The sequence below is a fragment of the Magnetospirillum gryphiswaldense MSR-1 v2 genome, assembly GCF_000513295.1.
Taxonomy (GTDB): domain Bacteria; phylum Pseudomonadota; class Alphaproteobacteria; order Rhodospirillales; family Magnetospirillaceae; genus Magnetospirillum; species Magnetospirillum gryphiswaldense.
The window spans coordinates 2,817,651-3,040,414 of sequence record NC_023065.1 but is presented as its reverse complement, the minus strand read 5'-3'; the positions used below and the strand labels follow the sequence as shown (position 1 = coordinate 3,040,414).

Genomic DNA, 222,764 nt, shown 5'->3' with positions numbered 1-222,764 from the left:
CCGGGCCCCGAACATTGTTTCGGTCTGCCCAAGACGCCCAAAGCATAGAGGTCTGCCATGTCCGAGAGCCTGGACATCGTCCGTACCAAAGCCGATTTGCGGGCCCGGGTGCGCTATTGGCGCGATCAGGGGCTGAACGTCGCCTTCGTTCCCACCATGGGGGCCTTGCATGAAGGCCATCTGACACTGGTCCGTGCCGGGCTGGAGATGGCCGACCGGGTGGTGGCCTCGGTGTTCGTCAACCCGACCCAGTTCGGCCCGAACGAGGATTTCAGCCGCTATCCGCGCCAGGAAGAGCTGGATGCCGCCCTGCTGGCCGGGGCTGGCTGTCATCTGCTGTACGCCCCGAGCGTCGAGGAAATGTATCCGCCCGGCTTCGCCACCACGATCAGCGTCGGCGGCGTGTCGGAAGGCCTGTGCGGCGATGTGCGGCCCGGCCATTTCGATGGCGTCGCCACCGTGGTGACCAAGCTGTTGTTGCAGGCGCAGCCGCATGTGGCCCTGTTCGGCGAAAAGGACTGGCAGCAATTGGCGGTGATCCGCCGGCTGGTGCGTGATCTGGATGTGCCGGTGGACGTGGCCGGCGTCCCCACCGTGCGCGAGGCCGACGGTCTGGCCAAGTCGTCGCGCAACGCCTATCTGTCGGCGTCGGAACGGGCCATCGCCCCGGTGCTCTATCAGGTACTCAACCATATCGCCGAAGGTCTGCGCCAGGGCGGGGTGGCCGCGGATTTGTGCGCCCAAGGCCGGGCCCGCATCCTGGAGGCCGGTTTCATTTCGGTGGATTACCTGGAAGCGCGCGGCGCCGATGGGCTGGAACCGCTGGAGCGGCTGGACCGTCCGGCCCGCATCCTGGTGGCGGCCCGCCTGGCCGGGGCGCGGTTGATCGACAATCTGGCGGTGGAGCCCGGCCATGCTTGAACGCCTGTTCAAGCTGCGCGCCCACAATACCGATGTGGGCACCGAGGTGCTGGCCGGGGCCACCACCTTCTTGACCATGGCCTATATCATCTTCGTCAATCCGGCCATGCTGGCCGATGCCGGCATGGACAAAGGCGCGGTGTTCGCCGCCACCTGCATCGCCGCCGCCATCGGCTCGGCGGTGATGGGGCTTTACGCCAATTATCCCATCGCCCTGGCTCCGGGCATGGGGCTCAACGCCTATTTCACCTATGGCGTGGTGCTGGGCATGGGCCATTCCTGGCAAGTGGCCCTGGGCGCGGTGTTCGTGTCGGGCTGCCTCTTCCTGATTCTGGCTTTGACCAAAGTGCGCGAAGCCATCATCAACGCCATCCCGCATTCGCTCAAGCTGGCCATATCGGCTGGCATCGGCCTGTTCTTGGGCATCATCGCCATGAAGAACGCCGGCATCATCACTGGCCATCAGGCGACCTTGGTCACCTTGGGCAACGTTGCCCAGCCCCAGGCCATCCTGGCGGTGGCGGGCTTCATGGTCATGGTGGCGCTGGATGCCCGCAAGGTGCCGGGCGCCATCATGATCGCCATCCTGGGGACCACCGCCACGGGCATGGCCCTGGGGGTGACGCCGTTTGGCGGCATCATGTCCATGCCGCCGTCGCTGGCCCCGACCTTCTTGCAGATGGATGTGGCCGCCGCCCTCAATCTGGGGCTGATCGCCATCGTCTTCGCCTTCTTGTTCGTCGACCTGTTCGACAATGCAGGCACCTTGATCGGTCTGGCCCATCGCGCCGGCATGCTGGATGAAAAGGGTCGGCTGCCGCGCATCGGTCGGGCGCTGATCGCCGATTCCACCGCCGCCATGGCCTCGGGTGTGCTGGGCACCTCGACCACCACCAGCTATATCGAAAGCGCCGCCGGCATCAAGGCCGGTGGTCGCACCGGACTGACCGCCGTGGTGGTGGCGTGCTGCTTCCTGCTGGCTCTGTTCCTGGCGCCGCTGGCGTCGTCGATTCCGGCCTATGCCACCGCCCCGGCGCTTTTGTTCGTCGCCTGCCTGATGGCGCGCGGTCTGGCCGACATCGCCTGGGATGACCTGACCGAGGCGGTGCCGGCGGTGGTCACCGCCCTGGCCATGCCGCTGACTTTTTCCATCGCTCACGGTATTTCGTTCGGCTTCATCGCCTTCGTCGGCATCAAGGTGCTGGCCGGGCGCTGGCGTGACGTCAGCCCCACCGCGGCCCTGCTGGCGGTGGCTTTCGTGCTGAAATATGCGTTGTTGGGTTAAATCCCAATTGACCGGGGCGTTGGGATCGCTATTATCGCGGTCCCAATCCACGGTGCCCTAGTGGCGGAATTGGTAGACGCAGTCGACTCAAAATCGACCGCCGAAAGGCTTGCTGGTTCGAGTCCGGCCTGGGGCACCAATTTCCTTTAGCACACCCATGGTAACCCCATGATTTCCAACGGTTTCGTCAAGATTCCGTCTGGAGGGGTAGACCATGCGGGTGACCAAAGCGGCACCATTTATCTTCAGCAAGCGCGGCATCTTCTATTTCACGCGGCGCATCCCGAGTGATCTGTCGGGCCACTATCGTTGCTCCCGAATCACCCTTTCCCTTCGCACCCGGTCCATAAGAGCCGCCCAAGCCCGAGCTGCGGCACTGGCTGGCAAGCTCGACCAAGATTGGTTGTCGCTCCGCTGGCAGAGCAAGGACGACCAGTTCTCTCGGTTCCTGTCTGACCGAGTGGTCGCAGCCCGGCTGATCTCCAATGCCCCCACCTTGTCGGAAGCTGCCAAGATTTATGTCGAAGCCAAGCAAGCTGGTCGCCCCCAGACTTTCCATCAGGCTGTTGATCGTATCGTGTCCCGGATGGTCGCAGTGGCGGGTGACAAGCCCATCGACACCTTCACCCGAGAGGAAGCCAACGCCCTGCGCAATGCCTTTCGGGCCAAGGGCCTGACCACAGCGTCCATCAAGCGAGCCTTCAACGTCATCAGGGCCATGGTCAACTTCGTGGCGAGGGAACTCGGTCTGGACGAGATACGAACATTCTCATCCATCTACTTCGGTGAGAGTGATGGGGAGACCAAGACGAAGCGTTCGCCCTTTGGGGATGCTGAACTCAAGACCATCCAGGCTAGAGCGGTTTCACGCCGAGCGGAATCGGTAGAGGATTCCCCCTGAGGTCATTTTGTGATTCAACATCTTCGGTAACAACGCTCCCGAGGATGATGCGATGACGTGGCGCTCAGGGCAGTCCTATTCTCAGGACTTGCGCGATAGAGTTTTGGCGGCTGTGGACAGCGGCATGAGCGCCTACGAGGTGGCGCCGCTGTTCCGGGTGAGCGTTTCGTACATCTACAAGGCCCAAGGCCGCCGCCGGGCCACCGGCGAGACGACGGTGAAGCCACGGCCTGGGCGGCCAGGACAGAAGCTGGCGGCTCACCTTGAGGCGTTGCAGGCGCAGATCAAGGTCGAGCCCGATGCCACGCTGGCTGAGTTGCGCGCCTGGGTTCTGGCCGAATTGGGCGTGTCGATCAGCGTCGGCGGCCTGTGGAACACGCTTGAGCGGCTCGACCTCAGTCTGAAAAAAAGAGTGCGCATGCTGCCGAGCAGGAACGTCCCGACGTAGCCGAAGGACGCATCGCCTGGCGAGCCGAGCAGCCGGCGCTGGACCCAACCCGCTTGGTCTTCCTTGATGAAACCGGGGCATCGACCAACATGACCCGGCGCTACGGACGGGCGCCGCGCGGTCAGCGGCTGCTGGCTGCGGTGCCGCACGGTCATTGGAAAATGACCACCTTCGTCGGGGCGCTCCGGCATGACGGAATCTCCGCCCCCTTCGTCATCGACAAGGCGATGAATGGCGCGATCTTCCTGGCCTATGTCGAGCAGGTCCTGGCTCCGACCTTGCGGCCCGGCGACATCGTCGTAATGGACAATCTGCCCGCCCACAAGGTGGCAGGGGTCAAGCAACTCATCGAAGCCCGAGGGGCCACCCTGCGGTATCTGCCGCCCTACTCCCCAGACCTCAATCCCATCGAGCTCGCCTTCGCCAAGCTCAAGAGCCTGCTGCGAAAGGCGCAAGCTCGCACCATCAACACCTTATGGGACGTGATCGGAAAACTCATCGACCTGTTTCCGCCCGAGGAATGCGCCAATTTCTTCGCCCACGACGGATATGGACGCTCGATGTGAAAATGCTCTATGTGTCAGGACCTCGATGATGAGCCAAGGTGGCTGATCGGTTTGATCAGCGACAGTGGGATGCGTTTGGCTGAAGCCGCTGGCTTGACCAAGGATGATGTGGTCCTTAATGACAAGTTCCCACACATCAATCTTCGCCCTCACCCTTGGCGTCAGCTCAAGACCCAGAGTAGCGCCAGGATCGTGCCTTTGGTCGGGGTGTCGTTGTGGGCGGCGCAAAGAGCTGTCGCTGTCTCGACCAACGCATTCCTCTTCCCGAAGTACTGCGACGAGCAGGAATGCAAAGCCAACTCCGCCAGCGCGGCTCTGAATAAGTGGATGTCACCCAGGGTGCCCAAGGGGTGCGTGGTCCATTCGTTTCGGCACAGCCTGCGAGACCGACTGCGAGCCATCGAGTGCCCGAGGGACATCGTTGACCGGCTTGGCGGCTGGACCGTGGATGGGATTGGTGAGGCCTACGGCAATGGCTACCCGATCCATGTCCTGCACAAATGGATGGAGGCGATTGCCTGAGCCAGGAGGTCTACCCCTCCAGACGGAATCTTGACGAAACCGTTGGAAATCATGGGGTTACCATGGGTGTGCTAAAGGAAATTGGTGCCCCAGGCCTTCTCGGCTTTGGGTTCCTTTCCCACCACAGGCACCCTCTAGGCCCCTGATTCCAACGATTTCAAGAGTCTAGGTGTCTCCAGGTTCGATGTCCAGAGGCACCTTTGGTCTACCGTTTGGTCTACCGCTGACCGGCCCATGGCGGTGGCCCCAAAGCCACCCTGGGGCATTCCATGGGGACACCGGCAGCAGTCCCATAGGAGAAACTGCCGGTCATCTGTGGGGCCTGGTCGAGATGGTCGAAGGTCTGGAGGCCCCGCTATGGGGGACACTGCCAGACACCCCCAGGTGCGATATGGGGCTGAGATTTTGTCGTCGGAATATTCAGGGGGCCTGGCTGACCCTGGAGGTCACCGAGGGGCTCCCCATCGCTTCCTTTTCGGTCTCCCTGTCCACTTCCGTCCTGGGTGACGGGGTGCTGATCTTGTGGGAGGATTAATAGGGGGATGGACTTCTCATTCTCTCCTATAGAGCCTTCACCCCCCTATTTAATCCGAGAGGAAACCCATGGCTGCCCCAGAGTCAGCTTCAGCGTCAGTGCCAGGATCAGTACTAGTACCAGTACCACCAGTGTCATCTATCGCATTCGTGGAGAGGATGGAGAAGCACTGGGTGGAGACCCTGGGGAACGCTTCGAGTGACAAGCTCAGGGCCATCTGGGGGCAACTGGCGGAGGCGTTTGGTCAGGCCATCGGTGCCCATGGCACTGACGATGAGAGGACCTGGAGAGTCCTTCAGCCGCCTACGGGGACTGGGAAGACCCAAGGGTTGTGTGTCTATGCCGCCATGCTGGACCCTGGCGAATGAACGGGATGTGCCAGTTCCGGCCAGCTAAGAATGTACATCGCGAAACTAAACCACCAACGAAAGACCGAGCCGAGTGCCGACTTCCGCCAAAAGGCTCACGAGGTCACTGTCCATAAGGTCCTTGGCCAGCGCCATACCGATGCAAAGGCGCAGAATATCGTCCGTCGAAGCTGTCACGCTGATGTTGGCAACAACCTGAGTTGCTAGCCGCTTAATCTCTACCTGCGTCACGAAGCCTGTTTCCCAGGTCATTTCGTTACCTCCCGATTGCGGAGGTGAATAACGGATGAAATGGGCGAATTCAAGTTACATTGCGTAGAGGAAACCCTCAGCGAAACCATATTCATATTTCCAGGGCGTGACCGGATGAATAATCACCACCAATCCAACCCCAGTTAGCCGAACATCGCGTCGATGTCGTTCTGACTAATTCCGATGCCATCGAGTTGTGGGCCATTAAGAAGCCGGGCGTCACCTTCACGAAGGTCTTCCTTTGGCGAAGAGATGTCATTAGCGGCGGCCTCTTCACCCCAGATGGCGATCATAGCGTTAACGCGCTGCTCGACATATTTGAGGGTATTGACCACCTTGGTGATTCTCTGGCCGGTAATGTCTTGGAAATTGCAGGCTTCCAATATCGCCGTCATTTTTTCCGAAATGTCGTTGAGGATACCGCCTGCATAGGCGTTGGATACGTGGGAACGTAGTTCCTGCGCCATGGTATCCACGGCCTCGACCGAATCGAGAATGGACTGGGTGGCGTCCTCGGTCGCGGCAACCACTGCATCCAATTCGTTGGCTACGATGGTTATGTGATCATCGCTGCCCGCAGGCCCCGAAGGCCGGATGGCGGCAATCTCTAACTTGGTTTCTGCAATGCATTTCGCGAGGCCGTGTAATTCTGCCTTGAGAAGAACCACCGCCGCATCGTCACCGCTATCAGTGACAGGCTCCCCGACGAGGGGATTGGCCGCCACGCTAGGTTGCTTGAGAGCCGCGACTTCGCTGCGAAGCGATGAAATTTCACCCCGCATGTCGGTGATCATTGCAACCAAGGTATCTAGCGTTGCCTCAGGCTTCGCCTTTGCTCTCCGCTCGTGCATTTGGCGCTCAGCCGAATACATGGGCCGGGAAGTGGCTGGCAGATGAGGAGGAACCATCTGAGACCCTCTTAAAATCTATCGAATCTACCCGGAGGTCAGCTTCAGAACCTTCCTGTGACCCCACTGCTTATCTGGGCAGGTTCGTTGATCAAGCGGTCGAGACACGCAATCACGCGTTCAGAAGCGCCCCCAACTTCGCCTATGAGACGGATGGCTTCTTCTTCATTTCCGCCATTGAATGCCTTTACCACGGACATGCCGGTCTGATGAACATCCCGGTGACAGCCTTCCAACTCAATGAAGGCGGGGTGTTGCCGGAACGGCATCGAACCTGGGCCGAAATACCATTTCCCAAGCCGACAGGTCTGTTCACTGGAAAGCTCTTCCGCCTTCAGCGTGATCTTACCGATGACCATATCGACAAGACGTTTTTTCCAGATAACATGATCAGCCTTGGCGATTGTGACGATCTTGTTGGGAATCTCTTGATCATTAAGCAGGGTCAACAGCGAGCCGATCTCGGCCTCAACGCCTGAAAGAGCGTTCGTGCTTCTTTCGATGGCTTGAGCGTTCTGTTCCCCCAGATGGGCTACCTTCTGGATGCCGCTAGATATTTCATTCGCCGCAGCGGCTTGCTGAGACAGGATATGAGATACCTCGGCCATACGCTCGGTCGTGTTGCTGACGAGTTCGCTAATCTCGCCCATACGGCGATCCATGGTCTCCATCGAATGGCGACCTGTGGCAATTGCTTCCGTGCCTTGGCCCATCGTGGTGACGATCCCTGCCATTTCCTGGCGAAGGGTGTTGATGCGCTCCCCAATGTCGAGAGTAGCCCGTGCCGTCTGATTGGCGAGGTTCTTGACCTCATTCGCTACGACAGCAAACCCCTTTCCAGCTTCACCAGCTCTGGCCGCCTCAATGGTCGCGTTCAAGGCGAGAAGGTTGGTCTGGGCCGCAATATCCTCAATGGAAGACAGGATGTCCCCAATGGCTTCTGACGCCTTAGCCAAATCGGCAACCTTCTGGGCGGCTTCGCGAACAACGGCTTCAATTGTGGAAAATTCTAGCATGGCTTCCGAAACGACTTGCCGCCCAGCCTCGGTAACCGAGTGGGCTTCCATGGACAGCCCTGCAACACCTTCACTTTGGTGGCTGATCTCCTGGATGCTGGACACCAATTCCTCAGTTGCCGCAGCCATGCCCTGCGCCTCATCACGGGCGCTGTGAATGCCGGTGATGATACTGGCGTTGGCAATGGCACCTTCGTTGATGGTCATCGAGATTGACACTGCGTCTTTGAGCATGCGGCTGGTGAACATTCCCAGCTTAGCATTGCTTTCGCCCATGACACCCAGGGTCTTGTTCACGTCATGGGAGTAGCGAATGAACTCCCCTCGCAGCCCCTTACCGACGATATTGCGGTAAAAGCGGCCTTCGGCGGCGGCGTACATTGCCGCATCCGCCTCTTTCGCGAATGCCTCGGTCTGATCCAACACGCGATTTATATTTCGAAGCAGCTCGCCGATAGTGCCATGGCCACGGATGCCTAACACCCGAACCCTGAGACGACCTTCAGCGGCTTGGCTCAGAACCGCAACACCTTTGCCCAGGCTGGCATTGGTCCGTCGTAGCCACATCACCGCCAGCACCAACATCACGGATGCCGCCAGCACCAAGGCAGTAAGGCCGGAGGCTCCTCTTGCCATGTCCCAAGCCATCACGATCACCATCAGCACCAATGCGATGACGACTGCTGCCAGCGCCTTAGAGGCTGAAGACAAACTGCTCATAGCTCACTCCCTTCTCAGCGAGAATGGACAGCAGCAGATTGGTCGCCGCATCAATCCCAGCCTTTCGGTCGGTATGCCGCCCTTCTTCTTCCAGAAGGCGGGCATACAACGGCTCAATGACGTTGATGGCTTTGCGATCTGGAGATCGACGATTGGAGTGGTAGCCCACCATGTCGCCATTGTCGTCAAGATCGACCGTCACATGAGCATAGACCCAGTAATAGTCGCCGTTTTTGCAGCGATTGACCACGTAGGCGAACAGTTCCCTGCCCTGGGAAATGGTGTCCCAAAGAAGCTTGAACACGCATCGGGGCATAGCCGGATGCCGGATCATGTTATGTGGTTTTCCGATCAACTCGGCTTCCGCGTATCCTGAGATGCGAATAAAAACGTCGTTGCAATAGGTCATTCTCCCCTGAAGGTCCGTCTTGCTGACGATGATCTCATTATCGCGGAAGCTGCGCTCACTTCCGCTAATGCCGCTGGCCATGCAGTTAGCCTTCCTTGACAAACCCATTCTAAGGGCATTTGTTGCTTTCTTGTTACATTGGTCATATCACGGACGGATGGTTAGCCACAACCTGACGGCTCGGCAGGAATGACCCGTGTCAAAAATCCATGTTAGGGGTGGGCCTATGGGTGCCGAGACCGTTCAAAGCGCGACTCCTGATTGGACCCCTGAAATGTCCGTGGGCAATGACACGCTGGACTCCGACCACAAGGCATTTTTTGACATTGCTCGGCTGCTTTACGATTCGCTTTCAGCGAAGCAGGACCAGGGAATGATCATCACCAGCACTCTCATGATCCTAGAAGAGTATGTAGATGGGCATTTCCTTCGCGAGGAAAAGGCGCTGAAGGCGGTCGGCTATACGCAGCTCGCGGAACATCACCATAAACACCGCAAGTTTCAAGCCAGGGTGAGGGCGATTTCCGAAACCTATCAAAGTGGCACCAAGTCAGCGGCGGACGACCTTCCCAACCTCGTCATCCAATGGCTCACTCACCACATTCTCAATGAGGACATGCAGTACAAACGGTGGATCAGAGATTCCGCCGTTGATCCTCGCCCCCTCGCTTTTCTGGCTGTGGAAGCCGCAGGATAATGTCTTCGCTCCGGGATGAGACGCAGCAACTATCAGAAGCCTGATGACGGGGTTGGGCCATCTGCTGCCATTCGGCTTGTCAAGTCACCCGGCTGCCGCCTTCTCCATCAGCAAGCCAATCTCCATGGCCGCTGCAATCACAGCGTCACCCATCGGGCCCCGAATTTCGTCAGGCAATGTGACAGCGGTTCGCCATGATCCATCTGGCGCTCGGTAGTTCGGCAGGGTGATTTCGGTCTTGGAAGCGTCAGCGCGAACCTGAACGCCGTGGATGACGATGGACACGCCATCGAGGATCAATTCTACATCGGCCAGTGCCAGTACGCGGCCAGCATGGATGGCCGTTACCTGAAGGACGCTGATGGTGGCCATGCTGGTTACGTCCAGTCCACCTCCACTCTCTTGCGCAGATGATTCTGTCATGACCCACCATTGCGCCGTCTCAAGGTGAACTCCCTCACCTCCAGTTGATGATCGACCAGCAACTCTACGGCCTCCTCCATGGCCACCCCAATATGCCTCAAGACCCTCCCACGGCTCGCTGGGTACACATGCAGTTCCTCCACGACCATGCTCGGCGGTTGTCCTGATCCAGGCCGGGAAGGCAGCTCGCGCTCCCATCGCTTATGGGTCCCTGAGGCCATCCTATGGATGATCTTGGCGGCTTGGACCTTCTTGAACTCGGCCGTGGAGATAGCCTCAGGGTCCTCTCGGAGCGCCATCTCGACCGCCAACCATGCGGCGATCACTAGCAGCGGATCAACATCACGCTTCCTTAGCCGTGCCCAAGCTGCCCTGGCGCGTTCCTCCGGTGACATCCCGCGCAGCCTGAAGGCCTCCACATGAGGCCCTGCGCTCTGGTAGAGGCCGCGAACACGGTGGATGGCGTCCTTCACCCAGAAATCCTCAAGATTGGCGTTGAGCCACGCCAAGGCTGCCCGGCGGTATGGGTTGATCTGCTTGGCCGTATAACTGCCCCTGTAGGCAGTGCCGTGACGCTGATGGTGATCTGCATGAGATCGGCAGAACCGCATGTCTAAGCCGCCAGAGGTTCCCGCTCTGGTGGGGTTGCGACAGCCGATGACCCGACAGCGACCGAAGAATGGGTTCGGCTCTTCGGCCCGGCCCTTCACGTCCTCCTTGCGCTTACGGCGGCGATCCGGGGTCATTGCTTCACCAGTTTGGAGCCACCTCGGCCTCGCCCAGGGAGATATGAAACCTGAAGATCGACCAAGCCTTTGGCTAGGGGATGCTCCGGATTACGAAGGCAAGGAGCTACGTTTTCTCGCCACTTCTCGTAGCTGATCTCCAATTCATTCCTGATGTCTGTAACAGGGTACTCCCCACGTTCTTTGCTTTCCATATGAGCCAGAATGGCTTCATGGGATGAGCCACGGCGCACCGTCGGTTCTCTTGAGCATTCCTGATCTAACTCAAAATCCCATGCGGCGACCTTGATCGCTGGCATGTCAGCTTGGATCGAATCCAGAATGCTGTCACCGGCTGCTCCTCGGGGAAGAAGGATAAATGCATCGGTAGGAGCGCAGTTGCCAACCTCGTCGATCACCTTCCGGCATTGGACCCGATTTAAAGCTTGGATAACCGAAACAGCGATCTGCCTCCGCTGCATCTCGATGCGGACATCGTCGTATTGTTTGAACACGGGATTCTGGATCCAGTCATCTTCCTGGCGACCTTGAAATGCCATGAAGGCGTTGTTGGCCCAGGTCAATTGATCACGATAGGAAAGGCCAAAGAGAACGACTACATCACAGTCCTTCCAATCGTTCCGACCGTCGATGGCTCCCCAATGCCCTACGCTGTACTTGGCAAACTCGGGCTCAAATGTTTTGGCGTAAGGTGCAACTTTTTTATGGCAGCATAGGAAGACGCGGCGGCCTTGACCGAGCCGAGCCGCTAAATCGGCCAGCAGCCTTTGCAATCTTTTCTGGTGAAGCTGTTCCATCTTGGTTTTGCCAATGCCATCACATCGGGCGACATGAAGAGTGACGTTGCCGTAAGCCCTGGCATCGGCGGGAACGGCATAGACCCTGGCTTTGTGGCTGAACAGTTCCCAGAGGAAATTCTGGGTAGCCGTCGCATCCAGAACTGCTGGTCCTGGTAAAGAATCAGGGATCGCGAGCCTTGCGCAGTTTAGAGTGTGGCGGTCACCCTTGCTGGCGTAATACGCCCAGTTAGCCATGACCCCTTCAAGGCCCTGAAGCGTTTCGTCGACCCTGTCGCGGAAGCGATGCCGGGTCGCCAAAGAGTTCTCTTGCAGAACTGTCTGGTCATAGGGATGGTTCCACAGAGCAGCCCTCAGACCGTCCATTGAGGACTCCGGTGGCATCGCCATGGTGCCTTTCCAGACCATCCTCGTCATGGTCATGGCATATTCTGGTTTCGCTGCAACCATCTCAGACATCTTTTGGAAGATCTCATCGGCCTCCCTAAGACACAGGATTGGGTCAGGGAACCTCATTCTGATTTCCTCAGGGATATGCCCCAGGGCCTGCGAAATGGCCGACGATGTGATCTGGTACTCTTCGACCATATTGGCCAAAGCCTCATCGATGACGGTCAGCTTCCTCCGTCCATGGTTCCATTCTACCAGTACTGACCACTTATCTGCCCTATCCCCAGCAAGCCCGATAGCGGCGTTGACGTAAGCCTGATGGGTCACCACCAGGATGTCTGAGCCAGCCACCTCATCTGCCGACACCATCGCTTCTGAATGTTTGGCGATGGCCACCTTGGCACCGGCATGGTGATTGATGCTCTCGACCACCTCGTTGCACTGATCAATCAGCCGGGTGACCACCAGCATCCCCACCTTGTTCCCATCGGCCACCCTAAGATTCCCCTCAGCCAGCATGGCGGCATAGACACACAACCCTTGGGTCTTCCCAGTCCCCGTAGGCGGCTGAAGGACTCTCCAGGTCCTCTCATCGTCAGTGCCATGGGCACCGATGGCCTGACCAAACGCCTCCGCCAGTTGCCCCCAGATGGCCCTGAGCTTGTCACTCGAAGCGTTCCCCAGGGTCTCCACCCAGTGCTTCTCCATCCTCTCCACGAATGCGATAGATGACACTGGTGGTACTGGTACTAGTACTGATCCTGGCACTGACGCTGAAGCTGACTCTGGGGCAGCCATGGGTTTCCTCTCGGATTAAATAGGGGGGTGAAGGCTCTATAGGAGAGAATGAGAAGTCCATCCCCCTATTAATCCTCCCACAAGATCAGCACCCCGTCACCCAGGACGGAAGTGGACAGGGAGACCGAAAAGGAAGCGATGGGGAGCCCCTCGGTGACCTCCAGGGTCAGCCAGGCCCCCTGAATATTCCGACGACAAAATCTCAGCCCCATATCGCACCTGGGGGTGTCTGGCAGTGTCCCCCATAGCGGGGCCTCCAGACCTTCGACCATCTCGACCAGGCCCCACAGATGACCGGCAGTTTCTCCTATGGGACTGCTGCCGGTGTCCCCATGGAATGCCCCAGGGTGGCTTTGGGGCCACCGCCATGGGCCGGTCAGCGGTAGACCAAACGGTAGACCAAAGGTGCCTCTGGACATCGAACCTGGAGACACCTAGACTCTTGAAATCGTTGGAATCAGGGGCCTAGAGGGTGCCTGTGGTGGGAAAGGAACCCAAAGCCGAGAAGGCCTGGGGCACCACTCTCTTCCCATTCGATGTCTTAAGCAATCGAGCGGGCGCTTACGCAGCGCCCGACCCGTTTCTATTCCCAGTCGGCCAAGCCATAGCCGGCCAGGATGGCGGCCAGACGGCCATTGCGCCGCAAGGCGATGATGCCGTTATCCAGGGCATCGGCCAGGGAATTGCCGCGATGGCGGGCCAGTGAGAACGAAATGTGTAGGCTGCCGCCGGCCAACCGCCCGGCGGTGCGCACCTTGCCGGTGCGACCGGTACGGATGATGGTGTCGCGCAGCACCGCCTCGTCGTCCAAGACCAGGTCCACCTGCCGGTCCAGCAACCGCCCCAGATTGGTTTCGGCGGCGCGGTTGCCGGCCTGGGCCAAGACCTGCTGGGGGTGTTGCGCCAGCCAGGCGTCGATGTCGGTGGAATAGCTGTAATCCTTCACCGTGCCGATGCGCCGCCCGGCCAGGGAGGTCATGTCGATGAAGTTGAACGGATCATCGGCACGGACGGCGAAGGCATTGGATTGCCGCCCCAGGGGGAGCCGGTTGCGCGGCAGATCGGGGGCTTCGCCCGGCAAGGTGCCGACGATGCCGTCGGCCAAGCCGGCGCGAATTTCATTCAATCCGGTGGCCCAGGGTCGTATCTGGTACTGGGTCTTCAGCCCGGCCAGGGCAAAGGCTTCGCGCGCGATGTCGATCATATAGCCCGATCGACCGCTGCTTGGGTCGCAGGTATGCGGGCACCAATGGTCGGCGGTCAGAATAACCGTGTCCGCCGCATTCACCCCAGTGGGAGCGAGCAGGGACAGCCACAGGATCACCACCCATGGCCATGGGGTCTTTTCGCGCATGGGCAAATCCTAAAGACCGGATGTCACCGGGAAAACCGGCGCCATCCGAATCTCGCCCGCCCGTGGTGCCGCGTCAAGTCCGCTTCAGCGAGGACCGCAGCGGTTGTGACGGCGGTTTTCCGCTTCGATATCGGCGGCGCATTCCTTGCAGTGGCGGGCATGCGGGGTCGCCCGCAGCCGCTCGGGTTCGATGTCGCAGCCGCAAGCCCGGCAAATACCGGAGGACGGCGCCCCCGATGTGCGCGCCAGCACCGCCTGCAGGGCGACGGCATTGAAGGCGTCAATCCGTTCGGCGGCGCAATCGATATCGTCCATGAAACTTCCCCTCGTCCCACTAGATATAGAGGACAGAATTATCCATCACGCCCCCGCCCGGGCAAAATGAAAAGTTGGTTATGTCTTTGCTCACAAGACGGTCAGCATTGACGCGACCAGAGGGTGGCGGACAATGTCGGATTCGGCCAAATCCACCACCGCCACGTCGGGCAGGCTGCGCAACCGGTTGGCGATATCGGCCAAGCCGGACAGGCCGGGCAGCAGATCGGTTTGGTCGGGGTCACCGGTCAGCACCATAGTCGAGTGCCAGCCCAGCCGGGTCAGCAACATTTTGATCTGGCCATAGGTGCAGTTCTGCGCCTCGTCGATGACGATGAAGGCGTTGTTGAGGGTACGACCGCGCATATAGGCGATGGGCGCTACTTCGATGGTGCCGTCGGCGATGCAGGCGCGCAGGCGTTTGCCGCCCAGGCGATCGGACAGGGCGTCGTAAAGCGGGCGCAGATAGGGGGCCAGCTTGTCTTGTAGGTCGCCGGGCAGGAAGCCTAAGGATTCGCCGGCCTCCACCGCCGGGCGCGACAGGATGATGCGCGACACCTTGCCTTCGTCGAAGGCCTCGACCGCCGCCGAAATGGCCAGGAAGGTCTTGCCTGTCCCCGCCGGCCCCAGGGCAACACTCAGGTTATGGGTGCGGATGGCCTCCATCAGCTGCTTCTGGCCTTCGCTTTGCGGGCGCACCTTACGCATATAGGATTTGTCGCGCCCGGCCTCCCCATCCTCGTCCTCGCCAAGGGGGTGCCAGGAATTGTCGGTCGGATACAGGGCAATGACGGAATTGGATTTGGATTGCGGGTGATGACGCGCCGGACGTTTGGCCATACCGTTTACCCCCAAGGATGTTGGAAACAGGGCACATAACAAAAAAGCCTTCCACAACGGGAAGGCTTGGCATGATCGGCGGGTGAGGGACGCAAACCCCGCACCAAAACGGCGGGTGCGTCTGCGTCAAGGGAGTGCGGTGCTTGGTTGAGGCACAAAGCGACATGTTCCGTCAAAGCCACCAATCAATCATGACGCTAACAGAAGCGGATTCCCGCTGTCATCAATAAAAATCACCTGATCTAGTGTGTCATCAAACAACAATACATAGGTTTTGATTAAATTGTTTGCACGTGCCAGCGCAAGGGGCGGCTTTGGCGGCGTTCCATGCGTGGGCGGACCTGTCCGTCGGCCATATTGACATAGCAATAAAGGCGTTGGGCGCTGGGCAGGTCCAGCAGTTTCAGCCAGACAACACCATCGACGTTCAGGGCATCGCCGGGCTCCACATCGGGGCTGTCTTGTGGGGTGAAGCTCAGGTGATAGCCATCGGTGGGGCTCAGAGGGGAGTCGGGGTCCAGGTAATGCAGCCGCAAGTGCCGACGGTCGCCCAGCGGGTCCAACGGCACCAGGAAGTGGTTGACGTGATCCTTGCCCACGCGTTCCGCTTTCAGGCACAAGGTGCGGATGCCGTTCACCTCGGCAACCACCCATTGGCCGGCATTGATTTCATAGGCAGGGCGACTTTCCATCACTTCACCTTGACGTCCAGCATTTCCAGGTTCTTGCGCGCCAAATCGGCGGCATCGGATTCGGGGGCCAGTTCCATGGTCCGCAGCCAGGTGGCGCGGGCCGATTTGTCGTCGCCCTGCAACCGGGCCAGGATGCCACGTTCCAGCAGGGCATCGGGATAGTCGGGATCAAGCTTCAGCGCCTGGTGGATGTCGTCGGTGGCGCCGGGGATGTTGTCGACGAAGCGAAAGGCGGTGCCGCGCAGGGTCAAGGCCTCGACCCGGTTGGGTTGGGTGCGCAGGACTTTCGACAGCACGTCGATAGCTTCGGCATAATGGTGGACCTGGGCCAGCAACACGGCGTGGTCCAACAGGATGTCGGGGTTGCCCGGCGACAGCAGCAAGGCACCGCGCTGGGCCGAATCGGCGCGCGGAATGTTGCCTTCCAAGATCCACGACTGAGCCGCCTGGGCCAGCATTTCCGCCCGCACGCTGTCTTCGCGCACGCTTTCATTGGCCAGGGTTTCCAGGCGGGTGGCGGCCTCGCCATACTTGCCCAAACCGATCAGAGCCACTGCGGCACAATGGCGGGCGGCCTCGCCGCCGCCCAGGGATTGCCAGGCTAAGGCTTCTTCCCAACCGGCCTCGGGGTTCTTCTTGGCCAGGGTCAGGCAGGCCTGATACTCCTTCGGACCGTCGATGATTTCGGCGGCGGCGGTGAAAGGCAGTATGAGGACAGCGACGAACAGGATGGGGCGCAGCATGGAAACCCGTGTGTTATGGTGAGTGGCCCCCAGTGTGGCGCTGTTGACGGCCTTTGCAAGAGGACATGTATGAACCGGCACCTGTTCATCTTCGGTTTGGGCTTTTCCGCCCGCGTCATCGCCCGCGCTGCCCAGGATCGCGGCTGGCGGGTCAGCGGCACCACCCGTTCGGGCCAGGGCGACGGACTGGACGGTATCACCATTCATGCCTTCGACCGCGATCATCCGCTGCCGGCCCAGGCCTTGGACGGGGTCACCCATGTGCTGTCGTCGGTGCCGCCCGATCATGACGGCGATCCGGTGCTGGACATGGCCGGGGTGGCGCTACGCCAGTTGGCGCCCGCTTGGGTCGGCTATCTGTCGACCACCGGGGTTTATGGCGATTGCCAGGGCGATTGGGTGGATGAGGATGCACCGCTGCGTCCCGATCTCGACCGCTCGCGCCGGCGGGTCTTGGCGGAGCAGGCGTGGCAGGGCAGTGGTTTGCCGGTACAGGTGTTTCGTCTGGCCGGCATCTATGGACCGGGGCGATCGGCCATCGACACGGTGCGCCAGGGACGGGCGCGGCGCATCATCAAGCCCGATCAGGTGTTCAGCCGTATCCATGTGGACGACATCGCCCAGGTGGTGCTGGCCTCGATCGAACGGCCCCATCCCGGACGTGTCTATAATCTTTGCGATGATGATTGTGCGCCGCCGCAGGACGTCATCACCCATGCCTGCGCCTTGCTGGGAGTGGAGCCACCGCCGGAAGTGGAATGGGAACAGGCCCAGGCGAGTTTGTCGCCCATGGCCCTGTCGTTTTACGCCGATAACAAACGGGTCAGGAACGACCGCATCAAGCAGGAGCTGGGGGTGCGCCTACGCTATCCCAGCTATCGCCAGGGGCTGGCGGCGATCCTCAGCGCTTGAGGCCGAAGCTGCTGGCGGCGCTGGGGGCGGCGGTCGATGCCATGGCCGGTGCGGCGGCGCCCGCCCGGGTTACCGAATAGATGCCGCGCTGCTCGGGCACCGGCTTGAACTTGTCGGAAATCCCCAGCACGGTCTCGGCGCCACCCAGATAGAGCAGGCCGTCGTCGGGCATGATCTTGGCGACGTTTTCCAGCACCCGGCTTTTGGTCGGCTGATCGAAATAGATCAAGACGTTGCGACAGAAGACGACGTCGAACTGGCCCAGCGTCTTCAGATCGTGCAAAAGATTGTATTCACGGAACTGCACCATGGCCCGGATCGACGAATCGATCTGCCACATCTCGTTGGTCTTCTTGAAGTACTTGACCAGATACTGGATCGGCAGGCCGCGCTGCACCTCGAATTGCGAGTAAAGACCGGCTTTGGCCTTTTCCAGCATCTCGGTGGAAATGTCGGTGCCGACGATTTCGATCTTCCAGCCGGCCAGCTTGGCGCCTTCTTCCTTCAGGATCATGGCCAGGGAATAGGCTTCCTGACCCGAGGACGACGCCGCCGACCAGATGCGGAACGACTTCTTCTGCGCCCGGTTGGCCAGCAATTGCGGCAGCACCATGGCTTTGAACTGGTCGAACGGTTTGATGTCGCGGAAGAAGAATGACTCGTTGGTGGTCATCGCTTCGGTGACTTCGCGCAGCAATTCCTCGCCGGCGGTGCGCAACGATGCCACCAGATCGTCCAGCCCCTTCAGGCCGCGCTTGCGCGCCACCGGGGTCAGGCGGGATTCCAGCAGATAGGCCTTGTCGCGGCTGATCACCAGACCGGACCGATCCTTCAGCATCTTGGCGATGAAATCGAAATCTTCGGGACGCATGGTCTTAGCGCCTTGTCGCCAGTTTGATCATCCACGGGGCGATGTCGCCCAGTGGCATGACCGCAGAACAGATACCCGCTTGTGCGGCGGCCCCAGGCATACCCCACACCACCGAAGTGGCCTCGTCTTGTGCGATCACCGTACCCCCAGCCTGAACCACCACCGCGCCCCCCTTGGCTCCGTCCGAGCCCATTCCGGTCAGGATCGCCACCAACACCCGCTTGCCGTAGGCGGCGGAAATGCTGCGCAGCATGGGATCGACGGAGGGCCGGCAGAAATTTTCCGGAGCATCCTTGGTCAGCCGCAAAATCTTGTCGGCGCCCTTGGTTTCCACCAGCATGTGAAAATCACCGGGCGCCACATAGACGCGACCGGGTTTGATGACTTCGCCGTCCTGGCCTTCCTTGGCATCCCAACCCGAGACCCGGCTGATATGCTCGGCCAGGATGGTGGTGAAGGTTGCCGGCATGTGCTGGGTGATCAGGATCGGCTGCTTGACCGTGCCGGCGCGCATGGTGCCCAGCAGGTTGAACAAGGCCTGCGGACCGCCGGTGGAGGAGCCGATGGCGATGACGTCCGGCGGCTCCGGCGTATGGGTGCGCAACTTGATGGGGGCGGTGGGGCTTAGTGCCGATGGGCGCGGCGCTGACGGAGCCAGGGTCGGGCGGGTCGTGCTGGTGGTGCCAGGCCGCGCCTTGCGATTAGGGTCACGGCGACGGGCTTGCCCCAAGGCCTTGACCTTGCCCAGCAACTCGGCCTTGAAATCCATGCCGCCGGCCAGATCGCGGGTGGCGGTGGGTTTGGGGATATAATCGGCGGCGCCCATGTTGAGTGCGCGCATGGACACGTCGGCACCCTTCAGGGTCAGGGTCGATTGCATGATGATGCGCACACCCGGGTCCACCTGCAACAGCTTGGGCAAGGCGGTCATGCCATCCATCACCGGCATTTCGATGTCGAGCAGGATGACGTCGACTTCCTGGCGTTCCAGGGCCGAGACGGCCATCTGGCCGTTGCCGACCGAGGCGATGACGGCGATACCGGGGTCTTCTTCCAAGATACGGGTGACCAATCCGCGCACCACGGCCGAATCATCGACAAGCATCACCCGCACCTTGTCGGAGGCGGGGGAATTGGCGGCAGTGGCGGCATCAATGGTCATTCGACCTTAAATCCTTTCGTGGCCGGACCCAGGCTTACAGCAGACCGACCTGCGAGAACTTCGCCTGAAGAATCTCGCTATCGAAAGGCTTCATGATGTACTCGTTGGCGCCAGCGGTGATGGCTTCCTGGATGTGCTCGATGTCGTTTTCGGTGGTGCAGAAAACCACCACCGGATGATCGCCGCCGGGCAGTTTGCGCAACTCGCGCAGGAAGTCGATGCCGTTCATCACCGGCATGTTCCAGTCCAGCAGCACCGCGTCGGGCATCTGCACCTTGCAGTAATCCAAGGCCTGCTGGCCGTCCTCGGCTTCGGCGGTGCTAAAGGTCAGCTCATGCAGGATCTTCTTGGCCACCATGCGAATGACCTTGGAATCATCGACGATCAGACAGGACTTCATGCCCCAAATGCCTCCGTATGGTGACGCCAGGAACCCCGATGTCCCTGACGCTTGCCCCAGCTATACTATTCGCTTTTGTTGAAATCCAGAAGCTTGGCAACGTCCAGAACAACCAACAATTTATCATCAAGCCGATAAATACCGGCCGAGAACTCGCGCCACATGGGGTCCAGGGTCGGCGGGTTGCGTTCGAATTTGGCCACCGGCAGGCTTAACACTTCGCCCACCTGATCGACCATCAGCGAATAAAGCTCGCCGCCTTGTTCGACCACCACGCTCATGCCCTTGTTGTCTTCGTCGGCGCGCTTCAGGCCCAGACGCAGACGGACGTCGATGGCGGTGACGATGCGACCACGCAGGTTGAGGGAGCCTGCCACTTCACGCGGGGCCAGCGGGATGCGGGTGATCTTCTGCGGCCCCAGCACATCCTGGACGGTGAGAACGGCGATGCCGAACATCTGCCCGTCGATGAACATGGTGACGTAATCCTGGGTCTCCGGCGCGGCCAACTCGGTGCTGGGGCGCTTGGAGGCGGGGACGATCTGATTCATGCAGCACCTTTAAGGGTGGCGAGGGTCGAGGCGATGGTTTGCAACAGCGAGTCGCGGTCGAACTTGGCCACGTAATCATTGAAGCCGACCTGACGACCACGCTCGAAATCCTTTTCGGTGGCGTGCGACGACAGGGCGATCATCGGGGTGTTGTACCAGCGGCCATCCGAGCGCACGGCGGCGGCGAACTCGAAGCCGCTCATGCCGGGCATTTCGATGTCGCTGATGATCATGTCGAACTCATAGCCCTGCTCGCGCATGGTGAGCGCACGGTCCGCCCCTTCGACGGCGGTGACTTCGTAACCGGCCACCGACAACAGCGGCACCAGCAGATTACGGAAGAACGGGCTGTCGTCGACCAGCAGGATACGCGGGCTGGAATGCTCGTCCTCGCCGTATTCCTTGTCGTTGCGGCCGAACCAGTCGCCGAAGGCCTGCGGCAGGTAATAACCGGCGTCGATGATGGTGGTGGCCTTGCCGGCGATGACGGCGGTACCGATGACGCCGGGATTGTCGGCGGTCAGTTCCACCTTCAGGCGATCCTCGACGATGTCGACGATTTCGTCCACGGCCAGACCCATGGTGTGGTCGCGGTCCGAGAACACCAGCACCGGCTGGCGGCCTTCCTGGCGGAATTGGGTGGTGCCGTCGATGGACACCAGCGGCATCAGATGGCCGCGATACTGGACCATGGGCTTGCCGTGGCTGTATTCGACGTCCTTGATGTCGATCTCTTCCAGACGCGCCACCAGGGCCAGCGGCACCGCCTTGAGATCGTCGCCGCAGGCGCGGAACACCAAGAGGCTGGTCTTGGAATCGTTGCCCTTGTCGCGGGTGACCGTCTGTTCGGTGGTCTGGCCGCCGCCGAGGACGCCGGATTCGCCGGTGGCGCCGGCGATGCCGTTGGGGTCGAGGATCATGATGACCGAGCCGTCGCCCAGGATGGTGTTGCCCGAGAACATGGAGATGTGACGCAGGATCGGCGCCACCGGCTTGACCACGATTTCTTCGGTGTCGAACACGCGGTCGACGATGATGCCGAAGGTGTAGGTGCCGACTTGGGTGACGACGATGAAGGTTTCCTGGTCTTCGCCGTTGGACAGGCGCAACAGCTTCTTCAACGATACCAGCGGCAGCAGGCGGTCACGCAGACGCAGGACGGGCGCGTTGTTGATTAACTCGATGCCGTGTTCGGAATTGTTGGTGACACGCACCAGTTCCAGCACGCTGATCTGCGGGATGGCGAAGCGTTCGGCGGCGCATTCCACGATCAGGGCCGAGACGATGGCCAGGGTCAGCGGAATCTTGATGATGAAGGACGAGCCCTTGCCGGGCTGGCTCTTCAACTCGACGGTGCCGCCGATCTTCTCGATGTTGGTGCGCACCACGTCCATGCCGACGCCGCGACCGGAAACGCTGGTCACCTTTTCGGCGGTGGAGAAACCGGCCTTGAAGATGAACTGGTAAATCTGTTGCGGCGCCATGCCGTCAAGCTCGGATTCGCTGGCCAAGCCGTTGGCGATGGCCTTTTGCTTGATGCGGTCCAGGTTGAGGCCGCGACCGTCATCGGAAATCTCGATGATGATGTGGCCGCCTTCGTGGAAGGCGTTCAGTACCACCTTGCCCACTTCCGGCTTGCCGGCGGCCTTGCGCTCTTCCGGGCCTTCCAGACCGTGATCGGCGGAATTGCGGACCATGTGGGTCAGCGGATCCTTGATCAGCTCGAGAACCTGGCGGTCCAGCTCGGTCTCGGCGCCGAGCATCTGCAGATCGATCTTCTTGTTCATTTCGACCGAGAGGTCGCGGACGATACGCGGCAGCTTGGCCCAGGCATTGCCGATGGGCTGCATGCGGGTCTTCATCACCCCTTCCTGCAGGTCGGTGGTGATGTGGCTCAAGCGCTGCAACGGCGCGGTGAACTCGCTGTCGTCGCGGCCACGCACCATCTGCAACAGCTGGTTACGGGTCAGCACCAGCTCGGAAACCAGGGTCATCAGGTTTTCGAGGAGCTCGACGTTGACGCGAATGGTCTGAGCGGCGACGGCGGATTCAGCGGCGGGGGCGGTGCCGGCGGGCACCACTTCCTTGGTCTGGGCCGGCGGGCTGGCGGGGGCAGCCGGAACCGAAGGCGCCGGCGCCGGCGGCGCGGCGGCAGGTTCGGCGGCAGCGGCGGGCGGCGGCGGGGCTGCCGCGGCGGCGGCGGCTTCCTTGGCCCGTTCCTTGGCCATTTCGGCAAAAAGATCGGTGTCGCTGGCGGCACGCTTGCCGGCGGCATAGGCGGCTTCCACCTCGGCCAGCAGGTCGGCGGCGACCGGGAAGGACGGCGCCTCGGCGGCGGCGGTCGGGGCGGCATAGCGCCCCTCGGCCATGGCGTTCAACGAGGCGATCAGGTCCTCGTCGCTGCCTTCGGGCTCGCATTCATTCTGTTCCAGATGGCCCAGGATCAGCTTGATGCGATCGATGGCCTGCAGGATCAGGGTGACGGCGGCGGGGGTAACCTCGAGCTCGCCATCGCGGAACTTGCCCAGCACGTTCTCGCCGGCATGGGCCACGTGTTCCAGCCGGGGCAGTCCCAGGAAGCCGCAGGTGCCCTTGATGGTATGCACCAGGCGGAAGATGTTTTGCAGGATCGCCGGTTCGGGGTTTTGTTCGAGCTTCACCAGCTCGACGTCGAGCACGGAAAGACTCTCCGAGGTTTCCGTCAGAAATTCGCTAAGGAGATCATCCATGGCCGACTCCAAAACTCCACGCCATCACTGCATTTGCCCGTAGCAGGGACCTTCTCGGGTCCACTTATCGCAGGCACGTCAATCGACTAATACCACGGTCCAGGGGGCATTAGAAGAACCCATAAGGCGGAAGGGACAACTTCTCTAAATCATCCCTAAGGCGCACGCTTCCGCCGCCAAGCGCAAGCCCCGCGCGGTGACGGAAACGCTGATCCGTCCGCCCATTTCGGCGGCCAGCATGCGGGTCAGGGTCGCCTGCGCCGTTTTTGGGCCGGTGGGGGCGGTATCGGTCAGCAGGGCGGCCCTGACGTCGTCGGTCAGGGCTGCGGGTTCGCCATGGGCGATCACCGTCGGCCAGCCGTCGGTCAGGGCGAAATCCAGGGCGCCGCCGCGCGGCAGGGCGTCGCGGCCCAACAGCATCAGGTTGAGCAAAAGGCGGGCGCGGGGGCCGTCGATCTGGTCGGGACAATCGGTCCAGCGGCAGGCAATGGTCGGGGCGGCGGTGGAGGCCAGGCTGTTGAGGTGGGCCTCGGTCATCGTCCGCAATGCCGACAAGCCCTGCGGCATCGACGCGGCGGGGCCCAAGGCCGCGCGCAACAGGCGCAGGCGGGCCGCGGCGCCGGCGGCGCTGGTGGAAACCATGGCCAGGGTCTCGGGATCACCGCCGCCCAAATCCTGGAACAGCTCGGCCCCGGCGGCGGTGGCGCCCACCGGACCGGCCAGATCGTGACAGACGCGGGCGCACAGCAGCTCGGCCAGCATCAAGGTGTCGGTATTGTTTTGATGATCGCTCCCCATAATCCGAAGGTAACAGTCCTCCGGCCCGTGGCGAAGCGAAAATCAGAGCCCCTTGGATGCCAGCCAGGCCTGGGCCATCAGCGCATGCCACAATTCGGTCTGCCAGTTCTTGCGGCCCGAGCGATGGTCGCTCCAGCAGCGTGACAGCCGGCGGGCGTCGAACAGGCCCTGGCGGCGCAGCCGATCTTCCGACAACAGGTCGTCGGCCCAATCGCGCAGGCGTCCGCCGAGCCAGCGGCCCACCGGCACCTCGAACCCCATCTTGGGGCGATCGACCAAGGGGCGCGGCACATAGCGGTACAAGACGTCGCGCAGCACGGTCTTGCCGTGATCGGCGTTGAGTTTGAGCCCGGTGGGCAGGCTCCAGGCGAATTCGGCAATGGCGTGGTCGAGGAAGGGCAGGCGTGCTTCCAGCGACGCGGCCATGGTGGCGCGGTCGGTTTTCACGCACAGATCGTCGGGCAGATAGCCCAGCACATCCAGCACCATCACCGTCAGCGCCGGATCGCTCAGGCTGGGGTGGCGGCCAGGATCGGTATAGAGATCCGGTCGGGTCGGTGCCCCCAGCACCATCTCGCCCATGCCGCGCCAACGGCTGTAATGGCGACCCAGCATGTGCGGGATATCGCTGGTTTGCAGGTTTTCCACCGCCTTGCGCAGACGATAGCCGGGATAGGACCGGCGCTTGCGCCCGACCAGGGCCGACAGGCCGGCGGCACTGTTCAGCAGGCCGGGCGGCACCGCCTGACCGGCGCGGGCCAGGGTGCGCAGCCAAGCCGGCATCGCCCGCAGCCGGGCCCAGTCGCGCGGGATCGAGCGATAGATGCCGTACCCGCCGAACAATTCGTCGGCGCCGTCGCCGGACAGCGCCACGGTGACGTCCTGGCGGGTCAGCCGCGCCAACAGCACGGTGGGCAATTGCGCTGGGTCGGCGAAAGGCTCGTCCCAGATGGCTGGAAGATCGGGGACCAGGGCCAGGGCGTCGTCGTCGGTGATGCGCAGTTCGGTGTGTCGGGTGCCCAGATGGTCGGCGACGGCACGGGCATAGGGGCTTTCATCATAGCCTTCCGCGTCGAAGCCGATGGTGAAGCTATGCACGGGGGCCGGCGACAATTCCTGCATGATGGCGGCGGTCAGCGACGAATCAATGCCGCCGGACAGAAACACCCCCACCGGTACGTCGGCCTGCATCCTGAGCGCGATGGACGAGCGCAGCAACTGGTTCAACCGTTCCGCCGCCGCTGCCGGCCCGCCGGTGAAGCTGCCGGCCACCGCCTGGGCCCGTTCGGTCGCCGACCAATAGGGGCGGATCAGGCGGTGGTCGCCCTTGATCGTCATCACCGTACCCGGTGGCAGCTTGTGGGCCTTGGCATAGATGCTGTGGGGCGCGCCGATCCAGCCCAGCCGCATGTATTCGGCCAAGGCGGCGCGGTCGAGGGTGGTGTCGAAACCGGGATGGGCGGCCAAGGCCTTCAGCTCCGAACCAAAGGTCAGGGTGCCGTTCGCCTCGCTCCAGTACAGCGGCTTTTCGCCGATGCGGTCGCGGGCCAGATACAAGGTGTGTTCCAACCGGTCCCACAGGGCGATGGCGAACATGCCGTCGAACTGGGAAAGCGCGCGCTCGACGCCTAAGCGGGCCACGCTTTCCAGCAGCACCTCGGTGTCGGAATGGCCGCGCCACTCCATCGGTTCCAGGCGTCCGCGCAACTGCCCGTGATTGTAGATTTCGCCGTTGAACACCACCACCCAACGGCCATCGCGCGACGCCATCGGCTGATGGCCGGACGGCGTCAGGTCCAAGATGGCGAGGCGGCGGAAACCCAAGGCGATGCCGGCGCCATCGTCGCACCACACGCCGCTATCGTCGGGGCCGCGATGGACCAAGGTGGCGGCCATGGCCTCGACCACGCGGGCGCGGTCCGAGGTGGTGGCGGAAATATCGAGAAAGCCGGCGAAGCCGCACATGGGGATCAGGATTCCAATTTGGCGCGGGCAGACCTTAGCCCGCGGGGCCCCGCCCTGGCAACAGGGCTCGGTTCCCGCCCCGCCCCGAACGCCGCCGAAGAGGGTTGGGGCGGGATTTCGGCGAAATTGGGACGGGGCAGGAACCGATGGGGATGTCAGTGGGCGTCGGCGTTTCCGCTCGACGGATGCCTGACCTTGTGCACCAGGGGCATCAGCACCAGCCCGACCAGGAAGACGACGGACATGGACAGCAAGATGTCGCCGAAAGCCATGGTCGAAGCCTGCTGGCGGGTCAGGTTGTAAAGCACCTTCAAGGCCGCCTGATCGGGATCACCGGGCAACAGGCCGGCCATGCGGGCGGAAATTTCCGACAGCCGCGTCACCGCCATCAGATTGTCGGGGCTCAGGCTTTCCGACAGGCGCAGCATGTGCAGGTCGGTGCGTTCGCGCAAAAAGGTGGTGATGGCGGCCAGCCCGATGGCCCCGCCCAGATTGCGCATCAGATTGTAAAGCCCCGAGGCGTTTTGCACTTCCGCCGGGGCCAGATGGCCCAGGGCGACGGCGTTGATGGGGACGAAGCAGAACATCAGCGCCAAGCCGCGCACCGCCTGCGGCAGGAACATCTCCCAATAGCCCCATTGGCTGGTCAGATAGTGGTTCAGCCACAATCCGGTGCCGAACAGGCTCAGGCCCAGGCCCAGCATGACGCGCAGATCCAACTTTTTCGCCAAGGCGCCGGCCAGGGGCGCCGACAGAAACTGGAACATGCCGGTGACCATCATGGTGAGGCCGATTTCCCGCGACGAATAGCCGCGGATGCGCCCCAGATAGAGCGGGATGACATAGACCGAGCCGTAAAGGCCGATGCCGATGATGAAGCTGTATAGGCAGCCGACGGCGAAGTTGCGGTCGTGGAAGGCCTTGATGTCGACCACCGGATGGGGCGTGGTCAGCTCGCGCCACAAAAAGGCCATGCCGGCGATGGTGCATAAAAAGGTCATGGCGACGATCTTGGGCTCGTCGAACCAGTCGTCGCCGGGGCCTTCCTCGAGGATGTATTGCAAGCTGCCCAAAAAGGCCGCCACCAGGACGATGCCGGCCAGATCGAAGCCTTTCAGCATGTCGAGGCGCGGGCGGTCCACATGCACGAACAAAAACACCAGGGCCGCGACGATCAGGCCGGGGACGACGTTGATCAGGAACAGCCAGTGCCAGGAAAACGCCTCGGTCAGCCAGCCGCCCAAGGTCGGCCCCAGGGTCGGGGCCATGGTCGCCACCAGCCCGATCAGCACCGAGATGCCGGCGCTCATCCTGGGTGGGAACAAAAGGAACGAGGTGGCGAAGACGGTGGGGATCATGGCGCCGCCCAAAAAGCCCTGGATGGCGCGGAATACGATCATGGATTCGATGTTCCAGGCGAAGGCGCAGGCGACCGAGGCGATGGTGAAGGTCAGGCACGAGGCCATGAACAGCCAACGGGTGGAAAACACCCGGGCCATCCATCCCGACAGCGGGATCATCACCACCTCGGCGATCAGATACGAGGTCTGGACCCAGGAAATCTCGTCGGCGGACGCCGACAGCCCGGCCTGGATCTGGGCAATGGAGCTGGCGACGATCTGGATGTCCAGGATGGCCATGAACATGCCCACCACCATGGCGAAGAAACCGATCCAGTCGCGTGTGTGCACCACCCGGTCCTCGGGCCGGATGCTCAGGCGCGGATCGGCCGGACTCACTTGCCGGCTCCGCTGCGGGTGTCGACGCTGACCACCACCGACAGGCCGGGGGCCAGTCGTCCGGCCAGCGGATTGTCGGCGGGCACGTGGATGCGCACCGGCAGGCGCTGGACGATCTTGGTGAAATTGCCGGTGGCGTTTTCCGGCGGCAACAGGCTGAACTTGGCCCCCGTGGCCGGCGAGAAGCTGTCCACCGTGCCGGTCAGCACGTGTTCGGGAAAGGCGTCGATCTTGATGGAAACGCTTTGGCCGGGCTTCAGGCGGGCCAATTGGGTTTCCTTGAAATTGGCGTCGATCCACACGCTGTCCAGCGGCACCACCGACAAAAGGTGCTGGCCGGGCCGGACATAGGCGCCGGTCCGGGCGACGCGGTTGCCGATGACGCCATCGACGGGCGCGCGGATGATGGTGGCATCAAGATCGGCCAGGGCTTGATTGACTTGGGCTTGCGCCTGGTTGACCTGGGCTTGGGCGACGTCGCGATCCGCTTCCAGCACCGCCATCTGCCGTTTGGCGGCGGTGGCCTGGGCACTGCTGCCCTGCAGGCTGGCGGCGGCCTTGGCCGCCTCGGCGGTCTGGGTGTCGAAGCGCTGGCGGCTGACGAAGTCGTCCTTGACCAGCCGGCTGGTGCGGTCCAGATCCTGGCGCGACAGGGTCAGGTCGGCCTTGGCCGCCGAAATGCCGGCGCCGGCCTGCTGCATCACCGCCTGTTGCACCAATACCTTGTCGTCCAATTGGGCCAAGGTGGCGCGCCGTGCCGCCAGCACCGCCTCGGCCTCGGCCAGTTTGCTGCGGTAATCGGTGTCGTCGATGCGGATCAACAGATCGCCGGCCTTGACCCGCTGGTTGTCGGTCACCGCCACCTCGACGATGTGACCGGCCAGCTTGGGCGTCATGGTGGTGATGTCGCCATCCACATAGGCGTCGTCGGTGGTTTCGAGGAAACGACCATCGGCATACCAGCGCCAGCCGTACAATGCGGCGACGCACAGCAGGGCAAGGGCGAAGAGGCGAAGGATGGTCTTTTTCATGGCGAAAACCTGAACTGAACGGTTCAGTTTTATATGCGCCGCCATATGTGGCGGTCAAGAGGTGTGTGCGGGTGATTGTGCGGCGAAGGTGGGCGGGTTAGGCTTTGGCCGATTTCATCGGGGGAAACCATGCGCCCACTCGTCCTTGCTGTTGCCGCTTTGCTGCTGCCCCTGTCGGCCCTGGCGTCGGAACGGTTGCAGGTGCCGCAACTGAGCGATTGGAAGGTGATGTCGTCGGTGACCGACAAGACCGGGCAGTCGACGGAATTGATCCCGGTGCAGGAAGGGGCCGAGACCTGGACCCGGCGCATCACCGTGCAGGCGTTTCGCGGCGTGCCGTTGACGGTGTCGGAATTTCTGGAACAGGCGGTGGCCAAGACCGCACCGGTATGCGAAGCCGCTGCCGCCGGCCCGGCCAGCATCGGCAGCATCGGCGGGCGCGAGGCGGGGTCGCGCACCATCGCCTGCGGCAAGTACAAGGGCGACGGACGCGGCACCTATGTGCTGCATTTCGCCATCCGTGGCCGCGATGCCTTTTATGTGGTCAGCCGCATGTGGCGCGGCGCCCCCTTCGCCCTGGGTCAGGTGCCGGTGCCGGAAAGCGAGCTGGTCCAGTGGCGCGCCTATGCCGATGCCATCGATCTGTGCGACACCACCGATGCCCGCCGGCCCTGCCGGGATTAGTTGGGCACGCCCCCCAGCAAGGACCGCAACAGCGGAACCAACTCGCGCAGATTGGCCCGCATCTGCTGCCAAGCCACCCGTCGGCCCAACCGGCGCGAGGCATGGGCGACGGCATCGGCCTTGATTCCTGATCGGGTCAGCAGCGGCAGGGCGTGGTCGAAATAGCCCAGGGCCATGGCGATCAGCCCGGCGGCCAGGGTTTGCCGGTCGGCGGCCAGGGTGTCGGCGCGGCGGAAATACAAAAGGTCGCATTGGCCGATCTGGCCGCGCGAATAGCCGGGTTGGCCGCGCCAGGAATAGGGGTGCGGCGCCACCGGCTGCGCCCGCCAGCGCATGGGGCGGATGATGTCCATCAGCTCGAAGCCCTGGCCGCGCAGGAACACATCCATGTCGGCCACCAGCGGCTGGTTCTTGCGGGCGGCGACGAACGACGCCTCGGCCTTGATCGCCACTGTCGCCGCCAGCGTTTGCGGGGCGGCTTGCAGGATGGACAGTTCCGCCCCCTCCACATCCAGCTTCAGGTAATCGGGCAAGGCCAGCCCGGCCAGGGCGTGGTCCAGGGTGACGGTGTCCACCGTCAGCGGGCGGCAGTTGCTGGTCAGGTGCGACAGGCCGAAGCGTTCGCCCACCGCCGGATCGTGCTCCAGCAATGACGCTCCCACCGGGTCGGGCGGTATCCATAACGTCGCCGGGCCGTTGGCAGCGCCGATGGCGAAGGGCAGCCAACGGACCGAGCGCCACGGCGCCGGGTCGGTGGCCTGTAATTGGGCAAAGGCCTGGGGTTCCGGTTCAAAGCCGATGCCGTCCACCGCCCAGGCGATGGGCAGCAGATCGGGGTCGAAGCCCCCGCGTGAGCCGATATCCACCGCCCGCAATCCGGCAGCGGCGATGGTTGGGGCCAAATCGCCGTGGCGGAAGAAGTCGGTGTTCATTCCAGCCCATCCACCAGGCGGGCGACGATGGCGGTCATGCGCGCCAGATCCTGGTCGCGGCTGAGCCGGTGGTCGCCATCCTTGATCAAGGTGATCTCGACGTCGTCGGAGGCCAGGCAATCGGCGATCTTCAGTGCCGTTTTCCAAGGCACGTCGGCATCTTTTTGTCCCTGGATCAGGCGGACCGGGCACGCAAGGTTGATGCAATCACCCAGCAGCAGGTTGTTGCGGCCATCCTCGATCAGCAGGCGCGGCACCGTCCACGGATTATCCGGCTCATAGCAATTGGGCAGCACCACTTCACCTTTTTCCAGCAGGTCGCGGCGCTGTTCAGCGGTGAATTCAGCCCACATCAGATCCTCGGTGAAATCGGGGGCGGCGGCGATGCCGGCCAGCCCGACCACCCGGTCGCGGCGGCGCAAGGCGGCCAGCAGCGCCACCCAGCCGCCCAGGGACGACCCCACCAGAACCTGCGGCCCCTGGGTCAGTTCATCAAGCACGGCGACGGCGTCGTCGGCCCAGCGGCTGACACACCCGTCCTCGACCCGCCCACTGCTTTTGCCGTGGCCGAACAGGTCGAAGCGGACGAAGGCGCGGCCTTGGTTTTTGCACAGATTTTCCAGGGCCAGGGCCTTGCCGCCCTCCATGTCGGAATGAAAGCCATGCAGGAAGATGATTCCAGGGCCCTTGCCTTCCAGGCGATGGTATGCCATGGACGCCCCGTCAGCGCGTGTTAATATCCCGCCGCCTTCAACCATGGTCATGACCTTGCCCCAATCCATGTCGGAAACTGAAAATCCCCCCATCGATGCCGCCGAAAGCGGCGTCCGTCAACCGGTCGTTCTGCAAGTGCTGCCGGCGCTGGTCACCGGCGGGGTCGAACGCGGCACCGTCGAGGTGGCCCAAGCCCTGGGCGAAGCCGGCTGGAAAGCGGTGGTCGCCTCCAGCGGCGGCCCCATGGTGCGGGAACTGATCCGCGCCGGCGCTGTCCACGTGGAGATGCCGCTGGCTTCCAAGAACCCGCTGGTCATGCGCGCCAACGTCAAGCGCCTGGAAAAGGTGATCCGCGAGCACGGCGTCGACATCGTCCACGCCCGCTCGCGCGCCCCGGCCTGGAGCGCGCATGCCGCCGCCAACCGCACCGGCGCCCATTTCATCACCACCTTCCATGGTACCTACAACCTGGGCGGTTTCGGCTTCAAGCACTGGTACAATTCGGTGATGGTCAAGGGCGAGCGGGTCATCGCCATTTCCGAATTCATCGCCGAACATGCAAGGCGCATCTATGGCCTGGCGGCGGAACGCATCCGCGTCATCCATCGCGGTGTTGACCTGACCAAGTTCGATCCCAACCGGGTCAGCCAGGAACGCATCATCCAACTGGCCAACCGCTGGCGGCTGCCCGACGGCTATCCGGTGATCATGTTGCCCGGGCGGTTGACCCGCTGGAAGGGGCAAAGAGTGCTGATCGAGGCCTTGGCCCTGCTGGGTCGCCACGATGTGCGCTGTCTGCTGGTGGGCTCGGATCAGGGCCGTAGCGGCTATCGCCAGGAACTGGTCGATCTGATCAAGCGCCGCGACCTCACCCATGTGGTTCATATCGTCGACGAATGCAACGACATGCCCGCCGCCTATATGCTGACCGATGTGGTGGTGTCGGCTTCAACCGACCCCGAGGCCTTCGGCCGGGTGGTGGTCGAGGCCCAGGCCATGGGCCGTCCGGTCATCGCCACCGATCATGGCGGCCCGCGTGAAAGCATTCTGGCCGGGCGTACCGGCTGGCTGGCCAATCCCGACGACCCCCGCTCGTTGGCCGATGCCATTGCCCGTTTTCTTGATCTGTCGGCGGAGGAGCGTCAGCGCGTCGCCGATCTGGGCCAAGCTTTCGTCCGCGCCAATTTCACCAAGGAAGCCATGTGCGCCAAGACCTTGGCGGTGTATCGGGAGATTCTTTCCGGTGCGCCGGTGGTGGCGCAGCAAGATTGGCTGATCGACCCGGAGCAGGCGTGACCAGCCCCCGCATCCTGGTCATCAAATTGGGCGCCCTGGGCGATTTCGTCCAGGCTTTCTCCCCTTTCGCCGCCATTCGCGCCCACCATCCGGGGGCCGAGATCACGCTTTTGACCACCCGGCCCTTTGCCGAGATGGCGGTGGCCAGCCCCTATTTCGACCATGTGTGGATCGATGAAAAGCCGCGTCTGTGGCAAGTGGCCAAGCTGGTGCGGTTGCGGGAGCGGCTGCGCGGCGGGCGGTTCACCCGTGTCTACGATTTGCAGACCTCGGACCGCTCAGGCTGGTATTTCCGTCTGATCGGAGCGGGGGTGGAATGGTCGGGCATCGCCAAGGGCTGCTCGCACCCCCATGCCAATGCACAGCGCGACTTCCTGCACACAATAGAGCGTCAGGCCGAGCAATTGGCCATGGCCGGCATCGCCGAATATCCGCCCGCCGACCTGTCCTGGGCCGAGGCCGATCTGTCGCGCTTTGGCTTGCCCCACCCCTTCGCCCTGCTGTGTCCGGGCGGTGCCCCCCACCGCCCGGCCAAGCGGTGGTCAGCCGAGCATTTTGGCGAAATCGCCCAGTGGCTGACCCAGCGCGGCATCACCCCGGTGCTGGTGGGCACCCATAAGGAAAAGGCGGAAATCGACGCCATCACCGCCGCTTGTCCGCAAGCGGTGGCGCTGACCGGGCGGACCGGGTTCCTGGATATTCTGGGATTGGGCCGTCAGGCCATGCTGGCCTTGGGCAACGACACCGGCCCCATGCATCTGATCGCCGCCGCCGGCGCGCCATCCTTGGTGCTGTTCGGCGCCGACAGCAATCCCGATCTGTGCGCACCGCGCGGCCAGGTCAGCCTGTTGCGGCAAGATGATCTGGCCGATCTTGATCCCGAGCGGGTCAAGGCGGCCTTGGCCGCTTTGGTGGCGGACTGACGCGAATCAAGCCCGCAGCAATGCCCCGGTCAGGGAATTCAGCACCAATAGGCCGGCTTCGGTGGCGGCGATGCCGTGGGCTGTGCGCCTCAACAGACCGTCTTGTTCAAGATGGGCATGGGCCTGGACGTCGATGACCTGCCACAGATCCAAGCCGCACTGGTCGCGGAAATGATCGGCGTGGATGCCTTCGTTCAGCCGCAACCCCATCATCACCAACTCTTCCGCTCGGGTGCGGGCGTCCAGGGCTTCCTCGCCCTGGCAGGCATGGCCGTGGGTTTCGACCCGGCGCAGCCATACATCGGGGGCGCGGTGCTGACGGGTGGCCCTGTGGTTCAAGCGGCCATGGGCGCCTGGGCCGATGCCGACATAATCGCCGCCGCGCCAATAGGTCAAATTATGGCGGCTTTCCTGGCCGGGACGGGCGTGGTTGGAAATCTCGTAGGCGGGCAAGCCGGCTTCGGCGGCCATGCACCGGGTCAGCGCGAACAAATCGGCGGCCAGATCTTCGTCGGGTAGCTGGAACTCGCCGCGCGCATGGATGGGGTAAAAGGCGGTGCCTTCCTCGATGGTCAACTGATAGGCCGACAGATGACCGCCGGTCAGGGCCAGGGCTTGGGTCAATTCGGCCCGCCACGCTGCCATGGTCTGGCCGGGACGGGCATAGATGAGGTCGAAGCTGAAGCGGTCGAAGGTCTTGGCCGCTACGTCCAACGCCGCCAGGGCTTCGCCGGCATCGTGACGGCGCCCGAGGAATCGCAGATCGGCATCGTTCAGCGCCTGCACCCCCAAGGACAGGCGGTTGATGCCGGCGGCGCGAAAATCCCGGAAACGCTGGGCCTCGACCGTCGAGGGATTGGCTTCCAGGGTGATTTCGATCAGGGGATCACAATGCCAAAGCTGATGGATACGGTCGATCAGGGCGGCAATGGTGGCGGGCGCCATCAGGCTGGGGGTGCCGCCGCCGAAAAAGATCGAGGTGACCTCTGCCTCGGGCTTGCGGGCGGCGAAATGCTCAAGCTCGGCCAGCAGGGCGCGGCGCCAGCGATCCTGGTCGATGGTGTCGGCAGCATGGCTGTTGAAATCGCAATAGGGGCACTTGGACAGGCAGAACGGCCAGTGCACATAAACCCCGAACCCGGGCGAGGGGGTTACTGGAAGCACGCCGCCACCAGCTTGGCGAAAGCATCGGCCCGGTGGCTGATGGCGTGCTTGGCCGCTGCCTCCATTTCGCCGAAAGTCAGGCTGCCGCCCGTGGGCAGGAAGAACGGATCATAGCCGAAACCGTTGGCTCCGCGCGGCGGCCAGACGATGTCGCCCTCGACCACGCCTTCAAAGGTTTCCACATGGCCGTCGGGCCAGGCCAGGGCCAGGGCGCAGACGAAGCGGGCGCCGTGGTCCGGGGTGTCGCCCATCTTGTCGTGCACCAGTTTCATGGCGGCGGCGAAATCCTTGGTCGGACCGGCCCAGCGGGCGGAATAGATGCCGGGGTCGCCGCCCAGGGCGTTCACCGCCAGACCGGAATCGTCGGCCAAGGCCGGCAGATTGGCGGCCTTGGCCGCCGCCAGCGCTTTCAGTTCGGCATTGGCGGCGAAGGTGGCGCCGGTTTCCTCGGGCTCGTCCAGGCCCAAGGTGCCGGCGGACACCACCTGGGCGTCGAAACGCCCAAGCAGTTCGCCGATCTCGCGGACCTTGCCGGCATTGTGGCTGGCGATGACCAGCGGGCCTGCGGTGAATTTGCGGCTCATGCCAGCCCCACCGCCTTCTTCTGCAACAGCGCCAACTCGGTCACGCCCTTTTCCGCCAGTTCCAGCAATTGGGTGAACTGGTCGCGGCTGAACGGGCGTTCCTCGGCGGTGCCCTGCACCTCGACGATGCCGCCGGTGCCGGTCAAGACGAAATTGGCATCGGCCTGGGCCGACGAATCCTCGGGATAATCCAGGTCCAGGACCGCTTGGCCTTCATAGATGCCGCAGGAAATGGCGGCGACCTGATCGATCAGCGGCACCGCCGACAGCTTGCCGGCCTCGACCAGCTTCTGGAAAGCCAGATGCAGGGCCACCCAGGCGCCGGTGATCGAGGCGGTACGGGTGCCGCCATCGGCCTGCAACACGTCGCAATCGAGCTTGATCTGCATTTCGCCCATGGCGGTCAGATCGGTGACGGCACGCAAAGACCGCCCGATCAGGCGCTGGATTTCATGGGTGCGGCCCGATTGCTTGCCCTTGGCCGCTTCACGGTCGGTGCGGGTGTGGGTGGAGCGGGGCAGCATGCCGTATTCGGCGGTGACCCAGCCCTTGCCGGTATTGCGCAGGAACGGCGGCACCCGTTCTTCTACCGAGGCGGTGCACAAGACGTGGGTATCGCCGAACTTGGCCAAGCACGACCCTTCGGCGTGGCGGGAAAAGCCGGTTTCCAGACGGATGACGCGCAATTGGTCGAAAGCGCGGCCAGACGGGCGATGGGACATGGGGGTTCCTTGATGATCATGGGCGGAATTTGCCCGAACCCTAACGATTCATCGCCCGCTGTGGAACCCCTCACGTTGACGGGATGCATATCCCTCACTAGATTCCGGGCTCAAGCAAAGGATCATGGCCAGCATGCGCGGCAAAAGCCCTGTCATAACCGAGCTCAATACCCGCTCGCGCGAGATATTCCGCCAGATCGTCGAGGCCTATGTGCACACCGGCGAGCCCATCGGCTCGCGTACGCTGTCGCGGCGGTTGGGGGTGTCGCTGTCGCCGGCGACCATCCGCAACGTCATGGCCGATCTGGAAGACGCCGGCCTGCTTTATGCCCGCCATACTTCGGCCGGGCGGTTGCCGACCCAGGCCGGCATGCGCTTGTTCGTCAACGGCCTGCTGGAAGTGGGCGGCCTGCCCGAGGACGAGCGCTCGGCCATCGACACCCGCTGTCAGGCCATGGGCAAAAGCATGGAACAGGTGCTGGCCGAGGCCATCGGCGCCCTGTCCGGCCTGTCGCGCTGCGCCGGCATGGTGGTGGCGCCCAAGATCCAGCGGGCGTTGAAGCAGATCGATTTCGTCTGGCTGGGCCAGGGCCGTGCCCTGGTGGTGTTGGTGACGCAAGACGGCATGGTGGAAAACCGCCTGCTCGACCTGCCGCCCGAGGTGCAGCCCAGCGCCCTGGTGGAAGCGGCCAATTTCTTGAATGATCGTCTGGTTGGCCGCACCTTGGACGATGTGCGCGAGCAGGTGCAAACCGAACTGGACCTCCAGCGCCATCAGCTGGACGAACTGACCACCCGGGTGGTGGAAGCCGGTCTGGCCACGTGGTCGGGTGACGGCGCCAAATCGTCGCTGATCGTGCGCGGTCAGTCGCATTTGCTTGACGACGTCACCGCCGTCGAGGATCTGGAAAGCATCCGCGGGTTGTTCGAGGCGCTGGAAACCTCGGAACAATTCCTGCGCTTGCTGGATCTGGCCAACATGGCCGAGGGTGTGCAGATTTTCATCGGCTCGGAAAACGAGCTGTTCGGCGTCACCGGCTGTTCCATGATCGTCGCGCCCTATCGTGACGCGCGGGAACAGATCGTCGGCGCCATCGGCGTCATCGGCCCGCAGCGGCTGAATTTCGCCCGTATCATCCCCATGGTCGATTACACCGCCAAGGTGGTCGGCCGCTTGATCGGTTAACTTTGAACGGAAGAACAGGCATGAGCGAGGAACAGACCACCGAACAAAGCGCGGAAGCGCCCGCCCCGGAAACCCCGGCCCCGGCCGAGGTCGTCGCCCCCGAGGCCCGCATCGCCGAGCTGGAAGCGGAAGTGGCCAAGCTGAAAAGCGAGGTTCTTTATGCCCGCGCCGACACCGAGAACGTCCGCCGCCGCCTGGAACAGCAGGCCGAGGATCGCGGCAAGTTCGCGGTGTCCAATTTCGCCAAGGACGTGCTGTCGGTGGCCGATAATCTGCGCCGCGCCCTTGATGCGGTGCCGCCGACCGCGCGGGAAGGCAACGATATCGCCAATACCCTGACGGTGGGGGTGGAACTGACCGAACGCGAGATGCTGGCGGCGCTGGAACGCTACGGCATCCGCCAGATCCAGGCCCTGGGCCAGCGCTTCGACCCCAATCTGCATCAGGCGATGATGGAGATGGAAGATGCCAGCCAGCCGGAAGGCACGGTGGTGATGGTCATGCAGCAGGGCTATCAACTGCATGAACGTCTGTTGCGCCCGGCCCTGGTCGCCGTCGCCAAGGGCGGCCCCAAGACGCCGCCGGGCGAACAGGTCGATACCAGCGCGTAAGGATGAAAGGCCCGCCGGAAACAGCGGGCCTTTTTCATGGGAGGCCCGCATGATGAAGCGCTTCATTCCGCTGATACTGATCGTGGCCATGCCGGCTCTGGCCGCCGATCCGGCGCCGGGAACCCGTTTTCGCGTCGATGTTTCCGATCTGCCGGCCCCCTTCGCCACCCCGTCGGTGGCCAATCCCGCCGATGTGGTGGCACGACCGCCGGGGGCGGGGCTGAAGCTGCCGCCGGGCTGGCGGGCGACACTGTTCGCGACTGGATTGGATCATCCGCGCAATCTGCTGGTGCTGTCCGACAACTCGGTGCTGGTGGCCGAGCAGCGTTTCGACAGACTGACCCGGCTGGTGGATGGCGACGGCGACGGAATCGCCGATAGCCGCACCACCTTGGCCGCCGGTTTCGACGAACCCTTCGGTCTGGCCGAGCGGGACGGTGAAATCTGGGTGGCCGATACCAAGGCGGTGTGGGCCTTGCCGTGGCGGGCCGGTGAGGACAAGGCGGGGCGCCGCCGACAAGTGACCACCGACGGCGCCCTGGGCGACGATCGCGGCCATTCCACCCGTTCGCTGGTCCTTCATCCCGATGGAAGCCGCTTTTACGTGGGCATCGGCTCGCGCGGGAACGTGGCGGAAGAGGCTGAGCCGCGCGCCACCGTGCGCGTGTTCGCCATGGACGGATCGGGCGGGCGCAGTTTCGCCAGCGGTTTGCGCAACCCGGTGGGCATGGCCTTTCGCCCCGGCAGCACTGAATTATGGGCGGTGGTCAACGAACGCGACGGGCTGGGCGACGAATTGGTGCCCGATTACCTGACCTGGGTGGTGGAGAGCGGCTTTTACGGCTGGCCTTATGCCTATCTGGGGCCCCATCCGCAACCCGGTCTGGGGCCTAAGGCTGCCGACAAGGTGGCGGCGGCGCGTGTGCCCGACATCCTGTTCCGCGCCCATTCGGCCCCGCTGGGACTGGCCTTCGCCCATGGTGACGCCTTTGTCGGCCTGCACGGATCGTGGAACCGCTCGGAACCCATCGGCTACATGGTCGCCCGGGTGCCGTTCAAGGATGGCAAGCCGGTCGGCCATTACGAGGCCTTCGCCAGCGGCTTCATGGCCGGCCCCCACGCGGTGTGGGGGCGGCCGGTGGGAGTGGCCGCCGGCGCGGATGGCGCGCTTTACGTCGCCGACGATGCCGGACGCACGGTGTGGAAACTGATTTACAGCCCCAAAACGTCGCGCATGGAATAAAGTCCCGGCCCCTGGTCCTTGGCCCACAGGGCCGCGCGCACCGCACCCTTGGCGAAGACGGCGCGGCTTGACGCCTTGTGGCTCAGTTCCATCCGCTCGCCCTCGGCGGCGAACATCACCGTGTGGTCGCCGACCACGTCGCCACCGCGGAGGGTGGCGAAGCCGATCTCGCCCTTGGGACGGGCACCGGGATGGCCGTCGCGCGATTTGCACCACACGCTGTCCAGCGCCACGGCGCGGCCCTTGGCGGCGGCGCGGCCCAGGCCCAAGGCGGTGCCGCTGGGGGCGTCGACCTTGTGGCGGTGGTGCATCTCGACGATTTCGATATCGTAATCATCCCCCAGGATGGCGGCGGCACGCTCGGTCAGGGCCATCAGTAGATTGACGCCGACGCTGAAATTGGGGGCATAGACGATAGTGGTCTTCTTGGCTGCTTCGGCCAGCTTGGCCTCGTCATCCTTGGACAGTCCGGTGGTGCCGACGATTAATATCGTGCCCATCTCGGCGGCCAGGACCGCATGCGCCACGGTGGCCGCCGGCGCGGTGAAGTCGATGACGGCGTCCGAGGCCGCGAACAGGGCCGACGGGTTTTCACCGATGAAGGCACCCAGGGCGTCGCGGCCCAGCACCTCGCCCACATCCTTGCCGATCAGGGCCGAGCCGGGGCGTTCGGTGCCGCCGGAAAGCTGGCAGCCGGTGGTGTCGGCCACCGCGTTCATCAACATCCGTCCCATGCGGCCGGCACAGCCGACGATACCGATCTTCATGTGTGTTGCTCCGTAAGTCAGATGCCGGTGAACAGGAAATCCAGGGCGGCGAGGATAAGGGCGCGCTGGTCGGCCAGACTGCCCACCGGGGTGCCCAGCACCTGACGGGGGACGGCTGCCATGAATTGGGTCATCAAGGCAAAGCGTTCGTCACCTACCTCCATCGGCGGGTTAAGGTGACGAAGGGGCTGGCAATCATCGAGGGCGGCCAAGGGCATGATCATGCGTGTGGGCAAGCCGGCCAGATGGTCGGATTGCACATCGACGACAAAAGGGGCGCCACCTTCCATCCCTGCGACCGGATTGGCATAAACGTCGAACTGAGCCATCAGAAGAACCGGAAATGATCAGAAAACAAACCGTGTTTCTCGATCCAGCGGTTCTGGCTTTCGATGGCGTCGCGGTTTTCCTCGGCCCAGGCCTTGGCGCGGGCCTCGCGCACCAGCTTTTCCAACTGCACTTCCAGGGTCTGGGACAGATTGATGCCCAAGCCCTTGGCCTCGCGCAGTAGCTCGGCATTGATGCTGAGATTGCAGGACTTTTTCGGCACTGCGTTCATGACATTGCTCCACGCCTGATGCGCAGATGATATGCGCATCAGGCGTGGGGGTTCAATCCTCTATTCGGTCAGGTCTTTCCACAATTCCTTGACCTTGGCGAAAAAGCCTTCGGATTCAGGATTGTGTTTGGTGTCCTTGTCGCCGGCGGTCTCGAATTCCTTCAACAATTCCTTCTGCCGGTCGGTCAGGTTGACCGGGGTCTCGACCATGGCCTGGATGAACATGTCGCCGCGGGCCGGGCTGCGCAGCACGCTCATGCCCTTGGATTTCAGCCGGAACTGGTTGCCCGACTGGGTGCCGGGGGGAATGGTGACCTTGGTCATGGCTCCCTCGATGGTGGGCACGTCGATGGCACCCCCCAAGGCAGCGGTGGTCATGGGGATGGGCACCCGGCAATAGATGTTGGCGCCGTCACGCTGGAACAGGCGGTGCGGCTTGATCGACAGGAAGATGTACAGATCACCCGCAGGGGCGCCGCGCGTTCCCGCCTCGCCCTCGCCGGCCAGACGGATGCGGGTGCCTTCCTCGACGCCGGCGGGGATGGTGACCTGCAGCGTCTTGTCCTTGCGCACCTTGCCCTGACCGCCGCACACCCGGCAGGGATCCTTGATCACCTTGCCCATGCCCTGGCAGGTGGGGCAGGTGCGTTCGATGGTGAAGAAGCCCTGCTGGGCCCGGACCTTGCCGTGACCGTGACAGGTGCCGCAGGTGGTCGGCTGGGCGCCATCCTTGGCTCCGGTTCCCTTGCACGGTTCACAGGGCGCCGACGACGGCACGGTGATGGTGGTGCTTTTGCCGGCGAAAGCGTCTTCCAGGCTGATATCCATGTTGAAGCGCAAATCGCTGCCACGCCCGGTGGCCTGGCCACGGCGCCCGCCGCCCATGAAATCGCCGAACATTTCCTCGAACAGGTCCGAGAAACCGCCGCCGCCGCCGAAATCGGAGAAACCGCCGCCCGGCCCGCGTCCGCCGCCCATGCCGTTCTCGAAGGCGGCATGACCGAAGCGGTCATAGGCGGCCCGCTTCTGCTCGTCCTTGAGGACGTCGTAGGCCTCGTTCAGTTCCTTGAACTTGTCCGCCGCGTCCGGATTGTCAGGGTTGCGGTCGGGGTGGTACTGCATGGCCAGCTTGCGATAGGCCTTTTTCAGCTCGTCGGCCGAGGCCCCGCGTTCCGCGCCCAGGACTTCGTAATAGTCGCGCTTGCTCATACCAATACCGTCTGTCTAGAGCCTGCCCGCGCGAAGCGGGGCAGGCGATAAGCCCGAGTGGCACCTGAACGGCCCGGCACGGGCCACCACAAGACTAAGGGGCAAAACGCCCGCCCCCAAGGGCCATAAGACCAGGGGCGGGCGGCTTGGCTGTCAGGCTTACTTGCCCTTCTTGTCGCCGTCGACTTCCTCGAAGTCGGCGTCGACCACCTTGTCGTCGCCGCCGGCCTGCGGGGCGCTGTCGTCGGCACCGCCACCGGCTTCCTGCGCCTTGTACATGGCTTCGCCCAGCTTCATGGACGCCTGCATCAGGGCTTCGGTCTTGGCCTTGATGACTTCGGCATCGTCGCCGTCCATGACAGCGCGCAACGCGGTGATGGCGCCTTCAATTTCCGCCTTCAATGACGCATCGGCCTTGTCGCCGAATTCCTTCAGCGACTTTTCGGTGGAATGAACCAAGCCGTCGGCATGGTTGCGGGCTTCCACCGTTTCCTTGCGCTTCTTGTCCTCGGCGGCATGGGCTTCGGCTTCGCGCACCATGCGTTCGATGTCGGCATCGGCCAGACCGCCCGAGGCCTGGATGCGGATCTGCTGTTCCTTGTTGGTGGCCTTGTCCTTGGCCGACACGTTGACGATGCCGTTGGCGTCGATGTCGAAGGTCACTTCCACCTGGGGCACGCCGCGCGGCGCCGGCGGAATACCCATCAGGTCGAACTGGCCCAGGATCTTGTTGTCGGCGGCCATTTCGCGCTCGCCCTGGAACACGCGGATGGTCACCGCGGTCTGGTTGTCCTCGGCGGTGGAGAACACCTGGCTCTTGCGGGTGGGGATGGTGGTGTTGCGGTCGATCAGACGGGTGAAGACGCCGCCCAGGGTCTCGATGCCCAAGGACAGCGGGGTGACGTCGAGCAGCAGAACGTCCTTGACCTCGCCCTTCAACACGCCGCCCTGGATGGCGGCGCCGATGGCCACCACTTCGTCCGGGTTGACGCCCTTGTGCGGCTCGCGGCCAAAGAATTCCTTCACCACTTCCTGGATCTTGGGCATGCGGGTCATGCCGCCGACCAGGATCACTTCGTCGATTTCGCTGGCCTTCAGGCCGGCGTCACGGAGCGCCGCCTTGCAGGGCTCGACGGTGCGGGCGACCAGATCTTCCACCAGGGCTTCCAGCTTCGAGCGGGTCAGCTTGATGTTGAGGTGCTTGGGGCCGGACGCGTCGGCGGTGATGAACGGCAGGTTCACTTCCGTCTGCATGGACGAGGACAGCTCGCACTTGGCCTTTTCGGCGGCTTCCTTCAGGCGTTGCAGGGCCAGACGGTCGGCGCGCAGGTCGATGCCCTGCTCCTTTTTGAACTCGTCGGCCAGATAATCCATGATGCGGGCGTCGAAATCTTCACCGCCCAGGAAGGTGTCGCCGTTGGTGGACTTGACTTCGAACACGCCGTCGCCGATTTCCAGCACCGACACGTCGAAGGTACCACCGCCCAGATCATAGACGGCGACGATGCCCGAACCCTTCTTCTCCATGCCGTAAGCCAAGGCGGCGGCGGTGGGTTCGTTGATGATGCGCAGCACTTCCAGGCCGGCGATACGACCGGCATCCTTGGTCGCCTGACGCTGGGCGTCATTGAAATAGGCCGGCACGGTGATGACCGCCTGGGTGACCTTTTCGCCCAGGTACGATTCGGCGGTTTCCTTCATCTTCATCAGGATGTAGGCGGACACTTGGCTGGGGCTGTGCTTCTTGTCGCCGGACTCGACCCAGGCGTCGCCATTCTCGCCGTTGACGATGTGATACGGCACCAAGTTCATGTCCTTCTTGGTGATCGGATCGTCAAAGCGGCGCCCGATCAGGCGCTTGATGGCGAACAGGGTGTTGGTCGGGTTGGTCACCGCCTGACGCTTGGCCGGCTGACCGACCAGACGTTCGCCGGAATCGGTGAAGGCGACCATGGAGGGGGTGGTGCGCACGCCCTCGGCGTTTTCGATGACGCGGGCGGTTTTGCCGTCCATCACCGCGACGCAGGAATTGGTGGTGCCCAGATCGATACCGATGACTTTGCTCATGTCGTCCTCATTCAATTTGGCCGGTGGCGGCGATCCCTGTGACAGGGCGGCGATCGCCGGAACCCCCTTGGATAATCCGGATGGCGCGCATACGCCTTCTGCCGGGTTATATAGGGTGGAGTTGGCAGGCTGCAACACGACAATCATGATCATCTCGGCGAGTTACCGTACCGATATTCCCGCTTTTTATGCGCCCTGGTTCGAAAACCGCTTCAAGGCCGGTTTCGCCAAGGTGGAAAATCCCTATGGCGGGCCCCCTTCCACCGTAAAGTTGCGGGCCGGAATCGACGGTTTCGTCTTTTGGACCCGGAATGCCGGGCCGTTTTTGTCAGCGCTGCGGCTGGTGCGCGGGGCGTCTATTCCCTTCGTCGTCAGCCAGACGGTGACCGGTTATGGCCGCGCCTTGGAAATCTCGGTCATCGATCCAGCCCGGGCCATCGCCCACATGCGCGCATTGGCGGCGGAGTTCGGGCCGCGTGCCATCGTCTGGCGCTATGACCCCATCGTTTTTTCCAGTCTGACCCCAGCGGAATTCCATCTGGATAATTTTTCCGCCTTGGCTGCTGCCCTGGCCGGGGCGGTGGATGAATGCGTCATTTCCTTCGCCACCCTTTACAAGAAGACCGCGCGCAACCTGGATGCGGCGGCGCGGGCCGAGGGCTTCACCTGGGACGATCCCGACTGGCCGGAAAAGCGGGCGTTGGCCGCCCGCTTGGCGCAGGTGGCGGCGGCGCACGGCATGCGGCTGACGGCGTGTTCCCAGGAGGTGGGCCAGCCCCTGGCCGCCTGTATCGATGCTCGCCGGCTGGAGGACGTGGCCGCCGGCTGGGGGCTGGCGCGGGCGATCAAGGCCAAGGTCAAGGGCAACCGCCCGCACTGCCAATGCCATGAAAGCCGCGATATCGGCGCCTATGACACCTGCCCGCACGGCTGCGCCTATTGTTATGCGGTGGGCTCGCGCACATTGGCCAAGCGCCGGTTCGGCCAGCACGATCCGGCGGGTGAATATCTGTTCCCGCCCATCCTCCGCGACGAGACTGAAAGTCTGCTGGTATAAGCAGGGCAAGACGAAGACGAAGGTGACGCCATGATGACCCCCGCCCAGGCCGATGAATTCTATGCCCGGCTGGCCGCCGATCGCCCCAATCCCAAAAGCGATCTGGAATATGTGAACCCCTATACCCTTTTGGTGGCGGTGGTGCTGTCGGCCCAAGCCACCGATATCGGCGTCAACAAGGCCACCCGTCCGTTATTCGCGGAAGTACGCGACCCGGCTTCCATGGTCGCCTTGGGGGTGGAAAAGCTGGAACAGGCCATCCGCACCATCGGCCTTTACAAGACCAAGGCCAGGAACGTCATCGCCCTGTCGCACATCCTGCTGGCCCAGCATGCGGGTCAGGTGCCGGAAGACCGGGCGGCGCTGGAGGCTTTGCCCGGCGTCGGTCGCAAGACCGCCAACGTGGTGCTGAACGTGGCGTTCGGCCATCCCACCATCGCCGTCGATACCCATTGCTTCCGCGTCGGCAACCGCACCGGTCTGGCGCCGGGTAAAAATGTACAGGCGGTGGAAGAGGGCCTGTTGAAGATCACTCCAGCCCGCTGGGGCCGCGACGCCCATCATTACCTGATTCTGCACGGACGCTATGTGTGCAAGGCGCGCAAACCCGATTGCACCGTGTGCTGCGTCAACGATCTGTGCCAGTTTCAGGGCAAGAGCATCTGAAATCGCTATTTTATCTTTTCGTCCCCGCGCCGGCGCGGGGACGAAAAGTGTGTCCTTCAGCCTGAGCCGAATAACCTTCAGCGGTTCTTGAACACCGGGCTGCGCTTTTCGGCGAAAGCGGCCATGCCTTCCTTCTGGTCTTCGCAGGCGAAGGTGGAATGGAACAGACGGCGCTCGAACTTGATGCCCTGGGTCAGGGTGGTCTCGAAGGCGGCGTTGACCGATTCCTTGGCCAGCATGACCACCGGACGGGACATCGACGCGATGCGGTCGGCCACCTTCAAAGCTTCGTCAAGCAGGTCGGCGGCGGGAATGACGCGGCTGACCAGACCGGCGCGCTCGGCCTCGGCGGCGTCCATCATGCGCCCGGTCAGGCACATTTCCATGGCCTTGGCCTTGCCGACGGCGCGGGTCAGGCGCTGGGTGCCGCCAGCGCCGGGAATGGTGCCGATGGTGATTTCCGGCTGGCCGAACTTGGCATTGTCGGCGGCCAGGATGAAGTCGCACATCATCGACACTTCACAGCCGCCGCCCAGGGCATAGCCGGCGACGGCGGCGATGATCGGCTTGCGGCAGGTGGTGATGCGTTCCCAGCCATTGGTGATGAAATCGGCCAGATAGGCGTCCATATAGGTCTTGGACTGCATTTCCTTGATGTCGGCGCCGGCGGCGAAGGCCTTTTCCGAGCCGGTCAGCACCACGGCGCCGATTTCGCCATCGGCCTCGAAGGCATCGAGGGCCTGACCCAATTCCTTGATCAGCGCGGCGCACAAGGCGTTCAACGCCTTGGGGCGGTTCAAGGTGATCAGGCCGACCTGGCCGCGGGTTTCGACGATAATGTTTTCGTAGGGCATGGTTGCCTCTCTCGCAGGGGAATGGATTATTCCGGGGCAATGGTGAAATGGACCACCACGTTGCGCCCTTCGGTCTGGGTTTCCAGGGTCAGCACTTCCGCTTCGCGCCGGTATTGACGGTCGGAATCCCGGGTCCAGCCAAGCTGGGGCAAGGTGGCGGCGTAAAAGGCGATGATGTCGGTGGCCCGCAGCGGGCCACGGGCGAAAGCCTCGACGATGCGACCGTTCGGCATGTCGAAGGACAGGCCGGATTCAGCCACCTCGGTCATGCCCGGCGGCAGCGGCAGGTCTTCATAGGCGGACAGAAATCCTTGCGCCCGCGCGGTCCCGAGAGACAGCGCCAGGATCAGGGCGAGGGCGCCCAGAAGGGGGGTGAAAATCCGCATGGTGACCAAGGGCTATACCATCAACGCTGTTTTTTCGCACAGTAGAAAGTGGATCGCCCCGACTGGACGATCCGTTGAATGCCGCCGGTGCGGGCGATATCGCAATCGCAGCCGGGACACGCTTCCCCCGCCCGGTCGTAGACGGTGAAGGAATGCTGGAAATAGCCCAATTCGCCATTGGGCTGCACATGATCTTTCAAAGACGAGCCGCCGGCGGCGATGGCGCGTTCGAGTACGGCGCGGATGGCCGGCACCAGCTTGTTGATTTCACGCGGTTTCAGCGATCCGGCGGCGCGGGTGGGATCGATGCCCGACAGGAACAGGCTTTCCGACACATAGATGTTGCCCAGGCCGGCGACCACGTTCTGGTCCAACAGCGCCGCCTTGATCGAGGCGCCCTTGCCATCCAGTGCCGCCGCCAAGGCTTTTTCATGGAAATCCGGCCCCAGCGGCTCCGGCCCCAGATGGGCCAGCAGCGGATGCGATGTCGGGTCAAGGGTCAGGTCCATCAGGCCGAAGCGGCGCGGGTCGCGATAGGTGACCATGGTGCCGTCTTCGCTTAGGAATTCCACATGGTCGTGCGGCCCCGGCGGCTCGTTGCGGCCTTTGCTGATGACCATGGCCCCCGACATGCCCAGATGGCCCAACAGCGTCAGGCCGTCGTCGAGGTGGACCAGCAGATACTTGGCGCGGCGTCCGACGCTTTCGACGCGGCGCCCGGTCAGACGGGCGGCGAAATCGGCGGGCAGGGGCTTGCGCAGATCGGGGCGGCGGGCCTCGACGCGGATGAATCGGTGTCCGGGCCACACAGCGGCCAGTCCACGGGCGACGGTTTCGACTTCGGGCAGTTCAGGCATGGGCCGATGCTGCCTGAAGCCTTGGACCGAGTCAAAAACTCCGGGCTCGCCTCTCCCCCGCGCATGCGATAATCTGCCCCGATCATGACCAATGAAGATTTGGGCCAAGGCCCCGCAACCACCCATTTCGGCTTCAAGACCGTGCGCGAAGAGGAAAAGGTCTCGCTGGTGCGCGGCGTTTTCGATTCGGTGGCCGGCAAGTACGACCTGATGAACGACCTGATGAGCGCGGGCGTCCATCGATTGTGGAAAGCCAATTTCCTCGACTGGCTGCGGCCCCAGGCCAACCAGACCTTGCTGGATGTGGGCGGCGGTACCGGCGACATCGCTTTCGGCTGGAAGAAGCGCGGCGGCGGTCCGGCCATCGTTTGCGACATCAACAAGGAAATGCTGTCGGTGGGCCGCGACCGCGCGGTGGACCGCAATGTAGTCAGCCAGATCAACTGGGTGTGCGGCAATGCCGAGACCCTGCCCATCCCCGACGGCTCGGTCGATCGCTATACCATCGCCTTTTGCCTGCGCAACGTCACCCATTGGGACCGCGCCATCGCTGAGGCCTACCGGGTGCTGAAGCCGGGCGGGCGGTTCATGTGCCTGGAATTTTCCAAGGTGGTGGTGCCGGGCCTGCGCGAATTCTATGACCTGTATTCGTTCAAGGTACTGCCCAAGGTGGGCGGTATGGTCACCGGCAATGCCGAGGCCTATCAATATCTGGTGGAAAGCATCCGCAAGTTTCCGGCCCAGGACGACATGGCGCAGATGGTCCGTGATGCCGGCTTCTCCCGCGTCGAGGTCCGCAACCTGTCGGGCGGCATCGCCGCCATTCATTCCGGCTGGCGCATCTGATGCTGCGCGCCGCCCGCAACCTGCACCGTCTGCTGACCATCGCCCGCGTCCTTGCCCGCCATGACGCGCTGGAGGTGGTCGACCTGCCCATCGCCGCCCTGGCGTCGAAGATGCTGCGTCTGGGGCGGGCGCCCAGCCACGAGGGCCGGCCCGGCCAGCGTCTGGCTGCTGCCCTGACCGAATTGGGGCCGACCTTCATCAAGCTGGGCCAGGCTTTATCCACCCGCGCCGACCTGCTGGGCGACGAGATGACCGCCGACCTGTCGGAATTGCAGGACCGGCTGGCGCCGTTTCCCGCCTCTCTGGCCCGCGCCATCATCGAGGAAGACCTGGATCAGCCGCTGTCCCAGGCCTATGCCAGCTTTGACGACGTGCCCGTCGCCGCCGCCTCCATCGCCCAGGTGCATTTCGCCGTCACCAGCGAAGGCCGTGAAGTGGCGGTCAAGGTGCTGCGGCCCGGCGTCGATGCGGCATTCAAGAAGGACATCGACCTGCTGCGCTGGCTGGCCGAATGGGTGGAACTGACCCAGCCCAGCCTGCGCCGTCTGCGCATGGTGGAAAGCGTCGATACCTTCGCCGATTCGGTGCAGTTGGAAATGGATTTGCGCTTCGAGGCGGCGGCGGCGGCGGAACTGGCCGAGAATTTCGCCGGCGACGAATCCTTCCGCGTGCCCGAGGTGGATTGGCAGCGCACCGCCAAGCGGGTGATGACGCTGGAACGGGTCAGCGGCATCCCGGTGGATGAGGTCGACGCCATCAAGGCCGCCGGCATCGAGCCGGACGAGGTGTTGAAGAAGGCCGCCGAATCGTTCTTCAACATGGTGTTCCGCGACGGCTTCTTTCATGCCGACATGCATCCGGGCAATCTGTTCGTCGATCTTGACGGCAATCTGGTCGCCGTCGATTTCGGCATCATGGGTCGCGTCGATCTCAAGACCCGGCGTTTCCTCGGTGAGATGCTGGTGGGCTTTTTGAACGGCAATTACCGCCGGGTGGCGGAAGTGCATTTCGAGGCCGGTTTCGTGCCCGCCGACAAGAGCGTCGACAATTTCACCCAGGCCTGCCGTTCCATTGCCGAGCCGATCATGGGCAAGCCCATGCACGAAATTTCCATCGCCCGGCTATTGGGCCAGTTATTCCAGATCACCGAGCAGTTTTCCATGCAGACCCAGCCGCAATTGCTGATGCTGCAAAAGAGCATGCTGGTGGCCGAAGGCGTTGGCCGCACCCTGGATTCCGGCGTCAATATGTGGGAACTGGCCCGCCCGCTGATCGAAAGCTGGATGATGCAGCATCTGGGGCCGCAGGCGCGGATCAAGGACACCGTCATCGGTGCCGTGCACAGCCTGGAACGGTTGCCGCGCATGCTGGCCGAGACGGAAAAGGCCTATTCCACCCTGATGAATGGCGGCCTGAAACTGCATCCCGACACCGTCAAGGCCATGCGCGGCGAAAGCGGCGGCAAGCGGGCCTTCGGCTGGCTGCCGTGGATTCTGGCGGCGATCCTGGGTGTCTTGCTGGTGCTCAAGTAAACTTGCGCGATTTCCTGTGAAGCGTTAGGTTAACCACACTTGCCTTTGGGTAAAATGTGTGGGGTATCCCGGTGCTTGACGGTCGACGCATCCTGTTGGTCATTTCCGGCGGCATCGCCGCGTACAAATCGCTGGAATTGATCCGGCGGCTGAAGGATCGTGGCGCCGATGTGCGCTGTATCCTGACCGGCAATGCCAGCCATTTCGTCACGCCCTTGTCGGTGCAGACGCTGTCGGGCAACAAGGTGTTCGACAACACCTTTTCCCTGACCGATGAACACGAGATTGGCCACATCACCTTGGCCCGCGATTGCGATCTGGTGGTGGTGGCCCCGGCCACCGCCAATCTTCTGGCCAAGATGGCCCATGGCCTGGCCGACGATCTGGCCTCGACCGCGCTTTTGGTCACCGACAAGCCCATCTTGGTGGCCCCGGCCATGAATTTCCGCATGTGGGGACACCCGGCGACAGCCGCCAACATGGCGACCCTGAAGGGGCGCGGTGTCCACAGCGTCGGCCCCAATGCCGGCATGCTGGCGGAAGGCGAAAGCGGCCTGGGGCGCATGGCCGAACCGGCGGAGATTCTGGCGGCGGTGGAAAGCCTTCTGGCCGCCGGACCGCTGAAGGGGATCAAGGCGCTGGTCACCAGCGGCCCGACCTATGAACCCATCGACCCGGTGCGCTTCATCGGCAACCGTTCGTCCGGCAAACAGGGTCATGCCATCGCCGCCGCCCTGGCCCGGCTGGGCGCCGACGTCACCTTGATCACCGGCCCGGTCAAGCTGCCCGATCCGGCCAACATGCGGGTCATCCACGTGGAAACCGCGCGCGAGATGCTGGGGACGGCCTTGGGCTGTCTGCCGGTGGATGTGGCGGTGTGCGCCGCCGCCGTCGCCGATTGGACGGTGTCCAACGCGTCCAAGGAAAAGCGCAAGAAGGATGCCAGCGGCCAGCCGCCGCCCATCGAATTGGCCGCCAACCCGGACATTCTGGCGACGCTGTCGGAAAAGGGCTCGGCCCGTCCGCGTCTGGTGGTGGGCTTCGCCGCCGAGACGGAAAAGCTGCTGGAGCACGCGCGGGCCAAGTTCGTGCGCAAGGGGTGCGACTGGATCGTCGCCAACGACGTGTCGCCGCACTCGGGCACCTTCGGCGGCGATTTCAATACCGTGCATCTGCTGACCCAAGGCGGGGCCGAGGAATGGCCGCGCATCAGCAAGACCGACGTGGCCGAACGGCTGGCCTGGAAAATAGCCGACACTTTAAAAGGACATCCATGACCGCGACCGTGACCATCCAGGTGCAGCGCCTGCCCCATGCCGAGGATCTGCCGCTGCCGCGCTATGAAACCGATAACGCTGCCGGCATGGATCTGATGGCCTGTATCCCCGCCGATGTGGTGCTGGGACCGGGCAAGCGCATGCGCGTGCCCGCCGGCTTCGCCATCGCTATCCCCGAAGGCTACGAGGCCCAGGTGCGCCCGCGTTCCGGTCTGGCGGTCATGCACGGCATCACCGTTTTGAACGCGCCGGGGACCATCGACGCCGATTATCGCGGCGAGTTGGGGGTGTTGCTGATCAATCACGGCGACAATGCCTATACCATCACGCGGGGCATGCGCATCGCCCAACTGGTCATCGCCCCGGTGGTGCGCGCCCACTTGGCCGAAGTGGCCGAATTGTCCCAGACCGCCCGCGGTGCCGGCGGCTTCGGTTCCACCGGGTCTTAAGGAAAGCGATCATGCTGCGTCCGTCGAAGAAGATGCTGTTCGCCATCGAGGCGGTTCTGGACATCGCCTACCATGCCGGTGGTGAACCGGTGCAAAGCCGCGAGATCACCCGCCGTCAGGGTATTCCGCGCCGCTACCTGGAGCAGACCCTGCAACAATTGGTGCGCTCGGGCCTGCTGGTCGGCGTGCGCGGCCCCAAGGGCGGCTATCGGCTGGCGCGCGAACGCCGCCGTATCTCGGTGGGCGAGGTGGTGCGCGTGGTCCGCGCCCTGGAAACGGCGGAAGACCCGTTCCAGGACGTGCCCGCCTCCGATCTGGGCGCCAAGGTCATCCGCCCCATGTGGGGCGACCTGACCGAGGAAATCATGGACCGCCTGGACGCCATCACCTTCGACGATCTGTGCATGCGGTCCTATAAGACCGGCATTCCGTCGGAAGCGCATTCCAAGCTGGACTTCATAATCTAAGCTTGTCAAACTGTACTTATGTAATAAACTACACTCAGGACAGGGAAAATACCATGGGCGAGTTCCGCGGCCGCATCTACGATTCCATCGTCGACACCATCGGCGCCACCCCGTTGGTGCGCATGGACAAGTTGGCCGCCGAGGTCGGGGCCAAGGCCAGCATCGTCGGCAAGTGCGAGTTCTTCAATCCGCTGGCCAGCGTCAAGGACCGCATCGGTCTGGCCATGATCGAAGCCGCCGAGCGTGAAGGCCGGCTGAAGCCGGGCGCCACCCTGATCGAGCCGACCTCGGGCAATACCGGTATCGCCCTGGCCTTCGTCTGCGCCGCCAAGGGGTATCGCCTGATCCTGACCATGCCGGAAAGCATGAGCCTGGAGCGGCGCAAGATGCTGGCCCATCTGGGGGCGGAAATCGTGCTGACCCCGGCGGCCAAGGGCATGACCGGCGCCGTCAAGGAAGCCGAGCGGCTGGTGGCGGAAACCCCCGGCGCCGTCATGTGCCAGCAATTTGAGAACCCGGCCAACCCGGCCATCCACGAATCGACCACCGCCATCGAGATTTGGAACGACACCGACGGCAAGGTCGATGCGGTCATCGCCGGTGTCGGTACCGGCGGCACCATTTCCGGTATCGGTCGGGTGCTGAAGGCCAAGAACCCCAACATCAAGATCATCGCCGTCGAGCCCGAGGACAGCCCGGTGCTGTCCGGTGGCGCGCCGGGGCCGCACAAGATCCAGGGTATCGGCGCCGGCTTCGTGCCCGGCAACCTGGACCGTTCGGTGGTCGACGAGATCTTGCAGATCAGCAACGAAACCGCCTTCGCCAATGCCCGCAAGGCGGCCAAGGTGGAAGGCCTGCCGGTGGGCATCTCGTCGGGCGCGGCCATCGCCGCCGCTTTGGAAGTGGGGGCGCGCCCCGACATGGCGGGCAAGTTGATCGTCGTCATTCTGCCCAGCTTCGCCGAACGCTATCTGTCCACCGCATTGTTCGAGTAAGCGCGCCGCTCGTCTGTCCGTCACCCCTGGGCTTGACCCGGGGGGCCAGTTCCAGGCGGCGATCATGGATTGCCGGGTCAAGCCCGGCAATGACGAGGAGGTGGGTGATGGATTTCCGCGAAGACCAGATCCAGCGTTATGCCCGCCACATCATCTTGCCGGAAGTGGGCGGAGTGGGCCAAGCCAAGCTGCTGAACTCCCGCGTGCTGGTCATCGGTGCCGGCGGTTTGGGCTCGCCGGTGATCCAGTATCTGGCGGCGGCGGGGGTGGGGACCATCGGCGTGGTCGACGACGACGTGGTCGATCTGTCCAACCTGCAACGGCAAATCCTGCACACCACCGCCAGCGTCGGACGGGCAAAGGTGGACAGCGCTGTTGACGCGGTGGCCGCGCTTAACCCGGATGTGAAAATCATCCCGATCCGCGCCCGTCTGGATAAGGATAACGCTGCCGCCATCATCGCCGATTATCCGGTGGTGGCCGATGGCTCCGACAATTTCGCCACCCGTTTCCTGGTCAACGATGCCTGTCGTTTCGCCGGCGCCACCTTGGTGTCGGCGGCCATCCTGCGCTTTGACGGCCAGCTTTCCACCTTCCGCCCCGACGGCCCCTGTTATCGCTGCATCTATGCCGAGGAGCCGCCGGAAGGCGCCATCCCCAGTTGTTCGTCGGCGGGCGTGCTGGGGGCTATGGCCGGTACCCTGGGGGCCATGCAGGCGACCGAGGTGTTGAAGGAAATCTTGGGCATCGGCGACAGCATGGCCGGGCGGCTGCTGATCTATGACGCGCTGTCGGTGGCCTTTCGCACCGTGCGGGTCAAGCGCGACCCCGGCTGTCCGCTATGCGGCGACCATCCGATCATCACCGATCTGTCCGGGCATGGGAGCACGGCCCATGCCTGCGGCTGACAAGACCGCGCCCGACAAATTGTCCATCGTCGTCTTTTCCGGCGATTTCGACAAAATCCATTACGCCTTGGTGATGGCGGCGGCGGCGGTGGCCTCGAACACGCCGGTCACCTTGTTTTTCACCATGTGGGCGGGCCGCGCCCTGGAGCGCGATCAGGCGTGGCGGCGGCTGAAATGTTCCGACGGATCGGGCGCCGCCGATTTGGATGCCCAGTTCCAGTCCCGGAACGTCGCCGATTTCGAGACCCTGCTGGAGGCCTGCGTCGCCTTGGGCGTCACCTTCATGGTCTGTGAAATGGGGCTGAAGGCTTTGGGCATGGACCCCGATGATCTGCGCCCCGACGTGCCGGTGGCCAAGGGGGGTGTCGTCACCTTTCTGGCCGATGCCAGCAAGGACGGCGCCATGGTTTTCGTCTGACCGTCCCCACCAATGACGGTTGTTTTTCGCGATTCATGCTAATGTGCAGTCGTTTCGGATCGTGCTGGCAATTGACCCAGGGGGGAGAATGGCGCTGACCATCAAAAGTCGTTTGGCGTTGCTGTGGGCCTTGGCCGTTGCCGGTCTGGCGATCATGGGACTGATCGTCCTCAATACGCATGATTCCATGGAAAGCTCATCGCGTGAGACTCATAACCGGATCGAGGATCTGGGGGTGTTGTCCATGCTCAACGACGACCTGATCCGCCTGACCCTGGCGGCCATGGATTCCATCATCGACCGCGAGCAAGGCAGTATCGCCCCCGATCGTCTGGTTTTGATCGAACAATTGTCGGCCAATCTGAAGGCCAATGGTCGCAAGGCGGCGGCCGTCGCCGACACGCCCGCGGAAAAAGCCGCCCTCGTCGGATTGGAACAAAATCTCGATCACCTGCTGCGTCTGATCGGCACCGATCTGCGCCGGGCCATCGAGAGCAAGGCGGACAAGAGCGAATTCGACCGCCTGGATGACGAAATCGATCAGGCCAGCGGCAAGGTGGAAGAGCCTTTGGCCTTCGTCAACGAATCCCTGGGTAAGGAATTGGATGGCGCCATCCGCGAGCAGGAGGAAACCGCCGCCAAGGCGTTGCGCAACGGTATCGTGATTTTCTGCATCAGCTTGGCGGTGTTGTCGCTGCTGTCGTTGTGGCTGGTCCGCAGCATCATTGGCCCGCTGGGCCGATTGACCTCCACCATGGATGTTCTGGCCGACGGCAAAAGGGATGTCCAAATTCCCGGTGTCGAGGCCCAGGACGAGGTCGGCGCCATGGCCCGTTCGGTCGAGGTGTTCCGCCAGGGATTGCTGCAGGCCGATTCGTTGCAGGCCGAGCAGGAAAAAAGCAAGGAACAGGCGGAAGCTCAGCGCCGTCAGGGGCTGTTGCATCTGGCTGAAAGTTTCGAGCGCGATGTCAGCGGTGTCGCCGGTACGGTGGTGCAATCGGCCGAGCAGATGAAAACCACCGCCGAGACCCTGGCCGACAGTTCCGATGAATCGGGGCGGACGGTCACCGCCCTGGCCAGTGCCGCCCAGCAGACCGCCGGCAATGTGGAAACGGTGGCCGCCGCCTCGGAAGAGCTGGCCGCCTCCATCGCCGAGATTTCACGGCAATTGGCGGCATCCTCGGTCGAGGCGGCCAATGCCGCCCGCGACGCCCAGCACGTCAACCAATTGGCCGGCTCTCTGGCCGAGGTGGCGCAGCGCATCGGTAACGTGGTCGGCCTGATCACCGAAATCGCCAGCCAAACCAATCTGTTGGCGCTCAACGCCACCATCGAGGCGGCGCGTGCCGGCGAGGCCGGCAAGGGCTTCGCCGTGGTCGCCAACGAAGTGAAGTCCCTGGCCAACCAGACATCGAAAGCCACCACCGAGATCAGCGCCCAGGTCAGTCAGGTGCAATCGGCTTCGTCCCAGGTGGTGGCCGGCATCGCCGGAATCAGCAACACCATCGACCAGATCAGCGGTATCGCCGCCGGGGTGGCCGGGGCGGTGGAGGAGCAAGGCGCCGCCACCGCCGAAATCGCCCGCTCGATCCAGCAGGCCGCCGCCGGCACCGCCGAGGTGACCCGCAATGTCGAGCGCATGACCCAGGTGGTGGAACAGGTCAGCATCGGTGCGTCGCAGGTCTTGGATGCCGCCCATACCCTGATCGGCAATTCCGCCACCTTGTCGTCACAGGTGGACAATTTCCTGACCGAGGTCCGTGGCTCATGACGGCGGTGGTAATCCATTAAACTTGACGGCAACGGGGGCGACACCCTATCTGAAGGTCAGAATTTGACACCAAGGTGACCGTTTCCATGGCCGTTCTGTCCATTTTGACCGCTCCCGATCCGCGCCTGAAGCAAAAGGCGGCGGTGGTCGCTGATGTTGACGCGTCCATCCGCACGCTGATGGATGACATGCTGGAGACCATGTATGCCGCTCCCGGCATCGGTCTGGCGGCGCCGCAGGTGGCGGTGGGCAAGCGGGTCATCGTCGCCGATATCGGCCGGTCCGAGGACGATCGCCAGCCGGTGCGCATGGTTAACCCGGAAATCGTCTGGGTTTCCGACGACGATAACACCTATGAAGAGGGCTGCCTGTCGGTGCCCGAACATTACGCCGCCGTGGTGCGCCCACGCGCCATCCGCGTCCGCTATAGGGATGAAACCGGCACGCACCAGGAAATCGACGCCGACGGCCTGCTGGCCACGGTGTTGCAGCACGAGATGGATCACCTGGACGGCATCTTGTTCATCGATCATCTGTCGTCGCTCAAGCGCAACATGATCCTGCGCAAGCTGCTGAAGGCCAAGAAGGACGCGGGCTGATCATGCGTCTGGCCTTCATGGGGACACCGGATTTCTCGGTCGCCATCCTGTCGGCGCTGCTGGATGCCGGCCATGACGTGGTCTGCGTCTATGCGCAGCCGCCGCGTCCCGCCGGGCGCGGCCATAAGGAGCAATTGACTCCGGTCCATGCCTTCGCCGCCCAGCATGGTATCGAGGTGCGGATTCCGAAATCGCTGAAATCCGAGGCCGAGCAACAGGCTTTCCGCGCCCTTGACCTGGACGCGGCGGTGGTTGCCGCCTATGGCTTGATCCTGCCGCAAGCCATCCTCGACGCCCCGCGCCGGGGCTGCCTCAACGTACATGCCTCGCTCCTGCCGCGCTGGCGCGGCGCGGCGCCGATCCAGCGCGCCATCCTGGCCGGCGATGCCGAGACCGGGGTGACCATCATGCAGATGGATGCCGGCCTGGATACCGGCGCCATGCTGCTGGTGGAAAGCCTGCCGATCACCGCCGACACCAACGCCGCCTCCTTGCACGATGCCCTGGCAGTGCTGGGCGCGCGGCTGATCGTCGATGCCTTGGCCCGCTATGACGACCTGCCTCAGGTGAAACAACCGGAAGAGGGTGTCACCTATGCCCATAAGCTGGCCAAGGATGAGGGCCGGCTGGACTGGAACCGTCCGGCGGTGGAGTTGGAACGTCAGGTGCGTGGCCTGACCCCGTGGCCGGGCGTGTGGTGTCAGGTGGGCGAGGAACGCTTGAAGGTTCTCGCCGCCGGTCTGGCCGAAGGGTCGGGGGCACCGGGGACGGTGCTGGACGATTCCCTGTTGGTGGCTTGCGGCAGCGGCGCCTTGCGGCTGCTGCGGGTGCAGCGGGCCGGCAAGGGGCCGATGGAGGCGGCGGACCTGCTGCGCGGTTTCGCCATCCCCCGGGGCAGCATTCTGGCCTGACCGCTTGACCGTCATCACGGTGCCGTCATTGTAATTGCGCCATCACTGGGGGCATGCAATGGATGGAATCCCTGGCGGTGGGCGATCCGCTGATCGACGCCCAGCACCGCGCTTTCTTCGATGAAGTGGGCGCGGTGGTGCTGGCCTTGGCCGACGGAGCCTCGCGCGCGGTGGTCCAGCGCTTTCACCGCGACTTCATCATCAGTCTGGCCCGGCACTTCCGCGACGAGGAATTGCTGCTGAGCCGCATCCATTATCCTGACCTCGATCACCATCAGGCCGAACACCGGGCGCTGATGGCCTCGGTGACGGCTTTGGCGGAAATTTTGGCGTCCGCCGATTCCCTGGCCGAGATGATGGTGGTGGTGCGCAACACCATAACCACCTTGATCGAACACATGGCACTTGAGGATATGCGCTATCGCCGCTATGTCAGTCAGCCACAGGCAGAACGCTGGTGAGGCAGAGATGGCAAAGTTCTATGACAGCATCAACGACGAGCAGCGGGCATTCATCGCCGCCCAACCGCTGTTCTTCGTCGCCACCGCCCCGGATGAGGGCCGCATCAACATTAGCCCCAAGGGTCTGGACGGCAGTTTCGTCGTGCTGGGACCGAACCGGGTGGCCTTCCTCAACCTGACCGGCAGCGGCAACGAAACCGCCGCCCATCTGCTGCGCGACGATCGCATCACCCTCATGTTCTGCGCCTTCACCGGCAATCCGAAGATTTTGCGTCTGTATGGCCGGGGCCGCGCCGTGCATCAGCGTGACGGCGAATGGGCCGACCTGATCGGGTTGTTCTCCGCTTATCCGGCGGCGCGTCAGATCATGGTTGTCGATGTGGACAGCGTCAATTCATCCTGCGGCTTCGGCGTGCCGTTGATGGATTTGCAAGGCCAGCGCGCCATGTTGCCCGAATGGGCCGAGCGCAAGGGCGATGACGGTATCTTGAAATACCAGCGCGAAAAGAACGCCAACAGCTTCGACGGCTATCCCACCGGATTGTTCGAGGACGACGAGGAGGGCTGAAGCGCTCTATTTGCCCAATACCACCTTGATGCCGTCGCGGGCCAGTTGGTCGGCGCGTTCGTTCTCCGGGTGGCCGGCATGGCCCTTGACCCATTGCCAAGTGATCTGATGCCGCGCACAGGCGGCGTCCAGGCGCTGCCACAGGTCGTCGTTCTTGACCGGTTTCTTGTCGGCGGTTTTCCAGCCGCGCGCCTTCCAGCCCTTCAGCCATTCGGTCATGCCTTTCATGACGTATTGGCTGTCGGTGTAAAGAGTGACCGGGCAGGAGCGGCTCAGGGTTTCCAGCGCCATGATCGCCGCCATCATTTCCATGCGGTTGTTGGTGGTCGGGTTCTCGCCGCCGCACAATTCCTTTTCCACGCCCTTATAGCGCAAAATGGCGCCCCAACCACCGGGACCGGGATTGCCCGAGCAGGCCCCGTCGGTGAAGATTTCGACGCACTCACTCATGCGATGCCATAGGCGCCGGGGCCGGTCAGTCCCTGGTGGAAGCGCAGCTTGCGGTAATATTCCAGCGGGTCCTTGCGTTTGACCAGGGCGCCTTCCGGGGTGTTCAGCCAGTCGTACAGCCGGGTCAGCAAAAAGCGCATGGCCGCGCCCTGGGCCAGCAGCGGCAGGGTATCCAACTCGTCCGCCGACAGCGGGCGGACCTTGCCGTAGCCGTTGAGCAAGGCGCGAGCCTTGGTGGCGTTGAACGACGAATCGGGCTCGAAGCACCAGGCGTTCAGGCAGATGGCCACGTCGTAGGCGAGGAAATCGGTGCAGGCGAAGTAAAAGTCGATCAGCCCCGACACCCGGTCCTCGCGGGTTTCCTTGTCGGCCATGAAGAATACGTTGTCGGGGAACAGATCGGCGTGGATCAGGCCCGAGGGCAAGGTCTTGGGCCAGCTTTTTTCCAACTCGTCCAGGCGCTCGGCGATGAAGGCTTGCAGCCCGGGCTTGACCTGATCGGCGCCGTCGCGGCATTGCTCGAACAACGGGCGCCAACCGGACACCGACAGGTTGTTGGCGCGGGTGCCGGCGAAATCGGCGCCCTTCAGATGCATCTGCGCCATGGCTTCGCCCAGGGCGGCACAATGACCGGCGCTCAGGCGTTTGGCCGACATGCCGCGCAGGAAGGTGACCATGGCCGCCGGGCGCCCGCACAATTGCCGCAGCACCACGCCGTCACGGCCATGCAAGGGCGTGGGGCAGGCGAGGCCGCGCGCCGCCAGATGCTCCATCAACTGGACGAAGAACGGTAACTCAGCCGGGTTCACCCGCTTTTCGTAGATGGTCAGGATATAGGGACCGGTTTCGGTCTGGACCAGGAAGTTGGAATTCTCCACCCCCTCGGCGATGCCGGTATAGGAGACCACGTCGCCGATATCGTATCCGGCGATGAAGGCCCGCATCTCGTCGTCGGAAACCTCGGTATAGACCGCCATGCCCCTGTCCTTAAACCATGTCCGGGGGCAAACTACTGCACCTCATAGGGCTTTTCCAGTGCCTCGCCCTCGATACGCCAGATTTGCCAGCCCGTGGCCGGAACAAGACCCAATTGCGCGTAGAACTGCTGGGCTGTCTGGTTCCAGTCCAGTACATTGACATCGACGCGGCCCCAGCCGCGTTCAGGCGCCAGGGCCAGAAGGGTGTGCACCAGCTTGCGCCCCAGGCCCAGGCCACGGGCGGCGGGGCGCACATAAAGGTCGTGGATGATGGCGCCAGCCTGACCGCGCCAGGACGAATAACTGGGCAGTACTGTCAGCAGGCCGACGCTCTCCCCCGCCTGTTCGGCCAATAGTGCCTCCATCCGTCGGCTTTCCAAGGCGGCGCGCAAATCGTGGGCGCCAGCGGTGACGGTCCCGCCCTCGAACGCCGCCAGCTCGTGCAGCAGCGCCAGGATGTGGGGGGCGTCGTCGGGATTGGCGGTGCGGATGGTCACAGCAATTGCGGCGGCAGTTTGAAGGCCACGGTCTCGTCGGTGACCTTCACCTCCTCGATGATGACGGTGAAGTGCTGGCGGGCGGCGCTGATCACCTCCTCCACCAACACTTCCGGGGCCGAGGCGCCGGCGGTGATGCCCAGGCGGGCGATGCGGCCCAGATCGTCCCAGACGATGTCGTCCGCGCGCTGCACCAGGATGGAATGGGCGCAGCCCGACCGTGCCGCCACTTCGACCAATCGCTTGGAATTGGATGAATTGGGGGCGCCGATCACCATCACCGCGTCGCAATGGGGGGCGATGGTCTTGACCGCGATCTGGCGGTTGGTGGTGGCATAGCAGATATCGTCCTTGCGCGGGCCGACGATGTCGGGAAAGCGCCGCCGCAGGGCTTCGACGATGGCGGTGGTGTCGTCCACCGACAACGTGGTCTGGGTGATATAGGCCAGCTTGGCCGGATCGGCGGGATTGACCGCCTCGGCGTCGGCGACGCTTTCCACCAACAGCACGGCGCCGTCGGGCACCTGGCCCATGGTGCCGATCACTTCCGGGTGGCCCTTGTGGCCGATCATGACGATCTGGCGGCCCATGTCGTGGTGCAGTTCAGCCTCGCGGTGGACCTTGGTCACCAGCGGGCAGGTGGCGTCCAGGTAATCGAGACCGCGCGCATCCGCCGCCGCCGGTACCGATTTGGGCACGCCATGGGCGGAAAACACCACCGGCACGCCATCGGGGACTTCGGCCAGTTCGTCGACGAAGATGGCGCCCTTGGCCTTGAGCGAATCGACGACAAAGCGGTTGTGGACGATTTCGTGGCGCACATAGACCGGGGCACCGTATTTGGCGATGGCCGCCTCGACGATCAGGATGGCGCGGTCGACGCCGGCGCAAAAACCGCGCGGGGACGCCAGGACGATGGTGAGCGGGGGCAGGGGCATCTTACGCTTTCCGTTGGTACGGGCCCAAGCCGGCTTGTGCCGCCGGCCCGGCTTCTTTAAAGTCGGGCCGACTATATATGGCCCAACGGCAATCCCGAAAGACCAACATGATCCGTCGCCTCGCGCTCCCCGTCGCCGCCTTGCTGGCTTTGCCCGTGCTCGCCTCGTGCTCTGTACTGGAAAAGAAAGAGCCGCCGCCGTGCCCGCCCATCTACCTGCTGGGCGACACCGCCAGCTTGACCAAGTACAAGCCGGGCAAGGGCCGCGACCTGACCGACATCGAGTTCACCGCTGAAATCCAGGGCTATACCGGCGATTGCAGTTATGACGAAAAGGGCGCCATCGTCGAGATGCAGGTCAGCTTCAACCTGACCCGTGGTCCCGCCGACGACGACCGCAAGGCCAATTTCGAGTATTTCCTGGCGGTGCCGCTTTATTATCCGTCGCCTGCCGCCAAGGCGGTGTTCCCGCTGGAAGTCACCTTCGCCGAGGGCAGCAATTATGCCCGCCACACCGATGAATCGGTGGTCATGCGCATCCCGGTCAAGGACAAGGACATCATCCAGAAATACGAAGTGTATCTGGGCTTCCAGACCAGCCCGGACGAGTTGGACGCCAATCGCAAGGCCCGCAAGTAAACTGTTTGTTAATCATTGACTCGAAAGGGGGGCCGCGACATGCTGCCCTCACAGATGATCCCCGCTGGGAGAGAGCGGGCCGGATACCGGTCCGCCGCCGAAGGAGCAACCGCCCCTGGAAACTCTCAGGCCAAAGGACCAGCGGGGGGATGAAGCTCTGGAAAGCGGGCCGGGAAAACCGGCTCCACCGACGATGTAAGCCCAGGCTCCTGGGTGAATCTTTCAGGTTCCAAGACAGAGGGGGGCACCGGGCTGACGCCCTTGGTGCGACCTTTTTGTTGAAGGAACCTGTTGCATGTCGGACGATTCCGCGCTGCTGACCACCCCGCTCGATGCCTTGCACCGTGAATTGGGCGCCAAGATGGTGCCGTTCGCCGGCTATGCCATGCCGGTGCAATACCCCCTGGGGGTGCTGGGCGAGCATTTGCACACCCGCGCCGGTGCCGGCCTGTTCGATGTCTCGCATATGGGCCAGATCACCATCGAGGGCGACGGCGTCGCCCTGTTGCTGGAGAGTCTGGTCCCCGGCGATATCCAGGGATTGGGCCTGGGCCGCACCCGCTATTCGGTGTTCACCAATGACCAGGGCGGCATCCTCGACGATCTGATGATCTCGAAACTGGCCGACGACAAGCTGTTCCTGGTGGTCAACGCCGCCTGCAAGGATGCTGATTTCGCCCATCTGTCCCAGGCGCTTTCCGGCAAGGCCAAGCTGTCGCGGCTGGACGATCGGGCGCTGTTGGCCCTGCAAGGGCCGCAGGCGGCGACAGTGATGGCGCGGCTGGCGCCCGGGGCCGAGGCTCAGGGCTTCATGTCCATCCGTGAATACCCCATTGCCGACATCCCCTGTCTGGTCACCCGCTCGGGCTATACCGGCGAGGACGGCTATGAAATCTCCGTCGCCAATGCCGACGCGGAAAAACTGGCCCGCACCTTGCTGGCTCAACCCGAGGTCAAGCCCATCGGACTGGGGGCGCGCGACAGCTTGCGCCTCGAAGCGGGCTTATGCCTGTACGGGTCGGATATCGACACCACCACCTCCCCGGTGGAAGGCCGCATCGCCTGGATCATCGGCAAGCGTCGGCGCGAGCAGGGCGGCTTTCCCGGTGCGGCCATCATCCAAAAACAATTGACCGAGGGCGCGTCCCGCCTGCGCGTCGGCATCAAGCCGGTGGGTCGTGCCCCCGCCCGCGCCCATACCGAAATCACCGACGTGGACGGCACGCCCTTGGGCGAGATCACCTCGGGCGGTTTCGGCCCCTCGGCCGATGGTCCGGTGGCCATGGGCTATGTGCCCGCCGGCTTTGCCGTGCCCGGCATGCCGGTCAAGCTGATCGTGCGCGGCAAGGCCCTGGAGGCCCATGTGGCCCTGCTGCCGTTCGTTCCCCATTCCTACTACAAGGGTTGATGGTCATGAGCATTTACTTCACCAAGGATCATGAGTGGATCAAGGTCGTGGGCGATACCGGCACCGTCGGCATCACCGAATACGCCCAGCACGCTTTGGGCGACATCGTCTATGTGGAAGTGCCGGAAAAGGGGCGTGAGGTGAAGCAAGGCGGCGACGCCGCGGTGGTCGAATCGGTCAAGGCGGCGTCGGAAGTCTATTCCCCCGTCTCCGGCACGGTGATCGCCGGCAACGACGTGTTGGCCGGCCAGCCCGCCTTGGTCAACGAAAGCCCCGAGGATCAGGCCTGGTTCTTCACCCTGACGCTGGCCAACCCGGCGGAATTGGAAACCCTGATGGACCGCGCCGCTTACGACGAATACGTCGCCGGTCTGGAATAAGGGAAGTCCAACCATGCGTTATCTGCCCCATACCGAGGCCGACCGCCGCGCCATGCTGGCCACGATCGGCGCCAAGGACGTGGACTCCCTGTTCAAGGACGTCCCCGCCGCCGCCCGTCTCGACCGGCCCATCGACCTGCCGGCGGGGCAAAGCGAAATGGCGGTGGAACGCATGTTCACCCGCATGGCCGGCAAGAATCTGTCCGCCGGCTGTGCGCCCTTTTTCATCGGTGCCGGGCTTTACCGCCACCATGTGCCGGCCAGCATCGACCAGTTGCTGACCCGGGGCGAGTTCCTGACCAGCTACACCCCCTATCAGCCGGAAGTGTCGCAAGGCACGCTGCAATATCTGTTCGAGTTCCAGACCCAGGTCTGCATGATCACCGGCATGGAGGTGGCCAACGCCTCCATGTATGACGGCGCCACGGCGTGTGCCGAGGCGGCGGTCATGGCCGCCCGCGTCACCCGCAAGAAAAACATCATCCTGTCGGGCTCGCTGCATCCCCATTACGCCGAAACCACCCGGACGGTGGTCAAGCATCTCGGCCTTGAGGTCGAGGAACTGGCCCCCGATCCCTTCGGCCTGGAAGATTTGATGGGCCGGGTCGATTCGCGCACCGCCTGCCTGATCGTGCAAAATCCCGGTTTCTTCGGCGGTATCCGCGACCTGACCCAACTGGCCGATGCCTGCCATGAAGTGGGCGCGCTTCTGGTGGTGGCGGTGGCCGAGCCGGTGTCCCTGGGCCTGATCACCCCGCCGGGCGCCATGGGCGCCGACATCGTGGTGGCCGAGGGGCAATCCTTGGGCATGGGCCTGCAATTCGGCGGTCCCGGTCTGGGCCTGTTCGCCACCCGGGAAAAGTATGTCCGCCAGATGCCCGGTCGGCTGTGCGGCCAGACGGTGGATCAGGACGGCAAGCGCGGCTTCGTCCTGACGCTGTCGACGCGCGAGCAGCATATCCGGCGCGAGAAGGCCACCTCCAACATCTGCACCAATTCTGGCCTGTGCGCCCTGGCCTTCACCATGCATCTGACCATGCTGGGCGAAACCGGCCTGACCCGGCTGGCCAAGCTCAACCATGCCCAGGCCCTGCGGCTGGAGCAGGCGCTTCGCCGGGTCACCGGCGCCAAGGTGCTGAACCAGACCTATTTCAACGAATTCGCCCTCTATCTGGGCGATGACGTGGATGCCACCCAAGTGGTGGAAAAGCTGGCGGCCAAAGGCATTCTGGGCGGTGTTCCCGCTGCCCGTTTCTATCCCCATTGGCCGGAACTGCGCCCCGTCCTGCTGCTGGCGGCGACCGAGACCAATACCCAAGACGACATGGATGCCCTGGTGTCCGCCCTGAACGAGGTGCTGTGAGATGGCCGAGATCACCACGTTTTCCGGTAATCGGGGCTTGCAGTTGGAAGAGCCCCTGATCTTCGAACAGGGCTGCCCCGGTCGCATCGGTGTCGACATCGCCGAGCCCGGCCCCATCGACGAAGACCGCCTGGGCGGGTTGACGCGCAAAGGCCCCATCGGCCTGCCCGATCTGTCCGAGCCCCAGGTGGTGCGCCATTACACCCGCCTGAGCCAAAAGAATTACGGTATCGATTCCGGCTTCTACCCGCTGGGCTCGTGCACCATGAAGCACAATCCGCGCCTGTCGGAAAAGATGGCCCGCCTGCCCGGTCTGGTCGACCTGCACCCGTTCCAGCCGCTTTCCACCGTGCAAGGGGCGCTGGAAGTCATCGACGTGCTGGCCCATTGGCTGAAAGGCCTGACCGGCATGCCGGCGGTGGCCATGAGCCCGGCGGCCGGTGCCCATGGCGAATGGTGCGGCCTGATGGCCATCCGCGCCTATCACGACGATCACGGCGAAAGCCATCGCACCCGTGTCCTGGTGCCGGAATCGGCCCACGGCACCAATCCGGCGACCGCCGCCATGTGCGGCTATACCGTCGACCCGGTGCCGGCGACCGAGCGCGGTCGTGTCGACGTGGCGGCGTTGAAGGCCAAGCTGGGGCCGGACGTGGCCTGCATCATGGTCACCAATCCCAATACCTGCGGCCTGTTCGAGAACGAGATCCTCGACATCGCCCGGGCGACGCACGAGGCCGGCGCCTTCTTCTATTGCGACGGCGCCAATTACAACGCCATCGTCGGGCGGGTGAAGATCGCCGATTTGGGCGTCGACGCCATGCACATCAACCTGCACAAGACCTTCTCCACCCCCCATGGCGGCGGCGGTCCCGGTGCCGGCCCCACCGTGTTGTCGGCCAAGCTGGCGCCTTACGCCCCGCTTCCCTTCGTCGTCCACGGCGCGGGCGGCTTGGACCTGGTGGAACACGCCGAGCAAGCCCCTGACGCCAAGCCGTTCGGACGGGTCAAGGGCTATCACGGTCAGTTCGGCGTCTTCATCCGTGCCCTGGCCTATATCCTGTCCATGGGCGCCGATGGTCTGCGCCAGACCTCGGGCGATGCCGTGCTCAACGCCAATTACCTGTTGGCATCGCTGAAGGACGTGTTGAGCGCGTCCTTCGACGGACCGTGCATGCATGAATGCCTGTTCGACGACCGTTTCCTGAAGGATAGCGGTGTCACCACCTTGGACTTCGCCAAGATGCTGATCGACGAAGGCTTCCACCCCATGACCATGTACTTCCCGCTGGTGGTGCACGGCGCCCTGCTGATGGAGCCGACCGAGACCGAAGCCAAGGAAACCCTGGATGGCTTCATTGCGGTGGTCCGCGCCCTGGCCGCCAAGGCCAAGGCCGGCGAGGCCGACGACTTCAAGGCGGCGCCGCGTCTGACCCCGCGCCGCCGCCTGGATGAAACCCAGGCGGCGCGCGTGCCGGTGCTGCGTTGGAAGCATGGAGTGAACGCCGAGGGGTGAGGGATAAAGCAAAGCGAAGGGGCTCGCCCCTTCGCGCATCCCTTGCTTCAGCCGAACTCGAACGACGTCACCCCGAAGATGCCGTCCAGCGGCAAGGCTGGCGCCGGGCCGTGATACATCCGCGCGCAGCCGAAGGATTCCCGCAGGCCGAATTTCGCCGCCAGTTCTAGCCCCGCCCCATTGGGTTCGGGCACGTCCAGGGCGACGTTTTCGCCGGGGATGGCGGCCAGCAGGCTGCCGATCAGGCGTTCGGCCACGTCGGGATTGTCGGCGAAGACCGGCCCCAGTTTGAAGCCGCTGCGGCAGGGCCGGGCGACGCCATAACCGCTCAGGCCGTGCTCACCGCGCAGGCCCAGCACCTAGACGCCGGGTTGTTCCAGCCAGCGCAGCAGGAAGGCCGGGCGCGGGGCGGGGAAGAACCGGCGGTCGAAGGCGGCGATTTCGCCGAAGCTGATCTCGGGGTAAGGCCGGGCCTGCGGATCAGCCACCCCGTGGGCGATGCCCTCGAAGCGCAGATCGCGGTGGGCCAGGGTGAAGCCACCCTTCTCATAAAACGGCACCATGGCGAAGACGCCGTCCATGCCGATACTCGCGCCGGGGGCAAGGCGGCGGCGCAGCAGGGTCAGGCGCTGATGCCACAATTCTGTCCCCAGGCCCTGGCCGCGCAGATCGGCGCGGATGATGAACAGGCCCATGAAGCCGAATTGGCTGGAATGGGAAAAGATGGTGCCGCCGCCGATCAGTTCGTCGCCGCGCCTGAGCGCGATGAAAGCCGCCGGATCAACGGCATAGGCAATGGCCAGATCGGCGAGGCCGGGATTCCAACCCTCTTGCGCCGCCCATTCCTCCAACACCGGCACCTCGTCGGCGCGCATGGGGGTGATGGAAGGGGCAATCATGGCCATGGTCCTCAGCCCTGTTTCAGCTTTGCCGCCAGCGGGGCGAATTCAGCCGCCACCTGTTCATAGAGCGGGCGCTTGAAGGCGACGATCAGGGTCGCTACCTCGGCCAGATCCATCCACCGCCACTGGGAAAATTCCGGGTGTTCGGTGTCGATGTTGATGTCGCTGTCCTGGCCCAGGAACTGATAGGCGAACCATTTCTGCTTCTGTCCGCGAAACCGGCCCTTCCACACCCTGTCGGCCAGATCGTCTGGCAGGTCATAGGAAATCCAGCCGCTGCTTTCGCCGATCAGCTCGGCCTTGTCGGTGCCGATTTCCTCCAGCATTTCGCGTTTGGCGGCACTGGCCGGGTCTTCGCCGTCGTCGATGCCGCCTTGCGGGAATTGCCAAGCCACATCCTTGGTGTCGATGCGTCGGGCCGTGAATACCTGGCCGTGGGCGTTGAACAGCACGATGCCCACACCGGGACGATAGGGACGCTGCGACAGCGGCAGGGGCTTGCTCACGACTTTCCTCCGGGTTGGGCGGGCAGGGCCGAGACCGGGGCCAGGGTGACCCCCTCGGCGGTCAACGAGCCCAGCCAGGGCAGCATGCTTTCCAGTGTGGCCGGGCGGGCGCTGGCCAGCACGGCGCGGCTGCCCTTCTCGCGCACCAGTCCGGCCATGGATTTTTGCCGGCTTTCCACCGCGTCGCGGAAAACCTCGCCGTCCAGCCAGCCGCCCAGCACCGCCACCGGCGGCTTGGGCTCGGCCTCGGCGCCGTTGCCGACGTAAAGCAGGCCGCGTTCCTTCAACATGGCCAGGATGGGGGCAAGCTGACGCGATTTGGTGAAGGGGCCGTCATTGGCCAGAACCCCCACATAACCCGATGTCCGCGCCAGCACCTTTTGCAGGCGCTCGGCATTGTCCTCGGGCCGGGCCGAGGTCAGCAGGCCCCAGGGGCCGGGATCGCGGGCGGGAAAGCCCGATTCCTCCACCGGCAGGGTCAGCAGCACCTCGTGACCGGCATCGCGGGCCTTCTTCACCCAATTGTCCAGACCGCCGGCATAGGGGGAAAAGGCCAGGGTGACCTCGGGCGGCAGGCGGTCGATGGCCATGTCGGTGGCCTCGCGGTCCAGGCCCAGGCCGGTGACGATGACGGCCATGCGCGGATGGTTGTCCTTGGCCTCGAACGGACGGGCATAGACCTGCCACGATTGCCGCCCGTCGGCGGCGATCACCGGCAGCGGGCCGAAGCTGGAATGCCGGGTCATGCCTTCCGCCGGCACTGCCCCCAACGGCTTGGGTTTGGCGGTGGGGGCCGGCAAGTTGGCATAGGCCGGCGGCTTGTCGATGGGGCGCGGCAGCGGTTGCTGCGGTCCGGTGGGGCTTTCCTGGCGGACGATGATCGGCGGTGGGGCGGCAGGGGTGGCGGGCAGAACCGGCGGGATGACGGGCGGCACCACCGGCGGCACCATGCTTTGGCTGGGTGCCTCGTGCGCCGGCGGCACGGTCGGGCTGGCCGGGGGCGGCGCTTCCGCCGCCGGCGGCAGCACCGGCGGGGCGGTCAAGTCCACCGCCGCGCTGCCCGGTGGGCGCAGCATGGCGGGGGCGTCCGGTTTGGCGTCGGTCTTGCGATCCGGCATTTCAATGGCCAGACGCGGCGGCTGGTCGGCGACGTCGAGCAGGCCGATCAGGTCGCGGGTGTCGAGGTTGGAGGCGAAATAGGCCCCGGTACCCAGGGCGCCGCCAAGAACGGCGACGCCCAGGACGACCAGGAACGGACGAAGCCGCATCCGCCGTTTGGGCGGCGGCTCATCGACGCCGATGGGGCGCGACAGGAACAGGTCGGCTTCGTCCAGCGAGTCCATGTCTGGCTTAGTTGGCCGGGGGGCGATACAGGGACAGGCCGCGGATCAGATCCAGCGCCCGGGCCAATTGGTAATCCTGGGCCGGGTCGCCCAGCTTGATCACCGGCGGCGCGGCGGCGTCGGTCTTGTCGTCGCCCTTGTGCTCGTCCGCAGGCGCGGCGGCGGGGCTGGCGGGTTGCTTGGCCGAACCGTCGGGATTGGTGAGAGCGTTGCGCAAAGATGCTTCCGACCGGCGTTCCCGTTCGGGGACGTTGATGGGCTCGACCTTGGATTGCAGCACCTTGATGTCGGGCTCGATGCCCACCGCCTGGATGGAGCGGCCCGACGGCGTGTAATAGCGCGCGGTGGTCAGGCGCATGGAACCGTACTGGCCCAAGGGCATCAGCGTCTGCACCGAGCCCTTGCCGAACGAGCGGGTGCCCAGCACCAGGGCACGGCGGTGGTCTTGCAGGGCGCCGGCGACGATTTCCGAGGCCGAGGCCGAACCGTCATTGACCAGCACCACCAGCGGCAGGCCGCCGGTGATGTCGCCGGGCCGGGCGTTGTAACGCTGGGTGTCCTCGCTCTTGCGCGAGCGGGTCGAGACCACCTCGCCCTTTTCCAGGAAATCGTCGGACACGGCGATGGCCTGATCCAACAGGCCGCCGGGATTGTTGCGCAGGTCGATGACGAAGCCGCCCAGTTCCTTGCCGATATCCTTCTTCAACTGATCCACGTGCTTGCGCAGATCGGTGTCGGTGGTGGCGGAGAACTGGGTGATGCGGACATAGCCGATCTTGCCTTCGGCGTGCGAGCGCACGGTCTGAATCTTGATGACGGCGCGGGTCAGCTTGACGTCGAAGGGCGCGGTGCCATTGCGGCGAATGGTCAGCTTGATGTCGGTGTTGACCATGCCACGCATGCGGTCCACCGCTTCCGACAGGGTCAGGCCCTGGACCGGCTCGCCGTCGAGATGGGTGATGAAGTCGCCCGGCTGCAGGCCGGCGCGGAAGGCCGGGGTGTCGTCGATGGGCGACACTACCTTGACCCAGCCGTTTTCCATGGTCACTTCGATACCCAGGCCGCCGAACTCGCCCTTGGTGTTGACTTCCATGTCCTTGGCGCTTTTGGCGTTCAGGTAGCTGGAATGGGGGTCGAGCGAGGTCAGCATGCCGTTGAGCGCCGCCTCGATCAGTTCGTCGTCCTTGACCGGCTCGACATATTCGGCCCGAACTTTCTCGAAGACCGTGGCGAACAATTCCATCAGGCGATAGGTTTCCTTGGATTCCGCGGCCATTGCGGGCGTCAGGAACGTGGACGCCAGCAACAAGGTGGTGCTGCCGGCGGCAATCATGGTCTTGCGAATCATCCGTGACCCTTACTTTTCTGTGCGGTAAGCCAAGGCAAAGGATTAACAGGCTGCCCCTGGCGGCGCAGCTCGATATACAACGCGGGTTTGGCCTCGTCCTCGCCCATGATACCCACGGGTTCGCCCGCCGTCAGCTTTTGCCCGACATTGGCGTCGATGCGGGCCATTCCCGCAAGCAGCGTATGATAGCCTTCGCCGTGATCGATGATCAAGAGCAGGCCATAGCCACGGAACGGTCCGGCGAAAGCCACCTGGCCGTCATAGGTGGCGATGATCTGGGCGCCCTTGCGGGTGGCGATGCTGATGCCCTTGTTGATGACACCGACCTCGTTGGGTTGGCCGAAGCGTTCGACCACGCTGCCCTTGGCCGGAAACACCATCTTGCCCTGGACGCTGGCGATGGGTTTCTCGCTGACCATGGGCTTGGCCTCGGCGGCCTCGCGGGTGGCGTTTTCCAGGACGCGGGCGGCTTTTTGCGCGGCGATTTCCGCCTCACGCGCTTGCGCCTGGGCCCGCAATTCCGCTTCGCGCGCGGCACGGGCCTCGGCCATTTCCCGTTCCTTGCGTTCCTTGTCCGCCTTCTTGGCGGCGATTTCGGCGTCGCGGGCGGCTTTCTGCGCGGCGATTTCCGCCTCGCGCGCGGCCTTGCGGGCGGCCAGATCGGCATCGCGGGCGGCTTTTTCGGCGGCGGCTTTTTCGGCGGCTTCCAGGATACGGCGCTGGCGTTCCTCTTCCAGCCGCTGCATCAGTTCGCGCAGATCCTGGGCCTCGCCCGCCAATTGCCGGACGCGCTGTTCCGACGCCTCGGTCTCGGCGATGGCGGCATATTGCAAGGTGGACTTGCGGTCCCACAATTCCTTCAGCCGCTTATGTTCGCCGTCCAGGCGCAGGGCGGTGTTGCCGATGCGTTGGCGCTGGTTGGTGATGTCGGCGCGCAGCCGGCTCATGACGTCGATTTCGTCCTTCAGATCGTGCACCGAGCGTTCGATCTGCGGCACCGCCGCACGCAGCAAAATGGCCGAACGCACGGTCTCGGCCGGGGTCTGCGGCTGGGCCATCAAGGCCTCGGTCGGACGCCAGGCCAGACGCTCCAAGGCGGTCAGCACCCCGGTCATCTGTGACGAACGGCGTTGCAATGCGGCGGCGCGGTCGCCTTCCAGCGCCTTTAAATCTTCCAACTGGTGTTCCAGCTCCGACAGCAATTCCTCGCTGTCCTGGGCGGCGCGGGCGGCGGCGACCATGTCGGCGCGGATATGGCCCAATTCGTCGGAAATGGCCCGCGCCTTGCGTTTGATTTCGGCGTGTTCGGCCTGGCTGCGCTTGATCTGGTCCTCAAGCTCGCGCAGGCGGCGGTCGGCGGCGGCGGCATCGGGCTGGTCCTGCGACCAAGCCGGCGCCGCCGTCAGCCAGACGGCCAGGGCAAGCAGGGGAAGTCTAGCCCGCCGCACGAGTTTCTGACGCGCTACCGCCCACCAGCGAGCGCCCGGTCATCTCGGGCGGCTGCTTCAGCCCCAGCAGAGCCAGCAAGGTGGGGGCGACATCGGCCAGCCGACCGTTGTCGATGACGGTCATCCCGGCGGGCGGGTTGACCAGCACCACGTCCACCGGCCCGGTGGTATGGGCGGTATGTGGCTGGTGGGTGTCGGGATCGCGCATCAACTCGGCATTGCCGTGGTCGGCGGTCACCAGCATGATGCCGCCGGCCTTGGCCACCGCTCGTTCCAGCTTCTCCAGGCAACCATCGATGGCGACCGCCGCCTTGATGGCGGCCTCCAGGATGCCGGTATGGCCAACCATGTCGCCATTGGCGAAATTGGCGACGATCAGGTCGTATTTGCCCGAATCGATGGCCGCCGCCATCTTGTCGGCCACTTCCGCCGCGCTCATCTCCGGCTGCAAATCATAGGTGGCGACCTTGGGGCTGGGCACCAGGATGCGGTCCTCGCCGGGATAGACCTGCTCGCGTCCGCCGTTGAAGAAGAAGGTGACGTGGGCGTATTTCTCGGTTTCGGCGATGCGCAACTGGGTCAGGCCGGCATTGGACGCCACCTCGCCCAGGATATTGGACAGGGATTCGGCCGGGAAAAGCGTGCCGAGCAGTTTGCTCAGATCCTTGGAATATTCGGTCAGGCCCAGCTGTGCCGCCATGCCCACGGTGCGGGCGCGGGCAAAGCCGTCGAAGGCCGGGTCGATCAGTGCATGCAGGATTTCGCGCGCCCGGTCGGCACGGAAATTACCCATCAGTAGCCCGTCGCCGTCCTTCATGCCGCCATAGCCGGCCAGGGCCACCGGCAGCATGAATTCGTCGGTCTTGCCGGCATCGTACGAGGCCTGGATGGCGGCCAGTGGGTCGAGGGCGAGCGCCGGTCTGCCCAGCATCATGGCGTCGAAGGCCAATTGCACGCGGTCCCAGCGTTTGTCGCGGTCCATGGCGTAATAACGACCGGAAATGGTGGCGATGGTGATGTCGAACTCAGCGATATCGGCGAGGAAGCGGGCCATGAAGTCCTTGGCCGAGCTGGGCGGGGTGTCGCGGCCATCAAGAAAGGCGTGGACCTTCACCGGCACACCGGCTTGGGCGGCGCTGCGGGCCAGGGCGGCGAGATGATCCTGGTGCGAATGAACGCCGCCGGGGCTGAGCAATCCCAGCAGATGCAGGGCGCCGCCGGCAGCCTTGACCTTGGCGATGGCATCGACCAACCCAGGGTTGGCGGCCAACGAGCCATCGGCGACGGCACTGTCGATACGCGGTAATTCCTGCATGACCACTCGACCGGCGCCAAGATTCATGTGGCCCACTTCCGAATTGCCCATCTGTCCGTCGGGCAGCCCCACCGACAGGCCCGAGGTGGCCAGCAGCGCATGCGGATATTGGGTCAGGAAGCGGTCCCAGGTCGGGGTATGGGCCTGGGCGATGGCGTTGTCTTCGCGTTCGTCGCGATGCCCCCAGCCGTCCAGGATGCACAGGACGACGGGGCGGGGGGTGCGGGGCGTGGTCATGCCGGAAAGAGTTCCTGAAAATGCGGAAACAGCGGTGACGTCTATATAAGACGGAGCCGCGATTTTACACCCTTTCCGCCCAGGGGGCCACGGATAAGCCGGCACCGACGGTGCTGCGTAGACCTGAAAGCTAACCCACCAGCTTGGCGAAGTTGCGCACGTTGTTGATGAGGATGCCGATCAGGCGGCTGACGAAGGGATCGACACCGACCAGCTTGCTTTCAAACACCGCGCGCGGCAGCAAGATGACGGTAACATCGGTCTGCGCCCGCGCGGTGGCCATGCGCGGGGCGCCATCGATCAGGGCCATCTCGCCGAAAATGGCGTTGTCCTGCAATTCAGCGATCATCAGCCGACCACAGCTCAGCTCGACGGTGCCGGTCTGGATGATATAGGCGACCGAACCGGTATCACCTTCGCGGAAAATGGTTTCGCCGGCGGGGAAAAACCGGCGTTCCAGAACATTGTTGATGGCCATCGGGGGGGGGGGCTCCGGCTGCTGGTTCGTCCATCATAGGGCAGCTATTGGTGGCGGCAACCGTGCATACGGTTATCCGGCTCAACCGGGGAAGAGGGTCTGATAACGGTCGGGCTTGAAGCCGATTTCCACGATGTCGCTCTTTTCCAGCACCGGGCGCTTGATCATGGATGGCTGGGCCAGCATCAGGGCGATGGCCTTGTCCCGGTCCAGGTCCGCCCGCGCCTCGTCGGGCAGCTTGCGAAAGGTGGTGCCGGCGCGGTTGATGACCTTTTCCCAGCCGGCGGCGTCGCACCAGCGTTCCAGCATGGCGCGGGTCACCCCCACTTTCTTGAAGTCGTGGAAGTCATGGGCGATGCCATGACCGTCCAGCCAGACGAAGGCCTTCTTCATGGTGTCGCAGGCCTTGATGCCGTGGATGGTGACCATCTCAGCCGCCATGGACGATCTTGATCTTGGCGGCGGCGGCGCGGGCGGCGGCGCGGGCATCGTCGGCGGTGCCGTCCTTGGCCAGGGCCAGGGCCACGCCCATACGGCGATAGGGCCGGGTGGTCGGTTTGTTGAAGATGCGGATATCCACGTCGATGCCGGAAGCCGGCGGCACCAGGGCTTCGGCCATGCCGGTGATGGTGAAGTCGCTGGACTCGCGATCGGCCAGAATGACGGCGCTGGCGCTGGGGCCGTGCTGGGTGATGGCCGGGATCGGCAGGCCCAGGATGGCACGGGCATGCAGATCGAACTCGGTCAGGTTCTGCGAGATCAAGGTCACCATGCCGGTGTCGTGCGGGCGCGGCGACAGTTCCGAGAAGATGACCCGGTCGCCCTTGACGAAGAATTCGACGCCGAACAGGCCATAGCCGCCCAGATTATCGACCACCGCCTTGGCCATGTCCTGGGCGGCGGCGACGGCTTGCGGCGTCATCGGCGTCGGCTGCCAGCTTTCCTGATAATCGCCGCGTTCCTGCCGGTGGCCGATGGGGTCGCAGAACAGCACGCCATCGCGGGTGCGGATGGTCAAAAGGGTGATTTCGTAGTCGAAATCGATGAAGGCCTCGACGATGACGCGGCTGCGGTCGCCGCGCATACCGGCCACCGCATAATCCCAGGCGGCATCCACCGCATCGGCGCTGCGCACCGTGCTTTGGCCCTTGCCCGACGACGACATCACCGGCTTGATCACGCAGGGCAGGCCGACCTTGGCCACCGCTTCGCGCATCTCGTCCAGGGTCTCGGCGTAAAGATAGGTCGAGGTCGGCAGGTTCAGTTCCGTTGCCGCCACTTCGCGGATGCGGTCGCGGTTCATGGTCATGATGGTGGCGCGTGCCGACGGCACCACGTTGAAGCCAGCATCCTCGTATTGCTTCAGCACCTCGGTGCGGATGGCCTCGACCTCGGGGACGATGTAATCGGGCTGGTGCTTGTCGATGGCCGCGCCCAGGGCAGTGCCGTCGAGCATGGAAAACACCTCGGCCTCGTCCGCCACCTGCATGGCCGGGGCGCCGGCATAGGCATCGCAGGCGATGACATGGGCGCCCAGCCGCTTGGCCGAAATGACGAATTCGCGGCCCAATTCACCCGAGCCCAGCAACAGGATTTTGGCGGTGGCGGTCATCAGCCTCACTCCCACTCGATGGTGCCCGGCGGCTTGCTGGTGACGTCGTAGGTCACCCGGTTGATGCCCTTGCATTCATTGATGATGCGATTGACGACGCGGCCGAGGAAGGCCATGTCGAAGGGGTAGAAATCGGCGGTCATGCCGTCGGTGGAGGTCACCGCCCGCAAAGCGCAGGCATAATCGTACGAGCGCGAATCGCCCATGACGCCGACGGTGCGCACCGGCAGCAGCACGGTGAAGGCCTGCCAGATGGCGTCATAAAGACCGGCGTTGCGGATTTCCTCCAGATAGATGGCATCGGCCTTCTTCAGGATTTCCAGCTTATCGCGGGTGATTTCCTGGCCGGGAATGCGAATGGCCAGGCCGGGGCCGGGGAAGGGGTGGCGCCCGACCATTTCATCGGGAAGACCCAATTCGCGTCCCAATTCGCGGACCTCGTCCTTGAACAATTCGCGCAAGGGCTCGACCAGCTTCATGTTCATGCGTTCGGGCAGGCCGCCCACATTGTGGTGGCTCTTGATGGTGACGCTGGGGCCGCCGATGAACGACACGCTTTCGATGACGTCGGGGTACAGCGTGCCCTGGGCCAGGAAATCGGCGCCGCCGATCCGCTTGGCCTCTTCCTCGAACACGTCGATGAACAAGCCGCCGATGGTCTTGCGCTTTTGTTCCGGGTCGGTCATGCCGGCCAGACGGCCCAGGAACAGGTCGGAGGCGTCCTTGTGCACCAGATTGATGTTGAAGCGGTCACGGAAGACGCTGACCACCTGCTCGCTTTCACCCAGGCGCATCAGACCGTGATCGACGTAGACGCAGGTCAACTGGTCGCCGATGGCTTCATGGATCAGGGCGGCGACCACCGAGGAATCGACGCCGCCGGACAGGCCGCAGATCACCTTGCCCTTGCCCACCTGCTGGCGGATCTTGGCAATGGCCTGATCCTTGAAGGCGGCCATGGTCCAGTCGCCGGTGCAGCCGGCGACGTTGTGGGTGAAATTCTTCAGCAATTGGGCGCCATGCGGGGTGTGCACCACCTCGGGGTGGAACTGCACGGCGTAGAAACGGCGCTGGTCATTGGCGATGGCGGCGAACGGTGCCCCTTCCGAGGTGCCGACGACGCGGAAGCCGTCGGGCAGAGCAGTGACGCGGTCGCCGTGGCTCATCCACACCTGTTCCTTGCCGCCCTTGGCCCACACGCCGGTGAAAAGCGCGCAATCGTCGATGATGTCCACATAGGCGCGACCGAATTCGCGGTGGTCGCCCGGTTCGACCTTGCCGCCCAATTGTTCGCACATGGTCTGCTGGCCATAGCAGATGCCCAGGACCGGCACGCCTAAGGTGAACACCGCCTCGGGCGCACGCGGGCTGCTGGCTTCGGCCACCGAGCTGGGGCCGCCCGACAGGATGATGGCCTTGGGCGCGAACTGGGCCAGGGATTCGGCATTCACCCGATTGAAGGGGTGGATTTCGCAATAGACGCCGCTTTCGCGCACCCGGCGCGCGATCAGCTGGGTCACCTGGCTGCCGAAATCAAGGATCAGGACGCGGTCGGACATGACGGGCCTCGGAAAAGCGGGGATGGTTGGGCGCGCACTCTAGCCCCAAGCCTGGGGCGGGGGCAAGAAACAAGGCCCGCGCCTTGAGGCGCGGGCCTTGTCGAAGGGGGAGAAGCCGGCCCCGTTGAATGTGGGGGGGGGACAGGGCCGGTTCCCAAAGCGTCAGCCGCGGGTGCGGATGATCGCCTTTTCCATCCAGGTGGCCAGCAGGCCGAAAGCCGCCAACATGCACAGGCCCAGCGGCACCAACACCCAAAGATCGGCGGGGCTGAAGCTGGTGGCTTGCCCCTTGATCAGCAGCGCATTGATCATCACCCAGGCCAAAATGGGGGCGGCCATGGCCAAAACCAGTAGATAGGGCAGAATGCGCAAAATCGTCTCCGGCAAAATCTATAAACAATCTAAGATTAATTCGCGTTTCTTAGCTGAGCCTTGCGCACAAGTCAAGTGCCGGATAAATAACGACAATAACTTTATGGTTTTAACTGCCGGTTGAGATATGTGGCGCACACCACGCGCAACAACGAGGCGAAATTGCCGATCTCGCCACGTCGTTCGATCACTTCGTCGTGCAATTGGGTCAGGAACTGCGGCAGGCTCAGTCCTCCCTCGGCGGCGATGTCCTCGAGAATCTGCCAAAAGTGCCGCTCGACCTTGATGCTGGTGACGACGCCGCCGATGCGCACCGACCGCGCCACGCTTTGATAGAGCGACGGGTCGGTGCTGGCGTAGATGTCGCACATGACGGCCTCCGGCGGCAAAAAGCGGGTGGTCGTCAGCATACCTCAGCCATGGCTGATTTTGGTCCCCAAAACCGCCAGGAACTGGGCCATCCAGGCCGGATGAGCGGGCCAGGCCGGGGCGGTGACCAGATGGCCGTCGGTGACGGCGCCGTCGATAGCGATGTCGGCGTAGAGGCCGCCGGCCAGGGTGACTTCGGGGGCGCAGGCCGGATAGGCGGATACCCGCTTGCCCTTCAGGATGCCGGCGGCGGCCAGCAATTGGGCGCCGTGACAGATGGCGGCGATGGGCTTGGCCGCGCTATCGAAGGCGCGGACCAGATCCAGTACCGCCGCATCCAGGCGCAGATATTCCGGCGCCCGACCGCCGGGGATGACCAGGGCGTCATAATCGACGACGCGGGCGGCGGCGAAATCGGCGTTCAGGGTGAAATTGTGACCGCGCTTTTCGCTGTAGGTCTGGTCGCCCTCGAAATCGTGGATGGCGGTGCGGACCTGCTGGCCCGTGGTTTTGCCCGGACAGACGGCATCGACGGCATGGCCGACGGCAAGCAGGATTTGAAACGGCACCATGGTTTCATAATCCTCGGCATAATCGCCGACGATCATCAGAACTTTCTTGGCGGCCATGTTGCGGCCCTCCCTGTGATTATGGTTGTGGGCGGCATTATGGTATTACCAGCGGCGCAACGGGTAACACCCCGCTACTACGCTTGCCCGTTGTCAAGGTCGGACGCGGGGATGGCGCCTAGTTTGGTCCTGCTTTCGCTTTGATCCGGGGAATGAACATGCCGCGTGCGTCTTGGGTTTTGGTGCTGGTCGGCCTGTTCTTATCGGCCTGTTATCAGGTGTCGCCGCCGGTGGTCGAGAATGGAAGCGCGCTGCCCGGCTGGCGTGATGGTGTTTATGGCCGCGACGACGGCACCCAGGTGGATATCCGCTGGGATGGCGATCAGAGCGGCTTCGTCATCGGCGCCGGCGGCGTGGCGCGGCTGGAGCCTTTGGCCAACGGGCTTTATCTGGTCGATTATCAGGCGGAGCGTCGCATCACCTTGCTGGCCCGCCGGGCCGACAACGGCGACGTCATTTTCGTCCAACCCGAGGCCGAGGCGGAACGGCGCTGGCTGAGCAGCCATCAATTAAGCCTCCGCCCGGGGCCGATTCCGCGATTGGAAGGCGGCGCGGCGGCGATCCGCCAGTATTTCACCGATCTCGCCCGCCATGTCCCGGCCACCGAACTGCACGAGGCGGCACGGCTGCGCTGGCTGCATTCGTAACTTGATTGCCGGGGCCGGCTGACCCATACAGGGGGCGCACCGCCCCCAACCCGGAGCCCGCAATCTTGGCCGTCGCCAATCCCCCCGTTGCATCCTCGCTGGGCGAGGCCGGCATGGTCTATGCCTTCGCCGTCAAGGACGGCAAGGCGCAGCCGTTCCGCCCGCTGACCGATGCGGCGGCGGTGGCTGATTTCGTCTGGATCCACGTCAATTTCGCCACCGAGCCGGGGCGGCAATGGCTGTTGCGGCAATCGGGCCTGCCGCCGCAACTGGCCTCGATGATGCTGGACCGCAACGAGGAGCCGGGCGCCCAAGTGTTCGGCAATGGCTGCCTGATCGTGCTGGAGGACCGCCAGCGCGATTTCGACGCCGATGGCGGCGAGTTGGCGGAAGTCCATGTGTGGCTGGAAGCCAACCGGTTGGTCACCGGACGCTGGCGCCCTTTGGCCGCCACCGACCGCCTGCGCTTTCGTCTGCAGGTGGGCGAGGCGCCCCCCACCGCGCCGGCGCTGTTCTTTCATCTGCTGGAAGAAATCATCACCGATCTGGAGGCCTTTGGCCGCAAGGTGCGTCGCCGCTTCGACGCCTTGGAAGACATGGTGCTGGACGATGCCGTCGACGGCGTCGCCGGCGAACTGGGCGCCATCCGCCGCGAGGCCATCAAACTGCGCCGCCGCGCCATGCCGTTGCGGCAATTGTTCGCCCGCCTGCAAAACACCCTGCCGGCCTGGGTCAAGGACGAAGAGGGCGAGCGCTTCGAGCCTTTGTTGGCCCGGATCGAGCGGGCCATGGGCGATTTGCAGGATTGCGTCGAGCAATCGCGCCTGTTGCACGACGAATTCGCCGCCCGCTCGGCCGAACGCTCGGGCCGCAATCTTTACATTCTGTCGGTGCTGTCGGCGGTGATGCTGCCGCTCAATCTGGTCACCGGCCTGTTCGGCATGAATGTGGCCGGCCTGCCCGGTCTGGACGACGGCAAGGCCTTCTGGTGGATATTGCTGGGCATGGTCGGCTTTACCGCCGCGGTGATGATCTGGTTCAAGCGCAAACGCTGGTTCTGAATCTGGTGCTCTGCGCGAAGCGCAGCCCGTGGACCCGTCTTATTCCGGCACGATCAGTTGCACGGTTTCGCGGGCGATGCTGATTTCGGCGGGCAGGCGGGCGACGATGTCACCGTCGCCTTGCAATGGCGCCCCGCGCGGCCCCTGGATGATCATGGACTCGGCCGAGATCACCATCACTTCCGGCAGATCGGACAGCCGGTTCATGGGCAGGGCCAAGCCATAGCGCATCACCCCGGCGACGCCGGTCTTGGGCAGGATGCACACTTCCAGCTTGGGGCTTTCCAGGCTGGCGCCAGGGGCGGCGATGAACGGGCCGCCGTAATAGCGGCCCTTGCAGGCCACCGCCATGCGGCCTTCATAGATTTCGCCATTGGCGCGCACGGTGATTTCGGGGAAATCGTAGCCGAAGGCCTGCTTGGCGCTTTCCACCACATAGGCCAATTTGCCGGTGGCCCGTTTGAGCGCGATGTTGACGCCCTCGACCACATGGGCATCCAGGCCGGCCCCAGCCATCAGGACGAAATGGCGACCATTGGCCACCCCCAGATGAATGGTCCGTGCCGGGCCATGGGCGATGGCGCGGGCGATCCGTTCCTCGTCCTTGGGGTCCAGGCCGATTTCCAGGGCCAGGACGTTGGCGGTGCCCAGCGGGATCACCGCCAGGGCGACGCCGCCGGTCCCGGCAACCATGCCGTTGACCACCTCGTTGACAGTGCCATCGCCACCGGCGGCGACGATGACGTCGTAATCGTCGGCACTGGCGGCGCGGGCGAAGGCCTCGGCGTCGCCGCGCTGGGTGGTTTGCATGGCGGTCACCGTGCAGCCCAATTCCCGCAGCCGCTCGACCACGGCCAGCATGCGCTTTTTACGGCGCCGTCCGGCGGTAGGATTGTGGATAACGAGGCAACGGCGCGCTTGCGCGGTGGCCAAAGTGTGATTGTCCGTCTGGATCATGGTCTGCGCCAACATGAGCCTTTGTATAACCTGCGCCATCGCCCGGCAGCGGTGAATTAATTGTTACACAAAGCCTTCAGTTCCATGAATTATATTTGGAGAGATACAATATATGTGTACTTGTCTGTCGAGTGGATACTAAAAAGCGCCCAAGTTAGCAGCGGGTGCAAGCCCATGACCCAGGATTCCATCCCCGACCGTCAATACCGCAGCATCTGGATATCGGACGTCCATTTGGGCACGCGGGGATGCAAAGCTGAATTCCTGCTGGATTTTCTCAAGCATACCGAATCCGAGCACCTGTATCTGGTCGGCGACATCGTCGACGGCTGGCGGTTGCGTCGCTCGTGGTATTGGCCCCAGGCCCACAACGACGTGGTGCAGAAAATTCTGCGCAAGGCGCGCAAGGGCACCGACGTGGTGTTCGTGCCCGGCAATCACGACGAATTCGCCCGTGGCTACACCGAGCACAATTTCGGCGACATCAAGGTGGTCGCCCAGGCCATCCACACCACCGCCGACGGCAAGCGGCTGTTGGTGTTGCACGGCGATGCCTTCGACGGCGTGGTCAAATACGCCAAGTGGCTGGCCCATTTGGGCGACTGGGCCTATACGCTGGCGCTGTCGGCCAACCACTGGTTCAACCTGATCCGCCGCCGCCTGGGCTATTCCTATTGGTCGTTGTCGGCCTATCTGAAACACAAGGTCAAGAACGCCGTCCAGTTCATCGACGATTACGAACAGACCATCGTCGAGGAGGCCCGCCGCCAAGGCGTCGACGGCGTCGTCTGCGGCCATATCCACCACGCCGAATTGCGCCTTGTGGACGGCATCCTTTACGCCAATGACGGCGATTGGGTGGAAAGCTGCACCGCCTTGGTCGAGCACATGGATGGGCGCCTGGAAATCGTCCACTGGCTGGAACAGGGGCCGTTGGCCCTGCCCGTCACCGCCCCTCTGCCCCTTCAGGCCAAGGAGAAGGAATGCGCATACTCGTGGTCTCGGATGCCTGGTTTCCTCAGGTCAATGGCGTCGTCCGCACGCTTGATACCTTAAAAACCGAATTGCAGGCCGCCGGCCATGACGTGGTCATGGTCACCCCCGACCGTTTCCGGTCGCTGCCCTGCCCCAGCTATCCCGAAATCCGACTGGCGGTGAAGCCCGGCGCCAAGCTCAGGCGGATGATCGAACAGGCCCAGCCCTGCGCCATCCACATCGCCACCGAGGGGCCGCTGGGTTGGGCGGCCAGACGCTATTGCCTGCGCCGGGCCATTCCCTTCACCACCGCCTATCACACCAAGTTCCCCGAATACGTCCAGGCCCGCTGGCGGGTGCCGCTGGCTTTGTCCTATGCGGTGATGCGCCGCTTTCACGGTGCGTCGTCGCGCATCATGGTGGCGACCCAGGGCATCGAGGACGAGCTGACCCAGCGCGGTTTCGCCAATATCGGGCGCTGGTCGCGGGGGGTGGATACCCAATTGTTCCGCCCGCGCCCCGAATGCCGACAGGCGGACGGGCCATGGGGCGACCTGCCGCGCCCGATCTTCCTGTATGTGGGTCGGGTGGCGGTGGAAAAGAACATTCAGGCCTTTCTCGACCTCGATCTGCCAGGATCCAAGGTGGTGGTCGGCGACGGCCCGCAACTGGAGGATTTGCGTCGGAAGCACCCCGAGGTGCGCTTCGTCGGCGCCCGTCACGGCGAGGATCTGGCCTGTCATTATGCCGGGGCGGACGTTTTCGTCTTCCCCTCGCGGACCGACACGTTCGGTCTGGTGCTGCTGGAGGCCCTGGCCTCAGGCCTGCCGGTGGCGGCCTATGCGGTGCCCGGACCGCTGGACGTGATCGGCGATTCCCCCGCCGGGGTACTGGCCGACGATCTGCGACAGGCGGCATTGCGGGCGGTGACCATCGACCCAGAGCTCTGCCGCGACCATGCGCTGAGCTTCAGTTGGGCCGCCAGCACCAATCAATTCCTGGATAATCTGCGCCCGTTCGAGCCGCTGGTGTGGTCGGCTTAATGCTGATGGTCGTGATCGGGGAGTTCATCCGCCGCGTGCTGGTGGTCGTGCGGCTTCCAGGCATGCTTGGCATCGTCGTGACCATGGGCATGGGCTTCATCGCCCTCATGCGCATGGGGGTGGCTGTGCTGGTGCAGATGCTCGTGGCTGTGGGCATGGGCGTGCGGATGAGTGTGGCTGACCTCGCCATGGGTGTGTTCATGCGCATGCACGTGGCTGTGCTCATGACCATGGGCGTGTTTGTGGCCATGGCTGTGCGGGCCGTGATGGGAATCGTGCATGGTAACCTCCGGGCGGTACGGTTTCGCCAAGTTTAGCCCAACAGGCGCCCGGCTTCCAGAACCACCCGGCGGCGGGTCAGTACCGCCAGGGCATCGTCGTCATGAGCGATGATCACCATGGCTTGCGGTAGCCCGGCCAACACGGCGAGCAGACGGGCGCGGGAATCGCGGTCCAGACCGTTGGTGGGTTCGTCCAGCAGCAGCACCTGTGGTCGCATGGCCAGCACCGAGGCCAAGGCCACCAGCCGCTTCTGTCCGCCCGACAATTTGTGGGTGACCCGATGGCCGAACCCATCCAATCCCACTTGGGCCAGGGCGTCTTCCGCCGCTTGCCGCGCCTCGGCCCGGCTTTGGCCCAGGTTCAGCGGGCCGAAGGCGACATCCTCGGCCACGGTGGGACAAAAAAGCTGGTCGTCGGAATCCTGGAACAACAAGCCGGCCTGGGCGCGGACCTCGTGGAAATCGCTTTCGCGGCGGCGCTCGCGGCCAAAGGCGGTGACGCTTCCCGATGACGGGGTCAGCAGGCCGACCATGACATGCAGCAGCGTGGTCTTGCCCGAACCATTGGCGCCGCACAGGGCCACCCGCTCCGCCGCCGCCAGGGTGAAATCGACCCCAGCCAGCACCGGATGATCCGGGTCATAGCCGAAGCGAATATCCTGAAGCTGAAACAAGGGTGGGGTCACCAGACATCCAATACGGCCAGAAGCAGCAAGGACGCGGTCTGCACCGCGCCGAAGCCCCAATCCAGCCTGCCCGGACGATGTTCGTCAAGCAAATGAAAGCGCCCGTCGAAACCACGGCAGCGCATGGCGGCATGAATGCGTTCCGACCGTTCCAGGCTGCCCACCAGCAGCATGCCGAACAGATGGCCGAGCGAGCGCCAGCAATGCAGCGACGCGTGTGGGCGGAAGCCGCGCGCCCGCATGGCCAGACGCAGGCGGGCATATTCGCGGTACAGCACGTCGATATAGCGCACGGTGAACAAAAACAGGGCGACGAAGCGCAGCGGCAGCCCCAGCCGGGCCAGGGCATGGCCCAGGGCCGGCATGTCCAAGGTGCCAAGCAGGGCCAGGGTGGCCAACAACACGGCGCTGGATTTCAGCATGATGATGCCGGCGCGGTGGAAGCCGTCCCAACCGGCGGTGAAGCCCAACAGGGTCAAGGCCGGCTCGCCGCCCATGGTGAAAGGCAAACTGGCCAGGGTCAGCAGCATGAAGCCTTCCACCGCCAGCACCCGGCGCAGGGTGGTGGCGGGCGCCAGTCGGGCGAGGATGGCCAATCCCACCGCCAGGGCGCCGGCGAACAGCAAGGCGGGGACCGACTGGCAGCACACCACGCCGACGGCGAAGGCCAGGGCCGCCAGCACCCGGCTGCGCGGATCAAGCCGGGCCAGCAGCGGGCGGGCCTGGGCCGGCGGGTCCAGGGGCGAGCCGGCAGCGGTCAGGGCGATGCTGCTCATGTCCGTTCCTTTCGCCGCGCCGCGATCCAGGCATAACAGCCGAACAGCCCGAAAATGATGCCGATGCCGCCGATGATGTCGGATAAGCGGGTACGGTTTTCCAGGGCATCGATCTGTTCGCGCAAGGGCCGCAACTGGCTGGCCAGGGCCGCGTCGAGATCGGGGGCCGTACTGGTGATGGTAGGGGGAATCACGGTTGGAGCGGCGCCGATGCCGGCTTCGGCCATGTGGCCGTCGGCGCTTTCGAAGCGGATGCGATAGGCGGCCCCGTCGGGCGGGGTGAAACTGAACGAGCCGTCATCGCCGGTGCGTAGCTGCGCCACCACCTGTCCGGCGGCGTCCAACACGTGGCCGTCCAGTTGGCCAGCCTTGCCGCCGCCGGCGAAATACAGGCTGCCGCTCACCTGTCCGCCCTCGCTGGTGACGAACAGTTTGAGCTTATGGGCCAGGGCCGGGCCGGTGCAGGCCAGCAGCAGGCACAGGGCGCATAGGATATGTCTCATCGCAATGCCTCGGGCTTGACCTTGACCAACAAACCCAAAAGAGCGGCGGTGAACACCGCCTCGACCGCCAGCAGCGGCACATAGGTGACGGCCAGCGCCTGAGCACCGACCTGGAATTCGCGTCCCGACATGGCCAGGGACAGGGCCACCATCAGGGCGGTGCCGGCCACCGCGCCACCGCCGGCCACCAGACCGGCCAAAGCCGGGCGCGCCAGCATGGTGCGTCCGGCTAGGCCCAGCACCACGGCGGGCAGGGCGATATTGGCGATATTGACCCCGAGCACCAGCAAGCCGCCGAAACCGAACAGCACGGCTTGCAAAATCAGGCCGACGGCGATGGCGGGAAAGGCGGCGAGGCCCAACAGCACTCCGGCCAGTCCGCCCAGCATCAGATGCACGCTGGTCAGGCCGACGGGGAAATGCACCAGTGAGGCGACGAAGAATAAGGCCGACAGTACCGCCACCTTGGGCAGCCGCTCCGGGGTCAGCCGGCGCAGGCCCAGTCCGATGCCGGCGGCGGCGATGACGGCGCCTGCCAGCAACACAGGGGTGGAAACGATGCCATCGGGGATATGAGCCATTACTTCATGTCCACCGCTTTGACCCACATCAGCCCACCCAATTCGGTGGGAGCCGACTTGCCGTCGGGGCCCTTCATCGGCTTGCCGTCGATCAGGGCGGCGAAGCCCCACCAGCCGGCGCGCGGCACGGCATAGGCGAAGGCGCCTTGGCTGTCAGCCTTGATCACCTGGGTGATGAAGGGGTCGGACGGCGCCTTGACGCTGCCGTCATTCTTCCATTCCACCTCGATCTCGGCGAAGGGCACCGGTTTGCCGTTGTGACGGACGATGCCGCGGAACAGATTGCCGGTCCACAGGCCATAGGGGCGGACCAGGGGCTCGATCTCCACCGGCAGGCCGACCAGACTATCCCAGCCCTCGCCCGAGCCGAGATCGACGACCACTTTGGTGTAGTGGATGATCTGCTTGCCTTCCGCCGGTTCCCAATAGGGGGCGGGTTCGATGAAATAGACGTAATCGCCCGGCGCCTTCAGCTTATGCGACAGGGTATAGGCGGTCTTGCCCGCCCCCTTCGTCACCGGCACCAGGGCCTTTTTCAGATCCTCCTTGCCGGCGGGCGATACCACGCCCATGCGCACCGGCGCCCCCATCTCCATCACCGGGCCGCCTTCCATGGGGTGGGTGAAGGTGATGTCCAGGCTGACGCTGCGATCACCACTCTCGGCGACGATGTCGGCGTTGGGGATCAACTCCTGAAAATGCGCCTGGGCCGAATACGGCAGCAGACAGAAAACGGCCAAGGCGGCGTGTAAGCGAAGCATCGGTCAGCCCCAAAATATTATGCGACTTTGTGTTGCCGATCAGCATAGACCGCCCGCGCCATGCTGCCAACGCAAAAACGCAGGGGCAGGGGGGGATGGTCCGGGTGGGGCGGCTCTGCTACCATTGGACCAATAACAATGGGTGGGAAGGGGTCCAACATGGCGCATCCGATCGACCTGCCGGCATGGCGGGACTTGAGCGTGCATGCCGGAGAGATGGCGGCAAGCCACATGCGGACATTGTTCGCTGACGATCCTGGCCGTTTCGACCGCTTTTCCCTTCGCCTGGGCGACGTGCTCTTGGATTATTCCAAGAACCGCATCACGGGCCACACCATGGACTTGCTGATCCGCCTGGCCGAGCAGGCTGGGTTGGAAACCGCCCGCGATGCCATGTTCAGCGGCGCCAAGATCAACACCACCGAGGGTCGCGCTGTCCTGCACACCGCCTTGCGTGGCGGTGGTCGCCCGGAGGTGGCCGCCGTCTTGGACAAGATGGGCCATTTCGCCCAGGCGGTGCGCAACGGCGACTGGCGCGGCGCCACCGGTAAGGTCATCACCGACGTGGTCAATATCGGCATCGGCGGCTCCGATTTGGGGCCGGTGATGGTGTCGGAAGCGTTGCGGCCCTATCACAAGGACGGATTGCGGGTGCGCTTCGTCTCCAACGTCGACGGTACCCACATGGCCGAGACGCTGAAGCTGTGCGACCCGGAAAGCACCTTGTTCATCGTCGCCTCCAAGACCTTCACCACCCAGGAAACCATGGCCAACGCCCATACCGCCAAGGGCTGGTTGGTGGACAGATTGGGGCCGGGCGCGGTGGCCAGCCATTTCGTCGCCCTGTCCACCAATGCCCCGGCGGTGGCCGCGTTCGGCATCGATACCGATCATATGTTCGAGTTCTGGGATTGGGTGGGCGGACGCTATTCGCTGTGGTCGGCCATCGGCCTGTCCATCGCGGTCGCCATCGGTTTTAACGATTTCCGCCGCCTGCTCGACGGCGCCGCCGCCATGGACGAGCATTTCCGCAGCGCACCGCTTGCCGCCAACATGCCGGTGGTCATGGGGCTTTTGGGGGTTTGGTACAACAATTTCATGGACGCCCACGCTCATGCGGTGCTGCCCTATGACCAGTACCTGCACCGGCTGCCCGCCTATTTGCAGCAATTGGACATGGAATCAAACGGCAAAAGCGTGGCCCGCGACGGCAGCACGGTCAGCTGGCAAACCGGCACGATCATCTTCGGCGAACCGGGCACCAACGGCCAACACGCCTTCTACCAGCTGATCCACCAGGGCACCAAGCTGATCCCCTGCGACTTCCTGGCCGCCGCCAACACCCACAATCCGGTGGGTGAGCATCACACCTTGCTGCTGTCCAACTTCCTGGCCCAGCCCGAGGCGCTGATGCGCGGCAAGACCCTGGACGAGGTCAAGGCGGAAAACCCCGATCTCGCCGACGCTCAGGCGGCGCACCGGGTGTTTGCCGGCAACCACCCGACCAACACCCTGCTCTACAAGCTGTTGGACCCCTATACCCTGGGCATGCTGATCGCTCTTTATGAACACAAGGTGTTCGTCCAGGGCATTCTCTGGGACATCAATTCCTTCGACCAATGGGGGGTTGAACTGGGCAAGCAATTGGCCAAGAAAATCCTGCCGCAACTGACCGGTGCCGATCAGCCGGGGGCCCATGATTGTTCCACCGCGGGCCTGATCAACGCCGTCAAGGCGTTTCAGGCCTGACGAATACTTCGTCCCAGGCGCCGATCAGGGCGGAATCCACGTCCTCCAGGGTCGGTGTCAGGCCCAGATCCCACAGCGAGGTGACGCCGTACTGACTGATGCCGCAGGGCACGATGCCGGAAAAGTGCGACAGGTCGGGCTCGACGTTGATGGCGATGCCGTGAAAAGTCACCCAGTGGCGGACCCGTACGCCGATGGCGGCGACCTTGTCTTCGCGCCCCATGCCGCGATTGACCCAGATGCCGACGCGGCCATCGCGGCGCTCGCCCTTGACCAGAAAACGATCCAGCGCCCGGATCACCCATTCCTCCAGATCGTGCACATAGCCGCGCACGTCGCCACCCCGGGCCTTCAGGTCCAGCATGACATAAGCCACCCGCTGGCCGGGGCCGTGATAGGTGTATTGGCCGCCGCGCCCGGTCTGGTAGACGGGGAAACGGTCGGGCGCCAGCAAGTCCTTGGGATCGGCGCTGGTGCCGGCGGTATAAAGCGGCGGATGTTCCAGCAGCCACACGCATTCGGGCGCGGTGCCGGCCCGGATGGCGGCCACCCGCTCCTCCATGAAGGCCAGGGCTTCCGGGTAGGGCACCAATTGCTCGCTGATCCGCCATTCCATTGCTTTGTCGCCTTTGGGAAAGTCCACTTGATTAACCAGGGGCGATTTGGTATTCCCCTGTCTCCCCATTAGCAAGGTCTTTTGGGGTTCTACCAGCGTGCGACCATGGCGGAACTGGTAGACGCGCACGCTTGAGGTGCGTGTGACGTAAGTCGTGGGAGTTCGAGTCTCCCTGGTCGCACCAACAAAAACCCGTTGCCTTTGGGCAACGGGTTTTTTGTTTGAGGCTTTGGTTCAGGTTTTTTCGCTGCCGCCAGCCGCACGGGGCCGTTCACGGACAGCTACCTCCAGCCGACCTCGTGCGCGAAAGCCGCCATGGCGTGCTGACGGTGCAGCCATTCCGCCGGTGGGTGTTGGCCCTGTTGGCGAGCCTGAGCTTCACTTTCCGCCACCGTCTGCGACAAGGGCGGCAGGCCGACCTTGGCCCGGCGGCTATCGACGTCGCCTTCGTTTTCGATGGGCAGCGGCATCAGATGGCCGTCATCATCCCAGTCCAGTTGGGTGCCGTAAAGCTGGGGACGACCCTCGAAAGCGCGGATGCGGTCTTCCAACATGGCCGGGTGACGGGCGGGAATATCGCCGCGATTGGCCGCCGATTTCATCAAGGTCAGGCAGCGGCGCTGAAAGGCCGGGCGCGAGATGGCGTGGAGTGCGATCAGGAAAGCCGCCTCGACACCATCTTCGCCGGTCTCGTGGATATTGGGCCAGCCCTCGTCATCGACGGCCAGTTCCAGCTCACGCGCGTTGGCTTCGTGCAAGGTGCGCATGTCCGGGTGATAGCCGGCAAACAATTCCCCCGACAGAGCCAGTTGCTGGCGCAGCCGGCGGTCCGCCTCGGCCATATGCAGCAAATGATCGCGCAACGCTGAAGAACCTCCCCCAGATGGTGGCTTGGCCCCCGCCCGAATGGGCGGTGAATCGGTATGTTTATGCCAATTAAACCGTTTTGCCGCCGCCGTCCACCCCATTGACGAGGGGTAATACCAAAGCAACGGGCCGCCCAGCCAAAGCCGGGCGGCCCGTTCAGAGGTGTTCCGGAAAATGTCTAAACTTCGCGGATGCCGGTCAGGAAGCTGTCTACCTCGTGCCGCAGAGTCTTGGCCTGGACCTGCAGGTCTTCCACCGCCGCCAGCACTTCCTTGGCCGCTTCGTCGGTTTCGTGGATGGTACGGCTGACTTCGTTGATGTTCTCGTAGACCTGATTGGTGCCGCTGGCGGCATGGTCGATGTTGCGGGCGATTTCCTGGGTGGCGGCGCCCTGTTCCTCGATGGCGGCGGCGATGGCGGTGGTGATGCCATCCATGGAGGAAATGGTGGTGCCGATACCCTGGATGGCGCCCACCGTCTGGTGGGTTTCGCGCTGGATGGTGGAGACCTGGGTCGAGATGTCCTCGGTGGCCCGCACGGTCTGGCGCGCCAGGTTCTTGACTTCCGAGGCGACCACGGCAAAGCCTTTGCCGGCGTCACCGGCACGCGCCGCCTCGACGGTGGCGTTAAGGGCCAAAAGGTTGGTCTGTTCGGCGATGCCGGTGATCATCTCGATGATCTCGCCGATCTTGTCGGCGGCCCCGGCCAGACCGGTGACACGGGCATTGACGCCCTGAGCCTCGGTGGTGGCGTTGGCGGCGACGTCGTTGGACATGGCCACCTGCTGGGCGATTTCGGTGATCGAGTTGGACAGCTCCTCGGCCGCCTCGGCCACCATGCGCACGTTCTGATTGGCTTCGTTGGCGTGCTGGGCCACCGATTTGGCCCGCTCGGCGGCGGTGTCGGCGGACGACACCATGCGCCGTGCCGTCTGCGCCATCATGTCCGAGGACTGTGCCACGGTTTCCAGCACGGTGGCGACAGTGGCTTCAAAGCCGCGGATCAGTTCTTCCAACCGGCGCATGCGGGCTTCGCGGGCGGCGGCGGCCTGACGGGCTTCCTGTTCCATGGCCTGTTTGGCGATGGTGTTGTCCTTGAACACCTGGACGGCGCGGGCGATGTCGCCCACCTCGTCGCCGCGATCCAGGGCCGGCACGTCGATGCTGATGTCGCCCTTGGACAGCGCCCCCATGCGTTCGGTCATGTCGTGGATGGGGGTGGTGATGATGCGGGCCAAGCCCCAGCGAATGCCCATGACCGCCAAGATGGTGGCGAGAACGCCGCCGACCACCAGGAAGGTGAGGATGCGCTGCATCTTGGCCTCGGCCTCGGCGGTGGACAGCGACGACGACAGCACGGCGATGACGTCGCCCTTTTCCATGCCCATGCCGCCGTGACAGGCGTAACAGACTTCCTGGTCGGCGCCGTCGGTGACGCCAAGGACGATGGGATAGGCGTAGCGATAGGCGCCATCGATGAAACGGCCCACCGGCTGTTTGGTGGCGAAGGCCTCGCGGTCGATGTCGTCCACCGGCAGTTTGGGCTTGTGGTCGGGTGCGGTGTCGGCCATGTGGGCGACGACCTTGTCGCCCCAGGCGCTCCACACCTTGCCGGGATAGTGGATGTTGCGGCTGTCGAACCAGCTGTTGAAGACCTGGATGCCGATATTGTCGCCGTCCTCGGGCCGTTTGGCCATGACGTTGAGGATCAGGGCATGCAGCGAGGTCATTTCATTGGCGGACAGGCGCTGTAACTGGCGCTCCATCTCGGCCCGCTCGAACCGACCAATGACCACGACAACGCTTAGGATAAGGGCGATCACGCCGACGCCGACGATGATCATGAAACGGCTGGACAGCCGCAGGTTCTGCCAGGCTTTCACGCAATATCACCTGTTCAGGCGCAACCGGTGCAAAACCCCGTACCGGTAGGCGCGGATGACGAATCCCCTGACTGATAGTATTATGAAAGGCCGGCGTTGCAAACACCGGCCTTTCGCAAAACTGATAATTTTCTCTGATGCTTTGGGATAATTAAGAACGCACTAAAGCATCGTAATCACTAATGAGCGTCTTGCTGATTTCCCCTGGCGTGAATGTGTAGGGTCCAATTTCGCGCACAGGCGTGACTTCGGCGGCGGTGCCGGTCAGGAAGCATTCCGTCGCCTTGCTCATGTCCTCGGGCATGATGGCCCGTTCGATCACCTTCAGACCGCGCTTTTTGGCGATGTCGATGACCGTACGCCGGGTGATGCCGTCCAGGAAGCAATCGGGGGTGGGGGTGTGCAACTCGCCATCGAAGACGAAGAAAACGTTGGCGCCGGTGGCTTCGGCCACCTGACCGCGATAATCCAGCATCAGCGAGTCCTCATAGCCGTCGGCCTCGGCCTTGTGCTTGCTCATGGTGCAGATCATGTAAAGGCCGGCAGCCTTCGATGCGGTCGGCGCGGTCTGGGGATGCGGGCGACGCCATTCACTGATGTTGAGGCGGATGCCGCGCATGCGGGCCTCGGGCGACCAATAGCTGGGCCACACCCAGCAGGCGATGGCCAGATGGATCTTGTTGGCCTGGGCGGCGACACCCATCATTTCCGAGCCGCGCCAGGCGATGGGGCGGACATAGCCGTCGACGATATTGTTGGCCTTGACCGTCTCATTGGTGGCGGCGTCGATTTCGGCGGCGCTGAAGGGAACCTTCATGCCCAGGATTTCGCCCGACTTGACCAGTCGCTCCGAGTGCTCGGTCAGCTTGAACACCTTGCCGCCGTAAACCCGCTCGCCCTCGAATACCGCCGAGCCGTAATGCAGGCCGTGGGTGAGAACATGCACCTTGGCGTCGCGCCAGGGGGTCAGTTTGCCGTCGAACCAGATGAAGCCGTCGCGATCGTGGAAGGGGACTAGGTCAGCCATGATATTCCGTCCGATAGGAGTGAAACGTCAGAAAATTACCCTTTGCTCTTGCCACGCGTAACATTTTGAGAGATATATGTCAACATGACTGACGTAAAGACGCCCATCAATCCGTTGTTCCTGCGCGAAGAAGAATTGCGCCAGGGCATCGAATTGCTGTTTTTCGCCTATCGCGACTTCACCGCCGAGCCCGACGCCATCCTGGCCGAATACGGCTTCGGGCGGGCGCACCACCGCGTCATCTATTTCGTCGGGCGCAATCCGGGCATGACGGTGTCGGATTTGCTGGCCATTTTACGCATCACCAAGCAATCCCTGTCCCGCGTTTTGGGGCAATTGGTGGACGAGGGCTTCATCACCCAGCGTCCCGGCGTGCACGACCGCCGCCAACGTCTGCTGGAATTGACGGAAAAAGGCACCGAGCTTGAACGGCAATTGACCGAACGCCAGCGCGCCCGCTTCGCCCGCGCCTACCGCGAGGCCGGGGCCGAGGCGGTGGAGGGGTTCCGCAAGGTCATGCTGGGGCTGATCGATGAGGCCGACCGCCCCCGCTTTCCGTCGCGCGGTCCCGGCTGGCGCTAACAGGGGGCGATCATGGACGACAAGCCGCATATCCTGGTGGTCGACGACGATGACCGGCTGCGGCAATTGCTGCGCAAATACCTGTCCGATAACGGTTATCTGGTGACCACCGCCGCCTCCGCCGCCGAGGCCAGGGCCAAGCTGGCGGTGGTCGAAGCCGATCTGATGGTGTTGGACGTGATGATGCCGGGCGAGGACGGCCTGAGCCTGACCCGCGATTTGCGCGGCCAAAGCGCCCTTCCCATTCTGCTGCTGACCGCCATGGGCGAGTCCGAGGACCGCATCTCGGGGCTGGAATCGGGGGCCGACGATTATCTGACCAAACCGTTCGAGCCCAGGGAGTTGCTGCTGCGCATCGCCTCGATCCTGCGCCGCACTCCCAAGGTCGAGGGGATTGCGGTCAAGCTCTTGGGTTTGGGCGCTTTCGTCTGGGATCCGGTGCGGGCCGAACTGCGCCAAGGCGACGAGGTGGTGCATCTGACCACCGGCGAGCGGGAATTGCTGGGTATCCTGGCCGAGGCCGCCGGTCAGGCGGTCAGCCGCGACGATTTGGCCAACCGCACCGGCAACGATGCCAATCCCCGCGCCGTTGACGTCCAGGTCACCCGCCTGCGCAAAAAACTGGAAGACGATCCCCGTCTGCCGCGCTATCTGCAAACCGTGCGCGGCCAAGGCTATATGTTGAGGCCCGACTAGGATGGCGCAGCCCGAACGCTGGTTCAAACGCATCCTGCCGCAAGGTCTGCTGGGGCGCTCGCTGCTGATCATCGTCACCCCGCTGATCGTGGTGCAGTTGGTGTCCACCTACATCTTCTATGCCAGCCACTGGGACACGGTGGCGCGGCGGTTGTCGGCTGGGCTGGCCGGCGATATTGGCGCGGTGATTGAAAGCGTGCGGGCTTTCCCCGCACCGGAAGACCGCTTGCGGGTGTTCGGCATCGCCGCCAACAAGATGGATCTGGACATGCGTTTCCAGACCGGCGGCATCCTGCCCAACACGCCGCCGGAACCGCCGCGCGGTTTGATGGAACAGGCCCTGCACGACGCGCTGAACGATCGGGTGCAGCGCCCCTTCATGGTCGACGCCCGCTCGTTCGAGCGCGAGGTGGCGGTGCGGGTGCAATTGTCCGATGGATTGTTGGAAGTCTTCGTGCCGCGCAAGCGCCTGTTCAGTTCCACCACCTATATTTTTGTGCTGTGGATGGTCGGCACCTCCATGCTGTTGTTGGGCATCGCCACGGTGTTCATGCGCAATCAGGTGCGCTCGGTGCGCAAGCTGGCGGTGGCCGCCGACGCCTTCGGCAAGGGCCGCGATATCCCCCATTTCAAGCCCGAGGGCGCCACCGAGGTGCGCCAAGCGGCCCAGGCCTTCAACCTGATGCAGGATCGCATCAAGCGGCAGATGCAGCAGCGCACCGAAATGCTGGCCGGGGTGTCGCACGATTTGCGGACGCCGCTCACCCGGATGAAGCTGCAATTGGCCATGCTGGGCGAGGTGGACGGTCGGGCCGAGTTGGAAGAAGACGTGGCGGAAATGGAACAGATGGTCGAGGGCTATCTGGCCTTTGTCCGCGGCGAAGGCGGCGAGGCGACCACTCCCACCGATCTGGCCGCCCTGGTCGACGAGGTGGTGTCGCGCTATCGCCGTGAGGGGCGTGAGCTGGATTTGCATGTCGAGGACAGTCTGGTCATGCCGCTGAAGCCGCAAGCCATGGCCCGGGTGATTTCCAACCTGATCGGCAACGCCCATCGCTATGGTGGTCATGTCTGGGTACGGGTGGGCAAGCGGGCCGAGGCGGCTGAAATCATCGTCGACGACGATGGACCCGGCATCCCGGTGGAAAGCCGGGAACAGGTGTTCAAACCATTTTTCCGGCTGGAACGGTCGCGCAATCTGGCCACCGGCGGAGTCGGCCTGGGTCTGACCATCGCCCGCGATATTGTTCGCGGCCATGGCGGCGACGTGCTGCTGGAAGACAGTCCCCTGGGCGGATTGCGGGCGCGGGTCAGGCTGCCGTTATAGGGGCTTGCGCGTTGGCGCCATAGGATTTGAATTTTTCCAGCACCACCGCCATCTCTGCCGCCGGCAGCACCGGCGGTTCGCCCAGGGGCAGCAGACGCAGATAGAGATCGGCCAGGAACTCCACTTCCACCGCGATGTCCACCGCCTGGGCCAAATCCTTGCCGATACTGATCATGCCATGATGGCCCAGCAGGCAGGCGCGGCGATCGGTCAAGGCGGCGAGCGCCGCATCCGACAATTCCTGGGTGCCGAAGGTGGCGTAAGGGGCGCAGCGCACGTCGACGCCGCCGGCGATGGCCACCATGTAATGGAAGGCAGGCAAGGTCTTGCCCAAGACCGCCAGGGCGGTGGCGGCGGGGGAATGGCAATGGACCACGGCATGGGCATCGGCGCGGGCGGCATAGATGTCGCGGTGGAACCGCCATTCGCTCGACGGCTTCCACGCCCCCGACCAAGCGCCATCCATATCCATGCTGACCAGTTGGTCGGGGCGCAGCACATCCGCCGAAACCCCGGACGGGGTGATGGTGAAGCAGCCCTCGCCGCGCAGCGAAACATTGCCCGAGGCGCCCTGGTTCAGACCGCGCTCGGCCAGCAGACGGACGGCATCGACGATGCTTTGCATGTCAGCCGTTCCGTTCCGGGAACAGGCCGCGCAGGCCTTCGGGGCTGGCGGCGCAAATTCCGCGTTCGGTGATCAGGCCGCTGACCAGTCGGGCCGGAGTGACGTCGAAACCCCAATTGCCCGCCGGGCTGCCGTCGGGAGTGACCTGGACGCTGACGATGCTGCCGTCGGCGGCCTTGCCGGTCATGTGGGTTTGCTCGGCGGCATCGCGTTCCTCGATGGGGATTTCCTTGATGCCGTCGGCGACACTCCAGTCGATGGTCGGGCTGGGCAGGGCGACATAGAACGGTACGGCATTATCCTTGGCCGCCAGCGCCTTCAGATAGGTACCGATCTTGTTGCAGACGTCGCCGTTGCTGGTGACCCGGTCGGTGCCGACGATGCACAGATCGACCATGCCATGCTGCATCAGATGGCCGCCGGTATTGTCGGCGATCACCGTATGCGGCACGCCGTGCCAGTTCAGTTCGCGCGCGGTCAGGGATGCGCCCTGGTTGCGCGGGCGGGTTTCATCCACCCACACATGCACCGGGATGCCGGCATCGTGAGCCTTGTAGATAGGGGCGATGGCGGTGCCCCAATCCACCGTGGCCAGCCAGCCGGCATTGCAATGGGTCAGCACGTTGACACGGTCGGCGCCGCGGGCGCGGCGGGCGCTTTCCCAGGCGGCCTGGATCAGGGTGGCGCCATTATCGCCGATGGCGGAATTGATGGCGACATCCTCGTCGCAGATTTCGGCGGCCCGTGCATAGGCGGCGGCCATGCGTTGATCTTCCGGCACCTTGCCCAGGGCGGTGATCATTTGATCCAGCGCCCATTTCAGATTGATGGCGGTGGGGCGGGTGGCATGCAGGATGTTGTAGGCCACCGTCAACGCCAGATCAGAGCTGTTGGCCCGCGCGGCCAAAGCCATGCCATAGGCGGCGGTGGCGCCGATCAGGGGGGCGCCGCGCACCAGCATGGCCTTGATGGCATGGGCGGCATCAGCCAGACTTTCCAGCCGCACATTCACCAATTCATGCGGCAGGCGGGTCTGGTCGATGATTTCCACCGCCCAGCCATCTTTTGCCGGCCAGATGGTGCGGGTGGGGGTGCCGTTGATCTTCATGCTGCGTCATCCTGGGGGAAAGTCTGAGCGACCTTACGAAAACCTCGACGTGGGCGCAATGGGGCGCCAGGGCCGGACCATCCTAAAGGTCATGGCGTGGTTCGGATGGTGCATATCCCTTTGCCACCATACCAACAAATAAAATCCGGGTATAAAGTTAGTATTACAGGACGCGCCCCAACGGGGTTGGCGTCCTTTTTTGTCTGGGGGGCGGAATAATGAATACGCAACGCCCGCATTGCGGTTGGGTCTTGGGACGAGGGCAGGCCAACGATTTGGATGGTCTGCATGATATATTGCTGTGCGCCACCCGGCGTGGTTGCGATGGTAGCGTGGAATGCAGCGAACGGGCCCTGGAGCTGGTGCTCAGTGCTACGCGCGCGCAAATCCGCCATGAATGTGGCGACGAGGATGTTTCCTGATTAACGCTTCAACAGACGACCGGCGACGGCGTCGAGCTTGCTGACCACGTTAGGATCACGCTTGTCGCCATGGGTGATGATGGCGTGTTCCAGCGCGGTATGGCAGCCCTTGGCGCAATTGCCCGACCGTCCGCCCACCTGGGGGACGATGGCCTTGACCAGGGCGCGGGCACGGTCGGCATTTTCCAGCAACACCTTGACCACCTGTTCCACCGTCACGGCGTCGTGATCGGGGTGCCAGCAATCATAATCGGTGACCATGGCGACGGTGGCGTAGCACATCTCGGCTTCGCGCGCCAACTTGGCCTCGGGCATGTTGGTCATGCCGATGACGTCGCAGCCCCATTGGCGGTACAGGTTGCTTTCCGCCTGCGTCGAGAATTGCGGTCCCTCCATCACCAGATAGGTGCCGCCGCGCACGGCGACGATGCCGGCATCCTTGGCCGCCTGCTCGATGATGTCGCCCAGGCGTCCGCACACCGGATGGGCCATGGACACATGGGCGACCAAGCCGGTTTCAAAGAATGATTTGGTGCGGGCGAAGGTGCGGTCGATGAACTGGTCGACGATGACGAAGGTGCCGGGCGGCAATTCCTCCTTCAGCGAGCCCACCGCCGAGACCGAGACGATCTCGGTGACGCCGGCCCGCTTCAGGGCGTCGATATTGGCGCGATAATTAAGCTCTGACGGCGGGATACGGTGGCCGCGACCGTGACGGGGCAGGAAGACCAATTGTTGGCCGTTCAATTCGCCGAACAGCAAGTCGTCGGACGGTTGGCCGAAGGGGCTGTCGACGCGGCGCCATTGGGTGTTGGTCAGGCCGTCGATGTCGTAGACGCCGGAACCGCCGATGATGCCGAGAACGGGTTTGCTCATGTCTTCGCCCCTTGCAAGTGGTGCCCATGCCATAAAACAAAAAGCCCGCCATCGCAAGGATGGCGGGTGGCGGCGGCTTGCTTATTCGTCGTCGCGGGGGGGCAGGGGAAATTTGTGGGCGATGCCCTTGTGGCACTCGACGCAGGCCATGTTCTTGGGGGCGGCCTCCAACTGCATCTTCTGCTGCGATTCGGTGCGTTGCTTGTGGAATGCCATCGCCTGGTATTCGTGGCAATTGCGACATTCGCGCGAGTTGTTGGCTTTCATCGTCGCCCAGACGCGCTCGGCCAGTTGGCGGCGCTTGGCCTCGAATTTCTCGGGGGTGTCGACGGTGCCGGCCAGCTTGTGGAAGATTTCGCTGCTGGCTTGGATCTTGCGCAGCACTTTGGCTCCCCAATCCTTGGGCACATGGCAGTCGGCACAAACGGCGCGCACGCCAGAGGCATTCTCGTAATGCGGCGACTTTTTGTATTCCTGGTACACGGTGGTCTCCATCTCGTGACACGAGACGCAGAATTCCAAGGTGTTGGTGTATTCCATGAAGGTGTTGAAGCCCCCCCACAGCAAAACACCACCGATACCGCCGGCAATCAGGATGGCGCCAAAGGACCAGCGGGCCGAAGGCGACGTAAAAGCGCGCCACAAACCGGCAAGCCAGTGCTTGCCGTCGGAACGATGTCTTGTCATGGCAGGGTCTCGTGCACGGAATAAAAGTAGGAAGACCCGACCGCTCCGATGGGGCGGTCGGGCATGGTTTCCTATTGCTGCGGCAGCGTCATCATATGGCTGACCAGATCGACGGCGATCTGCGGATCAAGCAGACGCAGCGACGGCATCGGCTGATTGGGCTGGCCATTCAAGACCTTATGCAGCATTTCCTGCGGGTTTTGCAGCGATCCCAGCGGCGGCGCGTTGGTGATCTTCTTACCGTCGGTGCCATGGCAGCCGGCGCACAGGGTGTTGAAATAGCCCTCGCCCTTGGCGGCGTCGCCCTTGGCCTTCTTGGCCGCGTAGTCGATATACTGGCTCATGTCGATCTGTCCCTTGGACACGAACAGGGCCAGATCCTGGGCATCCTTGGCCGACAGTTTCTGCTCGTCGTAGCCGTGGGCCGGGTTGCGCAGAATGGCGACGATGGCCGCCGGATCCTTGCCGGCGGCGCCGGTGATGCCGATGATGCCGGTGGCATGGCCACCCTTGGCATAGGCGCCGTCCTTGCCCTTGTAATCCCAGCCGTGACATTCCTTGCAACGCCAGGACGAATCCTGCGCGTATTTTCCGGCCTTGTCCGGATAGGCCGCGTGCGGGGTCTTGGGGGCGTCGGCCTTGGTTTCGACCCAGAACTTGTCGTAAAGGCGTCCGCCGCGCGAGATGGAAGAGGCTTCCTCCGCCGCCTGCGCCACCGTTGTCACCGCCGCCGTGGTCAAGGCCAGAGCCAGCGTTGCGTTGCGGATGAGGTTGAGAATGCGCATGTCCATTTCCCCCTATATTGTTCTTAGGGAAATATGCGCCTCCAACCTTACCTCAACCTGACGGCGTCGGCGCCGCCGACAGGTCGACGACGAAATCGGCCCCACCGCCGGGGCGGTCATGGACGGACAATGTGCCGCCATGCAGGGCGATGGCCTCGGCGGCGATGCCCAGACCCAGGCCGGCGCCGCGATGGTTGCTGTTGTTCAGGCGGCGGAAGGGATGAAAGATTTCCGTCTTCAGCCCGTCGGCGACACCGGGGCCGCGATCCAGCACATGGATGATGCCGCTGTCGTCCAAAACCACCTCGACGCTGGTTCCTGGCGGTGCCACGTGTACGGCGTTGTCGACGATGTTGCGCAAGGCGTCTTCCAGCAGCACTTCGTTGCCGCGAGCCAGTACCGTCGTCGTACCGGCGCTGTAGCCAAGATCGCAGCCGGCGGCCAGGGCCAGCGGGAACAGATCGGCCACCACCCGGCGACAGATAATGTCCAGGTCAACGCGGGCATCAAGCGGCACTTGGCCCATCTCCAGTCTGGCGATACCCAGTAATTGATCGACGATTTTGGTCATGCGACCGATGTCGGACAGCAGCGCCCGCGCCTGCGGTCCGGTCTCACGCGAACAGCGGGCTTTCAGCACCGCCAGCGGCGTGCGCAGTTCGTGGGCGGCGTTGGCGGTAAAGCGTTTTTGACTTTCAAAGCCGCGCTCCAACCGGTCCAATCCAGCATTGATGGCGTCGACCAGCGGATGCAATTCCTTGGGGGTTGCCGTGCTGGGCAGACGGACGCCCAGATGTGACGGGTCGAAGGCGGCGGCTTTGCGGGTGGCGGCGTCGATCTGGGCCAGGCTGCGGCGGACGGTCAGCTTGGTGATCAACGTGGTGGCGATAAACAGCGGGACAACCAGGGGAAGGACGTCGGTGACCAGTTCATGCAGCAGCCACGCCCCCATTGTTCCCAAATTGCCCTCGGCATCGTGTTTGACGTAGCCGCGCCACAGGAAATAGGGAATGTTGGCGGCGAGAACGACGGCGTGGGCGGCAATCAGACGCGACACCAGCCGCGACCTCAGGGAATAAGGGGCAATTGCGCTCATGACTTGTCCCCTTCGGCCAGCATATAGCCGACACCGCGGATGGTGTGGATGGTGACCGACGAGCCCTTGTCGGCCAAAATCCGGCGCAGGCGCGAGATGCTGGCTTCGAGCGCGTTGGAATCGATCTGGTCATCGATGCTGTAAAGACGGGTCTCGATGGCCGGACGCGACACCACCCGGCCCGCCGATCGCATCAGCACATCCAGCAAGGTGATCAGCCGCCGCGCCAGCAGCAGCGGCTCGCCGGCGATGGTGGCCGTGCCCTGAAAAGCGTCAAGGACGATGTCGCCGATGACCTGCTCGTTTTTCAGCGTCTTGCCCGGACGGCGCAGCAAGGCGCGCAGGCGGGCGGCCAGTTCCAGCAGGCTGTAGGGTTTGATCAGGTAATCGTCAACGCCGGAATCCAGGCCGCGCACCCGGTCGCACACTTGATCGCGGGCGGTGGCCGCCAGGACCGGAATGTCCATACCGCGGGCGCGCAGACGCGGGATCAACTCCAGGCCATCACCATCGGGCAGGCTACGGTCCAGGATGATGGCGTCATACACCACCGTTTCCAGCAACGATCGGGCATCTTCCAGCGTGGCGGTGTGATCGACGACGAACAGAAGTTGCTGCAAGTAGGTGCGGACCAACTCGGCCAACTCGGCTTCGTCTTCGATCAAAAGAATGCGCATGTGGATTCCGGGCGAGGGGCGATACCAAGGTCAGGGTGTCATGTTTGGCCAAGGGCTGTCCATCGCCCGAGGCAACAAAAAGGCCGCCATCCCAGGGATGGCGGCCAATCTGTCAATAGCCTGCCGGAGCGGGCCGGTCCGGCATGAGCCGGATCAGTGCAGGTTCTTCCAGATCTGACGCTTGAGCGCGTACAGCAAGGCGGTGAACACCGCCAGGAAGATCATGACCTTCAGGCCCATGGACTTACGCTCGTTCAACTCGGGCTCGGCGGCCCAGTTGAGGAAGGCGGTGACGTCGCGGGCCAGCTGTTCCGGCGACGCCTTGGTGCCGTCGGAATAGGTGATCAGGTCTTCCATCAGCTGCGGCGGCATGCCGATGGCATTACCGGGGAAGTACGTGTTGTAGTACTTGCCCTCGGGGATGACCACGCCATGCGGCGCTTCTTCCTTGAAGCCCAGCATCAGGCTGTAGATGTAGTTCGGACCGCCAACGCGGGCCTTGGCCATCAACGACAGGTCGGGCGGCAGCGCCCCACCATTGGCGGCAGCCGCCGCCTTGTCGTTGGGGAAGGGGTTGATGTACTTGTCCGAAGCCCGACCGGCGCGCATGGACACGATGCCTTCGTCGTTGGGGGCATCGGCCACTTCGCGGGCGGCGGCCACGTCCTTGATCTGATCGGCGGTCAGGCCGACGGCGGACAGGTTGCGATAGGCAACCAGACGCAGACCATGGCAGTTCGAGCAGACCTGATTGAAGACCTCGAAGCCGCGCTTCAGTTCGGCCTGGTCGTAACGACCGAAAAAGCCGTCCCAGGAAAAACCGGGCTTCATCAGGGGCTCGCCACCACCGGCCGCCAGGGCGGCGCCGGAGGAAGCGAACAGGCCGGCGGCCGTCAGGGCGGAAAGGATGAGCTTACGCATTATGCCTTCTCCTTCAGCACGGCGGCCGAGATGCTGGCCGGCAGAGCCTTGGGCTTCTCGACCTTGCCCAACAAGGGCAGCAGGATCAGGAAGTGGGCGAAGTAGTAGACGGTGGCGATCTGGCTGGCCGGAACGTACCATCCTTCCGCCGGCTTGCCGCCCAGGTAACCCAGGAAGATGCAATTGGCGAAGAACAGCCAGAAGAACTGGCGGTAGATCGGACGGAACTTGGCCGAACGGACCTTGGAGCTGTCCAGCCAGGGCAGGAAGAACAGCACGATGATGGCCGCGAACATGGCCAGCACGCCCAAAAGCTTGTCGGGGACGGCGCGCAAGATGGCGTAGAACGGCAGGAAGTACCATTCGGGCACGATATGCGGCGGGGTCACCATCGGGTTGGCCGGAATGTAGTTGTCCGGTTCGCCGAAGAAGTTGGGAGCCCAGAAGACGAAGCCCAGGAAGAACATCAGGAACAGGCCGATGCCGAACAGGTCCTTGATGGTGTAATAGGGGTGGAAGGGGATGGAATCCGCTTCGCCCTTCATTTCCACGCCCAACGGGTTGTTGGACTTCACCGTGTGCAGCGCCCACACGTGCACCACCACCAGGCCGACGATGACGAACGGCAGCAGATAGTGCAGCGAGAAGAAGCGGTTCAGCGTCGGATTGTCGACGGCGAAACCACCCCACAGCAGGGTGACGATGTGCTCGCCCACCACCGGGAAGGCCGAGAACAGGTTGGTGATGACGGTGGCGCCCCAGAAGGACATCTGGCCCCAGGGCAGCACATAGCCCATGAAGGCGGTGGCCATCATCGCCAGGAAGATCAGGATACCGACCCACCACAGCACTTCACGCGGGGCCTTGTACGACCCGTAGTACATGTTGCGGAAGATGTGGACGTACACCAGGATGAAGAACATCGAGGCGCCGTTCATGTGCAGATACCGGATCAGCCATCCGTAATTCACGTCACGCATGATGCGTTCGACCGAGTCAAACGCCAGCGAGGTGTGCGACGAATAGTTCATGACCAGGAAAATGCCGGTCAGCAACATGATCACCAGCACGAACGCGGCGAGCGAGCCGAAGTTCCACCAGTAGTTCAGGTTGCGCGGGGTGGGGTAATCGATGGCAGAGTGCTGCATCATCGAGAAGATGGGCAGCCGCTCGTCCAGCCAGCTGATCACCTTGTTATTGGTCTGAAAACCGCTCATGGCCGATCCTTACCCGATGCGGATGGTGGTGTCGGAAGTAAAGGCATACTTCGGCACCGGAAGGTTCAACGGCGCCGGACCCTTGCGGATGCGTCCCGACGTATCGTAATGCGACCCGTGGCAGGGACAGAACCAGCCGCCGAAATCACCCTTGGGGTCGGCAGCCTTCTGACCCAGCGGCACGCAACCCAAATGGGTGCAAACGCCGATGACGATCAGCCATTCCGGCTTCTGCACGCGGGTGCCGTCGGCAGCCTTGTCGCGCAGATCGGCGGTATCGTCCTTGGCGGCGGCAGCGATGTCTTCAGCCGTGCGGTGACGCACGAAGACCGGCTTGCCCTGCCAAACGACGGTGATCGCCTGTCCAGGTTGGATGGCGGCAAGATCCACGTCGGTGGTGGACAATGCCAAAGTATCGGCGGCCGGGTTCATGCTGTGCACGAACGGCCACAGGGCGGCGGCGGTCCCGGCCGCGCCGACGGCGATGGTAGTATACAGCAGGAAATCCCGCCGAGACTGCCCATCCGTCGACGAGGGCTGGGCATGCGTAGCCGAATCAGCCATGACTAAACCTCTTGTTGGCCCGCGGAAGCGGCCCTATTAACCACATTGCCCCTTGTCTTTCAACAGGGGAGTCAAACGAACATAAGTATTTACTAATTAAGGTGGCCCCAGGTTGCTGGGCCGAACCCTACCTGTTCGGGTGGAGCATTGAGGATTCGCTATGGATTTGTTGCGCTTAGCCCTGTTTCAGCCCGATATTCCGCAAAATGCCGGGGCCTTGCTGCGGCTGTCCGCCTGCCTTGGAATTCCTTTGGAAATTATCGAGCCGTGCGGATTTTTGTGGGACGAAAAACGCATGCGTCGGGCCGGCATGGATTATGTCGATCACGCCCGCGTCACCCGTCACGCATCGTGGAATGCATTCCGGCAAAAACCGGGGGGACGGCTGGTGTTGCTGACCACCGCCGGCGGGACGCGTTTGGACCGCTTTTCCTTCCTGCCCGGTGATGTCATCATGATGGGGCGCGAAAGCGCCGGTGTTCCGCCCGAGGTGGCGGCGGATGCCGATGTCACCGTGCGTATTCCCATGGCGCCGGGTCTGCGTTCCCTGAACGTGGCCTTGGCGGCCACCTTGGCGGTGGGCGAGGGGTTGCGCCAGTTGAATGCCTATCCGCCGGAGGATTTGTCATGAGCGCCGATGCCAAGACCATGTTCGATGCCGAACGGGCCCAGGCTTACGACCGCCGGGTACGGGAAGCCATTCCCGGCTATGAAGCGCTGCATCAATTATCCTGCATGGTGCTGGCGGAAGTGACCGGCGGCCACGGCCGGGCATTGGTGGCCGGCGCCGGCACCGGCGGCGAATGCATCGCCCTGGCCCAGGCCTGCCCCGGACTGCAAGTGGTCGGTGTCGACCCGGCGGCCGACATGCTGGCCCATGCCGAACGCAAGGTGGCCGAGCACGGGTTGAACGCCCGCGTGCGGCTGTATCCGTCCAAGGTGTCGGACCTGCCGAAATTCGAACCCTTCGACGCTGCCACGCTGTTGCTGGTGTTGCACTTCCTGCCCGATGATGGGGCCAAGCTGGCCCTGCTGACCGATATCGCCCAGCACCTGAAGCCTGGCGCCCCCCTGGTCCAAGCCGATCTGTTCGGCCCGTCCTGGGACGAGCCGTGGCAATCGGAACTGCGGACTTTCTGGGGCCATTTGCAGAAATCGGCGGGTATCGGCGAAGACGATATCGCCCGCGGCTTCCGTCACGTGGACCGTGACATCCATCCGGTGACCGAGGAACGGTTGGCTGAATTGCTGGACCAAGCCGGCTTTGGACCGCCCAAGCCCTATTTCCGTGCGCTCTGCTTCGGCGGTTGGGTGTCGCGGCGGAAAGGTTAAGGGCGCAGATAGGTGCTGCGCACCACCCCTTGCGCCATGGTTTCACTGTCGGCCAGTCGCAACGACGTTCGTCGCCGTGACGGCAGGAAGCGAGGAATACCCTGGCCCAGCAGGATGGGGATGGTGAACAGATCGAGGTGGTCGATCAGGTCGGCGTCGAGGAAGGCGCGGACCGTCTGGGCGCCGCCATCGATGAAGATGTCGGCGCTGCATTGGCGCCTCAGGCGCTCGGTCAGCGCGGCAACATCGCCGGCGTGGCATTCCACCCCGGCGGGCGGAGACAACAGCGGGCGATGGGTCAGCACCACCACCCGTTTGCCTGGATAGGGCCAAGCCGGAAATCCGGCGATCAGGTCGAAGGTGGTGCGGCCAACCACCACGACCTCGACTTCGGCCATCAACCGGTCATAGCCGAAATCAGAGCCGTCATAGGGTTCCAGCCAGTCGAGGCAGCCATCGGCGGTGGCGATGTAGCCATCGACGCTGGCGGCCATGAACAGACGAACCCGAGACATGGTTCAGTCGAACAGACTGGAGACCGAGCGTTCTTCCGAGATGCGTTGGATGGATTCGGCCATCAGCGGCGCGATTGTGCTCTGGCGGATGTTGTGGGCTAGCTTCATCGCCTCGGTCGCCGGGATCGAATCGGTGATCACCAGTTCTTCCAGCGGGCTCGAGGTGACGCGGGCGACCGCGCCGCCCGACAGCACGCCGTGGGTGACGTAGGCGGAAACCGACACTGCGCCCGACTTCATCAAGGCTTCGGCGGCGTTGCACAGAGTGCCGGCGGAATCGACGATGTCGTCGACCAGGATGCAGCGGCGGCCCTTGACGTCGCCGATGATGTTCATCACCTCGGACACGCCGGCGCGTTCGCGCCGCTTGTCGATGATGGCCAGATCGGCGTCGATGCGGCTGGCGATGGCGCGGGCCCGGACCACGCCGCCCACGTCGGGCGACACGATCATGACGTTGTCATAGCGGGCGCGGATGTCGTTGACGAACACCGGGGCGGCATAAAGATTGTCGAGCGGGATGTCGAAGAAGCCCTGGATCTGGCCCGAATGCAGGTCCAGCGTGACCACGCGGTCGGCCCCGGCGGTGGTGATCAGATTGGCCACCAGCTTGGCCGAAATGGGCGTGCGCGGGCCGGACTTGCGGTCCTGGCGGGCATAGCCGAAATAGGGGATGACGGCGGTGATGCGCCGGGCCGAGCCGCGCTTCAACGCGTCCAGGGTGATCAGCAATTCCATCAAGTTATCGTTGGTCGGATAACAGGTGGACTGGATGACGAAAACATCCTCGCCGCGCACGTTCTCGTGCACTTCGACGAACACTTCCATGTCCGAGAACCGGCGCACGCTGGCCTTGGTGATGGACATGGTCATGTATTCGGCGATCGCTTCCGCGAGCGGGCGATTGCTGTTGCAGGCGAGGATTTTCATGGCTGGGTTACCTGTCGGGCTTGGTCCGGGGAGCCGCCTTGACCGTCTTGGTCGGGGCCGGCTTAACTTTTTTGCTGGCGCTGGACTTGGCCGGTTTCGTCGCCTTCGCCGGCTTCGGCTTGACCGGCTTGGCCTTGATGGGCTTGGCCGGCATCGCCTGGGGCGGTGCCTGGGGGGACGCGACCGCCGCGGGCGGGGCCGGTTCCACAGGCGGCGGCGGGCTGGTCCGCGCCGGATCGGTCTGGTCGCTTGATTCGGGCTTTCCTATATCAGCCGGTCTTGGTTCTGTAAACTGCCTTGACCCGGCTTGGGCCTCTTGCTCCTTGCGGTTGCGCTCGGCGGCGCGCAGCACTTCGGCCACGCCCGAGGCGCCGCCTTCGGCGATGTCGCGGGCCATGCTGCCCCAGGTCAGGTTCAACCGTCCACGCGGCACGGCACCGCTTTGGTCGATGCGGGCCAATTGGGTGCCGCCGGCATCGCCCTGTTTGATCAGCCAGGAAATGGTGACGTTGTCGTCGGTGGTGTTGACCTGAGCGACAGTGACCACGCCGACCACGGTAAAGGCCGCGTCGGCGGCGATTTCGACCCCTTCGCGCGCCAAGGCCTTGGCCAAGGCCTGCGGCAGGGCGGTGTCGCCGTCGCCGGGCAGGCCTTTCATCGGTTCGACGCGGATTTTCGGCATTTGCGGCAAGACGCGACCGGGGGCCAGTTGTGGTTTGGCGTCGGGGTCTTCCAGAAACGGGTGGAACTGCGCGGCCACCTGGGCGGCGGCCAGCTTGCCGGACATGGTGGGCGACGTGCTCAGGCGGGACATCTCGGCACCATCGGCGGCCAGCAGCCGCCACAGCACGGTGTTGCCCTCGGGTGCCACCTCGATCACCCGACCGAAGCCGGGGCCGCGCCGTAAGGTGACCGGGATTTCGCGGTCCTCGAAGGCCTTGATCACCGCCTCGGAAAGCGCCTCGCCCGCAGCGATTTCGCCGGCGCTATGCAAGGCGATGCCGCGTCCCAGCTTGGGCCGGGCCAGGGCGTTGACCGCCCCGTCCTCGTGCTTGAACGGGCGGGGAACGGTTTCGCAGGCTGCCACGGCCAACAGCAGGGCCAGGGCGGTGATGATCCGCATCAGCCGGCGACCATGGCGACGCAGGTGACCAGGGTGCCCAGCAGCAGGAAGGCGCCGAACATCATGAGATGGGGCATGGCCTAACGCTCCCGCACGATCACCGACACTTGCCGCCCGTAATCGGGCTCGTTGTTCAAGGTGGCGCGGCGGTAGCTGAAGAAGCGGGCGCCGTCACGGCAGGTGTCGGCGGGAACGCGGGTGACGTCGATCAGACCCAGCCGGGCCAACTTGCGCGACACATAGCCGGGCAGGTCAAACAGGAAATGGCCATCGCGGCGGCTGGGCGCGAAGAAATCGGCGTTGTCGGCGTTTTCGGCCAGGAAGGCGGCGGGGAAATCGGGGCCGACCTCGTAGGAACGCTGGCCGATGCACGGGCCGATGGCGCCGACGATGTTCTTGGGCTTGGCCCCCAATTCGACCATGCGGGCGATGGTGTTTTCCAAGACGCCGCCGATGGCGCCCTTCCAGCCGGCATGAGCGGCGGCGACGATGCCGTTCTTGCGGTCGGCCAGCAAAACCGGGGCACAATCGGCGGTCAGGATGCCTAGGGCCAGGCCGGGCACGGTGGTGACCATGGCATCGGCGGTGGGGCGGCTGCCCTCGGCCCACGGGCCGGTGACGGTGACCACGTCGGCTGTATGGGCCTGATGCACGGTGACCAGGGCGGTTTCCGGCAGGTCCATCATGGCCATGGCGCGGCCACGGTTTTCCGCCACCGCAGCCGGTTGGTCGGCCGATCCCGGCCCGCAATTCAGCGACGTGTAAAGCCCCGTCGACACCCCGCCTTCACGGGTGAAGAAACCGTGACGGATATGGATGATTTCATTGAGCGCGGACAGGGTGATCATGGACAAACCTTCAACTGACGAAGCCGGGCGGCGCCGGGAAGTGGGGCGAAGCCAAGGCCAAGGCTTTGAACAGGGTGCCCATTTCCCCCGGATCGATCAAGCGCCGCAACTGTCCCATGATGTCGGCGGCCACTTTATCGCCCCCGGCCTGGGCCAGAAGATGAGCGCGGGTTTCGATGCCGAGCGCGCGCAGGAAGCCGCCCTGATCCACCGGCCCCCAGGCTCGCGCCGGAACGGCCGCCCCGGCGAGGGCCTGAAAATCCACATGGGCGGTGATGTCGGCCAAGCCGGGTTGGTCGAGCACCGGATGAAAGCGGTGATGGCGCACCGCCTGAAGCGTGTCGCCGGTGCCGCTGCGGCCATGGCCGTAATCGATGATCAGGGCGAAGCCGGGTTGACGGTTCAGCCGCTTGCCCAAGCTGGCGGCTAAAGCGCGCCCGCCATCGCAGGTCTCGACGATGGCGCCGTCGGGAGTTGCCAGCACCTCCGCAGGCAGGTCAGGGTCCGCCGCCGGTCCGGCGACGAAGCAAAAGCCGTCGCCGTCCAGCCCGACCATGCGTTCGCACCATTGGCCGTCATGCTTGACGAACTGGCGGATGGGCAGGGCGTCGAACAATTCGTTGGCGATGACGATCAGCGGTCCGTCGGGTAGTTGATCGACATTTTCGCACCACTGCACGTCACGCCCGCTCAGGGTCTGGCGTTGCAGCGCGGTCAGGCGCGGGCTGGTTTCCACCAGCCGGATGTCGGCGGCCTTGAGGAAGGCCGGTACCACGCCGGCGGCCCGCAGCAGGTCGTTCATCAAGGTGCCGCGCCCCGGCCCCAATTCGGCCAGCACCACCTTGTCGGGCGCCCCCATCATCTGCCAGACCATGACGCACCACAGCCCGATCAACTCGCCGAACATCTGGCTGACCTCGGGGGCGGTGGTGAAATCGCCCTGACGGCCGAAGGGATCGCGGGTGGCGTAATACTGCCCCACCGCCTCGTGCATGAAATCGGCGACGGTGATCGGTCCGCCCTGGGCGATGCGCGCCGCCAGCTTTTCCGCCAGCGACCGCATCAGGGCCGATGTCCGCGCTTGAACGCCCAGGCGATCACTCCGGCCCCGGCCAGGATCAGCGGGATGGACAGCAACTGCCCCATGGTGGCGCCGCCGATCAAAAAGCCCAGATGGGCGTCGGGCTGGCGGAAGAACTCGCCGATGATGCGGGCAACGCCATAGCCCATCAGGAAGGTGCCGGCCAGGGCGCCGCGCTTTTCGCGGAACGGCCTGATCCGCCACAGCACCGCCAACAGCAGGAACAGCGCCAGACCTTCCAACCCGGCCTGATAAAGCTGGCTGGGGTGGCGCGGTTCCGGCCCGCCGCCGGGGAAGACCATGGCGAACAGGGCGTCGGGGGCGACGCGGCCATAAAGCTCGCCGTTGATGAAATTGGCGATGCGGCCGAAGAACAGGCCGATGGGCACGGCGCAACAGACCACGTCGCCGATGGCGAACAGGTTGAGGCCGCGGCGCCGCGCGAACAGGATGATGGCGAGGATAACGCCCAAGGCGCCGCCGTGGAAGGCCATGCCGCCCTGCCACAACTGAAAGATTTCCAGCGGATGGCTCAGGTAATAGCCCGGCTTGTAGAACAGCACGTAACCCAGCCGCCCGCCGAACACCACGCCCAAGGTGGCCCAGACCAGGAAATCGTCCACGTCCGCTTCACGCATGGCGTGGGGCGGAAAGCGCACCAGCCGTTTGATGTACAGCCAGCCCAGGGTCAGACCGGTGATATAGGCCAAGGCGTACCAGCGGATGGCGATCGGCCCCAACTGGATGGCGATGGGATCGATATGCGGATAGGTCAGCATGTCTTGCCTTACTTGTAGCGGTCGGGACGGTCCAGGAAGTGCTGCACGTATTTGGTGACGCCTTCTTCCAGGCTGGTGAAGGCGCGGGTATAGCCCGCCGCCCGCAGGTTCTTTTCACTGGCCTGGGTGAAGTACTGGTACTTGTCGCGGATGGCGACCGGGGTGTCTTGGAACTTGATCTTGGGTTCCTTGCCCAGCGCCTTGTACACCTGCGACGCCAGATCGATGAACGAGCGGGCCTTGCCGGTGCCGACATTGAAGATGCCGTTGACCTGGGGGTTGTCCAGCAGCCACATCATCACGTCGACGCAATCTTCGACCCAGATGAAGTCGCGCATCTGCCCGCCATCCTTGTATTGCGGATTGTGCGAGCGGAACAGCTGATAGGCGGCATCCTGCTTGGCGTGCGGATAAATCTGCGACACCACGCTTTGCTGCCCGCCCTTGTGGTATTCGTTGGGGCCGTAGACGTTGAAGAACTTGAGGCCGGCGAATTGCGGCGGCTTCCTCGACCCTTGCTGGATCTTGCGGGCGACGCGGCGGTCGAACAGGTGCTTGGACCAGCCATAGGCGTTCAAGGGTTGCAGCTTGGCCAGATGGTCGATGGACCAATCGTCGTCGAAGCCGAACGAGCCGTCGCCATAGGTGGCCGCGCTCGACGCATAGATGAAGCGTACGTTGGACAGGGCGCACCATTTCCACAAAGCCAGCGACAGCGAGAAATTGTTGGCGGCGATCTTGTCGCCGTCGGTCTCGGTGGTGGCGGAAATCGCCCCCATGTGGAAGATGACCTGGACGTGCTTGCGGTTGGCCTCGAGGAAGTCGAACAATTGCTCGGGGTGGACGATGTCGGCCAGCTCGCGTTTGGCGACGTTCTTCCATTTGTCGTTGGAGCGCAGGCGGTCGCACACCACCAGCTTGCCGGCATCACGCGCTTCCAGCGCGGCCAGGATGTTGGAACCGATAAAGCCGGCGCCTCCGGTGACGACGATCATGGCCACATGCTCCCATAAATTTAGCGTCTTGGTTATAGGACGGGGCGGGCGCCATTGCAATTCGCCGTCCACCGCCCATAATGAAGGGAGACTTCCAAAACGCGAGTATGACCCATGCAGACCCAGAACCCCTTCTTCGACGATCTCGCCCGCATGGCCGGCGGTGCGCTGGGGGCGTTGTCGGGCCTGCGGGCGGAAATCGAGGGGCTGATCCGTCAGCAGATGGAACGCTTCATGGCCGGTGTCGACATGGTCCCGCGCGAGGAGTTCGAGGTGGTGCGCGACATGGCCATCAAGGCGCGCGAGGAAAACGACGCCCTGGCCAAGCGGCTGGCCGATCTGGAAGCCAAATTGGCCGACAAGTCCTCGTAACAACACCGTCACTATAAACGGCTTATCCACAAGAATTGATGCGCTGCCGCATGCTTTATCTTGCATCGCGGCGACGCCTGTGCCTAGCCTAGCCCTAGTGGCTGGCAGCACGTTCCATACTATTTTTGGATTGGCGCCCCGGCCTGTCGCGACGCCAATCCCCGGAGGACGAGAGTATGTCCATGGCCCTCGCGCACGAGGAAGACTTCGTCATCAATCCCTTGGACTTGATCGAGCAATTCGTTACCGCCAACGACTGGGCCTTTGACCGCCGTTCCGATGACGAACTGGCCGTCGAGATGCCGGGCAAGTGGTGCAATTACTCGCTTTATTTCGCCTGGCGCGAGGATATGGGCGCCATGCATTTTACCTGCGCCTTCGACATGAAGGTGCCATCGGGCAAGCACCCGGTCATCTGCGAGCTTTTGGCCGCCATCAATGAAAAGCTGTGGCTGGGTCATTTCGGCCTGTGGGACGACGAGGGCGTGCCCATGTTCCGCCATACCTCCTTGGTGCGCGGCACCGAGGGATTGTCGCCGGAACAGGTGGAAGACCTGATGGATATCGCGCTGACCGAGTGCGAGCGCTTCTATCCGGCCTTCCAGTTTGTCATCTGGGGCGGCAAGTCGGCCAAGGATGCGGTGGCCTGTTCGCTGCTGGATACTGTCGGCGAGGCTTGATCGTTCCGGCTTGCCTGTGGTCATCTGTTGCCCTTGATATCTGGATGGGGTGATGATCGTGACCAAGATTTTGCTGGTGGGTTGCGGCAAGATGGGGTCGGCCATGCTGGCCGGCTGGCTGGAGCGCGGCATCCGCGCCGCCGACGTGGTGGTGATCGATCCCCATGCCCAGGGACTGCCCGACGGCGTCACCGTACTGGGCGATGTCGATCTGCTCTCCAAGACCTTTATCCCCGACATCACCATCCTGGCGGTCAAGCCGCAGGTGATGGCCGAGGTGCTGCCGGCCTATGCCCGGCTGGCCGGCCAGACGGTTTTCCTGTCCATCGCCGCCGGCAAGCCGGTCGAATTTTTCCGCCGCCATCTGGGCGAGGCGGCGGCGGTGATCCGCGCCATGCCCAATACTCCGGCGGCGGTGCAGCGCGGTATCACCGTCTGCTTCGCCGGCCCCGGCGTGGCGCAAGAGCCGCGCGCCCTGGCGCAATCGCTGCTGGAAGCGGTGGGCGAGGTGGCCTGGATCGACGATGAAAGCCAGATGGATGCGGTCACCGCTGTTTCCGGCTCCGGCCCCGCTTATGTGTTCCTGCTGGCCGAGGTGATGGCGGCGGCGGGTGTGGCGGCTGGATTGCCGGCTGATCTGGCCGACCGCCTGGCCCGGGCCACGGTGTCGGGTGGCGGCGAGTTGCTGCGGCAATCCTTGGACAGTTCGGCCCAGTTGCGCATCAATGTCACCAGCCCCGGCGGTACCACCGCCGCCGCCCTGGCGGTGCTGATGGACGAGGCCAAGGGCATGGCGCCGTTGATGACCGATGCGGTGGCGGCGGCGACCAAACGCGGCAAGGAACTGGCCGGTTGAGCACCGCGCCCCTGTCCCTCCCCTTCGTCGATCGCCCCGATCTGCCCACCGGGCCGGCGGATTTCAAGCTGGTGTCCGATTATCAGCCCGCCGGCGACCAGCCCACCGCCATCGCCACCCTGGTGGCCGGGCTGGAGAGCAAGGAACGTGATCAGGTGCTGTTGGGGGTGACCGGGTCGGGCAAGACCTTCACCATGGCCCATGTCATCGCCACCACCAAGCGTCCGGCCCTGGTGCTGGCCCACAACAAGACGCTGGCGGCGCAGCTTTACGCGGAAATGAAAAGCTTTTTCCCCGACAACGCGGTGGAGTACTTCGTTTCCTATTACGATTATTACCAGCCCGAAGCCTATATCCCGCGCACCGACACCTATATCGAGAAGGATTCCCAGATCAACGAGCAGATCGACCGCATGCGCCATGCGGCGACGCGGGCGTTACTGGAGCGGCGCGACGTCATCATCGTCGCCTCGGTGTCGTGCATCTATGGTATCGGCTCGGTGGAATCCTATGCCCGTATGACGCTGAAGCTGGTGGTGGGCGAAAGCATCGACCGCACCGAGCTGCTGAAGCGGCTGGTGGAGTTGCAATACACCCGCAACGACGCGGCGTTCGAGCGCGGCACCTTCCGCGTGCGCGGCGATTCGGTGGAAATCTTCCCGGTCCACTACGAGGATCGCGCCTGGCAGGTGTCGTTGTGGGGCGACGAGATCGAAGGCATCGCCGAGTTCGACCCGCTGACGGGGGAAAAGACCGTGCGGCTGTCGGAAGTGGTGGTTTATCCGTCTAGCCACTACGTGACGCCGCGCCCGACCATCACCGCCGCGCTGGCCGGCATCAAGGCGGAACTGAAGGCGACCGTCGCCCATTTCGAGGCGGAAGGCAAGCTGCTGGAAGCCCAGCGCATCCGCGAGCGCACCACCTTCGACATCGAGATGCTGGAAACCACCGGGCATTGTAAGAGCATCGAGAATTATTCCCGTTACCTCACCGGTCGCAAACCGGGTGAGCCGCCGCCGACCCTGTTCGAGTACCTGCCGCCCGACGCGCTGTTGATCGTCGATGAATCCCACGTCACCGTGCCGCAGATCGGCGGCATGTACCGGGGCGATTATGCCCGCAAAAGCACGCTGTCCGAGTTCGGCTTTCGCCTGCCGTCATGCATCGACAACCGGCCTTTGAAATTCGAGGAATGGGACATCATGCGCCCGTCCTCTTTGTTCGTTTCCGCCACGCCGGGGCCGTGGGAGATGGACCGTACCGGCGGCGTCTTCGCCGAGCAGGTCATCCGCCCCACCGGGCTGATCGACCCCATCTGCATCATCCGTCCGGTCGAGCATCAGGTGGATGATCTGCTGGCCGAGGTGCGGCAGATGGCCGCCCAGGGCCATCGCACCCTGGTCACCGTGCTGACCAAGCGCATGGCCGAGGATCTGACCGAGTATCTGCACGACCACGGCATCCGCGTACGCTACCTGCATTCCGACATCGACACGCTGGAGCGGATCGAGATCATCCGCGATCTGCGCCTGGGCGCCTTCGACGTGCTGATCGGCATCAATCTGCTGCGCGAGGGCTTGGATATCCCCGAATGCGCGCTGGTGGCCATCTTGGACGCCGACAAGGAAGGCTTCCTCAGGTCCAAGACCTCGCTGATCCAGACCATCGGCCGGGCGGCGCGCAATATCGACGGCCGTGTCATCCTTTATGCCGACAAGATGACCGATTCCTTGAAATACGCCATCGATGAGACCAACCGCCGCCGCGAAAAGCAGCAGGCCTACAATGTCGCCCACGGCATCACCCCGGAAGGCATCAAGAAGGCGGTGGGCGATGTGTTGGAAAGCGTCTATGAAAAGGATTACCTGACCGTCGATACCGGCGATTCCGGCCTGGCCCATGGTGTCGGCCACAATCTGGCGGCGGTCAAGGCCGACATCGAAAAGCGCATGAAGGCCGCCGCCGCCGATCTGGAATTCGAGGAGGCCGCCCGCCTGCGCGACGAATTGCGCCGGTTGGAGGCGCAGGAACTGGGGGTTCCCGCTGCTCCGGGGCCGCGTGGCGCCGCCCCTAAACCTCAGCCGAAAGGACGGGGACGGCGGCGATAGAATCCACTGGATTCCGCATAAAATTTAATCCAATATGATAGGTGAATGATCCCGGAGCGCATTGCGCCCGGGATTTTTTTTGCCCAGGAGCATGACATGGCTGACGAAAACCTGAACGACGCCCCGGAAGAGAATGCGAATACCAACGCCGCTCCGTCCGAGAATGCGCAGCAGGCACTGGACGATCTGACGGTCCTGTCCGACGTCGGCAATCAAAGCCTGGGCGAATCCCGGCTTAATCTGGTGCGCAACGTCGATGTCAGCGATGCCGCCATGGGGGGCTTGGCCACCATTCACCAGGGCTCTGGTTCGGGCAACCAGGTGCAGGAAGGCCTGCAGGTTCAGGCCGGCCTGATCCAGACCGAGGAAATCGTCGTCGAGCAGGCGCCGCCCGCTCCGGTGGAAACCCCTGAGGTGGCGCCCATGGCTGCCGAAGGAACCGCCCCGGCGGGCGAGATCATCGACACCTCCGTCAATATGGACATTCAAGAAGATCTGTCCGCGCAGAACATCATCTTTGGCGAGGGGGTCGCGGCGATCACGGACTCTGAGGCCGCGGTGGTCGCCGATGAAGGCGCCCCCGAACTCGTCACCGAAGAAATCATCGAGGTCGTGCCCGAGGCAGTGCTGGACGAGACCTTTGTCGACAGCCAGCCGACGATTGGCGGTATCCGCATCGACATCCCCGGCGACAACGATCCCTCGCTGGTGCCGGTTCCCACCCCCATTGATTGGACGGAAGATCAGAACCTGACCTTCGGCGTCGATGCCAGCGATCCCGATGGCGGCGCCGTGGTGATCAATTTCAGCGAGCCCGCCAACGGCGTCATCATCGTCAACGGCGACGGCACCTACGAATATCGCCCGGATGCCGATTATTTCGGCACCGACAGCTTCACCGTCTTCGTCACCGACGACGAGGGCAATACGGTCAGCCAAGTGGTCGAACTGAACATCGCCAACGTCGACGACGCGGCGGTGGTCAGCGTCACCGGCGGTGTCGGTGATGAAAGCACCACTGGTGCCGCGACCACGGTGACCGGTTCCATCTCGGCCACCGACGTGGACGGCGCCATCATCGGCTACGAAGTGGTGGCCGGCGATCATCCCGGCAGCTTGACCGTCAATGCCGACGGCACCTTCACCTTCGTTGCCGATAATCCCAACTGGAACGGCAGCGAAACCTTCACCGTCAAGGTCTATGACGATCAGGGCGGCGCCACCGAAGTGCCGGTGACCATCACCGTCAACGCCACCGACGATGCCGTCGTCGACAATGGCATCCTGATCGACCTGCCCGGCGACAACGACCCCACCTTGGTGGCGGTCCCCAATCCGGTGGAAATGCAGGAAGACAGCAGCCTGCGCTTCGCCATCGACGCCACCGATCCCGACGGCAGCCCGGTCACCATCAGCTTCGAGCAGCCGGCCCATGGTTCGGTCATCGACAATGGCGACGGCACCTTCACCTATCAGCCGAGTGACAACTATTTCGGCAGCGATACCGTCACCTACACGGTGACCAGCGCCGATGGGTCCACCCTCACCAACACCATGAATCTGAATGTCGCCAATGTGGATGACGCCCCGCAAGTCACCCTTGCCGGCGGTTCGGGCGACGAAGATACGGTGATCACCGGCTCCATCGGTGTGGACGATGTGGACAATCAGGGCGCCGCTTCGACCCTTGAACTGGTCGGCGATGCCCAGCACGGCACGGTGACGTTGAACAGCAACGGCACCTATAGCTTTGTCGCCTCCGATGCCAATTGGAACGGCACCGACACCTTTACCGTGCGTATCACCGATGCCCAGGGCGCCGTCACCGAACAGGTGGTCGAGGTCAATGTGGGCGCCGTTGACGACGCCACGATGGTCAGTGCTCCGGTCGATCTGGGCGACGTGACCGAGGATTCGGGCGTCATCACCATTGCCGCCAGCGACTTGCTGGCCAATGCGTCGGACGTGGACAACGCGCTTTCGGTGGACAACGTCAAGATCAACGGCGTCGAGCTGGTTGATAACGGCGACGGCACCTACAGCTACACCCCGCCGGCTGATTTCAACGGTACCATCGACGTCACCTACGACGTGGTCACCGACACCGGCATCGCCACCCCGGCGACCGCCAGCATCGATGTCACCGCCGTGGATGACGCCACGATGGTCAGTGCTCCGGTCGATCTGGGCGCCGTGACCGAGGATTCGGGCGTCATCACCATTGCCGCCAGCGACTTGCTGGCCAATGCGTCGGATGTGGACAACGCGCTTTCGGTGGACAACGTCAAGATCAACGGCGTCGAGCTGGTTGACAATGGCGATGGCACCTACAGCTACACCCCGCCGGCCAATTTCAACGGTCAGATCGACGTCACCTACGACGTGGTCACCGATACCGGCATCGCCACCCCGGCGACCGCCAGCATCGATGTCACCGCCGTGGATGACGCCACGATGGTCAGCGCTCCGGTCGATCTGGGCGCCGTGGACGAGGATTCGGGCGTCATCACCATTGCCGCCAGCGACTTGCTGGCCAATGCGTCGGACGTGGACAACGCGCTTTCGGTGGATAACGTCAAGATCAACGGCGTCGAGCTGGTTGATAATGGCGACGGCACCTACAGCTACACCCCGCCGGCCAATTTCAACGGTCAGATCGACGTCACCTACGACGTGGTCACCGACGCCGGCATCGCCACCCCGGCGACCGCCAGCATCGATGTGAATGCGGTCGAAGATGCCGCCCAACTGGACAGCCCGAGCGAAGTCGACCTGACCGTCGGCCAGGATGGCATCGGCACCGGCGACCTGGATGCCAGCGACGCCGATGGCGACACCCTGACCTATGGTATCGTCGACCCGGCCACCGGCGAGTTGGTCGGCCAGTTGGAAACCGATTACGGCACCGTGGTGGTCGATCCGGCCACTGGCGAATACACCTTCACCCCCAACGACAACGCGGCGACGCTGGACGACAATCAAAGCGCCAGCGATGCGTTCCAGGTGGCGGCCAGCGACGGCACGTCCATCAGCGAGCCGCAGAATGTGTCGGTGACCATCACCGGCAGCAATGACGGCCCGGTGGTTGAAACCGCCACCAGCAGCCTGACCATGAGCGAGGACGGCAGTGCCGAGGGCGCCATCGCCGGCTCGGACGTGGATGCCGGCGATACGGTCAGCTATTATCTGGTGGACGAGAACGGCGACCGCGTCACCACCTTGGCGACCGAGAACGGCTCGGTGACCATCGACAGCGAAACCGGCCAGTACACCTTCACCGCCGCCGATGGCCTCAACAGCCTCAATGACGGCGACAGCGTCACCGACAGCTTCCAGGTGGTCGCCTGGGATGGTACTGCCGCCAGCGCGCCGCAGGATGTCAGCGTCACCATCAACGGCAGCGATGACGCCACCGTGGTGACCGGTTCGGTCGATCTGGGCGACGTGACCGAGGATACGGGCGTCATCACCATCAGCGCCGACGACTTGCTGGCCAAGGCGTCCGACGTGGACAACGCGCTTTCGGTGGACAACGTCAAGATCAACGGTGTCGAGCTGGTTGATAACGGCGACGGCACCTACAGCTACACCCCGCCGGCCAATTTCAACGGTACCATCGACGTCACCTACGACGTGGTCACCGATGACGGCATCGCCACCCCGGCGACCGCCAGCATCGATGTCACCGCCGTGGATGACGCCACAATGGTCAGCGCTCCGGTCGATCTGGGCGCCGTGGACGAGGGTTCGGGCGTTATCACCATCAGCGCCGAAGACTTGTTGGCCAATGCGTCCGACGTGGACAACGCGCTTTCGGTGGACAACGTCAAGATCAACGGCGTCGAGCTGGTTGACAATGGCGACGGCACCTACAGCTACACCCCGCCGGCTGATTTCAACGGTACCATCGACGTCACCTACGACGTGGTCACCGACACCGGCATCGCCACCCCGGCGACCGCCAGCATCGACGTCACCGCCGTGGATGACGCCACAGTTGTCAGTGGCCCGGTGGATCTGGGCGACGTGACCGAGGATTCGGGCGTCATCACCATTGCCGCCAGCGACTTGCTGGCCAATGCGTCGGATGTGGACAACGCGCTTTCGGTGGACAACGTCAAGATCAACGGCGTCGAGCTGGTTGACAATGGCGACGGCACCTACAGCTACACCCCGCCGGCCAATTTCAACGGTCAGATCGACGTCACCTACGACGTGGTCACCGATGACGGCATCGCCACCCCGGCGACCGCCAGCATCGATGTCACCGCCGTGGATGACGCCACGATGGTCAGCGCTCCGGTCGATCTGGGCGCCGTGGACGAGGATTCGGGCGTCATCACCATCAGCGCCAGTGACTTGCTGGCCAATGCGTCCGACGTGGATAACGCGCTTTCGGTGGACAACGTCAAGATCAACGGCGTCGAGCTGGTTGATAACGGCGACGGCACCTACAGCTACACCCCGCCGGCTGATTTCAACGGTCAGATCGACGTCACCTACGACGTGGTCACCGATACTGGCATCGCCACCCCGGCGACCGCCAGCATCGATGTCACCGCCGTGGATGACGCCACAGTTGTCAGCGGCCCGGTGGATCTGGGCGACGTGACCGAGGATTCGGGCGTCATCACCATTGCCGCCAGCGACTTGCTGGCCAATGCGTCGGATGTGGACAACGCGCTTTCGGTGGACAACGTCAAGATCAACGGCGTCGAGCTGGTTGATAACGGCGACGGCACCTACAGCTACACCCCGCCGGCTGATTTCAACGGTACCATCGACGTCACCTACGACGTGGTCACCGACACTGGCATCGCCACCCCGGCGACCGCCAGCATCGATGTCACCGCCGTGGAAGACGAAGCGGTGATCACCGCCAGCGGCGGCAGCGGCTTGGAAAGCACTTCCGACGCGGCCAGCGTGGTGACCGGTACCATCACCGCCACCGATGTGGATGGCGCGGTCAGCATGGAAGTGGTCGGTCAGGGCGAGCATGGCGCGGTCGTGCTCAACGCTGATGGCACCTACACCTTTACCGCTGCCGACAACGATTGGAGCGGTACCGATACCTTCACCGTGCGCACCACCGACGCCAATGGCGGCGTGACCGAACAGCAGGTGACGGTGAATGTGGCGGCTCAGGCCGATGGCGCCGCCATCGACACCCAGGATGCCAGCATCAATCTGGGCGATGGCAGCAACGACACCATCACCGGCACCAGCGGTGCCGACAGCCTGATCGGCGGCTCCGGTAACGACGTGGTCAATGGCGGTGCCGGCAACGACACCATCTATGGTGACAGCGTCGGCGCCAGTGCCGGCAGCTACACCACCGACCTTAATATCGACATCAGCACCCTGGATTCCTCGGAATCCCTGTCGTCGGTCACCATCTCGGGCGTGCCCGAGGGGGCCAGCCTGTCGGCGGGCACCGATAATGGCGACGGCACCTGGACCTTGTCGGTGGAAGACCTGGACGGCCTGCAACTGACCGTGACTCAGGTGGATGCCGACGGCTTCGACCTGGGCGTGTCGGTGAGCACCACCGACGGCACCGATGTGGAACTGTCCAGCGACAGCCTGCATGTGTCCTTCACCGGCAGCGCAGCCGACGGCAATGACGTGCTGTCCGGCGGCACCGGCGACGACACCGTCTTCGGCGGTGGCGGCAACGACACCATCAGCGGCGGTGCGGGCACCGACGTTCTGAATGGCGGCGCCGGCAACGATGTCTTCACCATGGCGGCTGGCGAGGACGGCACCTGGGGCGGCGGAACCGGGGCCAAGGATGTGGGCGACAAATCCACCAGCGGCACCCAGGATGTGGTCAGCGTTGGCGGCATGAACCAGCTGGATGACACCGTCATCGGCGGCGAGGGTGTCGACACCCTGGTGGCTTCGTCCGGTAACGACGCCATCTTCCTGGACGCGGCCAGCGGCGGCGCCCGCCTGGACGGTATCGAAGTGATCGATGCCGGGGCCGGCAATGACGTGGTCGATCTGACCAGTGATCGCTTCGATTACGGCAACGTCACCATCGATGGCGGTTCCGGCAACGACGTGCTGTGGTCGTCGGCGGGGGATGACACCCTGATCGGCGGCACTGGCAACGACACCCTGAACGCGGGCGCCGGCGACGACGTGCTGCTGGGTGGCGACGGCAACGACACCATCATCGTTGACAAGGACGAATCGGCGGGCGACGTGGTCGACGGCGGTTCGGGCACCGATACCCTGCGGGTGGAACTGACTGCCGGTCAGTACACCGAAGCGGTGCGCGACGAATTGCTGGAATTCAACGCTTTCGCTTCGGACCCGGCCAATGCCGGTCAAAGCTTCACCTTCGACAGCCTGGGCGGCCTGCAGGTCACCAATATGGAAGGCCTGTCGGTCGAGGTGAACGGGACCCCCATCAACCTCAACAGCCCGCCCGACGTGGTGGAAGCGGCGGTGGTCGACCAGGCCGCCACCGAGGATCAGGCCTTTGCCCTGGACGTGTCGGACTTCTTTACCGACGCCGACATCGCCTTGGGCGACAGCCTGACCTATGGCCTGACCTTCCTGGATGCCGACGGCAATGTCATTCCCACCCCCGATTGGGTGGAGTTCGACGCCGCCACCGGTCAATTGTCCGGTACCCCGGATAATTCCGACGTGGGCGCCTTCCAGATCCAGGTGACCGCCACCGACGAAAGCGGCGCCACCGCCACCACCGAGCCGTTCACCGTCTCGGTCGCCGATGTGGACAACGCCGCCGAAATCAGCGTCACCGGCGGCGAGGGCGACGAAAGCACCACCAATGCGGCCACCGTGGTCACCGGTCAGATCGAGGCCAGCGACGCCGATGGCGGCATCGTCTCGTTCGCGGTGGTTGCCGGCGGCGATCATCATGGCAGCCTGACCGTCAATGCCGACGGCAGCTTCAGCTTCACCGCCGACAATGCCAACTGGAACGGCACCGACAGCTTCCAGGTGCAGCTGACCGACGGCGAAGGCAACGTCTATACCCAAAGCCTGACCATCACCGTCGATCCCACCAACGATGCCCCGGTGGTCACCATGGGTGTCGATCTGGGCACCGGCACCGAGGATCAGCGGATCATCATCAGCAAGTCCGATCTGGTGGAAAACGCCTCGGATGTGGACGGTGATGCCCTGGCGGCGGCCAATATCAGCGCCGATCACGGCACCATCATCGACAATGGCAACGGCACCATCACCTTTGTCCCCGATGCCAATTACAACGGTGACGTGACCTTCAGCTACACGGTCAGCGATGGCCAGGGCGGCACCGCCTCGGGCACCGCTACCTTGGACGTGACCGCTGTCAATGACGGCCCGGTGGTGTCCGGCACCGTCGATCTGGGCGACAGCCTGGAAGACCAAGCGGTGATCATCAGCAAGGAAGACCTGCTGGGCAATGCTACCGACGTGGATGGCGACACCTTGTCGGCGGCCAATATCAGCGCCGATCACGGCACCATCGTCGATAACGGCGACGGCACCATCACCTTCACCCCGGCGGCGGATTATCATGGTGACGTGACCTTCACCTACACGGTCAGCGACGGTCAGGGCGGTACCACCTCCGGCACCGCCACATTGGATCTGGCCGATGTGTCCGACAACCAAGGCCCGGTCGCGGGCGACGACGGCGACAACATCGATATGTCGGCCCAGGGCCCGGCCCTGAGGTTGAACATCGGTGACGCCACGGTGATCGAGGGCGAAAACCCCATGGCCGGTCTTGCCGACATGGAAGATCCGACCTCGCGGGCCACCACCACCAATTACGGCAGTGACCTGAATTCGTCGCTGACCAACAACGGCAATGTGGACGATCTGGTCAGCGTCGGTCGCGACGTCAACGCCAGCATCAATATCGGCAACGGCGACGATCAACTGAGCGTCGGTCGCGACGTCAATGCCAATGTCGATCTGGGCAATGGCACCAACGCCCTGGACGTGGGCGGCGATGTTAACGCCTCGGTCACCACCGGCTCCGGCAACGATACCGTGCGCATCGGCGACGAGTTGAACGGTAGGATCGATCTGGGCAACGGCGACAACCGTCTGGAAATCGGCGGTGCGGCCAATGCTTCCATCACCACCGGTTCGGGTGCGGATGAGGTCAAGGTCGGTGGCAACCTGAACAGCCAGGCCACTTTGGGCAGCGGCGACGACACCTTGGATATCGACGGCAGCGCCTATGCCACCATCGATGCCGGCAGTGGCAACGACATCGTCACCATCGGTAACGATGTCAGCTCCAACATCACCTTGGGGGCCGGTGACGACATCTTGCAGGTGACCGACGACGTTTGGGCAACCATCGACGCCGGCAGCGGCGACGATACCGTATCCCTCGGCGGCGATATCTCGGGCAAGGTCGACATGGGGGCGGGCAACGACCATCTGACCATCACCGGCCAGAATCTGTGGTCGACGGTGACCGGCGGCTCGGGCACCGATTCCATCGAACTGACCGGTGTGACCAAGGCGCAGTGGGATGCCAACACCAATAACATCCAGGGTTACGTCAAGGACTTCGAGAACATCAAGTTCTCGGACGGTCGGGTCATCGGTGACGCCTCGGCCTTTGAAGGCAATGGCGGCGGCGAAAGCGACACCTACGAATATCCCATCGAGGTGACCGCCACCCTGACCGATACCGATGGCAGCGAAAGCCTGTCGGCGGTGACTTTGACCAATATCCCTGCGGGCGCCACCGTCATGCTGGGCGATCAGGTGCTGACGGCGGGCAATGACGGCAGCTACAGCGTCAACGTCACTTCGGGCAGCACCGTTACTCTGACCGTGGTCAGCGACGGCCCGCTGGACCTGTCGGGCGTCACCGCTTCGGTGACTTCGACCGAGGCCAATGGCGGCGACACCGCCACCACCACCTTGGTGGGCGAGGGCAGCAATGCCGGTGAAGCGGCACAGGAAGGCATCCATGTGGCCGAGGACGGCTCCATCGTCATCAACGGCAGCAACCTGCTGGCCAATGACAGTGATGCCGATGGCGATACCCTGACCATCGTCAGCGTCGGCGACGCCGAGCATGGCTCGGTGACGCTGAACCCCGACGGCACCATCAGCTTTGTCCCCGACGCCAATTATCAGGGCGAAACCAGCTTCACCTACACGGTCAGCGACGGTCAGGGCGGCACCTCCACCGCCACCGTCAACCTGACGGTGGACAGTGACGGCATCAACGAAAACGTCTCCTACACCATTGATGCCGATATCGGCGACGTCACCGGTGCGGCCAATACCAGCACCGATTACGACGGCAGCGGCTCGGCTTCCAGCAGCACGGTGACCGGCACCTCGGGTAATGACAGCAAGTATGGCGGGGCCGGTAACGACACCGTCGACGGCGGGGCCGGTAACGACAAGCTGTATGGCGGCTCGGGCAACGACTCGGTGATCGGCGGCAGCGGTACCGATACCCTGTATGGCGGTTCCGGCAACGACCATCTGAGCGACGGCACCGAAGCGGTGGCCGGCGGTTCGTCGGGCGGTTCCGGCGGCGGTCATGGTTCGCATGGCGGTTCCGGCGGCGGTCATGGTCACGGCCATGGCTCCAGCGGCGGCTCGTCGGGTGGGTCCAGCGCCAATACCGGCAGCAACGACACCATGTTCGGCGGTTCCGGCAACGACGTCATCTCGGGTGGCGGCGGCAATGACAAGCTGTACGGCGACGGCGCGACCGAAGGTTCGGGCGGCTATCTCTACGCCGATCTGGATATCTCGGGCGGGGCTTCCGACGGCTCGTCGGTCACCTACACCATCGCCGGTCTGGAAGCCGGGGTGCAACTGGTTCAGGACGGCGTGGTTCTGAGCGCCGACGCCAACGGCGTCTATACGCTCGACGACGTCGCCGGTCTGGAACTGAAGATCCCCGATAACGGTTCGTTGACCGATATCGACTTCACCGTCGGCCTGTTGGACGCCAACGGCCAGCAGGTGGCCAGCGACACCGTCACCATGGATGTCAGCGACTTCGCCGGTCTGGGCAGCGGTGACGGCAACGACACCCTGTCGGGTGGTTCGGGCACCGACACCTTGTTCGGCGGTGGCGGCGACGACGTCTTGGTCTACAGCGCCGATCAGGTCAGCGATCGCAACGATGCCGATTATCAGGATCAGGGTGGCGCCGCCCGCGACGGCACCGATCATACGGTTGACTCCAACGGTCTCAACGACACGCTGGACACCTATATCGGTGGTTCGGGTCACGATACCCTGACCATGAGCGACGGCAACGACGCCATCTGGATCGGCAATGTCCAGGGCGTGGAGGTCATCCAGGCCGGGGCCGGCAACGACGTGGTCGACATGAACTACTCGGACGGTACCAGCTATGGCGACCTTACCGTCGACGGCGGTTCGGGCAACGACGCCATCTTCACCAATGACGGCGACGATGTGCTGATCGGTGGCTCGGGCACCAACTACCTGTCGGGCAATGCCGGCAACGATACCTTCATCGGCGGTTCGGGCAGCGATGCCATGCACGGCGGTGCGGGCACCGATACGGTGGATTATTCCGACAGCGCCACCGGCGTGAACGTCTATCTGGGCGCCGGCGACGGCAACGGCTACAGCGGTTCCGGCGGTGTCGGCAACAGCGGCGATGCCCAGGGCGACACCTATTCCGGCATCGAAAACGTGGTCGGCTCGGCCCATAACGATTACGTCTATGGCTCGGCCAGTGGCAGCGTCGCCGATCTGGGCGCCGGCAACGACACCTTCGACAACACCGAAGTGTCGTCGGTGGTCAAGTCCGACACGGTCGACGGCGGTGCCGGCAACGATACCATCTGGACCGGCAATGGCGACGACACCCTGATCGGTGGCGCCGGCGACGACCAGTTGTATGGTGAAGCCGGTAGCGACACCTTCCTGTTCGATTTCGGCTCTGGCCACGACACCGTCAATGGCGGCGGCGGCAGCTGGACCGATACCCTGGACTTCTCGGATGCGGTGGGCCAGACCTTCGTCATCACCACGGATAGCGGCGAAAGCTGGACCATCCAGGTGGACGGCGAAAACCACGGCACCTTGGATATCGGCGACAATGCCAGCGGCGAAGTCCACCTCAACACCGCCAATGGCGAGACGGTGGTCGATTTCGACAATATCGAACAGATCAAGTGGTAACTGACAAAGCGGGCGCCTTGCCCACGGATACGGGCCTGCCTTGGTTTACCAAGGCAGGCCCGGTTTTGACCGCTCCGGCCCGGCTGGGCATTTATGAAATCCGCGAGCTGGTGGTCACCAGCTCGTTTTCCCACCTGTATCGGGCCCATGATCCGTTGTTGGATCGGTGGGTCGCCATCAAGGTGTTCGACCTTAGCCCGGAAAAAGAAGCCAGCCTGCCCTATGAACGGCAAGAATGGCAGCGGCGCTTCGTCGCCGAGGCCCGTATCCTGGCGGCCATGGATCATCCGCATGTGGTCCGGGTCGATGCCATGGGGCATCTGCCCGACGGCGCGCCTTATATGGTCATGCCCTGGCACGTGGCCAATCTGCGGCGAGAGATCGGTCGTGACGTTTTTGATCCGGAGCGGCAAAAGACCGTTCCGGTCGAGCAAAGGCCGCGAGCGGTAGCACCGGAACGGGCGATCGAGATTCTACGGCAGACCTGCTTGGGGCTGGCGGCGCTGCACCGCCGTGGTATCGTCCACCGTGACGTGAAGCCCAGCAATCTGCTGCTGACCGAACGTCATGACGGCATGATCAGGCTGTGCGATCTGGGTATGGCCAAGCAGGGTGCCGATATGAGCCGGTCGCGGGCTGGGGTGTGGATCGGCACCTTAGATTATCTGGCGCCGGAGCAGCGCGAGAATGCCGCCGCCGCCACCGACCGCGCCGACGTCTACGCGGTCGGCGTGTTGGCATATCGGCTGTTAACCGGCAAGCTGCCGGTCGGGGCATTCGCTCCGGTCTCCACCTTGGTCGAGGGGGTGGGGACCGAGTTGGATCACTGGGTGGGGGATGCCTTGGCCCCCGATCCGGTATTGCGTCCACCGGCCATCCGGATGGCAGCCAGACTGGCGCAGGGTGTATTGAAGGCTTAGAATCAAGGTGCCGTTCATCATGCGGCGGCACAGGGGAAGCGGGGGAATATGGAACGCATCGGCAAATACGTCGTTCACAAAAGCGTGCAGACGACCGGCTATGCCAGGATCGTCTTTTGTCACGATCCGGATTTGCAAATTCCGGTGGCTTTGAAAGTTTTCGCGGCCAAAGCCAGTGACAGCGATCCGCTCAGCGTTCCGCAATGGCTGACCCGTTTCCAGGCCGAGGCCCGCGCCCTGGCCACTTTCGATCATCCCCACATCATTGCCGTCAAGTCCATGGAAACCGGGACCAGTGGCCGCCCGTTCTTCGTCATGCCCTATATGGCCGCCAATCTGCGTTTCGAGATCGGCAAGGACAATGTGACCGAAGGCGAGGAAAAGTCGCGCCGGTTGCCCCTGGCCCGGGCGCTGTCGTTGTTGAAGCAGACCTCGTCCGGACTGATGAGCCTGCATCGGCGCGGCATGGTCCATCGGGCGGTCAAACCGGGGAACCTTTTGTTGACCGCGCGTGAGAACGGCCAGATCAAGCTGGCCGATTTCAGCATGGTCAAACTGCCGGAGCGTAATCCGCCGCTGCCCGACCACTGGATGGGCGATACCGATTATTGCGCCCCCGAACAACGTGAAAGCGCCACCACCGTCGATGCGCGCGCCGATGTCTATTCGCTGGGGGTGTTGGCCTGTCGGCTGTTGACCGGAACGTTGCCGGATTTGTCGGCTGGGGCGGTGGAACTGCCGGGCAAGTTCTCCGAGCTTCTGGTCAAGCTGGTGCGCGATGCCACCGACCCTGATCCGGCCAAGCGTCCGGCCCATGCCGGGGCGTTCCTACAGGGGCTGGGGCAGGTTCCGGTCGAGGCGGCGGCCAAGCCCAAGGTGCATGTGGTTCCCATGCGCAGGGTACCCGCAGCGACCAAGGCGGCGCTCCCGATCGCGGGAGAGTAATAACATTTGCGCCCTCGGCGGGCCTTCGCCATGCTGGGGCCATGACCGACATCTCTTCCCTGATTCCCCGCACCGCCCTGGTTACCGGCGCCGCCCGACGTTTGGGCCGGGCCATGGCGCTTGAACTGGCCCAAGCTGGTTTCGCCGTTGCCATCCATTATTCCCGGTCGCGCGACGAGGCGGCAAGCCTGGCCGCCGAGATCGTTGGCCATGGTGGACGGGCCGCCCTGGTGGCCGGCGATCTGGCGGTCGAGGCCGACATGCAGGCGCTGATGCCGCAGGCGGTGGCGGCGTTGGGCCCCATCGGCGTGCTGGTCAACAACGCTTCGACCTTCGAGCGCGATGAGGTGGACAGCGCCAGTCGGGCCAGTTGGGACTTTCATATGGAAGTCAATCTGCGCGCCCCCTTTGTCCTGTCCCAGGCCATGGCCGCGGCGCTGCCCGACGATGCCCATGGGGTGATCGTCAATCTGATCGATCAGCGGGTGTGGAACCTGACGCCCCATTTCACCACCTACACCCTGTCCAAGGCGGGCTTATGGACCCTGACCCAGACCCTGGCCCTGGCCCTGGCACCGCGCATCCGCGTCGCTGGGATCGGGCCGGGACCGGCTCTGCCCTCGGTGCGACAGACGCAAGCGCAATTCGATGCCCAATGCGCGGGCACGCCGCTGGCGGTGGGCACGTCGCCGGACGAAGTGGCGGCGGCGCTGCGCTTTATTTTATCCAGCCGCTCGTACACCGGTCAGATGGTGGCCTTGGATGGCGGGCAGCATCTGCAATGGGCGCCGGCTGCCGCCGGTTTTGCCGGTATCGAGTGACGTGGGCTTTAGGATGGTGCGGCGCACCTACAATCTAAAGGCTGGGGGCTAGGGGCTTGTGGCGGCTGACGAAACCCATTTTGGGTGTCAAGTTTTGCACAGGTGCCGGGGGACGGGGTGTTTGCCCGATCCGGGCGACAGAGTCCAGAGGAAAAGCTTATTTTTTACATATCGTTTACCCTTGACATACAATAAGTGTTTGATTTTATTGTATTTCACATTTCTGCATAGAAAATGGGCAATGCCGAGGACTCCTAGGAGTCCCAAGGGGCGGACGCTGCCTCCCACAATTTGCCAACAGACTTATCCACAGGAATCGTGGATATCCCGCTAGAAGCCCGGATTCCCTGGGTTTCTTCCGTTGTTCATAAAATGCTGATCGCCGGATCATGACAACCGATAATGCGCACAGGGCTGAATCCGACCTTTCCGACCGCCCGCTGGCGGTGGGGGTGACGGTGATCGAACGCTTTCTCGCCACCTTGCCGGCGACGCCCGGCGTGTATCGCATGCTCAACCAGCGTGGCGATGTGCTTTATGTGGGCAAGGCCAAAAGCCTGAAGAAGCGGGTGGTGGCCTATACCAAGCCCGAGCGCCAGACCTTGCGCATCCAGCGCATGATCGCCGAAACCGCGTTCATGGAAGTGATCACCACCCATACCGAGGTGGAAGCCTTGTTGCTGGAAAGCAACCTGATCAAGACCTTGGGGCCGCGCTATAACATTCTGCTCAAGGACGACAAGACCTTTCCCCATATCCTGCTGACCGGCGATCATGACTGGCCGCAGGTGGTCAAGCACCGGGGCGCCCGCTCGCGGCGGGGGGAATATTTCGGCCCGTTTGCTTCCGCCGGGGCGGTCAACCAGACGCTGTCGGCCTTGCAGCGGGCGTTTTTGCTGCGTTCATGCACCGATTCGGTGTTTTCCAGCCGCACGCGCCCGTGTCTTTTGTTCCAGATCAAGCGTTGTTCGGCGCCGTGCGTCGACCGCATCGACCATGCCGAATACATGGATCTGGTGGCCCAGGCCCGCGCTTTTCTGTCCGGCCAGTCCCAGGTCATCCAGCGCGATCTGGCCAAGCGCATGGAAGCCAGTGCCGAAGCCATGGAATACGAACAGGCGGCGGTCTACCGCGACCGTATCCGGGCGTTGTCGCGCATTCAGGCGCACCAGGATATCAACCCCGCCGACGTGGCCGAGGCCGATGTGGTAGCGCTGCACCAGGCCGGCGGTCAAACCTGTGTGCAGGTGTTCTTCTTCCGCTCGGGCTGCAATTACGGCAACCGCGCCTATTTTCCCCAGCACGCCGCCGAGGCCGAGGCGTCCGAGGTGATGGCGGCATTCCTGGGCCAGTTCTACGCCGACAAACAGCCCCCGCGGGAAATCCTGCTGAGCCAGGAGCCGGCCGAGGCGGAGATCGTCGCCGCCGCCTTGTCGGCCAAGGCCGGGCGCAAGGTGATTGTAAGCGTGCCCAAGCGCGGTGACCGCAAGCGCCTGATCGAGCATGCCTATGACAATGCGCGCGAGGCCTTGGGCCGGCGCATGGCCGAAAGCTCGGCCCAGGGTACATTGCTGGACGGGGTGGCGGAACTGTTCGGCCTCGATGCCCGCCCCACGCGCATCGAGGTCTACGACAACAGCCATATCCAGGGCACCAACGCCGTGGGCGGCATGATCGTCGCCGGCCCCGACGGGTTGATGAAGGCGGCCTATCGCAAGTTCAACATCCGCTCGACCGAGCTGACCCCCGGCGACGATTTCGCCATGATGCGCGAGGTGCTGACCCGGCGCTTCCAGCGGGCGCAAAAGGAAGACCCCGACCGCGATCGCGGCCAATGGCCTGATCTGGTGCTGATCGACGGCGGTCTGGGCCAACTGAATGCCACGGTGGAAGTGCTGGCCGATCTGGGTATCGAGGACGTCGCCTTGGTCTCCATCGCCAAGGGGCCGGACCGCAATGCCGGGCGCGAACGCTTTTTCATGCCCGGCAAGGAGCCGTTCTCGCTGCCGATGAAAGACCCGGTGCTGTATTTCCTGCAACGGCTGCGCGACGAGGCCCATCGCTTCGCCATCGGCGCTCACCGCACGCGCCGGGCCGGCGACATGGTGCGCTCGCCGCTCGATGAAATCGACGGCATCGGCGCCGCCCGCAAGAAGGCGCTGCTGCATCATTTCGGCTCGGCCCGCGAGGCGGCGGCGGCAGGGCTGGCCGATCTGGAGGCGGTGCCCGGAATCTCGAAATCCATGGCCAAAAAAATCTATGACCATTTCCATCCGCAGGGCTAATATCCCGCCCATGCTGACCAGTCTGCCCAACCTCTTGACCTTGTCGCGGATCGTGGTGATCCCCCTGGTCATCCTGACCTTCTACATCGAAGGCGCCTGGACCCATTGGGCCGCCTGCGCCCTGTTCGTCGCCGCCGCCATCACCGATTGGTTCGACGGCTGGTTGGCGCGGTCGTGGAATCAGGTGTCGGCCTTCGGCCGCTTCCTCGACCCCATCGCCGACAAGCTGCTGGTCGCCGCCGTTTTGTTCATGCTGGTGGCCTTCGACCGGGTCAGCCAGTGGAGCGAACTGCCGGCCCTGGTCATCTTGTTGCGCGAGATATTGGTGTCGGGCCTGCGTGAGTTTCTGGCGGAAATCCGTGTCGGCATGCCGGTGACCCGGCTGGCCAAGTGGAAGACCGGCTTCCAGATGGTGGCGCTGCCGGTGCTGCTGGTGGGCCAAGCCGGTCCGGCCATGATCCCGGTGCAGGCAATCGGCGAGGGCTTTTTGTGGGTGGCCGCCGCCCTGACCATGATCACCGGCTGGGATTATCTGCGCTCCGGTCTCAAACACCTGACCGGGCCGACGAAATGAAGATTTTCGGCCTTTCGGGCCATTCGGGCAGCGGCAAGACCACGCTGATGGTCAAGCTGGTGCCGCTGTTGACGGCCAAGGGCCTGACGGTGTCGACCATCAAGCAGGCCAATGCCGGTTTCGACGCCGATAAGCCGGGCAAGGATTCGTACCTGCACCGCGAGGCCGGGGCCAAGGAAGTGCTGGTGGCCTCGGCCAAGCGCTGGGCCTTGATGCACGAATACCGCGACGAGCCGGAATTCACCATGGACCAGCTGTTGGCGCGCATGAGCGCGGTCGATCTGGTGCTGGTCGAAGGCTTCCGCCAATGGCCACATCCGCGCATCGAAGTGTGGCGGCAGGCCGTCGGCAAGCCGCCGTTCTTCCCCGATGACCCGCAGGTGGTGGCGGTGGCCTCCCCCGACCAGCCCGACGGCCTGGACCGGCCTTTGCTGGATCTGGACGATGCCGGGGCGATTACCCGTTTCATCCTGAAAAACCTAGGATTCTAGCCATGGCCTATGATGCCGGCGACACGATGATTTCGGTCGAACAGGCCCTTGCCTTGTTGGAAAGCCGGGTCCAGCCCCTGGGCCTGACCGAGGTGGTGGCTTTGCCCGATGCCCTGGGCCGGGTGCTGGCCGAGGATGTGGTGTCGCCGCTGGATGTGCCGGCCTTCGCCAATTCGGCCATGGACGGTTATGCCTTCGCCCTGGCGGGGCTGCCCGCCGATGGGCGCCTGCGCCGGGTCGGGCGCTCCGCCGCCGGCCATCCCTTCGACGGCGTGGTGGGCGCGGGGGAGTGCATCCGTATCCTCACCGGGGCGATGATGCCCCAGGGCGCCGATTGCGTCGCCATGCAGGAGGATTGCAGTGTCGACGGCGATGTGGTGACCGTGCCGACCAGCCTGAAGCCGGGCGCTAATTGGCGCCATGCCGGCGAGGACGTGGCTCATGGCGCCACCGTGCTCTACACCGGCAGCCGTCTGCGCCCGCAAGAGATCGGTCTGGCGGCGGCGGTGGGTCGCACCGCCCTTCGTGTCTATCGCCCGCTGCGCGCCGCCGTGTTTTCCACCGGTGACGAGATCAATCCGCCGGGCAGCCCATTGCCGCCGGGCGGCATCTATGATTCCAACCGCTTCACCGCCGGCGCCTTGCTGCGTGCGCTGGGCATCGAGGTCACCGATCTGGGCATCCTGGCCGACGACCGCGCGGCGATCATCGCCGCCCTGGACAAGGCGGCACTGGACCATGACGTCATCCTGACCTCGGGCGGGGTGTCGGTGGGCGACGAAGACCACGTCAAGGCGGCGGTAGAAACTCTGGGGGCCTTGCATTTCTGGCGTCTGGCCATCAAGCCGGGCAAGCCGGTGGCTTTGGGCGAGATCAAGGGCCGCACCTTCATCGGCCTGCCCGGCAATCCGGTGGCGGTGATGGTCTGTTTCATGCTGTTGGCTCGGCCCCTGCTGCTGCGGCTGATGGGCTTGCGCCAGTGCGCCCCGCTGATGGTGCCGGTGCGCGCCGATTTCAGTTTCCGCCGCAAGCCGGGGCGGCGCGAATGGCTGCGTGCCCGCGTGGTCAACCGCGACGGTCAGTTGTGGGCCGAGAAATTCCCGGTGGAAAGTTCGGGCGTGTTGTCGTCCATGGTCTGGGCCGAAGGTCTGGTGGCGGTGCCGGAAGATATGGGCGACGTCGCCCCCGGTGCCCTTTTGGATTTCGTTTCCTTCGCCGAGGTGCTGCGATGAACGTGCTGTATTTCGCCTGGCTGCGGGCCAAGGTCGGTGTGGGTGAGGAAATTCTGGTGGTGCCGGAAAACGTCACCACCACCGGCGCCCTGGTGGAATGGCTGAAGACCCGTTCGGACGGCCATGCCCAGGCCTTCGCCGACCTGAAGCTGGTGCGCGTCGCCGTCAACCAGGATTATGTCGGTTGGGATCATCCGATCAAACCCGCCGACGAGGTGGCTTTCTTCCCGCCCGTGACCGGAGGCTGAGGTCATGATCCGGGTCCAGGCCGAGGATTTCGACCCCGGCGCCGAACTGGCCGCCTTTAGTGCCGGTAACGGCAAGGTCGGCGGCATCTGCATGTTCCTCGGGCTGGTGCGCGATTATCTCGGCGACCATCCGGGCCAGGGGGCGGGGGTCAGCGCCATGACCCTGGAACATTATCCCGGCATGACCGAACGTCAATTGGCGGCCATCGAGGCCGAGGCTCGCGACCGCTGGCCGCTGCACGAGGTGCTGATCATCCATCGCCATGGCCGGTTGGAACCGGGCGAGCGCATCGTCCTGGTCGCCACCGCCTCGTCCCACCGCGAGGCGGCGTTCCAGTCCTGCCACTTCCTGATGGACTGGCTGAAGACCAAGGCGCCGTTCTGGAAGATCGAGCACACCGACCAGGGCGACCAATGGGTGGCGGCCAAGGATGAGGACGACGACGCGGCCCGGCGCTGGACTCGCTGATCAGCCGCCGGACAGCTTGTCCGGGTCCAGGCGGATGTCGCGACGAACCTGACCGGCGGCGCCCAGGGCCGGGGCCTTCCTGCCGTCCACCGCCACGTCCAGGGCACCGGCATTGCCAACCATCAGGGTTAGCCCGGGGCGATTGGGGACGGCATAGGCGTCGCCCTTGCGCAAAAGTCGGCTCATCAGCAATTGGCCGTCCATCTCGCGCACCTGAATCCAGCAATCGTCGCCGGCAGCGGTCAGGACCACGCGGGAATCGCCATGATCGACCGACGGCTTGGTGGCTTCGGCCTTGGGCGGCTCGGCCTTAGGCGGTTCGACCTTGGCCGGTTCCACTTTGGTCGGTTCGACCGGCTTGGGTGTTTCGACCTTCACGGGTTCCGCCTTCACGGGTTCCGGCTTAGGGGGTTCCGGTTTGGCGGGTTCCGCTTTCACGGGTTCCGCCTTCACGGGCTCGACCTTCGCGGGGGCCGGGGGGGTGACCGGGGGCGGACTTGGTTCGACAGGCTTGGGCTTGGCCTCTTCCTCCTCAGCCGGCGGCACCACTTCGGTTTCCTTGGCCGGGGTCAGGTTTGCCGGTTCGTTCAGTTTGACCGGCTCAGGCGCCTTTTTCGCCGGTTGCGGCTCGGCGGTGACATTGGCCGGGCGGTTCAGCACCGAGGTCAGGCGATCGGGCAGGGCCGGGACCATTTCGGCCACCGAGGTGTCGCGCGACGACAGCAGGTACCAGCCGCCATAGGCGATTCCGGCCAGCAGCAGGCCGACGAACAGCACGGCACCGCCGGGGATGCGGCCCTCGGAGACCGGCGACGGGAACACCAGTTCCGAGCGCGGGTGCAAATCGCCCGAGGCCTCGGCCCGGAACCGGCGCAGCATTTCCTCGCCGTCCAGGTCGAGGAATTCGGAATAGGTGCGCAAGAAGCCGATGGCATAGGCGCCGCCGGGCAGATCCTTGTGCCGTCCCTCTTCCAGGGCCAACAGATAAGGCTGGCGGATACGCAGCATGGAGGCGACCTCGGCCAAGCTCTTGCCGGTCTGGCTGCGGGCATGACGCAAGGTGGCGCCGACGCTTTGCGGCAAGGGCGCAGGCGTTTCCGAAGTCTCGTCTGGCGTGGTCGTGGACACGATGGATCGTTCCTGTTGCCGTGGGGCGACACTCACCCCGGTTGCCGCCCCCCATGGACGCACTGCCCCCGTCTTGGCGGGGATGGGAACCGTTTTACAAAGACTGGCGCCCTCAGGCAACCATCACGGTATCAGCAGCCCTGCCAGACCGGATGACGCTTGCCGAGAAAGGCGTCGATCCCTTCGGCGGCGTCACGGGCCAGCATGTTCTCGGTCATCACCTGGGCGGCATAGTCATAGGCATCGTCCAGGCCCATTTCAACCTGGGCATAGAAGGCCTCTTTGCCGACCTTCAAGGTGTGCGGTGATTTCGACGCGATCAGGCGGGCGAAGCCATCCACCGTCTCGTCCAGCTTCTCAGCCGGCACGGCACGGTTGATCAGCCCCCAGGCGGCGGCGGTGGCCGCATTCACCGCATGGCCGGTCAGCAGCATTTCCATGGCCTGCTTGCGCCCCACATTGCGCGACAGCGCCACCATGGGGGTCGAGCAGAACAGGCCTATATTGACGCCGGGCGTGGCGAATTGGGCATTGTCGGCAGCCACTGCCAGATCGCACGAGGCGACGATCTGGCAGCCGGCGGCGGTGGCCATGGCGTGGACGCGGGCGATCACCGGGCGGGGAAAACGCACGATCGCCTTCATCATGCGCGAGCATTGGGCGAACACCGCCGCCACCGGCTCACGCCCTTGCAGCGAGCGCATTTCCTTGAGGTCGTGGCCGGCGCAAAAGGCCGGGCCGTTGGCGGCCAGCACCACCACCTTGACCGAGGCATCGCCGGCCAGCCGGTCCAGGGCGGCCTCGATCTCGGTCATCATCGCCACCGACAAGGCGTTGCGGGCCTGCGGACGGTTCAGGGTCAGGGTGGCGATACCGTCTTCGGTGGACAGCAGGACCATGGCTTCGCTGGCGGTGGACATCGGGGCTCCCTTGTTTTCGTCACTCATTCGGGGGCACAGTGTGACCCGGAAACGATCAGTCGTTCAATAAGCAAGAGGGTTTCATGACCGCCATCAGCGTCGAGGAATTCAACCAGGACTTCATCATCAAGGTACCCATGGCCGCCAATATCGGCATTCATGCCACCATGCTGTCCAAGGGCGAGGCGCGGCTGTTGATGCCGTTTTCCGCGGCTTTGGCCCGTCCGGTGGACACGGTCAGCGGCCCGGCGCTGATGACCTTGGCCGACGTCGCCGCCTGGGCGGTGGTGCTGACGGTGATCGGGCGCCAGGAAATGGCGGTGACCACCAGCCTCAACATGAATTTTTTGCGCATGCCGGGATCATCGGCGATCCTCGCCGAGGCCAAAATCCTGAAGATGGGGCGACGGCTGGCGGTGTCGGCCATCGAACTGATTGCCGCCGACAGCGACGAGATGGTGGCGCATGCCACCGCCACCTACGCCATTCCGGGGTGATGGCGGTGGTACGATGAGCGATATCGAAGACGGCAAAAACCTGCGATCCGGCTGGACCACCGGCGCCTGCGCCACCGCTGCCGCCAAAGCCGCGTGCCTGGCCCTGTTCGGCGAGGCGTTCCCGCAACAGGTGACCATTACCTTGCCGCGCGGCGAAACGCCCAGCTTCGCCCTGGCCTTGGCGGAACAAGGCGATGGCTGGGCGCGGGCGGGGGTGATCAAGGATGCCGGCGACGATCCCGACGTCACCCACGGCGCCACCATCATCGCCACCTTGCGGCGGGGAGAACCGGGCAGCGGCATCGTCTTCCGCGCCGGGTTCGGAATCGGCACCGTCACCAAGCCGGGGCTGCCGCTGTCGCCGGGCGAACCGGCCATCAACCCGGTGCCGCGCCGCTTGATGAGCGCCGAAGTGGTGGCGATCGCCAAAAACCTGGGTCAGTCCGCCGATATCGAGATCGAGATTTCCGTGCCGGGTGGCGACAAGCTGGCCCTGGCCACCTGGAACCCGCGCCTGGGCATCCTGGGCGGTATTTCCATATTGGGGACCACCGGGGTGGTGGTGCCGTATTCCTGCTCGGCCTGGATTCACTCCATCCAGCGTGGCATCGACGTGGCGCGGGCCACCGGGGTGACCCATGTGGTGGCCAGCGTCGGCAACACCTCGGAAAAGGCGGCCCTGGCATTGACCGGCCTGTCCCCGGAAGCGGTGATCGACATGGGCGATTTTGTCGGCGGCATGCTGAAATACCTGCGGCGCCACCCCGTCGCCCGCGTTACCGTCGCCGGCGGTTTCGCCAAGGTGTCCAAGCTGGCGGCGGGGGCCATGGACTTGCATTCCAAGCGGTCTCAGGTGGATTTGCCCTGGTTGTCCGGTCACCTGCGCGTCCTGGGCGCGGCCGAGGATATCGTTGGCCGTGCCGAGATGGCCAACACCGCCTTGGAGGTGCTGGAACTGGCGCAAGCGGTCGGGCTGCCGCTGGGCGACGCCATCGCTGCCGAAGCTGTCCGAGTGGCCCAAGGCGTTCTGGATGGCGCTCCGGTCCAGGTGGACGTGCTGGTGTTCGACCGTAAAGGGAGGCTGGCGGGCAGCAGTCACACGACGCCGATTTGATTGCCGCCATCCCCGTTCAAGCGCAGATCGGGGTTAGCCAGCAAAGAGCCTCGGCGACGTCGGCGGCCTTGGGTGTGTCTGGGCGGCACGGGCGGGTTTTGATGACGACCCGTATGCCTAACGCGCGGGCGGCGGCCAGTTTGGCGTCGGTGGGGCCGCCGCTGTTCTTGCAGACGATGGTGTCGATGCCTCGCGTGATCAGCAGCTCACGCTCTTCCTCATAGGCGAACGGTCCCCGCGCCAACAGGATTTCGGCTTGAGTGAAGGGGGGCATGGGATCGGGCATCTCGACCGAGCGGATCAGAAACCACACATGATCCAGACCGGCGAACGGCTCCAATTCCTGCCGGCCCACCGTCATCAGAACCCGTTTCGAGCGTGTTCCGACCAGGGGTGCGGCCTCGGTCCAGTCCGCCACCTCGTCCCATAAATCGCCGCGCTGACGCACCCAGGCCGGGCGTTCCAGCCGCAGCAGCGGCACATCCATTGTCGCACAGCCTTGGGCCGCATTCCATCCCATGCGGGCGGCGAAGGGATGGGTGCAATCCACGACCGCGTCGATGTGGTTGTCGCGGAGGTAGGCCGCCAGCCCATCTGCCCCACCGAAGCCGCCGATGCGGACGTCACCCGCCGGCAGGCGGGGAGTGCCGGTACGTCCGGCCAGCGATGAGATGACCCGTATGTCGGGCCGATCAGCCAGTTCACGGGCCAGGGCATAGGCTTCGGTGCTGCCGCCGAGGATGAGGATATTACGGGCCATCGTGTCTTTCCATGACGGCGCTGTGGCGCCAGCCGAGAACGCGATGATAGCGCGTGGCGATGGCCCTCGACCAGGGCAGGGTGGAAGGGTGCCGTCGGTGGTCCGTCGCTCCAGACCATCAGCACATAAAACCACTCGCTCTGTATACTATTGACAACGCAAACACGCAGTGTCAGTGTGAATTCAGAGAAATTAACCATTAATATATGTTATATAGGAGAGCCCGATGGCCCTGACTTCCTTCCTGCGCCGTGCCGGTACCGCCGCCGCCATCTTGTTGGGCTTGTCGGCCCAGGCCCATGCCGCCGACAAGATCGACGAGTTGAAGATCGATTTCGCCTATTACAACCCGGTCAGCCTGGTGCTGAAGGAAAAGGGCTGGCTGGAAGAAGAGTTGAAGAAGGACGGCATCAAGGTCCGCTGGGTGCAGTCGCTGGGCTCCAATAAGGCGTTGGAATTCTTGAATGCCAAGGGCTTGGATTTCGGTTCGTCCGCCGGTGCCGCCGCCTTGCTGGCCCGCATCAACGGCAACCCGGTGAAGTCGGTCTATGTCTATTCCAAGCCGGAATGGACGGCGCTGGTGACCCAGGGCTCGTCCGCCATCAGCAAGGTCGCCGACCTCAAGGGCAAGCGCATCGCCGCCACCCGTGGCACCGACCCGCACATCTTCCTGATCCGCACCCTGGCGGAAAACGGCCTGACCGAAAAGGACGTCAAGGTGGTGCTGTTGCAGCATCAGGACGGTCGTCTGGCCCTGTCCAAGGGTGACGTCGATGCCTGGGCCGGTCTGGATCCGCTGATGGCGCAAGCCGAGTTGGATGACGGCGCCAAGCTGTTCTACCGCAATGCCGACATCAACACCTGGGGTGTGCTCAATACCCGCGAGGATTTCGCCGCCGATCATCCGGAACTGGTGTCCAAGGTGTTGCAGGTGTATGAGAAGGCCCGCGCCTTCGCCATCAACAATCCGGGCGAGTTGAAGCAGATCATCGCCACCCAGGCCAAGCTGACCGACGCCGTTGCCGCCCGCCAGTTGGAGCGGACCGACCTGTCCACCGCCGCCATCGGCGACACGCAGAAGAAGACCATCGAGGGCGCCGGTATCGCCTTGCAGCAGGCTGGGGTGATCGCCGCCGATGTCAACGTCGCCGCCGTCGCCGCTGGTCTGGTGGATTCTTCTTTCGTCACCAAGTTGGGGATCAAGTGAGCACAGAGCAAACCGTCGAAAACGCCGCCCGAACCTCCACCGGTTCGGGCGGCAAGTGGCTGATCGGCTTCATCCTGCCGCTGACCCTGGCTTTGGCCTGGGAAGTGGCGGTGGCGCTGAAGTGGTCGGACGGTCGGCTGCTGCCGACGCCGTCCAGGATTTTCCTGACCCTGGCCGATCTGGCCAAATCGGGCGAATTGACCGGCCACATCCTCGCCACCTTGCAACGGGTCGGCCTGGGCTTTGTCTTCGGCGTTGCCGCCGGCACCTTGTTGGGCGCGGTCAGCGGTTATTGGACCAGCGTCCGCCGGCTGATCGACCCGTCGTTGCAGGCGTTGCGCAACATTCCGTCCATCGCCTGGGTGCCCATGTTCATCCTGTGGTTCGGCATCTTCGAGACTTCCAAAGTGATCCTGATCGCGGTGGGGGTGTTCTTTCCCATTTATCTGGCGCTGTCCGGGGCCATCCTGGGGGTCGATCGCAAGCTGGTCGAGGTCGGGCGCATCTTCCGTTTCAGCCACCAAGAGATGATCACCCGCATCCTGCTGCCGGCCACTCTGCCCACCTATGTCATCGCCCTGCGCTCGGGCCTTGGTCTGGGCTGGATGTTCGTGGTCGCCGCCGAGTTCATGGGGGCCGAGCAGGGCTTGGGCTTCTTGCTGGTCGATGGTCAACAGACCGGTCGCCCGGCCACCATCTTGGCCTCCATCACCGCCTTCGCCATCCTGGGCAAGCTGACCGACTGGCTGCTGGCTTCGGTGTCGGCGCGTTTCCTGACCTGGCAAGACGGCTTCAAGCCGGCGGAGTAGCCCCCTATGCTCGATATTTCCGGCGCCTCCAAGCGCTATCCCAACGGCCTGCTGGCCCTGGCCGGCCTGGATCTGCACGTGGCCCAGGGCGAGATCCTGGCCATCGTCGGCGGTTCGGGCTGTGGCAAAAGCACGGCCTTGCGGCTGATCTCGGGCCTGGACAGTCCCAGTTCGGGCACGATCTCTTTGGACGGCACCGCCATCGCCGCGCCGCGGGAAGAAATCGGCATGGTGTTCCAGGAACCCAGGCTGATGCCGTGGCTGTCCATCGATGACAACGTTTCCTTCGGCATCCGCCATCTGCCCGTCGCCGAACGCAAGGTTCGGGTGTCCGAGGCTTTGGCCCGGGTCGGTCTGGCCTCCCATGCCGGGCATTGGCCGCGCGAGTTGTCGGGCGGCCAAGCCCAGCGCGTCGCCCTGGCCCGCGCCTTGGTCGGTCGGCCCAAGGTGCTGCTGCTGGATGAGCCGTTCTCGGCCCTGGACGCCCTGACTCGCGGCGATTTGCAGGAACACCTGCTGGATTTGTGGGCCTATGACCGCCCGACCATGATCCTGGTGACCCACGACATCGAGGAAGCGCTGTTCCTGGCCGACCGCATCGTCGTCATGCAACCTAATCCGGGACGTATCCGGGCCGAGGTGACGCCGCCCCTGGCCCGCCCGCGCGACCGCCTGGACCCCGAGTTCCTGGCGTGGAAATACAAGCTGTTGGCCGAACTGGACCATGCCAGCCGTAAGCCCACCGGCGACGAGACCTTCCCCGCCGCTGCCATATAGAACACATATTGTGCGTGAATAAGCGCCTGCATTCAGCGCATGTCTGCTGCTGTTGTGTTAAATTGGCGGCGGGATACACTTGTTGGACCGTACATTTTCACCCGAGTTCCCCATGTCCCAGGTCTTTCCCGTTCCCGCCGGTTTTGCCGAACACGCCCATGTGGACGCCGACACCTATGCCCGCGTCTACGCCCGCTCCATCGAGAATCCTGACGAATTCTGGCGTGATCAGGCCGGCTTCCTCGATTGGATGCGTCCGTTCAGCCAAGTCAGCGACACCAAGTTCGACCCTGACGACCTGCGCATCCGCTGGTTCGCCGACGGCAGCTTGAACGCCTCGGTCAACGCCCTGGATCGCCATCTGCCGGCCAAGGCCGACCAGCCGGCTCTCTTGTGGGAAGGCGACGGCGTCGAAGAAAGCCGGGTAGTGACCTGGGGCGAGTTGTCCGACCGCGTCAACCGGTTGGCCAACGTGCTGAAGGGGCTGGGGGTGGCCAAGGGCGACGTGGTTACCATCTATCTGCCGGTGATCCCCGAGGCCTTCGTCGCCATGCTGGCCTGCGTGCGTCTGGGGGCGGTGCATTCGGTGGTGTTCAGCGGCTTTTCCGCCGAGGCTCTGGCCGATCGCATCCATGATGCCGGGGCCAAGGTGCTGATCACCGCCGACGAGGGCAAGCGCGGCGGGCGCGCCGTGCCGTTGAAGGTCAATGCCGATCGGGCCTTGAACAGTCAGAAACAGGTGCATTCGGTGGTGGTGGTGCGGCGCAGCGGCGCCGATGTTCCCTTCACCCCCGGTCGCGACCATTGGTACGACGCGGTGCTGGACGCCGCCGCCCCCTGGTGCGAGCCGGTGGAGGTGGGGGCCGAAGACCCGCTGTTCATCCTTTACACCTCGGGCTCCACCGGCAAGCCCAAGGGTTTGGTGCACACCACCGGCGGCTATCTGGTCCATGCCGGCACGTCGTGGCGGACGATCTTCGACTGGCACGAAAACGATGTCTTCTGGTGCACCGCCGATGTGGGTTGGGTCACCGCCCACACCTACAAGGTCTATGGTCCGCTGCTCAACGGCGCCACCAGCGTGCTGTTCGAGGGGGTGCCCACCTGGCCCGACGTGTCGCGCTGGTGGTCGATCATCGCCAAGCATAAGGTCAACATCTTCTATACCGCCCCCACCGCCATCCGCTCGCTGATGCGCGAGGGCGAGGCCCCGGTTTCCCGCCATGATCTGTCGTCCCTGCGGGTGCTGGGCTCGGTGGGCGAACCCATCAACCCGGAAGCCTGGCTGTGGTTCCACCGGGTCATCGGCGGCGGACGCTGCCCCATCGTCGATACCTATTGGCAGACCGAGACCGGGGCCGTGCTGCTGGTGCCCATCCCCGGCGCCACACCCAACAAACCCGGCCATGCCGCCAAGCCCTATTTCGGCATTCGGCCCGAGTTGGTCGATGCCCACGGCAACACGCTGGATGGGCCGGGCCAAGGCAATATGTGCTTCGCCGGGTCGTGGCCGGGGCAGGCGCGCACCATCTTGCATGATCACGACCGCTTCGTGCGGACCTATTTCGCCCCCTATCCCGGTCGCTATTTTACCGGCGACGGCGGCAGTCGCGACGAGGACGGCTATTACCGCATCATGGGCCGCGTCGACGACGTCATCAACGTCTCGGGCCATCGCCTGGGCACGGTGGAACTGGAAAGCGCCATCTCGTCCCATCCGGCGGTGGCCGAATCGGCGGTGGTCGGCTATCCGCACGACATCAAGGGCCAGGGCGTGTTCGCCTATGTCACCTTGAAGGAAGGTTTCGCCGAAAGCGACGCACTGCGCCGGGAAATCATCGAAGCGGTGCGCACCCGCATCGGTCCCATCGCCACCCCGGACGCCATTCAATGGGCGCCGGCCCTGCCCAAGAACCGGGCCGGCAAAATCCTGCGCCGTATCCTGACCAAGGTGGCGGCGGGGGATTATGATAATTTCGGTGACACATCCACCCTGGCCGATCCACAAGTGGTGGACGACATCGTCCAACGTCGCCGCGACAACAGCTGAACCCAACTGGAGGTCCTAATCCATGAACGCCGACGAATTGCGCGCCCTGCAAACCCCCATCAAGGACCGCTACAAGGTCGATCCGGAAACCGCGGTGATCACCTTGAAGGCCAAGGGCGAACTGGACGGCGAAGGTATCGCCTGCAAGGTCGACACCGGTCGCGCCCTGGTCGAGGCCGGTCTGCACCCGGCCACCGGCGGCAACGGCATGCAGGCCTGTTCCGGCGACATGCTGCTGGAAGCCCTGGTGGCCTGTGCCGGCGTCACCTTGAAGGCGGTGGCCACCGCCATCGGTTTCGAGCTCAAGGGCGGCACCGTCTCGGCCGAGGGCGATCTGGATTTCCGCGGCACCTTGGGGGTGGCCAAGGACGCCCCCGTCGGCTTTCGCGATATCCGCCTGACCTTCGCCCTGGAAACCAGCGAGCCGCAGGACCGCATCGACAGCCTGACCAAGCTGACCGAACGCTATTGCGTGGTGTTCCAGACCCTGGCCAAACCGCCCAAGCTGGAGCTGACGGTCAAGACCAATGGCTGAGGTCAAACACGGGCGGCCGGAAACCCTGGCCGCCCAAGCCTTGGGCGTGGTGGATGCGGCGACGGGGGCGTTGATCCCGCCGCTCCATCCCTCCACCACCTATGAACGCGAGGCCGACGGCGGCTATCCCCGTGGCCGCGTCTATGCCCGCGCCGACAACCCCACCTACGACAGCGCCGCCCACACCCTGAACGCGCTGGAAGGCGGCGCCGCCACCTTGCTGTTCGCCTCCGGCATGGCCGCCGCCACCGCTGCTTTCCTGGCCTTGCAGCCTGGTGATCACGTGCTGGCGCCCAAGGTGATGTACTGGGCGCTGCGGTCGTGGTTGTTGGGCTTCGCCAGCGATTGGGGGCTGGTGGTGGAACTGGTCGACACCACCGATCTGGGGGCCGTCGCCACCGCCCTGCGCCCCGGCAAGACCAAATTGGTGTGGGTGGAAAGTCCGGCCAACCCGCTGTGGTCGGTGACCGACATCGCCGCCATGGCCGAACTGGCCCATGCCGCCGGCGCCCGGCTGGCGGTGGATTCCACCATCGCCACCCCGGTGCTGACCCGTCCGCTGGAATTGGGGGCCGATCTGGTCATGCATTCGGCGACCAAATACCTGAACGGCCATTCCGACGTGGTCGCCGGAACCCTGACCACGGCCCAGGTCGATGAATACTGGACCCGCGTCAAGACGGTGCTGGGGCAGAATGGCGGCATCCTTGGCACCTTCGAGGCGTGGTTGCTGCAACGCGGCCTGCGCACCTTGTTCCCCCGTGTCCGCTGGCAATGCGCCAGCGCCCAAAGTCTGGCCGAGCGGCTGCAAGCCTTGCCCCAAATCACCGATGTGCTGTATCCCGGCCTGCCCACTTTCCCCGGCCACGATCTGGCGCGGCGGCAGATGCGCGGCGGCTTCGGCGGTATGCTGTCGATCCGCATCGCTGGTGGTCGCGATGCCGCCCTGGCCGTGACTGGGCGGCTGAAGGTGTGGAAGCGGGCCACGTCGCTGGGCGGGGTGGAAAGCTTGGTCGAGCACCGCGCCAGCATCGAAGGCCCATCCTCGCCGGTTCCCGACGACCTGCTGCGGTTGTCGGTGGGGGTCGAGGCGGTCGACGACCTGTTCGACGATCTCACGCAGGCCGTTGATGGTGAGTAGTTTCCGATGCTGTCTCGGCACCGGTGAAAGCTTTTATCCTTCAAGCATTAGTCGTCTCCCCGGTCACCCGTACGCACGCGATCAAGACCGGAGACTGAAGACTAAGACGTCGACCGTGAACTGAAGTCCCGCCCTACCTCTGTTTACGGCTTCGTCGGTTCGGCGGCCATGGCACTCCCCCCAAGCTGGTGCCACGGCCGCCGAACGCCATACCGGTCGCCGGATGATCCGCCATGAAAACACTATCGCTTGTGGTCGCTACGCTGTTGGCGCTGCCTTGCCTGAGCCATGTGGGCCGGGCCGGAATGACGACAACAACCCAGTTGGAAATCAGTCATCTGCTTGACCGGATCGCCCAATCCTCATGCGAGTTCAACAGCGATGGCACATGGTACAGCTCGGGCATGGCGCATTTCCATTTGAGCGACAAGTACCAGCAGATGCAGGCGGAAGTCCTGATCAGCAGCGCCGAGGACTTCATCCGCACTGTCGCCAGCGAAAGCGCCGATAGCGGCCAACCATACCAAGTGCGCTGTACCGATGCTCCGCTGGTCACCAGCAGCCAATGGCTGAGGGCTGAACTGGCACGCTTCCGCGTCCGTTAGCCGTTCCGGCGGCACTGTCGGAAAATTTGACAGCCTCATGGATGCGCCTCGGGTAAATCAATTACTTTCAAGTGGTTATGAGTTCGGCGCGCTCTGTGCATAAGGAGCTGTATCCGTGCCCTGGTCGCGGATCGGGTGAACTTTCCGGAAAGCAGCGCACCATGCACAAATCGATTTCGTCCGCCCCCAGCTCCCGTCCGAAATCATCCGCAACCGGTGGCCCAATGCCGAGGCTGAGGGCCGAGGCGGAAACGGCGTTGGCCCGGGCATCGGCCAAGCCCCCCGCCTTGTCGCCCGAGCAGTTGCTGCATGAACTCCAGGTGCATCAGGTCGAACTGGAAATGCAGAACGACGCCCTGCGGCAGACCCAGGCCGCCTTGGTGCAGTCCCGCGACCGTTATCTGGACCTTTACGATTTCGCTCCGGTCGGCTACGTCACCTTGGCCAAGTCAGGGGTGATCGAAGAACTGAGCCTGACCACCGCCACCTTGCTGAAGACCGAGCGCCGGGATTTGCTGTTGGCGCAATTCGCCCGCTTCGTCGCGCCCAAGGACCAGGTCAGGTGGCAGATGCAGCTTCATCACGCCTTCAAGCATGGCGGCAAGCACAGTTGCGAACTGACGCTGATTCTTGACGATGGCACCACCTTCGATGCCGGTCTCGACTATCTGCGCACCGGCTCCCAGGCCGAGCGCGTCAGCCGCGCCGACATGATGGCGCGCGGCAAGACCATGAACGTGGTGGAAAACCTGAAGTTCATGCAATGCATGGTCGACCAGCATTCCAGCGGCTTGAAGCAACTGATCCCGCAGGTCGAGGCGCTTTACGCCGTCCTCACCCCCGAGCAGAAAAAGCAGGCCGATCAATTGCTGACCAAGCACCAGGACGGCGAATATCGCGGTCGTTACGACCGCAAATGAACCGGTAATACCAAGTCCCGATGAGCTCGACTCATCGGGACTTGGTTAGGCGCAAAGCGCCGCGCGGCTTATGCCGCGTGAGGCAAGCATCCCGGAGGGATGCGCCCGCCGCATGAGGGCGTCGGTGATCGGTTCCGATCACCGGAATATGGTATACAGGCGCACGGGGCGCGGTATGCTCCGTGCGCCCTTTTTCAGGGGTGGCGATGAAGATCAGTCCCAAGGACTTTCGCGTGGCCGGCGGCACCCGTGTCGACCTGAACCAATGGCCGACCCGTATCGACCCGGTCTGCGGTTCCACCGACGATTACCAGGCCCGCCTGGAAAAGCACGTGACGCATCTAAGCGCGTTGCAGCAGCTTCTGTTCGCCGCCAATCAGCATGCCCTGCTGGTGATCTTCCAGGCCATGGATGCAGCGGGCAAGGACGGCGCCATCAAGCATGTGATGTCCGGCGTCAATCCGCAGGGCTGCCAAGTGTTCAGCTTCAAGCATCCCAGTCCGGCCGAATTACAGCACGACTTTTTGTGGCGGACTACGCGCGACCTGCCGGAACGGGGCCGGATCGGCATATTCAACCGCTCCTATTACGAGGAAGTCCTGATTGCCCGGGTTCACCCGGAAATCCTGCACGGCGAAGGCACACCCCGTCGAAAACAGGACGAGGCGGCGGTCTGGCGGGACCGTTACCATTCGATCGTGAACCTGGAAAAGCATCTGGGCCTGAACCGGACCAAGATCATCAAGATATTCCTGCATCTTTCTCAGGACGAACAACGCAAGCGCTTTCTCGAGCGCATTGATGATCCGCGCAAGCATTGGAAATTCAATGTCGCCGATATCGAGGAACGCAAGTTCTGGCCCGCCTATATGAACGCTTACGAGGCCTGCCTGGAGGCGACCAGCACGCGTGAGGCGCCGTGGTACGTGGTCCCCGCCGACGACAAGCAGACCAGTCGGCTGATCGTGTCGAAGATCATCGTCGAGACCCTGAAGGGGCTGAAGATGAGCTACCCGCAATCCGATGCCGAACGCCGGCGGCAATTACAGGGCATCCGGGCGCGGCTGCTCCAGTAACGGAGTGGCCGAGACAGGTAGTTTCCGATGCTGCCGCCGCACCGGGCGGGGGCGGTACTGTTGCCCGACATGGAAGGCGCGAGGGGGGGCTATGAGTCAGATCAGAGCGAGCGCCGCCCGCCTGCGAGAGCGGGCCGAGAAATGCCGCCAATTCGCCCGCGAGTCGGCCTCCCACGGGATCGCCACCGAACTGGAGCGGCTCGCCGTCGATTATGACCAGGACGCTGCCCGTCTGGCGGCAGTCGATCGGGATGGAACCCAGCCAGCCACATCTTGAAAAACCCCACCCGATCCGTCGGCGGGGGAGGGAGACTCCGATGATGAACAAGCTGTCGCTTTTCGGGCTGTTTCTGGCGGTACTCGGCGCAATTTTCCTGGTGATTCCCAGGTTTTCCACCCAGCAGACCCACGACGTCGCCCAGATCGGCGGCTTAACGGTCCAGGCCCAGGAAAGCACGTCTTACACCATCCCGACCATGGTCAGCGGGGTGGCTCTTGTTCTCGGGCTGGGCCTGTTCGGTGTGGGATTGTATCGCCGACGGTAGAGGGGGGCCGGCTGTCCGATCCTTCACAGGTATTGATAAAAATAAATTATCAATACGATCATATTGATCCGTCTTTTCCTGGTCGGTTTCCGCCCCATTTCCTGCTCAGCGGCCATTGTGGCCAGGCAACAGGAGTGGACCATGAACTGCATTGGCAAGATCAGTGAAGACAGGATCGCTTTTGACCACGAACGCGCCTTCAAGATCCGCACCAAGGGCGTCAAGCTGCTGGGCCTGTGGGCCGCGACCAAGCTGGGGCTTGAAGCCGAGGCCGCCGACACCTATGCCCGCGCCCTGGTCACCATCGATTTCGAGGAAGCGGGCGACGAGGATATCCTGCGCAAGCTGCTGGCGGACTTGGAGCCGCTGGGGATCGGCCGGGCCGAACTGGTCGACCGTCTGATCGCCTGCGTCGAGCAGGCCTCGGTCCAGTAAGCGGAGGCCAAGCCCATGGACGCTCTGCTGTTCACCCCGTTGCTGGGCGTTGATGCCTGGCTGTGGCTTTTGTTTCTTGGCATCGTCGTGGTGTTGCTGGCCTTGGACCTGGGGGTGTTGCACCGCAAGGAACGCGAGATCGGCATCGCCGAAAGCCTGGCCCTGTCCGCCGGCTATATCGCCGTCGCCTTGGCTTTCGGCACCTGGATATGGCAGTCCCAGGGGCGTGAGTCCGGCCTGGCCTGGATGACCGGGTACATGGTGGAAAAGACCTTGTCGCTGGACAACGTCTTCGTCATTTCCCTGATCTTCGCCAGTCTGGCCATTCCGCGCGCCTATCAGCACCGCGTGCTGTTCTGGGGTATCTTGGGCGTCATCGTGCTGCGCGGCATCATGATCGGCTTCGGCACCGCCTTGGTGTCCAATTTCGCCTGGGTTTTGTACCTGTTCGGCGCGTTCCTGGTGTTCACCGGCCTCAAGATGCTGGTGGTCAAGAGCGACGGCCACGCCGACCCCACCCACGGCCCGGTGATGGGCTGGCTGCGTCGCCGCCTGAATGTCAGCCCCGCCTTGGCCGGCAACCGCTTTTTTACCCGCGACCAGGACGAATGGCGGGCGACGCCCTTGTTTCTGGCCCTGGTTCTGGTGGAAATGGCCGATCTGGTGTTCGCCGTCGATAGCGTGCCGGCCATCTTCGCCATCACCACCGATCCCTATCTGGTTTACACCTCGAACATCTTCGCCGTTCTCGGTCTGCGGGCGCTTTACTTCGCCTTGGCCGCCATGGTGCATCGCTTCGCCTATCTGAAGCTGGCCCTGTCGCTGATCCTGGTGTTCATCGGCGGCAAGATTTTCTGGACCCAGTTGGTGGGCAAGCCCGACCCGGCCATCACCTTGGGCGTCACCTTCAGCCTGATCGCCACCGGCATCGCCTTGTCCTTGTGGAAGACGCGGGCCAAGGCGGGGGCATGATTTCGTCCCGGCCCGCCTCTTTGGCTTTGGCTCTGGCCGCCCTGCGCCGCATGGGCGGCCAGGACGGCCCCACCATCGCCGAAGCCGCCGCCCGCCTGCACCACACCGGCAGGCTGGCGGTGTTTCCGTTGCTGGCGGTGCTGGGCATGGCACCGTCGCCCGGCCTACCCCTGGGTGCGGTGTGTGGCGGACTGATCGTCTGGCTGGCCGTGGATTGCGTGTTCGATCGCCCGTTGCGCCCGTTGCCCAAAGGGTTGGCGCACCGTCGCATTCCGCCGAAAGTGTTGCGGGTCGGCCTGCGTCTGGTTCTGCCCCTCTTGCGCAAGCTTGAAAAGCTGGCGCGGCCCCGTCTGGCGGTGCTGACCGTCCCCCTGGCCGCCTGGTTGACCATCATCGTCCAGGGCGTGATCATGGCCTTGCCCATCCCCTTCGGCAACGTGTTGCCGGGCGTGGCGGTGATCGTCTTGTCGGTGGCCCTGATCCGCCACGACGGTGTTGGCGCGGCCCTGGGTCACGCCCTGGCCCTGGTGTCCGTGGCGGTCCTGGCGGGGCTGGGTTGGGGGCTGGGGGTGTCTTTTTTTTAAAATCTGCTTTTGTGGTGATCCAAGGCGGGGATGGACGCGTATTGCATTCAGATACTCGTGCAATGGAGACATTTTATGGCTACCGCGACCCATTCGTTCTCGGATTCTCCCCGCCAACTCAGTGAATTGTCGGCCATCCTGCGGGCCATTGCCCACGATCGCAAAGGGGCGGCCTCGGCGCTTCGCCGCATGGCCGAAGATTATGAAATCGCCGCCACCGGCAGCGTGCTGGCCGATCGCTGGCATCGAGACGCCCGAGGGTAATCGGCGCTGGATTTCCGGCCCCATCCCGCTGATGATTGGCCCACTGCTTGGGATCGGGCGGGCATTGCGGGGAAGTGGGCAGGAGGAATGGTGCAGGACGAAGCGATAACGCCCGAAAACCACGTCCTGTCCCATTGGCTGCTCTGCGTCGGGCGTGACCGCGACCGTCAGGCCTTCGCCAAACTGTTCCAGTATTACGCCCCCAGGCTGAAGACCTATATGCGCAAGCTGGGCAGCGACGGTGCCGTGGCTGACGATCTGGTGCAGGAAGCCATGCTGACGGTGTGGCGCAAGGCCGAGGTTTTCGATCCGGCCAAGGCGTCGGCGGGAACATGGATTTTCACCATCGCCCGCAACCTGCGCATCGACCGCTTTCGGCGCGAGGGGCGGCCTGAAGTCGATCCCGCCGACCCGCTTTTGGTGGTGGATGATCGCGCCGGCGCCGATGACGCTTTGGCGACCCGCCAATCGGGGGAGCGACTGCGCCAGGCCTTGCATACCCTGCCGGGGGATCAGGCAAAGGTGGTGGAATTGTCTTTTTATGAAGAATGCCCCCATGTCGAGATCGCCGACCGGCTGGGCATTCCGCTTGGGACCGTGAAGTCGCGTCTGCGTTTGGCCATGAGCCGCCTGCGCGCGGCATTGGGAGACGATGTCAGATGAGTGCCAGTTTCCACCCCATCGACGACGTGTTGCTGGCTTATGCCGCGGGCTCGCTGGATCAGGCCATGGCATTGCTGGTGGCCAGCCATCTGACCCTGTGCCCCCGCTGCCGCGACGAGGTGGCGCGGGCCGAGGCGGTGGGCGGCGTCTTGCTCGACGACTTGCCGCCCACGGACACTGCCCTCGGCCTGCTTGACGCGGTGCTGGCCCGGCTTGACGAGCCCGCACCCGCCGTTCCGGTCAGCCTGCCGCCGCCCGCGCCGGGGTCGATCCTGCCGCAGCCCTTGCGCCAAAGCCTGGGTGGCGACCTGGACCGGGTCCGGTGGAAGCGGCTGGGCCAGGGGCTGGAACAGGCGCTGGTGTTGCAAAGCGGGCGATCGCGGGCGCGGCTGTACCGCATCGCCCCCGGTTTGCGCATACCCGAACACGGCCACGACGGCACCGAACTGACCTTGGTGCTGCAAGGGGGGTTCAGCGACCTTAACGGTCACTATCTGGCCGGCGACATCGCCTGTGCCGACGATGGCGTGGTGCATCGCCCCACCGCCGACCGGGACGGATATTGCCTCTGCCTGGCGGTCACCGACGCGCCGTTGCGGCTGACCGGGTTGGTGGGGCGGCTGGTCTCACCATTCTTGAACCTTTAGGTGATCCAAAGCGGGGCGTGCCACGTAAACAGGGGGTGTAACGGCGAAGGAACCCCCCATGCCCAGATTGGCGATGTCTGTCCTGTTTCTGATCCTGGCGCTGACCCCACCCGCGTGGGCGAGCCAGGACGTGTCTTTCACCGTGTTGCGGGACGGCACGCCCATTGGTCATCATCGCGTCCAGGTGCAGCGCCAGGGCGAGGACACCACGGTGACCGTATCCATTGCCCTGGATGTCTCGTTCGGTTTCGTCCCGCTTTATTCCTATCGCCATCATGCCAACGAGGTTTGGCGCGGCGACCGGCTGATCGCGCTCGACAGTCGCACCGATGACGACGGTGAGGCCATGGCGGTGACCGTCCGTGCCACCGCCGACGGGCTGATGGTGGACGGCCCCGATGGCCGCCACCTGCTGCCGCCGGACACGGTGCCCACCAGCTATTGGAACCCCGCCCTGGTCGCCGACCGGCCGCTCTTGGATAGCCAGTACGGCCGTCTGCTCGACATCGACCGCCAGAAGCTGGCCCTTGGTCGGTGGCGACTGGCCGGGGAACTGAATTTGGACATCGACTATGATGCCGGCGGTCGCTGGTCGGGTCTTTGGTTCCGCCACAAGGGATCGAATTTCGCCTACCAACCCAGTCCCGTCATCGGGGGCAAGCCATGACCGCGCGTGTATGGATCACCGGCGCCGGATCAGGCATCGGCGCTGCCCTGGCGCAGCGGCTTGCCGCCACGGGCAATGACGTGGTGGCCAGCGGGCGCCGCCCGCAACCCTTGGCTGCTTTGGCGGCGTCGTATCCGGGGCGCATCCGCCCCATGCCGGTGGACGTGACCGATCGCGACGCGGTGGCCAGGACGGTAAAGGCCATGGGGGCGGTGGACATGGCGGTGTTGTGCGCCGGCGATCACCGCCCGACACCGGCCCAGGCCTTCGACGCAGAAACCGTCCGCCACTTGCTGGAGGTGAACCTGATGGGAACGGTGCATTGCCTCGAGGCCTTGCTGCCAGCCATGCTGGAGCGCCGGCGCGGGCATCTGGTCCTGGTCGCCTCGGTCGCCGGATATCGCGGCCTGCCCACCGCCGCCGGCTATTCGGCAAGCAAGGCAGCGGTCATCGCCCTGGCCGAATCGCTGCGATTGGACCTCGCCGGCAGCGGTGTGCGGGTCACTCTGGTCAATCCCGGCTTCGTCGACACGCCGCTGACACGGCGCAACAGCTTCGCCATGCCCGACATCATCTCGCCCGCTACCGCCGCCGATCACGTCTTGCGGGGCTTGGACGGCAACGGCTTCGAGATCGCCTTTCCCCGCCGCTTCGCCTTGGCCATGAAGCTGTTAAGGATTCTGCCCGATCGGGTGTATTTTCCCTTGATGCGCAAGGTGACCGGATGCTGAACGCCTGGGCCGATTTCTGGCAGGAACTGACCCCCGACGGTATCAACCGGGTGCGGGATTTGTGCGTTCCCACCATCCGCTTCGTCGACCCCTTCAATGACTTGATCGGGGTGGAGGCGTTGGAGCGGTTGTTGGCCCATATGTTCGCCACCACCGGCAATCCTCGCTTCATCGTCACCGACCGCGCCCTGGGCCGCCATGCCGGCTATTTGCGCTGGGATTTCAGCGCCCTGATCCGAGGCCGCGCCGTCCACCTGACCGGGATGAGCGAGGTGGCTTTCGCCGCCGATGGCCGCGTTGCCCTGCATCGCGACCATTGGGATGCCGGCGCCCAGGTCTATGGTCAGGTGCCGGTTCTGGGTGCGGCGCTGCGGCTGGTCAAGGCACGCCTGGCGTTACCCCCGGTTTGACGAAGAACAGCGTCACCTGCCCCAGTTCCACCCCCCATTTGTTGACGCGGGCACGGTTGATCATCACCCCGTCGCCTTGCAGGAACATCCAATCGTCGAACGCCACCCGCCAGGTGCCGTCGCCCACCTTCAGATCCATGACATAGCGCCAATTCAGGGCATTGCCGGCGGCTTGACCGTCGGCGGTGCCGACCACGTCCCCGGCCCGTCCGGCATAGGTTCCGTCGGCCCGCTTGTCGATGGTCCAGATCCGGCGGTCGGTTTCGCCGTCGTCGTAGCGGAAGAACTCGTCCAGAACCAGCGTCTGCCCGTTCCATTCGCCGGTGATATCGACGCTGAACTGGCGGCGGACGGTGCCGAAGCGATCCTCGAACAGGCCCCATGCCTTGGTGGTGCCGGCGAAATACTGTTCCAGCACCAAAGGCGGCTGTCGTTGCGCGAAGTCGGCTGGTTTCATGGTCGAGCATCCGGTCAGGAACAACAGGGCGGACAAGGTGACGGCGAAAAATCTGGTCATGGCGCGGCCTCCGGCAGCAGGGTGATTCGCCGGCGCAACTCGATCTGGCGGGCTCGATCGAGGGGAAAGCGATGGATCATGGCGGCGGCGGCCAGCTTCAAGGCGACCGGCACACCGGCGTAAAGCAGGGCCAGGGCAAAGGGGGCCTGTCCCGATCCGGGGACGAAAGCGGACAATTGCAGCAGCGGAAAGGCCAGGCCCACGGCGACGGCCAGGGCCAGTTTGGCGGCCAGACTCCACAGCGCCACGTAAAGGCCGGCATGGCCTTGGCCGCTGACCGCCGCGTGTTCGTCGATGACGTCGGCCAGCATGGACGCCGGCAGGGCTAGATCCGCCCCCAGGCCGAAACCGGTCAACAGGCAGATCACGGCAAATACCATCCAGTCCCCCGAACCCAGCGCCAGGGCGGGCAGGAAGGCCAGGGCGGTCAAGGCCAGGGACGCGGCCCAGGCCCGGTGTTTTCCCCAGCGCCGCGCCGCCGCCAGCCACGGCGCCACCGAGATGATCGCCGCCAGCAGATAGCCCATCAACAGTCCTCCGGCCAAGTCGGCGCGGCCCAGGCGGTCGCCGACAAAAAGCAGGAACAAGGTGGCCGGCAGGGCGTTGGCCAAGGCGTTGATGGTCTGTGCCGCGATCAGTCGGCGGAACGGACGGTTGGCCAGCAGCGGCACCAGGGCGCCGAACCCGATACCGGGACGCGGCGGCTGTTCCGGCAGCCACAGCGCGGCGGCGGCCACCGCCAGCACCAACACGATCATGGCGGGCGGGAACAGCTTGGCCAGAATGTCGGCGTTGCTCCACGCCAGCAAGGCCGGCAAGGCGATGGCGGTCACCACCCCGATCAGGGCGAAGGCCTCGCGCCAGCCGGCGACCACGCTGCGCTGATGATAATCGTCCGACAATTCGGTGCCCCAAGCCTGATAGGCGACCAGGGCCATGGTCAGGCCCAGGTGGAACAGGCCCGACCACAGGGCCAGATAGCCGAAGCCGACGCCCTCGTCGGGCCGGAACAGATGCCAGCCGGCCACCGCCAGCAAGGGCAGGCTGGCGGCCAGCCACAGCTTGCGGCGGTGGCGTCCGTGGTCGCTGAGCAACCCGACCAGCGGATCGGCGACGGCGTCGAACAACCGGGCCGCCAGCAACGCCAAGCCGGTGGCCGCCAGTCCCAGCCCCACCTGTTCGGCATAAAAGGTCGGCAGATGCACGTGTACCGGAATGCCCAGCGCCGCCAGCGGCAGCGCCGGCAGGCCATAGATGAGCAGGTGGCGCCGGGCTGGGCTCATGGCCGGTCCAGCACCAGATGGCGCACATCGATGGCGTCGGTGCGAAAGCCGGCCCGGCAATAGGCCATGTAGAATTCCCACAGACGCTTGAAGCGGGTGTCGAAGCCCAAGGGCTGCAAGCCGGGCCAGGCCTCCTGGAACGCCTGGTGCCACAGTGCCAGGGTGCGGTCGTAATCGGCGCCGAAGCAGCGTGTGGTGGTCAGGCCCAGTCCGGCCATCTCGGCCTGGCGTCGCAGCGCCGCCGGGCTGGGCAACATGCCGCCGGGGAAGACGTGGCGCTGGATAAAGTCGCAGCCAGCGCGATAATCGTCGAAGCGGTCGTCGGCGATGGTGATGGCCTGCAAGCCGGCCTTACCGCCGCTTTTCAGTCGTTCGCGCAGGGTCGAGAAGTAGGTGGGCCACCAGCGTTCCCCCACCGCCTCGATCATCTCGATGGAGACGATGCGGTCGAATTGCCCCTGGACGTCGCGGTAATCCTGTAGGCGGATGTCCACCGTCTCGGCCAGCCCGGCCTGCTTCAGGCGGCGATTGGCCCAGTCGTGCTGTTCGCGCGACAAGGTCAGTCCGACCACCCGGGCCCCATAGTCACGGGCGGCGATCTCGGCGAAACCGCCCCAGCCGCAGCCGATCTCCAGCACGCTCATGCCCGGCCTTAAGCCGATGTCGTCGGCCAGGGCCCGGTATTTCCGGGTCTGGGCCGCTTCCAGACTGTCATCCGGGGTGGCGAACAAGGCGGCCGAATAGGTCATGCCGGCATCCAGCCAGGGGGCGTAAAAGGCGTTGCCCAGGTCGTAATGGGCGGCGATGTTGCGGCGGCTGCCGCGCCGGCTGTTGTCGCGGCGGTGATGCCACAGTCGCAGCAGCAGGCGGGCCAGCGGGTGACCGTCCAGCGTCTGGCCGTGGGCGCGGTCGTTGAGGTCGGCCAATTCCAGCAAGGCGGTCAGGTCGGGGCTGTCCCAATCGCCATCCATGTAGGATTCCCCCAGCCCGACCGCCCCACCGGTCAGCAGCCGGCGCACCATGCGCGGGCGGCGGACGTGCATGGCGGCCTGCGGACCGGCGGCAGGGCCTTCAAGCACATGCGTCCGCCCCGAGGGCAGGGTCAGGGTCAGCCGCCCCTGGCGCAGGCGTTGCCGAAGCAGGCCGAGAATCACCGATTCGGAAAGGTGGGCAGAGCCGGCCAGCACCGGCAAGAGCAAGGTTTGAGCACTCATCACGCATCCCCTTGTTGGCAGATGGACACCGAGGCCACGGGCGGGGCCGGCTTGCGGAAGAACGGCACCCCTTTCAGCCACAGCCGCAGCGCCTCGAAATGGATGCCGCCGACGATTTTCACCGGCAGCAATGGATACGCCAGAGCGGCGCGGAACAGGGCGGAATCGGTCAATTCCTGCCGCCGCCCCATATGGCTCGCCACCATGATGGTGTGGTCATCGCCGGCGGCGGTTTCGCGGATGGTCTGGGCATAGGTGTCGCCCGGCGGCTTCAGGGCGAAGCGATAGGTTCCGCCCAGGTCCATGAACGGCGAGACATGAAAGCACTTCTCGGCCCGGTGGGTCAGGGTGCGCCCGCTATCGCTCGGCTGAACCGGCACCAGATAGGCGTGACGCTCGCCGAAGGTGTTGTGAACCTCGTAAACCACCGCCGCCAAGGCGCCGTCGGAATGGTGGCAGAACCATGTGGTCAGTGGGGTGAAGCCCATGCCCAGCACCCGCGGGAACAGGTGAACCCGGATAGGTCCGTCGGCTTTCAGCCCGTGGGCGGCCAATTGGCGGGCAATCCAGGCCTTGGGATCGCCGCCGTCGCCCAGATCGCGATCATGGAGCGAAAACAGATTGGCCCGGTTGTGCGACAGCAGGCGCAGACCCAGATGCGGCAATTCGTCCAGGTCCACCAGCAGCGATACCACGCTGTAGGCGAAGCGGTGGCCGACCGGATCAAGCCGATGGTGCATGACCTGACCGCGATAGAGGCATGAGACGCCCATGGCCGTCACGCCGCCGCGACGGGATTGGGGCAGCCCAAGGCAGTGGCCACCGCCAGACCCGAACTGAAGGCGTCCTCGTGGAAGCCGTAACCGAAATAGGATCCGCAATACCAGGTGTGGTTGCTGCCTTGCAGCGACGGCAGCTGCTTTTGCGCCGTCATGGCGGCGGTGTCGAAGACCGGATGGTGGTAGCTGATGCTGCGATGAACCAGATCGGGATTGGCGGCGACGACGGGATTCAAGGTGACGAACAACGGCAGATCGTCGGGCAAATCCTGAAGCCGGTTCATCCAGTAGGTGACGCACAGATGACGGGCGCCTTCGGTGCTGGTCCGGGCCAGATAATTCCAGGCGGCCCAGACACGCTTGCGGGTCGGCATCAGCAGAGGGTCGGAATGCAGCACCGCCAGATTTTCCTGGTAGGCGAAAGCCCCGAGCACCGTGCGCTCGTCGGGCGATGGGTCGCTCAGCAAGGCCAGGGCCTCGTCGGCATGGGCGCCGATGACCACGTCGTCGAAGGTCTCGGACCCCTCGGCGGTGGTGACGACCACGCCATCGGTCAGGCGGGTGATGGCGAGTACGGGCCGGTTCAGGCGGATGCGGTCGAGCAAATCAGCGGTGATGCGCCGCACATATTGCCGACTGCCGCCGGTCACCGTCCGCCAGCGCGGTCGGTCGGTCAGCTGCAGCAGGCCGTGATTGGCGCAAAAGCGCACGAAGCTTGAGGCGGGAAAGCGCAGCATGGTGACGCTGGGGGCCGACCAGATGGCCGCCGCCATGGGCAGCAGGTGGTCGTCGATGAAGGCTTGGCCATAGGCGCCACGGTGCAAATACTCGCCCAGGCTCAGCCCCGGATCGGGGTCTGTCAGCAGCTCCGGCGCTTCGCGGTAAAAGCGCAGGATGTCGGCGACCATACCCCAAAAACGCGGGCTGACCAGATTTCTCCATTGCCCGAACAGGCCGGTCAGGCTGCCGCCGGAATATTCCAGGCCACCGCCATCCAGCGATACCGCGAAGGACATGTCGGTGGCCTGGGTCGGCACCTGCAATTGATCGAACATGCTGATCAGGTTGGGATAATTGCGTTCATTGTAGACGATGAACCCGGTATCCACCGCGACCGCACCACCATCTTGCCTGATCACCTCGACGGTGTTGGCATGTCCACCCACATGGGCGTTCTTCTCGAAAATCGTCACGTCGTGGTGACGGTTCAGCATCCAGGCCGCACCCAGGGCCGCGGCGCCGCTGCCGATCACGGCGATGCGACGACGGATGGGCGGCATGGGGGTCATGTGGGTCATGGGTTTTTCCTGGTATAAGAGAGGGGAGCGGAAGAGCCGGGAATGGCGTGGGTCAGCGGATCAGCGACATGAATTCCTTGCGGGTGGCGGCGTTCTCGCGGAACACGCCGAGCATGCGACTGGTGACCATGGTCACACCCGGCTTGTGGACGCCCCGTGTGGTCATGCATTGGTGCGCCGCCTCGATGATCACCGCAACGCCTTTTGGTTGCAACACATCGTTGATGGTGTTGGCGATCTGGGCGGTCAGCTTTTCCTGGATTTGCAGACGCTTGGAAAACACCTCGACGACGCGGGCCAGCTTGCTGATGCCCACCACCCGGCGGTCGGGCAGATAGGCCACATGGGCCTTGCCGACGATTGGCACCATGTGGTGCTCGCAATGGCTTTCCAAGGTGATGTCGCGCAGGATCACCATCTCGTCGTAGCCGTCGGTTTCCTCGAAGGTCCGCTGCAACATTTCCACCGGGTCTTGGTCGTAGCCGGCGAAGAACTCCTCGTAAGAGCGCACCACCCGGTCGGGGGTGGCGACCAGACCTTCGCGGTCCGGGTCGTCGCCGGCCCATTGGATCAGGGTACGGACAGCGGATTCAGCTTCGGCGCGGCTGGGGCGGCCGGAAATCTGGCAAGGGGCGGGCACGATAAGGCCGGGGGTAGCGTTCATGGGCGTTCTCCGAAGGGATTGTTCAAAAGACAAGGGGGAGGCTGGCGGTCAGCGTCGTACAGACCACCACGGTCAGGCGGTCGCGCATATGGCCGTACCAGAGGGGCAGCAATCCGGCTTGGACGGCACGGCGGTCGCCGAACCAGGCCAGGACGAAGCCGATGATCAGCACCGGCATGGTCCCGGTCGATGGCAGCAAGGTGGCGAACCAGCCCAGCAGCGACGGCGCGACCGCCCAGATCAGCCACAGGCTGCCCAGCGGGTCTTCGGCGGGGGCGGTGATGACCCGCCCCCAATGCACCGCGCCGATGAAGGACAGGATCACCGCGCCATAGATGGCGACGGCGGTCAATGCCTGCGCCCGCAATTCGGGGAACGGGGCCCAGGCCACCAGGATACCGGCGATGAAGGGGATCAGGCCCAGATAGGACAAGGCGCGGGCGGTGCCGTCGCCATGGCGCAAGGATAAGACGTGCATGGTTTATTTCTCCGCCAGGGCGCTGTCGATGGCGTGGCGTAGCCGCTCGGAATCGGGGGCCGTCGTGCTGGCGAACCAATCCACCAGCCGGCCATCGCGGCCGATCAGCAGCTTATGGAAGTTCCATCGCGGCACACCGAGCGGACCGGTCTGGGCGGCGGCCCAGCGATACAGCGGGTGGGCCGCATTGCCGACCACCGTCTGCTTTTCCAGCAGCGGGAAGTCGACGCCGTAATTGATTTGGCAGAATTCCTGGACCTGGGCGCTGTTGCCCGGTTCCTGGGCGCCGAAATCGTTGGACGGTATCCCCAGGACGACCAGGCCGCGATCGCGGTTTTCCCGCCACAAGGTTTGCAAGCCTTGATACTGTCCGGTGAAGCCGCAGCGCGACGCTGTGTTGACCACCAGCACCACATGGCCAAGAAACTGTTGGGCGGCATGGCTGCCGCCGTCGATGGCGGGAAGCGGCACGCCCCGCCAGTCCAAGACAGCACCACTGGCCTTGGCCGGGGCCGTCGCCGCCAGACAGGTGGCCAAAGCGCCGGCAACAATCTTGATGATCCGAGGCATCGCGTTTCTCCTTATGACCCTTCTACGGTGTCACGGGAGAAACGGATCACTGGGCGGCGTTGATTTTTGCCGCCGCCGTCTTTTCGGGTTAGGGCGTGCCGTTGACCCCTTCCGGCTTGCCGACCACCACGATCAGCAGATTATCGGGATCAAGCAGGCGCTTGGCCACCGCCTTGACCTGATCCATGCCCACCGCCTCGATCAGGGCGTTGCGGCGGTCCAGGTAGTCGATGCCCAGTTTGTCGGCTTGCATGGCCACCAGCAGGCCGGCGATGGCGGCGGTGGAATCCAAGGACAGCGGGAACGAGCCGGTCAAATAGGTCTTGGCATCGGCCAGTTCGCTTTCATCCGGCCCGTGCTCGGCCATGCGCGCCAGTTCCTGGCGGATGATGTCCAGCGATTGCTTGACCCGGGCGTTCTGGGTGGCGACGCCGCCCATGAGGATGCCGGCATGATCCATGGGCAGCAGGTAGGAGTAGACGGAATAGGCGAGGCCGCGTTTTTCCCGCACCTCCTCGGTCAGGCGCGAGGAAAAGCCGCCGCCGCCCAGGATATAGTTCATCACGTAAGCGGCGAACCAGTCGGGATCGTTGCGCTTGATGCCGGGCGCGCCGAATACGGCGACGCTTTGCGGGATGTCGCGCGGCTCGACGATGATGCGCCCGGTGGCGATGGTGGTTTCCGCCACGGTGATGGCGGGGTGACTGGCCGGCAGGGCGCCGAAGGTACGATCCAGCAGCGGCGCCAATTGTTCCGGGGTGATGTCGCCGACGACGCCGACGATCAGGCCCTGGCGCGACAGCCAGGTTTTGGCATGCGCCTTCAACTCGGTACTCTTGATCGCCTTGATGCTGTCGGGGGTGCCGTTACCGGGACGGGCATAGGCGTGGTCGCCGAAGGCCGCCTTGTACCAGGCGCGGCTGGCCACGGCGTTGGGATTCTGCAATTCCCGCGTCAGACCGGCGATGATCTGGCTGCGGATGCGTTCCACCGGCTCCTTGTCGAAACGCGGCTGGGTCAGGGCGAGGCGGAACATATCGAAGGCGGCGTCGCGGTTTTCCGTCAACGTCTTCAGCGAGCCGGCCAGTTCGTCCTTGCCGGCCTTGAACGACAGGCCGATGGACAGGTCTTCCAGCCGGCCCTGGAAGGCCTGGGAATCGTAAGGGCCGGCGCCTTCGTCCAGCAGGCCGGCCATCATATGGGCCAGACCGGGTTTGACCTCCACCGACGAGCCGCCGGCGAAGGTCGCTTCCAAGGCGATGATCGGGTTGGCGTGGTCCTGCACCAGCCACGCCTCGATGCCGCTGGGGCTGGTGACTTTTTCCACGGTGACGGCCAGGGCCGGAACCGGCAGGACCAGCATGAGGGCGAACAGGATAGGACGGATCATCGGCGGGCTTCCTGGTTGACGGCGGGCAGCAACAGGCCGGTGGCCGAGGCGTTGTCCACCAGCACGGCGCGGGCGGCGGCATTGACCTGGGCGGCGGTGACTTGGGCGATGCGGTTGGGCCAGTCTTCCACGTCGGCGACGGTTTGGCCGGTGGTCAGCGCCTCGCCCAGTACGCGGGCGGCGGTGTGCAGGGAATCGCGGGCATAGACCACTTCCGCCTTCAGCCGGGTCTTGGCCCGGCGCACCTCATCCTCCGTCACCCCGTCCTTGAGCAGGCGGGCGATTTCCGCCTTAAGGGCAGTGTCCAGCGTGTCCATGGCCACGCCCGGTCGGGGCGAGGCGTGGAAGCCGAAGGTGGAATGATCCAGCGCCCCGGCATCGTACCAGGCCTGGGCCGAGGCGGCGATGCCCTGATCGACCACCAGGGCCTTGTAAAGCCGGCTGGTGGCACCGCCGGACAGAATCTCGCCCAGCACTTCCAAGGCCTGGATCTGGGTCTTGTCGGTGGCGGAATGCTGGCTGGGGGCCAGGTAAAGCCGGGTCCATGACGGCTGTTTGACGCGGGCATCGGTCAAGGTGATCTGGCGCGCCCCCACCGGCGGCGGCTCGGCGGCGCGCAGGCGCGGCGGCAGTTTCTCCGGTTTCAGCGGCCCATAATGGGTTTCGGCCATGGCGATGACCTTGGCCGGGTCGACGTCGCCGGCGACGATCAGGATGGCGTTGTTGGGGGCGTACCAGCGCTGGTAATAGTCGAGCGCATCGGTGCGGGTCAGCCCGGCCAATTCGTCCGGCCAGCCGATGATCGGACGGCGATAGGGGTGGTTGACGAACAGCAGGGCCTCGAGCCGTTCCTGCATCAGCGCGGCGGGGTCGTTGTCGGTGCGCGAGCGGCGTTCTTCCTTGACCACCTCAAGCTCGGAGACGACATCCGCCTCGGCCAGGGTCAGGTTGCGCATGCGGTCGGCTTCCATCTTCATCACCATGTCCAGCCGGTCGGTGGCGATGTTCTGGAAATAGGCGGTGTAATCGGATGAGGTGAAGGCGTTGTCGCGCCCGCCATTCCGGGCGACGATCTTGGAAAACTCGCCGGGCGGCACGCTGGGGGTGCCCTTGAACATCAGGTGTTCAAGAAAATGGGCGATGCCCGACTTGCCGGCACTCTCGTCGGCGGCCCCGACCCGGTACCAGACCATGTGGCTGACGATGGGGGCGCGATGGTTTTCCACCACCACCACCTGCAGGCCGTTGTCCAAGGTTTTGGTCACCGGGTTGAACACCTGGGCCTGGGCCGGCAAACTCACCGTGATCGCCACGGTGGCCATGGCCGCCCAATCGCGCCACATCCGCATCGTCAATCCGCCTGTCGTGGTTATGGTCCACCGGATATAGGCCCATGCCCCATGACCGGCAAGGCCACGATCAATCCGTGAGCGATTTGTAATGCCCCGGCTCGTCGCTGTCGAAACTCAGCAGCACGGCGCCGGTGGTGCCGTCGATGCACTGAAAGGCGGTGCGCTGGCGGTCGGACGTGGGTTGCCACAGGGCGTTGACCATGCCGGCGCGGCTGAGGCCGGCGATCATCGGCGCCGCTCTTTCGCATTGGGCCAGGGTGTCGAAGGAGGTCGCGGGGGCGCTATAGGCGCACATGGGGCCAACGCAGGCGATGACCAGGGCGGTGATGGGCATGGCGGATTCTCCTTCGGGGCAATGGGCTATGGGAAACCTCGTCGAATGTCGGCTTTTCTACAGATGGGCATGGGCCGCACTGTCACCAAGATGTAATGCCATATCCCGGTGATCGGAACCGATCACCGACGCCCTCATGCGGCGGGCGCATCCCTCCGGGATGCTTGCCTCACGCGGCATGAGCCGCGCGGCGCTTTGCGCCTAGAGCGGTTTCACGCCGAGCGGAATCGGTAGAGGATTCCCCCTGAGGTCATTTTGTGATTCAACATCTTCGGTAACAACGCTCCCGAGGATGATGCGATGACGTGGCGCTCAGGGCAGTCCTATTCTCAGGACTTGCGCGATAGAGTTTTGGCGGCTGTGGACAGCGGCATGAGCGCCTACGAGGTGGCGCCGCTGTTCCGGGTGAGCGTTTCGTACATCTACAAGGCCCAAGGCCGCCGCCGGGCCACCGGCGAGACGACGGTGAAGCCACGGCCTGGGCGGCCAGGACAGAAGCTGGCGGCTCACCTTGAGGCGTTGCAGGCGCAGATCAAGGTCGAGCCCGATGCCACGCTGGCTGAGTTGCGCGCCTGGGTTCTGGCCGAATTGGGCGTGTCGATCAGCGTCGGCGGCCTGTGGAACACGCTTGAGCGGCTCGACCTCAGTCTGAAAAAAAGAGTGCGCATGCTGCCGAGCAGGAACGTCCCGACGTAGCCGAAGGACGCATCGCCTGGCGAGCCGAGCAGCCGGCGCTGGACCCAACCCGCTTGGTCTTCCTTGATGAAACCGGGGCATCGACCAACATGACCCGGCGCTACGGACGGGCGCCGCGCGGTCAGCGGCTGCTGGCTGCGGTGCCGCACGGTCATTGGAAAATGACCACCTTCGTCGGGGCGCTCCGGCATGACGGAATCTCCGCCCCCTTCGTCATCGACAAGGCGATGAATGGCGCGATCTTCCTGGCCTATGTCGAGCAGGTCCTGGCTCCGACCTTGCGGCCCGGCGACATCGTCGTAATGGACAATCTGCCCGCCCACAAGGTGGCAGGGGTCAAGCAACTCATCGAAGCCCGAGGGGCCACCCTGCGGTATCTGCCGCCCTACTCCCCAGACCTCAATCCCATCGAGCTCGCCTTCGCCAAGCTCAAGAGCCTGCTGCGAAAGGCGCAAGCCCGCACCATCAACACCTTATGGGACGTGATCGGAAAACTCATCGACCTGTTTCCGCCCGAGGAATGCGCCAATTTCTTCGCCCACGACGGATATGGACGCTCGATGTGAAAATGCTCTAACCAAGTCCCGATGAGTCGAGCTCATCGGGACTTGGTATAATGGGGGAAGCGGGCAAAGAAAAACCCCCAGGGGTGACCCGGGGGTGCAAACAGGACCGGAAGCTGTTGGTTTGGTTACCAGATACCTTCCAGCATGCCCTTGCGGCGGCGTTCGATGCGCGGGGTGTCGCCGGTGGACAACGCATTGCCCAATGCCTGATTTTCACGCAGGCGCTGGGCTTCCTGGCCGGCATTCAACTGCTCGCCGGCGCCGACACCCTCGGGCTTGCGCCAGAATACCAGCTTGTCGGTGAACGACTTGTCGGCATCGGCCAGCGACTGGGTTTCCTTGTTCACCAGCAGGCGGATCTCCGGGTTGATCTGCTCGGCCCCGGCCTTTTTCAGCAAGGCAACGTCGCCCTGGGTGCGACCCTGGGTAGCGATGGGGGTATTGGCGCGGGGATTGCCGGTCAAGGCCCGCCGCGCCTGATCGCGCACATTGCCTTCCTGCGGGCGTTCCATGCCTGGGGTCGGCGGCCGCAAGGTGAAATCGGGCGGCATGGTCAAGGGGGCGCGTGACACCACCTGGAATTCATCCGGCGGCGCCTTGTCGTAGCCCATGGCGCGCTTGGTTTCGGCGCAGCCGGACAAGGCGAGCGCGGCCACGGCCATCAAGGCGGCGGCACGCAACGAAGACTTTTGGGTGGTGATCATGCGCTTCATGGCCCTAATTCTTATCCGAGTTCCGCCGTGTAAACAAGGAATCCAACACCAACAAGATAGCGCCGATGGTAATGGCCGAATCCGCCAGATTAAAGGCGGGCCAGTGCCAGCCGAAGGCATGGACGTCAAGAAAGTCGGCCACCGCCCCCCAGCGGGCCCGATCGATGACATTGCCCAGCGCACCGCCGATGATGGAGCCCAGGGCCAAGGCCATCAAGCCGTTATCGGCACGCTTCAGCCACACCAACAAGCCGGCGACGATGACGATGGACAGCACCGACAGGGCGACGGCATTCCACGGCCCGCCATTGTTGAAGATACCAAAGGAAACACCGCGATTCCAGGTCATCACCAGATTGAAGAACGGCGTCACCTCGATGAAGACGGGGGAAAAGAACGGGGTGTCGGTGACGCCGTCGGGGCGCATGACCTTTTCCACCACCCACCATTTGCTGATCTGGTCGGCGATGATCAGAATGACGGCCAGGATCAGGCCATAAAGCCGCATATTCTTCATCACAGCTTGGCCACCGCATCCGAGCACCGGCCACAGACGCCGTCGTGGGCGTGGTGGCCCACTTCCGGCAGCACCTTCCAGCAGCGTTGGCACTTGTCGCCCTCGGCCCCGCGCGGCACCACGCCGATGCCGGGCACGTCGGCCAGGGTGAAGGCGCTGTCGGGGGCGGGGCCTTCCACCACCAACAGGCCCGAGGTGATGCAGATTTCCGCCATGTCCAGATCGGCGATGGCGGCCATGGCTTCACCGCTGACGTAAAGCGCCGGATTGGCCTGCAGGCTGGAGCCGATGCGCTTGGCCACCCGCTCGCCTTCCAAGGCGCCGGTGACGACGCGGCGGACGGCGCGCACCTGTTGCCACTTGGCGGCCAGGGCGTCGTCGCGCCACTGGGCGGCAATGTCGGGGAAGGTGTGCAGGTGGACGGAATCATCTGCCGACGGATGGCGGGCCAGCCAGGCTTCTTCCGCCGTGAAGCAGGCGAAGGGCGCCAGCCACTTGCACAGCGCGTCGAGCAGGATGTCCATCACCGTGCGCGCCGCGCGGCGGCGCAGGCTGTCGGGATGGTCGCAGTAAAGCGCGTCCTTCCTGATGTCGAAATAGAACGCCGACAGATCGATGGCGCAGAAATTGTGCAGCTCGTTGAACCAGGAATGGAACTCGAAGCTGTGGCAGGCGCCGCGCAGGCCGGCATCGATCTCGGTCAGGCGGTGCAGCACCCAGCGTTCCAGCTCGGGCATGTCGGCGAATGCCAGCTTTTCGCCGTCGCTGATGCCGTCGACGGCGCCCAGCAGATAGCGCAGCGTGTTGCGCAGGCGGCGATAGACGTCGACCTGGGTTTTCAGGATTTCCGGGCCGATGCGCAGATCGTCGGAATAATCCGAGCCCACCACCCACAAACGCAGAATGTCGGCGCCCTGGGTGCCGACCACTTCTTGCGGCGACACCACGTTGCCCAGCGACTTGGACATCTTACGTCCGTCTTCATCCAGGACGAAGCCGTGGGTCAGCACCGCGTCATAGGGGGCGCGGCCACGGGTGCCGCAGCTTTCCAGCAACGACGAATGGAACCAGCCGCGATGCTGGTCCGATCCTTCCAGATACAAGCTGGCCGGCCACTTGGTGTCGGACCATTCCTCGCCCTCCAGCACGAAGGCGTGGGTGCAGCCCGAATCGAACCAGACGTCGAGCACGTCGAAAATCTGCTCGTAATCCTTGGGGTCGCGGCCCTCGCCCAGGAAGAGTGCCGGGTCGGTGGTGTACCAGGCATCCGAGCCCTGTTCCTTGAAGGCGCTGACGATGCGCTCCATCACCGCCGCATCGCGCAGGGGCTGGCCGGTATGCTTGTCGACGAAAACGGTGATCGGCACGCCCCAGGCGCGCTGGCGCGACAGGCACCAATCGGGCCGGGTCTCGATCATGGCGCCGATGCGGTTCTTGCCCTGGGCGGGGACGAAGCGGGTGTCGTCGATGGCTTTCAGCGCCTTGGCGCGCAAGCCGTTGGTTTCCATGGACACGAACCATTGCGGCGTGGTGCGGAAGATCAACGGCGCCTTCGACCGCCACGAATGCGGGTAGGAATGCTCGATCTTGCCGTTGGCCAGCAGATTGCCGCAGGCCTTCATCGCCTCCATCACCGGCTTGGCGACGGGGCTGTAATACTTGCCGTTCTTGCCCTTTTCCAAGACGCTGAGGCCGGCGAAGAGGGCCACCGACGGATAATAGGTGCCGTCGGGCTGCACGGTGTCGGGCACAGCGATGCCGTTGGCACGACCGAGATGGAAGTCGTCCTCGCCATGACCGGGCGCGATGTGGACAAAGCCGGTGCCGGTATCGGTGGTGACGAAATCACCGGCCAGGGCGGGGACGGCGAAATCATAGCCGCCCTTGGCTTCGGGGTGGTGCTTCAAGGGGTGATGGCAGATGGTGCCAGCCAGTTGCTCGCCTTTCAGGGTCGCCACCACCTTGAAGGTGCACTTAGCATCCTTGGCCACCTGCTCGGCCTGATCCTTGATCAGCACCAGCTTGTCGCCGACGCGGGCCAGCGACCCCTCGGCCACTTCGGTGACCTCCACCACCACGTAGTCGAACTCGGGGCCATAGGCCAGGGCGCGGTTGCCCGGCATGGTCCACGGCGTGGTGGTCCAGATCACCACATTGGCGCCGTCCAGCGCCGGATGGCTGGCGGTGACGACGGGGAACTTGATCCAGATGGTGACGGAGGTGTGGTCGTGATACTCGATCTCGGCCTCGGCCAGGGCGGTCTTTTCCACCACCGACCACATCACCGGCTTGACGCCCTTGTAAAGCGAACCGTCCAGCAGGAACTTGCCCAACTCGGCGGCGATGGTGGCTTCCGCCGCGTTGGTCATGGTGGTGTAGGGGTGATCCCAGTCGCCTTCCACGCCCAGGCGCTTGAACTCGGCCCGCTGGATGTCGATCCATTGGCGGGCGAACTGGCGGCATTCCTCGCGGAACTGCACCACCGGCACTTGGTCCTTGTCCTGGCCGGCTTCGCGGTACTTTTCCTCGATCTTCCATTCGATGGGCAGGCCGTGGCAATCCCAGCCGGGGATGTAATGAACGTCGTGGCCCAGCATGAACTGGGTGCGGTTGATGACGTCCTTGAGAATCTTGTTGAGCGCGTGACCGATATGCAAATGGCCGTTGGCATAGGGCGGGCCGTCATGCAGCATGAACTTTTCCCGGCCCTTGGCCACCGCGCGCATGCGCTGGAACAGGCCGATCTCGGCCCAGCGGGCCAACAGCTTGGGTTCCAGGTCAGGCAGACCGGCCTTCATGGGAAAGTCAGTCTTGGGCAGGAAGACGGTGTTCTTGTAGTCCGCGCTCATGTCGGGTCTCTTCTAAAAATCGGACACGGCCACCATGGGGCCGGGGCTTTGGGGAAAGTGACGGGCGGCCAGGATGGCCCGGGCCTGCTGGGCATCCGCCGCGATCTGGGTTTTCAGCTCGTCCAGGCCAGCGAACTTGCGTTCGGGGCGGATGAAATCGACCAGGGCGACGCGCAGATGGCGGCCATAAAGGTCGATGTTGTGGTCGAGCAGATGCACTTCCAGAATCTGGTCTTGCTTGTCGAAGGTGGGGCGGTTGCCGAAATTGGCGACGCCGTCCAGCCATTGGGTGGCGCCGCCCAGATCGATGCCGGCGCGCACGGCATAGACGCCCGCCGCCGGGTGCTGGTACTCGCCCAGATGGATGTTGGCGGTGGGAAAGCCGATGGTGCGGCCGCGCTGGTCGCCGTGTTCGACCCGGCCCTCGATTTCCCAGTAATGGCCGAGCAGGCGGGCGGCAACACTGGGCTGGCCGGCCACCAGCGCCTCGCGCACCCGGGTCGAGGAATAGGTTTCACCGCCCTTGGCCATTTCCGGCGGCACGGCGGTAAAGCCGAAGGCACCTTCATCGGCGGCCTTCTGCAACAACGCTCCGGTGCCCTTGCGGCCCTTACCGAAGACATAATCATAGCCCACCACCACATGACGGGCGCCCAGGCAGGTGGCCAGCACGCCGCCGACGAATTCCAGCGCCGTCATGTCGGCGAAGGCCTGGTCGAAATGCTGCATGAACAGAAGATCGATGCCGAGCGCCTCGATCAGCCGCGCCTTGACCCGGAACGGAGTCAGGCGGAACGGCGGCTGCGCCGGGTTGAAAAAGGCGCGCGGATGCGGCTCGAAGGTCATCACCCCGCAGGCGACGCCCAAATCCTGGGCGATGCGCTTGGCGGTCAGGATCACCGCCTGATGGCCCTTATGGACGCCGTCGAAATTGCCAAGCGCCACCACGCAGCCTTGAAGGTCGGGTGTCAGTTCGCCGCAATGTCGGACCAGACGCATGGGGGCCAAGGTGGAATTCCTGAAAATACCAAGGACGTAAGGGGTAGTCGAAAGCGCCGGCCAGCGCAACCCCGCTGGATGTTCAGGGCGGGCTGAAGCTGGCCCAGGGAATGCCCGGCACCGCCGCCATCCGCGCCGGTCCCAGATACAGGCTGCCGTCTTGGATGGTGATGGGGGCGGGAATGGCCGGGCGGCCGCGCGGGTCGGGCTTGGCCATCAGCCCCAACAGGGTCTTGGACGTGCGCGCCGTCGCCTGATCCACCAGCCCGGCCTGATGCAGCCGGTCCATCAGTGCGTCGAAGCCGTGGATGCGGGTGGACAAGGCGACCAGCGGCTGGCCGCCGGGGTCAAGGGCGGCGGTGCCGCTGCCTTCCAGCCCCATGGGCGGCCAGTCCAGGGCGACGCGGTCCAGTTCGATGATGCCGCCTTGCTTGCTCCAGCCGGCGATGGCGGCCACCGGGGTGGCGGCGGGGATCGGCCCCATCACCCGACCGGAAATCTCCGCCAGCGCCATCTGGCCGTCGAAGCCGGGCAAGGTGTTGGGCGGCAATCGGATGTCGCGGCCCGACAGGGCGAAGCGCCACGAGGCCGGATGGCCGCTGGGATCGGGACGGGGCGGCAGTGCCGCGAGGCTAAGGCCCAGATCGGCGATGCTGGTTTGCCCGGTTTGCAGGCCATGCAGATGGGCGTCCAAGGTGCCGCTGGCGATGGTTGCCGCCAGCCGCTCCAGGCTGAGCGGCCAGTCGCGCCCGGCCCAGGTGAGGCGATGGTCGCCGGCGGTTTCCACATGGACGGCGCGCGGCCACAGCGGTGCTGTCCACAATTCCAGATACGGCCCGCGCCAGCGCAGACCCGATGGATGGCTCAATTCGGGCGCGGTCAGGGTCAGGCGCAGTCGCCAGGGAAAGCCGCCTGGCGTCTCTTCGGCCCAGGCGACAGTCCAGCCTTCGGCCCGGCGCGCCTCGGCCCAGGCTTCAACATGGTTGCGTGCTTGCCCGGCGGCGTGCATCCAGTACAGGCTATAGGCCAGTAGGACGGCGACAAGGCCGACGACAGCGATCAGGACAAGGCGGCGAGCGGACATGGACTCATCCGGCGAAAGGAAGGCACAAGACAGGTCTAACCCGCCCCCTGTTGCAGTGCAAGGCGATGTATGGGTATTTGCCTATGGCTCATTGATGTGGAACCCCGGTTTTGTGCCCGCTGCCAATGTTGCTGCCCGGTTGCATGGCTGGTGCCGGTCCATGTGCGTGCTGTCCACCATCTATCGCGGCACCGATTCCTGCCCCGGTCTGGTGCTGGGGCTGGATCGCGGCGGCTCGTGCCTGGGCCGGGCCTTGCGGGTGCGGGGCGTCGACTGGGCGGCGATCAAGGCCCGGCTGGACGAGCGGGAATTGCCCACCGGCGTTTATCTGCCGCGCTTCCTGCCGGTGCGGCTGGAGGATGGTCAAATGGTGCCCGCCTATGCCTATGTGGTCGATCGCGACCATTGGCAATATTGGCGCGGCGAGCATGACGACGCCATCCGGCTCTTGCGCCAGGGTCACGGCAGGGGCGGTTCGGCCCGCGATTATCTGGCCAACGCTGTCACCCATCTGACCGAAATGGGCATCCGCCGGTCGTCGCTGCACCGCCTGTTGCGGCAGGTGGACGGCAAGGCTTGACCCGATGACGATGTCGGCGTAACAATACGAGACGTCTCGTCTCGTTATCCGGTGCGCCATGGCCGATCCTTCCCGCCGTTCATCCCGCAAGCACGCCGCCATTGTTGCCGCCGCCGTCAGCTTGGTTGCCACAAACGGCTATCGGGCGGTGACCATCGAGGCGGTGGCCGCCGCCGCCGGGGTGGGCAAGCAGACCATCTATCGCTGGTGGCCGTCCAAACCCGCCTTGTTCATCGACGTCTATGACCAATTGGTGGCGGTGCAGCCCCCCGACCCGGATGTGTCGGCGCCGCGGCAGGTGCGCGCCATCCTGCGTCAGGTCTTCGGCCTTTATGCGACGACGCCGGCGGCGGCCATCCTGGCCGGGTTGATCGCCGATGCCCAACACGACGATGCCGCCCGCCATGCCCTGGTCCATGGCCTGATCGGCGGACGCGGCCCGGTGCTCCTTCAGCCCTTGGCCGCCGCCCGTGACCAGGGGCGGCTGCCGGCGGATTTCGACGTGGACTGGGCGGCGGAAATGGTGGTGGCGCTGATCTGGAAGCGGGTGCTGTCGGGCGGCGTCCTCGACGATGCCTTTGCCGAACGCATCATCGCCAGCGTCTTCGCCAAGGTGGCGCCATGAAACCGCGTTATGAACGCACCTATGTGCCCGGCGCCATGGGGCGGCTGTTGGCCTTGCAGATCGAAACCTATGCCCCCGCCCTGGGCTTTGGCCGCGCCTTCGAGGCCAAGGTGGGCGCCGACATGGCCGAATTTCTGAGCCGCTACGATTCTGTGCGCGATCTGCTGCTGACCGCCCTGGTCGGGGATCGGGTGGCGGGCGGCATCACCCTGGACCGGGGCGAGCACGATCCGGCCCTGGGTCTGGCCCATCTGCGCTGGTTCGTCGTCGATCCGGCCTTGCGTGGTCAGGGGCTCGGTCGGGCTCTGCTGAAACAGGCGGTGGATTTCGCCCGCGCCTGCGGTGATCGGCAAATCTATCTGTGGACGGTGGCGGATTTGCCGGCGGCACGACGGCAATATGACGCTCAGGGCTTTGTCCTGGTCGAGCAGATGCACGCCGCCACCTGGGGTAAGGCGATGACCGAACAGCGTCTGGTGCTGGACCTCACCGCTTGACCGAAGCCAAGGCCGGCTCGGACGCTGACCGTCACCATGGCGGCATGAGCAAGATTCTGATCGCCAGCGGCATCGCCGTCATGACCCTGTCGGGTCTGGCCGCCTTGTCCGCCATCATCGCCGGCACCGCCCAATGGCTGGGGCTGGCGGCATCGTTTTCGCCACTGCTACCGCCGCAAAGCCTGGTGGTCGGCGGCTTGTTCCTGGGCGTGCCGATCATTGCCGTCGGCTGGGCCTTGATCTGGTTCGGCGGTTGGATGCGCAATCACCGTTGAGCGGCGACTTTGCCTTCGGCGCTCCACTCGGTGACCCACAGTGAGGTGGGGGCGTCGTGACCGGTGGGGCGCAATCCCTTCAGCCAGTCCGGGGTGATGAAGCCCGCCGTGGTGAAGAACAGCGGCAAGGCCGGTAAATCCTCGGCATAAAGCGCCTGGAGATCGGCCCATAATTGCTGGCGCTTGGCCGGGTCCAATTCAGCGTCAAGGGCGTCGATCAGCGCATCCATCTTGGGATTGGCGTAGCCGGTGAAGTTCTGGCCCGAGAAATTGTTCTCGGCCTTGGGAATGAAACCGGAATGCAAGGTGCTGCGCGGCACCTGACCGGGGGTGCCGAACCACGAATACAGCACCATGCCGGTGAAGGCGCGCTTGGTCACCTTGTCGGCGAAGAAGGTGCGGGAAATTTCGGTGAACGGGCGAATCTCCACCCCGATCTGACGCAATTGCGCCTGGATCACCTGCTGCACCAATTCGCGCGAGTGGTTGCCGGCGGTGGTCCCCAATTCCAGCACCAGCGGCTGGCCGGCGGCATTACGACGCGGGCCCGGCCCCATCTGTTTCCAGCCGGCCTCGTCCAACAGGGCGGCGGCGCGGCGCGGGTCATAGCCATAACGCTTGGCCGCACCGCTGTAGATGGGTTCCAACGACGAAATGCCGCTGTCGGCCAGGGCCAGCTTGCCGCCGAACATTTCGCGGCTGATGGCGTGGCGGTCGATGCCGTGCAAAAGCGCCCGGCGCACCCTGGGATCGGTCAGGGCCGGATGGGCCGGGTTGACGTCCAGGTGCTCATAGACCAGACCGGGCTTGAACTGGGCCGAGTATCCCGGCGGCAGCCGGTTGGCCAGCGATACCGCCTGATCCAAGGGCAGCCCCATTTCACCGGCGATCATGTGCACCTGTCCGGCCAACAGCGCCGCTTGCAAGGCGCTGGTGTTCTCGATGGTGCGCAGCACGATGCGGGAAAAGGCCGGGGCTTTGCCGGCCCAATGGGGGTTGGGTTCCAGCGTCACATGGCTGCCGGTGACCATTTCGGTCACCCGGTAGGGGCCGTTATAGAGGCCGGGATTGGTGGGCGCGGCCATGTACTGGCTGCGTTTGCGGTATTCCCCCGGTTCGGCGAAGGCGGCCTTTTCCACGTGGGCGGGCAGGACGCGGAAATCGGTCAGCACGTTATAGGTGCCGGTGGCCTTGGCCAGATGCAGGGTGAAGGTCTTTTTGTCGGCGCTGGTGTCGATGGCGGTGATCGACCGGTAGATGCCGGCATTGGCGACGCCGCTTTGCGGATGCTTGCCCACGTTCCAACTGAACAAGACGTCGTCGGTGGTCACCGGCTGGCCGTCGGCCCAGCGGGCGTCGGCGGGCAGGGTGAAGGTGACGGTCATGCCGCCATCGGGCTTGGTCTTGGCCAGACCGTTTTCTACCGTCGGCACGGTGGTGCACATCAGGCAGGCCAGCTTCCAATCGGCATCATAGGCGGTGATCGGTCGGTGGACGAAGCCCAAGGCATAGGCCTTGACGATCATCGATTCGATGCTGGGGTGCAAGATGGTGGGAAATTGCGACAGGCCGATGACCAATTCGGGGCGTGACGGATTGGCCTGGGCGGCCAGGGGGGTCAAAAACGCCAGGGCAACCAATAGGTTGCGAAAATGTGCCCACGGGTGCATCTCAGGTAAAAACCTTATGCCTTGTAAAGGTAAAATAAGGACCGGCTAAATAAATCAGACGTCAGCGATGCGCCGTCAACCACGATACTATGCGCATCCACCCATGTTGAGGTCAATTTTATGATTGTGACAAGTTATCGCGGCTTTGTACTGGCGTAATATGGCGAACGAATTATAGTTCGGCTCTGGGCGCCGGCAGAGCTGGGCGGATGCCTGCGAATCCAGCTTGAAGACGGGCGACCAAAGGTGTAAACAGCCCCCTTCGGCGCGGCACCCCTGGAGGCCGCGCCTTTACGTGTTATTGGAGAATCGATATGACTGAGATCAGCGCCATCGTCGCCGAGCTGCGCGATCGGGCCGGAAAGGGGGCCGCCCGAGCCACTCGCCGTGAAGGTAAGGTTCCGGGTGTGATTTACGGCGGCAAGCAGGACCCCATCTGCATTGCCATCGATCCCCGCGTCATTTGGGCCGAGCTGCACAAGCCGGGCTTCAAGACCCGTCTGTTCGACGTGGATCTGGCTGCCGGCGGCAAGCACCGCTGCCTGTGCCGCGACGTTCAGTTCCATCCGGTCACCGATCAGCCGGTGCACATCGACCTGATGCGCGTGTCCGCCGATGCGGTCGTGCACGTCAAGGTGCCGGTGCATGTGATCAACGCCGACAAGTCCCCGGGCGTCAAGGCCGGCGGCGTTGTCTCGCTGGAACTGCACGAAGTGGAAGTCACCTGCGCCCCCGACCTGATTCCGTCCGAGATCGTCATCGATCTGGCCGGCAAGGACGTCGGTTACTCGGTGCATGTGAACGACCTGGGCCTGCCGGCTGGCGTCACCCCCTATCATGTCGGCGCCAAGGCCGGCGTGTTGACCATCGTCCCGCCGACGGTCAAGGGTGGCGATGCCGAATCGACCGAAGCGTAAAGATCTGGTGGCGGCATGATTCTGGTCGTAGGACTGGGGAATCCCGGTTCCGAATATTCCCAGAACCGCCACAATATCGGCTTCATGGCGGCGGACGAACTCGTCCGCCGCCATTCCTTTGGCCCCTGGCGCGCCAAGTTTCAGGGCATGCTGGCCGAGGGTAATATCGACGGCGTCAAGGTCCTGGCCTTGAAGCCCATGACCTATATGAACCTGTCGGGCCAATCGGTGGCGGCGGCAGCGAGATTTCTGAAAATCCCGGTGGAAGATGTCGTCGTCGTCCATGACGAACTGGATGTCGCCCCCGGTCGGGTCAAGGTCAAGCGCGGCGGTGGTGCCGGCGGCCATAACGGCCTGAAAAGCATCGATGCGCATTTGGGCCAGAATTATCGTCGGGTGCGTCTGGGCATCGGCCACCCCGGTGACAAGGACCGGGTATCGGGCTATGTGCTGGCCGATTTCGCCAAGGCGGAAACCTGGGTGACGCCGCTGATCGACGCGGTGGCCGAGGCCTTGCCCAAATTGCTGGCCGGCGACGAAGCCGGTTTCATGAACAAGGTGGCGGTGCTGACCGCGCCACCCAAGCCGAAAAAGGACAAGCCGGCACCTCAGGCGCCGATTGTGCCTTCGATGATTTCTCCGCCCGCCCCGGTCTCGCCGCAAGGATCCCTTGCCGAGGCGTTGAAGGCGGCACTCGAACGCAAGAAGGATTAGACGTCATGGGTTTCAATTGCGGCATCGTCGGGCTGCCCAACGTGGGCAAGAGCACGCTTTTCAATGCGCTGACCCAGACGGCGGCGGCCCAGGCGGCCAATTATCCGTTCTGCACCATCGAACCCAATGTGGGCCGCGTCGCCGTGCCCGATCCGCGCCTGGACAAGCTGGTGGTCATCGGCAAGAGCCAGAAGGAAATCCCGACCCAGCTTGAATTCGTCGACATCGCCGGTCTGGTGCGCGGCGCTTCCAAGGGTGAGGGGCTGGGTAACCAGTTTTTGGCCAATATCCGCGAGGTCGACGCCATCGTCCACGTGCTGCGCTGCTTCGTCGATGACGACATCAAGCACGTGGAGGATTCGGTCGATCCGGTGCGCGACGCCGACATCATCGAGACCGAGCTGATGCTGGCCGATCTCGACAGCCTGGAACGGCGCATCGTGCCGTTGGAAAAGAAGGCCAAGGGCGGCGACAAGGAAGCCAAGGCCCAGGTCGAGGTGATGCTGCCGCTGCTGGCGGCTTTGCGCGACGGCAAGCCGGCCCGCACCGTCAAATTCGACAGCGAAGACGAAATCCGCATGGCCAAGCAATTGGGCCTGTTGACCATCAAGCCGGTGGTCTATGCCTGCAATGTCGAGGAAGCGTCGGCGGCTTCCGGCAACGCGCTTTCGCAGAAGGTGTTCGAGATGGCCGCCGCCCAGGGCAATTCAGCGGTGGTGATCTCGGCGGCGATCGAGGCGGAAGTGGCGCAATTGGGCAGCGACGAGGAGCGGGCCGAGTTCCTGGAAACCCTGGGCCTGGAAGAAACCGGCCTGGCCCGGGTCATCCGTGCCGGCTATGAATTGCTGCACCTGATCACCTTTTTCACCGTCGGTCCGAAAGAGGCGCGCGCCTGGACCGTGCAAAAGGGCGCCAAGGCGCCGCAGGCCGCCGGTGTCATTCATACGGATTTCGAAAAGGGCTTCATCCGCGCCGAAACCATCGCCTATGACGATTTCATCGCGTTGGGCGGCGAAGGCGGGGCCAAGGAAGCCGGCAAGATGCGGCTGGAAGGCAAGGAATACGTCGTCCAGGACGGCGATATCTTCCACTTCCGCTTCAACGTCTGAGGCGCAGTAAAAAGGCCGGGGAAACCCAGCCTTTTTACGATCCATGCGGACAAAAAGAGAGGCCCCGGTTATGCACCGGGGCCTAAGTCAAACAGGGAGGCTTCACGTCTAGGAGTAATGAAGTCTATGGGGTCACGATGGGTCTGGTCGGGTCTGGCGGTGAATGCGTATGGAGACAACACGTTGTGTTTCAGCCATATTTTGTTATTATGACCCAATCAGACCCTTTCAGGTCCAACCTGACTTGCGGTTATAAAGTGAAGCCCCAATGAAGCCCCAAAGGCGAATGCCGTGACGTCAGACCGCATCGAATTCACCGACCGATACCTAAAGGGCTTGAAGTCCACCGCAACCCGATACAGCAAGACCGACCTCTCTTGCCCCGGCTTGATGATCAGGGTCACGCCCAACGGGGTGAAGTCTTGGTCGATCCAATATCGACCGAAGGGGCAGGCGCAGCGGAAAGCCACTTACGGAACCTATCCCGAGGTGAGCCTCAAGGATGCCAGGGCTCGTGCGAAGGCCTTAACAGCCGCTGCCGCTGTCGGTCGTGACCTCATGGCCGAAGAGGCTGCCGCTGCGGCTGCCGCCATAGCCAAGGCTGCCGAAGACCTAGCACGGTCACGGACGGTGGCCGCGACGGTTGAGGATTACGTGGCCGGTTACTGCCGGCCGAACCAGCGACAATGGAAGCAGACCGAGGCCATGTTGCGAAATCACGTCGTTCCAAAGATCGGCAAGAAGCTGTTGGTCGAGTTGCGGCGTGCCGATGTGGTCGAATTGATGGATGATCTTCAACACAAAAAGGGGCTAACGGATCAGTGCGACCGGGTTCTGACCAGCCTCAAACACCTGTTGAATTGGTCGGTGGAACGCGAATGGATCGAGGTCAATGTCGCCCAGCCCATCAAGAAGCGGTTCAGGTCCGACAGCCGGGACCGGGTGCTGTCTGGCGACGAGTTGAAGGCGATTTGGACGGCTGCCGAAGGACTGACCGACCCCAGCCGATCCCTCATCAAGGTGATGATCTTGACGGGGCAACGCCGTGATGAGGTCCGCGAAATGGAATGGTCCGAAGTTGATCTTGAAAGGGCGGTCTGGACACTTCCAATGCTCCGCAACAAGGGCAAGCGTGAACACGTCGTCCCCCTGGCTCCCGAGGTGAAGGCTATTCTTGAAGAGCTGCCCCGCCTTGGCAATCGGTGGGTGTTCACCGCCAAGGGGACGGTTGCCTACAACGGCATGAAGCGCCTGAAAGAAATTTTGGACCGTGAGGCAAAAGCGGCGGAATGGGAACCGTGGGAGTTCCATGATATTCGCCGCACCGTCGAAACGGGCCTGGCTTCTCTGGGCATCGGTCAGGAACTTCGCGACCGGGTGATGAACCACGCGACATCGGGCGTTGGTGCCAAGCACTACAACAAACACTCCTATTTGGAGGAAAAGAAGGCGGCGCTCCAAACTTGGACCCGATATGTGTTGAAGACGGTCGGCGTTGATCGGGAGCACAATGTGGTGGTGCTTCGAGGTGCTTGACGGCCCATATGGGGTCTGGCAGACTCTTGTGTACGCAATATCCGACGCTGGCCTATGACATGGTGGGCATCGGGTGGACCGGGTGGGAAGCTCGGCACATTGACGTTTAGTTGGTGATCTGGGAGTTCTGGTGCGTCCGACATGTCGGCGTTTCGGTTGAGCCCAGCCAGGAAAGTGGTGCTAAGCGTAGCCACCCTGGTTCCAAATGCTAAGCCCGTGCTGTTCGGGAAGCGTCAGACTGGCAATATCGCCGAACCCGACCCAAGTCCAGCATAGAGGGTCCCTCAGTTTAGGGGACATCTATGTCAGCTGTTACGCTGCTTTCGCTCAAAGGCGCCTGCGTGTGCCTGGGTGTTTCACTCTCCACCGTCAAGCGGATGATCAACCGGGGGGACCTTCGTCCCGTAAAGGTTGGTCGTGGGGTCCGGGTCCGCTCGGACGATATTCGGACGCTGATTGACTCCCTGACGATCAAGGGGGGAGCGCGCCATGTCGCTTGATCGCAACGAACGCGGCCCCGTCGGCGCGACCAACGCCGACGAGGACCAAAACCAAAGCTTTCAGGAATCCCAGGATTTTAGCCAAACTGTCGCACAGGTTCAAGCCGTTGCGGGCATTTTTGGTTCGCTGGCCCAGAAGTATTGGACCGCTGGGGTTCCCGTCATCCCGTTGGTGCCGCGTGAGAAACGGCCCGCCGTGGCGAATTGGTCGCTATTCCGGTCGCGGATGCCGAGGGAAGACGAGCAAAGCACTTGGTTGACCGCCCACAGTAACGGAAACATCGGTTTGCCGTTGGGGGGCGCTTCCGGGGTCGTGGCCTTGGACATCGACACCACCGACGCCGTCGTTATCGCGGCCATTGAAAGCGCAATTCCTGTTCAAAGTCAGTGGAAGCGCGTCGGCAAGAAAGGCTACGTCGCAGTCTTCCGCTTCAGCGGTGAGAAGACCTTCCGAGTGAAGGACAAGGACGGCAAGACCGTCTGCGAACTGCTTTCCGCAGGCACCCAAGTCGTGTTGCCGCCGTCGATCCACCCCGATACCGGCTTGCCTTACACCGCCAATTGCGAATTGCTGGACGTGATTGGGCTGCTGCCCACGCTGCCGATGGACTTCGAAAAGAACCTGCGGGACGCGCTGGAAGCTGCGGGCGTCAAGCTGAACAAGAGCGGCAACAGCGCCCATGTGGACCTTACCGCCGTTGCGGGTTGCGGCGGGCGCGACGATCAAGCCACCAACGTTGCCGGTCATTTCGCCCATGTCGTCAGCGTTGGACAAATGACGCTTGTGGAAGCGCTTCGCGCAGCTTGCGGCTGGGTTCTTCACAACGTCGAACAACGCCCTGGTGACGAGTTCACCGAAGCGGACATGACGGAGAAGGTTCTCCGGTTCGTCAAACAAGACGCGGAACAGCGTGGAGGCCTTCCTCCGGGATGGAACGACGATCTCCCCGAGGAGATCGCCACACAGGTGGTCGAAATCGATACCCGCGAGCGCCCTTTGGTTCAAGTCAGGGGCGGGGAATTGGTTCGCACGGTTGATCTTATCGAAGCCGCATTGATGGAAGGCGACCCTGATCTTTTCCAGCAGAACAACAGGCTGCTTCGGCTGGTGGAGAACGAAGTTCCCGGACGGCATGGCGTTCCCACCAAGGATGCCCAACTTGTCGTCGCAAACGCGGTTCATCTTCGCGAACGGGCGATGCGGGTTGCTGACTTTGAAAAATGGGACAGCCGGAAATCTGGCGGGGGAGGTTTCGTGCCCTGTGACTGCCCTAAAGACGCAGTAGAAATGCTTGTGGCTCGGACTGGCTCTTGGAAATTTCGCCCTATCAGCGGTTTCCTTCAAGCCCCGACGATCCTGGCGGATGGAAGGATCCTGTCCACGCCCGGTTATGACGCAGGCACCGGGTTGTTGTACGCGCCCAATGCCGACTTCACCCCGATCCCGGAGAACCCGACCAAGGAGGAGGCAGAAATAGCATTGGCCCGCCTAGTAGGGCTGATCCAGACTTTTGAACCCGATTTCGTCAGTCCTGTTGATCGGGCGGTGTGGGTCGCGCTGGTTTTGACGGCGCTCATTCGTCCGACGCTGCGGACAGCACCGTTGTTCGGGTTTTCTGCGCCTTGCCCCGGAACAGGAAAAACCTTCCTTGCCGATCTGGCGGCATGGGTTGCTTTTGGCCGTGGGGCTCCGGTCCTTGGTCAAGGTAAGGATGCCGAAGAGCTGGAAAAGCGACTGTCGTCCAGGTTGCTGGCCGGTTCGAGTTTCACGTTGTTCGACAATTGCACGGCCCCCATCGGCGGTGATTTCCTCAACGCGGTCCTGACTGCACAAGAGACCGCCACCAGGGTTTTGGGGAAATCTGAAGCTCCCGAGCGGCCTACGGCCATGACGCTGGTGTTCACGGGCAATAACCTGAAGATCGACGGCGACACCAACCGTAGGGCGATTATTTCCAGGTTGGATCCCCGAACGGAACGCCCGGAAATCCGCCCCTACAATTTCGATCCTTATGAAGAAGTTCAGAAGCATCGTGTCGAGTTCGTCGTTGCCGGCTTGACGATTCTTCGGGCCTTCGCGTTGTCTGGTTGGAGGTCAGCCATTGTTCCGTTGCAGTCCTTCAAAGACTGGTCGGAACGGGTCCGCGACGCGTTGGTGTGGTTGGGCCTGCCCGACGTGGTTACCACCCAGGAAACCAACCGTGCGGAAGACCCGGAAACGCTTGCCGCCACGGCTGTCTTCGAGCAATGGTGGGAGCACTTCGCGGACAACACCGTGGGTGTAGCTGAGGTCATTAAGCGCGCAATCGAACCGCGCCCTGCGGTCAACGGCTACGAGTTTAAAGACCCCGAATTCCGGGAAGCTCTTCTTAACGTAGGCGGCACCTCCGGGGCCGTCAGTTCCGTCAGGTTCGGAAAGTGGTTGAGTTCCCAGAAGGACCGTTATCGTGGTGGGTTTCGCCTCACCCAGGCCAAGGCAGTGGCAGGAAGCGCACGCTGGTGCCTCAATCGCATCTGAAAAGGGGGGGGATGGGGGCTTTAGGGGGGTGTTTAATACCCTAGATCATGGAGTTGTCAGTTAATAATCACTATTAATTGACAGTCTATAGGTTAGCGGCTGAAAATATCTCCAAGAACCCACCATCCCACCACTTAATTCTCGTCGGTAATGATCCGCAATTAGTTTGATCGAGCCACAACGCATTCATTGTGATTGAAATCAATTGATACTACTTGCTGTTTCAATCATGATTTGTGTTGTTTTAGCATATATAGATGGGGTTTACATGGCTCGGCGCACACCTATTCAAGCGCTTCTTACCACTTCAGAGCGCGACATGTTGGAGCTTCGGGCTCGTTCGGAAGGGTTGACGATGTCCGCTATGGTTGCGCGAATGATCCAGCATGACTGGTATCAAGCGCACGGCCATATTGGCCCCGCCGAATACCGCCGCGTGTTGGAGGAAATTGCAGAGCCTGCCCGTCGGCGAGTGAAGTGCAGCAATGGGAAATACAGGCGCATGTTTGCGTGAGGCAGCCAATAGGTATTCAGAAGCGGAACCCACAACGTTCGCGCCCATCTGCGCTGTAGATTGCCAGCAGGGTTTGTACTAGCATTTCGTGAGCTTTTGGAGGCAGATCATGAAACGTCATTGGGTTACCCCATCCCGAACTTACCTTTGTTCCAAGTGATAAGATCGACGATTTCTAGGTCAGTGCCCGCCAGCCAAGGCTGCACCCCTTCACATAAATGAAATTTATCGATCCACAGGAAGAGGTGTCCGCTCGGCCGGAGAACTCTACTAATCTGCTCGATGAAGCGCGAAATTGTATCCACATCCATCTGAGCCAGTGCCGCTCGTCCTTGCTGACGTGCCCCCTCATTGCCGTAGCCGAGCTTGTCCAAGACACCTCTGTATTGCGGATCAAAGAAAGCAGTTGCCACCACTTCGCTCTTCAAAGAAGCGAGCATGTGCAGACCGTTCATGAGATTACGGACATTAGGGAGGGTGGGCCGGATGCTGGTGGGGCAAGCCTCGGCAGCAGCAACATCGTCGATCAGCGCTTGGTGTCGAACTGCAGTGGCGGAAGAGACGACTTCCAGTGTTGCAAGCTGAGTAGTCATCATCCGCCTCCATGCAGTGCCAGTAGAGGGGATTTAGAGAGATAAACCCCACTGCAAAGAAGACTTCGCAACCTTTATGAATTTTTGTCTATGACATGCCTTGTCGCTGAAAGTTCAACCAGAGAAACCCTATTGACAGGCGGCTTCTCAATAAAAAATACCGATGATAACTTGTCTTTGGCCTCCGCTCTGGGGGCTTCATTGTCGGTTAGCGAACGGCTTTGCCGACCAACCACTGCCGATTCTTAGCCGATGCCTTCTGAGACAAGAAAGCGGCATCAAGCACCACTAGAACAGAGCTGTCGTCACGGGTCTTCACATGGATGGCTGCAGCAGACTGTGCGGTGCCGACCAGCACCTCGGCAGGGCCTTCAACCCGGCAGGCTTGGGCGTCCATCAACATGATGTCGCCCGTCGGCATGCTACCGAGCCGCCGGCAGTTACTGAGGCGGACGCCGCCGATTTCCGCGGAGCCATCGACCAAGCCGAACAGCACCGTCTTCCCAATGGGCACATCCACCAGCCCTCGCAGAGTCGGGACGCGCAGTAGGCGCCAATCGGTGCCGAGCAGCTTGGGCTCCTGGGCCAGCGCCTCGTTGAAGTTCCGCTCGTCGAAGCCGCTTTCGCCGCGATAGACGCCGCGCCAAGCGTCGCTTGGCTTGCCGGCGAAGGCGTAACTGGCCACCGGCAGGGCGGCGGCCAAGACCAGCACGATCACTGGCCGGCGCCGCCAGAGTACCAGCGCGGCAACAGCGAGCAGGGCCAGGTCGCGCAGGAACGCCGGCCAGAGCGTTGAGGCTTCCAGTAATTGGAGGACTGGGCGCGGGTCCGCGATGACCTGGCGATTGACCAGCAGGCTGTTGTCGCCCACCACCACCCAGCGAGCACGGCCATCATCGAAGGCGGCGGCCATGGTCAGCCGCCCCGCTCGGTCGCCTGGGCGCCATAGGTAGTCGCCCACCCACAGCCATTCCCCAATGTCGGGCTCGGCCCACCAGCCGTCGCCGGCTAGCAGAACGCGGTTCGTCAGCGAGAGAACGGGAACGCTGGCACCGCGGTTGAGAATGGCGTCGTGGCGCCATTCCCGCAGATCGGCCGCGCGCATCGGGCCGTTGTCGTCGGTATTTCGGGGCGGAACCGAGAGGTCGCGGCGCAGCAGCTCGCGCCCGGTTATCCTGCCTACTCGATTGGCTGCGCCACCCATGTTGGTGTGTTCGCCGCCGAGCACGACTGTCCAGCTGCGTTCGCGGGCTAGGCGCCCAATTTCCCAGTCTTGTTCATCGCCACCCGGAAGGGGATCTGTCAGCCAAGGGAGCAAAACCATCGCACGTTCGGGAATATCAGCCGGGGTCGCGACCACGGTCGTGGTGATGCCGGCAAAGCCCAGGGCCTCGCCGTAGTGTTGGAAGAACTTCGCCGCATAGGCGGTCGGCGCGGCGGGCAGCAGGACGTAGAGGAGGTCGTGTGCTCGCGGGAGCGTCCATGCCCACGTCACCATCGCACCGACCAGGGCAGTCAGCACCAGGACGTTACGCAACGACTGCGGTGGCGATGGCCTCAGAGCCAAGGTAACGGCGACGATGGTGGCCACCGCACCGGCCGCAGCGATGGAAGCCTCAGGCACAGAAGCCCAATGGCTCACGCCAGCGGCCGCACCGACGACTGCCATGGCGGCCAGCAGGATAACCACGGCCTGGCGGGGATAGACCAGTCCCAGCGTCAGCAGGCACACCAAAGCGGGAGCCGTCGCTTCCAGGCCGATTGGATGCAGCGCGCCGCCAAGGAGCGCGGTCCCCGAGCTGGCAGCCGCCGTCTGCGCCAGCAAGATGGCCAGTGCGATGGGGACGAGCGGAGCCGCCTGGGTCAATGCTGCCACCGCTGCCAGGGCCGCAGTAAGCGTCGCATTGGCATGTCCGGCCAACACCAATCCAAGAAGGACGGCGCTGAGCACCGTCCAGGCAAGGCGGCCGGTCCGGCTGCCGGCCATGGCCCAGCCGCCTGCGAGCGCCAGGGCAAGCACCGCCGGCCCGGCCTGATAGGTGAGCGGCATGGCCGTGGTGGCAATGCCGGCCGCGGCCGCGAGGGCTGCGCCCAGGCGCTTACTCGCCAAAGACCACATTCCAGGTGCTCCCTGCGCCGGAGAAGCGGCGCTCATGGACGAGTTCGACCGCGGCCAGGTGTCCATCACGCGCCGCCGCCCAAGACACGACCCACTCGGTCATGTCCGGTCCAATCAGGCGGTCTCGACAGGGCGTGCCCGGTTCGGGGCAGCTCGCGACGAAGGCGGCCGCGCGATTGCGCAGGTCGGCCAGGTAGGCGAGCGGCGCTTCGGCCAATCGAAGCGGGCCACTCTCGTTGTCATCAAACTCGCCTTCGAGGACTTTCTTGCCGTTTTCCAGCATGAGGTAGCCGCGCAAGTGTGCGGCCAATTTAGGGTTGGCGTCTGGTCGAACGGCCTCCTCCGGTGCCGGCGGCGGCAGTTCGTTGCCAAGGAGGGCGGCAGCCAGTTGGCGCTCGCGGTGGCGGCCCAGCACACCCGGCCGCACGCCATCCCACACCTCGCCGACGGCATCGTCTGAAAACTGCTCAGCCGAAAAGCTGATATTGAGCAGGCCGCTGATACGGGGAAACGTGGTGGGCCGAACGGTGAAGGATTGCAGCAGGGCGTCCGCTTCTCGGTCTTTCAACAGCGATTGCGGCAAGGGAGCCACCGTCGTGCGAACGTCCCGGAGGATGGCTGCACCGCGGCGTCCCATCAGGCCACCGGGGCGGGCGTCTTCGACCATCGCCAGTCCGGTTGCCCTTTGCGGCATCAGCAAGAGGCCATTGAGCCAGGCGCGGACGGGCGGACGAATTACCGCCTCTGGCGCGAACAGCACCGTCAGATCGCCGCCGCGCTGCAAGTGCGCCAGCACATCGGATGGGGATGGAAGCTGGCGGTCATCCGGATCGATCAGAAGCCAGCGCCGGGCATCGGTCAGGCGCGGAATTTCGGCGCCCGGTGCAGACGCCGCCGGCATCAGATCGTATTTCGCCATGGCCGAGACGATGCGTGAATAATTGCGCTCGCCCGGCGCAACGAGCTGTTTCAGGAATTCGAACTTGGCCGTCGAGCCGGCGGCGACCCGCAAACCGAAGTCGCGGCCTTCAACCGGTTGGGCAAATGAAGCCCAGCCAATCTGCGCCGCTGCACCCAGGCTAAGGCCAATGGCGAGCCCACTAGCGATGGATAGAACCCGGTGCGACCGCCACAGCCACAGCAGCGCCAGGCCGAACATCGCCATGCCGCCCCAGCCGGCGACCGCTAGCGCCAACGGATGCGCGAGAGCGTGGAGGACGCCGCGCAGCATGTGGGTATAGGGCGCTTTGAACATAGAGAAGTTCGACCACGGCGTGCTGTCGAGCAGCACGGCGACAGCGCCCTTGCCAAAGGCACTGCCGGCGACAGCGCTATGGTCGCCATAGCGCAGCGCGATGCGCGGCAAGAACGGGCCGAAGCGGTTGGGTCGCGAGTAATCGCCCGGTTCTTCAAATCCCATGCCGAAGGTCATCAGGCGCAGGGCATTGGCGGGCAGCGCGCCGAACGACGTGCCGGTTTGCCAAGACTGTTGATGGCCGTGGGCGTCGATGCGTCCCAGCAGCGCCATGCCTGGAGCTGTCGTGGGCACATTCGGCCCGCCAATGGGGTTATAGACAGCCGACGCCGTCACCTCGTAGCCGAAGCGAGCAAGAAGCGGAGTGAGGTTCTGAGTGCTGTCGTAGAGATCGGTGTGGTCGGCAACGACCAGTAGCCGCCCGCCAGCGCGCACCCATTCCGTAAGGCGCTCGACAAATGCTTTGGACAGCGGCTGTGTCGGCATCTTGATAACGAAGAGCGCATCCCGCTCGGGAAGCGGTGCCGCCTCGTCGTCGAACGCTGCTACCTTACCAGCGACGCGCTCGGCGTGGCCGGACAGCAGCGAGTAGGTGTAATTAACGCCTCGGCCGAAGTCGTCGGGACCGAAGGAGGCCCGAATGGTTTCCCACTTGCCGTGCGATTCGTCGAACACCACCATGGAGATCGGGTTGGCGGCCAACAGCAGCGCCACCACCATGCCGACAGCGGCACCGGCCAAGGCCGACCAGTCCGCGGCCGCATTATCCCGGCCGTTGGCGTTCCATCCCGCCCATGCCGCCGGGACACAAGCAAGTAGAAGGCGAACGGTCTGGTCGGTGATGGTGCTGGCACCAAACCACACGCCCGCTGCCATGGTGAAACCACCGAGCAGGAAGGCGGTGCCAGCCATCAGGCTTAGCGTCCCGCGAATGCCCAGCCAGCGGCCGGCAGCGACGCCGACGGCCAGACTCGGAATCGCCAACGCAACCAGCGAGCCGAGGTGAATGGGAAGATCTGCCAGAGACGGAACCGATTGAAAATGCTGGGCGGTCAGGCCGATGCCAGCCAGCGCCAAAGCGGCAGATATGGCCGGTAATCCGCGCCCGGCGGCTACCAATGCCGCAGGTGTTGCCAGCAACAGCGTCGCCGGCCCGAGCCAGTAGGTCGAAAGCGCGAGCGCCAGCAAACCTACGCGGAAGCGCAAGCGCGTGGGCGCTAGCACGACCAGACTGGCACCAACGACGGTTGCCAGGTCATTGGCCTCGGCCAGCGCAAAGCCCGCTACTGCAATTAACAGCACGGCCCACAAGGAAACGGCCCGATCGTTTGATCGGGCCGCGCCTTGAAGCCGGATAATCGGCTCAGCTGTCATCGACAGCCCATAGAACAGCCAGACGAGCAACCCGAGGAACAGCCCGACGAGCAGCCGACAGAACAACCGTTTGAGCAACCGGTCGAACAACCCTCGCTGCGTTCGACGATCTGGCTGCTGCCCTGGTCGCCGAAGTCGGACAGCTTGGCCAGCTGAGCAACAGCGCCCTTGGCAGCGACCTTGTCGGACAGCATGAACTTGGCATCGGGAGAGCCCAGGCCATTCACTTCAACGACCGTCTGTGAGGCGGAAATGGCCGACAGATCGCGATCGGCGGCATTAGCCGGGGAATAGGAAATGCTCACCATCACCAGGGCGATGGCAGCAAAGAGAAAATGACGCAGCAGCGACATGATGACCCCTCCATAAAACCATAGCGCGCATCATGCCAGTAGCGGCTCTCGATGTCAGCAAGCTTTATAGCCTATTGGGCAAGCCGCCGCAGATAGGAGACAACCTGTACGGAATCCCACGCGGCTGGGCCTTCGAGTCTGCTAACGATGTTGCCTTGCTGGTCGAGAATGAAGGTTGTCGGCAGCCCCCGCACACCGAGATCGCGGCTTAGGCGACCAGCCGGATCGCCCAGCGCCCGTAAATTCTTGATGCCAAGCTTATCCAAGAACGGCTTGGCGACGGCGCTGCCGCCCTTATCCTGGCTGACGGCGAGTACTGCGAACCGCTCGGCCGGCAGTTGCGCCGCCAAGCGGTCGAGCGACGGCATTTCCTGGACGCACGGCCCGCACCACGTCGCCCACACGTTCAGGACGACCACCTTTCCGCGCCAGTCGGAGAAGCTGATGGCCTTCCCATTCGGCTCGGTGAAAGGGATCGGCGGTGCCTGAGTCTTCGCCGGCATGGATTGGAAGCCGGCCGGCAGCGGCTCGGCGGCCAAAGGCTGACCACTCACGATCACCAAAATGGCCGCCACCAGGGCGTGAATACGTCGGTTGGTCGTCATAACAGCATCGAACCATAGAGGCTTCGTTAGGTCAATTCAGCCCAGCGCGGATACTCCGCGATATGTCGCGATGGAACGAGCCACGCCTTTGGCCTCCTTTTCATGGGAATTTTACATCGCACGCACAACTTCCCCAAGAGGATACCAGGTCCATATTGCTTGTACGCAGGAAGGGATGAGCGGAGGAAGCCCGATGTCGGCGGTAGTCGATGCTCGCAGAACACAACAATCAGATGGCACCCATAAAGCGGGGAAGGAGGAGGAAATGAGTAAGACTGGCGGTATTGGCCGGTGGGTTCGGAATTTTCTCGGAATCTCCGCCCTCAGTTCTGAAATGGACAAACTTCGTCGCGAAGTTAAGGACTTTGGCGATGTCCATAACGATAACCACCTTGAAGTTATTAGGAGGCAGGAGCTGGCTGAGAAGCGTGTTGATGATATGTGGCGAGACGTTCGGAAGCTCATTAAGGAAAGCACAGATGAAGTCCGCAAGGAGCAGTCGGAGAGCTCCGCGCAAATCCTTTCTGCGATCGGGGATCTTGGTAAAAAATAGAGACAACGGCGACCGCTGTTCAGGTATTTCCCCCGCGAATTTCCCATAAAATAGGCCGGCAGCCAACGCTGCCGGCCTATTTTTTCGCGGAATTCCGCCGTTTTTAGAGAGCCCTGAAACCCAAGGCCCTCCACACTTCGAGCGAACGGCTGGGTATAGAGGGGGTGGCCTTTTTTACACACTCAAGGGACGAGGCTCGCAAAAAGGTGCAGCAAATCGCTGACGACGCCTGCAGCGGACAATCCACCATCCTGCTGATTGATTTTCAGACTGCCGATAGCCCCGTCGGAATCCCAAACCTTCACTATGATGTCGTCGCGGAGTGCTAATAATTGTAAATTGAGCATAAAGCGCAAGTCAGAGAATTCTGCGCAGTCGTCAAAGACTGTGCTAGCACTTGGGTTTTAAGAAATTACCCGGCATCGTGAGTGCCGCAATCACGTCGACTGGCTGGCTGAATGATTAGAAAAGCATCCACACCTTTCTGGTGTCGTATAAAGGCGTGACTGAATTCTCGGAATTGGCAATGGCTGTTAAAGCCCACCCTATCCTAGGGATAATCTGTTCAACACTAATTGATCTGCCTATTCCTGGGCTTAAATATAAAGTTTGTATCGGCAGAGCCGCCATCCATTTCTGAAGTGATATCATAATTGTGACAGTTTTTGCTTTTAGAGCACCAGTTAATGGCTGCATTTTTATTTTTTACTCTTTGCTCCACGGGATTCCATGAAAATGGTATTAACTCTGGCATTGCTCTGACCTGTATCTCCGCATCACTTTCGATCCGATAGTGTATTTTGTACATTTCTTCAAAATGCATAATTTTATCTATTTTAACATCTTGTGTACTTCCCCATACTTCTGGAAGACCTATTCTTGTGCATCCGCTTATTATTAATAATGCCAATGATACTCTAACTGCATTTTTTATAACCATAGTGTCCTCTTTATGATTTGGTCGGCGCCGGCAGGGCTTGCCTGGTTTGTTTGGACAGGTTCCTGGGGAATTCAAGTGGATCGCCTGTCGGCTGCCGCCCCGTTCGGCAGCGAAGATCATGCTGTCACCGGCTGGGGCAGGTTGTCAAAATATGTCTGATCGGCCTGCTGGAAAGCTCGAATGCGGCTAAATAGTGGTCGAGCGAGACGTGGGTCTCGGTCACGCTTGTGCCCTGAGGTACGCCTCCTCGCAGCGCCACAGGCGTTCGACGACGACGTTGTTGCGCTGCGGTCCCTTGCGTCCGTACTGATCACGATGCGGTCGGCGGCCACCGGGCCGAAGAAGTCACCCGAGGTGAGCTGGCTGTGCGTTAATTGCTGTCCCCCCCCATGTTCGGGAAGGCAAGGCAAAACGAAGCCCCCGTGAAGCCCCACAGCAGACTTGGCTTGTAAGGGGTTCTACAATCACCCTTGCTTGATGTAGCTAACCCCTTGAAAAAGAGAGGCCCCGGTTATGCACCGGGGCCTAAGTCAAACAGGGAGGCTTCACGTCTAGGAGACGTAGGATCCAACTCGGACCCTGGTTCCTGGGGAGACCCCAGGAAACGGCAAGGAGACCTTGCCGAAACACGCTGGCTGCTGCGTCGCAACAACCGATGGCCAGTTTGTACGGGATGTTGCACTGCGCAACCATGGGAAAAAAGGCAGCCGGGGCATGCAAAGTGCGCATACCAGCGGCAAAGCCAGGGATTGCCTGGGCTTTGGGCATATGGACAGAGGCATGGCGCCGATGGATTGACGAAAATCAGTGACAGCGCCCGATTGTGGCCGGTGGCTACAGGGCTTCCTGGATTTTCGACAGCAGAAAGTCGCGGAAGACGGTGATGCGCTTGGAATGGCGCAGTTCTTCCGGATAGACGAAATAGGCGTCCAGCTTCGGCCCTTTCAGTTCGGGCAGGATGTGGACCAGATTGTCGGCCTCGGTGGTCATGTAATCGGGCAGGGCGGCGACACCCAGCCCGGACTTCACCGCCCGATAGATGCCATAGATATTGTTGACCTCAAGCACCGGCTTGCGCTGGACCGAAGGCTGCGCGCCGGTTTCCAGCAGCCAGTTGACGTTGGCCACCGGCGGCGATACCCGGGCATCGTCGCCATAAATGACGATGTGGTGGTTGTCCAAATCCTCGGCCGATTTGGGCATGCCGTATTTCTTCAAATATTCCGGCGCGGCGTAGACATTGTAATGCATGGTCAGCAGGTGGCGCTGAATCAGGTCGGGCTGGCGTGGCGGCATCATGCGGATGGCCACGTCGGCTTCACGCATGGCCAGGTCCAGTTCACCATCGTACAAGACCATGGTCACCGCGATGTCCGGATAGAGGTCCAGGAATTCCTTGATGCGCGGGGTCAGCCACAGTGACCCGAAGGCGACGGTGGTGGTTATTTTCAGCGGGCCTTGTGGTCGCTCCCGACTTTCGGTCAGCAACGCTTCGGTCATCGCCAGTTTGGAAAAGATGTCGCGCGCCGTCTTGTACAGCAACTCGCCCTGTTCGGTCAGAATCAAGCCGCGGGCGTGACGGTGGAACAGGGGCAGATTCAGGCTTTCCTCCAGCGCGCTGATCTGGCGGCTGACCGCCGACTGGCTGAGGTTCAGGACCTCGCCCGCATGGGTGAAGCTGCCCGCTTCCGCCACCGCATGGAAGACCCTGAGTTTGTCCCAATCCATCGTCTAGAACCGGCTCCTTTCCGGGAACATAAGAAATGCGGCCCCCCATGGCCGCGTTTCTCGTTCAACCCTAATGTTGCCGCAAGTTAGGCCCCGTGTCCATGGATGGCGAGGAAGCGTTCCGCTTCCAAGGCCGCCATGCAGCCGGTACCGGCGGCGGTAACCGCTTGGCGGTAGGTTTTGTCCTGCACATCGCCGGCGGCGAAAACGCCGGGAATGTTGGTGCTGGTGGCCCCCGCCGTGGTGACGATATAGCCTTCGTCGTCGATGGTGACGGCACCTTTGAACAATTCGGTATTGGGCGAATGGCCGATGGCGATGAACACGCCGTCGGCGGACAATTCACTGGTTTCGCCGGTCTTGGCGTTCTTCAGTCGCACGCCGGTGACGCCGGGCGGGTCGCCGGCGCCCAAAATCTCGTCGATGATGCTGTCCCACACCACCTGGACCTTGGGATTGGCGAACAGGCGGTCCTGGGCGATCTTTTCCGCCCGCAAGCTGTCGCGGCGGTGGATCAAGGTGACCTTGCTGGCGATGCCGGCCAGATAGATGGCCTCTTCCACGGCGGAATTGCCGCCGCCGACCACCACCACTTCCTTATTGCGGAAGAAGAAGCCGTCGCAGGTGGCGCAGGCCGAGACGCCGGCGCCCTGGTATTTCTGTTCCGATTCGATCCCCAGCCAGCGCGCGGTGGCGCCGGTGCAGATGATGACGGTATCGCCGATATATTCGTCGCCCGAATCACCCTTGGCGACGAAGGGCCGCTTGGACAAATCCACATCGACGATGGTGTCGTAAAGGAATTGCGCCCCCACATGCTCGGCCTGGGCCTGCATCTGCTCCATCAGCCAGGGGCCTTGGATGGCCTGGGCGAAACCGGGATAGTTTTCCACATCGGTGGTGATGGTCAATTGCCCGCCGGGTTGCAGACCGGCGACCAGGATGGGCTCCAGGTTGGCGCGGGCGGCGTAGATGGCGGCGGTGCAGCCGGCCGGTCCCGATCCCAGGATCAGGACTTTGGTGCGATGGGTGGCCATGGGAATTCCTTCGGCGACAAAACTTGAGAGAAGATAAGAGGGGCGGCGCGCGGGTGCAAGCGTGCGACTACCTGATTCAATCCGCTGGCGGGGGATCGGGCAGGCTGAAATGGAGGGTTGCGCCCTGGTTCGGCCCCGGCGAGGTCACCCAGATGCACCCGCCATGGCGTTCGACCACTTTCTTGCAGATGGCCAAGCCGACGCCGGTACCACCGCCGAACTGGTCGCGTTGATGCAGTCGTTGGAACAGGCGGAAAATGCGTTCCTCGTAGTCAAGGCCGGGGACGAGGCCGATGCCGTTATCGGTGATGGTGAAGTGCCAGCCCTCCTCATCGCGTCGGCAGGCGACGGTGATTGCGGGCGCCACGTCGGATTGGCGATATTTGAGGGCGTTGGCCAGCAGGTTCTGGATCAGGCTGACCATGTCGCGGCGATAGGCGCGCAGGACCGGCAGCGCCGTGGTCACGGTGATGGTGCCGCCGCATTCCTGCATCTGGACCCGCAGGTTGATGCGGGCGGTTTCGATCACCTCGGCGAAATCGGTTTCGGCCATGCTTTCGCCATGGCGACCGACGCGGGCGAAATCCAGCAGATCTCGCACCAGGGCGTCCATGCGCAGGCCGCCATCGTGGATGAAGCCGAGGAATTCCTTTTCGTCGTCGCTGATGCGACCCTCCAGCCGCTTGCCCAGCAAGGTGGAATAGCTGGTGACGTTGCGCAAGGGTTCGCGCAGATCATGGCTGGCCACATAGGCGAAATATTCCAACTCGGCGTTGGAGCGTTCCAGTTCTTCGTTTTTGTGGCGCAAATCGCCTTCCGCCCGGGTGATTTCCGCCATGTGCCGGGCCTGCTCGTTTCGAGCTTGCTGCAAGGCGTCGGCCATGCGGTTGAAGGAATGGGCCAGTTCGGCCAATTCGGCCACGGTGGGAACGGCGACCCGGTGTTCCAACTGCCCTTCACTGATGGCCTGGGCGCCGGCGCCGATGGCGGTGATCGACCGGTTTAGGCCATGGGCCAGCCACAATCCCAATCCGGCGGTCAGGCACAAGGTCGCCGCGATCAGCAGCATGGTGCGCAGGTTGGCGGCATCAAGGCTGCCCAGATAGGTGTCTTCCGGCACCGCCACCAGCACTCGCCACGACAGACCCGGGGCGCCGACATAAGGCTGAACGACAATGGCGTGGCGGTTTCCAGCGACGGTGATCATGTATTGCCCGCTGGACTGTGCGGATAAGGCTGCCATGGCCGCCTCCATCACCGCGTTGCCCGAGGTGGCGGCGGTGATGCGCCGGGCGGGGGTGGTCCCGGCGGCGGGAATGAAGGGCGGCTCGGGTGACGAACTGGCCACCAATTGTTCGGAATCGTCGACGATAAAGGTCAGGCCCGGCTGATTTTGGTGAATCTCCCGTAGGAATTCACCGATGCGCGACAAAAAGGTGTCGGTGGCGATGACGCCGCGCAGGGTGTTTTGATCGTCGCGGATGGCCATGCTGGCGGTCAGCGCCATGTCCTGGCCGGTGAACAGGATGTAGATGTCGCTCCACACCACGCCGTGGGCTTCCTGCGCCCGCTTGAACCAGGGACGCTGGCGGGCGTCGAACGTGGGTAGGGCGCTTATGGTTCCGACGGCGGTGGAATCCGGGCCGACCCAGGATTTGCGCCATTCTCCCGCTTCGGGGCCGTTGGTGCCGGTGATATAGGTCTTGCCGTCCTCGGTGCCGGCGCCGACCATGCCGCCTTGGGGCCAGCCCAGATAATGGCTGTTGATGCCGTCGTGGATGCTGATCTGGCGGGCGAAATAGCGCCGCAGCGCGACGGGATCGTCAAAGGGGATTTGCCCGGTTTCCAGAGTGGCGGCGTGGGTCAGCAGCAGACGCGGGGGACGCGACAGAAAGCTGTCCAACTTCTGCACCACCCGCTGAGCGATTTCCCGGTGCAGATGGCTGGACAACAAGGTGACGCTGTCACGGGCATTGCCAAAAGCCAGGACGGCCGCGCCCAGCCCGGCCAGCAGGTTGAGCGCCACCGCCGGGACCAGCAGGGCTGCCCGCAACGAACGTAATGGTTTGTCGATATTGCCCGCGATCATCGATGCTCGGCCCCTCGGAGCTCATACCATCGGTATAGGGCATGTGGCCGGACAAAATCCATGCTCAATATGATGGCATATGAAAACGGGCGCGGGAAAAGCCCCGCGCCCGTCCTTCAAGCAATGCGAACTGTCGATTACAGCTCGGTGGCGTGGGCGGCCAGGTACTTGGCGACGCCATCCGGGCTGGCGGTCATGCCGGCCTTGCCCTTCTGCCAACCGGCGGGGCAGACCTCGCCATGTTCCTCGTGGAACTGCAGGGCGTCGACCAGACGCAGCATTTCGTCGACATTGCGGCCCAGGGGCAGGTTGTTGACATGGGCGACCTGGACGTTGCCGGCCTTGTCGATCAGGAACGAACCGCGCAGGGCGACGGCGTCGTTGATCAGCACGCCGTAGGACTTGGCGATGGACTTGGTCAAATCGGCGACCATGGGGAACTGGACATTGCCCAGGCCGCCCTTGTCGATGGCGGTATTCTTCCAGGCCAGGTGGGTGAAGTGCGAATCCACCGACACGGCGACGACCTTGCAGTTCTTTTCCGCCAGGGCCTTGACGCGGTGGTCATGGGCCAGGATTTCCGACGGGCAGACGAAGGTGAAATCCAGCGGATAGAAGAACACCAAGCCGTAGGAACCGGCCAGATAGGACTTCAGGTTGAAGGATTCGTTGATGGAATTGTCGGGCATCACCGCCGGGGCGGTGAAGTCAGGGGCGGCGGTGGTCACCAGGCTCAGGGGATTGACGGCATCGGACATCCGAAAGCTCCTTGAATCAAAAGTTGAGGCCCATATGGCAGGCAATCTAGTGGCTGGGGGGGTGGGGCGCAAAATGGAATGATTTTAAAGCATTGTTGGTTCGGTGTCGCAGCTGAGTGAAAATTCGTATCAACAGTTGCGCCATACACTCTTCATGCGCAAGGAAAGTACCGAAAGTCTTGTGGCGCTGCAACGTGGTGCTTGGCGGATGAAGATTGTCGGGGTAATATAATTTCGTAAATAGCCTTGCTTTTGGAGTTCCCTAATGCAGCGGGTCAAGCTGGACCGCATCGACCGTCGGATTTTGGCGGATTTGCAAGCCGATGGACGGATGACGAATGTGGAATTGGCCCGTCGTGCCGGCATTTCCGCTCCACCTTGTCTGCGGCGGGTGCGCGCCTTGGAAGAGGCCGGCTATATCAAGGGCTATCATGCCGAGATAGAACCCCATGCCTTGGGTTTCAACGTCACCGTTTTCGCCCATGTGGGGCTGAACAGCCAGGCCGAGGCCGATTTGCGCGCCTTCGAGGATCTGGTCCTGGGCTGGCCGGAAGTGCGCGAATGCCACATGCTGGCGGGCGAAACCGATTTTCTGCTGAAGATCGTTGCCCATGACTGGGACGATTATCAACGCTTCCTGACCACCCGGCTGACGGCGGCGCCCAATATCAGCCATGTCAAAAGCTCGTTGGCGATCCGCAATTCCAAGCATCAGCCCGGCGTTCCCATTGACGTCGATGCCGGCCCGGACGCCGAGCACGAGTAAGGTCTTCAGTTACGACTGATTCGCAATTAATTCCTCTTCTTCCTCCTGAATCATTAGATATTTTCCACCCTAAGCACGATGGATGTTCCCATTGTATTAGTCTAGGCTTATGTGGTTGTTAGTATTATCCCTGTCCCCGATACGGTCGGTCGACCACTCTGTTTCGGAGACGAAGAGGGGGAGGAGCCATGGCCATGGGAAAAGCATTCCAGATCAAATCCATCATGGTCCGTCTGCTTGGTCTGGTCGCGATCAGCGCCCTCGGCTTGCTGGGGCTGACCTTCGTTGCCGCCGACTTCGTCAAGCAGGAAAAGTTGGACGCGGCCATCAACAAGACCCGCAACCTGTCGGAAGCGGCGGTGACGGTCATGGCCGAGTTCGACGCCCGCGCCAAGAGGGGGGAATACGACCAGGCGACGGCGCAGAAACTGGCCAAGGACGCCATCCGGGCCATGCGCTACCAGGGCGATGAGTACTTCTTCGTCTACGACTACGCCGGCATCAACATCGTCCATGGTGTTCGCCCCGAGCGCGAAGGCAAGCCGTTTATCGAGTCCAAGGATGCCAACGGCTTCGTCTATATCCCCAAGATGATCGAGCTGGCCAAGGGCCAGGGTGGGCACGTCTTCTATTACTTCCCCAAGGCGGGCCAAAGCGTGGCCGAGCGCAAGGTGTCGTCGGTGGTCGGCTATCAGCCGTGGCAATGGTTCGTCGGCACCGGTCTTTATCTCGATGACGTGGACGCCGCCTTCCGCGAGACCCTGCGCGATCTCGCCCTGATCAGCCTGGGCATCCTGACGCTGGTGCTGGGAATCGCCGTCGTCTTGGCCCGCTCCATCGCCAGCCCCATGCACCTGCTGGCCAAGGTCACCGGTCGCATCAGCCAGGGCGATTATGCGGTCGAGGTGCCGGCGACGGTACGGGCCGACGAAATCGGCATCTTGGCCCGCTCCATCGCCGTCTTGCGCGACGAGGCGGGCAGTGCCGCCCGTCTGCGGGCCGAGCAGGAACAGATGAAAGCCCAGGCCGAGGCCGAACGGCACCGCGACATGCTGAAACTGGCCGACAGTTTCGAGGGCAGCGTCAAGGGCGTGGTCGACGGCATGGGGCGGGCGGTGGGCGACAATGACGGTGCCGCTCGCGGTATGGCCGGCATCGCCGCCAGTGCTCGTGACGATGCCAGCAATGTGGCCAGTGCCGCCGAGGAAGTGAACGCCAATATCCAGACCGTGGCCGCCGCCACCGAGGAATTGTCGGCCTCGATCCATGAAATCAGCGGTCAGGTGCAGCATTCCACCCGCATCGCCGGCGAGGCGGTGGACAAGGCCGCCGAAACCAACCAGTGCATCGAAGGCCTATCGACGGCAGCGGTGAAGATCGGCGAGGTGGTTAAGCTGATCTCGGCCATCGCCAGTCAGACCAACCTGTTGGCGCTCAATGCCACCATCGAGGCGGCGCGTGCCGGTGAGGCCGGCAAGGGGTTCGCCGTGGTCGCCGGCGAGGTCAAGGGTCTGGCTACTCAAACGGCCAAGGCCACCAGCGAGATCACCGACCAGATCCTGGCGGTGCAATCGGCCACCCATAGCGCCGTCGATGCCATCCGCGCCATCAGCCACACCATCGGCGACATGTCGGAAGTGGCCTCGGCCATCGCCGCCGCCGTCGAGGAGCAATCGGCGGCGACCAAGGAAATCAGCCGCAACGTCAATCAGGCGGCCTCGGGGGCGCAGGAAGTGTCGGAATTCATCAATCGTCTGGTCGGCATCACCGAACAGGTGGGCGACAATGCGGCCCTGGTCTCGCGTTCTTCCGATACTCTCAGCCAGCAGACCGGGCACCTGAAGGGCGAAGTCGAGAATTTCCTGTCCACCGTCCGCGCAGCGTAAGCGGCGGGATCTACATCATGGGGTTGCGGTTTGGCCGCAGCCCCATGACTTGTTTCTCGAGACAATCAAATCTATGCACCCTTGCCGTTCATTGATTGGCGGCGAATACTCCTTTTCTTATCCTACCCATGGAGTGGGGAATCATGGTGCATGGTATGGCAATGCAGCCGAAGACGGTGATGATCCGTCTGATCGGCTTGGTCTTGGTCAGTGCCTTGGGGTTGTTGGGGCTGACCTATGTCGCCGCCGATTTCGTCAAACAGGAAAAGCTGGATGCGGCCATCGCCAAAACCCGCAACCTGTCGGAAGCCGCCCGTGACATCGCGCTTGAATTCGACACCCGTGCCAAGAAGGGGGAGTTCGATCAGGCCACGGCGCAGAAACTGGCCAAGGATGCCATCCGCGGCATGCGCTATGACGGTGCCGAATATTTCTTCGTCTATGATTTCGATGGCAACACCCTGGTGCTGGGGCCGCGCCCCGAGCGCGAGGGCAAGAACTTCCTTGATGCCAAGGACGCCACCGGCCAGACCTTCGTCGCCGCCATGATCGACAAGGCCAAGGGCAAGGGTGGCCACGTTTATTATTGGTTCCCCAAGGCGGGCCAGACCGAGGCCGAACGCAAGGTGTCGTCGGTGGTGGGCTATCAGCCGTGGCGCTGGATGGTCGGCACCGGCATCTATCTGGATGACGTGGATGCCGCCTTCCGCACCACCTTGCGCGATCTGGCGCTGATCAGTCTGGGCATTTTGTTGGTGGTCCTGGCCATTGCCGTCGCCTTGGCGCGCTCCATCGCGGGGCCCATGCGCCAACTGGCCCAGGTCACCGGGCGCATCAGCCAGGGCGATTACGCCGTCGAGGTACCGGCGACGGGGCGCGCCGACGAAATCGGCGTCCTGGCCAAGGCAATCCATGTGCTGCGTGACGAAGCGGCCAGCGCCGCCCGTCTGCGGGCCGAGCAGGAGCAGATGAAGGCCGGGGCCGAGGCCGAACGGCACCGGGCGATGATGGCCCTGGCCGACCGCTTCGAGCAAAGCGTGCAGGCGGTGGTCGACGGCATGGGCTTGGCGGTGGGCGAAAATGACGGTGCCGCCCGCGGCATGGCCGACATTGCCGTCAGTGCCCGCAGTGACGCCACCAGCGTCGCCAGTGCCGCCGAACAGGTCAATGCCAACATCCAGACCGTGGCCTCGGCCACCGAGGAATTGTCGGCCTCGATCCAGGAAATCAGCGGTCAGGTCCAGCATTCCACCCGCATCGCCGACGAAGCGGTGGGCAAGGCGGCCGAGACCGATACCTGCATCCACGGCCTGTCGCAGGCAGCCAGCAAGATCGGCGAGGTGGTCAAGCTGATCTCGGCCATCGCCAGTCAGACCAACCTGTTGGCGCTCAATGCCACCATCGAGGCGGCGCGGGCGGGGGAAGCCGGCAAGGGTTTCGCCGTGGTCGCCGGCGAGGTCAAGAACCTGGCCACCCAGACGGCCAAGGCCACCAGCGAGATCACCGACCAGATCGTCGCCGTGCAAAACGCCACCCATGACGCGGTGGATGCCATCCGCGCCATCGGCCAGACCATCGGCTCCATGTCGGAAGTGGCTTCGGCCATCGCCGCGGCGGTCGAGGAACAATCGGCGGCGACCAAGGAAATCAGCCGCAACGTCAATCAGGCGGCTTCGGGCGCCCGCGACGTGTCGGAATTCATCACCCGGCTGGTCGGCGTCACCGAAGAGGTGGGCAGCCACGCCACCCAGGTGTCGCAATCCTCGGACAGCCTCAGCCAGCAGACCGGACGGCTGAAGGATGAGGTCGGCAATTTCCTGGCGACGGTGCGCTCGGGTTAGACCAGTTTCAGCTAAAGCGGAAACTGGTCTAACTCTTACAAATGGCCCGTGACGGGCTGCTCAGGCGCCGCTTGGGCTTATCGCATGTCCACGCTTTGCGTGAAAATGCTAATCAGTTTTTGCCGCCGAAGGCGCGGAACAGATTGTTCAGGATCTTGCCGCTGCCTTTTTGACCATCGCCCCCGGTCGCCTTGCCCAGGGCGCGGCCCAGGCCGCTTTGCACCAAGGCCCGTTGCAGGGCATTGACGTCCACCACCTTGCGCGGATTGCCCAGCGGGCCGGACAGCCGCAGCACGATGGGGGTTGCCGGCAACGAGGCCAAGGTCAGCGAGACCGTGCTTTCCGTGCTCCATTGCGCCAGATCGATGCTGCCGTCGGCCCCCAGGCTGCCGCCGGTCGCCGCCAGCAGCAGGTCGGGGCTGCGGACCACGCCATCCTTGACGATCAGTCGACCGGACAGGCGGGAATAGGCGGTGGTGCCGCCGCCCAGACCGGCTTGGGCCAGGGACAGCACGTTGCCGATATTTTCCAGGCGTGCCAATTGGCTGTCGATGGCGGCCAGATCGATGCCGCCGATGCTGCCGGGACCGCCCTCGATCTGGCCTTCGCCTTGCGCGTTGGCGGCCATGTCGCGGCTGCTTTTGCCGAAACTGTGCAGGCGAAGCGTGCCGCTGATCTTGCCGCTCTCCACCGACAGGCCGGCCAGGGCCGGCTTCAGCCGCGCCATGTCCAGGCCGCTCAGTTTGGTGTCCAGGCGCAAGGTGGGAACCGGGCCGCCGCTGGCGGCGCCGCTGGCATTGACGGTGCCGCCCAGGTAGCCGGCGCTGAAGCTTTCGATCCGGGCGGTGCCGTTGTTCAACTGCGCGGTCAGTACCGGCTGTTCCAGGCGACCGAAATCCCCGGACAGCGATTGCGCCTGGACCTTCCAGGTGCCGTCCACCCGCTCGAGAGCCGACCAGTCCAGCGGCGCGGTGGAAAACGGCGCGGCGCCCTTGGCCGGGGCGGCCACCGGCTTGGGTTGGGCCGGGCCGGCGGGAATCTTCTGACGGCCGAGCAATTTGGGGGCGCGGACCGGCGGTGTGGCCAGGGGCGAGGTGGGCAGCGCCTTCAAATCGATGTCGCCGCTACGCAAGACGGCGTCGATGCGCGGGCGGGGGTCGGAAAAATCGCCGTGCATCTGGCCGTGCACCGCCAGCGTGCCGATGCGCACGGACAGGTCCGGCGCGTCGAAGCCGGCCTTGACCGGAATCAGGCGGAGGGTGGCGGCAGTGTCGTTCCAACTGCCGATCTGGCCGTTCCATTGCGCCGCCACCGCATCAGCCCACTGTGCCGACAGTTTGCCGCGAACGAAGGTGCCGTCGTGGTTGAGGTTGATATCGGTCAAATCCAGGCGCGGCCACAACGCCGCCACATCGGCACGGCCCGACAGGCTGGGGCCGTTGACGCGCAGCCTGCCCTTGAAATCCTGGCCGGCCAGCACGCCATCGGCATTGATCCGCCAATCACCGCCCAGATCGGCCTGGGCATGGCGCAGCACCACTTGGCCCTGATCCAGGCCGGCGCGGATGTGCATCTCACGCAGGGTTTGGCCATGCCAGCGCAGGCTGTGCAGGGTCAGCGTCACATTGGCCAGCAGATCGGGCAGGACCGGAATCGGGGCGGCGGCCACATTGGCCGGCGGCGGCAAGGGCGGGGCCGGCGGTTTGGCGGCGGCTTCCGGCGGGGTCAGGGCGGCGGGCAGCAGATTGGTCAGGGCATTGCTCTTGATCGGGCGCCAGGCGTCCAGGTCAAGGCTGTCCACCTCGAGGTCGGCTTCGGCCAGCACCGGGCTGCCTGCCAGGATCTGCAGCGATCCGGCGGCGCGGCTGCCCAGGCTGGTCATGGTCAGGTTGACCAGGGCCAATTGACCGGCGCCGGCTTCCACATCGGCCTCGGCCTTCAGTGTCGCCCCCGCCGGCAGATCGAGATGCGGCGCCCAAGCCGCCAACTCGCCGCTGTTCAAACTCAGCCGACCCGACAGCACCGGTCCTTCGGCATCGCGCTCGAGGTTGCCGTCGAAATGCAGTGCCGCCCCCAGGGCCGGGGCGGATAGACGCAGGCTGGCGGCGTGACCGTCCTTGCCGTCGAGGGCAGCGCTGAAGGTCAGATTGTGGCCGCCGATCTTGGTGAAGCCGTCCAGTTTGCGGCCATCCAGATGGGCTTCGATGCGGTCCAGGTCCAGGTTGCCCAGGCGCAGATGCTCGGCCATCAACCCGCGCACGTCGAGGGCGCCGGTGAACAGGCTGGCCGGGGCCAGCCGCAGCGACAGCCGACCGATGGTGGCGATGTCGTTGCCGTCCTTGTGCAGGCGTACCTGCTCGGCGGTCAGGGCCGGCGGCAACAGCGCCAGCCTGGTCTTGCCGCCGATGGTGATGGATAGACCCAAGGCCCGTTCGGCCCGGGCCAGGACGGTTTGCAAGGGCGCCTGCCAGTCGCGCGTCAGCACAAAGGCCAAGCCGATGGCCGCCAAACCCGCCAAGGAAAGTACAATGATCCTGTTTCTACGCGTCATGCCGGTTCCGCCCACCCATCCTGGGCGCGAGTGTAGCCGACCCGCCGCGCTGTGGCATCAGCCAAACAGGGACAGGCCACCGTTCAGTACCGCCAGCCATGCCGCCAGCACCATGGCGCCGGTCAGCACATAGCGGCTGTTCCAATCATGGGCGACCACCCGGACCGGCACGGCGCCGATACGGGCCACGGTCAGCACCGCCGCCCCCACCGGGGTGGAGCAGGCGGACAAGGCCCAGGCCCCCATCAGGGCGCTGGCCAGTACCAGCGGCGGGACCACATGGATCAGGGCGCCGCCCAGCAAGGTGGTGGTGACGATCTGCGAGACGCCGATCTGGGCCAGGGCCATGACCGCCCAGGCCAGCAGGATCACCAGCAGCAAGGGCGGCAATCCCAGACCTTCGACGACCGCACCGATGCGTTCGGCCGAGAGGAAGCCGGTGGCGATGGTGCCGACGAACATGGCACCGCCCAGCATGGCCACTTCGTCGCGGAAGCCGGGCAGGCTGACCAGCAGCTTGCGCCATAATCCGGCCAGGACGGCGCCCATGTGGCGTTGCTGTACCCACAGCCAGATCAGGGCGGCGGGCGGCACCACCATCATGGCGCCGTTGACCAGACGCACCCCCGACAGTTCCGCCACCAGCACCGAGCCGGCCACCACCGCCGCCACCAGGGCGGCCATGGCCCAGGCCGGGCGCCAGTCCTGCGGGCCGACCGCCGCCGGGGCCAGGGGCGGGGCAAGCGGCTGGGCCCGCGGCGGGAAGGCGCGGCGGTCGAGCGCCAGTCCCAAGAGCAGCAACAAGACGGAAAGCACGATTTGCACCGGCAACAGGGTTTGCCATGCCAGGCCGGGCACCACCGCCACGGTGACGGCGAAGGATACCGACAACGGCGACCACACGGTCATGACGGCGAAACCGCGCAGCATGGCCGACAGCATGCGCTGGGCGCGGATGGCGACGATGCGTGCATCGCCGCCGGCGGCGTCCAGGGTGTTGCCCTTGACCACCATGGTGCCCAGCAAGGGCAGCACGCCGAAATTCAGCACCAGGGAAATCACGTGGCTGCCCAGGGTCAGGGCCAGATAGCGCCGCCCCGGCGGCTGGCGCACCAGCAATTGCCCGCATTCCTGCACCAGAACCGAGCTTTCCGCCGCCTCGCGCAGAAATCCCAGGGCGGTGAACAGGCCGATGATGGCGGCGGCGGCGGTACCGGCGCGGGCCAGCAGCGACAGCGGTTCGGGGTGCCAGATCAGCGTTGCGGCGGTGGCGACGACGGCCAGGGCCAGGATGATGCGACCGTTGCGGCGGCAGCCCCAGCCTTCCAGCAGCAGATAAAGTGCCATGGCGGCGGCGGCGGCCAATCCAGCCCAGGGGCCGCCGCCCAAGGGCTGGGCGATGGCGCCGGCAACCACGCACAGCAAGGCGAGGGTGGCGGCGAGGCGGCGCATGATCAGGTGGGCATGGCGGCAAAGCGGGTCTTAGGCGCCGGCAGAACCTTGGCCGGCTTGGCGATATCCTTCATCAGCGCCGGGCCGTTGACCATGGCGAAGCCGCCCTGGACCGATCCGACCACGGCGGCACGGCGTCGCGCCCCCCACACATAGGCGCCCAGGCCGAACGTGCCGGCCTGGTCGAGGAAACGGCGCAGATTGGTCAGCAAGGCGGCATCGTCGGTGCGTTCCGCTGGCGACAATTGCGACAGATCGATGCCGATCATCGACGCGCCGCAATCGGCGGCCAGCTTGGCCCGGCTGTCGGTCAGGCGGGTGCGCAGCACCACTTCACGGCACAGACCCTTGGCGATGGCGATGATTTCGCCCAATTGGCGGGCATTGGTCTGATCGGGCACGCCGAACAGGTCGATGATCACGCGGGCGCTGCGCGCCTGTTCGGTGATATCGGCGAACGGGGCCAGATAATCCATGCGGTTATCGGCGCATAGCGTCGTCCAGTGGATGGGGAGCACCACGGTCGAGCCGTTGCCGGCGTTTTCAGAACCGCGAAAATCCCTGAGCGCATTGGCGATGCAATAGCGATCCAGGGTCAGGACCGAGTTTTCATCGTCGCGCGGATAGGCCAGCGAACCGTCCACGGGCATGCCGTCGGGTTTGTCCAGGCGCTGGATGCGGGCCACATAGGCGCCGATGGTTTCGCTGCCGGCGACCCAGGTGGGGCGCCACAGCAAGGACAGCCGCGCGGTGTCGGGTAAGGGCGGGGCCGATGGCAGGATGGCCGGCGCCTTGTTCGGCACCGGTTGTTCCGGGCGCGGGCCGCTGTCCAGGATGATCCAGGCGGTGTCGGATTCCTTGATGCGCTTGGGCGCGTCCATGGCCACCCAACCGGGATCGCGGATTGCGGCGGGCTTTTCGCCGCTGGTGACGGCGTTGGGCAGGTCGGGGGTGGCATCCGGGCGCTTGGGCTGGGTTTGGATGAGGTGATGCTTTGCCGCGGGCTTTGCCGGTGTTTGGCTGGCCTGCGGCGGTACCCAGGTTTGCGACGCCGCGTCGCTGACGGTGCCGGCGATCAGGGCGCGCTTTTCCCCCACCGCCTTCTGGATGGCCGGGTGGTTCAAAGTGCCGTCGATCTGGACGGCGTCGGCCAGATCCATTTCCGCCGACAGGGCCAGCGGGCGGTCGATGCCTTGGAACTGGTCGCCCACCAGTCTGGTCCCCAGTTCCTGGGCGATGGTGTGGGCACGCAGGCGACCTTCGTCGGCGCTACAGGTACGGAACACCAGGGTAAAGAAATCACTGCCCTGACGCGCGAACAGATTGCCGGTGCCCAGGTGCTTGGTGATGACGCCCTCGGCGATCATCATCACCTTGTCGGAAATCCTGGCCCAGCGTTCGCCTACCGCCTCACGGAATTCCACCAGCGATACCACGTGCAGTTTGGTGCCGAAACGGCCCTGGTCCTCGCGCAGCACCTGTTCCATGGCCAGACGGAAATCTTCCGAGGTCAGGGAATCGGTGGCGGCGGCACGGGCGGCGGCACGGGCCTGCTCCATCTCGCGGGCGGCATCGGTCACCGACATCTCGTCGATGGTGCCGCGCCGAGCCATGCGGCGGGCAACCTTGGCGATGGGGGCGGCGATGCGTGACAACAGGCCGTTTCTCGACCGTTTCTCGCTCATAGGGGGGCTCCGTTCAGGGGCTGGGCCGATTCTGGCCGATCTCGCCACTGTTTACCGAAAGCCTTGCCTTTCGGTAAACGTCCAAACGCCATTTCAGTCCCCCAGACTTTGGCGATAGGTATCGCCTAAAGTCCGGTAATTGGCCGCCGATTTGGGGAAGAAGGCGATTTCCGCCTCTTTCAGCGGGCGCATCAGCTTGGCTGGATTGCCCGACCACAACTCGCCCGCCGCCACCCGCTTGCCCGGCGTCACCACCGCGCCGGCGGCGACCATGGCGCCCGATTCGATCACCGCGCCGTCCAGAACCACCGCGCCCATGCCGATGAAGCAGCCGTCTTCCAAGGTGCAGGCATGCAGCACGGCACCATGACCGATGGTGATATCGGAACCGATATAGGTGCCCAGCTTGCCGCCGGTGACGTGGACGATGGTGCCGTCCTGAATATTGGTGCGTTCGCCGATGCGGATTTCATGGACGTCGCCACGGATGACGCAGCCGAACCACACGCTGGTGCCGGCGCCGATGACCACGTCGCCGATGATGGTGGCGTTGGGAGCGATGAAGCAATCATCGGCGATGGTGGGGCTGGTGCCCTTGAAGGGCAGGATCAGACCGGACATGGGGGACTCCTTAGAGCATTTTCACGCGAAGCGTGGACCTGCGACAAGCCCGCGCGGCGCCTGAGCGGGCCCGTCACGGGCCACTTTTGAAACCTAGACCAGTCTCCGCTTCAGCGGAAACTGGTCTAGGGGAACAAGGGTTGCTGGCTGATGCCGGCGGTTTCTTGCTGGCCGAACATCAGGTTCATGTTCTGGATGGCTTGGCCCGAGGCGCCCTTGACCAGATTGTCGATGACCGAGCAGATGATCACCCGGCCCGGCAGCCGGTCGTCGAAGGCATTGATGAAGCAACAATTGGAGCCGCGCACATGCCGGGTCTGCGGTGCCACCCCGGCGGGCAGCACCTTGACGAAGGGCTCGTCCTTATAGACCTGCTGCCAGGCGGCGCGCAGATCGGCGGCCTTGGCGCCATCGACCAGCCGCACATTGATGGTCGACAGCATGCCCCGGCTCATGGGCATCAGATGTGGGGTGAAGCTGACGATGACCGGCTTGCGCGCCGCTTCGCCCAGTTCCTGCTCGATCTCGGGGGCGTGGCGGTGGCTGGCGATGCCATAGGCGTGCAGGCCCTCGGTCACTTCGCAATAAAGGATGTTTTCCTTGGCCGCGCGTCCGGCGCCCGAGGTGCCCGACTTGGCGTCGATGATGATGTCTTCCGCCGCGATCAGCCCGGCCTTGAGCAACGGCACCAGCGGGATCTGCACCGAGGTCGGATAGCAGCCGGGATTGGCCACCAGCCGCGCGGTCTTGACCGCGTCGCGTTTCAACTCGGTCAAACCGTAGATCGCCTGCTTTTGCAGCTCCGGCGCCTGGTGCGGATGGCCGTACCAGGTGTTGTAGGCCTCCAGGTCGTAAAGGCGGAAATCTGCCGACAGGTCGACGATCTTGACGTGACCGGGCAGGCCGGCGATCACCTCTTGCGTGGTGCCGTGGGGCAGGGCGCAGAACACCGCATCGATACCGGCGAAATCCACCTGATCGATGCTGACCAGACGCGGCAGGTCGAGAGCGGCGAATTGCGGGAACACCGCCGCCATCTCCTGCCCGGCCTTGCGGTCGGCGGTCAGCGCGGTCATGCGGAAGCTGGGATGGCTGGCCAGCATGCGCACCAATTCGGCCCCGGTATAGCCGCTGGCCCCCAGAATCGCGACCTTGACCTCGCTCATGACACACCCTTTCCGTTGCTATCGGTCAAAACTGGCGCGGACGATAGCAGGGGCAATGTCAGTTCAGCAAGCCATAGGCCATGCGTAAAGACGTCAGGAACAGGAAAACGGCGAAGGCCCGGCGCAGCAGCCTTGTGTCCAGACTATGGGCCAGCCGGGCCCCCCACGGTGCCGCCGCCATGGAGGTGGGCAGGATGGCCGCCACCCCCAAAAGGTTGACATAACCCAGGCTGAACGGCGGCAACTGGGCGGCGTTCCAGCCGGTGAGGATGAAGCCGATGGTGCCGGGGATGCCGATGATCAGACCGATGGCCGAGGCGGTGCCCACCGCTCGGTGGATGGGGGTGCCGAACAAGGTCAAGGTGGGGACGGCGAAGGTGCCGCCGCCGATGCCCATCATGGCTGAACAACCGCCGATCAGGGCGGCCAGCCCGGCCTTGGCGGCGCCGGTGGGCAGGCTGTGGCCCAGGCGCCATTCCGGCCGGCCGAAGGCCATGTGCAGGGAAACCAACAGAGCGAAGCCGGCGAAAATACCGGTGAGGACCGGCCCCTTGACCCAGCCGGCGGCCAGGCTGCCGATGGCGACGCCGACCAGGATGAACGGCCCCCAACTGCGCAACAGATCCCTGTCCACCGCGCCCTTGCGCGCATGCGACCGCCAGGACGAGGTCGAGGTGGCGATGATGGTGGCCAGCGAGGTGCCCACCGCCACATGCATGCGGATCGCCTCGTCCAGGCCCAAGACGGTGAAGACGTGATAAAGCACCGGGACGATGACGATACCGCCGCCCACCCCCAGCAGGCCGGCGATCAGCCCGGCGGCGATGCCCACCAACGGCAGGGCGATGGCCAACGGCAGCACTTGATCCAGCGGCCATGACGGCATAGGACGATCCTTGCACATACGATGATCGGCTTGTCTGCCACCGGCGGGGGATCGGCGTCAAGGGGGCTGGCCGGTTGCGTTCCTGTCGTCAGCGTCTATGGTGGGGACAATCGTCCAAGGAGCGCGAAATGACAGCGAAGAAAAGCCGGATTCCCCTCGTGATGCGCCTTGCCGGAATCGGGCTGCTGCTGCTGTCGGCCATCGGTGTGTTCAAAGGATTGCGCACGGCCATCACCGAGCCGGAGATGGCGGGCTATGCCCTGCTGACGGCGGTGCCCAGCATCGCCGGCCTGACCTTGGGCGTCATCTTGCTGCTGCTCGCCCACATCGTCGCCCGTCCGGTGGAGTGAGGGCAGTTGGTGGGGACGGCGGGACTTGAACCCGCAAGGCCGAAGCCGGACGATTTTAAGTCGTCAGTGTTTACCATTTCACCACGTCCCCGTGGCCCCGCGTCTTATAACGCAAGCCGTCACCCGTCGTCACCCCCGCGATTTTCACGCGGCCTGACCGGCCTCGCGCACACCGGACAGGAAGCTTTCCACGTGCAGGCGCAGGCTTTCCGCCTGGCTCGACAATTCGCCGGCGGCGGCCAGCACTTCGTGGGCGGTATGGCCGGCGGTGGTGGCGGCGATGCTGACCTGAGCGATATTGGCCGACACTTCGTGGGTATCGTTGGCCGCGGTTTCGATGGAGCGGGCGATCTCGTGGGTGGCGGCGGTCTGCTGTTCCACCGCCGCCGCCACTTCCGCCGAGGCATGGCCGATCTGGCTGATGATGCCGACGATGGAATCGATGGCTTCCGCCGCTTCGCGGGCGCTGGCCTGGACGGCGCTGATCTGTTCGCTGATCTCCGTCGTCGCCCGCGTGGTTTGGTTGGCCAGCGACTTGACCTCGCCGGCGACCACGGCGAAGCCTTTGCCGGAATCGCCGGCGCGGGCCGCCTCGATGGTGGCATTAAGCGCCAACAGGTTGGTCTGGCTGGCGATTTCGCTGATCAGGCCGACCACTTCGCCGATACGGCGGGTGGTCTGGTTCAATGACTCGACGATGGCGCTGGAATGCTGGGCCTGGGCAACGGCGGAATTGGCGATCTGGGTCGAGGTTTCCACCTGACGGGCGATTTCCGCCTCGGTCGCCGACAATTCCTCGGTGGCGGCGGCCACCGTCTGTACGCTGACGGCAGCGCTGCCGGCGGCGCTGGCCACGTTGGTGGATTGCTGGCTGGTCTGGGCGGCGATGGCCGACATGCTTTGGCTGGTCGCCTGCATCTGGGTGGCGGCAGAGGCCACCGTCTTGATGATGCCGGCGGTGGTCTGGTCGAACTGAAGGGTCAGTTCGGCGATGCGGGCCTGACGGCGCATCTGCACCTCTTGTTCGGCCTGGCGGGCGGTATTGGCGCGCTCGGCCGCTTCCACGTGATCGCGGAAAATGACCAGCCCACGCGCGAGGTCGCCCACTTCGTCGACCCGTCCGGTATGGGCGATGTCGAAGCCGTGTTCGTCGTTGGTCAATCGTTTGATGGCGGCGGTGACGTCGCCCAAGGGGCGGGTGATGGAACGACCGATCAAGGTGGCGATCAGGCCGACAGCGGCCACCACCACCAGCACGCCCAGGCCGAACAGGCCGGCGCGGGTGGCGAAGGTGCCGTCGACGTCATCGATATAGATGCCGGTGCCGACCACCCAGTCCCATGGGGCGAAGCCGGCCACATAGGATAGTTTGGGTACCGCCTTGTCCTGACCCGGCTTGGGCCAGTCATAGGTGACGAAACCGGCGCCGGCCTTGTCCACCTCGGCATTCATGCGACGGAACAGATAGCCGCCGGCCTTGTCCTGCATGGCATCGACGCTGGTGCCGATCAACTTGGCATTGGGATGGGCCAGCATGATCGAGCCGGTCTTTTGGTGCACCCACAGATACTCGGTGCCCTCGTAGCGCAGGGCGGACAGGGCGGACAGGGCCTGGGCCTGGGCGGCGTCGCGCGATAGTCGTCCCGCCTGTTCCTCGGCCTGATAATGGGCCAGAAGGGAGCGCCCCACCTCGACGATGTGCCGGGTCTTGGTCTCGCGGCCCTCCATCAGGTCGCCGCGGGTTTGCTTCAGGGCCAGACCGGCCACGACCAAGGTGCCCAGCATGGACACGGCCACGACCAGCCACAGGCGTCCGCCTATGCGCATGATTCCATTCCTCCCGTCCGACGATGATTTTTTTGTGACGTCGGTTAGGGAGGGGCTTATACGAACGGTTAGAATCGGTCAACTATACTAATAGTATAGTATTCTACCTGTGGTTATTGTTAATGAGCTATTTGCTTTTTTTCAGACCGGCTTCCAATGCATCGCAGACTGTGCGCAATACTTTGACGCGGGCCCAGGTTTTGCTGTTGGCTTCAACCAGGGTCCATGGCGCGATCTGGGTCGAGGTCTGTTCGACCATGTGATTGACGGCGGTTTCGTAGGCGCCCCATTTCTCGCGGTTGCGCCAATCCTCGTCGGTCAGCTTCCACTGTTTGTATTCGATTTCGCTGCGCTGGTTGAAGCGGGCGAGCTGCTCTTCCGGCGTGATGTGCAGCCAGAATTTGCATAAGACGTGGCCGGCTTCGACGATCTGTTCCTCGAAGTCGTTGATTTCGCCATAGGCCCGTTGCCAGGCATCGTCGGTGCAAAAGCCCTCGACCCGTTCCACCAGCACGCGGCCATACCACGAGCGGTCGAAGATGGTGACGCGACCGGCGCGCGACAGATGGCGCCAGAACCGCCACAGATAATGCTGGGCGCGCTCTTCCTCGGTCGGCGCGGCGATGGGGATGACCTGATAGTCGCGCGCATTCAACGCATTGGTCAGGCGGCGGATGGTGCCGCCCTTGCCGGCGGCGTCCCAACCCTCGAACACCAAGACGGTGGACACGCCCTTGTCCTTGGCCCGGCGGTGCAGGGTCGACAGGCGGGCGCGCTGCTCCTGCAATTTTTGGTTATAATCATCGCCGTCCAGGTTTTGCGTCATGTCCAGCGACGACAGGATGGACGGTTGCTTGGTCAGGATTTCCGGCGCCGGCTTTTTGGCGGTTTTGGGTTTTTTCAACTCAGCCGCCACCTTCTTTTGCGCTTCGCGCCGGTCGAGATGGGCGGTGATGGCGTCTTTCAGGGTGTTGAGCACCACCGAATAGCGATAGCGGGCATCGGCGCCCTCGACGATGTGCCACAGCGCATGGCCCTTGGAGGTCTGCATGATCAGCCGTTCGGCGGCGCCGACGAACTTGTCGTACATTTTCCAGTGTTCCCAATCCACCGGGGTGACCTGCCAAGCGGTCAGCGGGTCGTCCTCCAGCTTCTTCAGCCGCTTCTTCTGCGCCTTCTTCGACAGGTGCATCCAGAACTTGATGACCAGGGCGCCGTCATCGGCCAGGGCTTTTTCAAAGTGGTTGATGCGGATCAGCCGCTCGTCCATTTCGGCGACGCTGATTTGACCGTGGACGCGGTCCAGCAGCGGCGCGTGATACCACGACGACAGGAACATGCCGATCTTGCCCTTGGACGGCAGATCGCGCCAAAAGCGCCAGAACGGCGGACGGTCCGATTCCTCGTCTGACGGGCGGCTATAGGCGCGGGTCACCGTCCAGCGCGGGTCCATCCATTCGTTGAGCAGATTGGCGGTTTCGTTCTTGCCGGCGCCGTCGACGCCGCCGAAGACGATGATGACGGGGAAGTCGGCCTCGCGCAGGCGGCGCTGCACCTCCAGCAATTCGGTGCGCAATTGCGGCGCGATGGCGTCGAATTCCTCACGCGTGACCTTGCGGCCCAGCTCGGCAGCCTCGAACATGATGAAATCCCCCTATCCCACCCTATAACCAATGGTTTCGAGGCTATGCCTGATTTGGCCTTGCGGCAAGGGGGGCTATTTCCAGATCGGCTTGCCCGATCCCGGCAGACCGTATTCGGCCCAGCGCTTGTTCACTGTGTCGATGACGTCCTGGTCCATCTGGATCTTTTCGCCCCATTCCCGTTTGGTTTCCGGCGGCCATTTGTTGGTGGCGTCCAGGCCCAGCTTGCCGCCCAGGCCCGATTCAGGGCTGGCGAAATCCAGGTAGTCGATGGGGGTGCCCTCGATGACGGTGATGTCGCGGGCCGGGTCCATGCGGGTGGACATGGCCCACATGACGTCTTTCCAGTCGCGCGCGTTGATGTCGTCATCCACGACGATGACGAATTTGGTGTACATGAACTGGCGCAGGAACGACCACACCCCCATCATCACCCGCTTGGCATGGCCGGGATAGGCCTTCTTCATGCTGACCACGGCGATGCGGTAGGAACAGCCCTCGGGCGGCAGCCAGAAATCGACGATCTCGGGGAATTGCTGGGTCAAGAGCGGGATGAACACCTCGTTCAGCGCCTCGCCCAGCACCGACGGTTCGTCCGGCGGGCGCCCGGTGAAGGTGGACAGATAGATGGGATCGCGGCGCATGGTGATGGCCGAAACCCGGAAGACGGGGAAATCCTCGACCGAATTGTAATAGCCGGTGTGGTCGCCGTACGGGCCTTCGGGGCCGAACTCGTCCAGCATGACATGGCCTTCCAGCACGATCTCGGCCTCGGCCGGCACCTTCAGGGGCACCGTCTTGCAATCGACCAGTTCCACCTTCTTGCCGCGCAGCAGGCCGGCGAACTGGTATTCGCTCAACGTGTCGGGCACCGGGGTGACGGCGGCCAGGATGGTGCCGGGATCGGCGCCCAAAACCACCGCTGCCGGCATGGGCTGGCGCTTGCCCTGGCCCCAGCGCTGATAATGCTGGGCGCCGCCCCTATGCTTCAGCCAGCGCATCAAGGTGGTGTTCTTGCCGGTCACCTGCATGCGGTAGATGCCCAGGTTGAAGGCGTCGCGCTTGTCGCCCTTGGGGTCGGGGCCTTGGGTAACCACCAGCGGCCAGGTGATCAGGGGCGCCGGCTCGCCCGGCCAGCAGCTTTGGATGGGAAGCCGCGACAAATCCACGTCGTCGCCGGTCAGCACCACCTGTTGGCACGGCGCGCTTCCCACGGTTTTCGGCTTCATCGCCATCACCGTCTTGATCAGGGGCAGCATTTCCATGGCCTCGCGCCAGCCGCCAGGCGGTTCCGGCTGCTTGAGGAAGGCCAGGGTCTCGCCCACTTCGCGCAGTTGGTGCGGCTCGCGGTTCATGCCCCAGGCGACGCGCTCCACCGTGCCGAACAGATTGACCAGCACCGGCATGGCATATTTGCCGCCATCGGGGCGGATGACGTTCTCGAACAACACCGCCGGGCCGCCCTCGGCCAGCAGGCGGGTCTGGATCTCGGTCATTTCCAAAGCGGGGGAGACGGGGGCGGTGACCCGCACCAAACGACCCTGGGTTTCAAGATGGCGCATGAAGTCGCGCAATGAATCGTAAGACACCGTAGCCTCCGCTTTCTGACGCGCACAAGAAAGCGCCAGAAGCCATCGGGCGTCAACCCTACGCCTTTAGACGCCTTGGCCTGAAAGGGGTTTGGCTGTACCCTTAATAGGGTCCGCACAGGCCAATTGCGGACAGGCCATACGGGGAGCAAGGGTACATGGCTGCCGCGTCGCAGGAACAACGCTATCGCACGCTGATCGAACTGGGCATCGCCCTGTCGGCCGAGCGCAATCATAACCGGCTGATGGAAAAGATTCTGCTTGGCGCCAAGTCCATGACCAACGCCGATGGCGGGACGCTGTACCTGGTCACCGAGCACAAGGACGGTCTCAAGTTCGAGATCATGCTGAACGACACGCTCGACGTGGCCATGGGCGGCACCACCGGCAAGCCCATCCCGTTCCCGCCGTTGAAGCTGCACGACGACCAGGGCAATCCCAACCACAAGAACGTGTCGTCCTATTGCGCCCTGTCGGGCACCACGGTGAACATCACCGACGCCTATGACGTGGACAAGTTCGACTTTTCCGGCACCAAGGCGTTCGACGCCAAGACCGGCTATCGGTCGAAATCGTTCCTGACCGTGCCGCTCAAGAATTATGAAAACGAAGTGATCGGCGTGTTGCAGCTGATCAACGCCCGCGACCGCAAAAACACCGTCATCGCCTTCGGTCCCGACATCACCCCCTTGATCGAGGCCTTGGCGTCGCAGGCGGCGGTGGCGCTCGACAACCAGCGCCTGATCGAAGCGCAGAAACATCTGTTCAAAAGCTTCATTCAAGTGATCGCCGGCAGCATCGACGCCAAGAGCCCGTATACCGGCGGGCACTGCAACCGCGTTCCGGCGCTCACCTTCATGCTCGCCCGTGCCGCCTGCGAGCAGCAAGAGGGGCCTTACAAGGATTTCCACCTCACCGACGAGGAATGGTACGAGCTTGAGGTCGCCGCCGGCCTGCACGATTGCGGCAAGGTGACGACGCCGGAATACATCGTCGACAAGGCGACCAAGCTTGAGACCATCTATAACCGTATCCACGAGGTGCGCATGCGCTTCGAGGTGTTGAAGCGCGATGCGGTGATCGATTACCTGCAAGGGGTGCTGGCCGAGGAACAGCCGGAAACCGCGCTGAAGGCCGCCCTCGATGCCCGTCTGGCCGAGTTGGACGACGATTTCGCCTTTATCGCCGAGTGCAATGTGGGCGGCGAGTTCATGGCGCCCGAACGCATCGAGCGCATGAAGCGCATCGCCGAGATCACCTGGACCCGGACCATCGACGACACCTTGGGCCTGTCCATTGACGAGATGCGCCGCCGTCACGGTGAACAGCCGAAGCCGCCGGTGCAGGAAAAGGTGCTGTCCGACAAGGATTGGCACATCATCCCGCACGAAGTGGCCTTCGACCTGTCGCAATACGATGCCGAGGGCTTCACCATGCGGCCCTGCGCCCAGAAGTACAATCTGGGCGAAATCTACAATCTGTCCATCGGTCGCGGCACCCTGACCGCCGAGGACCGTTTCAAGATCAACGAACACATCACCCAGACCATCCTGATGCTGAAGGCGCTGCCCTTCCCCAAGAATCTGGCCCGGGTGCCGGAATGGGCCGGTGGCCACCACGAAAAGATGGACGGCACCGGCTATCCCAAGAGCCTGACGCGCCAACAGATGAGCGACCCGGCCCGGATGATGGCCATCGCCGATATCTTCGAGGCGCTGACCGCCGCCGACCGCCCCTACAAAAAGCCGAAGACGCTGTCGGAATCGCTGAAGATCATGTCGTTCATGGTCAAGGACAAGCACATCGATCCCGATCTGTGGGTCTTGTTCCTGCAATCGGGGGTGTGGAAGACTTATGCCGAGCAATACCTGAAGCCGGAACAGGTGGATGCCGTCGACATCACCCAATACCTGCCCAAGGCGGCGGAATAGGGTTTTCCCCTCAGCGTTCCTGCAAGGCCTTGTCGGCATAGCCCAGGAACGGGGTCAGCAGATAATCCAGCACCGAGCGCGTGCCGGTGATGATGCTGATATCCACCTGCACACCGGGATAAAGCTGATAACGCTGGCCGGCGCTGGCGAAGTGGTCGGCATTGGTTTCCACCCTGACCCGGTAATAGGCGCCGCTGTCCTGGCTGACCAGGGTATCGGGACTGATGTGGATGACGGTGCCGCCGATAGTGCCGAAGCGGGTTGATTCCGCCGATGACAGGCTGATCCTGGTCGGCTGGCCGACGCTCACATGGCCCACCTCGTAGACCGGCAACCGGCCCTCGACGATCAGGCGGTCATCGGCGGGGACGATGTCCACCACCGTCTTGCCCGGCTGGATGACGCCGCCTTGGGTGACCACGTGCAAGGTCTTGACGAAACCATCCACCGGTGAACGCAACACCGTACGGCTTTGGCTGTCGGATAGTCGGCGGCTGCGTTGCTGCAACTCGTCGTGTTCGCGCAAGGCGGCGGCCAGTTGCTCCTTGACCTCCTGCTCGTGCGCATGGCGGATGCCGTTGATCTGCGAGCGCGCTTCCTCGATGGCCAATTCGCCCCGGCGCACGGCGATGGCATCTTCGTCCATGCGCGAACGCAGGTTGGACTGATCGCGCAGCAGGGCGAGGTGGTTGTAACGGTTGGTCAGGTTGTCGCGTAAAAGATCGTTGCTGATGCGCACCTGCTCGTCGATCAGCCCCAGGGAATTGCGGGTGTTGCGCAGCCGGGCCGAGATTTCCGCCACCGCCTGTTCCCGCTGGCCGATGGCCTTTTGCTGGCTGGCGATGGCCGATTGGTAATTGTCGCGGCGCGAGCGGAACAGCGCCTGGGTGCGCTGACTTTCCGCCGGATGGTCGCGCAGCAGGGCGGGCGGCAGCTCCAGATCACTGGACCCGGCGGCTTCCGCCTGCAGGCGGGCGACGTCCAGGGCCAGGGCGGTCAGGCGCACCCCCAATTCGTCCACCTGGGCATCCGAGCTGATGGATTGCAGGGCCAGCAACGGCTGGTCGGCGGCCACCCTTTGGCCCTCGCGCACCAGGATTTCGGCGACGATGCCGCCTTCCAGGTGCTGCACGCTCTTGACCTGCGACGACGGGATCACCTCGCCGGTCGCATGGGCGACGATGTCGATGCGGCCCAGGGCCGACCACAGGGCCAACCCCACCACCAACAGCGTCGCCGTGTACAGGAACAGGCGTTCGCCGCCCAGGCGCAGCAGCCGCTCAAGCATGGCCTGGGGCCTCCTTGGCCATGACCACGCGCGGCACCGGCTTGCAACCCAGGTCCAGCAGCATGCCCGAGCCCTGGGCCAGGGCCGGGTCGTTGCCGCACAGGATCAAGGTGCGGCCCTCGGCGGCCAATTGGCGCAAGGCGGTGTAAACGGCGGCGCGGCCTTCGTCGTCCAGCCCCTCGGTCGGTTCGTCGAACACACAGACCTTGCCATTGCCAGCCAGGGCGCGGGCCAGCCCCAGGCGGCGGCGCAGGCCCGGCGGCAGGCGCTTGCCGCTATCTTCCACCATGGTGTCCAGACCTTGGGCGGTGGTGTCGAGCCAGGATTTGAGCCCGGCCTGGGCGATGGCCCGATACAGTGCGGAATCGTCCAGATCGGGATGGTTGAGGCGCAAATTATCGGCGATGGTGCCGTCGATGAAATCCGGTTCCTGCGGCAGGTAGCACACCTGACGGCGCCACCATTCCAGGCTCATCTGACGCATGTCCATGCCGTCGATCAGGATGCGCCCGCGCAAGGGCTCGGCCAACCCCAGCAGCAGGCGGGCGAAGGTGGTCTTGCCCGCTCCGGTGGGACCGGCCACCAGCATGATGCCGCCCGCCGGCACGGACAGCGACAGATGTTCGGCCAGCGGCGTCACCGCGCCGGCATAGGCGAAGGCGATGTCGGACAATTCCAGCCGCCCCTCCAGCGTGCGCAGGGCGTTGCCGGCCAGTTGCTCGCGCGGCAGGCGGGCGATTTCGGCCAATTGCCGCAAGGCCCACTGGGCCCGGGCCAGGGGCTCGATCAATTGGGCCAGCCGGTTCAAGGGCGCCAGGGCGCGGGCGGCCAGGATGTTGGCGCCGATCAATTGCGCCGTCGACAGCGTGCCCTCGACGCACAAGATGGCGCCATAGGCGATGATGGCCACCCCTTGGGCGCCGGTGAGAAACTGGGTTGCCGACGAGATCAAGCCCTGAACGGCAACGCTGTCGCCGCGCAAGGCGGCAAGGTCGGCCTGGGTCTGGCTCCAGCGTCGGTGCAGCCAGGCGCCGGCATTGAAGGCGCGCACGGCGTCGCTGGCCCGCAGCACGGTGGCGACCAGATGCTGGCCGCGCTGCTCGGCGGCCTGGACATTGGCCATGCGGGTGCGCAGCCAGCGTTCCCCGGCCAGGGTGACGGTCACCGACAACGCCATGCCGACACCGGCGATCAGGGCCAGGGCGGGGCTGATCAGCAGCAACGCCAACAAAGTAAGGGCCGAAAACGGCACGTCCAGCAGCGCGGTCAGGGTGGGGGCAGTGTGGCTGCGCTCGACGCTGTCCACCGCGCGCATGATGTCGGCGCGGGCGGCGGCGGGCAGGCGATCGAACACCGCTGCCCTGATGCCGGCCAGGGCGGCGAAGCCAGCATTGCCGCGCTCGAGCGCTGCCGGGGCCAGGGCTTGCGCCGCCAGCCGGCGCCGGGCCTCGCGGAAACCGAATTCCAGCGCCAAGGCCAGAGTGACGCCCAAGCTCAGGGTGACCAAGGTGGCATCGATGCCGTAAGGGACGTAGCGGCCCAGCACCAGCATGACGAAAGCGGTGCTGGCCAACCCCAGGATATTGATGAGCAGCGAAGCCGCCAGCAACTCGGCGAGAAGACGCGGGCGGCTGGTCAGGCTGCGCAGCAAGGCCTGCATCAGCGGACCGCGTTCTCGTCCAACCGGCCCATGGTCGACAGCAAGGTGAAGGCGGCGATGGAGACGTCGGCGTCGGCGACGGCGGCGGCGCTGTTGGCGTTGATCAGCGCGGTTTCGCCGGCCAGCACATCGATGAGCGAGCGGTTGCCCAAACTGCGTTCCTTGCGCGCCAGGGTCAGGAACTCGTTGGCGATGTTGGACTGGTTCTTCAGGAAATCGGCGCGCGATTTCTGCGTCGCCAGATTTTCCCAGGCATTGCGCACCTGTTCCTCGACGATGTCGTGGGCGTCGGCCAGCCGGGCATTGGCGGCATTCACCGCGCTGTCGGCGGAGCGGATGGAATTGACCACGGTGAAGCCCAGATTGAGCGGATAGGTCAGCTCGACCTTGGCCACCTGTTCGGTCTGGTTGCCCATGGTGCCGCCGTAATTCTGCTTGTTGCGGGCCTCGCCGATCAGGTCCAGACGCGGATACAAGGTGGCTTCGGTCGCCTGTGCCGTCTTGGCGGCGCTGTCGGCGGCCAGCTTGGCCAGCTTCAACTGGATACTGCCGGTCTTGGCGATGGCGGTGGCTTCGTCCAGTTGGGCCGGCAGCACATCGGCGGGGACCGGCGGCAGGGCCATGGTGGAGACTTGGGCGGGGGCGCGACCGAAAACGGCGCGGAATCGGTTTTGCGCCGTGGCCAGGGCGCCCTCGGCGGCGACGCGCGAGGCCTCGGCCCCGGCCAGTTGGGTCTTGGCTTGCAGAACGTCGGTGGACAGGCCCGAGCCGCGATCGACGCGGGCCTGTTCCAGCCCGGTCTGCTTGCGGATATTGGCTTCGGATTCGCGGGCGAAGTCCACTTGGCGTTGGGTACGCACCAGATTGATATAGGCGGTCACCGCCTCCAGCACCAAGGCCTGACGGGCGCCGGTCTTGGTCGCCTCGGCCTGGATCTTGGCCAACTCAGCCTTGTCGATATTGGCGTTGGCGGCGCCGAAATCCCATAGCAATTGCTTGATCTGAAGCTCGTAGCGTTTCAGATAGGCGTCGGTGTCCTGGCTGCCGCTGGGCTTGTTCTGGCTTTCATAACCATAATCCACCGTGGTGGTCAGGGTCGGGTACCAAGTGCCGCGGGCGACCTCGAGCAGATTTTCGGCGCCGGTGACATCGGCTTGGGCCGCCTTCATGCGGTTATGGCCGGGCAGCATCTGATCCAACATCTCGCGTAAGGATTCCGCCCGCGCCGATAGGGGGGCGAAAGCGAGCAGGGCCGCCGTCACGGCGGCAAGCGGCATCAGGCGCATGGGGGCGATTTTTCCTTGGCGGTGGTGGGGCATGGGGGTCAGACCATCACGATGTCGGTATTGTTGAAATTGGCGTCGGCTTCAGCATCCAGAACGGCGATGTCCACCGCTGGCGTCCCTGCGTCGGCGCGGTTGGCATCCCAGGCCAGTGTGCTTTTGCTGTTGCTGTTGGCATACATGACCAGCAAACCGCCGGTGCCCAAGGTGCCGCCGGCGGTGCTGACGGCGGCCAGTGCGGTTTCGGCGTCGGCATAGGTCTGGCCGGTCAAAAGGACGAAATTGATGCCGGTCAGATCGGCGGAGGAGAAATTACTGTCGGGCAACAGGCTATAGAAGCTGACATCGATGGCGGAATTGACGGTCATGGCTGAAGGCAAGGCAGAAAAATCGGCCATGTTCAGCACGATAGTGTCGTCGTTGTGGGAGAAACTGGTGATGATGTCGCCGAAATCGGTGGTCGCCGCGTATTTATAAATATCGGCACCATCGCCGCCAGTCAGGGTATCAGCCCCGCCGCCACCGATCAGGGTGTCGTCGCCGAGACCACCCACCAGACTTTCGGCCGCGCTCGAACCGGTGATGATGTCGTTGCCGGTGCCCCCGGTTACCGTCTCGACACCGCTGACCCCGATGGTCTGACCGCCGGCAGCCAGGGTGATGCTGTCGGTGCCGCTGCCGCCGATCACCGATTCCACCCCACTGACCTCGACGGTTTGACCGCCGGCAGCCAGGGTGACGATGTCGAGGCCGGTGCCGCCGGTTACCGATTCGACCGCGTTGATGGTGATGGCATTGACGCCGTCATCCAAGGTGACGCTGTCGGAGCCGGCGCTGCCGCTGATGCTGATATTGGTCAGCGGGGCCTCGGCGGTGAAATGGGTGCCGCTGCCCAAAAAGTACATATTGTTCACATTGTTCAGGCTGGCGGAATGGTTGCCGGCATCCACCAGATAAAGCGCATTGGCACCGGCGCCCATATTGATGTTGTCGCTGCCCATGTTGCCGGTCAGCGTCCAGTTCTGGTCGCCGTTCTGCAACAGCCAGTGGGCTTCGCTGAACTGGGTTTCACTGATGGAATCGATGTTACCGCTGAGGGTGATGCTGGTGGCGCCGCTGCTGCCGATGGCGAAGGTGTTGTCGTCGGTGGTCTGGGATAGATTGATGGTTTCCACCC

General features: G+C 63.8%; 221 protein-coding genes, 3 tRNA genes and 1 riboswitch (2 of these 225 cut by a window edge). Of the genes, 100 read left to right on the top strand and 124 right to left on the bottom strand.

Annotation, left to right across the window (positions count from 1 at the left end):
* The 7 genes from panB to MGMSRV2_RS14490 form a co-directional block, all read left to right on the top strand.
* Window positions 1–48, top strand: partial view of a 3-methyl-2-oxobutanoate hydroxymethyltransferase gene (panB, locus tag MGMSRV2_RS14520; RefSeq protein WP_041634573.1) — the 3' portion only. It extends 786 nt beyond the left edge of the window; only the last 48 of its 834 coding nucleotides appear in the window; the start codon falls outside the window, past its left edge; the stop codon is at window positions 46–48.
* 9 nt (window positions 49–57) lie between these two features.
* A complete protein-coding gene (gene panC, locus MGMSRV2_RS14515) occupies window positions 58–921 on the top strand; it encodes a pantoate--beta-alanine ligase (RefSeq protein WP_024081107.1) in 864 nt (287 codons plus the stop codon).
* Window positions 914–2,206 (top strand): NCS2 family permease, encoded by a 1,293-nt coding sequence (locus MGMSRV2_RS14510; protein WP_024081106.1) that lies wholly within the window; start codon window positions 914–916, stop codon window positions 2,204–2,206. Before panC ends, MGMSRV2_RS14510 begins: the two co-directional genes overlap by 8 nt.
* A gap of 54 nt (window positions 2,207–2,260) precedes the next feature.
* Window positions 2,261–2,345 (top strand) — tRNA-Leu (locus MGMSRV2_RS14505).
* Window positions 2,346–2,420: 75 nt separating this feature from the next.
* Window positions 2,421–3,107 carry a DUF6538 domain-containing protein gene (locus MGMSRV2_RS14500; RefSeq protein WP_024081105.1) on the top strand — a complete coding sequence of 229 codons (687 nt, stop codon included), beginning with the start codon at window positions 2,421–2,423 and terminating at the stop codon, window positions 3,105–3,107.
* A gap of 52 nt (window positions 3,108–3,159) precedes the next feature.
* A protein-coding gene (locus tag MGMSRV2_RS14495) for an IS630 family transposase (protein ID WP_144084247.1) occupies window positions 3,160–4,121 on the top strand; the annotation gives its coding sequence in 2 pieces (ribosomal slippage) (window positions 3,160–3,508 and window positions 3,508–4,121; 963 coding nt in all).
* 9 nt (window positions 4,122–4,130) lie between these two features.
* Window positions 4,131–4,643 (top strand): tyrosine-type recombinase/integrase, encoded by a 513-nt coding sequence (locus MGMSRV2_RS14490; RefSeq protein ID WP_024081104.1) that lies wholly within the window; start codon window positions 4,131–4,133, stop codon window positions 4,641–4,643.
* Window positions 4,644–5,591: 948 nt separating this feature from the next.
* Here the strand turns inward: MGMSRV2_RS14490 and MGMSRV2_RS14475 are convergent.
* From MGMSRV2_RS14475 to MGMSRV2_RS14460, 4 genes are all read right to left on the bottom strand, one after another.
* On the bottom strand, window positions 5,592–5,798 hold the full coding sequence (locus MGMSRV2_RS14475) for a hypothetical protein (protein ID WP_024081101.1): 207 nt from the start codon (window positions 5,796–5,798) through the stop codon (window positions 5,592–5,594).
* A gap of 143 nt (window positions 5,799–5,941) precedes the next feature.
* On the bottom strand, window positions 5,942–6,592 hold the full coding sequence (locus MGMSRV2_RS14470; protein ID WP_158497776.1) for a protein phosphatase CheZ: 651 nt from the start codon (window positions 6,590–6,592) through the stop codon (window positions 5,942–5,944).
* Window positions 6,593–6,750: 158 nt separating this feature from the next.
* A complete protein-coding gene (locus MGMSRV2_RS22225) occupies window positions 6,751–8,442 on the bottom strand; it encodes a methyl-accepting chemotaxis protein (protein WP_024081099.1) in 1,692 nt (563 codons plus the stop codon).
* Entirely contained in the window at window positions 8,417–8,932 is a 516-nt protein-coding gene (locus tag MGMSRV2_RS14460; protein ID WP_024081098.1) for a PAS domain-containing protein, read from the bottom strand. Before MGMSRV2_RS14460 ends, MGMSRV2_RS22225 begins: the two co-directional genes overlap by 26 nt.
* 145 nt (window positions 8,933–9,077) lie before the next feature.
* On the opposite strand from MGMSRV2_RS14460, the gene MGMSRV2_RS14455 reads away from it, so the two are divergent.
* A complete protein-coding gene (locus MGMSRV2_RS14455) occupies window positions 9,078–9,548 on the top strand; it encodes a bacteriohemerythrin (RefSeq protein WP_024081097.1) in 471 nt (156 codons plus the stop codon).
* A gap of 84 nt (window positions 9,549–9,632) precedes the next feature.
* Here the strand turns inward: MGMSRV2_RS14455 and MGMSRV2_RS14450 are convergent, their stop codons facing one another.
* From MGMSRV2_RS14450 to MGMSRV2_RS14410, 8 genes are all read right to left on the bottom strand, one after another.
* Window positions 9,633–9,920, bottom strand: a complete 288-nt coding sequence (locus MGMSRV2_RS14450; protein ID WP_041634567.1) for a hypothetical protein — start codon at window positions 9,918–9,920, stop codon at window positions 9,633–9,635.
* A 47-nt stretch (window positions 9,921–9,967) separates the two neighbouring features.
* A complete protein-coding gene (locus tag MGMSRV2_RS14445) occupies window positions 9,968–10,717 on the bottom strand; it encodes a hypothetical protein (RefSeq protein WP_024081096.1) in 750 nt (249 codons plus the stop codon).
* Window positions 10,714–12,612: a DEAD/DEAH box helicase family protein gene (locus tag MGMSRV2_RS14440; RefSeq protein WP_041633653.1), complete on the bottom strand. Its 1,899-nt coding sequence runs from the start codon at window positions 12,610–12,612 to the stop codon at window positions 10,714–10,716. The genes MGMSRV2_RS14445 and MGMSRV2_RS14440 overlap by 4 nt, the downstream gene beginning before the upstream one ends.
* A 673-nt stretch (window positions 12,613–13,285) precedes the next feature.
* Window positions 13,286–14,056, bottom strand: a complete 771-nt coding sequence (locus tag MGMSRV2_RS14430) for a substrate-binding periplasmic protein (protein WP_024081093.1) — start codon at window positions 14,054–14,056, stop codon at window positions 13,286–13,288.
* Between the two features lie 84 nt (window positions 14,057–14,140).
* The gene (locus tag MGMSRV2_RS14425; protein ID WP_024081092.1) at window positions 14,141–14,371 is read right to left on the bottom strand and encodes a TraR/DksA family transcriptional regulator; all 231 of its coding nucleotides are present in this window, start codon (window positions 14,369–14,371) and stop codon (window positions 14,141–14,143) included.
* Between the two features lie 90 nt (window positions 14,372–14,461).
* Window positions 14,462–15,211 carry a PhoH family protein gene (locus tag MGMSRV2_RS14420; RefSeq protein WP_024081091.1) on the bottom strand — a complete coding sequence of 250 codons (750 nt, stop codon included), beginning with the start codon at window positions 15,209–15,211 and terminating at the stop codon, window positions 14,462–14,464.
* Between the two features lie 278 nt (window positions 15,212–15,489).
* A complete protein-coding gene (locus MGMSRV2_RS14415; RefSeq protein WP_024081090.1) occupies window positions 15,490–15,903 on the bottom strand; it encodes a hypothetical protein in 414 nt (137 codons plus the stop codon).
* Entirely contained in the window at window positions 15,903–16,646 is a 744-nt protein-coding gene (locus MGMSRV2_RS14410) for a tetratricopeptide repeat protein (RefSeq protein ID WP_024081089.1), read from the bottom strand. Before MGMSRV2_RS14410 ends, MGMSRV2_RS14415 begins: the two co-directional genes overlap by 1 nt.
* A gap of 69 nt (window positions 16,647–16,715) precedes the next feature.
* Here MGMSRV2_RS14410 and MGMSRV2_RS14405 point away from each other — a divergent pair, with 69 nt between their 5' ends.
* The gene (locus MGMSRV2_RS14405; RefSeq protein ID WP_024081088.1) at window positions 16,716–17,558 is read left to right on the top strand and encodes an SDR family oxidoreductase; all 843 of its coding nucleotides are present in this window, start codon (window positions 16,716–16,718) and stop codon (window positions 17,556–17,558) included.
* On the opposite strand, the gene MGMSRV2_RS14400 is transcribed toward MGMSRV2_RS14405, so the two are convergent.
* From MGMSRV2_RS14400 to MGMSRV2_RS14360, 9 genes are all read right to left on the bottom strand, one after another.
* Complete coding sequence (locus MGMSRV2_RS14400) at window positions 17,548–18,429, bottom strand: CheR family methyltransferase (RefSeq protein WP_024081087.1); 882 nt, start codon at window positions 18,427–18,429, stop codon at window positions 17,548–17,550. The two genes, MGMSRV2_RS14405 and MGMSRV2_RS14400, sit on opposite strands and share 11 nt — an antisense overlap.
* Window positions 18,430–18,433: 4 nt before the next feature.
* Window positions 18,434–19,591, bottom strand: coding sequence for a protein-glutamate methylesterase/protein-glutamine glutaminase (locus MGMSRV2_RS14395; protein WP_024081086.1), 1,158 nt, complete (start codon window positions 19,589–19,591; stop codon window positions 18,434–18,436).
* Window positions 19,592–19,625: 34 nt separating this feature from the next.
* Complete coding sequence (locus MGMSRV2_RS14390; protein WP_024081085.1) at window positions 19,626–19,991, bottom strand: response regulator; 366 nt, start codon at window positions 19,989–19,991, stop codon at window positions 19,626–19,628.
* 65 nt (window positions 19,992–20,056) lie between these two features.
* A complete protein-coding gene (locus tag MGMSRV2_RS14385; RefSeq protein ID WP_024081084.1) occupies window positions 20,057–20,542 on the bottom strand; it encodes a chemotaxis protein CheW in 486 nt (161 codons plus the stop codon).
* Entirely contained in the window at window positions 20,539–23,271 is a 2,733-nt protein-coding gene (locus MGMSRV2_RS14380; RefSeq protein WP_024081083.1) for a hybrid sensor histidine kinase/response regulator, read from the bottom strand. The genes MGMSRV2_RS14385 and MGMSRV2_RS14380 overlap by 4 nt, the downstream gene beginning before the upstream one ends.
* Before the next feature lie 144 nt (window positions 23,272–23,415).
* Window positions 23,416–24,069 (bottom strand): histidine phosphotransferase family protein, encoded by a 654-nt coding sequence (locus MGMSRV2_RS14375; RefSeq protein WP_024081082.1) that lies wholly within the window; start codon window positions 24,067–24,069, stop codon window positions 23,416–23,418.
* A gap of 42 nt (window positions 24,070–24,111) precedes the next feature.
* Window positions 24,112–26,034: an asparagine synthase (glutamine-hydrolyzing) gene (asnB, locus tag MGMSRV2_RS14370; RefSeq protein ID WP_024081081.1), complete on the bottom strand. Its 1,923-nt coding sequence runs from the start codon at window positions 26,032–26,034 to the stop codon at window positions 24,112–24,114.
* A gap of 155 nt (window positions 26,035–26,189) precedes the next feature.
* Complete coding sequence (locus tag MGMSRV2_RS14365; protein WP_024081080.1) at window positions 26,190–27,773, bottom strand: DHA2 family efflux MFS transporter permease subunit; 1,584 nt, start codon at window positions 27,771–27,773, stop codon at window positions 26,190–26,192.
* Window positions 27,770–28,804, bottom strand: a complete 1,035-nt coding sequence (locus MGMSRV2_RS14360) for an HlyD family secretion protein (protein ID WP_024081079.1) — start codon at window positions 28,802–28,804, stop codon at window positions 27,770–27,772. The genes MGMSRV2_RS14365 and MGMSRV2_RS14360 overlap by 4 nt, the downstream gene beginning before the upstream one ends.
* A gap of 129 nt (window positions 28,805–28,933) precedes the next feature.
* Here MGMSRV2_RS14360 and MGMSRV2_RS14355 point away from each other — a divergent pair, with 129 nt between their 5' ends.
* Window positions 28,934–29,488: a hypothetical protein gene (locus MGMSRV2_RS14355; protein ID WP_024081078.1), complete on the top strand. Its 555-nt coding sequence runs from the start codon at window positions 28,934–28,936 to the stop codon at window positions 29,486–29,488.
* Here MGMSRV2_RS14355 and MGMSRV2_RS14350 read toward each other — a convergent pair.
* A complete protein-coding gene (locus MGMSRV2_RS14350) occupies window positions 29,485–30,420 on the bottom strand; it encodes an FkbM family methyltransferase (RefSeq protein WP_024081077.1) in 936 nt (311 codons plus the stop codon). The genes MGMSRV2_RS14355 and MGMSRV2_RS14350 overlap by 4 nt on opposite strands.
* Entirely contained in the window at window positions 30,417–31,133 is a 717-nt protein-coding gene (locus MGMSRV2_RS14345; protein WP_242410689.1) for an alpha/beta hydrolase, read from the bottom strand. The genes MGMSRV2_RS14350 and MGMSRV2_RS14345 overlap by 4 nt, the downstream gene beginning before the upstream one ends.
* Window positions 31,134–31,200: 67 nt before the next feature.
* On the opposite strand from MGMSRV2_RS14345, the gene MGMSRV2_RS14340 reads away from it, so the two are divergent.
* Window positions 31,201–32,430, top strand: coding sequence for a glycosyltransferase family 4 protein (locus tag MGMSRV2_RS14340; protein WP_144084313.1), 1,230 nt, complete (start codon window positions 31,201–31,203; stop codon window positions 32,428–32,430).
* On the top strand, window positions 32,427–33,353 hold the full coding sequence (locus MGMSRV2_RS14335; protein ID WP_024081074.1) for a glycosyltransferase family 9 protein: 927 nt from the start codon (window positions 32,427–32,429) through the stop codon (window positions 33,351–33,353). The genes MGMSRV2_RS14340 and MGMSRV2_RS14335 overlap by 4 nt, the downstream gene beginning before the upstream one ends.
* Before the next feature lie 6 nt (window positions 33,354–33,359).
* On the opposite strand, the gene hemW is transcribed toward MGMSRV2_RS14335, so the two are convergent.
* The 3 genes from hemW to rph are packed head-to-tail and all read right to left on the bottom strand — an operon-like array spanning window position 33,360 to window position 35,823.
* Complete coding sequence (gene hemW, locus MGMSRV2_RS14330; protein ID WP_242410688.1) at window positions 33,360–34,478, bottom strand: radical SAM family heme chaperone HemW; 1,119 nt, start codon at window positions 34,476–34,478, stop codon at window positions 33,360–33,362.
* 26 nt (window positions 34,479–34,504) lie between these two features.
* Window positions 34,505–35,101 (bottom strand): RdgB/HAM1 family non-canonical purine NTP pyrophosphatase, encoded by a 597-nt coding sequence (rdgB, locus tag MGMSRV2_RS14325; RefSeq protein ID WP_024081072.1) that lies wholly within the window; start codon window positions 35,099–35,101, stop codon window positions 34,505–34,507.
* Complete coding sequence (rph, locus tag MGMSRV2_RS14320) at window positions 35,098–35,823, bottom strand: ribonuclease PH (protein ID WP_024081071.1); 726 nt, start codon at window positions 35,821–35,823, stop codon at window positions 35,098–35,100. The genes rdgB and rph overlap by 4 nt, the downstream gene beginning before the upstream one ends.
* A gap of 124 nt (window positions 35,824–35,947) precedes the next feature.
* On the opposite strand from rph, the gene hrcA reads away from it, so the two are divergent.
* Genes hrcA through MGMSRV2_RS14305 form a run of 3 tightly spaced genes read left to right on the top strand, consistent with a single transcriptional unit; the run spans window position 35,948 to window position 38,863 of the window.
* Complete coding sequence (gene hrcA / locus MGMSRV2_RS14315) at window positions 35,948–37,009, top strand: heat-inducible transcriptional repressor HrcA (protein ID WP_242410687.1); 1,062 nt, start codon at window positions 35,948–35,950, stop codon at window positions 37,007–37,009.
* Window positions 37,010–37,029: 20 nt separating this feature from the next.
* Window positions 37,030–37,620: a nucleotide exchange factor GrpE gene (gene grpE, locus MGMSRV2_RS14310; RefSeq protein WP_024081069.1), complete on the top strand. Its 591-nt coding sequence runs from the start codon at window positions 37,030–37,032 to the stop codon at window positions 37,618–37,620.
* Window positions 37,621–37,669: 49 nt separating this feature from the next.
* Entirely contained in the window at window positions 37,670–38,863 is a 1,194-nt protein-coding gene (locus MGMSRV2_RS14305) for a PQQ-dependent sugar dehydrogenase (protein WP_024081068.1), read from the top strand.
* Here MGMSRV2_RS14305 and dapB read toward each other — a convergent pair.
* The 5 genes from dapB to dnaK form a co-directional block, all read right to left on the bottom strand.
* The gene (gene dapB / locus MGMSRV2_RS14300) at window positions 38,833–39,630 is read right to left on the bottom strand and encodes a 4-hydroxy-tetrahydrodipicolinate reductase (protein WP_024081067.1); all 798 of its coding nucleotides are present in this window, start codon (window positions 39,628–39,630) and stop codon (window positions 38,833–38,835) included. The two genes, MGMSRV2_RS14305 and dapB, sit on opposite strands and share 31 nt — an antisense overlap.
* A 17-nt stretch (window positions 39,631–39,647) precedes the next feature.
* Window positions 39,648–39,959, bottom strand: coding sequence for a CcdB family protein (locus tag MGMSRV2_RS14295; protein WP_024081066.1), 312 nt, complete (start codon window positions 39,957–39,959; stop codon window positions 39,648–39,650).
* Window positions 39,959–40,189 (bottom strand): type II toxin-antitoxin system CcdA family antitoxin, encoded by a 231-nt coding sequence (locus MGMSRV2_RS14290; RefSeq protein WP_024081065.1) that lies wholly within the window; start codon window positions 40,187–40,189, stop codon window positions 39,959–39,961. The genes MGMSRV2_RS14295 and MGMSRV2_RS14290 overlap by 1 nt, the downstream gene beginning before the upstream one ends.
* Window positions 40,190–40,249: 60 nt before the next feature.
* Window positions 40,250–41,398 (bottom strand): molecular chaperone DnaJ, encoded by a 1,149-nt coding sequence (dnaJ, locus tag MGMSRV2_RS14285; RefSeq protein WP_024081064.1) that lies wholly within the window; start codon window positions 41,396–41,398, stop codon window positions 40,250–40,252.
* 159 nt (window positions 41,399–41,557) lie between these two features.
* Window positions 41,558–43,612 carry a molecular chaperone DnaK gene (dnaK, locus tag MGMSRV2_RS14280; RefSeq protein ID WP_277911466.1) on the bottom strand — a complete coding sequence of 685 codons (2,055 nt, stop codon included), beginning with the start codon at window positions 43,610–43,612 and terminating at the stop codon, window positions 41,558–41,560.
* On the opposite strand from dnaK, the gene MGMSRV2_RS14275 reads away from it, so the two are divergent.
* Both MGMSRV2_RS14275 and nth read left to right on the top strand, forming a co-directional pair.
* Window positions 43,611–44,522: a DUF1848 domain-containing protein gene (locus MGMSRV2_RS14275; RefSeq protein WP_024081062.1), complete on the top strand. Its 912-nt coding sequence runs from the start codon at window positions 43,611–43,613 to the stop codon at window positions 44,520–44,522. The two genes, dnaK and MGMSRV2_RS14275, sit on opposite strands and share 2 nt — an antisense overlap.
* Before the next feature lie 33 nt (window positions 44,523–44,555).
* Complete coding sequence (gene nth, locus MGMSRV2_RS14270; protein ID WP_041634556.1) at window positions 44,556–45,188, top strand: endonuclease III; 633 nt, start codon at window positions 44,556–44,558, stop codon at window positions 45,186–45,188.
* Between the two features lie 77 nt (window positions 45,189–45,265).
* Here nth and MGMSRV2_RS14265 read toward each other — a convergent pair whose 3' ends face one another.
* The 3 genes from MGMSRV2_RS14265 to mutM are packed head-to-tail and all read right to left on the bottom strand — an operon-like array spanning window position 45,266 to window position 47,285.
* Window positions 45,266–46,042, bottom strand: coding sequence for an enoyl-CoA hydratase (locus MGMSRV2_RS14265; RefSeq protein WP_024081060.1), 777 nt, complete (start codon window positions 46,040–46,042; stop codon window positions 45,266–45,268).
* Window positions 46,043–46,068: 26 nt separating this feature from the next.
* The gene (locus MGMSRV2_RS14260; protein WP_024081059.1) at window positions 46,069–46,428 is read right to left on the bottom strand and encodes a hypothetical protein; all 360 of its coding nucleotides are present in this window, start codon (window positions 46,426–46,428) and stop codon (window positions 46,069–46,071) included.
* A gap of 20 nt (window positions 46,429–46,448) precedes the next feature.
* Window positions 46,449–47,285: a bifunctional DNA-formamidopyrimidine glycosylase/DNA-(apurinic or apyrimidinic site) lyase gene (mutM, locus tag MGMSRV2_RS14255; RefSeq protein WP_024081058.1), complete on the bottom strand. Its 837-nt coding sequence runs from the start codon at window positions 47,283–47,285 to the stop codon at window positions 46,449–46,451.
* Window positions 47,286–47,369: 84 nt separating this feature from the next.
* On the opposite strand from mutM, the gene ubiE reads away from it, so the two are divergent.
* The 13 genes from ubiE (at window position 47,370) to MGMSRV2_RS14190 (ending at window position 58,487) form a co-directional block, all read left to right on the top strand.
* Window positions 47,370–48,131, top strand: a complete 762-nt coding sequence (gene ubiE / locus MGMSRV2_RS14250; RefSeq protein ID WP_024081057.1) for a bifunctional demethylmenaquinone methyltransferase/2-methoxy-6-polyprenyl-1,4-benzoquinol methylase UbiE — start codon at window positions 47,370–47,372, stop codon at window positions 48,129–48,131.
* Window positions 48,131–49,663 carry a 2-polyprenylphenol 6-hydroxylase gene (ubiB, locus tag MGMSRV2_RS14245; RefSeq protein ID WP_024081056.1) on the top strand — a complete coding sequence of 511 codons (1,533 nt, stop codon included), beginning with the start codon at window positions 48,131–48,133 and terminating at the stop codon, window positions 49,661–49,663. The genes ubiE and ubiB overlap by 1 nt, the downstream gene beginning before the upstream one ends.
* Before the next feature lie 71 nt (window positions 49,664–49,734).
* Window positions 49,735–50,940, top strand: a complete 1,206-nt coding sequence (gene coaBC, locus MGMSRV2_RS14240) for a bifunctional phosphopantothenoylcysteine decarboxylase/phosphopantothenate--cysteine ligase CoaBC (protein ID WP_041634555.1) — start codon at window positions 49,735–49,737, stop codon at window positions 50,938–50,940.
* Window positions 50,937–51,389 (top strand): dUTP diphosphatase, encoded by a 453-nt coding sequence (gene dut / locus MGMSRV2_RS14235; protein ID WP_024081054.1) that lies wholly within the window; start codon window positions 50,937–50,939, stop codon window positions 51,387–51,389. Before coaBC ends, dut begins: the two co-directional genes overlap by 4 nt.
* Window positions 51,390–51,400: 11 nt before the next feature.
* Window positions 51,401–51,856 carry an RrF2 family transcriptional regulator gene (locus tag MGMSRV2_RS14230; RefSeq protein WP_024081053.1) on the top strand — a complete coding sequence of 152 codons (456 nt, stop codon included), beginning with the start codon at window positions 51,401–51,403 and terminating at the stop codon, window positions 51,854–51,856.
* A 53-nt stretch (window positions 51,857–51,909) separates the two neighbouring features.
* Window positions 51,910–52,851, top strand: a complete 942-nt coding sequence (gene cysK, locus MGMSRV2_RS14225; RefSeq protein WP_024081052.1) for a cysteine synthase A — start codon at window positions 51,910–51,912, stop codon at window positions 52,849–52,851.
* A 107-nt stretch (window positions 52,852–52,958) separates the two neighbouring features.
* On the top strand, window positions 52,959–53,759 hold the full coding sequence (locus MGMSRV2_RS14220) for a HesA/MoeB/ThiF family protein (RefSeq protein ID WP_024081051.1): 801 nt from the start codon (window positions 52,959–52,961) through the stop codon (window positions 53,757–53,759).
* Window positions 53,746–54,177 (top strand): DsrE/DsrF/DrsH-like family protein, encoded by a 432-nt coding sequence (locus MGMSRV2_RS14215; protein ID WP_024081050.1) that lies wholly within the window; start codon window positions 53,746–53,748, stop codon window positions 54,175–54,177. Before MGMSRV2_RS14220 ends, MGMSRV2_RS14215 begins: the two co-directional genes overlap by 14 nt.
* 88 nt (window positions 54,178–54,265) lie before the next feature.
* Window positions 54,266–55,948: a methyl-accepting chemotaxis protein gene (locus MGMSRV2_RS14210; protein WP_024081049.1), complete on the top strand. Its 1,683-nt coding sequence runs from the start codon at window positions 54,266–54,268 to the stop codon at window positions 55,946–55,948.
* 86 nt (window positions 55,949–56,034) lie between these two features.
* A complete protein-coding gene (gene def / locus MGMSRV2_RS14205) occupies window positions 56,035–56,547 on the top strand; it encodes a peptide deformylase (RefSeq protein ID WP_024081048.1) in 513 nt (170 codons plus the stop codon).
* A 2-nt stretch (window positions 56,548–56,549) separates the two neighbouring features.
* Complete coding sequence (fmt, locus tag MGMSRV2_RS14200) at window positions 56,550–57,458, top strand: methionyl-tRNA formyltransferase (RefSeq protein WP_024081047.1); 909 nt, start codon at window positions 56,550–56,552, stop codon at window positions 57,456–57,458.
* 53 nt (window positions 57,459–57,511) lie between these two features.
* On the top strand, window positions 57,512–57,919 hold the full coding sequence (locus MGMSRV2_RS14195; RefSeq protein WP_041633649.1) for a bacteriohemerythrin: 408 nt from the start codon (window positions 57,512–57,514) through the stop codon (window positions 57,917–57,919).
* 7 nt (window positions 57,920–57,926) lie between these two features.
* Window positions 57,927–58,487, top strand: coding sequence for a pyridoxamine 5'-phosphate oxidase family protein (locus MGMSRV2_RS14190; protein WP_024081045.1), 561 nt, complete (start codon window positions 57,927–57,929; stop codon window positions 58,485–58,487).
* A gap of 6 nt (window positions 58,488–58,493) precedes the next feature.
* On the opposite strand, the gene rnhA is transcribed toward MGMSRV2_RS14190, so the two are convergent.
* The 4 genes from rnhA to ispH are packed head-to-tail and all read right to left on the bottom strand — an operon-like array spanning window position 58,494 to window position 61,349.
* Complete coding sequence (gene rnhA, locus MGMSRV2_RS14185; RefSeq protein ID WP_024081044.1) at window positions 58,494–58,937, bottom strand: ribonuclease HI; 444 nt, start codon at window positions 58,935–58,937, stop codon at window positions 58,494–58,496.
* The gene (locus MGMSRV2_RS14180; protein WP_024081043.1) at window positions 58,934–59,914 is read right to left on the bottom strand and encodes a homoserine kinase; all 981 of its coding nucleotides are present in this window, start codon (window positions 59,912–59,914) and stop codon (window positions 58,934–58,936) included. Before MGMSRV2_RS14180 ends, rnhA begins: the two co-directional genes overlap by 4 nt.
* A gap of 32 nt (window positions 59,915–59,946) precedes the next feature.
* Entirely contained in the window at window positions 59,947–60,411 is a 465-nt protein-coding gene (locus MGMSRV2_RS14175) for a GNAT family N-acetyltransferase (protein ID WP_024081042.1), read from the bottom strand.
* Complete coding sequence (gene ispH, locus MGMSRV2_RS14170) at window positions 60,408–61,349, bottom strand: 4-hydroxy-3-methylbut-2-enyl diphosphate reductase (protein ID WP_024081041.1); 942 nt, start codon at window positions 61,347–61,349, stop codon at window positions 60,408–60,410. The genes MGMSRV2_RS14175 and ispH overlap by 4 nt, the downstream gene beginning before the upstream one ends.
* A gap of 107 nt (window positions 61,350–61,456) precedes the next feature.
* On the opposite strand from ispH, the gene MGMSRV2_RS14165 reads away from it, so the two are divergent.
* The 5 genes from MGMSRV2_RS14165 (at window position 61,457) to gcvPB (ending at window position 66,654) form a co-directional block, all read left to right on the top strand.
* Entirely contained in the window at window positions 61,457–61,987 is a 531-nt protein-coding gene (locus MGMSRV2_RS14165; RefSeq protein WP_041634550.1) for a hypothetical protein, read from the top strand.
* Between the two features lie 55 nt (window positions 61,988–62,042).
* A riboswitch (glycine riboswitch) is annotated at window positions 62,043–62,138 on the top strand.
* Between the two features lie 144 nt (window positions 62,139–62,282).
* Window positions 62,283–63,395, top strand: a complete 1,113-nt coding sequence (gcvT, locus tag MGMSRV2_RS14160) for a glycine cleavage system aminomethyltransferase GcvT (RefSeq protein WP_024081039.1) — start codon at window positions 62,283–62,285, stop codon at window positions 63,393–63,395.
* A 5-nt stretch (window positions 63,396–63,400) separates the two neighbouring features.
* A complete protein-coding gene (gene gcvH, locus MGMSRV2_RS14155; RefSeq protein ID WP_041634549.1) occupies window positions 63,401–63,775 on the top strand; it encodes a glycine cleavage system protein GcvH in 375 nt (124 codons plus the stop codon).
* A 13-nt stretch (window positions 63,776–63,788) separates the two neighbouring features.
* Window positions 63,789–65,138: an aminomethyl-transferring glycine dehydrogenase subunit GcvPA gene (gcvPA, locus tag MGMSRV2_RS14150; RefSeq protein ID WP_024081037.1), complete on the top strand. Its 1,350-nt coding sequence runs from the start codon at window positions 63,789–63,791 to the stop codon at window positions 65,136–65,138.
* Window position 65,139: 1 nt separating this feature from the next.
* On the top strand, window positions 65,140–66,654 hold the full coding sequence (gene gcvPB, locus MGMSRV2_RS14145; protein WP_024081036.1) for an aminomethyl-transferring glycine dehydrogenase subunit GcvPB: 1,515 nt from the start codon (window positions 65,140–65,142) through the stop codon (window positions 66,652–66,654).
* A 47-nt stretch (window positions 66,655–66,701) separates the two neighbouring features.
* Here the strand turns inward: gcvPB and MGMSRV2_RS21735 are convergent, their stop codons facing one another.
* The 14 genes from MGMSRV2_RS21735 to MGMSRV2_RS14080 all read right to left on the bottom strand — a co-directional run bounded on the left by MGMSRV2_RS21735 (window position 66,702) and on the right by MGMSRV2_RS14080 (window position 78,772).
* A complete protein-coding gene (locus MGMSRV2_RS21735; RefSeq protein WP_197538536.1) occupies window positions 66,702–67,013 on the bottom strand; it encodes a GNAT family N-acetyltransferase in 312 nt (103 codons plus the stop codon).
* Window positions 67,014–67,553 (bottom strand): GNAT family N-acetyltransferase, encoded by a 540-nt coding sequence (locus MGMSRV2_RS21730; RefSeq protein ID WP_041633648.1) that lies wholly within the window; start codon window positions 67,551–67,553, stop codon window positions 67,014–67,016. It abuts the gene before it with no gap.
* 11 nt (window positions 67,554–67,564) lie between these two features.
* On the bottom strand, window positions 67,565–68,062 hold the full coding sequence (locus tag MGMSRV2_RS14135; RefSeq protein WP_024081035.1) for an RNA pyrophosphohydrolase: 498 nt from the start codon (window positions 68,060–68,062) through the stop codon (window positions 67,565–67,567).
* The gene (locus tag MGMSRV2_RS22220; RefSeq protein WP_024081034.1) at window positions 68,059–69,405 is read right to left on the bottom strand and encodes a divergent polysaccharide deacetylase family protein; all 1,347 of its coding nucleotides are present in this window, start codon (window positions 69,403–69,405) and stop codon (window positions 68,059–68,061) included. The genes MGMSRV2_RS14135 and MGMSRV2_RS22220 overlap by 4 nt, the downstream gene beginning before the upstream one ends.
* Window positions 69,406–69,412: 7 nt before the next feature.
* Window positions 69,413–70,753, bottom strand: coding sequence for a S41 family peptidase (locus MGMSRV2_RS14125; RefSeq protein ID WP_024081033.1), 1,341 nt, complete (start codon window positions 70,751–70,753; stop codon window positions 69,413–69,415).
* On the bottom strand, window positions 70,750–72,201 hold the full coding sequence (locus MGMSRV2_RS14120) for a murein hydrolase activator EnvC family protein (protein ID WP_024081032.1): 1,452 nt from the start codon (window positions 72,199–72,201) through the stop codon (window positions 70,750–70,752). The genes MGMSRV2_RS14125 and MGMSRV2_RS14120 overlap by 4 nt, the downstream gene beginning before the upstream one ends.
* Window positions 72,188–73,753, bottom strand: a complete 1,566-nt coding sequence (gpmI, locus tag MGMSRV2_RS14115; RefSeq protein WP_024081031.1) for a 2,3-bisphosphoglycerate-independent phosphoglycerate mutase — start codon at window positions 73,751–73,753, stop codon at window positions 72,188–72,190. The genes MGMSRV2_RS14120 and gpmI overlap by 14 nt, the downstream gene beginning before the upstream one ends.
* Before the next feature lie 130 nt (window positions 73,754–73,883).
* Window positions 73,884–74,231 carry a cyclic nucleotide-binding domain-containing protein gene (locus tag MGMSRV2_RS14110; RefSeq protein ID WP_024081030.1) on the bottom strand — a complete coding sequence of 116 codons (348 nt, stop codon included), beginning with the start codon at window positions 74,229–74,231 and terminating at the stop codon, window positions 73,884–73,886.
* Between the two features lie 81 nt (window positions 74,232–74,312).
* Window positions 74,313–74,672 carry an arsenate reductase gene (locus MGMSRV2_RS14105; protein ID WP_024081029.1) on the bottom strand — a complete coding sequence of 120 codons (360 nt, stop codon included), beginning with the start codon at window positions 74,670–74,672 and terminating at the stop codon, window positions 74,313–74,315.
* Window positions 74,662–75,843, bottom strand: a complete 1,182-nt coding sequence (gene purT / locus MGMSRV2_RS14100) for a formate-dependent phosphoribosylglycinamide formyltransferase (RefSeq protein ID WP_041633646.1) — start codon at window positions 75,841–75,843, stop codon at window positions 74,662–74,664. Before purT ends, MGMSRV2_RS14105 begins: the two co-directional genes overlap by 11 nt.
* 5 nt (window positions 75,844–75,848) lie before the next feature.
* Window positions 75,849–77,402, bottom strand: a complete 1,554-nt coding sequence (gene guaA / locus MGMSRV2_RS14095) for a glutamine-hydrolyzing GMP synthase (RefSeq protein WP_024081027.1) — start codon at window positions 77,400–77,402, stop codon at window positions 75,849–75,851.
* A gap of 162 nt (window positions 77,403–77,564) precedes the next feature.
* Window positions 77,565–77,774: a hypothetical protein gene (locus tag MGMSRV2_RS14090; protein WP_024081026.1), complete on the bottom strand. Its 210-nt coding sequence runs from the start codon at window positions 77,772–77,774 to the stop codon at window positions 77,565–77,567.
* A 101-nt stretch (window positions 77,775–77,875) separates the two neighbouring features.
* Window positions 77,876–78,184, bottom strand: coding sequence for a ribbon-helix-helix domain-containing protein (locus MGMSRV2_RS14085; RefSeq protein WP_024081025.1), 309 nt, complete (start codon window positions 78,182–78,184; stop codon window positions 77,876–77,878).
* A gap of 3 nt (window positions 78,185–78,187) precedes the next feature.
* Complete coding sequence (locus MGMSRV2_RS14080) at window positions 78,188–78,772, bottom strand: DJ-1/PfpI family protein (RefSeq protein ID WP_024081024.1); 585 nt, start codon at window positions 78,770–78,772, stop codon at window positions 78,188–78,190.
* A gap of 158 nt (window positions 78,773–78,930) precedes the next feature.
* Here MGMSRV2_RS14080 and MGMSRV2_RS14075 point away from each other — a divergent pair, with 158 nt between their 5' ends.
* Together MGMSRV2_RS14075 and MGMSRV2_RS14070 are read left to right on the top strand one after the other, a co-directional pair.
* Window positions 78,931–79,419 (top strand): hypothetical protein, encoded by a 489-nt coding sequence (locus MGMSRV2_RS14075; protein ID WP_024081023.1) that lies wholly within the window; start codon window positions 78,931–78,933, stop codon window positions 79,417–79,419.
* Between the two features lie 65 nt (window positions 79,420–79,484).
* Window positions 79,485–80,480, top strand: a complete 996-nt coding sequence (locus MGMSRV2_RS14070) for a magnesium transporter CorA family protein (RefSeq protein WP_024081022.1) — start codon at window positions 79,485–79,487, stop codon at window positions 80,478–80,480.
* 39 nt (window positions 80,481–80,519) lie between these two features.
* Here MGMSRV2_RS14070 and MGMSRV2_RS14065 read toward each other — a convergent pair whose 3' ends face one another.
* On the bottom strand, window positions 80,520–81,437 hold the full coding sequence (locus MGMSRV2_RS14065; protein ID WP_041634542.1) for a diacylglycerol/lipid kinase family protein: 918 nt from the start codon (window positions 81,435–81,437) through the stop codon (window positions 80,520–80,522).
* Between the two features lie 174 nt (window positions 81,438–81,611).
* Here MGMSRV2_RS14065 and MGMSRV2_RS14060 point away from each other — a divergent pair, with 174 nt between their 5' ends.
* From MGMSRV2_RS14060 to MGMSRV2_RS21490, 3 genes are read left to right on the top strand one after another with little or no spacing between them, the layout of a single operon-like run.
* On the top strand, window positions 81,612–82,493 hold the full coding sequence (locus MGMSRV2_RS14060) for a UDP-2,3-diacylglucosamine diphosphatase (protein ID WP_024081020.1): 882 nt from the start codon (window positions 81,612–81,614) through the stop codon (window positions 82,491–82,493).
* Window positions 82,421–83,455 (top strand): glycosyltransferase family 4 protein, encoded by a 1,035-nt coding sequence (locus tag MGMSRV2_RS14055; protein WP_024081019.1) that lies wholly within the window; start codon window positions 82,421–82,423, stop codon window positions 83,453–83,455. The genes MGMSRV2_RS14060 and MGMSRV2_RS14055 overlap by 73 nt, the downstream gene beginning before the upstream one ends.
* Window positions 83,455–83,772: a hypothetical protein gene (locus tag MGMSRV2_RS21490; protein WP_024081018.1), complete on the top strand. Its 318-nt coding sequence runs from the start codon at window positions 83,455–83,457 to the stop codon at window positions 83,770–83,772. Before MGMSRV2_RS14055 ends, MGMSRV2_RS21490 begins: the two co-directional genes overlap by 1 nt.
* Here MGMSRV2_RS21490 and MGMSRV2_RS14045 read toward each other — a convergent pair.
* The 5 genes from MGMSRV2_RS14045 to MGMSRV2_RS14025 are packed head-to-tail and all read right to left on the bottom strand — an operon-like array spanning window position 83,769 to window position 87,043.
* Complete coding sequence (locus MGMSRV2_RS14045) at window positions 83,769–84,422, bottom strand: energy-coupling factor ABC transporter ATP-binding protein (protein ID WP_024081017.1); 654 nt, start codon at window positions 84,420–84,422, stop codon at window positions 83,769–83,771. The two genes, MGMSRV2_RS21490 and MGMSRV2_RS14045, sit on opposite strands and share 4 nt — an antisense overlap.
* Window positions 84,419–85,198, bottom strand: a complete 780-nt coding sequence (gene cbiQ / locus MGMSRV2_RS14040; RefSeq protein ID WP_024081016.1) for a cobalt ECF transporter T component CbiQ — start codon at window positions 85,196–85,198, stop codon at window positions 84,419–84,421. Before cbiQ ends, MGMSRV2_RS14045 begins: the two co-directional genes overlap by 4 nt.
* Complete coding sequence (locus MGMSRV2_RS14035; RefSeq protein WP_024081015.1) at window positions 85,195–85,701, bottom strand: hypothetical protein; 507 nt, start codon at window positions 85,699–85,701, stop codon at window positions 85,195–85,197. The genes cbiQ and MGMSRV2_RS14035 overlap by 4 nt, the downstream gene beginning before the upstream one ends.
* Entirely contained in the window at window positions 85,698–86,282 is a 585-nt protein-coding gene (gene cbiM / locus MGMSRV2_RS14030; RefSeq protein WP_024081014.1) for a cobalt transporter CbiM, read from the bottom strand. The genes MGMSRV2_RS14035 and cbiM overlap by 4 nt, the downstream gene beginning before the upstream one ends.
* Window positions 86,282–87,043, bottom strand: a complete 762-nt coding sequence (locus MGMSRV2_RS14025) for a DUF4198 domain-containing protein (RefSeq protein ID WP_024081013.1) — start codon at window positions 87,041–87,043, stop codon at window positions 86,282–86,284. Before MGMSRV2_RS14025 ends, cbiM begins: the two co-directional genes overlap by 1 nt.
* 159 nt (window positions 87,044–87,202) lie before the next feature.
* On the opposite strand from MGMSRV2_RS14025, the gene pgi reads away from it, so the two are divergent.
* Window positions 87,203–88,792 carry a glucose-6-phosphate isomerase gene (pgi, locus tag MGMSRV2_RS14020; protein WP_024081012.1) on the top strand — a complete coding sequence of 530 codons (1,590 nt, stop codon included), beginning with the start codon at window positions 87,203–87,205 and terminating at the stop codon, window positions 88,790–88,792.
* On the opposite strand, the gene lipB is transcribed toward pgi, so the two are convergent.
* Window positions 88,773–89,408: a lipoyl(octanoyl) transferase LipB gene (gene lipB / locus MGMSRV2_RS14015; RefSeq protein WP_024081011.1), complete on the bottom strand. Its 636-nt coding sequence runs from the start codon at window positions 89,406–89,408 to the stop codon at window positions 88,773–88,775. The genes pgi and lipB overlap by 20 nt on opposite strands.
* Before the next feature lie 99 nt (window positions 89,409–89,507).
* Between lipB and MGMSRV2_RS14010 the strand changes: the two genes are divergently transcribed.
* Window positions 89,508–89,592, top strand: a tRNA-Leu gene (locus tag MGMSRV2_RS14010).
* Between the two features lie 97 nt (window positions 89,593–89,689).
* Here MGMSRV2_RS14010 and MGMSRV2_RS14005 read toward each other — a convergent pair.
* The 3 genes from MGMSRV2_RS14005 to MGMSRV2_RS13995 form a co-directional block, all read right to left on the bottom strand.
* A complete protein-coding gene (locus tag MGMSRV2_RS14005) occupies window positions 89,690–90,271 on the bottom strand; it encodes a DUF6624 domain-containing protein (RefSeq protein ID WP_024081010.1) in 582 nt (193 codons plus the stop codon).
* Window positions 90,272–90,453: 182 nt separating this feature from the next.
* Complete coding sequence (locus MGMSRV2_RS14000; protein WP_024081009.1) at window positions 90,454–92,157, bottom strand: methyl-accepting chemotaxis protein; 1,704 nt, start codon at window positions 92,155–92,157, stop codon at window positions 90,454–90,456.
* A 151-nt stretch (window positions 92,158–92,308) separates the two neighbouring features.
* Window positions 92,309–93,184: a branched-chain amino acid aminotransferase gene (locus tag MGMSRV2_RS13995; protein ID WP_024081008.1), complete on the bottom strand. Its 876-nt coding sequence runs from the start codon at window positions 93,182–93,184 to the stop codon at window positions 92,309–92,311.
* An 84-nt stretch (window positions 93,185–93,268) separates the two neighbouring features.
* On the opposite strand from MGMSRV2_RS13995, the gene MGMSRV2_RS13990 reads away from it, so the two are divergent.
* The 3 genes from MGMSRV2_RS13990 to MGMSRV2_RS13980 are packed head-to-tail and all read left to right on the top strand — an operon-like array spanning window position 93,269 to window position 95,789.
* The gene (locus MGMSRV2_RS13990; protein WP_024081007.1) at window positions 93,269–93,766 is read left to right on the top strand and encodes a MarR family winged helix-turn-helix transcriptional regulator; all 498 of its coding nucleotides are present in this window, start codon (window positions 93,269–93,271) and stop codon (window positions 93,764–93,766) included.
* 12 nt (window positions 93,767–93,778) lie between these two features.
* A complete protein-coding gene (locus MGMSRV2_RS13985; protein ID WP_024081006.1) occupies window positions 93,779–94,462 on the top strand; it encodes a response regulator in 684 nt (227 codons plus the stop codon).
* A gap of 1 nt (window position 94,463) precedes the next feature.
* Complete coding sequence (locus MGMSRV2_RS13980; RefSeq protein WP_024081005.1) at window positions 94,464–95,789, top strand: ATP-binding protein; 1,326 nt, start codon at window positions 94,464–94,466, stop codon at window positions 95,787–95,789.
* Here MGMSRV2_RS13980 and MGMSRV2_RS13975 read toward each other — a convergent pair.
* From MGMSRV2_RS13975 to petA, 10 genes are all read right to left on the bottom strand, one after another.
* The gene (locus tag MGMSRV2_RS13975) at window positions 95,773–96,414 is read right to left on the bottom strand and encodes a class II aldolase/adducin family protein (protein WP_024081004.1); all 642 of its coding nucleotides are present in this window, start codon (window positions 96,412–96,414) and stop codon (window positions 95,773–95,775) included. The genes MGMSRV2_RS13980 and MGMSRV2_RS13975 overlap by 17 nt on opposite strands.
* 1 nt (window position 96,415) lies before the next feature.
* Entirely contained in the window at window positions 96,416–97,522 is a 1,107-nt protein-coding gene (gene mtnA / locus MGMSRV2_RS13970) for an S-methyl-5-thioribose-1-phosphate isomerase (protein ID WP_024081003.1), read from the bottom strand.
* Window positions 97,523–97,944: 422 nt separating this feature from the next.
* Window positions 97,945–98,820 (bottom strand): S-methyl-5'-thioadenosine phosphorylase, encoded by an 876-nt coding sequence (locus MGMSRV2_RS13960; RefSeq protein WP_024081001.1) that lies wholly within the window; start codon window positions 98,818–98,820, stop codon window positions 97,945–97,947.
* An 81-nt stretch (window positions 98,821–98,901) separates the two neighbouring features.
* Complete coding sequence (locus MGMSRV2_RS13955) at window positions 98,902–99,507, bottom strand: NapC/NirT family cytochrome c (RefSeq protein ID WP_024081000.1); 606 nt, start codon at window positions 99,505–99,507, stop codon at window positions 98,902–98,904.
* A 71-nt stretch (window positions 99,508–99,578) separates the two neighbouring features.
* The gene (locus MGMSRV2_RS13950; RefSeq protein ID WP_024080999.1) at window positions 99,579–100,292 is read right to left on the bottom strand and encodes a c-type cytochrome; all 714 of its coding nucleotides are present in this window, start codon (window positions 100,290–100,292) and stop codon (window positions 99,579–99,581) included.
* Window positions 100,293–100,344: 52 nt separating this feature from the next.
* Entirely contained in the window at window positions 100,345–101,388 is a 1,044-nt protein-coding gene (locus tag MGMSRV2_RS13945) for a sensor histidine kinase (protein ID WP_024080998.1), read from the bottom strand.
* Window positions 101,385–102,065 (bottom strand): response regulator transcription factor, encoded by a 681-nt coding sequence (locus MGMSRV2_RS13940; RefSeq protein ID WP_024080997.1) that lies wholly within the window; start codon window positions 102,063–102,065, stop codon window positions 101,385–101,387. Before MGMSRV2_RS13940 ends, MGMSRV2_RS13945 begins: the two co-directional genes overlap by 4 nt.
* A 153-nt stretch (window positions 102,066–102,218) precedes the next feature.
* Window positions 102,219–102,986, bottom strand: a complete 768-nt coding sequence (locus tag MGMSRV2_RS13935; RefSeq protein ID WP_041633643.1) for a cytochrome c1 — start codon at window positions 102,984–102,986, stop codon at window positions 102,219–102,221.
* Window positions 102,986–104,203 carry a cytochrome b gene (locus tag MGMSRV2_RS13930; RefSeq protein ID WP_041633642.1) on the bottom strand — a complete coding sequence of 406 codons (1,218 nt, stop codon included), beginning with the start codon at window positions 104,201–104,203 and terminating at the stop codon, window positions 102,986–102,988. The genes MGMSRV2_RS13935 and MGMSRV2_RS13930 overlap by 1 nt, the downstream gene beginning before the upstream one ends.
* Window positions 104,204–104,212: 9 nt before the next feature.
* The gene (petA, locus tag MGMSRV2_RS13925; protein ID WP_024080996.1) at window positions 104,213–104,767 is read right to left on the bottom strand and encodes a ubiquinol-cytochrome c reductase iron-sulfur subunit; all 555 of its coding nucleotides are present in this window, start codon (window positions 104,765–104,767) and stop codon (window positions 104,213–104,215) included.
* Between the two features lie 160 nt (window positions 104,768–104,927).
* Here petA and MGMSRV2_RS13920 point away from each other — a divergent pair, with 160 nt between their 5' ends.
* Complete coding sequence (locus MGMSRV2_RS13920; RefSeq protein WP_024080995.1) at window positions 104,928–105,398, top strand: tRNA (cytidine(34)-2'-O)-methyltransferase; 471 nt, start codon at window positions 104,928–104,930, stop codon at window positions 105,396–105,398.
* Entirely contained in the window at window positions 105,395–106,099 is a 705-nt protein-coding gene (locus tag MGMSRV2_RS13915; RefSeq protein ID WP_024080994.1) for a class I SAM-dependent methyltransferase, read from the top strand. The genes MGMSRV2_RS13920 and MGMSRV2_RS13915 overlap by 4 nt, the downstream gene beginning before the upstream one ends.
* Here MGMSRV2_RS13915 and MGMSRV2_RS13910 read toward each other — a convergent pair.
* The 7 genes from MGMSRV2_RS13910 to rfaD all read right to left on the bottom strand — a co-directional run bounded on the left by MGMSRV2_RS13910 (window position 106,096) and on the right by rfaD (window position 112,370).
* Window positions 106,096–106,614, bottom strand: coding sequence for a dihydrofolate reductase family protein (locus tag MGMSRV2_RS13910; RefSeq protein ID WP_024080993.1), 519 nt, complete (start codon window positions 106,612–106,614; stop codon window positions 106,096–106,098). The genes MGMSRV2_RS13915 and MGMSRV2_RS13910 overlap by 4 nt on opposite strands.
* A gap of 3 nt (window positions 106,615–106,617) precedes the next feature.
* Window positions 106,618–107,544: a ribose-phosphate pyrophosphokinase gene (locus tag MGMSRV2_RS13905; RefSeq protein ID WP_024080992.1), complete on the bottom strand. Its 927-nt coding sequence runs from the start codon at window positions 107,542–107,544 to the stop codon at window positions 106,618–106,620.
* Window positions 107,545–107,551: 7 nt separating this feature from the next.
* Window positions 107,552–108,667, bottom strand: coding sequence for a hypothetical protein (locus tag MGMSRV2_RS13900; RefSeq protein ID WP_024080991.1), 1,116 nt, complete (start codon window positions 108,665–108,667; stop codon window positions 107,552–107,554).
* Window positions 108,668–108,747: 80 nt separating this feature from the next.
* Window positions 108,748–109,515: a peptidoglycan editing factor PgeF gene (pgeF, locus tag MGMSRV2_RS13895; RefSeq protein WP_024080990.1), complete on the bottom strand. Its 768-nt coding sequence runs from the start codon at window positions 109,513–109,515 to the stop codon at window positions 108,748–108,750.
* A gap of 10 nt (window positions 109,516–109,525) precedes the next feature.
* The gene (locus tag MGMSRV2_RS13890) at window positions 109,526–110,578 is read right to left on the bottom strand and encodes a class I SAM-dependent methyltransferase (RefSeq protein WP_024080989.1); all 1,053 of its coding nucleotides are present in this window, start codon (window positions 110,576–110,578) and stop codon (window positions 109,526–109,528) included.
* Complete coding sequence (gene lgt, locus MGMSRV2_RS13885) at window positions 110,578–111,375, bottom strand: prolipoprotein diacylglyceryl transferase (RefSeq protein WP_024080988.1); 798 nt, start codon at window positions 111,373–111,375, stop codon at window positions 110,578–110,580. The genes MGMSRV2_RS13890 and lgt overlap by 1 nt, the downstream gene beginning before the upstream one ends.
* A gap of 8 nt (window positions 111,376–111,383) precedes the next feature.
* Window positions 111,384–112,370 carry an ADP-glyceromanno-heptose 6-epimerase gene (gene rfaD, locus MGMSRV2_RS13880; RefSeq protein ID WP_024080987.1) on the bottom strand — a complete coding sequence of 329 codons (987 nt, stop codon included), beginning with the start codon at window positions 112,368–112,370 and terminating at the stop codon, window positions 111,384–111,386.
* 114 nt (window positions 112,371–112,484) lie between these two features.
* On the opposite strand from rfaD, the gene MGMSRV2_RS13875 reads away from it, so the two are divergent.
* From MGMSRV2_RS13875 to MGMSRV2_RS13760, 14 genes are all read left to right on the top strand, one after another.
* Entirely contained in the window at window positions 112,485–112,742 is a 258-nt protein-coding gene (locus MGMSRV2_RS13875) for an accessory factor UbiK family protein (protein WP_024080986.1), read from the top strand.
* A 176-nt stretch (window positions 112,743–112,918) separates the two neighbouring features.
* The gene (locus tag MGMSRV2_RS13870; RefSeq protein ID WP_024080985.1) at window positions 112,919–113,422 is read left to right on the top strand and encodes a type III secretion system chaperone family protein; all 504 of its coding nucleotides are present in this window, start codon (window positions 112,919–112,921) and stop codon (window positions 113,420–113,422) included.
* A 58-nt stretch (window positions 113,423–113,480) separates the two neighbouring features.
* Complete coding sequence (gene proC, locus MGMSRV2_RS13865; protein ID WP_041634536.1) at window positions 113,481–114,278, top strand: pyrroline-5-carboxylate reductase; 798 nt, start codon at window positions 113,481–113,483, stop codon at window positions 114,276–114,278.
* Between the two features lie 11 nt (window positions 114,279–114,289).
* Entirely contained in the window at window positions 114,290–116,386 is a 2,097-nt protein-coding gene (gene uvrB / locus MGMSRV2_RS13860; RefSeq protein ID WP_041634535.1) for an excinuclease ABC subunit UvrB, read from the top strand.
* Between the two features lie 96 nt (window positions 116,387–116,482).
* Window positions 116,483–127,558 carry a tandem-95 repeat protein gene (locus MGMSRV2_RS21180; protein WP_024080982.1) on the top strand — a complete coding sequence of 3,692 codons (11,076 nt, stop codon included), beginning with the start codon at window positions 116,483–116,485 and terminating at the stop codon, window positions 127,556–127,558.
* Window positions 127,559–127,623: 65 nt separating this feature from the next.
* Window positions 127,624–128,478: a serine/threonine-protein kinase gene (locus MGMSRV2_RS13800; RefSeq protein ID WP_024080981.1), complete on the top strand. Its 855-nt coding sequence runs from the start codon at window positions 127,624–127,626 to the stop codon at window positions 128,476–128,478.
* 48 nt (window positions 128,479–128,526) lie between these two features.
* The gene (locus tag MGMSRV2_RS13795; RefSeq protein WP_024080980.1) at window positions 128,527–129,423 is read left to right on the top strand and encodes a serine/threonine-protein kinase; all 897 of its coding nucleotides are present in this window, start codon (window positions 128,527–128,529) and stop codon (window positions 129,421–129,423) included.
* A 41-nt stretch (window positions 129,424–129,464) separates the two neighbouring features.
* Window positions 129,465–130,244, top strand: coding sequence for an SDR family oxidoreductase (locus tag MGMSRV2_RS13790; RefSeq protein ID WP_024080979.1), 780 nt, complete (start codon window positions 129,465–129,467; stop codon window positions 130,242–130,244).
* A 389-nt stretch (window positions 130,245–130,633) separates the two neighbouring features.
* Window positions 130,634–132,529 carry an excinuclease ABC subunit UvrC gene (gene uvrC, locus MGMSRV2_RS13785; RefSeq protein ID WP_024080977.1) on the top strand — a complete coding sequence of 632 codons (1,896 nt, stop codon included), beginning with the start codon at window positions 130,634–130,636 and terminating at the stop codon, window positions 132,527–132,529.
* Between the two features lie 10 nt (window positions 132,530–132,539).
* Window positions 132,540–133,103, top strand: a complete 564-nt coding sequence (gene pgsA, locus MGMSRV2_RS13780; protein ID WP_041633640.1) for a CDP-diacylglycerol--glycerol-3-phosphate 3-phosphatidyltransferase — start codon at window positions 132,540–132,542, stop codon at window positions 133,101–133,103.
* Window positions 133,100–133,594, top strand: coding sequence for a molybdopterin-guanine dinucleotide biosynthesis protein B (gene mobB, locus MGMSRV2_RS13775; protein WP_024080975.1), 495 nt, complete (start codon window positions 133,100–133,102; stop codon window positions 133,592–133,594). Before pgsA ends, mobB begins: the two co-directional genes overlap by 4 nt.
* A 2-nt stretch (window positions 133,595–133,596) precedes the next feature.
* On the top strand, window positions 133,597–134,826 hold the full coding sequence (gene moeA, locus MGMSRV2_RS13770) for a molybdopterin molybdotransferase MoeA (RefSeq protein WP_024080974.1): 1,230 nt from the start codon (window positions 133,597–133,599) through the stop codon (window positions 134,824–134,826).
* On the top strand, window positions 134,823–135,074 hold the full coding sequence (gene moaD, locus MGMSRV2_RS13765; protein WP_024080973.1) for a molybdopterin converting factor subunit 1: 252 nt from the start codon (window positions 134,823–134,825) through the stop codon (window positions 135,072–135,074). The genes moeA and moaD overlap by 4 nt, the downstream gene beginning before the upstream one ends.
* 4 nt (window positions 135,075–135,078) lie before the next feature.
* Window positions 135,079–135,543: a molybdenum cofactor biosynthesis protein MoaE gene (locus tag MGMSRV2_RS13760; RefSeq protein WP_024080972.1), complete on the top strand. Its 465-nt coding sequence runs from the start codon at window positions 135,079–135,081 to the stop codon at window positions 135,541–135,543.
* Here the strand turns inward: MGMSRV2_RS13760 and MGMSRV2_RS22215 are convergent, their stop codons facing one another.
* Window positions 135,544–136,671 carry a helix-turn-helix domain-containing protein gene (locus MGMSRV2_RS22215; protein WP_024080971.1) on the bottom strand — a complete coding sequence of 376 codons (1,128 nt, stop codon included), beginning with the start codon at window positions 136,669–136,671 and terminating at the stop codon, window positions 135,544–135,546. It lies immediately after the preceding gene.
* 131 nt (window positions 136,672–136,802) lie between these two features.
* Window positions 136,803–137,591: an enoyl-CoA hydratase gene (locus MGMSRV2_RS13750; protein ID WP_024080970.1), complete on the bottom strand. Its 789-nt coding sequence runs from the start codon at window positions 137,589–137,591 to the stop codon at window positions 136,803–136,805.
* Window positions 137,592–137,674: 83 nt separating this feature from the next.
* Here MGMSRV2_RS13750 and MGMSRV2_RS13745 point away from each other — a divergent pair, with 83 nt between their 5' ends.
* Together MGMSRV2_RS13745 and MGMSRV2_RS13740 are read left to right on the top strand one after the other, a co-directional pair.
* Window positions 137,675–138,088: a PaaI family thioesterase gene (locus tag MGMSRV2_RS13745; protein WP_024080969.1), complete on the top strand. Its 414-nt coding sequence runs from the start codon at window positions 137,675–137,677 to the stop codon at window positions 138,086–138,088.
* A 13-nt stretch (window positions 138,089–138,101) separates the two neighbouring features.
* Window positions 138,102–139,202 (top strand): cobalt-precorrin-5B (C(1))-methyltransferase, encoded by a 1,101-nt coding sequence (locus MGMSRV2_RS13740; protein WP_024080968.1) that lies wholly within the window; start codon window positions 138,102–138,104, stop codon window positions 139,200–139,202.
* Between the two features lie 16 nt (window positions 139,203–139,218).
* Here MGMSRV2_RS13740 and MGMSRV2_RS13735 read toward each other — a convergent pair whose 3' ends face one another.
* Window positions 139,219–139,962, bottom strand: coding sequence for a cobalt-precorrin-6A reductase (locus MGMSRV2_RS13735; protein ID WP_024080967.1), 744 nt, complete (start codon window positions 139,960–139,962; stop codon window positions 139,219–139,221).
* A gap of 226 nt (window positions 139,963–140,188) precedes the next feature.
* On the opposite strand from MGMSRV2_RS13735, the gene MGMSRV2_RS13730 reads away from it, so the two are divergent.
* From MGMSRV2_RS13730 to MGMSRV2_RS13635, 20 genes are all read left to right on the top strand, one after another.
* A complete protein-coding gene (locus MGMSRV2_RS13730; protein ID WP_024080966.1) occupies window positions 140,189–141,169 on the top strand; it encodes an aliphatic sulfonate ABC transporter substrate-binding protein in 981 nt (326 codons plus the stop codon).
* Window positions 141,166–141,978 (top strand): ABC transporter permease, encoded by an 813-nt coding sequence (locus MGMSRV2_RS13725; protein ID WP_024080965.1) that lies wholly within the window; start codon window positions 141,166–141,168, stop codon window positions 141,976–141,978. The genes MGMSRV2_RS13730 and MGMSRV2_RS13725 overlap by 4 nt, the downstream gene beginning before the upstream one ends.
* A gap of 6 nt (window positions 141,979–141,984) precedes the next feature.
* Window positions 141,985–142,755, top strand: a complete 771-nt coding sequence (locus tag MGMSRV2_RS13720) for an ABC transporter ATP-binding protein (RefSeq protein WP_024080964.1) — start codon at window positions 141,985–141,987, stop codon at window positions 142,753–142,755.
* Between the two features lie 112 nt (window positions 142,756–142,867).
* Window positions 142,868–144,805 (top strand): acetate--CoA ligase, encoded by a 1,938-nt coding sequence (acs, locus tag MGMSRV2_RS13715; protein ID WP_024080963.1) that lies wholly within the window; start codon window positions 142,868–142,870, stop codon window positions 144,803–144,805.
* Window positions 144,806–144,827: 22 nt separating this feature from the next.
* Window positions 144,828–145,340, top strand: coding sequence for an OsmC family protein (locus tag MGMSRV2_RS13710; protein ID WP_024080962.1), 513 nt, complete (start codon window positions 144,828–144,830; stop codon window positions 145,338–145,340).
* Window positions 145,333–146,481: a trans-sulfuration enzyme family protein gene (locus tag MGMSRV2_RS13705; RefSeq protein WP_024080961.1), complete on the top strand. Its 1,149-nt coding sequence runs from the start codon at window positions 145,333–145,335 to the stop codon at window positions 146,479–146,481. Before MGMSRV2_RS13710 ends, MGMSRV2_RS13705 begins: the two co-directional genes overlap by 8 nt.
* A 233-nt stretch (window positions 146,482–146,714) precedes the next feature.
* A complete protein-coding gene (locus tag MGMSRV2_RS13700; RefSeq protein WP_024080960.1) occupies window positions 146,715–147,086 on the top strand; it encodes a YfeK family protein in 372 nt (123 codons plus the stop codon).
* 224 nt (window positions 147,087–147,310) lie between these two features.
* Window positions 147,311–148,006 (top strand): Spy/CpxP family protein refolding chaperone, encoded by a 696-nt coding sequence (locus MGMSRV2_RS13695; RefSeq protein WP_024080958.1) that lies wholly within the window; start codon window positions 147,311–147,313, stop codon window positions 148,004–148,006.
* Window positions 148,007–148,212: 206 nt separating this feature from the next.
* On the top strand, window positions 148,213–149,082 hold the full coding sequence (locus MGMSRV2_RS13690; protein ID WP_024080957.1) for an ADP-polyphosphate phosphotransferase: 870 nt from the start codon (window positions 148,213–148,215) through the stop codon (window positions 149,080–149,082).
* A gap of 91 nt (window positions 149,083–149,173) precedes the next feature.
* Window positions 149,174–149,359, top strand: coding sequence for a hypothetical protein (locus tag MGMSRV2_RS13685; protein WP_024080956.1), 186 nt, complete (start codon window positions 149,174–149,176; stop codon window positions 149,357–149,359).
* 40 nt (window positions 149,360–149,399) lie between these two features.
* Entirely contained in the window at window positions 149,400–149,627 is a 228-nt protein-coding gene (locus MGMSRV2_RS13680) for a hypothetical protein (RefSeq protein WP_024080955.1), read from the top strand.
* 141 nt (window positions 149,628–149,768) lie between these two features.
* Window positions 149,769–150,062, top strand: a complete 294-nt coding sequence (locus MGMSRV2_RS13675; protein WP_024080954.1) for a DUF1476 domain-containing protein — start codon at window positions 149,769–149,771, stop codon at window positions 150,060–150,062.
* A 15-nt stretch (window positions 150,063–150,077) separates the two neighbouring features.
* Window positions 150,078–151,034 (top strand): TerC family protein, encoded by a 957-nt coding sequence (locus MGMSRV2_RS13670; RefSeq protein ID WP_024080953.1) that lies wholly within the window; start codon window positions 150,078–150,080, stop codon window positions 151,032–151,034.
* On the top strand, window positions 151,031–151,618 hold the full coding sequence (locus tag MGMSRV2_RS13665; protein ID WP_024080952.1) for an exopolysaccharide biosynthesis protein: 588 nt from the start codon (window positions 151,031–151,033) through the stop codon (window positions 151,616–151,618). Before MGMSRV2_RS13670 ends, MGMSRV2_RS13665 begins: the two co-directional genes overlap by 4 nt.
* Window positions 151,619–151,693: 75 nt before the next feature.
* Window positions 151,694–151,882, top strand: coding sequence for a hypothetical protein (locus tag MGMSRV2_RS13660; RefSeq protein WP_024080951.1), 189 nt, complete (start codon window positions 151,694–151,696; stop codon window positions 151,880–151,882).
* Between the two features lie 87 nt (window positions 151,883–151,969).
* A complete protein-coding gene (locus MGMSRV2_RS13655) occupies window positions 151,970–152,545 on the top strand; it encodes a sigma-70 family RNA polymerase sigma factor (RefSeq protein WP_024080950.1) in 576 nt (191 codons plus the stop codon).
* The gene (locus tag MGMSRV2_RS13650; RefSeq protein WP_024080949.1) at window positions 152,542–153,192 is read left to right on the top strand and encodes a ChrR family anti-sigma-E factor; all 651 of its coding nucleotides are present in this window, start codon (window positions 152,542–152,544) and stop codon (window positions 153,190–153,192) included. The genes MGMSRV2_RS13655 and MGMSRV2_RS13650 overlap by 4 nt, the downstream gene beginning before the upstream one ends.
* Window positions 153,193–153,250: 58 nt before the next feature.
* The gene (locus MGMSRV2_RS13645; protein ID WP_024080948.1) at window positions 153,251–153,859 is read left to right on the top strand and encodes a DUF6134 family protein; all 609 of its coding nucleotides are present in this window, start codon (window positions 153,251–153,253) and stop codon (window positions 153,857–153,859) included.
* Window positions 153,856–154,590, top strand: coding sequence for an SDR family NAD(P)-dependent oxidoreductase (locus MGMSRV2_RS13640; protein WP_024080947.1), 735 nt, complete (start codon window positions 153,856–153,858; stop codon window positions 154,588–154,590). The genes MGMSRV2_RS13645 and MGMSRV2_RS13640 overlap by 4 nt, the downstream gene beginning before the upstream one ends.
* Window positions 154,584–155,000 carry a nuclear transport factor 2 family protein gene (locus MGMSRV2_RS13635; protein ID WP_024080946.1) on the top strand — a complete coding sequence of 139 codons (417 nt, stop codon included), beginning with the start codon at window positions 154,584–154,586 and terminating at the stop codon, window positions 154,998–155,000. Before MGMSRV2_RS13640 ends, MGMSRV2_RS13635 begins: the two co-directional genes overlap by 7 nt.
* On the opposite strand, the gene MGMSRV2_RS13630 is transcribed toward MGMSRV2_RS13635, so the two are convergent.
* The 11 genes from MGMSRV2_RS13630 to MGMSRV2_RS13580 all read right to left on the bottom strand — a co-directional run bounded on the left by MGMSRV2_RS13630 (window position 154,969) and on the right by MGMSRV2_RS13580 (window position 164,879).
* A complete protein-coding gene (locus MGMSRV2_RS13630) occupies window positions 154,969–155,517 on the bottom strand; it encodes a DUF3833 domain-containing protein (RefSeq protein ID WP_024080945.1) in 549 nt (182 codons plus the stop codon). The two genes, MGMSRV2_RS13635 and MGMSRV2_RS13630, sit on opposite strands and share 32 nt — an antisense overlap.
* Entirely contained in the window at window positions 155,514–156,800 is a 1,287-nt protein-coding gene (locus tag MGMSRV2_RS13625) for an MFS transporter (protein WP_024080944.1), read from the bottom strand. The genes MGMSRV2_RS13630 and MGMSRV2_RS13625 overlap by 4 nt, the downstream gene beginning before the upstream one ends.
* Window positions 156,797–158,014, bottom strand: a complete 1,218-nt coding sequence (locus MGMSRV2_RS13620) for an SAM-dependent methyltransferase (RefSeq protein WP_024080943.1) — start codon at window positions 158,012–158,014, stop codon at window positions 156,797–156,799. Before MGMSRV2_RS13620 ends, MGMSRV2_RS13625 begins: the two co-directional genes overlap by 4 nt.
* The gene (locus tag MGMSRV2_RS13615) at window positions 158,014–158,787 is read right to left on the bottom strand and encodes a DUF1365 domain-containing protein (RefSeq protein ID WP_041633638.1); all 774 of its coding nucleotides are present in this window, start codon (window positions 158,785–158,787) and stop codon (window positions 158,014–158,016) included. The genes MGMSRV2_RS13620 and MGMSRV2_RS13615 overlap by 1 nt, the downstream gene beginning before the upstream one ends.
* A 5-nt stretch (window positions 158,788–158,792) precedes the next feature.
* Window positions 158,793–160,091: an NAD(P)/FAD-dependent oxidoreductase gene (locus MGMSRV2_RS13610; RefSeq protein WP_024080941.1), complete on the bottom strand. Its 1,299-nt coding sequence runs from the start codon at window positions 160,089–160,091 to the stop codon at window positions 158,793–158,795.
* Between the two features lie 52 nt (window positions 160,092–160,143).
* Complete coding sequence (gene folE, locus MGMSRV2_RS13605; protein ID WP_024080940.1) at window positions 160,144–160,755, bottom strand: GTP cyclohydrolase I FolE; 612 nt, start codon at window positions 160,753–160,755, stop codon at window positions 160,144–160,146.
* 22 nt (window positions 160,756–160,777) lie between these two features.
* The gene (locus MGMSRV2_RS13600) at window positions 160,778–161,233 is read right to left on the bottom strand and encodes a DUF3429 domain-containing protein (protein WP_024080939.1); all 456 of its coding nucleotides are present in this window, start codon (window positions 161,231–161,233) and stop codon (window positions 160,778–160,780) included.
* Window positions 161,234–161,236: 3 nt separating this feature from the next.
* Window positions 161,237–161,803 (bottom strand): glutathione peroxidase, encoded by a 567-nt coding sequence (locus tag MGMSRV2_RS13595; RefSeq protein WP_024080938.1) that lies wholly within the window; start codon window positions 161,801–161,803, stop codon window positions 161,237–161,239.
* Window positions 161,804–161,891: 88 nt separating this feature from the next.
* The gene (locus tag MGMSRV2_RS13590) at window positions 161,892–163,193 is read right to left on the bottom strand and encodes a M16 family metallopeptidase (protein WP_024080937.1); all 1,302 of its coding nucleotides are present in this window, start codon (window positions 163,191–163,193) and stop codon (window positions 161,892–161,894) included.
* Window positions 163,190–164,542, bottom strand: coding sequence for a M16 family metallopeptidase (locus MGMSRV2_RS13585; RefSeq protein WP_024080936.1), 1,353 nt, complete (start codon window positions 164,540–164,542; stop codon window positions 163,190–163,192). Before MGMSRV2_RS13585 ends, MGMSRV2_RS13590 begins: the two co-directional genes overlap by 4 nt.
* Window positions 164,543–164,612: 70 nt before the next feature.
* Window positions 164,613–164,879, bottom strand: coding sequence for a hypothetical protein (locus MGMSRV2_RS13580; protein ID WP_024080935.1), 267 nt, complete (start codon window positions 164,877–164,879; stop codon window positions 164,613–164,615).
* 300 nt (window positions 164,880–165,179) lie between these two features.
* On the opposite strand from MGMSRV2_RS13580, the gene MGMSRV2_RS13575 reads away from it, so the two are divergent.
* A protein-coding gene (locus MGMSRV2_RS13575) for an IS630 family transposase (RefSeq protein WP_144084247.1) occupies window positions 165,180–166,141 on the top strand; the annotation gives its coding sequence in 2 pieces (ribosomal slippage) (window positions 165,180–165,528 and window positions 165,528–166,141; 963 coding nt in all).
* 125 nt (window positions 166,142–166,266) lie between these two features.
* Here the strand turns inward: MGMSRV2_RS13575 and MGMSRV2_RS13570 are convergent.
* The 5 genes from MGMSRV2_RS13570 to MGMSRV2_RS13550 all read right to left on the bottom strand — a co-directional run bounded on the left by MGMSRV2_RS13570 (window position 166,267) and on the right by MGMSRV2_RS13550 (window position 172,303).
* Window positions 166,267–166,854, bottom strand: coding sequence for a DUF3035 domain-containing protein (locus MGMSRV2_RS13570; protein WP_024080934.1), 588 nt, complete (start codon window positions 166,852–166,854; stop codon window positions 166,267–166,269).
* A 4-nt stretch (window positions 166,855–166,858) separates the two neighbouring features.
* A complete protein-coding gene (gene lspA, locus MGMSRV2_RS13565) occupies window positions 166,859–167,371 on the bottom strand; it encodes a signal peptidase II (RefSeq protein ID WP_024080933.1) in 513 nt (170 codons plus the stop codon).
* Window positions 167,371–170,220 (bottom strand): isoleucine--tRNA ligase, encoded by a 2,850-nt coding sequence (gene ileS, locus MGMSRV2_RS13560; protein WP_024080932.1) that lies wholly within the window; start codon window positions 170,218–170,220, stop codon window positions 167,371–167,373. The genes lspA and ileS overlap by 1 nt, the downstream gene beginning before the upstream one ends.
* A gap of 12 nt (window positions 170,221–170,232) precedes the next feature.
* Window positions 170,233–171,219, bottom strand: coding sequence for a bifunctional riboflavin kinase/FAD synthetase (locus MGMSRV2_RS13555; protein ID WP_041633637.1), 987 nt, complete (start codon window positions 171,217–171,219; stop codon window positions 170,233–170,235).
* A gap of 82 nt (window positions 171,220–171,301) precedes the next feature.
* On the bottom strand, window positions 171,302–172,303 hold the full coding sequence (locus MGMSRV2_RS13550) for a DUF2125 domain-containing protein (RefSeq protein ID WP_024080930.1): 1,002 nt from the start codon (window positions 172,301–172,303) through the stop codon (window positions 171,302–171,304).
* Here MGMSRV2_RS13550 and MGMSRV2_RS13545 point away from each other — a divergent pair.
* The 4 genes from MGMSRV2_RS13545 to MGMSRV2_RS13530 are packed head-to-tail and all read left to right on the top strand — an operon-like array spanning window position 172,302 to window position 174,280.
* The gene (locus tag MGMSRV2_RS13545; protein WP_084028098.1) at window positions 172,302–172,883 is read left to right on the top strand and encodes a gamma-glutamylcyclotransferase; all 582 of its coding nucleotides are present in this window, start codon (window positions 172,302–172,304) and stop codon (window positions 172,881–172,883) included. The two genes, MGMSRV2_RS13550 and MGMSRV2_RS13545, sit on opposite strands and share 2 nt — an antisense overlap.
* 58 nt (window positions 172,884–172,941) lie before the next feature.
* Window positions 172,942–173,508 (top strand): TetR/AcrR family transcriptional regulator, encoded by a 567-nt coding sequence (locus tag MGMSRV2_RS13540; protein ID WP_024080928.1) that lies wholly within the window; start codon window positions 172,942–172,944, stop codon window positions 173,506–173,508.
* Window positions 173,505–174,005: a GNAT family N-acetyltransferase gene (locus tag MGMSRV2_RS13535; protein WP_024080927.1), complete on the top strand. Its 501-nt coding sequence runs from the start codon at window positions 173,505–173,507 to the stop codon at window positions 174,003–174,005. The genes MGMSRV2_RS13540 and MGMSRV2_RS13535 overlap by 4 nt, the downstream gene beginning before the upstream one ends.
* A complete protein-coding gene (locus MGMSRV2_RS13530) occupies window positions 174,002–174,280 on the top strand; it encodes a hypothetical protein (protein ID WP_024080926.1) in 279 nt (92 codons plus the stop codon). The genes MGMSRV2_RS13535 and MGMSRV2_RS13530 overlap by 4 nt, the downstream gene beginning before the upstream one ends.
* Here MGMSRV2_RS13530 and MGMSRV2_RS13525 read toward each other — a convergent pair.
* Window positions 174,271–175,950: a peptide ABC transporter substrate-binding protein gene (locus MGMSRV2_RS13525; RefSeq protein ID WP_024080925.1), complete on the bottom strand. Its 1,680-nt coding sequence runs from the start codon at window positions 175,948–175,950 to the stop codon at window positions 174,271–174,273. The genes MGMSRV2_RS13530 and MGMSRV2_RS13525 overlap by 10 nt on opposite strands.
* Before the next feature lie 314 nt (window positions 175,951–176,264).
* Here MGMSRV2_RS13525 and MGMSRV2_RS13520 point away from each other — a divergent pair, with 314 nt between their 5' ends.
* The 6 genes from MGMSRV2_RS13520 (at window position 176,265) to MGMSRV2_RS13495 (ending at window position 183,244) form a co-directional block, all read left to right on the top strand.
* Entirely contained in the window at window positions 176,265–176,867 is a 603-nt protein-coding gene (locus MGMSRV2_RS13520) for a 50S ribosomal protein L25/general stress protein Ctc (RefSeq protein ID WP_024080924.1), read from the top strand.
* A 15-nt stretch (window positions 176,868–176,882) separates the two neighbouring features.
* Entirely contained in the window at window positions 176,883–177,581 is a 699-nt protein-coding gene (gene pth, locus MGMSRV2_RS13515; protein WP_024080923.1) for an aminoacyl-tRNA hydrolase, read from the top strand.
* 5 nt (window positions 177,582–177,586) lie between these two features.
* Entirely contained in the window at window positions 177,587–178,690 is a 1,104-nt protein-coding gene (gene ychF / locus MGMSRV2_RS13510) for a redox-regulated ATPase YchF (protein ID WP_024080922.1), read from the top strand.
* 291 nt (window positions 178,691–178,981) lie between these two features.
* The gene (locus MGMSRV2_RS13505; protein ID WP_024080921.1) at window positions 178,982–180,226 is read left to right on the top strand and encodes a tyrosine-type recombinase/integrase; all 1,245 of its coding nucleotides are present in this window, start codon (window positions 178,982–178,984) and stop codon (window positions 180,224–180,226) included.
* A 302-nt stretch (window positions 180,227–180,528) separates the two neighbouring features.
* Entirely contained in the window at window positions 180,529–180,726 is a 198-nt protein-coding gene (locus MGMSRV2_RS22450) for a helix-turn-helix domain-containing protein (RefSeq protein ID WP_024080920.1), read from the top strand.
* The gene (locus tag MGMSRV2_RS13495) at window positions 180,716–183,244 is read left to right on the top strand and encodes a bifunctional DNA primase/polymerase (protein ID WP_024080919.1); all 2,529 of its coding nucleotides are present in this window, start codon (window positions 180,716–180,718) and stop codon (window positions 183,242–183,244) included. Before MGMSRV2_RS22450 ends, MGMSRV2_RS13495 begins: the two co-directional genes overlap by 11 nt.
* 639 nt (window positions 183,245–183,883) lie before the next feature.
* On the opposite strand, the gene MGMSRV2_RS13485 is transcribed toward MGMSRV2_RS13495, so the two are convergent.
* From MGMSRV2_RS13485 to MGMSRV2_RS13465, 5 genes are all read right to left on the bottom strand, one after another.
* The gene (locus MGMSRV2_RS13485) at window positions 183,884–184,354 is read right to left on the bottom strand and encodes a hypothetical protein (protein WP_052588981.1); all 471 of its coding nucleotides are present in this window, start codon (window positions 184,352–184,354) and stop codon (window positions 183,884–183,886) included.
* A gap of 205 nt (window positions 184,355–184,559) precedes the next feature.
* Entirely contained in the window at window positions 184,560–186,470 is a 1,911-nt protein-coding gene (locus MGMSRV2_RS13480) for a hypothetical protein (protein WP_041633634.1), read from the bottom strand.
* On the bottom strand, window positions 186,451–189,189 hold the full coding sequence (locus tag MGMSRV2_RS13475; RefSeq protein WP_024080916.1) for a DUF4350 domain-containing protein: 2,739 nt from the start codon (window positions 189,187–189,189) through the stop codon (window positions 186,451–186,453). Before MGMSRV2_RS13475 ends, MGMSRV2_RS13480 begins: the two co-directional genes overlap by 20 nt.
* Entirely contained in the window at window positions 189,096–189,452 is a 357-nt protein-coding gene (locus MGMSRV2_RS13470) for a hypothetical protein (RefSeq protein WP_024080915.1), read from the bottom strand. The genes MGMSRV2_RS13475 and MGMSRV2_RS13470 overlap by 94 nt, the downstream gene beginning before the upstream one ends.
* A gap of 71 nt (window positions 189,453–189,523) precedes the next feature.
* Window positions 189,524–190,057 (bottom strand): TlpA family protein disulfide reductase, encoded by a 534-nt coding sequence (locus MGMSRV2_RS13465; RefSeq protein ID WP_024080914.1) that lies wholly within the window; start codon window positions 190,055–190,057, stop codon window positions 189,524–189,526.
* Window positions 190,058–190,322: 265 nt separating this feature from the next.
* Here MGMSRV2_RS13465 and MGMSRV2_RS13460 point away from each other — a divergent pair, with 265 nt between their 5' ends.
* A complete protein-coding gene (locus tag MGMSRV2_RS13460) occupies window positions 190,323–190,610 on the top strand; it encodes a hypothetical protein (RefSeq protein WP_144084310.1) in 288 nt (95 codons plus the stop codon).
* A gap of 182 nt (window positions 190,611–190,792) precedes the next feature.
* On the opposite strand, the gene MGMSRV2_RS21485 is transcribed toward MGMSRV2_RS13460, so the two are convergent.
* From MGMSRV2_RS21485 to MGMSRV2_RS13440, 6 genes are all read right to left on the bottom strand, one after another.
* Window positions 190,793–190,966, bottom strand: coding sequence for a hypothetical protein (locus MGMSRV2_RS21485; RefSeq protein WP_024080912.1), 174 nt, complete (start codon window positions 190,964–190,966; stop codon window positions 190,793–190,795).
* 215 nt (window positions 190,967–191,181) lie between these two features.
* Window positions 191,182–191,670: a hypothetical protein gene (locus tag MGMSRV2_RS21175; protein WP_024080911.1), complete on the bottom strand. Its 489-nt coding sequence runs from the start codon at window positions 191,668–191,670 to the stop codon at window positions 191,182–191,184.
* 714 nt (window positions 191,671–192,384) lie between these two features.
* The gene (locus tag MGMSRV2_RS13455) at window positions 192,385–193,278 is read right to left on the bottom strand and encodes a LysR family transcriptional regulator (RefSeq protein ID WP_024080909.1); all 894 of its coding nucleotides are present in this window, start codon (window positions 193,276–193,278) and stop codon (window positions 192,385–192,387) included.
* 86 nt (window positions 193,279–193,364) lie between these two features.
* The gene (gene trxB / locus MGMSRV2_RS13450) at window positions 193,365–194,315 is read right to left on the bottom strand and encodes a thioredoxin-disulfide reductase (protein WP_024080908.1); all 951 of its coding nucleotides are present in this window, start codon (window positions 194,313–194,315) and stop codon (window positions 193,365–193,367) included.
* Window positions 194,316–194,391: 76 nt separating this feature from the next.
* Window positions 194,392–196,404, bottom strand: coding sequence for an ATP-binding protein (locus MGMSRV2_RS13445; RefSeq protein ID WP_024080907.1), 2,013 nt, complete (start codon window positions 196,402–196,404; stop codon window positions 194,392–194,394).
* Window positions 196,405–196,541: 137 nt separating this feature from the next.
* On the bottom strand, window positions 196,542–197,162 hold the full coding sequence (locus MGMSRV2_RS13440) for a peroxiredoxin (RefSeq protein ID WP_024080906.1): 621 nt from the start codon (window positions 197,160–197,162) through the stop codon (window positions 196,542–196,544).
* Window positions 197,163–197,427: 265 nt separating this feature from the next.
* Between MGMSRV2_RS13440 and MGMSRV2_RS13435 the strand changes: the two genes are divergently transcribed.
* The 3 genes from MGMSRV2_RS13435 (at window position 197,428) to MGMSRV2_RS13425 (ending at window position 201,655) form a co-directional block, all read left to right on the top strand.
* Complete coding sequence (locus MGMSRV2_RS13435) at window positions 197,428–197,928, top strand: Lrp/AsnC family transcriptional regulator (RefSeq protein WP_024080905.1); 501 nt, start codon at window positions 197,428–197,430, stop codon at window positions 197,926–197,928.
* A 194-nt stretch (window positions 197,929–198,122) separates the two neighbouring features.
* Window positions 198,123–199,814: a methyl-accepting chemotaxis protein gene (locus MGMSRV2_RS13430; protein WP_158497775.1), complete on the top strand. Its 1,692-nt coding sequence runs from the start codon at window positions 198,123–198,125 to the stop codon at window positions 199,812–199,814.
* A gap of 155 nt (window positions 199,815–199,969) precedes the next feature.
* Window positions 199,970–201,655 carry a methyl-accepting chemotaxis protein gene (locus MGMSRV2_RS13425; RefSeq protein WP_158497774.1) on the top strand — a complete coding sequence of 562 codons (1,686 nt, stop codon included), beginning with the start codon at window positions 199,970–199,972 and terminating at the stop codon, window positions 201,653–201,655.
* Window positions 201,656–201,767: 112 nt separating this feature from the next.
* Here the strand turns inward: MGMSRV2_RS13425 and MGMSRV2_RS13420 are convergent, their stop codons facing one another.
* The 6 genes from MGMSRV2_RS13420 to MGMSRV2_RS13395 all read right to left on the bottom strand — a co-directional run bounded on the left by MGMSRV2_RS13420 (window position 201,768) and on the right by MGMSRV2_RS13395 (window position 210,016).
* A complete protein-coding gene (locus MGMSRV2_RS13420; protein ID WP_144084309.1) occupies window positions 201,768–204,173 on the bottom strand; it encodes an AsmA family protein in 2,406 nt (801 codons plus the stop codon).
* A 90-nt stretch (window positions 204,174–204,263) separates the two neighbouring features.
* The gene (locus MGMSRV2_RS13415; protein ID WP_024080901.1) at window positions 204,264–205,658 is read right to left on the bottom strand and encodes a hypothetical protein; all 1,395 of its coding nucleotides are present in this window, start codon (window positions 205,656–205,658) and stop codon (window positions 204,264–204,266) included.
* A 2-nt stretch (window positions 205,659–205,660) separates the two neighbouring features.
* Window positions 205,661–207,343: a hypothetical protein gene (locus MGMSRV2_RS13410; protein ID WP_024080900.1), complete on the bottom strand. Its 1,683-nt coding sequence runs from the start codon at window positions 207,341–207,343 to the stop codon at window positions 205,661–205,663.
* A gap of 93 nt (window positions 207,344–207,436) precedes the next feature.
* A complete protein-coding gene (locus MGMSRV2_RS13405) occupies window positions 207,437–207,964 on the bottom strand; it encodes a gamma carbonic anhydrase family protein (protein ID WP_024080899.1) in 528 nt (175 codons plus the stop codon).
* A gap of 125 nt (window positions 207,965–208,089) precedes the next feature.
* Window positions 208,090–209,130 (bottom strand): N-acetyl-gamma-glutamyl-phosphate reductase, encoded by a 1,041-nt coding sequence (gene argC, locus MGMSRV2_RS13400; protein WP_024080898.1) that lies wholly within the window; start codon window positions 209,128–209,130, stop codon window positions 208,090–208,092.
* Between the two features lie 58 nt (window positions 209,131–209,188).
* On the bottom strand, window positions 209,189–210,016 hold the full coding sequence (locus MGMSRV2_RS13395; protein WP_024080897.1) for a sulfite exporter TauE/SafE family protein: 828 nt from the start codon (window positions 210,014–210,016) through the stop codon (window positions 209,189–209,191).
* Window positions 210,017–210,174: 158 nt separating this feature from the next.
* Between MGMSRV2_RS13395 and MGMSRV2_RS13390 the strand changes: the two genes are divergently transcribed.
* Window positions 210,175–210,366 (top strand): hypothetical protein, encoded by a 192-nt coding sequence (locus MGMSRV2_RS13390; protein WP_144084308.1) that lies wholly within the window; start codon window positions 210,175–210,177, stop codon window positions 210,364–210,366.
* Window positions 210,367–210,373: 7 nt separating this feature from the next.
* On the opposite strand, the gene MGMSRV2_RS13385 is transcribed toward MGMSRV2_RS13390, so the two are convergent.
* The 4 genes from MGMSRV2_RS13385 to MGMSRV2_RS13370 all read right to left on the bottom strand — a co-directional run bounded on the left by MGMSRV2_RS13385 (window position 210,374) and on the right by MGMSRV2_RS13370 (window position 215,425).
* Window positions 210,374–210,457, bottom strand: a tRNA-Leu gene (locus tag MGMSRV2_RS13385).
* A gap of 53 nt (window positions 210,458–210,510) precedes the next feature.
* A complete protein-coding gene (locus tag MGMSRV2_RS13380) occupies window positions 210,511–212,193 on the bottom strand; it encodes a methyl-accepting chemotaxis protein (RefSeq protein WP_024080895.1) in 1,683 nt (560 codons plus the stop codon).
* 127 nt (window positions 212,194–212,320) lie between these two features.
* On the bottom strand, window positions 212,321–213,835 hold the full coding sequence (gene pap / locus MGMSRV2_RS13375) for a polyphosphate:AMP phosphotransferase (RefSeq protein WP_024080894.1): 1,515 nt from the start codon (window positions 213,833–213,835) through the stop codon (window positions 212,321–212,323).
* Between the two features lie 75 nt (window positions 213,836–213,910).
* A complete protein-coding gene (locus MGMSRV2_RS13370; RefSeq protein ID WP_024080893.1) occupies window positions 213,911–215,425 on the bottom strand; it encodes a UbiD family decarboxylase in 1,515 nt (504 codons plus the stop codon).
* 158 nt (window positions 215,426–215,583) lie between these two features.
* On the opposite strand from MGMSRV2_RS13370, the gene MGMSRV2_RS13365 reads away from it, so the two are divergent.
* Window positions 215,584–217,356: an HD family phosphohydrolase gene (locus MGMSRV2_RS13365; RefSeq protein WP_024080892.1), complete on the top strand. Its 1,773-nt coding sequence runs from the start codon at window positions 215,584–215,586 to the stop codon at window positions 217,354–217,356.
* Window positions 217,357–217,366: 10 nt separating this feature from the next.
* Here MGMSRV2_RS13365 and MGMSRV2_RS13360 read toward each other — a convergent pair whose 3' ends face one another.
* The 4 genes in view from MGMSRV2_RS13360 to MGMSRV2_RS13345 are tightly spaced (at most 38 nt apart) and all read right to left on the bottom strand, a layout consistent with a single transcriptional unit that may run on beyond the window.
* Window positions 217,367–218,644 (bottom strand): HlyD family type I secretion periplasmic adaptor subunit, encoded by a 1,278-nt coding sequence (locus MGMSRV2_RS13360; protein ID WP_024080891.1) that lies wholly within the window; start codon window positions 218,642–218,644, stop codon window positions 217,367–217,369.
* On the bottom strand, window positions 218,637–220,304 hold the full coding sequence (locus MGMSRV2_RS13355) for an ATP-binding cassette domain-containing protein (protein ID WP_024080890.1): 1,668 nt from the start codon (window positions 220,302–220,304) through the stop codon (window positions 218,637–218,639). Before MGMSRV2_RS13355 ends, MGMSRV2_RS13360 begins: the two co-directional genes overlap by 8 nt.
* A complete protein-coding gene (locus MGMSRV2_RS13350) occupies window positions 220,304–221,590 on the bottom strand; it encodes a TolC family outer membrane protein (protein ID WP_024080889.1) in 1,287 nt (428 codons plus the stop codon). Before MGMSRV2_RS13350 ends, MGMSRV2_RS13355 begins: the two co-directional genes overlap by 1 nt.
* Before the next feature lie 38 nt (window positions 221,591–221,628).
* On the bottom strand, window positions 221,629–222,764 hold the final stretch of the coding sequence (locus MGMSRV2_RS13345) for a FecR domain-containing protein (protein ID WP_024080888.1). 1,585 nt of this gene lie beyond the right edge of the window; the window shows 1,136 of its 2,721 coding nt (coding positions 1,586–2,721); the start codon falls outside the window, past its right edge; the stop codon is at window positions 221,629–221,631.

Excerpts from the sequence above, each read along its gene's own strand:
- panC (WP_024081107.1), top strand. The coding sequence starts at position 58 with ATGTCCGAGAGCCTGGACATCGTCCGTACCAAAGCCGATTTGCGGGCC.
- MGMSRV2_RS14510 (WP_024081106.1), top strand. The coding sequence starts at position 914 with ATGCTTGAACGCCTGTTCAAGCTGCGCGCCCACAATACCGATGTGGGC.
- MGMSRV2_RS14500 (WP_024081105.1), top strand. The coding sequence starts at position 2,421 with ATGCGGGTGACCAAAGCGGCACCATTTATCTTCAGCAAGCGCGGCATC.
- MGMSRV2_RS14490 (WP_024081104.1), top strand. The coding sequence starts at position 4,131 with ATGTGTCAGGACCTCGATGATGAGCCAAGGTGGCTGATCGGTTTGATC.
- MGMSRV2_RS14475 (WP_024081101.1), bottom strand. The coding sequence starts at position 5,798 with ATGACCTGGGAAACAGGCTTCGTGACGCAGGTAGAGATTAAGCGGCTA.
- MGMSRV2_RS14470 (WP_158497776.1), bottom strand. The coding sequence starts at position 6,592 with ATGATCACCGACATGCGGGGTGAAATTTCATCGCTTCGCAGCGAAGTC.
- MGMSRV2_RS22225 (WP_024081099.1), bottom strand. The coding sequence starts at position 8,442 with ATGAGCAGTTTGTCTTCAGCCTCTAAGGCGCTGGCAGCAGTCGTCATC.
- MGMSRV2_RS14460 (WP_024081098.1), bottom strand. The coding sequence starts at position 8,932 with ATGGCCAGCGGCATTAGCGGAAGTGAGCGCAGCTTCCGCGATAATGAG.
- MGMSRV2_RS14455 (WP_024081097.1), top strand. The coding sequence starts at position 9,078 with ATGGGTGCCGAGACCGTTCAAAGCGCGACTCCTGATTGGACCCCTGAA.
- MGMSRV2_RS14450 (WP_041634567.1), bottom strand. The coding sequence starts at position 9,920 with ATGGCCACCATCAGCGTCCTTCAGGTAACGGCCATCCATGCTGGCCGC.
- MGMSRV2_RS14445 (WP_024081096.1), bottom strand. The coding sequence starts at position 10,717 with ATGACCCCGGATCGCCGCCGTAAGCGCAAGGAGGACGTGAAGGGCCGG.
- MGMSRV2_RS14440 (WP_041633653.1), bottom strand. The coding sequence starts at position 12,612 with ATGGAGAAGCACTGGGTGGAGACCCTGGGGAACGCTTCGAGTGACAAG.
- MGMSRV2_RS14430 (WP_024081093.1), bottom strand. The coding sequence starts at position 14,056 with ATGCGCGAAAAGACCCCATGGCCATGGGTGGTGATCCTGTGGCTGTCC.
- MGMSRV2_RS14425 (WP_024081092.1), bottom strand. The coding sequence starts at position 14,371 with ATGGACGATATCGATTGCGCCGCCGAACGGATTGACGCCTTCAATGCC.
- MGMSRV2_RS14420 (WP_024081091.1), bottom strand. The coding sequence starts at position 15,211 with ATGGCCAAACGTCCGGCGCGTCATCACCCGCAATCCAAATCCAATTCC.
- MGMSRV2_RS14415 (WP_024081090.1), bottom strand. The coding sequence starts at position 15,903 with ATGGAAAGTCGCCCTGCCTATGAAATCAATGCCGGCCAATGGGTGGTT.
- MGMSRV2_RS14410 (WP_024081089.1), bottom strand. The coding sequence starts at position 16,646 with ATGCTGCGCCCCATCCTGTTCGTCGCTGTCCTCATACTGCCTTTCACC.
- MGMSRV2_RS14405 (WP_024081088.1), top strand. The coding sequence starts at position 16,716 with ATGAACCGGCACCTGTTCATCTTCGGTTTGGGCTTTTCCGCCCGCGTC.
- MGMSRV2_RS14400 (WP_024081087.1), bottom strand. The coding sequence starts at position 18,429 with ATGCGTCCCGAAGATTTCGATTTCATCGCCAAGATGCTGAAGGATCGG.
- MGMSRV2_RS14395 (WP_024081086.1), bottom strand. The coding sequence starts at position 19,591 with ATGACCATTGATGCCGCCACTGCCGCCAATTCCCCCGCCTCCGACAAG.
- MGMSRV2_RS14390 (WP_024081085.1), bottom strand. The coding sequence starts at position 19,991 with ATGAAGTCCTGTCTGATCGTCGATGATTCCAAGGTCATTCGCATGGTG.
- MGMSRV2_RS14385 (WP_024081084.1), bottom strand. The coding sequence starts at position 20,542 with ATGAATCAGATCGTCCCCGCCTCCAAGCGCCCCAGCACCGAGTTGGCC.
- MGMSRV2_RS14380 (WP_024081083.1), bottom strand. The coding sequence starts at position 23,271 with ATGGATGATCTCCTTAGCGAATTTCTGACGGAAACCTCGGAGAGTCTT.
- MGMSRV2_RS14375 (WP_024081082.1), bottom strand. The coding sequence starts at position 24,069 with ATGGGGAGCGATCATCAAAACAATACCGACACCTTGATGCTGGCCGAG.
- asnB (WP_024081081.1), bottom strand. The coding sequence starts at position 26,034 with ATGTGCGGCTTCGCCGGCTTTCTCGATATTTCCGCCACCACCTCGGAC.
- MGMSRV2_RS14360 (WP_024081079.1), bottom strand. The coding sequence starts at position 28,804 with ATGAAAAAGACCATCCTTCGCCTCTTCGCCCTTGCCCTGCTGTGCGTC.
- MGMSRV2_RS14355 (WP_024081078.1), top strand. The coding sequence starts at position 28,934 with ATGCGCCCACTCGTCCTTGCTGTTGCCGCTTTGCTGCTGCCCCTGTCG.
- MGMSRV2_RS14350 (WP_024081077.1), bottom strand. The coding sequence starts at position 30,420 with ATGAACACCGACTTCTTCCGCCACGGCGATTTGGCCCCAACCATCGCC.
- MGMSRV2_RS14345 (WP_242410689.1), bottom strand. The coding sequence starts at position 31,133 with ATGGCATACCATCGCCTGGAAGGCAAGGGCCCTGGAATCATCTTCCTG.
- MGMSRV2_RS14340 (WP_144084313.1), top strand. The coding sequence starts at position 31,201 with ATGTCGGAAACTGAAAATCCCCCCATCGATGCCGCCGAAAGCGGCGTC.
- rdgB (WP_024081072.1), bottom strand. The coding sequence starts at position 35,101 with ATGAGCCGCAAATTCACCGCAGGCCCGCTGGTCATCGCCAGCCACAAT.
- rph (WP_024081071.1), bottom strand. The coding sequence starts at position 35,823 with ATGTCCCATCGCCCGTCTGGCCGCGCTTTCGACCAATTGCGCGTCATC.
- hrcA (WP_242410687.1), top strand. The coding sequence starts at position 35,948 with ATGGCCAGCATGCGCGGCAAAAGCCCTGTCATAACCGAGCTCAATACC.
- grpE (WP_024081069.1), top strand. The coding sequence starts at position 37,030 with ATGAGCGAGGAACAGACCACCGAACAAAGCGCGGAAGCGCCCGCCCCG.
- MGMSRV2_RS14305 (WP_024081068.1), top strand. The coding sequence starts at position 37,670 with ATGATGAAGCGCTTCATTCCGCTGATACTGATCGTGGCCATGCCGGCT.
- dapB (WP_024081067.1), bottom strand. The coding sequence starts at position 39,630 with ATGAAGATCGGTATCGTCGGCTGTGCCGGCCGCATGGGACGGATGTTG.
- MGMSRV2_RS14295 (WP_024081066.1), bottom strand. The coding sequence starts at position 39,959 with ATGGCTCAGTTCGACGTTTATGCCAATCCGGTCGCAGGGATGGAAGGT.
- MGMSRV2_RS14290 (WP_024081065.1), bottom strand. The coding sequence starts at position 40,189 with ATGAACGCAGTGCCGAAAAAGTCCTGCAATCTCAGCATCAATGCCGAG.
- dnaJ (WP_024081064.1), bottom strand. The coding sequence starts at position 41,398 with ATGAGCAAGCGCGACTATTACGAAGTCCTGGGCGCGGAACGCGGGGCC.
- MGMSRV2_RS14275 (WP_024081062.1), top strand. The coding sequence starts at position 43,611 with ATGATCATCTCGGCGAGTTACCGTACCGATATTCCCGCTTTTTATGCG.
- dnaK (WP_277911466.1), bottom strand. The coding sequence starts at position 43,612 with ATGATTGTCGTGTTGCAGCCTGCCAACTCCACCCTATATAACCCGGCA.
- nth (WP_041634556.1), top strand. The coding sequence starts at position 44,556 with ATGACCCCCGCCCAGGCCGATGAATTCTATGCCCGGCTGGCCGCCGAT.
- MGMSRV2_RS14265 (WP_024081060.1), bottom strand. The coding sequence starts at position 46,042 with ATGCCCTACGAAAACATTATCGTCGAAACCCGCGGCCAGGTCGGCCTG.
- MGMSRV2_RS14260 (WP_024081059.1), bottom strand. The coding sequence starts at position 46,428 with ATGCGGATTTTCACCCCCCTTCTGGGCGCCCTCGCCCTGATCCTGGCG.
- mutM (WP_024081058.1), bottom strand. The coding sequence starts at position 47,285 with ATGCCTGAACTGCCCGAAGTCGAAACCGTCGCCCGTGGACTGGCCGCT.
- ubiE (WP_024081057.1), top strand. The coding sequence starts at position 47,370 with ATGACCAATGAAGATTTGGGCCAAGGCCCCGCAACCACCCATTTCGGC.
- ubiB (WP_024081056.1), top strand. The coding sequence starts at position 48,131 with ATGCTGCGCGCCGCCCGCAACCTGCACCGTCTGCTGACCATCGCCCGC.
- dut (WP_024081054.1), top strand. The coding sequence starts at position 50,937 with ATGACCGCGACCGTGACCATCCAGGTGCAGCGCCTGCCCCATGCCGAG.
- MGMSRV2_RS14230 (WP_024081053.1), top strand. The coding sequence starts at position 51,401 with ATGCTGCGTCCGTCGAAGAAGATGCTGTTCGCCATCGAGGCGGTTCTG.
- cysK (WP_024081052.1), top strand. The coding sequence starts at position 51,910 with ATGGGCGAGTTCCGCGGCCGCATCTACGATTCCATCGTCGACACCATC.
- MGMSRV2_RS14220 (WP_024081051.1), top strand. The coding sequence starts at position 52,959 with ATGGATTTCCGCGAAGACCAGATCCAGCGTTATGCCCGCCACATCATC.
- MGMSRV2_RS14215 (WP_024081050.1), top strand. The coding sequence starts at position 53,746 with ATGCCTGCGGCTGACAAGACCGCGCCCGACAAATTGTCCATCGTCGTC.
- MGMSRV2_RS14210 (WP_024081049.1), top strand. The coding sequence starts at position 54,266 with ATGGCGCTGACCATCAAAAGTCGTTTGGCGTTGCTGTGGGCCTTGGCC.
- def (WP_024081048.1), top strand. The coding sequence starts at position 56,035 with ATGGCCGTTCTGTCCATTTTGACCGCTCCCGATCCGCGCCTGAAGCAA.
- fmt (WP_024081047.1), top strand. The coding sequence starts at position 56,550 with ATGCGTCTGGCCTTCATGGGGACACCGGATTTCTCGGTCGCCATCCTG.
- MGMSRV2_RS14195 (WP_041633649.1), top strand. The coding sequence starts at position 57,512 with ATGCAATGGATGGAATCCCTGGCGGTGGGCGATCCGCTGATCGACGCC.
- MGMSRV2_RS14190 (WP_024081045.1), top strand. The coding sequence starts at position 57,927 with ATGGCAAAGTTCTATGACAGCATCAACGACGAGCAGCGGGCATTCATC.
- rnhA (WP_024081044.1), bottom strand. The coding sequence starts at position 58,937 with ATGAGTGAGTGCGTCGAAATCTTCACCGACGGGGCCTGCTCGGGCAAT.
- MGMSRV2_RS14180 (WP_024081043.1), bottom strand. The coding sequence starts at position 59,914 with ATGGCGGTCTATACCGAGGTTTCCGACGACGAGATGCGGGCCTTCATC.
- ispH (WP_024081041.1), bottom strand. The coding sequence starts at position 61,349 with ATGCCCCTGCCCCCGCTCACCATCGTCCTGGCGTCCCCGCGCGGTTTT.
- MGMSRV2_RS14165 (WP_041634550.1), top strand. The coding sequence starts at position 61,457 with ATGATCCGTCGCCTCGCGCTCCCCGTCGCCGCCTTGCTGGCTTTGCCC.
- gcvT (WP_024081039.1), top strand. The coding sequence starts at position 62,283 with ATGTCGGACGATTCCGCGCTGCTGACCACCCCGCTCGATGCCTTGCAC.
- gcvH (WP_041634549.1), top strand. The coding sequence starts at position 63,401 with ATGAGCATTTACTTCACCAAGGATCATGAGTGGATCAAGGTCGTGGGC.
- gcvPA (WP_024081037.1), top strand. The coding sequence starts at position 63,789 with ATGCGTTATCTGCCCCATACCGAGGCCGACCGCCGCGCCATGCTGGCC.
- gcvPB (WP_024081036.1), top strand. The coding sequence starts at position 65,140 with ATGGCCGAGATCACCACGTTTTCCGGTAATCGGGGCTTGCAGTTGGAA.
- MGMSRV2_RS21730 (WP_041633648.1), bottom strand. The coding sequence starts at position 67,553 with ATGATTGCCCCTTCCATCACCCCCATGCGCGCCGACGAGGTGCCGGTG.
- MGMSRV2_RS22220 (WP_024081034.1), bottom strand. The coding sequence starts at position 69,405 with ATGGACTCGCTGGACGAAGCCGACCTGTTCCTGTCGCGCCCCATCGGC.
- MGMSRV2_RS14125 (WP_024081033.1), bottom strand. The coding sequence starts at position 70,753 with ATGATTCGCAAGACCATGATTGCCGCCGGCAGCACCACCTTGTTGCTG.
- gpmI (WP_024081031.1), bottom strand. The coding sequence starts at position 73,753 with ATGACCACGCCCCGCACCCCCCGCCCCGTCGTCCTGTGCATCCTGGAC.
- MGMSRV2_RS14110 (WP_024081030.1), bottom strand. The coding sequence starts at position 74,231 with ATGGCCATCAACAATGTTCTGGAACGCCGGTTTTTCCCCGCCGGCGAA.
- MGMSRV2_RS14105 (WP_024081029.1), bottom strand. The coding sequence starts at position 74,672 with ATGGCGGCTGAGATGGTCACCATCCACGGCATCAAGGCCTGCGACACC.
- purT (WP_041633646.1), bottom strand. The coding sequence starts at position 75,843 with ATGACCGCCACCGCCAAAATCCTGTTGCTGGGCTCGGGTGAATTGGGC.
- guaA (WP_024081027.1), bottom strand. The coding sequence starts at position 77,402 with ATGTCCGACCGCGTCCTGATCCTTGATTTCGGCAGCCAGGTGACCCAG.
- MGMSRV2_RS14085 (WP_024081025.1), bottom strand. The coding sequence starts at position 78,184 with ATGCTGACGACCACCCGCTTTTTGCCGCCGGAGGCCGTCATGTGCGAC.
- MGMSRV2_RS14080 (WP_024081024.1), bottom strand. The coding sequence starts at position 78,772 with ATGGCCGCCAAGAAAGTTCTGATGATCGTCGGCGATTATGCCGAGGAT.
- MGMSRV2_RS14075 (WP_024081023.1), top strand. The coding sequence starts at position 78,931 with ATGCCGCGTGCGTCTTGGGTTTTGGTGCTGGTCGGCCTGTTCTTATCG.
- MGMSRV2_RS14065 (WP_041634542.1), bottom strand. The coding sequence starts at position 81,437 with ATGATCCAGACGGACAATCACACTTTGGCCACCGCGCAAGCGCGCCGT.
- MGMSRV2_RS14060 (WP_024081020.1), top strand. The coding sequence starts at position 81,612 with ATGACCCAGGATTCCATCCCCGACCGTCAATACCGCAGCATCTGGATA.
- MGMSRV2_RS14055 (WP_024081019.1), top strand. The coding sequence starts at position 82,421 with ATGCGCATACTCGTGGTCTCGGATGCCTGGTTTCCTCAGGTCAATGGC.
- MGMSRV2_RS21490 (WP_024081018.1), top strand. The coding sequence starts at position 83,455 with ATGCTGATGGTCGTGATCGGGGAGTTCATCCGCCGCGTGCTGGTGGTC.
- cbiQ (WP_024081016.1), bottom strand. The coding sequence starts at position 85,198 with ATGAGCAGCATCGCCCTGACCGCTGCCGGCTCGCCCCTGGACCCGCCG.
- MGMSRV2_RS14035 (WP_024081015.1), bottom strand. The coding sequence starts at position 85,701 with ATGAGACATATCCTATGCGCCCTGTGCCTGCTGCTGGCCTGCACCGGC.
- cbiM (WP_024081014.1), bottom strand. The coding sequence starts at position 86,282 with ATGGCTCATATCCCCGATGGCATCGTTTCCACCCCTGTGTTGCTGGCA.
- MGMSRV2_RS14025 (WP_024081013.1), bottom strand. The coding sequence starts at position 87,043 with ATGCTTCGCTTACACGCCGCCTTGGCCGTTTTCTGTCTGCTGCCGTAT.
- pgi (WP_024081012.1), top strand. The coding sequence starts at position 87,203 with ATGGCGCATCCGATCGACCTGCCGGCATGGCGGGACTTGAGCGTGCAT.
- lipB (WP_024081011.1), bottom strand. The coding sequence starts at position 89,408 with ATGGAATGGCGGATCAGCGAGCAATTGGTGCCCTACCCGGAAGCCCTG.
- MGMSRV2_RS13995 (WP_024081008.1), bottom strand. The coding sequence starts at position 93,184 with ATGGCTGACCTAGTCCCCTTCCACGATCGCGACGGCTTCATCTGGTTC.
- MGMSRV2_RS13990 (WP_024081007.1), top strand. The coding sequence starts at position 93,269 with ATGACTGACGTAAAGACGCCCATCAATCCGTTGTTCCTGCGCGAAGAA.
- MGMSRV2_RS13985 (WP_024081006.1), top strand. The coding sequence starts at position 93,779 with ATGGACGACAAGCCGCATATCCTGGTGGTCGACGACGATGACCGGCTG.
- MGMSRV2_RS13980 (WP_024081005.1), top strand. The coding sequence starts at position 94,464 with ATGGCGCAGCCCGAACGCTGGTTCAAACGCATCCTGCCGCAAGGTCTG.
- MGMSRV2_RS13975 (WP_024081004.1), bottom strand. The coding sequence starts at position 96,414 with ATGCAAAGCATCGTCGATGCCGTCCGTCTGCTGGCCGAGCGCGGTCTG.
- mtnA (WP_024081003.1), bottom strand. The coding sequence starts at position 97,522 with ATGAAGATCAACGGCACCCCCACCCGCACCATCTGGCCGGCAAAAGAT.
- MGMSRV2_RS13960 (WP_024081001.1), bottom strand. The coding sequence starts at position 98,820 with ATGAGCAAACCCGTTCTCGGCATCATCGGCGGTTCCGGCGTCTACGAC.
- MGMSRV2_RS13955 (WP_024081000.1), bottom strand. The coding sequence starts at position 99,507 with ATGACAAGACATCGTTCCGACGGCAAGCACTGGCTTGCCGGTTTGTGG.
- MGMSRV2_RS13950 (WP_024080999.1), bottom strand. The coding sequence starts at position 100,292 with ATGCGCATTCTCAACCTCATCCGCAACGCAACGCTGGCTCTGGCCTTG.
- MGMSRV2_RS13945 (WP_024080998.1), bottom strand. The coding sequence starts at position 101,388 with ATGAGCGCAATTGCCCCTTATTCCCTGAGGTCGCGGCTGGTGTCGCGT.
- MGMSRV2_RS13940 (WP_024080997.1), bottom strand. The coding sequence starts at position 102,065 with ATGCGCATTCTTTTGATCGAAGACGAAGCCGAGTTGGCCGAGTTGGTC.
- MGMSRV2_RS13935 (WP_041633643.1), bottom strand. The coding sequence starts at position 102,986 with ATGCGTAAGCTCATCCTTTCCGCCCTGACGGCCGCCGGCCTGTTCGCT.
- MGMSRV2_RS13930 (WP_041633642.1), bottom strand. The coding sequence starts at position 104,203 with ATGAGCGGTTTTCAGACCAATAACAAGGTGATCAGCTGGCTGGACGAG.
- petA (WP_024080996.1), bottom strand. The coding sequence starts at position 104,767 with ATGGCTGATTCGGCTACGCATGCCCAGCCCTCGTCGACGGATGGGCAG.
- MGMSRV2_RS13920 (WP_024080995.1), top strand. The coding sequence starts at position 104,928 with ATGGATTTGTTGCGCTTAGCCCTGTTTCAGCCCGATATTCCGCAAAAT.
- MGMSRV2_RS13915 (WP_024080994.1), top strand. The coding sequence starts at position 105,395 with ATGAGCGCCGATGCCAAGACCATGTTCGATGCCGAACGGGCCCAGGCT.
- MGMSRV2_RS13910 (WP_024080993.1), bottom strand. The coding sequence starts at position 106,614 with ATGTCTCGGGTTCGTCTGTTCATGGCCGCCAGCGTCGATGGCTACATC.
- MGMSRV2_RS13905 (WP_024080992.1), bottom strand. The coding sequence starts at position 107,544 with ATGAAAATCCTCGCCTGCAACAGCAATCGCCCGCTCGCGGAAGCGATC.
- MGMSRV2_RS13900 (WP_024080991.1), bottom strand. The coding sequence starts at position 108,667 with ATGCGGATCATCACCGCCCTGGCCCTGCTGTTGGCCGTGGCAGCCTGC.
- pgeF (WP_024080990.1), bottom strand. The coding sequence starts at position 109,515 with ATGATCACCCTGTCCGCGCTCAATGAAATCATCCATATCCGTCACGGT.
- MGMSRV2_RS13890 (WP_024080989.1), bottom strand. The coding sequence starts at position 110,578 with ATGCGGTCGCTGGCGGAAAAGCTGGCGGCGCGCATCGCCCAGGGCGGA.
- lgt (WP_024080988.1), bottom strand. The coding sequence starts at position 111,375 with ATGCTGACCTATCCGCATATCGATCCCATCGCCATCCAGTTGGGGCCG.
- rfaD (WP_024080987.1), bottom strand. The coding sequence starts at position 112,370 with ATGATCGTCGTCACCGGAGGCGCCGGCTTTATCGGTTCCAACATCCTG.
- MGMSRV2_RS13875 (WP_024080986.1), top strand. The coding sequence starts at position 112,485 with ATGCAGACCCAGAACCCCTTCTTCGACGATCTCGCCCGCATGGCCGGC.
- MGMSRV2_RS13870 (WP_024080985.1), top strand. The coding sequence starts at position 112,919 with ATGTCCATGGCCCTCGCGCACGAGGAAGACTTCGTCATCAATCCCTTG.
- MGMSRV2_RS21180 (WP_024080982.1), top strand. The coding sequence starts at position 116,483 with ATGGCTGACGAAAACCTGAACGACGCCCCGGAAGAGAATGCGAATACC.
- MGMSRV2_RS13795 (WP_024080980.1), top strand. The coding sequence starts at position 128,527 with ATGGAACGCATCGGCAAATACGTCGTTCACAAAAGCGTGCAGACGACC.
- MGMSRV2_RS13790 (WP_024080979.1), top strand. The coding sequence starts at position 129,465 with ATGACCGACATCTCTTCCCTGATTCCCCGCACCGCCCTGGTTACCGGC.
- uvrC (WP_024080977.1), top strand. The coding sequence starts at position 130,634 with ATGACAACCGATAATGCGCACAGGGCTGAATCCGACCTTTCCGACCGC.
- pgsA (WP_041633640.1), top strand. The coding sequence starts at position 132,540 with ATGCTGACCAGTCTGCCCAACCTCTTGACCTTGTCGCGGATCGTGGTG.
- mobB (WP_024080975.1), top strand. The coding sequence starts at position 133,100 with ATGAAGATTTTCGGCCTTTCGGGCCATTCGGGCAGCGGCAAGACCACG.
- moeA (WP_024080974.1), top strand. The coding sequence starts at position 133,597 with ATGGCCTATGATGCCGGCGACACGATGATTTCGGTCGAACAGGCCCTT.
- moaD (WP_024080973.1), top strand. The coding sequence starts at position 134,823 with ATGAACGTGCTGTATTTCGCCTGGCTGCGGGCCAAGGTCGGTGTGGGT.
- MGMSRV2_RS13760 (WP_024080972.1), top strand. The coding sequence starts at position 135,079 with ATGATCCGGGTCCAGGCCGAGGATTTCGACCCCGGCGCCGAACTGGCC.
- MGMSRV2_RS13750 (WP_024080970.1), bottom strand. The coding sequence starts at position 137,591 with ATGTCCACCGCCAGCGAAGCCATGGTCCTGCTGTCCACCGAAGACGGT.
- MGMSRV2_RS13745 (WP_024080969.1), top strand. The coding sequence starts at position 137,675 with ATGACCGCCATCAGCGTCGAGGAATTCAACCAGGACTTCATCATCAAG.
- MGMSRV2_RS13740 (WP_024080968.1), top strand. The coding sequence starts at position 138,102 with ATGAGCGATATCGAAGACGGCAAAAACCTGCGATCCGGCTGGACCACC.
- MGMSRV2_RS13735 (WP_024080967.1), bottom strand. The coding sequence starts at position 139,962 with ATGGCCCGTAATATCCTCATCCTCGGCGGCAGCACCGAAGCCTATGCC.
- MGMSRV2_RS13730 (WP_024080966.1), top strand. The coding sequence starts at position 140,189 with ATGGCCCTGACTTCCTTCCTGCGCCGTGCCGGTACCGCCGCCGCCATC.
- MGMSRV2_RS13720 (WP_024080964.1), top strand. The coding sequence starts at position 141,985 with ATGCTCGATATTTCCGGCGCCTCCAAGCGCTATCCCAACGGCCTGCTG.
- acs (WP_024080963.1), top strand. The coding sequence starts at position 142,868 with ATGTCCCAGGTCTTTCCCGTTCCCGCCGGTTTTGCCGAACACGCCCAT.
- MGMSRV2_RS13710 (WP_024080962.1), top strand. The coding sequence starts at position 144,828 with ATGAACGCCGACGAATTGCGCGCCCTGCAAACCCCCATCAAGGACCGC.
- MGMSRV2_RS13705 (WP_024080961.1), top strand. The coding sequence starts at position 145,333 with ATGGCTGAGGTCAAACACGGGCGGCCGGAAACCCTGGCCGCCCAAGCC.
- MGMSRV2_RS13700 (WP_024080960.1), top strand. The coding sequence starts at position 146,715 with ATGAAAACACTATCGCTTGTGGTCGCTACGCTGTTGGCGCTGCCTTGC.
- MGMSRV2_RS13695 (WP_024080958.1), top strand. The coding sequence starts at position 147,311 with ATGCCGAGGCTGAGGGCCGAGGCGGAAACGGCGTTGGCCCGGGCATCG.
- MGMSRV2_RS13690 (WP_024080957.1), top strand. The coding sequence starts at position 148,213 with ATGAAGATCAGTCCCAAGGACTTTCGCGTGGCCGGCGGCACCCGTGTC.
- MGMSRV2_RS13685 (WP_024080956.1), top strand. The coding sequence starts at position 149,174 with ATGAGTCAGATCAGAGCGAGCGCCGCCCGCCTGCGAGAGCGGGCCGAG.
- MGMSRV2_RS13680 (WP_024080955.1), top strand. The coding sequence starts at position 149,400 with ATGATGAACAAGCTGTCGCTTTTCGGGCTGTTTCTGGCGGTACTCGGC.
- MGMSRV2_RS13675 (WP_024080954.1), top strand. The coding sequence starts at position 149,769 with ATGAACTGCATTGGCAAGATCAGTGAAGACAGGATCGCTTTTGACCAC.
- MGMSRV2_RS13670 (WP_024080953.1), top strand. The coding sequence starts at position 150,078 with ATGGACGCTCTGCTGTTCACCCCGTTGCTGGGCGTTGATGCCTGGCTG.
- MGMSRV2_RS13665 (WP_024080952.1), top strand. The coding sequence starts at position 151,031 with ATGATTTCGTCCCGGCCCGCCTCTTTGGCTTTGGCTCTGGCCGCCCTG.
- MGMSRV2_RS13660 (WP_024080951.1), top strand. The coding sequence starts at position 151,694 with ATGGCTACCGCGACCCATTCGTTCTCGGATTCTCCCCGCCAACTCAGT.
- MGMSRV2_RS13655 (WP_024080950.1), top strand. The coding sequence starts at position 151,970 with ATGGTGCAGGACGAAGCGATAACGCCCGAAAACCACGTCCTGTCCCAT.
- MGMSRV2_RS13650 (WP_024080949.1), top strand. The coding sequence starts at position 152,542 with ATGAGTGCCAGTTTCCACCCCATCGACGACGTGTTGCTGGCTTATGCC.
- MGMSRV2_RS13645 (WP_024080948.1), top strand. The coding sequence starts at position 153,251 with ATGCCCAGATTGGCGATGTCTGTCCTGTTTCTGATCCTGGCGCTGACC.
- MGMSRV2_RS13640 (WP_024080947.1), top strand. The coding sequence starts at position 153,856 with ATGACCGCGCGTGTATGGATCACCGGCGCCGGATCAGGCATCGGCGCT.
- MGMSRV2_RS13635 (WP_024080946.1), top strand. The coding sequence starts at position 154,584 with ATGCTGAACGCCTGGGCCGATTTCTGGCAGGAACTGACCCCCGACGGT.
- MGMSRV2_RS13630 (WP_024080945.1), bottom strand. The coding sequence starts at position 155,517 with ATGACCAGATTTTTCGCCGTCACCTTGTCCGCCCTGTTGTTCCTGACC.
- MGMSRV2_RS13625 (WP_024080944.1), bottom strand. The coding sequence starts at position 156,800 with ATGAGCCCAGCCCGGCGCCACCTGCTCATCTATGGCCTGCCGGCGCTG.
- MGMSRV2_RS13620 (WP_024080943.1), bottom strand. The coding sequence starts at position 158,014 with ATGAGTGCTCAAACCTTGCTCTTGCCGGTGCTGGCCGGCTCTGCCCAC.
- MGMSRV2_RS13615 (WP_041633638.1), bottom strand. The coding sequence starts at position 158,787 with ATGGGCGTCTCATGCCTCTATCGCGGTCAGGTCATGCACCATCGGCTT.
- MGMSRV2_RS13610 (WP_024080941.1), bottom strand. The coding sequence starts at position 160,091 with ATGACCCACATGACCCCCATGCCGCCCATCCGTCGTCGCATCGCCGTG.
- folE (WP_024080940.1), bottom strand. The coding sequence starts at position 160,755 with ATGAACGCTACCCCCGGCCTTATCGTGCCCGCCCCTTGCCAGATTTCC.
- MGMSRV2_RS13600 (WP_024080939.1), bottom strand. The coding sequence starts at position 161,233 with ATGCACGTCTTATCCTTGCGCCATGGCGACGGCACCGCCCGCGCCTTG.
- MGMSRV2_RS13595 (WP_024080938.1), bottom strand. The coding sequence starts at position 161,803 with ATGCCTCGGATCATCAAGATTGTTGCCGGCGCTTTGGCCACCTGTCTG.
- MGMSRV2_RS13590 (WP_024080937.1), bottom strand. The coding sequence starts at position 163,193 with ATGATCCGTCCTATCCTGTTCGCCCTCATGCTGGTCCTGCCGGTTCCG.
- MGMSRV2_RS13585 (WP_024080936.1), bottom strand. The coding sequence starts at position 164,542 with ATGCGGATGTGGCGCGATTGGGCGGCCATGGCCACCGTGGCGATCACG.
- MGMSRV2_RS13580 (WP_024080935.1), bottom strand. The coding sequence starts at position 164,879 with ATGCCCATCACCGCCCTGGTCATCGCCTGCGTTGGCCCCATGTGCGCC.
- MGMSRV2_RS13570 (WP_024080934.1), bottom strand. The coding sequence starts at position 166,854 with ATGAAGCGCATGATCACCACCCAAAAGTCTTCGTTGCGTGCCGCCGCC.
- lspA (WP_024080933.1), bottom strand. The coding sequence starts at position 167,371 with ATGAAGAATATGCGGCTTTATGGCCTGATCCTGGCCGTCATTCTGATC.
- ileS (WP_024080932.1), bottom strand. The coding sequence starts at position 170,220 with ATGAGCGCGGACTACAAGAACACCGTCTTCCTGCCCAAGACTGACTTT.
- MGMSRV2_RS13555 (WP_041633637.1), bottom strand. The coding sequence starts at position 171,219 with ATGCGTCTGGTCCGACATTGCGGCGAACTGACACCCGACCTTCAAGGC.
- MGMSRV2_RS13545 (WP_084028098.1), top strand. The coding sequence starts at position 172,302 with ATGGACTCATCCGGCGAAAGGAAGGCACAAGACAGGTCTAACCCGCCC.
- MGMSRV2_RS13550 (WP_024080930.1), bottom strand. The coding sequence starts at position 172,303 with ATGTCCGCTCGCCGCCTTGTCCTGATCGCTGTCGTCGGCCTTGTCGCC.
- MGMSRV2_RS13540 (WP_024080928.1), top strand. The coding sequence starts at position 172,942 with ATGGCCGATCCTTCCCGCCGTTCATCCCGCAAGCACGCCGCCATTGTT.
- MGMSRV2_RS13535 (WP_024080927.1), top strand. The coding sequence starts at position 173,505 with ATGAAACCGCGTTATGAACGCACCTATGTGCCCGGCGCCATGGGGCGG.
- MGMSRV2_RS13525 (WP_024080925.1), bottom strand. The coding sequence starts at position 175,950 with ATGCACCCGTGGGCACATTTTCGCAACCTATTGGTTGCCCTGGCGTTT.
- MGMSRV2_RS13520 (WP_024080924.1), top strand. The coding sequence starts at position 176,265 with ATGACTGAGATCAGCGCCATCGTCGCCGAGCTGCGCGATCGGGCCGGA.
- pth (WP_024080923.1), top strand. The coding sequence starts at position 176,883 with ATGATTCTGGTCGTAGGACTGGGGAATCCCGGTTCCGAATATTCCCAG.
- ychF (WP_024080922.1), top strand. The coding sequence starts at position 177,587 with ATGGGTTTCAATTGCGGCATCGTCGGGCTGCCCAACGTGGGCAAGAGC.
- MGMSRV2_RS22450 (WP_024080920.1), top strand. The coding sequence starts at position 180,529 with ATGTCAGCTGTTACGCTGCTTTCGCTCAAAGGCGCCTGCGTGTGCCTG.
- MGMSRV2_RS13495 (WP_024080919.1), top strand. The coding sequence starts at position 180,716 with ATGTCGCTTGATCGCAACGAACGCGGCCCCGTCGGCGCGACCAACGCC.
- MGMSRV2_RS13485 (WP_052588981.1), bottom strand. The coding sequence starts at position 184,354 with ATGATGACTACTCAGCTTGCAACACTGGAAGTCGTCTCTTCCGCCACT.
- MGMSRV2_RS13480 (WP_041633634.1), bottom strand. The coding sequence starts at position 186,470 with ATGTGGTCTTTGGCGAGTAAGCGCCTGGGCGCAGCCCTCGCGGCCGCG.
- MGMSRV2_RS13470 (WP_024080915.1), bottom strand. The coding sequence starts at position 189,452 with ATGTCGCTGCTGCGTCATTTTCTCTTTGCTGCCATCGCCCTGGTGATG.
- MGMSRV2_RS13465 (WP_024080914.1), bottom strand. The coding sequence starts at position 190,057 with ATGACGACCAACCGACGTATTCACGCCCTGGTGGCGGCCATTTTGGTG.
- MGMSRV2_RS13460 (WP_144084310.1), top strand. The coding sequence starts at position 190,323 with ATGAGTAAGACTGGCGGTATTGGCCGGTGGGTTCGGAATTTTCTCGGA.
- MGMSRV2_RS21175 (WP_024080911.1), bottom strand. The coding sequence starts at position 191,670 with ATGATCTTCGCTGCCGAACGGGGCGGCAGCCGACAGGCGATCCACTTG.
- MGMSRV2_RS13455 (WP_024080909.1), bottom strand. The coding sequence starts at position 193,278 with ATGGATTGGGACAAACTCAGGGTCTTCCATGCGGTGGCGGAAGCGGGC.
- trxB (WP_024080908.1), bottom strand. The coding sequence starts at position 194,315 with ATGGCCACCCATCGCACCAAAGTCCTGATCCTGGGATCGGGACCGGCC.
- MGMSRV2_RS13445 (WP_024080907.1), bottom strand. The coding sequence starts at position 196,404 with ATGATCGCGGGCAATATCGACAAACCATTACGTTCGTTGCGGGCAGCC.
- MGMSRV2_RS13440 (WP_024080906.1), bottom strand. The coding sequence starts at position 197,162 with ATGTCCGATGCCGTCAATCCCCTGAGCCTGGTGACCACCGCCGCCCCT.
- MGMSRV2_RS13435 (WP_024080905.1), top strand. The coding sequence starts at position 197,428 with ATGCAGCGGGTCAAGCTGGACCGCATCGACCGTCGGATTTTGGCGGAT.
- MGMSRV2_RS13430 (WP_158497775.1), top strand. The coding sequence starts at position 198,123 with ATGGGAAAAGCATTCCAGATCAAATCCATCATGGTCCGTCTGCTTGGT.
- MGMSRV2_RS13425 (WP_158497774.1), top strand. The coding sequence starts at position 199,970 with ATGGCAATGCAGCCGAAGACGGTGATGATCCGTCTGATCGGCTTGGTC.
- MGMSRV2_RS13415 (WP_024080901.1), bottom strand. The coding sequence starts at position 205,658 with ATGCGCCGCCTCGCCGCCACCCTCGCCTTGCTGTGCGTGGTTGCCGGC.
- MGMSRV2_RS13410 (WP_024080900.1), bottom strand. The coding sequence starts at position 207,343 with ATGAGCGAGAAACGGTCGAGAAACGGCCTGTTGTCACGCATCGCCGCC.
- MGMSRV2_RS13405 (WP_024080899.1), bottom strand. The coding sequence starts at position 207,964 with ATGTCCGGTCTGATCCTGCCCTTCAAGGGCACCAGCCCCACCATCGCC.
- argC (WP_024080898.1), bottom strand. The coding sequence starts at position 209,130 with ATGAGCGAGGTCAAGGTCGCGATTCTGGGGGCCAGCGGCTATACCGGG.
- MGMSRV2_RS13395 (WP_024080897.1), bottom strand. The coding sequence starts at position 210,016 with ATGCCGTCATGGCCGCTGGATCAAGTGCTGCCGTTGGCCATCGCCCTG.
- MGMSRV2_RS13380 (WP_024080895.1), bottom strand. The coding sequence starts at position 212,193 with ATGCGCATAGGCGGACGCCTGTGGCTGGTCGTGGCCGTGTCCATGCTG.
- pap (WP_024080894.1), bottom strand. The coding sequence starts at position 213,835 with ATGTTCGAGGCTGCCGAGCTGGGCCGCAAGGTCACGCGTGAGGAATTC.
- MGMSRV2_RS13365 (WP_024080892.1), top strand. The coding sequence starts at position 215,584 with ATGGCTGCCGCGTCGCAGGAACAACGCTATCGCACGCTGATCGAACTG.
- MGMSRV2_RS13360 (WP_024080891.1), bottom strand. The coding sequence starts at position 218,644 with ATGCTTGAGCGGCTGCTGCGCCTGGGCGGCGAACGCCTGTTCCTGTAC.
- MGMSRV2_RS13355 (WP_024080890.1), bottom strand. The coding sequence starts at position 220,304 with ATGCAGGCCTTGCTGCGCAGCCTGACCAGCCGCCCGCGTCTTCTCGCC.
- MGMSRV2_RS13350 (WP_024080889.1), bottom strand. The coding sequence starts at position 221,590 with ATGCGCCTGATGCCGCTTGCCGCCGTGACGGCGGCCCTGCTCGCTTTC.